The sequence below is a fragment of the Elusimicrobiales bacterium genome (genome assembly GCA_041651175.1).
In the GTDB taxonomy this organism is placed as follows: Bacteria; Elusimicrobiota; Elusimicrobia; order Elusimicrobiales; family Elusimicrobiaceae; genus JAQTYB01.
In genome coordinates this window covers 171,798-346,100 of record JBAZJT010000001.1, presented here as the reverse complement: position 1 = coordinate 346,100, position 174,303 = coordinate 171,798, and the positions used below count along the sequence as shown (strand labels likewise).

At 60.2% G+C, this 174,303-nt stretch carries 166 protein-coding genes, 6 tRNA genes and 1 pseudogene (1 of these 173 cut by a window edge); 114 read left to right on the top strand and 59 right to left on the bottom strand.

Annotated elements, in window-relative coordinates; all coding sequences use genetic code 11:
- Positions 1–64 precede the first annotated feature (64 nt).
- The 17 genes from WC421_01660 (at position 65) to WC421_01580 (ending at position 12,575) form a co-directional block, all read left to right on the top strand.
- On the top strand, positions 65–1,441 hold the full coding sequence (locus tag WC421_01660) for a phage major capsid protein (GenBank protein MFA5160926.1): 1,377 nt from the start codon (positions 65–67) through the stop codon (positions 1,439–1,441).
- Positions 1,442–1,450: 9 nt separating this feature from the next.
- Positions 1,451–1,597: a hypothetical protein gene (locus tag WC421_01655; protein MFA5160925.1), complete on the top strand. Its 147-nt coding sequence runs from the start codon at positions 1,451–1,453 to the stop codon at positions 1,595–1,597.
- Positions 1,598–2,194, top strand: coding sequence for a head-tail connector protein (locus WC421_01650; protein MFA5160924.1), 597 nt, complete (start codon positions 1,598–1,600; stop codon positions 2,192–2,194). It abuts the gene before it with no gap.
- On the top strand, positions 2,191–2,508 hold the full coding sequence (locus WC421_01645; protein ID MFA5160923.1) for a phage head closure protein: 318 nt from the start codon (positions 2,191–2,193) through the stop codon (positions 2,506–2,508). The genes WC421_01650 and WC421_01645 overlap by 4 nt, the downstream gene beginning before the upstream one ends.
- Positions 2,509–2,510: 2 nt before the next feature.
- Positions 2,511–3,017, top strand: a complete 507-nt coding sequence (locus WC421_01640) for an HK97-gp10 family putative phage morphogenesis protein (protein MFA5160922.1) — start codon at positions 2,511–2,513, stop codon at positions 3,015–3,017.
- The gene (locus WC421_01635) at positions 3,007–3,387 is read left to right on the top strand and encodes a DUF3168 domain-containing protein (GenBank protein ID MFA5160921.1); all 381 of its coding nucleotides are present in this window, start codon (positions 3,007–3,009) and stop codon (positions 3,385–3,387) included. The genes WC421_01640 and WC421_01635 overlap by 11 nt, the downstream gene beginning before the upstream one ends.
- A 1-nt stretch (position 3,388) precedes the next feature.
- On the top strand, positions 3,389–3,811 hold the full coding sequence (locus WC421_01630) for a phage tail tube protein (GenBank protein MFA5160920.1): 423 nt from the start codon (positions 3,389–3,391) through the stop codon (positions 3,809–3,811).
- A 10-nt stretch (positions 3,812–3,821) separates the two neighbouring features.
- Positions 3,822–4,214: a hypothetical protein gene (locus WC421_01625; GenBank protein ID MFA5160919.1), complete on the top strand. Its 393-nt coding sequence runs from the start codon at positions 3,822–3,824 to the stop codon at positions 4,212–4,214.
- Between the two features lie 14 nt (positions 4,215–4,228).
- On the top strand, positions 4,229–4,549 hold the full coding sequence (locus WC421_01620; GenBank protein MFA5160918.1) for a DUF4035 domain-containing protein: 321 nt from the start codon (positions 4,229–4,231) through the stop codon (positions 4,547–4,549).
- Positions 4,494–7,001, top strand: a complete 2,508-nt coding sequence (locus WC421_01615) for a phage tail tape measure protein (GenBank protein ID MFA5160917.1) — start codon at positions 4,494–4,496, stop codon at positions 6,999–7,001. Before WC421_01620 ends, WC421_01615 begins: the two co-directional genes overlap by 56 nt.
- The gene (locus WC421_01610) at positions 6,998–7,363 is read left to right on the top strand and encodes a hypothetical protein (protein MFA5160916.1); all 366 of its coding nucleotides are present in this window, start codon (positions 6,998–7,000) and stop codon (positions 7,361–7,363) included. The genes WC421_01615 and WC421_01610 overlap by 4 nt, the downstream gene beginning before the upstream one ends.
- A 2-nt stretch (positions 7,364–7,365) precedes the next feature.
- Positions 7,366–9,273, top strand: a complete 1,908-nt coding sequence (locus tag WC421_01605; protein ID MFA5160915.1) for a hypothetical protein — start codon at positions 7,366–7,368, stop codon at positions 9,271–9,273.
- Positions 9,273–9,545, top strand: a complete 273-nt coding sequence (locus WC421_01600; GenBank protein MFA5160914.1) for a hypothetical protein — start codon at positions 9,273–9,275, stop codon at positions 9,543–9,545. The genes WC421_01605 and WC421_01600 overlap by 1 nt, the downstream gene beginning before the upstream one ends.
- 2 nt (positions 9,546–9,547) lie before the next feature.
- On the top strand, positions 9,548–11,407 hold the full coding sequence (locus WC421_01595) for a hypothetical protein (GenBank protein MFA5160913.1): 1,860 nt from the start codon (positions 9,548–9,550) through the stop codon (positions 11,405–11,407).
- A gap of 1 nt (position 11,408) precedes the next feature.
- Positions 11,409–11,669: a hypothetical protein gene (locus WC421_01590; GenBank protein MFA5160912.1), complete on the top strand. Its 261-nt coding sequence runs from the start codon at positions 11,409–11,411 to the stop codon at positions 11,667–11,669.
- Positions 11,666–12,106 carry a D-Ala-D-Ala carboxypeptidase family metallohydrolase gene (locus WC421_01585; protein MFA5160911.1) on the top strand — a complete coding sequence of 147 codons (441 nt, stop codon included), beginning with the start codon at positions 11,666–11,668 and terminating at the stop codon, positions 12,104–12,106. The genes WC421_01590 and WC421_01585 overlap by 4 nt, the downstream gene beginning before the upstream one ends.
- A 139-nt stretch (positions 12,107–12,245) precedes the next feature.
- On the top strand, positions 12,246–12,575 hold the full coding sequence (locus WC421_01580; protein ID MFA5160910.1) for a hypothetical protein: 330 nt from the start codon (positions 12,246–12,248) through the stop codon (positions 12,573–12,575).
- 63 nt (positions 12,576–12,638) lie between these two features.
- Here the strand turns inward: WC421_01580 and WC421_01575 are convergent, their stop codons facing one another.
- Positions 12,639–13,163, bottom strand: coding sequence for a hypothetical protein (locus WC421_01575; protein ID MFA5160909.1), 525 nt, complete (start codon positions 13,161–13,163; stop codon positions 12,639–12,641).
- Between the two features lie 167 nt (positions 13,164–13,330).
- Between WC421_01575 and WC421_01570 the strand changes: the two genes are divergently transcribed.
- The 3 genes from WC421_01570 to WC421_01560 are packed head-to-tail and all read left to right on the top strand — an operon-like array spanning position 13,331 to position 14,179.
- Entirely contained in the window at positions 13,331–13,588 is a 258-nt protein-coding gene (locus WC421_01570) for a hypothetical protein (protein MFA5160908.1), read from the top strand.
- A complete protein-coding gene (locus WC421_01565) occupies positions 13,585–13,854 on the top strand; it encodes a hypothetical protein (GenBank protein ID MFA5160907.1) in 270 nt (89 codons plus the stop codon). Before WC421_01570 ends, WC421_01565 begins: the two co-directional genes overlap by 4 nt.
- A 10-nt stretch (positions 13,855–13,864) precedes the next feature.
- Positions 13,865–14,179, top strand: a complete 315-nt coding sequence (locus WC421_01560) for a hypothetical protein (GenBank protein MFA5160906.1) — start codon at positions 13,865–13,867, stop codon at positions 14,177–14,179.
- A gap of 497 nt (positions 14,180–14,676) precedes the next feature.
- Here the strand turns inward: WC421_01560 and WC421_01555 are convergent, their stop codons facing one another.
- The 3 genes from WC421_01555 to WC421_01545 all read right to left on the bottom strand — a co-directional run bounded on the left by WC421_01555 (position 14,677) and on the right by WC421_01545 (position 15,826).
- Positions 14,677–14,985 carry a hypothetical protein gene (locus tag WC421_01555; protein MFA5160905.1) on the bottom strand — a complete coding sequence of 103 codons (309 nt, stop codon included), beginning with the start codon at positions 14,983–14,985 and terminating at the stop codon, positions 14,677–14,679.
- Between the two features lie 102 nt (positions 14,986–15,087).
- On the bottom strand, positions 15,088–15,561 hold the full coding sequence (locus WC421_01550; protein MFA5160904.1) for a hypothetical protein: 474 nt from the start codon (positions 15,559–15,561) through the stop codon (positions 15,088–15,090).
- Positions 15,562–15,749: 188 nt separating this feature from the next.
- Positions 15,750–15,826, bottom strand: a tRNA-Glu gene (locus WC421_01545).
- Positions 15,827–15,976: 150 nt separating this feature from the next.
- Here WC421_01545 and guaB point away from each other — a divergent pair.
- From guaB to WC421_01425, 24 genes are all read left to right on the top strand, one after another.
- On the top strand, positions 15,977–17,422 hold the full coding sequence (gene guaB / locus WC421_01540) for an IMP dehydrogenase (GenBank protein ID MFA5160903.1): 1,446 nt from the start codon (positions 15,977–15,979) through the stop codon (positions 17,420–17,422).
- On the top strand, positions 17,423–19,135 hold the full coding sequence (ispH, locus tag WC421_01535) for a 4-hydroxy-3-methylbut-2-enyl diphosphate reductase (protein MFA5160902.1): 1,713 nt from the start codon (positions 17,423–17,425) through the stop codon (positions 19,133–19,135).
- A gap of 28 nt (positions 19,136–19,163) precedes the next feature.
- The gene (locus WC421_01530) at positions 19,164–19,406 is read left to right on the top strand and encodes a YtxH domain-containing protein (protein ID MFA5160901.1); all 243 of its coding nucleotides are present in this window, start codon (positions 19,164–19,166) and stop codon (positions 19,404–19,406) included.
- Positions 19,407–19,472: 66 nt separating this feature from the next.
- Entirely contained in the window at positions 19,473–20,531 is a 1,059-nt protein-coding gene (gene carA / locus WC421_01525; protein MFA5160900.1) for a glutamine-hydrolyzing carbamoyl-phosphate synthase small subunit, read from the top strand.
- A complete protein-coding gene (gene carB, locus WC421_01520; protein ID MFA5160899.1) occupies positions 20,528–23,740 on the top strand; it encodes a carbamoyl-phosphate synthase (glutamine-hydrolyzing) large subunit in 3,213 nt (1,070 codons plus the stop codon). Before carA ends, carB begins: the two co-directional genes overlap by 4 nt.
- Positions 23,741–23,796: 56 nt before the next feature.
- The gene (locus WC421_01515) at positions 23,797–25,101 is read left to right on the top strand and encodes a M14 family metallopeptidase (protein ID MFA5160898.1); all 1,305 of its coding nucleotides are present in this window, start codon (positions 23,797–23,799) and stop codon (positions 25,099–25,101) included.
- A gap of 252 nt (positions 25,102–25,353) precedes the next feature.
- Entirely contained in the window at positions 25,354–27,543 is a 2,190-nt protein-coding gene (locus WC421_01510; GenBank protein MFA5160897.1) for a UvrD-helicase domain-containing protein, read from the top strand.
- Positions 27,544–27,608: 65 nt separating this feature from the next.
- Positions 27,609–28,592 carry a M23 family metallopeptidase gene (locus tag WC421_01505; protein MFA5160896.1) on the top strand — a complete coding sequence of 328 codons (984 nt, stop codon included), beginning with the start codon at positions 27,609–27,611 and terminating at the stop codon, positions 28,590–28,592.
- Positions 28,592–29,002, top strand: coding sequence for a polymer-forming cytoskeletal protein (locus WC421_01500; GenBank protein MFA5160895.1), 411 nt, complete (start codon positions 28,592–28,594; stop codon positions 29,000–29,002). Before WC421_01505 ends, WC421_01500 begins: the two co-directional genes overlap by 1 nt.
- Positions 28,999–29,706 (top strand): SurA N-terminal domain-containing protein, encoded by a 708-nt coding sequence (locus WC421_01495; GenBank protein MFA5160894.1) that lies wholly within the window; start codon positions 28,999–29,001, stop codon positions 29,704–29,706. Before WC421_01500 ends, WC421_01495 begins: the two co-directional genes overlap by 4 nt.
- Positions 29,706–30,614, top strand: a complete 909-nt coding sequence (locus WC421_01490; protein MFA5160893.1) for a PfkB family carbohydrate kinase — start codon at positions 29,706–29,708, stop codon at positions 30,612–30,614. The genes WC421_01495 and WC421_01490 overlap by 1 nt, the downstream gene beginning before the upstream one ends.
- Complete coding sequence (locus WC421_01485) at positions 30,614–31,369, top strand: ABC transporter ATP-binding protein (protein MFA5160892.1); 756 nt, start codon at positions 30,614–30,616, stop codon at positions 31,367–31,369. Before WC421_01490 ends, WC421_01485 begins: the two co-directional genes overlap by 1 nt.
- A gap of 107 nt (positions 31,370–31,476) precedes the next feature.
- A complete protein-coding gene (locus tag WC421_01480; protein ID MFA5160891.1) occupies positions 31,477–31,671 on the top strand; it encodes a helix-turn-helix domain-containing protein in 195 nt (64 codons plus the stop codon).
- A complete protein-coding gene (locus tag WC421_01475; protein MFA5160890.1) occupies positions 31,671–31,994 on the top strand; it encodes a HipA N-terminal domain-containing protein in 324 nt (107 codons plus the stop codon). Before WC421_01480 ends, WC421_01475 begins: the two co-directional genes overlap by 1 nt.
- Entirely contained in the window at positions 31,991–33,658 is a 1,668-nt protein-coding gene (locus WC421_01470) for a hypothetical protein (GenBank protein ID MFA5160889.1), read from the top strand. The genes WC421_01475 and WC421_01470 overlap by 4 nt, the downstream gene beginning before the upstream one ends.
- Positions 33,648–34,700: a polysaccharide deacetylase family protein gene (locus WC421_01465; GenBank protein ID MFA5160888.1), complete on the top strand. Its 1,053-nt coding sequence runs from the start codon at positions 33,648–33,650 to the stop codon at positions 34,698–34,700. The genes WC421_01470 and WC421_01465 overlap by 11 nt, the downstream gene beginning before the upstream one ends.
- A gap of 134 nt (positions 34,701–34,834) precedes the next feature.
- Positions 34,835–35,614, top strand: coding sequence for a hypothetical protein (locus tag WC421_01460; GenBank protein MFA5160887.1), 780 nt, complete (start codon positions 34,835–34,837; stop codon positions 35,612–35,614).
- Positions 35,615–35,814: 200 nt separating this feature from the next.
- Complete coding sequence (gcvT, locus tag WC421_01455) at positions 35,815–36,912, top strand: glycine cleavage system aminomethyltransferase GcvT (protein MFA5160886.1); 1,098 nt, start codon at positions 35,815–35,817, stop codon at positions 36,910–36,912.
- Between the two features lie 10 nt (positions 36,913–36,922).
- Entirely contained in the window at positions 36,923–37,312 is a 390-nt protein-coding gene (gcvH, locus tag WC421_01450; protein MFA5160885.1) for a glycine cleavage system protein GcvH, read from the top strand.
- Between the two features lies 1 nt (position 37,313).
- Positions 37,314–38,639, top strand: coding sequence for an aminomethyl-transferring glycine dehydrogenase subunit GcvPA (gene gcvPA / locus WC421_01445; GenBank protein ID MFA5160884.1), 1,326 nt, complete (start codon positions 37,314–37,316; stop codon positions 38,637–38,639).
- Complete coding sequence (gcvPB, locus tag WC421_01440) at positions 38,626–40,107, top strand: aminomethyl-transferring glycine dehydrogenase subunit GcvPB (protein ID MFA5160883.1); 1,482 nt, start codon at positions 38,626–38,628, stop codon at positions 40,105–40,107. The genes gcvPA and gcvPB overlap by 14 nt, the downstream gene beginning before the upstream one ends.
- The gene (locus WC421_01435) at positions 40,104–40,802 is read left to right on the top strand and encodes a hypothetical protein (GenBank protein MFA5160882.1); all 699 of its coding nucleotides are present in this window, start codon (positions 40,104–40,106) and stop codon (positions 40,800–40,802) included. The genes gcvPB and WC421_01435 overlap by 4 nt, the downstream gene beginning before the upstream one ends.
- Positions 40,803–40,819: 17 nt before the next feature.
- Positions 40,820–41,050: an Lrp/AsnC ligand binding domain-containing protein gene (locus WC421_01430; protein ID MFA5160881.1), complete on the top strand. Its 231-nt coding sequence runs from the start codon at positions 40,820–40,822 to the stop codon at positions 41,048–41,050.
- The gene (locus tag WC421_01425; protein ID MFA5160880.1) at positions 41,050–41,760 is read left to right on the top strand and encodes a hypothetical protein; all 711 of its coding nucleotides are present in this window, start codon (positions 41,050–41,052) and stop codon (positions 41,758–41,760) included. The genes WC421_01430 and WC421_01425 overlap by 1 nt, the downstream gene beginning before the upstream one ends.
- A gap of 250 nt (positions 41,761–42,010) precedes the next feature.
- Here the strand turns inward: WC421_01425 and WC421_01420 are convergent, their stop codons facing one another.
- The 4 genes from WC421_01420 to WC421_01405 are packed head-to-tail and all read right to left on the bottom strand — an operon-like array spanning position 42,011 to position 47,744.
- Positions 42,011–43,546, bottom strand: coding sequence for an ABC transporter ATP-binding protein (locus WC421_01420; protein MFA5160879.1), 1,536 nt, complete (start codon positions 43,544–43,546; stop codon positions 42,011–42,013).
- Complete coding sequence (locus WC421_01415; GenBank protein ID MFA5160878.1) at positions 43,543–44,535, bottom strand: BMP family ABC transporter substrate-binding protein; 993 nt, start codon at positions 44,533–44,535, stop codon at positions 43,543–43,545. The genes WC421_01420 and WC421_01415 overlap by 4 nt, the downstream gene beginning before the upstream one ends.
- Before the next feature lie 18 nt (positions 44,536–44,553).
- Entirely contained in the window at positions 44,554–45,687 is a 1,134-nt protein-coding gene (locus tag WC421_01410) for a phospholipase D-like domain-containing protein (protein MFA5160877.1), read from the bottom strand.
- A 53-nt stretch (positions 45,688–45,740) separates the two neighbouring features.
- Entirely contained in the window at positions 45,741–47,744 is a 2,004-nt protein-coding gene (locus WC421_01405; protein MFA5160876.1) for an elongation factor G, read from the bottom strand.
- A 98-nt stretch (positions 47,745–47,842) separates the two neighbouring features.
- Here WC421_01405 and rpsT point away from each other — a divergent pair, with 98 nt between their 5' ends.
- A complete protein-coding gene (gene rpsT, locus WC421_01400; GenBank protein MFA5160875.1) occupies positions 47,843–48,130 on the top strand; it encodes a 30S ribosomal protein S20 in 288 nt (95 codons plus the stop codon).
- 13 nt (positions 48,131–48,143) lie between these two features.
- Positions 48,144–48,225 (top strand) — tRNA-Leu (locus WC421_01395).
- A gap of 109 nt (positions 48,226–48,334) precedes the next feature.
- Here the strand turns inward: WC421_01395 and WC421_01390 are convergent.
- The 7 genes from WC421_01390 to WC421_01360 all read right to left on the bottom strand — a co-directional run bounded on the left by WC421_01390 (position 48,335) and on the right by WC421_01360 (position 58,654).
- Positions 48,335–49,132 (bottom strand): phosphatase PAP2 family protein, encoded by a 798-nt coding sequence (locus WC421_01390; protein ID MFA5160874.1) that lies wholly within the window; start codon positions 49,130–49,132, stop codon positions 48,335–48,337.
- Entirely contained in the window at positions 49,123–51,633 is a 2,511-nt protein-coding gene (locus tag WC421_01385) for an adenosylcobalamin-dependent ribonucleoside-diphosphate reductase (GenBank protein ID MFA5160873.1), read from the bottom strand. The genes WC421_01390 and WC421_01385 overlap by 10 nt, the downstream gene beginning before the upstream one ends.
- Positions 51,634–51,939: 306 nt before the next feature.
- Positions 51,940–53,115, bottom strand: a complete 1,176-nt coding sequence (locus WC421_01380) for a class I SAM-dependent rRNA methyltransferase (GenBank protein ID MFA5160872.1) — start codon at positions 53,113–53,115, stop codon at positions 51,940–51,942.
- Positions 53,109–53,711, bottom strand: a complete 603-nt coding sequence (locus WC421_01375; protein MFA5160871.1) for a phosphoribosyltransferase family protein — start codon at positions 53,709–53,711, stop codon at positions 53,109–53,111. The genes WC421_01380 and WC421_01375 overlap by 7 nt, the downstream gene beginning before the upstream one ends.
- Before the next feature lie 69 nt (positions 53,712–53,780).
- Positions 53,781–55,994, bottom strand: coding sequence for a hypothetical protein (locus tag WC421_01370; GenBank protein MFA5160870.1), 2,214 nt, complete (start codon positions 55,992–55,994; stop codon positions 53,781–53,783).
- Between the two features lie 279 nt (positions 55,995–56,273).
- Positions 56,274–56,750 (bottom strand): hypothetical protein, encoded by a 477-nt coding sequence (locus WC421_01365; protein MFA5160869.1) that lies wholly within the window; start codon positions 56,748–56,750, stop codon positions 56,274–56,276.
- Positions 56,747–58,654, bottom strand: coding sequence for an OPT family oligopeptide transporter (locus WC421_01360; protein MFA5160868.1), 1,908 nt, complete (start codon positions 58,652–58,654; stop codon positions 56,747–56,749). Before WC421_01360 ends, WC421_01365 begins: the two co-directional genes overlap by 4 nt.
- A gap of 149 nt (positions 58,655–58,803) precedes the next feature.
- On the opposite strand from WC421_01360, the gene pepF reads away from it, so the two are divergent.
- From pepF to WC421_01300, 12 genes and pseudogenes are all read left to right on the top strand, one after another.
- Complete coding sequence (pepF, locus tag WC421_01355) at positions 58,804–60,678, top strand: oligoendopeptidase F (GenBank protein ID MFA5160867.1); 1,875 nt, start codon at positions 58,804–58,806, stop codon at positions 60,676–60,678.
- Positions 60,679–60,698: 20 nt separating this feature from the next.
- A pseudogene (locus WC421_01350) lies at positions 60,699–61,571 on the top strand (tyrosine-type recombinase/integrase).
- On the top strand, positions 61,568–62,521 hold the full coding sequence (locus WC421_01345; GenBank protein MFA5160866.1) for an ROK family protein: 954 nt from the start codon (positions 61,568–61,570) through the stop codon (positions 62,519–62,521). Before WC421_01350 ends, WC421_01345 begins: the two are co-directional and overlap by 4 nt.
- The gene (locus WC421_01340) at positions 62,500–64,629 is read left to right on the top strand and encodes a hypothetical protein (GenBank protein MFA5160865.1); all 2,130 of its coding nucleotides are present in this window, start codon (positions 62,500–62,502) and stop codon (positions 64,627–64,629) included. The genes WC421_01345 and WC421_01340 overlap by 22 nt, the downstream gene beginning before the upstream one ends.
- Before the next feature lie 150 nt (positions 64,630–64,779).
- Positions 64,780–67,242, top strand: coding sequence for an ATP-dependent Clp protease ATP-binding subunit (locus WC421_01335; protein MFA5160864.1), 2,463 nt, complete (start codon positions 64,780–64,782; stop codon positions 67,240–67,242).
- Positions 67,239–68,249, top strand: a complete 1,011-nt coding sequence (locus tag WC421_01330; protein ID MFA5160863.1) for a serine hydrolase — start codon at positions 67,239–67,241, stop codon at positions 68,247–68,249. The genes WC421_01335 and WC421_01330 overlap by 4 nt, the downstream gene beginning before the upstream one ends.
- Positions 68,236–69,315 carry a recombinase RecA gene (recA, locus tag WC421_01325; protein ID MFA5160862.1) on the top strand — a complete coding sequence of 360 codons (1,080 nt, stop codon included), beginning with the start codon at positions 68,236–68,238 and terminating at the stop codon, positions 69,313–69,315. The genes WC421_01330 and recA overlap by 14 nt, the downstream gene beginning before the upstream one ends.
- Before the next feature lie 13 nt (positions 69,316–69,328).
- The gene (locus tag WC421_01320; GenBank protein MFA5160861.1) at positions 69,329–71,335 is read left to right on the top strand and encodes a secretin N-terminal domain-containing protein; all 2,007 of its coding nucleotides are present in this window, start codon (positions 69,329–69,331) and stop codon (positions 71,333–71,335) included.
- Positions 71,336–71,341: 6 nt separating this feature from the next.
- Entirely contained in the window at positions 71,342–71,842 is a 501-nt protein-coding gene (locus tag WC421_01315) for an N-acetyltransferase (GenBank protein ID MFA5160860.1), read from the top strand.
- Positions 71,839–72,342, top strand: a complete 504-nt coding sequence (locus tag WC421_01310) for a hypothetical protein (GenBank protein ID MFA5160859.1) — start codon at positions 71,839–71,841, stop codon at positions 72,340–72,342. Before WC421_01315 ends, WC421_01310 begins: the two co-directional genes overlap by 4 nt.
- Positions 72,343–72,828: a hypothetical protein gene (locus tag WC421_01305; GenBank protein ID MFA5160858.1), complete on the top strand. Its 486-nt coding sequence runs from the start codon at positions 72,343–72,345 to the stop codon at positions 72,826–72,828.
- Positions 72,829–72,931: 103 nt separating this feature from the next.
- On the top strand, positions 72,932–73,426 hold the full coding sequence (locus tag WC421_01300) for a hypothetical protein (protein MFA5160857.1): 495 nt from the start codon (positions 72,932–72,934) through the stop codon (positions 73,424–73,426).
- A gap of 115 nt (positions 73,427–73,541) precedes the next feature.
- On the opposite strand, the gene WC421_01295 is transcribed toward WC421_01300, so the two are convergent.
- From WC421_01295 to nifU, 4 genes are all read right to left on the bottom strand, one after another.
- The gene (locus tag WC421_01295) at positions 73,542–74,186 is read right to left on the bottom strand and encodes a hypothetical protein (protein MFA5160856.1); all 645 of its coding nucleotides are present in this window, start codon (positions 74,184–74,186) and stop codon (positions 73,542–73,544) included.
- Between the two features lie 28 nt (positions 74,187–74,214).
- Positions 74,215–74,288 (bottom strand) — tRNA-Ile (locus tag WC421_01290).
- 4 nt (positions 74,289–74,292) lie between these two features.
- The gene (nifS, locus tag WC421_01285) at positions 74,293–75,480 is read right to left on the bottom strand and encodes a cysteine desulfurase NifS (protein ID MFA5160855.1); all 1,188 of its coding nucleotides are present in this window, start codon (positions 75,478–75,480) and stop codon (positions 74,293–74,295) included.
- Positions 75,477–76,325, bottom strand: coding sequence for a Fe-S cluster assembly protein NifU (gene nifU / locus WC421_01280; GenBank protein ID MFA5160854.1), 849 nt, complete (start codon positions 76,323–76,325; stop codon positions 75,477–75,479). The genes nifS and nifU overlap by 4 nt, the downstream gene beginning before the upstream one ends.
- Before the next feature lie 138 nt (positions 76,326–76,463).
- Between nifU and WC421_01275 the strand changes: the two genes are divergently transcribed.
- The 6 genes from WC421_01275 to WC421_01250 are packed head-to-tail and all read left to right on the top strand — an operon-like array spanning position 76,464 to position 80,345.
- The gene (locus WC421_01275; GenBank protein ID MFA5160853.1) at positions 76,464–76,901 is read left to right on the top strand and encodes an Rrf2 family transcriptional regulator; all 438 of its coding nucleotides are present in this window, start codon (positions 76,464–76,466) and stop codon (positions 76,899–76,901) included.
- A complete protein-coding gene (locus WC421_01270; GenBank protein ID MFA5160852.1) occupies positions 76,873–77,631 on the top strand; it encodes a TIGR02757 family protein in 759 nt (252 codons plus the stop codon). Before WC421_01275 ends, WC421_01270 begins: the two co-directional genes overlap by 29 nt.
- Positions 77,628–78,200, top strand: coding sequence for a rubrerythrin family protein (locus tag WC421_01265; protein MFA5160851.1), 573 nt, complete (start codon positions 77,628–77,630; stop codon positions 78,198–78,200). Before WC421_01270 ends, WC421_01265 begins: the two co-directional genes overlap by 4 nt.
- A 16-nt stretch (positions 78,201–78,216) precedes the next feature.
- A complete protein-coding gene (locus WC421_01260) occupies positions 78,217–78,597 on the top strand; it encodes a desulfoferrodoxin (protein MFA5160850.1) in 381 nt (126 codons plus the stop codon).
- 2 nt (positions 78,598–78,599) lie between these two features.
- Positions 78,600–79,094 (top strand): ferritin, encoded by a 495-nt coding sequence (locus WC421_01255; GenBank protein ID MFA5160849.1) that lies wholly within the window; start codon positions 78,600–78,602, stop codon positions 79,092–79,094.
- A 57-nt stretch (positions 79,095–79,151) separates the two neighbouring features.
- Positions 79,152–80,345, top strand: coding sequence for an FprA family A-type flavoprotein (locus WC421_01250; protein MFA5160848.1), 1,194 nt, complete (start codon positions 79,152–79,154; stop codon positions 80,343–80,345).
- A 133-nt stretch (positions 80,346–80,478) separates the two neighbouring features.
- On the opposite strand, the gene WC421_01245 is transcribed toward WC421_01250, so the two are convergent.
- Positions 80,479–81,867, bottom strand: coding sequence for a putative porin (locus WC421_01245; protein ID MFA5160847.1), 1,389 nt, complete (start codon positions 81,865–81,867; stop codon positions 80,479–80,481).
- Between the two features lie 193 nt (positions 81,868–82,060).
- Between WC421_01245 and WC421_01240 the strand changes: the two genes are divergently transcribed.
- The 9 genes from WC421_01240 (at position 82,061) to WC421_01200 (ending at position 92,269) form a co-directional block, all read left to right on the top strand.
- Positions 82,061–83,704 (top strand): ankyrin repeat domain-containing protein, encoded by a 1,644-nt coding sequence (locus WC421_01240; protein ID MFA5160846.1) that lies wholly within the window; start codon positions 82,061–82,063, stop codon positions 83,702–83,704.
- On the top strand, positions 83,701–85,140 hold the full coding sequence (locus tag WC421_01235; GenBank protein ID MFA5160845.1) for a clostripain-related cysteine peptidase: 1,440 nt from the start codon (positions 83,701–83,703) through the stop codon (positions 85,138–85,140). Before WC421_01240 ends, WC421_01235 begins: the two co-directional genes overlap by 4 nt.
- A gap of 71 nt (positions 85,141–85,211) precedes the next feature.
- The gene (locus tag WC421_01230; GenBank protein ID MFA5160844.1) at positions 85,212–86,102 is read left to right on the top strand and encodes a cation diffusion facilitator family transporter; all 891 of its coding nucleotides are present in this window, start codon (positions 85,212–85,214) and stop codon (positions 86,100–86,102) included.
- Positions 86,099–86,815 (top strand): glycosyltransferase family 2 protein, encoded by a 717-nt coding sequence (locus WC421_01225; GenBank protein MFA5160843.1) that lies wholly within the window; start codon positions 86,099–86,101, stop codon positions 86,813–86,815. The genes WC421_01230 and WC421_01225 overlap by 4 nt, the downstream gene beginning before the upstream one ends.
- A complete protein-coding gene (locus WC421_01220; protein ID MFA5160842.1) occupies positions 86,775–88,472 on the top strand; it encodes a glycosyltransferase family 39 protein in 1,698 nt (565 codons plus the stop codon). Before WC421_01225 ends, WC421_01220 begins: the two co-directional genes overlap by 41 nt.
- 115 nt (positions 88,473–88,587) lie before the next feature.
- Positions 88,588–88,899, top strand: coding sequence for an RNA-binding protein (locus WC421_01215; protein ID MFA5160841.1), 312 nt, complete (start codon positions 88,588–88,590; stop codon positions 88,897–88,899).
- A 125-nt stretch (positions 88,900–89,024) separates the two neighbouring features.
- Positions 89,025–90,677, top strand: coding sequence for a hypothetical protein (locus WC421_01210; protein ID MFA5160840.1), 1,653 nt, complete (start codon positions 89,025–89,027; stop codon positions 90,675–90,677).
- Positions 90,674–91,705: a hypothetical protein gene (locus tag WC421_01205; GenBank protein ID MFA5160839.1), complete on the top strand. Its 1,032-nt coding sequence runs from the start codon at positions 90,674–90,676 to the stop codon at positions 91,703–91,705. The genes WC421_01210 and WC421_01205 overlap by 4 nt, the downstream gene beginning before the upstream one ends.
- 12 nt (positions 91,706–91,717) lie before the next feature.
- A complete protein-coding gene (locus WC421_01200) occupies positions 91,718–92,269 on the top strand; it encodes a DUF350 domain-containing protein (protein MFA5160838.1) in 552 nt (183 codons plus the stop codon).
- Here WC421_01200 and WC421_01195 read toward each other — a convergent pair.
- From WC421_01195 to rlmB, 6 genes are all read right to left on the bottom strand, one after another.
- Positions 92,225–93,112: an EamA family transporter gene (locus WC421_01195; GenBank protein ID MFA5160837.1), complete on the bottom strand. Its 888-nt coding sequence runs from the start codon at positions 93,110–93,112 to the stop codon at positions 92,225–92,227. The genes WC421_01200 and WC421_01195 overlap by 45 nt on opposite strands.
- A 69-nt stretch (positions 93,113–93,181) precedes the next feature.
- On the bottom strand, positions 93,182–93,898 hold the full coding sequence (locus tag WC421_01190; GenBank protein ID MFA5160836.1) for a hypothetical protein: 717 nt from the start codon (positions 93,896–93,898) through the stop codon (positions 93,182–93,184).
- 103 nt (positions 93,899–94,001) lie between these two features.
- The gene (locus tag WC421_01185) at positions 94,002–94,751 is read right to left on the bottom strand and encodes an RNA methyltransferase (GenBank protein MFA5160835.1); all 750 of its coding nucleotides are present in this window, start codon (positions 94,749–94,751) and stop codon (positions 94,002–94,004) included.
- A 68-nt stretch (positions 94,752–94,819) separates the two neighbouring features.
- Positions 94,820–96,196: an inositol-3-phosphate synthase gene (locus WC421_01180; protein MFA5160834.1), complete on the bottom strand. Its 1,377-nt coding sequence runs from the start codon at positions 96,194–96,196 to the stop codon at positions 94,820–94,822.
- A gap of 66 nt (positions 96,197–96,262) precedes the next feature.
- A complete protein-coding gene (locus WC421_01175; protein ID MFA5160833.1) occupies positions 96,263–97,084 on the bottom strand; it encodes a TerC/Alx family metal homeostasis membrane protein in 822 nt (273 codons plus the stop codon).
- 2 nt (positions 97,085–97,086) lie between these two features.
- Complete coding sequence (rlmB, locus tag WC421_01170) at positions 97,087–97,821, bottom strand: 23S rRNA (guanosine(2251)-2'-O)-methyltransferase RlmB (protein ID MFA5160832.1); 735 nt, start codon at positions 97,819–97,821, stop codon at positions 97,087–97,089.
- A 22-nt stretch (positions 97,822–97,843) separates the two neighbouring features.
- On the opposite strand from rlmB, the gene WC421_01165 reads away from it, so the two are divergent.
- Positions 97,844–99,130 (top strand): MiaB/RimO family radical SAM methylthiotransferase, encoded by a 1,287-nt coding sequence (locus WC421_01165; protein MFA5160831.1) that lies wholly within the window; start codon positions 97,844–97,846, stop codon positions 99,128–99,130.
- Here WC421_01165 and WC421_01160 read toward each other — a convergent pair.
- Positions 99,099–100,097: an SDR family oxidoreductase gene (locus WC421_01160; GenBank protein MFA5160830.1), complete on the bottom strand. Its 999-nt coding sequence runs from the start codon at positions 100,095–100,097 to the stop codon at positions 99,099–99,101. The genes WC421_01165 and WC421_01160 overlap by 32 nt on opposite strands.
- 27 nt (positions 100,098–100,124) lie before the next feature.
- Between WC421_01160 and WC421_01155 the strand changes: the two genes are divergently transcribed.
- The 23 genes from WC421_01155 to WC421_01045 all read left to right on the top strand — a co-directional run bounded on the left by WC421_01155 (position 100,125) and on the right by WC421_01045 (position 123,485).
- A complete protein-coding gene (locus WC421_01155) occupies positions 100,125–100,706 on the top strand; it encodes an AAA family ATPase (GenBank protein ID MFA5160829.1) in 582 nt (193 codons plus the stop codon).
- Between the two features lie 8 nt (positions 100,707–100,714).
- On the top strand, positions 100,715–101,230 hold the full coding sequence (locus tag WC421_01150; GenBank protein ID MFA5160828.1) for an SEC-C metal-binding domain-containing protein: 516 nt from the start codon (positions 100,715–100,717) through the stop codon (positions 101,228–101,230).
- Between the two features lie 41 nt (positions 101,231–101,271).
- A complete protein-coding gene (locus WC421_01145; GenBank protein MFA5160827.1) occupies positions 101,272–102,213 on the top strand; it encodes a DNA adenine methylase in 942 nt (313 codons plus the stop codon).
- Positions 102,191–102,913: a hypothetical protein gene (locus tag WC421_01140; protein MFA5160826.1), complete on the top strand. Its 723-nt coding sequence runs from the start codon at positions 102,191–102,193 to the stop codon at positions 102,911–102,913. Before WC421_01145 ends, WC421_01140 begins: the two co-directional genes overlap by 23 nt.
- A 99-nt stretch (positions 102,914–103,012) precedes the next feature.
- The gene (locus tag WC421_01135; GenBank protein MFA5160825.1) at positions 103,013–103,708 is read left to right on the top strand and encodes a hypothetical protein; all 696 of its coding nucleotides are present in this window, start codon (positions 103,013–103,015) and stop codon (positions 103,706–103,708) included.
- Positions 103,709–103,748: 40 nt separating this feature from the next.
- Complete coding sequence (locus WC421_01130) at positions 103,749–104,798, top strand: hypothetical protein (GenBank protein MFA5160824.1); 1,050 nt, start codon at positions 103,749–103,751, stop codon at positions 104,796–104,798.
- Between the two features lie 46 nt (positions 104,799–104,844).
- The gene (locus WC421_01125) at positions 104,845–106,038 is read left to right on the top strand and encodes a DegT/DnrJ/EryC1/StrS family aminotransferase (protein MFA5160823.1); all 1,194 of its coding nucleotides are present in this window, start codon (positions 104,845–104,847) and stop codon (positions 106,036–106,038) included.
- A 7-nt stretch (positions 106,039–106,045) separates the two neighbouring features.
- The gene (locus WC421_01120; protein MFA5160822.1) at positions 106,046–106,618 is read left to right on the top strand and encodes an acyltransferase; all 573 of its coding nucleotides are present in this window, start codon (positions 106,046–106,048) and stop codon (positions 106,616–106,618) included.
- A complete protein-coding gene (locus tag WC421_01115; GenBank protein ID MFA5160821.1) occupies positions 106,608–107,546 on the top strand; it encodes a glycosyltransferase family 2 protein in 939 nt (312 codons plus the stop codon). The genes WC421_01120 and WC421_01115 overlap by 11 nt, the downstream gene beginning before the upstream one ends.
- Positions 107,543–108,310 (top strand): methyltransferase domain-containing protein, encoded by a 768-nt coding sequence (locus WC421_01110; GenBank protein ID MFA5160820.1) that lies wholly within the window; start codon positions 107,543–107,545, stop codon positions 108,308–108,310. The genes WC421_01115 and WC421_01110 overlap by 4 nt, the downstream gene beginning before the upstream one ends.
- Before the next feature lie 113 nt (positions 108,311–108,423).
- On the top strand, positions 108,424–110,292 hold the full coding sequence (locus WC421_01105) for a hypothetical protein (GenBank protein ID MFA5160819.1): 1,869 nt from the start codon (positions 108,424–108,426) through the stop codon (positions 110,290–110,292).
- A 63-nt stretch (positions 110,293–110,355) separates the two neighbouring features.
- Positions 110,356–112,224 (top strand): hypothetical protein, encoded by a 1,869-nt coding sequence (locus WC421_01100; protein MFA5160818.1) that lies wholly within the window; start codon positions 110,356–110,358, stop codon positions 112,222–112,224.
- A gap of 241 nt (positions 112,225–112,465) precedes the next feature.
- Positions 112,466–113,356 (top strand): SDR family oxidoreductase, encoded by an 891-nt coding sequence (locus WC421_01095; GenBank protein ID MFA5160817.1) that lies wholly within the window; start codon positions 112,466–112,468, stop codon positions 113,354–113,356.
- Positions 113,357–113,365: 9 nt separating this feature from the next.
- Entirely contained in the window at positions 113,366–113,911 is a 546-nt protein-coding gene (gene rfbC / locus WC421_01090) for a dTDP-4-dehydrorhamnose 3,5-epimerase (GenBank protein MFA5160816.1), read from the top strand.
- A 15-nt stretch (positions 113,912–113,926) separates the two neighbouring features.
- A complete protein-coding gene (locus WC421_01085; protein MFA5160815.1) occupies positions 113,927–114,667 on the top strand; it encodes a glycosyltransferase family 2 protein in 741 nt (246 codons plus the stop codon).
- A gap of 519 nt (positions 114,668–115,186) precedes the next feature.
- Entirely contained in the window at positions 115,187–116,641 is a 1,455-nt protein-coding gene (locus WC421_01080; protein MFA5160814.1) for a hypothetical protein, read from the top strand.
- A gap of 3 nt (positions 116,642–116,644) precedes the next feature.
- Positions 116,645–117,619: a glycosyltransferase family 2 protein gene (locus tag WC421_01075; GenBank protein MFA5160813.1), complete on the top strand. Its 975-nt coding sequence runs from the start codon at positions 116,645–116,647 to the stop codon at positions 117,617–117,619.
- Positions 117,620–117,657: 38 nt separating this feature from the next.
- Positions 117,658–118,809 (top strand): pyridoxal phosphate-dependent aminotransferase, encoded by a 1,152-nt coding sequence (locus WC421_01070; protein ID MFA5160812.1) that lies wholly within the window; start codon positions 117,658–117,660, stop codon positions 118,807–118,809.
- A 1-nt stretch (position 118,810) separates the two neighbouring features.
- Complete coding sequence (gene pckA, locus WC421_01065; GenBank protein MFA5160811.1) at positions 118,811–120,370, top strand: phosphoenolpyruvate carboxykinase (ATP); 1,560 nt, start codon at positions 118,811–118,813, stop codon at positions 120,368–120,370.
- 14 nt (positions 120,371–120,384) lie between these two features.
- A complete protein-coding gene (locus WC421_01060; GenBank protein MFA5160810.1) occupies positions 120,385–120,636 on the top strand; it encodes an SWIB/MDM2 domain-containing protein in 252 nt (83 codons plus the stop codon).
- A gap of 63 nt (positions 120,637–120,699) precedes the next feature.
- Positions 120,700–120,771, top strand: a tRNA-Arg gene (locus WC421_01055).
- 13 nt (positions 120,772–120,784) lie between these two features.
- Complete coding sequence (locus WC421_01050) at positions 120,785–120,997, top strand: hypothetical protein (protein ID MFA5160809.1); 213 nt, start codon at positions 120,785–120,787, stop codon at positions 120,995–120,997.
- Between the two features lie 13 nt (positions 120,998–121,010).
- On the top strand, positions 121,011–123,485 hold the full coding sequence (locus tag WC421_01045; GenBank protein MFA5160808.1) for a DUF3536 domain-containing protein: 2,475 nt from the start codon (positions 121,011–121,013) through the stop codon (positions 123,483–123,485).
- Between the two features lie 24 nt (positions 123,486–123,509).
- Here WC421_01045 and WC421_01040 read toward each other — a convergent pair whose 3' ends face one another.
- Genes WC421_01040 through WC421_01030 form a run of 3 tightly spaced genes read right to left on the bottom strand, consistent with a single transcriptional unit; the run spans position 123,510 to position 126,072 of the window.
- Positions 123,510–124,205 (bottom strand): response regulator transcription factor, encoded by a 696-nt coding sequence (locus tag WC421_01040; GenBank protein MFA5160807.1) that lies wholly within the window; start codon positions 124,203–124,205, stop codon positions 123,510–123,512.
- Positions 124,202–125,704, bottom strand: coding sequence for a HAMP domain-containing sensor histidine kinase (locus tag WC421_01035; GenBank protein ID MFA5160806.1), 1,503 nt, complete (start codon positions 125,702–125,704; stop codon positions 124,202–124,204). Before WC421_01035 ends, WC421_01040 begins: the two co-directional genes overlap by 4 nt.
- Positions 125,701–126,072: a response regulator gene (locus WC421_01030; protein ID MFA5160805.1), complete on the bottom strand. Its 372-nt coding sequence runs from the start codon at positions 126,070–126,072 to the stop codon at positions 125,701–125,703. The genes WC421_01035 and WC421_01030 overlap by 4 nt, the downstream gene beginning before the upstream one ends.
- Before the next feature lie 38 nt (positions 126,073–126,110).
- Here WC421_01030 and WC421_01025 point away from each other — a divergent pair, with 38 nt between their 5' ends.
- The 5 genes from WC421_01025 to WC421_01005 are packed head-to-tail and all read left to right on the top strand — an operon-like array spanning position 126,111 to position 130,710.
- Entirely contained in the window at positions 126,111–127,688 is a 1,578-nt protein-coding gene (locus WC421_01025) for a tetratricopeptide repeat protein (protein MFA5160804.1), read from the top strand.
- A 26-nt stretch (positions 127,689–127,714) separates the two neighbouring features.
- On the top strand, positions 127,715–129,064 hold the full coding sequence (locus WC421_01020) for a trypsin-like peptidase domain-containing protein (GenBank protein MFA5160803.1): 1,350 nt from the start codon (positions 127,715–127,717) through the stop codon (positions 129,062–129,064).
- 2 nt (positions 129,065–129,066) lie between these two features.
- Positions 129,067–129,537 (top strand): hypothetical protein, encoded by a 471-nt coding sequence (locus tag WC421_01015; protein MFA5160802.1) that lies wholly within the window; start codon positions 129,067–129,069, stop codon positions 129,535–129,537.
- A complete protein-coding gene (locus WC421_01010) occupies positions 129,534–130,232 on the top strand; it encodes a CsgG/HfaB family protein (GenBank protein ID MFA5160801.1) in 699 nt (232 codons plus the stop codon). Before WC421_01015 ends, WC421_01010 begins: the two co-directional genes overlap by 4 nt.
- 4 nt (positions 130,233–130,236) lie before the next feature.
- Entirely contained in the window at positions 130,237–130,710 is a 474-nt protein-coding gene (locus WC421_01005) for a cyclic nucleotide-binding domain-containing protein (protein MFA5160800.1), read from the top strand.
- A 163-nt stretch (positions 130,711–130,873) separates the two neighbouring features.
- Here WC421_01005 and WC421_01000 read toward each other — a convergent pair.
- Positions 130,874–130,948 (bottom strand) — tRNA-Val (locus WC421_01000).
- A 99-nt stretch (positions 130,949–131,047) separates the two neighbouring features.
- Between WC421_01000 and WC421_00995 the strand changes: the two genes are divergently transcribed.
- Positions 131,048–131,119: transfer RNA gene (locus tag WC421_00995), tRNA-Val, on the top strand.
- A 39-nt stretch (positions 131,120–131,158) separates the two neighbouring features.
- Positions 131,159–131,506 (top strand): hypothetical protein, encoded by a 348-nt coding sequence (locus tag WC421_00990; GenBank protein ID MFA5160799.1) that lies wholly within the window; start codon positions 131,159–131,161, stop codon positions 131,504–131,506.
- 259 nt (positions 131,507–131,765) lie between these two features.
- Here WC421_00990 and WC421_00985 read toward each other — a convergent pair whose 3' ends face one another.
- The 13 genes from WC421_00985 to WC421_00925 form a co-directional block, all read right to left on the bottom strand.
- Positions 131,766–133,688: a hypothetical protein gene (locus WC421_00985; protein MFA5160798.1), complete on the bottom strand. Its 1,923-nt coding sequence runs from the start codon at positions 133,686–133,688 to the stop codon at positions 131,766–131,768.
- Complete coding sequence (asnB, locus tag WC421_00980; protein ID MFA5160797.1) at positions 133,685–135,580, bottom strand: asparagine synthase (glutamine-hydrolyzing); 1,896 nt, start codon at positions 135,578–135,580, stop codon at positions 133,685–133,687. Before asnB ends, WC421_00985 begins: the two co-directional genes overlap by 4 nt.
- A gap of 2 nt (positions 135,581–135,582) precedes the next feature.
- Complete coding sequence (locus WC421_00975; protein ID MFA5160796.1) at positions 135,583–136,707, bottom strand: glycosyltransferase family 4 protein; 1,125 nt, start codon at positions 136,705–136,707, stop codon at positions 135,583–135,585.
- The gene (locus tag WC421_00970) at positions 136,704–137,720 is read right to left on the bottom strand and encodes a lysylphosphatidylglycerol synthase transmembrane domain-containing protein (GenBank protein MFA5160795.1); all 1,017 of its coding nucleotides are present in this window, start codon (positions 137,718–137,720) and stop codon (positions 136,704–136,706) included. Before WC421_00970 ends, WC421_00975 begins: the two co-directional genes overlap by 4 nt.
- 78 nt (positions 137,721–137,798) lie before the next feature.
- Positions 137,799–138,206 carry a hypothetical protein gene (locus WC421_00965; GenBank protein ID MFA5160794.1) on the bottom strand — a complete coding sequence of 136 codons (408 nt, stop codon included), beginning with the start codon at positions 138,204–138,206 and terminating at the stop codon, positions 137,799–137,801.
- The gene (locus WC421_00960) at positions 138,203–139,228 is read right to left on the bottom strand and encodes an adenylosuccinate synthetase (protein MFA5160793.1); all 1,026 of its coding nucleotides are present in this window, start codon (positions 139,226–139,228) and stop codon (positions 138,203–138,205) included. The genes WC421_00965 and WC421_00960 overlap by 4 nt, the downstream gene beginning before the upstream one ends.
- Positions 139,218–140,783 carry a phosphoglucomutase gene (locus tag WC421_00955; GenBank protein ID MFA5160792.1) on the bottom strand — a complete coding sequence of 522 codons (1,566 nt, stop codon included), beginning with the start codon at positions 140,781–140,783 and terminating at the stop codon, positions 139,218–139,220. Before WC421_00955 ends, WC421_00960 begins: the two co-directional genes overlap by 11 nt.
- A gap of 7 nt (positions 140,784–140,790) precedes the next feature.
- Complete coding sequence (locus WC421_00950; protein MFA5160791.1) at positions 140,791–142,989, bottom strand: hypothetical protein; 2,199 nt, start codon at positions 142,987–142,989, stop codon at positions 140,791–140,793.
- A 6-nt stretch (positions 142,990–142,995) separates the two neighbouring features.
- Entirely contained in the window at positions 142,996–144,462 is a 1,467-nt protein-coding gene (gene ftcD / locus WC421_00945; protein MFA5160790.1) for a glutamate formimidoyltransferase, read from the bottom strand.
- 1 nt (position 144,463) lies between these two features.
- Positions 144,464–145,204, bottom strand: a complete 741-nt coding sequence (locus WC421_00940; GenBank protein ID MFA5160789.1) for a class I SAM-dependent methyltransferase — start codon at positions 145,202–145,204, stop codon at positions 144,464–144,466.
- Positions 145,176–146,018: an HAD family hydrolase gene (locus WC421_00935; GenBank protein ID MFA5160788.1), complete on the bottom strand. Its 843-nt coding sequence runs from the start codon at positions 146,016–146,018 to the stop codon at positions 145,176–145,178. The genes WC421_00940 and WC421_00935 overlap by 29 nt, the downstream gene beginning before the upstream one ends.
- The gene (gene murD, locus WC421_00930) at positions 145,996–147,375 is read right to left on the bottom strand and encodes a UDP-N-acetylmuramoyl-L-alanine--D-glutamate ligase (GenBank protein MFA5160787.1); all 1,380 of its coding nucleotides are present in this window, start codon (positions 147,373–147,375) and stop codon (positions 145,996–145,998) included. Before murD ends, WC421_00935 begins: the two co-directional genes overlap by 23 nt.
- A complete protein-coding gene (locus WC421_00925) occupies positions 147,372–148,847 on the bottom strand; it encodes a UDP-N-acetylmuramoyl-L-alanyl-D-glutamate--2,6-diaminopimelate ligase (protein ID MFA5160786.1) in 1,476 nt (491 codons plus the stop codon). Before WC421_00925 ends, murD begins: the two co-directional genes overlap by 4 nt.
- 78 nt (positions 148,848–148,925) lie before the next feature.
- Here WC421_00925 and WC421_00920 point away from each other — a divergent pair, with 78 nt between their 5' ends.
- On the top strand, positions 148,926–150,401 hold the full coding sequence (locus WC421_00920) for a tetratricopeptide repeat protein (protein ID MFA5160785.1): 1,476 nt from the start codon (positions 148,926–148,928) through the stop codon (positions 150,399–150,401).
- Here WC421_00920 and WC421_00915 read toward each other — a convergent pair.
- The 12 genes from WC421_00915 to rlmN all read right to left on the bottom strand — a co-directional run bounded on the left by WC421_00915 (position 150,379) and on the right by rlmN (position 162,219).
- On the bottom strand, positions 150,379–151,362 hold the full coding sequence (locus tag WC421_00915) for a trypsin-like peptidase domain-containing protein (GenBank protein MFA5160784.1): 984 nt from the start codon (positions 151,360–151,362) through the stop codon (positions 150,379–150,381). The two genes, WC421_00920 and WC421_00915, sit on opposite strands and share 23 nt — an antisense overlap.
- Positions 151,359–152,180 (bottom strand): metal ABC transporter permease, encoded by an 822-nt coding sequence (locus tag WC421_00910; GenBank protein MFA5160783.1) that lies wholly within the window; start codon positions 152,178–152,180, stop codon positions 151,359–151,361. Before WC421_00910 ends, WC421_00915 begins: the two co-directional genes overlap by 4 nt.
- The gene (locus WC421_00905; GenBank protein ID MFA5160782.1) at positions 152,170–152,922 is read right to left on the bottom strand and encodes a metal ABC transporter ATP-binding protein; all 753 of its coding nucleotides are present in this window, start codon (positions 152,920–152,922) and stop codon (positions 152,170–152,172) included. The genes WC421_00910 and WC421_00905 overlap by 11 nt, the downstream gene beginning before the upstream one ends.
- Complete coding sequence (locus tag WC421_00900) at positions 152,913–153,788, bottom strand: zinc ABC transporter substrate-binding protein (protein ID MFA5160781.1); 876 nt, start codon at positions 153,786–153,788, stop codon at positions 152,913–152,915. The genes WC421_00905 and WC421_00900 overlap by 10 nt, the downstream gene beginning before the upstream one ends.
- Entirely contained in the window at positions 153,785–154,990 is a 1,206-nt protein-coding gene (locus WC421_00895) for a glycine C-acetyltransferase (GenBank protein ID MFA5160780.1), read from the bottom strand. The genes WC421_00900 and WC421_00895 overlap by 4 nt, the downstream gene beginning before the upstream one ends.
- A 134-nt stretch (positions 154,991–155,124) precedes the next feature.
- Entirely contained in the window at positions 155,125–156,123 is a 999-nt protein-coding gene (gene dctP, locus WC421_00890; protein ID MFA5160779.1) for a TRAP transporter substrate-binding protein DctP, read from the bottom strand.
- On the bottom strand, positions 156,110–156,943 hold the full coding sequence (locus WC421_00885; protein ID MFA5160778.1) for a TRAP transporter TatT component family protein: 834 nt from the start codon (positions 156,941–156,943) through the stop codon (positions 156,110–156,112). The genes dctP and WC421_00885 overlap by 14 nt, the downstream gene beginning before the upstream one ends.
- Position 156,944: 1 nt before the next feature.
- Positions 156,945–158,507 (bottom strand): 4-alpha-glucanotransferase, encoded by a 1,563-nt coding sequence (gene malQ / locus WC421_00880; GenBank protein ID MFA5160777.1) that lies wholly within the window; start codon positions 158,505–158,507, stop codon positions 156,945–156,947.
- Positions 158,504–158,884 carry a RidA family protein gene (locus WC421_00875; GenBank protein MFA5160776.1) on the bottom strand — a complete coding sequence of 127 codons (381 nt, stop codon included), beginning with the start codon at positions 158,882–158,884 and terminating at the stop codon, positions 158,504–158,506. Before WC421_00875 ends, malQ begins: the two co-directional genes overlap by 4 nt.
- An 18-nt stretch (positions 158,885–158,902) precedes the next feature.
- Positions 158,903–159,097 carry a DUF6485 family protein gene (locus tag WC421_00870; protein ID MFA5160775.1) on the bottom strand — a complete coding sequence of 65 codons (195 nt, stop codon included), beginning with the start codon at positions 159,095–159,097 and terminating at the stop codon, positions 158,903–158,905.
- Positions 159,098–159,160: 63 nt separating this feature from the next.
- Positions 159,161–161,188, bottom strand: coding sequence for a M3 family metallopeptidase (locus WC421_00865; protein MFA5160774.1), 2,028 nt, complete (start codon positions 161,186–161,188; stop codon positions 159,161–159,163).
- On the bottom strand, positions 161,185–162,219 hold the full coding sequence (gene rlmN, locus WC421_00860) for a 23S rRNA (adenine(2503)-C(2))-methyltransferase RlmN (GenBank protein MFA5160773.1): 1,035 nt from the start codon (positions 162,217–162,219) through the stop codon (positions 161,185–161,187). The genes WC421_00865 and rlmN overlap by 4 nt, the downstream gene beginning before the upstream one ends.
- A gap of 221 nt (positions 162,220–162,440) precedes the next feature.
- Between rlmN and WC421_00855 the strand changes: the two genes are divergently transcribed.
- Positions 162,441–163,724 (top strand): tetratricopeptide repeat protein, encoded by a 1,284-nt coding sequence (locus WC421_00855; protein ID MFA5160772.1) that lies wholly within the window; start codon positions 162,441–162,443, stop codon positions 163,722–163,724.
- 148 nt (positions 163,725–163,872) lie between these two features.
- Here WC421_00855 and WC421_00850 read toward each other — a convergent pair whose 3' ends face one another.
- Positions 163,873–164,949, bottom strand: a complete 1,077-nt coding sequence (locus WC421_00850) for a tetratricopeptide repeat protein (GenBank protein ID MFA5160771.1) — start codon at positions 164,947–164,949, stop codon at positions 163,873–163,875.
- Positions 164,950–165,078: 129 nt separating this feature from the next.
- Positions 165,079–165,903 carry a class I SAM-dependent methyltransferase gene (locus WC421_00845; GenBank protein ID MFA5160770.1) on the bottom strand — a complete coding sequence of 275 codons (825 nt, stop codon included), beginning with the start codon at positions 165,901–165,903 and terminating at the stop codon, positions 165,079–165,081.
- Between the two features lie 55 nt (positions 165,904–165,958).
- Between WC421_00845 and WC421_00840 the strand changes: the two genes are divergently transcribed.
- From WC421_00840 to WC421_00820, 5 genes are all read left to right on the top strand, one after another.
- Positions 165,959–166,591, top strand: coding sequence for a MotA/TolQ/ExbB proton channel family protein (locus WC421_00840; GenBank protein MFA5160769.1), 633 nt, complete (start codon positions 165,959–165,961; stop codon positions 166,589–166,591).
- The gene (locus WC421_00835; protein MFA5160768.1) at positions 166,588–166,995 is read left to right on the top strand and encodes a biopolymer transporter ExbD; all 408 of its coding nucleotides are present in this window, start codon (positions 166,588–166,590) and stop codon (positions 166,993–166,995) included. The genes WC421_00840 and WC421_00835 overlap by 4 nt, the downstream gene beginning before the upstream one ends.
- Positions 166,992–167,657, top strand: a complete 666-nt coding sequence (locus WC421_00830; GenBank protein MFA5160767.1) for an energy transducer TonB — start codon at positions 166,992–166,994, stop codon at positions 167,655–167,657. Before WC421_00835 ends, WC421_00830 begins: the two co-directional genes overlap by 4 nt.
- 82 nt (positions 167,658–167,739) lie before the next feature.
- Complete coding sequence (locus WC421_00825) at positions 167,740–170,433, top strand: tetratricopeptide repeat protein (GenBank protein ID MFA5160766.1); 2,694 nt, start codon at positions 167,740–167,742, stop codon at positions 170,431–170,433.
- Complete coding sequence (locus WC421_00820; GenBank protein MFA5160765.1) at positions 170,430–170,843, top strand: hypothetical protein; 414 nt, start codon at positions 170,430–170,432, stop codon at positions 170,841–170,843. The genes WC421_00825 and WC421_00820 overlap by 4 nt, the downstream gene beginning before the upstream one ends.
- A 36-nt stretch (positions 170,844–170,879) precedes the next feature.
- Here the strand turns inward: WC421_00820 and WC421_00815 are convergent, their stop codons facing one another.
- Positions 170,880–171,785, bottom strand: a complete 906-nt coding sequence (locus WC421_00815) for a hypothetical protein (protein MFA5160764.1) — start codon at positions 171,783–171,785, stop codon at positions 170,880–170,882.
- 72 nt (positions 171,786–171,857) lie between these two features.
- Here WC421_00815 and WC421_00810 point away from each other — a divergent pair, with 72 nt between their 5' ends.
- The 3 genes in view from WC421_00810 to WC421_00800 are tightly spaced (at most 47 nt apart) and all read left to right on the top strand, a layout consistent with a single transcriptional unit that may run on beyond the window.
- Positions 171,858–172,643, top strand: a complete 786-nt coding sequence (locus WC421_00810) for a gamma-glutamyl-gamma-aminobutyrate hydrolase family protein (protein MFA5160763.1) — start codon at positions 171,858–171,860, stop codon at positions 172,641–172,643.
- Positions 172,640–174,226, top strand: coding sequence for a DUF6798 domain-containing protein (locus WC421_00805; protein ID MFA5160762.1), 1,587 nt, complete (start codon positions 172,640–172,642; stop codon positions 174,224–174,226). The genes WC421_00810 and WC421_00805 overlap by 4 nt, the downstream gene beginning before the upstream one ends.
- A 47-nt stretch (positions 174,227–174,273) precedes the next feature.
- On the top strand, positions 174,274–174,303 hold the start of the coding sequence (locus WC421_00800) for a DegT/DnrJ/EryC1/StrS family aminotransferase (GenBank protein ID MFA5160761.1). 1,104 nt of this gene lie beyond the right edge of the window; 30 of the gene's 1,134 nt are visible here — the first part of the coding sequence; its start codon is at positions 174,274–174,276; its stop codon lies off the right edge, out of view.

The following is a 174,303-nucleotide window of genomic DNA, read 5'->3' as shown; positions in this document are numbered from 1 at the left end:
TGTTTGACGCTCATCATCCCCTCCCTCCTGTCCGAAATTAGCATTTTCCCAGACAGGGTAACTTTTGGGTTCGGGAGGGTCAAAATTCACTGCAACTTCCGGGTCAAATTTGCCTGCAACTTTACACGCAGACCCCGACGCATTGGCGGAGGCGGTAAGCAAGGCGCTCAAAACCTTGAGCGAATCTAAAACCGATGGAGGAAAACAAATGGAAACACAGACGGAAAAACCGTCCGGCAACGAGCCGGATATCAACGCATCGCTGGGCGAGTTGCGCAAGACGCTGGAGGTGCGGCTGGACGATTGCCTCACCCGCGACAAGGCCGAGAAGCTGATTGAAGACGTGGTAAAGCGGCTTCATCCCGCGCCGTCGGGCCGGATGGTCCCGCCTTCCAGCCCGGAAGAGGTGATGGAGCGCGCGGAGTCGTTCAAAACCTCGCCGCGCAACACGGCTGAAAAACCGTGGACGTCGGAGTACGGCAAGAAATTCGGCAGCATGCGCAATTTCCTGCTGGCGGCGAAAGAGCGGCATTCGATGCTGACTGACATCAAAGCCGTCATGACGGAAGGCGCGCCCGCGACGGGCGGCTACCTCGTGCCGACCGAGTTTTCATACGAGGTCATCCGGCTGCTTAAGGACGCTTCGCCGATAATGCAACTGGCGAACATTCTGCCGATGTCGACGTGGAAACGGCAGTTACCGCGCCAGTTGACGAGCGTATCCGTCGGCTGGGTAACCGAGGGCGGGACGAAGCCGACCACGAATCCGACGTTCGGCCAGCTGGAGCAAATCGCAAAGGTGATGGCGGCGGTCATCAAATGCACCGACGAGCTGTTGCGCGATACCGCCATCAACCTGACTGCGTTCCTGTCGGAGCTGATAAGCGAGGCGATGGCGCTGGAAATCGAACGCGTCGCGTTGCTGGGCGACACATCGGCGGGCGACCCGTTCACGGGCGTCATCAAAGCGTCGGGCGTGAATGTCGTCAGCATGGGCGGCGCATCGGTCAGCTTTGACGATATCGCGGAGCTGATATTCTCGATGAACGCGGCGAACTCGCTGGGCGCGACGATTGCCATCAGCCGGACCGGTCTCAAAAAGCTGATGAAGCTCAAGGATAATCAGAACCAGTATATCTGGCAGCCTCCGACGGGCAATATCCCGGCGACAATCTGGAACGTGCCGTATGTGATATGCCCGACCATCCCGGCGAACCTCGGAACGGGCGCGGATTGCACCGTCGCGGTCTACGGAAGATTCAACCGTGCGTTGCTGGTATCGCCGCGCGAGGGGCTGGCGGTGAAAGTGTCGCAGGACGCTTACGACGCGGGCGATAATTCAAACGCGTTCATGCAGGACCAGACGTGGCTGCGTTTTACGCAGGCGTTGTCGGTGGACGTCGCGCAAGGCTCGGCGTTCAGCTACCTGCTGTTCAAATAAGGAGGAATTATGGAAACGAAACTCTACAAAGTGAAAAAGCCGTTCGGCGGCTACATGGAGGGCGCGGTAATCCAGCTCACCGACGCCGACGCGGAGCGGCACAAGGAATATCTTGAACCGTTGAACAAGAAAGCCCCGGTCGGGAGCGCGAAATAAATGGCCGGAACGCTGCTGATAGCCGCGCCAGCCGCCGAGCCGGTAACGCTCGCCGAGCAGAAATCGCATTCGCGGGTTGAGTTTGCCGATGAGGATGTTCTTATCGGCGGGCTGATAAAAACCGCCCGCGAATGCGTTGAAATGCTCACGAACCGCAAACTCATCACGCAGCGTTGGCGGGTTTACCTCGACGAATTGCCGCCGGACGGGATAATAACATTGCCATTTGCGCCAGTCTCGGCGGTTGAGTTCGTCCGCTTCTGGGACGCGAATGCCGTCGGGACGGTGTTGAGCGCGACGACTTATTACGCCGATGTTATGGGCGAACCGGCGCGGATATTGCCAAAGGACAACTGGCAAATCCCGTCGGCGGAGTTCCGGCGGGCCAACGGGATAGAAGTCGGCTTCGGCTGCGGTTACGGCGCGGCAGGGACGAATGTGCCGGAGTCCTTGCGTCAGGCGGTGCGGTTTCTGGCGGCGCACTGGTACGAGAACCGCATCGCCGTCAGCGACGCCGCCAATGTGCGCTTCGAGGAGTTGCCGATGGGCGTGCAGTACCTGCTCGCGCCATATCGGCTATGGGGGCGCGCATTATGAACCCCGGCAAGCTGAACAGGCGGGTAACCTTGCAGCGGCAGACCATAACCCGCGATGCCGTCGGGCAAGCGAAGCCGGTGTGGACTGATGTTGTGACGGTGTGGGCGGCGGTATTGCCTTTGCGCGGGCGGGAGTATTTTGAATCCGCCCGTGTGAACAGCGAAATCACTGTGTGCGTCATCATTCGGTATCGCACTGATGTGAAACCGAGTTGGCGTGTGGTTTCCGGCGGGAATGGTTATGACATCGTGGAAATAATCAATCCCGCCGACGGGAAACAGGAATTGCAGCTTATGTGCAAACGGGTGGCGTAATTATGGGCGACATAACCGTAATCCAACTGGACGGTATCCCGGAGCTTGAGCTGGCGTTGAAAAACATACGCGGGCCGGAGCTGCGACGCGCCACCGTGCGCGCCGTCAAAAAGGGCGCGGAGGTTATAAGGGCGCAAGCTGCGGCGAACGCGCCGTATGACGCTGGCGTAAACAACCTGTTCACCGAGGGCAAACCGGAAACCGCCGAACACCTCAAGGATAATATCGGCGTAACCATTAGCACGGACCCGCTGAAAGGCGAAGTCCGGGCAAGAATCGGGCTGCACTGGACGGTGTGGTATGGCAGGCTCGTCGAGTTCGGCCACGCGCTGGCTGTGCGGTCGCATAAATCCGGCAAGCGGTGGTTCTACAAGGTTGTGGGCCGGGTTGAGGCCAAGCCGTTCATGCGTCCGGCGTTTGACTCGAAAAAAGAGGAAGCGATACAGGCTTGCGACGCGGAATATCGCCGACTGGTGGCGAAATACGGAGGAGCGTCCGATGAGCGTTGAGCAAACACTCTATGACTTGCTCCGGCAGGACACCGGCGTATCGGCAATTGCCGGAGACAGACTCTATCCGGTCCGGCTGCCCGACGAGGTTATGTTGCCCGCGATGGTTTACGCAAAAGTGTCGTGCATCAGATACGCCTCGCATGGCGGGCCGTCAAAGCTGGCGTCCTCGCGGTTCCAACTGGACTGTTACTCGGCGGATTATCTTGAGGCAAAGCGGCTGGCGTTGGCGGCAGTGTCGGCGTTGCACGGCAAGAAAGGCGGCGATATACAGGCCGCCTTCAACGAGAACGAAACGGACGGATTCAGCGCGGACGACGGCGTATTTCGCGTCACTGCTGACGTCCTGATATGGCACAAGGAGGATTGATATGAGCGAAGCGATAAGCGGTTTCGGCACGAAACTGAAAATGGGCGATGGCGCAAGCCCTGAGGTGTTTAGCGACATAGCCGCCGTGTCAAAAGTGGGCGGGCCGGGCGTCTCGCTGGACACGATAGACGTGACCGCCGATGATTCGCCGGGAGGGTACAAGGAATACGCCGCCGGGCTGCTCGACGCGGGCGAAATAAAACTGGAACTGAACTTCCTGCCCGCCAACGCGAGCCAGACGGGACTGCTGACCGCGCTGACAAGCCGCGCGGCAAAGCACTTCAAGCTGGTGTTCCCGGACACGGCGAACACGACATGGAGCTTTTCGGCTTTCGTCACGAACTTCGAGCCGGACGCGCCGGTAGACGGCAAACTGGCGGCGAGCGTGACGTTGAAAATCACAGGCCAGCCGACGCTGGCGTAACGGAGGATATATGTTGCTCAACAAAGACCAAATCAAAACCGTCCCGGACATTGAGACGCTGGACGTGGAAGTCCCCGAATGGGGCGGCACGGTCCGGCTGAAAAGCCTCACCGGCGCGGAGCGCGACCGGTTTGAAGCGGGCGTCGTGCAAGGCCAAGGCAAGAGCGCGACGGTGAACATGCAGAACCTGCGCGCGAAGCTGGTGGCGCAGTCCGTCATCGGCGAGGACGGCAAGCCGTTGTTCACGGAAGCGGACGCGAACTGGCTCGGCGAGAAATCGGCGAAAGCGTTGAACCGGCTGTTCAACGCGGCGCAGCAACTTTCGGGGCTTAGCGAAAGCGACGTCAAGGAGCTTGCCGGAAATTTCACCGCCGCCCGGAGCGAAAGTTCTATTTCCGGTTAGCGCTCGCTCTGGGCATGACGGTGGGCGAGTTGTTGAACCGCATCAGTTCGCGCGAATTGACCGAATGGCAGGCGTATTACGGCATCGAGCCGTTCGGCGAGGAACGAGCGGACTTGCGGGCGGGCATAATCGCGGCGACTGGCGCAAACGTGTTTCGCGGCAAAGGCGTGAAGCCGTACAAACCGCAGGACTTCATGCCGAAGTTCGGCGGTGAAACGCAAGACTGGCGGCAGATGTTGGCGAAAGTGCGGGTAATCAACGCGGCATTAGGCGGAAAATATGGCGACAATCGGCAACCTGATAGTGAACCTGACGGCGCGGACAGCCAGCTTTGAGGAAGGCCTCGCCAAAGCTGAAAAGACGCTCGCCCGCACGGGGCGGCGGTTCACCGCGCTCGGCAAGGAAATCACTTACGGGCTGTCGCTGCCGTTCGCCGGTGCCGCGTTGTCCGCCGTAAAATTCGCCACCCAGTTCGACGAAAGCCTAGACAAAATTGTGGCGATTATCGGCGTGAGCCGCGAACAGGTGGATGCATGGCGCGGCGACCTACTGACACTTGCTTCGCAAACCGGCAGAGGGCCGAAAGAACTGGCTGACGCGCTGTATTTCGTGGCACAGTCGGGATTACGCGGCGCGGACGCACTGGAGGCGTTGAAAGCATCGGCAATGGCGTCGGCGGCGGGGATGGGCGACATCAAAATCGTCGCCGACGCTTTAACTTCCGCTCTAAACGCCTACGGTCCGGCGAATTTGAGCGCAGCGACGGCGGCTGGCGTGCTGGTCGCCACAGTCCGCAACGGGAAAATGCAACTGGACGAACTTGCGCCGGTTATCTGGAAGCTGCTGCCGGTATCGGCGCAGTTGGGCGTGTCTTTCGGCGAAGTATCAGGTGCGGTGGCGGCGATGTCGCGGTTGGGCATGGGCGCAAGGCAGACTGTCGCGGCGTTGCGCGGTGTGTTCCTGACTTTGCTGAAACCGACGCAGCAAATGCGCGACGGACTTGCGCTTGTCGGGCTTTCGGCGGAAGGGTTGCGCGCGGAACTGCGGGAACGCGGTTTGCTGGCGGTTTTGCAGACGCTGAAAGCGCACTTCGGCGAGAACGAAATCGCGCTGGCGCGGGTGTTCCCGGAAGCGGAGGGTTTCATCGGACTTCTGAACCTCATCGGCAAGAACGGCGAGGTCGCGCGGGCGGTCATCGCCGATGTGGCGAAGGCGACGGGGCAGGACCTAAAAAATGCCTTCAATATCGCCGACAAAGACGCGAGCCAACAGTTTGCCAAAGCTCTGGCGACATTGCAGGTCGCGTTAATCCAACTCGGCGGCATCGCGTTACCGGCGGTCGTAAAGCTGACGCAGATGTTGACCTCGGCGGCGCAAAAAGCGGCGGCGTTTATAGGCGGGCTGGACGCTGGTACGCGCAACTGGCTGATAACTGTGGCAATGATTATCGCAGCTTTAGGTCCGGCTATCTGGGGTTTGGGATTGTTCGTGTCGGCGGTAAGTGGCCTTGCGCCGGTGTTGGGTTGGATTGTCGCGGCGGCGAAGCTGGTCGCCTCGGCGTTGGGCGCGCTCGCCGGGCCGGTGGGTTTGATTGCAGTCGCGTTAATCGCCGTCGGGCTAATCATTATCGACAAATGGTCGTCCATCGTCAGAACATGGGACAGCCTGATGCAGACATTCCGCGAAGTATGCCGGGGTTACATGGACGATGTGCTGATTATCGCCGATTTCTTTGTTCGGTTTTTCAGCGACAAATTCCAAGCCCTGAAGGATTATTTCAAGAACTGGGTCCGCGATTTTATGACGGTGGCCGAGTATCTGCGCTTGAACGGCGCGGTCGCGGCTATCCGGCGGTTCGTGGACGATACCGCCGAAGCGTTGGGCAATTCGCAAATCAGCCAATCACTTAAAGGTGTGGCGAACGATGTAAAGAAATGGGGCAGCATAATCGGCGAAACTGCGTTGAACACCGGCAAGGATATCGCCGAAAGCGTGGCGAATGGTTACAGCAAGGCGCAGGATTTTGTCGGCGGCAAACTGGCGGCGGTGAAAAGCGTGTTTTCCGGCGGGGTAGCCGCGCCGACACTGAACATGCCCGCCGCGCCTCAAATCCCGAATATCGCCCCGGACGCTGCGCAAGACGCCTCGGCGTTCAGCGTCGCGTGGACGAGCGCGCTGCGCGAGACAGCCGCCGCCGGTATCAACTGGAAAACCGAAATGCTCGGCATGATGTCGAGCTTCGAGGGTTCGTTCGCGGGCGGGTTCTGGAAGGCGTTGGACACCGCACGCGGCGTGTTCGGCGCGATTAAAAATCTGGCCGACAATCTTTTTCAGTCAATATTGAAAGCGTTTGAGGAGCTTATCGCAAAGCTTGCCGCCAAGATGGCGCTGTACGGGATACTGAACCTGTTCACCGGCGGCGCGTTCGGCGGGCTGACCGGCGGACTGGGCAAGTTTCTGGGTTTTGCCGAGGGCGGGTTGGTCCCCGGCATGAAAGGCCAGCCGGTTCCGGCCATCGTTCACGGCGGGGAATATGTATTGAGCTTGCGCGAGATGGCGGCGATGGGTTCGGTCAGCACCGGCGCGGTCGCAATGGCGGGCGGCGGAACCATGAGCGTTTCTGTGAACGCGCCCATAACAATCAACGGCGGCATGGGTTCGCAAACGGATGTGCGCGCGGTATGCGAGCAAATCACGACCGCCATCAAGCAGGGCGTTTCGTGGGGTGTTGAGAACGCCAAAGCTGCCTATAAAATCGGCGCGAAGCACGACGGGGAGGCTATGTGAACGCGATAAAAGTCTACGACCCCGCGCATTTGGATGCGGAATTGCTCACGCTGCATGCGCAATCCACGTTCAAACGCAAGGACGCCGCCAAATGCGGCAATATCCGCATGTCCGACGGCAGCCTCGTCGCGTGGAAGGAATGGCAGAAGGTTGAAGGAACGCTGTCGCTTCGCAATGTTACGCAGTCCGACCGGGACGCGCTTTTATCGGCGATTGCAACCCACGACTTCCTGACTTTCGCCTTTTTCGCCGATTACGACCCGACGCAGATTTACGAGTTCCTCATAGCCGAGCCGCCGACGGAAACCTTTGACCGAAAAACGCGCCGCTACGAGATAGAACTATCCCTAAAGGAACGCTGATTATGAAAACGCTTGATACCGCGTCGCTGGATGCGTTCAACTCGCCGAAGCCGAAGTATTTCAAGCGAGTATTACTTTACCGCCGGTGCTGGACCGGCGCGGCATTTGTCTATGACGACGCCATTGACCTCACGCCGGATGTCGCGGAGGTCGGCAAAATCCAAATCAAGCTGGACACGGAGGAATACAACAAATGGACATACGGCAATTGCGCCGTAACCGTCCGCAACGACCGGGGTCAGTGGCTTGAGGGCAATCCGGACGGCTATTTCCCCGACGGGTATTATGTGTTCAACTCCAAAATCGCGCTTATCGCGGGCGTGGTCCGGTCCGACGGTACGCCGGACCCGCAGTATATTTACACGGGCTATCTGACCGACGACAACACCGAATACCCCGAACAGAAAACCATGCAGCTGAATTTGCTTGGCCGGATGTCGGTGTTCGCCCAGTTCAGCGCGGCACTCGTCGGCGCTGGGGCAACCAACGAACTGATTGGTTCCAATTCGGGGTTGGATTTCAGCACGGGGCATAACGCGACGGGCATAATCGCCGAAGTGCGCAAAGGTTTGACCGCCGCCGGGCCGGAGAACGCCGCCGTCCTGATGGCCGACAAGGATTATTCCGTCGCTAACCTCAACGAGCATGATGCGCCCGCCCAGATAACGGTTAAAATCGCGCTGAACGCCGGTCAAAGCCTGTGGTGCAGCTATACCTACTGGCATCTGGACAGGAAAATTGAATGGATTGTCTCGCAAATCTGCGCGCTGTGCGGCGTTGACGGCGCGGACATCAGCCCGGCGTTGTTCGCAAATTCCGTAGAGACCACATTTTCGCAACTGGATGAGGCGGGGTTTTCGTCCGGCGAGTATTCAAACACGTTGTGGGATTCCTATTACTTGGGAATCCGGCTTTACTGGAACACCTCCGGCCATTACCCGTCGCTGACCGGCTCGTACACCAGTCCTGTAATAGACGGTACTGCCGATTTGGCAAACTGGGGTAAACTGACGGCTTCGCATTTTGAACTTGGCACCGCCGTGGCTGCATTTTATTACCGCGATTCCGCCGACGGGGCGAATTGGAACGGCTGGACGGCAATTGCGCCCGGTTCTGTCATTCCGTCGCTGTTGCGGTATATACAACTGCGCTGGGTTGTGACGGTAACCAACGACTACGCATGGCAGAACTACGCGTTGCTGAAAGGTTGGCAGGTGGACTATTACACCTCGGCTGTCACAATCCCTGTCGTCAACATGACCGGTCTGACCTGCGAGGACGCGCTGGCGGCGCTGGCCCGGATGTGCAGCTATGAAATCGGCTTCACCGGCGATGACGGCTTTGTTTTCAGGCCGCGCGCCGATTCGCTGTCGCCGGTTTACACGCTGGACAATTCAAACGTGGCCGCGCTGGAGAGCGTCGCAAGCGGCGCGGCGAGGGTTTACAACCGGGTCAATGTAACATTCGGTGGCTATAACATCGTCGTTGATTCCAAAACGCAAAGCGAACCGAGGCCGGACAACATAGACCAGATGGGCGTCCGGGAGTACGCGATAGCAAGCGGCAATTTCCTGCCCGCGGCGAATGTTGATTTGGCCCGCGCCATCGCGCCGACGGTGTATGGCTATGTCAAAGGCCGGCGGCGGCGCGCGTTGGCGAGGACGCGGTTTTTCCTGCACCTTGAGCTGGGCGACAAGGTCTTATTGAAAATCATCCCGCGCGATTTTATAACGGCGTGGAAATGGGCCGACAACTCGGTGCGCTACGGCCAAACGAAGCAGGTTGTCTATTACAACGAAAGCTGGCTGGCCGTGAGATTGCCGTTCTATAACGCTAATTTCCGGGTAGAGGGCATCGAACTTGACGCGGAGAACTGGGCCACCGCATTCAACCTGACGGAGGCGCTCTGATGGCGTTACCGCACAACATAAAAAACGGCGATACCCCGGACGCGGATATCCTGATGGCAAATTTCAACTATCTGGACGTCGGCGGCATCGCGTTCAAGTCGGGGACGTATGAGGAACTGAAGGGTTACGCCGCCGCGAATCCGGCGAAGTGTTTCGACTGCTGGGCGGCGGATTTGAAGCAACGGATGTTTTACTGCGGCGACCCGACGCAGGGCGACGGCGGGTTTATCGTCCTCGGCGGCGCGGCAACTTCAACAGAGGAGGTTGGTTAATCATGAAACGAATAGTCTGGCTGCTGATATTTCTGGCGGGACCGGCGCAGGCGCAGTATTACGGCGTAACCGTGTCCACACCGACGGGCAAAGCGACGATGACGCTCGTCGGACAGGAACTTCTGTACCCGTCCGTAGGCGGCGCGACGTCAATCATCCTGCAAGGCAATGGCGGGCGGATAACCGCAAACGGCATCACGCTCAAGTCTTCGGCGACCGTGCAGGGGCCGATAGCTGCACGAAGCGGCGCGTTCACGGGCACGTTGAATGCGGGCAGCGTGTCGGCGACTTACGGCGTAGCGGCGGCGACGGGGGCGTTTTCCGGCGCGGTGAACGCCGCCGTCGTCAATGTCGCCACCAACACAGGCGCGGGTATCATAAACACCTACAACGGCGACGTCGCAATCGGCGGGGATTTGAACATAGCCTACAGCCCCAACACGGCGGTCATGGCGCATACGGACGGCGCGGAGGGCGCGACGGCTATCCCCGATTCGGTCTCGCCCGCGACATTCACCATCGTCAACGCGGCGTATCTGACGCAGACCAACAAAAAGTTCGGCTCCGCGTCGCTTTACATGACGCATTGGAACGACGGCGCGCATATATCGTCTATGCCGCAAATCAGCTCGCAGACATTCACGATAGACTTCTGGGTTTACACCGTCGGCTGTCCGGCATGGCAGGCCGCGCGGGCGTTTATCGTGCTGAACCCGAACTGGACGACGACCGGCGGGCTGGATATGTATAACGCCGCATCAGTGAACGCATTGGCCATGTCGCACACCAACTACAACGGCAACGATTACCTGATGATTTCCGGCCCCGGCTGCGCAGGCATAGCCTCCTATATCGTCTGGGGGACATATAACGGCGGCTGGCATCACGTCGCGCTTGTCCGGGCGACTTACGCGGGCGGAATCAACCTGTATGTCGACGGGGTTTCAAAGCTGGTCAATATCTGCACGGGCGCGAATTTGGATGTCAGCGCGGGCGCATATATTGGCGCAAAGCAGACCCGCGCGACGGATAGCTCCACGACCGCCAGCGCGGTCTACATGGACGAGTTGCGCATAGACATCGGCGCGGCAAGGTGGACGTCAAACTTCTCGCCGCCGAACGCGGCGTATTATCAGGGCGCGGATTTGGGACGGCTCATCATCGGCAGCCCCGCCGTCCCCAACGCAAGATTGCATATAAACAACAACGGCGCGGGCCGGGCTGTGCAGGTGGATGCGCCCGGCGACATCGCGCTAAACGCCGGAGGCGTCCTCGTCGGCAACAGCCAGTACGCCCCCAACGCCGTGCTGGACGTACGGCCCAACGGGACATTCCCGTACTTGCTTGTCGTTTCAACTGATACAGCAGGAACCGCCCCCGCCGTATCAGTATCCAACGCCGGACGAACGGCGTTTGCAAACACCATAACCGAAGCCTACGGAATCGCCGCCGCGACGGGCGCATTCACCGGCGCGGTAACGGCAGCCAGCTTCACCGGAGCGGGCGGCGCACTGACCAGTCTGAATGCCGCCAACCTCGCCAGCGGCACGGTCGCGGACGCGCGGTTAAGCGCGAATGTGCCGCTGCTCAACGCCAATCAAACCTTCACCGGCGTAAACACGTTCACAAAAACCATCACGGAAACCTACGGCATCAGCGCGTCAACGATAGCCATCACCGGGACGGGGGTGTTCGGCGGCGCGACATTCTACGGCGCAAAAACGCATGCCCAGTTGCAGGGGTTGGCTTGCGCCGCATTGCCGTGCATGGCGATAGCGACGGATGCGCCGTATGAGGTGTTCCTTGCGACGGGAACAGCCGCCGGTCAATGGCAAGGCCAAACCAGCGGAGGAGGGCCGTGATATGAGCAAACTCGATGAAATACTTGAACGATTGGCCCGCATAGAGGCCAAACAGGACGCGCATCTTGCCGGTTACGCGCAGGACAAGGCCGCCAACGACGGGCGAGTATCGCGGCTTGAGCATACGGTAAACGGCAACGGGCAGGTCGGCCTCGCCGAGGAAATGCGGGCGGTGAAGACCAGAATTTCATGGCTCGTAGGCGGCATCACGCTGGCCGTGAACGCCATATTCCAACTGGGGCTTAAATGGAGCGGCAAATGAACGACTTCAACCTGACGGAGCATTTCACGTTCTTTGAGCTGACGCGCACGGACAAAGCCGAGTTTCAGGAATTGAACCGTCGGAAAGGGTCTTGCTATACCGCCGACCTTACCGGCCTGTGCCGCCTGATTCTTGAGCCTGTGCGGACGCATTACGACAAGCCGGTGATTATCCATTCCGGTTTCCGGTGCTACGAATTGAACGCCGCCATCGGCGGCAGCGCGTCAAGCCAGCATACGCTGGGCCAAGCGGCGGATTTTGAGGTGAAAGGCGTGAGCATAGACGACGCGTTCAACTGGCTGTGGAAAACATCCGGCATCCCGTTCGGCCAGCTTATTGACGAGCAGCGCGGCGGCTCACGATGGATTCACGCCAGCACCGGCAGTAAACGCGAGGTGTTGGCATTCAAGGACAGCGTATATGTCCGGCTGGTTTGAGGTGAAAAAGAAGGCAAAAAAATGGGCCCCGAGTTTCAATCCTTCTGGGAGCGGGGCCGTCTCCATATATAGTCTATCACAAGAAACGGACGGCGACAAGTCTGAAAGTTATATTCAAAGCAAAAAACAGGAGGCAACAATGGACTACGAAGCGAAGGCAAAGGAATTGCTGGACGGGCTGGGTGCGGTGAAGGACAAAATCAAGGCCGTGAAAAGCCTCAAGGATGCGGCGGAAACCATTCCGGACGTCGTGAAACTGGTCGAAGGCGTCGGGCAGGACGAGGGCCTGAAAGGCTCGGACAAGAAGACGCTGGCGGTCGCCGTCCTCAACGCGCTGATAGATATCCCGTTCCTGCCGGAAAGCATAGAAGGAATGCTCATCGGCTGGGTGATAGACGCGGTTGTATCCGCGCTCAACAAGCTGGTCGGAAAAGACTGGCTGGGCAAAATCCTGCCCGCGAGCGCGTGAACGCAAAGCCCGCCCGGTTTATGGGGCCGGGCGGGCCGACACTTTGCGGAATAATTTATGCGATTACACTTTCCCCTGAACGACCTTGACGCGCTTGTTCTCGTCCTTGACGACGCGCCAGCCTTTGCGGGTATACGTCACCATGCGGGCGCGCACGTTGGCTTCAACATCTTTGCCTTGCGCGGCGTTACCGGCTTTATTCCGCACTTCAATGGCGATGTCGCCCACGGTATGTCCGCCGCTGAGCAGGAACGGGTCTATGATGGACGCCAGCGATACGCCGTGCGGCGGCTTGGCGGCAGTTGCGCCGATGTCGTTTCCTCCGTCGGTGTTTTTCTGTTCCGGCGCGGTCACAACCTTTGCGGCTTTGCCGGTTTGCGCGGCATTGTCCTTTTGCCCGGCTTTGGGATTATGCGCCTTGCCGTCGGCGCAATTCACCGGCTTCAGTTCGTAATCCGGCCCGCACCGGAACACGATTCCGCTGGCCAGCGTCATCACTATTTTGCCGTCCTTGTGGCCGGTCATCGTCGCCGCCGTGCCTTTTTGCGTCAGGTATTTATGTCCGACTTTCGCGTCGCGCGCTTTCATAATGTCGCCTCCCGTTTTGGAATTTTGCTTCCCGTCACCACTGAAGGTACAGCTCATTCGCGCAGAAATCAAGGCTTTCCTTCGCCTGTTTTTCAGACGGGAAACAGCGTCAGAAAGGCCTTGATGTTCGGCGGAAGTCCTTGTACCCTTCAGGTGAGGAGGATGATATGAAAACGACGACGGCAACGACGGGCAGACAGGCGAAATACCACGTGACAGTGGTCTCGACGGTGTTAGACGGCACGGAATTCCGCTGCACGATACGCCGCAGAATAGGTGTGTTCGGCACAATAGACGGAGCACGGGCATTCGCCGAGGCGCAAGCCCGCCGCCCCGAAGTCCGCAACGCCAAAAGCCGCATCCGGTTTATAATCCGGCACAACGGAAAAACAGTCGCGCAGATAAAAGTACAGGAGGCAATATGACCGGCAAAACGCTGAAATCGCGCTACCTGAGCCTCAGGCAAAACGGCTCGGAGATGTACGTGGAAGACGTCGCCCTGACCGGCATGACCGAAGACTATATCCCCGTCGCACTCCAAAAGCTGGAGATAGTCCGCAAAACCCTGCCGAAGGCGAAATGGAGCATCACCATAGAGGAGCAATTCATAGACGGCAACTGGCGGAACAGCAAACGCTATTACACCGTCCGCGACGCCGAAACCGGCAAAATCACAAACGCGGAATTTTAACGGAGACGCTATGAAAATCCGATTATCCGTAGATGTGGAAATCAGAATGGGCCAAGGCCCCGAAACCGGCATAAGCCTCGTCGGCTACATGCCCGACGGCACGACATACGCCGAGCTGGTCCGCGTATTCGGCAAGCCCCGCCCGTTCGCATTTCCCAGCGGCAAAAGCAAGATTGAATGGGTCGGCAAAATCAACGGCTTGGAGTTCGCCATCTACGACTACAAATCCACCCTCGTCCCGGAAAAGAACATGGACTGGCACATCGGCGGCAAAAGCGAACTGACGGCAAAGCTGCTGGCCGCATATTTCAAGGCGGCGAAGTAGCAAACGGAGCATCTATGAAAGCGGCGTTATACGCAAGAGTGTCTTCGCAAGGGCAGGCGGACAAGGACCTGTCTATTCCGGCCCAGCTGAAGGCTTTGCGCGAATACGCTCTGAAAAAAGGATGGCCTGTGGCGACGGAATATGTGGACGAAGCCGAATCAGCCCGCACTGCCGACCGGCCTAAATTTCAGGAAATGATTTATTCCGCGAAATTGACCAACAAACCGTTTGATGTGATTCTGGTCTGGAAATTCTCGCGGTTCGCGCGAAACCGCGAGGACTCTATTCTTTACAAGAAATTGCTGCGCAAACATGGCGTGGATGTCATTTCAATCAACGAGCCGATAGACGACAGCCCGTCCGGCCATCTGATGGAAGCCATGCTGGAAGCGGTGGACGAATTTTATTCGCTCAACCTGTCCAGCGACACCATTCGCGGCATGAAAGAGAACGCCGCGCGCGGATTCCGCAACGGCGGCCCCGCGCCGTTTGGATACTCAAAAGCAAAACTCATCGTCAACGGGAATGAAAAAGTTAAGCTGGCCGTTGACCCCATTGAATCCATTCTGGTAAAGCGTATTTTTGATATGTGCCTGCGCGGCTACGGCCTCAAAGAAATGGTTCGCAGGCTTAACGCCGAAGGACTGCGCACCCGCTCCGGACGGACTTGGAGCATCACGGTGCTTTATTATGTGCTGACAAACGAAACCTATACCGGCAACACCTTGTTCAACATTCACACCAAGGTTGATGGCCGCTATGTGAAAAACAAGCCGGAGAAGATTCTCCGCATTCAGAACACGCATCCGGCCATCATCGAAAAAGAGACCTATGAACGAACAAGAGCGTTATTGCGGGAGCGCGCGCCCAAATGCATGCATCCGCGCGAAGCCGCGAGCGAATATCTGCTAAGCAGCATGGTTTTCTGCAAACATTGCGGGGCGAAGATGATAGGCGTTTCCGCAAAATCCGGGCAATTTTTTTACTACGCCTGCCTGAATTATCTCAAGCGGGGCAAAGAGGTGTGCCGCCATAGTTTTGTGCCTCAAAACAAGCTGGACGCCGCCGTGATAGGCAACCTGCGCAATTGCATAACCGACAAAAGCGTAAAGAAGCTGGTGACGATGGTTAACTCGGAGATAATATCCGCCAAAGGCGGTATCCGCGACCAGATAACGGCTATGGAACTGAAAATGGCGGACGTGAACAAACGACTCCATAAACTTTATTCCGCGCTGGAGACAGGCGAGCTGGAACTGTCCGACCTTGCGCCCAGAATCAAAGACCAGCGCGCTCAACTGGCCGGGTTGGGTGAAACGCTGAGGGCGCTGAAGGAGCGGCAGGAACGCGAAACTATCGTCACCAGCGATGACGAGATTCACAGCTATGTGCGGAATATACAGGATTTCATGTCCGGCTCCAGCTTGGCGGAATCAAAAACTTTTTTACATAGCTGGATAAAGCGAATTGACGTGAATAAGGAGGACGGCACCGCCGAGATACAATGGACAATGCCCACGATACCGGGGGCACCGTGGGCATTGTCACGAGTTCTACCTATGGAAAGAAATGGCGCCCTCAAGGGGATTCGAACCCCTGATCTTTGCCTTGAAAGGGCAATGTCCTGGGCCACTAGACGATGAGGGCTTTGCGCCGCTTTTCAGCAACATCTCATTTTAGCAGATTCCGGGCCTTTCTAAACAGCCCGGCGGATTCGGTTCTTGAGTAATGCGGCGCGAAATTCTAGAATGAAGTTGCCGCCGGATGACGCAGCCCCGCAGGCGGCTGGGAGGCAGCATGATTGAAGACAACACCCCGCTGGCCCTGACTTTTGACGACGTGCTTCTGGTCCCCGCCAAATCAGATTTCCTGCCGCGCGAAACCGACGTGTCCGCGCGGCTCACAGCCAAAATACGGCTCAACATTCCCGTGCTGTCCGCGGCGATGGACACCGTTACCGAGGCGCCGTTCGCAATCGCGCTGGCGCGCGAGGGCGGCATCGGCATAATCCACCGCGCCATGCCGCCGGAGGCGCAGGCAGCGGAAGTTGAGAAGGTCAAAAAGTACGAAAGCGGGGTGCTGATAAATCCCGTTACCATATCGCCGGACAGGACGCTGGGCGCGGCATTTGAACTGATGCGCAGGACGGGGGTTTCGGGTTTTCCCGTTACGGTCAAGGGGAAACTCGTAGGCATAGTAACCAACCGCGACCTGATGTTTGAAACCGATATGTCCAGAAAAATATCCGAGGTGATGCGCAAAAAACCCATCACCGCGCGGCTGGGCGCCACGCCGGAGCAGGCCAAGAAACTGCTGCACCGCCACCGCATAGAAAAGCTGCCCATCGTGGATGAAAAAGGCAACCTGCGCGGCATGTACACCACAAAGGACATAGAGAAAAAACGGCTTTACCCCAGCGCCTGCACCGACGAGCTGGGCCGGCTGCGCGTGGGCGCGGCCTGCGGCGTGGGGCCGGACGGGCTGCTCCGCGCGGAGATGTGCGCCGACGCCGGAGCCGACATCATCGCCATAGACACCGCCCACGGCCACAGCGCCGCCGTGCTGGACGCGGTCAGAAAACTAAAAAAACGGCGCAACGTGCAGGTGCTGGCGGGAAACGTGGCCACCGAAGACGGCGCGCGCGCGCTGATTGACGCGGGCGCCGACGCCGTGAAAGTCGGCATAGGCCCCGGCTCCATCTGCACCACGCGGATAATTTCCGGCGCGGGGATGCCGCAGATAAGCGCCATAGCCGCCGCAGCCAAATGCGGCATCCCGGTCGTGGCCGACGGCGGCATAAAATTCTCCGGCGACATCGCAAAGGCCGTGGCGGCGGGGGCGGACTGCGTGATGCTGGGCAGCTGCTTTGCCGGCGCAGAGGAAACCCCGGGCGAGATAATTTTCTACCAGGGCCGCAGCTACAAGCTCTACCGCGGGATGGGCTCGCTGGGCGCGATGGAGCTTGGCTCCAAGGACCGCTACGGCCAGCAGGGCATAGGCGCCGACAAGCTGGTGCCCGAGGGGATAGAGGGCCGCGTGCCGTTCAAGGGGCCGGCGGCGAAAATAATACATCAACTCGTGGGCGGGCTGCGCTCCGGCATGGGCTATTGCGGCTGCAAAACCATAGACGAGCTGAAGGCGAAAGCGCGCTTTGTGCGCATCACCAACGCCGGGCTGGCGGAAAGCCATGTCCACGACGTTACCATAGTCAAGGAAGCGCCCAATTACCTTGTGGAGCGATAGTTGCCCGAAAGCGACATCATCATCGCGAAAACCGCCGGCTTCTGCCCCGGCGTCAAAAAGGCCATAGACTGCGCGCTGGACCTGGCCCGCGACGCGCGGACGCCGGTGTATACGTTGGGGCCGCTTATCCACAATCCGCAGGTCATAGAAACCCTGGAATCCAAAAACATACGCGCGCTGGCTTCCATTGACGAGGCCGCAGGGCAAACCGGCGTGATTGTAATCCGCGCGCACGGCATAACGCCGCAGGACGAGGCCCGGCTGCGCGCCCTCGCGCCGCGCGTGGTGGACGCCACCTGCCCGCTGGTCAAGCGGGTCCACAACGTGATTTCCAAATACGCGCAGGCGGGATACGACACCGTCATCGTAGGCGACAAGGGCCACGCCGAGGTTACGGGGCTGCTGGGATACGCAAAAGGCCGGGGGCATGTGGTCTCCGGCCCGGACGAGGCGGAGAGGCTGCCCGCTTTTGACAAGGCCAACATCGTCGCCCAGACCACGCAGGAAGAGGAGATTTTTTTCGCGGCGGCGGAGGCCGTAAAAAAGAAATCGCGGGAATGCGTCGTGTCCGACACCATCTGCCAGCCCACGCGCGAGCGGCAGAAAGAGACCAGGGAGCTGGCCCGCAACGCGGACGCCGTCATAATAGTCGGCGGCAGGCAGAGCGCCAACACCGCGCGGCTGGCGCAGTTGTGCCGGCGGCTGTGCGCCAATGTGATAGCCGTGGAGACGGAAGACGAACTGCCCCCCCTGCCCGCCGGGGCGCGGGTGGCGGTAACAGCGGGCGCATCCACCCCCGGCTGGATGATAGAGCGCGTGGCCGAACGCGCCCGCGCGCTGAAAATCAGCGCGGCGCGCCCGTCCGGGCGGCATCTGCGCGGGCTGTGGGGTGTGTTCGTCGGCAGCGGCGCCTACGCGGGGCTTGCGGCGGTATGCCTGGCTTATGTCTGCATGAAGATGGAAGGGGTGCGGGCGGACGCGAGGGCGCTGGCGCTGGCCTGGTCCTTTGTTTTCAGCCTTACCATAATAAACCGCGCGCGGGAGGCCGCCGTCTCCGACCGGGAAAAGCCCCCCGCCTTCCGCCGCCGCCGGCTGCGGGCGGCATCTGCGGGGATTGCCGCCGGAGTCCTGGCGATGGCGCTGGCCTGGCCGATGGGGCCGGCGGTGCTGTTTCCCGTGGTGTTTTTCTGGCTGCTGGGGCTGGCGTATCCGTTCCGGCAGACGCTCAACATAAGGCGGGTGATGGATTTTCCCGGCTCAAAGGATTTTGTAACCGCGCTGGGCTGGGGGTTTGTCTGCGCCTATGTCCCGGCGTTTTACGAGAGGTCGCATTTTTCGGCGGCGGCCTTGCTGGCGGTGGCATACGCGGTGCCGGCGGTGTTTGTGCGTTCCGCCGCGCTGGGGATGAGCGCGGTTCACGGCGATCTGATAGTGGGCAAGGAAAGTTTCTACAAGGCGCATGGCAGGCGGGCGACGCTGCTGCTGATGTTTGCCATGACCGCGGCGATGGCGTTGTGGCTGGGCTGGCTTTCCGCCGCCGGCTGGAGGCGGGAGGCGGCTCTGCCCATGCTTGCGGCCAGCCTGTACACGCTTGCCCTGCTGGCGTTTTATTATACGGGCAGAATACCGGCGGGCGCCCTTTCCGAAACCGCCGTGGAGGCGCAGTTCCTGCTTGCGGCGGCGTTGGCGTTTGCGCGCGGATTTTTTTATTGATACACTGGAATTGGAACCGGAGGTGAATATGTCCGACAATAACGACAAGACGGCCGCGGTCATAACCGCTTTTGCCGTGGGCGCCGTGGTGGGAACGGCCATAGGCATTCTGTTCGCGCCCAAGGCCGGCAAGGAAACGCGCGAGGACCTTGGCGAATGGCTTAACGACAATATGGCCAAGGGCAGGGAAAAACTGCAAAAGATGGGCGAAGAAATAAAGCACCGCAAGGAACAGCTTGCCCAGGCATTGCATGGAAAAGAATCCGCTTAAACCTCGTCAATACGGGACGCGGCGGGCGCGGGGCGCCTGCCGCGTTTTCTTTTGTCCGGGAGGCGCATGAGCGAATGCTTTCTGGAACTTGAGGACGGAACCCGCGCAGCCGGCGAGTCCTTCGGCGCGGAGGCCTCCGCCGCGGGCGAGGCGGTTTTCAACACCGCGCTGACCGGCTATCCCGAAAGTCTCACCGACCCGTCCTACCGTGGCCAGATTCTGGTGCTGACTTATCCGCTGGCGGGCAATTACGGCGTGCCGGATTCCGCCAGGGATGCGCGCGGGCTGCTGGAATTTTTTGAATCGGAAAAAATCCATGTCGCGGGGCTGGTGGTATCCGACTATTCGGCGGCATACAGCCACTGGAACGCCAGAAAAAGCCTCGGACAATGGCTGAAAGAACATAATATCCCCGGCCTCTGCGGCGTTGACACCCGCGCGCTGACAAGGCTCATACGGGAAAAAGGCGCGATGCTTGGCAAACTCGTGTGCGCCGGAGATGTGGCTTTCCGGGACCCCAACAAAGACAATCTGGCCGCCGAGGTCAGCGTGAAAGAGCGCGTTGTCTACGGCAACGGCAGGCGCAAAATCGCGCTTATAGACTGCGGCGTCAAAAACAACATCATCCGCTGCCTGCTGAAATACGACGCGACAGTGATTCGCGTTCCCTGGGACTGGGATGTATCAAAAGAGAATTACGACGGGCTTTTCATCTCCAACGGGCCGGGCGACCCGCGGCAATGCGGCAAAACCATAGAAAATATCGCAAAAGCCCTGCAAAAGGACAAGCCGGTTTTCGGAATCTGCCTGGGCAATCAGCTTATGGCTCTTGCCGCCGGGGCGCAGACCTACAAGCTCAAATACGGGCACCGCAGCCACAACCAGCCCGCGCTTGAAGCCGGCACCAGCAGGGCCTACATCACCTCGCAGAACCACGGCTTCGCGGTGGACGACAAAACCCTGGGCCCGGACTGGAAACCGCTTTTCATCAATCTCAACGACGGGACCAACGAGGGGATTATTCACCGCAAAAAGCCGTTTTTCTCGGCGCAGTTCCACCCGGAGGCCTCAGGCGGGCCTTCGGACACCAAATTCCTTTTTGACAGGTTTATGGAGAAACTGTGAAAAAAGTCCTCGTGCTGGGTTCCGGCGCGCTTAAAATAGGCGAGGCGGGGGAATTTGACTATTCCGGCTCGCAGGCGCTGAAAACGCTCAAAGAGGAAGGCATCGCCTCCGTCCTCATAAACCCCAATATCGCCACGGTGCAGACATCGGAAGACGCGGCGGATAAAATCTATTTCCTGCCGGTAACGCCGCGCTTTGTGGAAGACGTCATAAAAAAAGAAAGGCCGGACGGGGTTTTCGTCTCCTTCGGCGGGCAGACGGCGTTGAATTGCGCTATCGCGCTGCACAAGGCGGGCGTGTTTGAGCGGCACGGCGCGCAGGTGCTGGGAACGCCCATGCAGGCGATACTGGACACCGAGGACCGGGAGCTTTTCGTAAAAAAACTGGATGAAATCGGCGTGAAAACTCCGCGCAGCGCGGCGGTGTCCTCCCAAAAAGAGGCATTGGCCGCCGCCGCGAAGCTGGGCTATCCGGTGATAGTGCGCGCCGGATTTGCGCTGGGCGGGCAGGGGAGCGGCTTCTGCTCCTGCGAGCGGGAGCTGGCCGCGCTGACGGAAAAAAGCCTGGCATATTCCGGCCAGATTTTGATTGAGGAATCGCTTAAAGGCTGGAAGGAAATTGAATACGAAGTCGTCCGCGATAAATACGACAACTGCATAACCGTCTGCAATATGGAGAATTTTGACCCGCTGGGCATTCACACCGGCGAGAGCATAGTGGTCGCCCCCTCGCAGACGCTGACAAACGCGGAATACCATAAATTGCGGGAACTGTCGCTGAAAGTCATCCGGCATATCGGGATAGTGGGCGAATGCAATATCCAGTACGCGGTTGACCCGCGCTCTGAGGATTACCGCGTGATAGAGGTGAACGCGCGGCTCTCCCGCTCCAGCGCGCTGGCCTCAAAAGCCACCGGATACCCGCTGGCGGCGGTGGCGGCGAAGCTGGCTTTGGGTTACGGGCTGCACGAGCTTAAAAATCCGGTTACCGGCACCACCACCGCGTGTTTTGAGCCGGCGCTGGATTATATAGTCTGCAAAATACCGCGCTGGGATTTGGGGAAATTCTCCGGCGTGTCAAAAGAGCTGGGCAGCAGCATGAAAAGCGTGGGCGAGGTGATGGCGATAGGCCGCACCTTTGAAGAAGCCGTGCAGAAGGGGCTGCGCATGATAGGCCAGGGGATGCACGGATTCGTGGCCAACCGCGATTTGAATTTTTCCGAAGTGGAGCGCGAGCTTGCCCGCCCCACCGACATGCGCATTTTCGTGATAGAGGAAGCCTTCAGCCGCGGCTTTTCCGTTGAGCGGATAAACGAGCTTACAAAAATAGACCGCTGGTTTCTGGAAAAACTTAAAAACATCCATTCCGCCGGGGAATCGCTTGAAAAATACGGCTCGCCGGACGAGATTCCGCCCAAAGAGCTGCTGCGCGCCAAGCAGCTCGGTTTTTCAGATTTTCAGCTGGCGCGGCTGACTCTCAAATGCCCGCCGGAGCGCATGGAAGAGGCGCTGCAGCGCGTGCGCGCGCGGCGCAAGGCGCTGGGCATTGTGCCGTATGTGAAACAGATAGACACGTTGGCGGCGGAATATCCGGCGCGCACCAATTATCTCTATCTCACTTACTGCGGGACGAGTCATGACATTGAATTTGAGCGGGACGGGAAATCCGTGATAGTCCTGGGTTCCGGCGCGTACCGCATAGGCAGCAGCGTGGAGTTTGACTGGTGCAGCGTCAACGCGCTGCGCGCCGCCCGGAAAACGGGCTGGCGCGGCGTGATGATAAATTACAATCCCGAAACCGTCAGCACCGATTACGACGAATGCGACCGGCTCTATTTTGACGAGTTGTCGCTGGAGCGGGTGCTGGACATCGTGGAACTGGAATCGCCGCAGGGGGTTATTGTTTCCGTGGGCGGCCAGATCCCCAACAACCTCGCCATGCGGCTGCACGCGCTGGGGGTGAAGATACTGGGAACCTCCGCCCATTCCATAGACGCCGCCGAGGACAGGCACAAATTCTCCGCCATGCTGGACCGGCTGGGCGTTGACCAGCCCCGCTGGAAAGAGGCCAGCAGCCTGGAGGAGATTTATAAATTCGCCGACACCGTGGGGTTTCCCGTGCTGGTGAGGCCGTCTTATGTCCTCTCCGGCGCGGCGATGAACGTGGTGTCCAATAAAAGCGAGCTGGAACATTTCCTGACGCAGGCGGCGAAAGTGTCAAAAAGCCATCCGGTGGTAGTCTCCGAATTCATACAGGAAGCAAAGGAGATAGAGATGGACGCCGTCGCCAAAAACGGCGAAATCATAGCCTACGCCGCCTCGGAGCATCTGGAATTCGCGGGCGTGCATTCGGGCGATGCGACCATAGTCTTCCCGGCCCAGAAAATTTATATAGAGACCGCGCGCCGCATCAAGCGCATTTCCCGCCAGATAGCCAGAGAACTGGACATCTCCGGCCCTTTCAACATGCAGTTTCTGGCAAAAGACAACGATATCAAGGTGATAGAGTGCAATCTGCGCGCATCGCGCAGTTTTCCTTTCGTGTCAAAGGTGCTAAAGAGCAATTTCATAGACCTGGCGGCCAGAATCATGCTGGGGGAGAGTTTTGAAAAGCCGAACAAGTCAATTTTTGACCTGGACCATATCGGCGTGAAAGCGTCGCAGTTTTCCTTTTCGCGGCTGCACATGGCGGACCCGGTGCTGGGAGTGGAAATGGCCTCCACCGGCGAGGTCGGCTGCCTGGGCGACAGTTTGCATGAGGCCGTGCTTAAGGCCATGCTGTCGGTGGGATACGCAATCCCGGCCAAAAACATTCTCATCTCAAGCGGGCCGCCGCGCTCCAAGATAGAGCTGCTGGAAAGCGCGCGGCTGCTGCGGGAAAAAGGATATGCGCTTTTCGGCACAAGGGGCAGCGCGGAATTTTTCAGCGCCAACGGCGTGGAATGCGCCGCGCTGGCCTGGCCCGGCGAAAACGCGAAACCCAATATAATGGATTACCTGCGCGAAAGAAAAATAGATCTGGTCATCAATATCCCCAAAAACCTCTCCCGCGCGGAACTGGAAAACGATTATGTCATCCGCCGCGCGGCGGTGGATTATAACATCCCGCTTATAACCAACGCGAAGCTGGCGGCGGCCTTCATAGCCGCATTTTGCCGGCTGAATCCGGACTCCCTTGCCGTAAAAAGCTGGGGCGAATACAACTCCTAATCAAAGCCGTTCCGCCGGTTTTATGATATAGTGCAGGCACAGCACAGGAGGCTAAATTGAAAACCGCACTTCTGCTGGCCGCGGCGATGTTTGCCAACGCCGGCCCAGCGTCCGCAGAAGGAAACAAATCCCCGGCAAAACAGCTTTCTTCCGCCGCCGGGCCCGTACAGGCGTCTCCGGCTTCGCCGGCGGGAACCAAAGAAACACCCGTCAACCCGCGCTACTGGGCGGTGGTGTCGGCCAAATCGTCGCAGGAGCGCACCCGGATATTCAATCTGGGCATGGACATAGTGGAGGCGGGCAAAGACTCCTCCGCCGGCATAGCAAACGAGGGTACGCTTTCAAAAATAAAAGAGGCCGGTTTTGAAATCATCTCCAGCATCCCGCTGGAAAAATTCAGCGCCTCGTTTACCAAGGATTTTCCGCCGTCGGACCTCAAATACCACAATTTTGACCGGATGCAGTCCGACCTCAAGGCTTATGCGGAGAAGCTCAAGGGCTACTCGTCCATATTCTCCATAGGCAAAAGCGTGCAGGGGCGGGAGATACTGTGCCTGCGGCTCAACAGCTCCGTGTCCGGCGACAAGCCAAGCGGCAAGCCGGGCGCGCTTTTCATAGGCAACCATCACGCGCGGGAGCATCTCAGCGTGGAAATGCCGCTCAAATACGCCGCCTGGCTGGCCGAAAACAAGGACGGCGAGGCCAAAGCCGTTCTTGAAGGGCGCGACATTTACATCGTTCCCATGCTCAACCCCGACGGCGCGGAGTACGACATAGATAAAGGCCAGTACCGCTGGTGGCGTAAGAATCGCGCCAAGACGGGCGGCGACGCCTTCGGCGTGGACCTCAACCGCAACTATGCCGCGCGGTGGGGGCAGGGCGGCTCCTCCTCCAACCCGGGTTCCGACACCTACATGGGAACCGCCGCCTTTTCCGAGCCGGAAACGCAGGCAGTGCGCGATTTTTTCGGAAAGCATTCCAACGTTGCGGTGGCAATCGCGTATCACAGCTACAGCCGGCTGGTGCTGTATCCGCTGGGCAGCACGGATGATGATGTAAGCGACGGTAAAGACCTTAAAATCTTCAAGGCCATAGCCGGCAAGCTGGCCGGCTTCACCGGCTACAAGGCCATGAAAAGCAGCGAACTCTACGTGGCCACCGGCGATATGTGCGACTGGGCTTATGAAAAGCATCATGTTTTCGCCTTTACAATAGAGCTGGACCCAGAGCGTTACAATTACGGCGGTTTCTATCCTGGTCCGGGGATGATAGACCAGTCCGCGGCGGGGAACGTCAAGGCGATGCTCTACATGTCGCAGATAGCCGACAACCCCTCCCAGGCCGAAAAAGCGGGCAGATAACCGCGGGGAAAATGAATTTCGGCTCCCGGCCCGCTGCGCCTGCGGCGGGCCGGAAATTTTTGCCCCCCGGCGAATCCGGCAGCACTTTTAGAGAAGCCGCCGGTTTCGCGCCAGGCATAATGCAGTTGGCGGCGGGAACATGGACGGCGGAGAGCGTGGCATTCCCGTGCAGAATTTCGGGTTCATGTTTCGCTTAATAAATTATAAAATGTGATATGCAGCCGCCGGCTCGCAGGCGGCTTTTATTTTTTTATGGAAACCTCGGTATACGACTCCATGCTGTCCGGGCTCAATGCCCGCCAGCGAGAGGCCGTCGTCCACGCCGGCGGGCCGCTGCTTATAGTGGCCGGCGCGGGGACGGGCAAAACCCGCACCCTCACCTGCCGCATAGCGCGGCTGATAGCGGGCGGGGTTTCGCCGTCGCGCATACTGGCGGTTACATTCACCAACAAGGCCGCCGCGGAAATGCGCCAGCGCGTGGACGCGCTGGTTCCCGGACGCGGCTGGCAGGTGTGGACGCACACATTCCACTCTTTCGGCGCGCGGCTGCTGCGCCGCCACGCCGCCGTGCTGGGGCTCAAGCCCGATTTTGTCATCTACGACGATAACGACCAGCGCAAAATCATACAGTCCGCGCTGTCCGCGCTGGGCCGCGAGGACGAAAAAAACAAGTACGGCCTCTATCTCAACATCATCTCCCGCGCCAAGGACGATTTGATGGACGCGCAGTCCTATTCCATACACGCGCAGACCTCGCCCGCGCCCGGCAGGCAGGTGGCGGCGGATGTGTATCTGCGCTATCAGGCCGCGCTTAACGCCGCGGGCGCGCTGGATTTCGGCGACCTGCTGATGAAACCCGCCGAGCTGCTGAAAACGCGCGACGATGTGCGCGAATACTACCAGGAGCATTTCCTGCATGTTCTGGTGGACGAGTATCAGGACACCAACCGCGCCCAGTACATGCTGGCCAAGCTGCTTTCCGCCAAGCACCGCAACATCTGCGCCGTGGGCGACCCGGACCAGTCCATATACTCCTGGCGCGGCGCCGACATACGCAACATACTGGAGTTTGAGCGAGATTTTCCGGACGCCAAAACCGTCGCGCTGGAGCTTAATTACCGCTCCACCGCTAAAATACTGGCGGCGGCGGACACCCTGATAAAATACAATCTCCGCCGCAAGGAAAAAAATCTCTACACCGAAAACCCGCAGGGCGAGGATGTGCGCGTGCAGGAGCTGCCCTCCGAATCCGACGAGGCGCGCTGGGTCGCCTCGCAGATAGGCCGGCTGGTGGAAGAAGACGGCGCCTCGCTTTCCGAAACAGCCGTGTTCTACCGCACCAACGCGCAGAGCCGCTCTTTTGAAGAGGCGTTCCGCCGCGCGCAAATCCCCTACCGTCTTGTGGGCGCGACAAAATTCTACGACCGCGCCGAAATAAAGGACGCGGTGGCCTATGCGCGGCTGGCCGTCAGCCCGCGCGACCCGGTCAGCCTGGCGCGGGTGCTTAATGTCCCCGCGCGCGGCATAAGCAAGCAATCCCAGGAGCGGCTTGAGAAATACGCCGCCGAAAAGGGCGTCGCGCTCTGCGAGGCGATGGAGGCTGCGGCTTTCATAGAGGGGATAACCCCCGCCGCGCGCCGCGCAATGGGAGAGTTTTCAAATCTGCTGGACTCGCTGCACAGGGAGGCGCAGACTTCCCCGCCGGCGCATATGCTGCAGCGGGCGCTGCTGCTTAGCGGTTACTGGAAATCGCTGGAAGCGGCGGTGGAAAAGAATCCCCATGACGATGAGGCCAAGGGCCGGCTGGCCAATCTGCAGGAACTGCTAAACGGCGCGCGCGAGTACGAGGAGCGCTGCGCCCGCGCCCAGGCGGAGGCCTCGCTTTCCGGCTGGCTGGAGGAGGTGGCGCTCATAAGCCCCTCGGACGAAGCCTCCGGCAGCGGGGTTACGCTTATGACCGTCCATCTGGCCAAGGGGCTGGAGTTTCCTTTTGTTTTTGTAACCGGGCTGGAGGAGGGGCTGTTTCCCATAGGCTCCGGCGACGCCGGCGAGGACGAACTGGAGGAGGAGCGCCGCCTCTGCTATGTGGCCATGACGCGCGCGCGCAAAAGGCTGTTCGCCACGCACGCGGCGACGCGGCGGCTTTTCGGCAAGGTGTATGCCAACCTGCCGTCCCGGTTTTTGTTTGAAAGCAAGCTGATGGCGCAGACCGAGGTGTTTCGGCCCGGCGCCGACAATGTGGAGTTTGCGCCGCCGCCCGCGCCGAAAATAGTGCCGGCGGCCAGGGCGCTGGGCGGCCAGCGGGTGCGCCACGCGGTGTACGGGACGGGGAAAATAATCGCGCAGTCCGGCTCCGGCGAGGGCGTCAAGATAACCGTGGTTTTTGACCAGGGCGGACGGCAGACATTCATGCTGCGCTATGCCCCGCTGGAAATACTCTGACAAAAAAAGCACAATGGAACGCGGGGCCGGCGGCGCGCCGGAGCCGGTGAGGGGATGACAAATTTATGCGGGCTGTAACCGGTATTCGCTCTTTTCTGCGGGCGCTGCGCAAAAGCTGGCGGCGGCCCGTCAGCCTTATGGTGGTGCCATACGGCCCGCTGCCGGCGTGGCGGCTGCGGTTTTCGGTGCCGTTCCTGCTGTTTATGGCGGCGTTGTGGACCGGCATTACGTTGTGGGCCGGGTATGTGGCGGGCAGGAATCTGGATTATTACGTAACCAAGGCCGACAACCGCGTGCTTTCCGCCAGAGTCGCCTATGTCTCCGGGGAGATGGAGCGCGGCAGGAAATACATAGAGCTGACCCGCAAAACCGACGAGCAGATGCGCCACATGCTGGGCATGGGCAGCAGGAACGCCATCATACGCGACGATGGCGATAACGGCGGCGAGGGCGGCGCCCCCTCCTCCGACGCGAACAGCCTGCGCCGCGCGCTGGAGAAAAAAGCCGCCTGGATAAGCGACAGCGTTTTCCGCAACGGCATGCGCCAGGTTACCGAACAGTCCCAGCGCGCGCTGGCCGGGTTTCAGGAGATAGCGTGGTATATAACCAACCAGCGCTCCATGTACAGGGCCACCCCTGCCATATGGCCCGCGCCCGGCGCGGTAACGTCGCCGTTCGGCTACCGGATGTCGCCTTTTGAATCCGATTACGGCGAGTTTCATCCAGGAGTTGACATAAGCAACAGGCCCGACACGCCCATACGCGCCACGGCGGACGGCGTGGTGCGCCACGCCGGCTGGGCGGCGGGCTACGGGCAGGCCGTGCTGCTGGACCACGGCTTTGCCTATTCCACGCTTTACGGCCATGCGGCCAAGCTGGAGGTTAAGGAAGGCCAGCAGGTGAAAAGGGGCCAGATTATAGCGCGCATGGGGACCACGGGCCGTTCTACCGGAAGCCATGTCCATTACGAGGTCTGGCAGAGCGGCAAGCCGGTAAATCCGGTAAAATATATGACGGCAGTCGCGGACAAGCCCGCGCGGGAGGATTGATGGCGTTTCTGAAAAAAAGCCAGGACAGGATGTTCGAGCTTGGCAACATGGTTTCGGTGGTGGGGCCGGAGGCGTATTTCCAGGGCACGATAAACGCCAAAGGCTCGCTGCGCATAGACGGCAGGATGGAAGGCTCCATAACCGAGGCGCACGCCGTGGTGATTGGCGAGACGGGCAAGGTGGTGGGCGACATCGCCGCGGAATCCGCCGTCGTGGGCGGCGAGGTCAAGGGCAATATCTCGGCGGCGCGCTCGGCGGAGTTGCTGGCCACCTCCAGGGTTTCCGGCGACATACGGACCGGCAGGATTGTCATAGAGGAAGGCGCGTTTTTCGAGGGGCACTGCTCCATGATGAAAGAAGAGGAGGCCGCCGCCGAGCCGGAGCGCGCCTCCGGGGATGAGAGGCCATGATTACATTTTTTTACAAGCACAAGCGCATCATTTATATCGCCGTCATAGCCACATTCATGGCCGGCATATTCGTGGGGCTGGGGTCGTACCTGGGTTCCGGCTCGGCCACTATGGACCTGGCGGCCCGGGTGGGCGGCCTGAAAATCACCAATCAGGAATTCTACCGGCAGTACAACAGGCGCATGGAAATGCTGACCAGCAAAGGGCTGACGGAAATTCCCGATAACCTGCGCAAAACCATACAGAAACAGGTGCTGGAGGAGCTGGTGGTGGAAAAAATCCTCGGCGCGGGCGCCAGGGAATACGACATGAGCACCGGCGATTTCGAGGTTGCCGCCATAGTCCAGAACCTGCCCATGTTCCAGCGCGAAGGCAAGTTCAACCCGGAGCTTTACGCCCGCGGCGTGGCCTATGCCTACAAAATGCAGCCCGTCCAGTTTGAAAACGAACTGCGCGCCGAGCGCGACGCCTCCAAATTCCGCAGCCTCATCATCGCCGCGGCTAAAGTAACTCCGCAGGAACTGGACGCCGCCTACGCCGCGTCGGGCCGCAAGCCCGGCAAGGACCCCAAAAAAGACAAAGCGGAATTCGCTCAGGAAATTGTGCGCGCCAAGGCGGGCGGGATGATAAACACCTATCTGAACAGCTATATCGCCACCGGCAAGTTCGAGGAATTCCTGTCAAAACGCGAGCAGGGAATCTGATGAAAAATGAAATTCTGGTAGTGGGTTCGGTCGCGCTGGACGGCATTGAGTCTCCGGCGGGGAAAGCGGTTAACGCGCTGGGCGGTTCGGCGGTGTATTTTTCGCTCAGTGCGGCGCATTTCGCGCCGGTGCGGCTGTGCGGCGCGGCGGGCGCGGACTTCCCGGAAAAATACCACAGGCTTATTGAAGGCGCGGGTGTCAACACCGAGGGGCTTGAAACGCTGCCCGGCAAAACCTTCCGCTGGGAAGGCAGCTACAGCCCGGACTTCCGCACCGCCACCTCCAGAAAAACGGAACTAAACGTGTTTGAGCATTTCCGCCCCGCGCTTTCCGCGCCGGAGCGGGCCTGCCCGGCGCTGTTTCTGGCCAACATAGACCCGCGGCTTCAGCTGCATGTGCTTTCAAAAATGAAGCGCCCGCGCATTGTGGCCTGCGATTCCATGAACATGTGGATACAGCGCAGCCGCGCCGCGCTGCTAAAGCTGCTGCGCAAGGTTGACATTTTCTTTGTAAACGAGGACGAGGCCCGCCAGCTCACCGGCGAGCATAACCATGTCCGGGCCGGGCGCGCCGCGCTGGCGCTGGGGCCGAAGGCCGTGGTGGTCAAAAAAGGCGACTACGGCGCGGCGGTTTTTTCCGGGGACAAGATGTGCTCGCTGTGCGCCTATCCCGTGGCTGCGGTGGCAGACACCACCGGCGCGGGCGACACCTTTGCCGGCGGGTTCATGGGATACATCGCGGGCTCCCGCGCGCCGCGCGCTTTCGGCGAGCTCAAGGCCGCGCTGGCCTTCGGGACGGTGATGGGCTCTTTCGCGGTGGAATCCTTCGGCGCGCAGGGGCTGGCCGCCGTTACCCGCAAACAGATAGCGCGGCGGCTTAAGGAATACAAAGCCATCGCCTCGCTCTGATGATACGGCTACGCAATCTCGTCAAAAAATTCGGGGACCTCTCCGCCGTCAACGGCGTCAGCATAGACGTGCAGCCGGGCGAAATATTCGGATTCCTGGGGCCCAACGGCGCGGGCAAGACCACCACGGTCAAGATAATGTCCGGGCTGATGCGCCCGACGTCCGGCTCTGTCTCGCTGTTCGGGGCGGATATTGTTGAAAATCCGGTTCAGGCCAAGCGGCTGCTTGCGCTTATCCCGGACGAGCCTTTCGTCTACCCCAAACTCACCGGCGCGGAGTTCATGCGCTTCATAGGCGACCTTTACGAAGTGCCGGAGGAAAAGCAGCAAAAACGGATACCGGAGCTGCTGGAGATGTTCGAACTGCTGGGCTGGCAGGGGGAACTGCTTGAATCCTATTCGCACGGGATGCGCCAGAAGCTGGTCATAGCCGGCGCGCTGCTGCGCGAGCCTAAAGCCGTCCTGCTGGACGAGCCTATGGTCGGGCTGGACCCCAAATCCGCCCGGATGGTGCGGGGGATACTGTTGGACCTGGCCAAATCCGGCGTGGCTATTTTCATGTGCACCCATATCCTGGAAATAGCCGAAAAGCTTTGCGGGCGCATAGGCATAATGCACGGCGGCAGGCTGCTGGAAACCGGCACCCTGGACGAACTGCGCGCGAAAGCCGGCCAGTCCGCCGCCACAGGCAACTACTCGCTGGAAGACGTGTTCATGGAACTTACTTCGGAAAAAAACATACAGCAGCAGACTTGAATATTATACCCTAAGGGGTATAATAACTATTGTAGAAGCCTCAAATCATGTTATGACAAGCGTCAAATTTTGGCAATTTGGCGTTATTATACCCCATCGGGCATACTATGAAAAAAGTGCGGGAATTTGTCAAAAAACGCCGGAAAGAACTTAAGCTCACTCAGCCGGAACTGGCGCGCAGGGCCGGGGTGGGGCTGCGTTTTGTCCGCGGACTTGAACAGGGCAAGGAAACGGTTCGCGCGGACGCCGTAAATAAAGTGCTTAGGCTTTTCGGCAAAATCCTCGGCCCGGTTGACATGTGATGAAAACGGCTGCTGTTTATTATTCCGGGACGAAAGCCGGAACTTTGACGGAAACCGGTTCAGGCTATGTTTTTGAATATGCGTCGGAATATCTGGCTTTCCCGCAGGCGCGCCCGGTGAGCCTGTCTCTGCCGTTGCGCGCCGACTTTGACCGGTTTGCGGAGGGTCTTGGCATTGACCGGAAAGCCGCCGCCAACGCGGTTGAGGACGTGCTCGGGCTTGCGGCGCGGGCGGCGCAGTATCTGGAAGCCTCCTCTCTGGGGCCGAAGCACAGGCAATTGCTGTCCGCTGTGATTGCGGAACGTTCCGGCAGGCTGTTATGATAAAACTTCTCCTCCGCCGCCGGGCGCAGAGCGCGTTCAACCGGCTGGTGAGCATGAGCCTCTGGGATATAAGCGTGCGCGCCGGGTTTTCGCTGGCGGGGCTGCTGATACTGGCGCTGATGTATTACTGGTTTGGCCGCGCGCTGGGGTATCTTTACGGCGTCTCCATCATCGGGCCGCTGCTGCCCTGGAAAATGACGGCGATGCTGTTTTTGGCGATGTTTACGATGGTGGGGATTTCCGGCCTCATCTCCGCGATGACCACGCTCTATTATTCGGACGATTTGAAATTCCTTTTCTCCTCCCCCATCCCGGCGCGGCTGGTGTTTTTTGACAAAGCTGTGGAGACGGCGGTGTACTCCTCCTGGACTTTGGTGGCGGTGATGCTGCCTTTCGTGCTGGCGCTGGGCCGGGCGGAACACGCCTCCGTGTTCTTTTACCTCTATTTTGCCGTTCTGCTGATTCCGTTTGTGCTGCTGGGCGCGGCGGGCGGCATGGCGCTTAGCATGGCGCTGATGTGGTTTTTTCCCACCGGCAGGACGCGCGACACCGTCTGGCTGCTGGGCAGCCTGGCGATGGTGCTGGCCTACATGATGCTGCGTTTCTCCCAGCCGGAGCTGCTGTTGAACCCCGGCGCCATGGAGGTGGTGTCCAGATACCTGCAATACCTCCAGGCGCCGACCGCGCCGTATCTGCCTTCGTGGTGGCTGGTGGGGGGGATGCAGGCTTTTTTATTCGGCAAATACGCGGTTTTCGCCAAATACGTTGCGGCGCTGTTCGGCTCCGTTCTGGTTGTTTACGGGGCGCTGGCATATCTGTCAAAATGGACATATCTGGCCGGCTTCAACGGCGCGCAGGAAGGAATGCGCCAGAACAAGCCGCATTTTTCCGAGCCGGTGGAGCGCAAACTCTTCCGCGCCGGCCTGCTGGAGCGGGTGCAGGCCACGCTTTTATGGAAGGACAGGCGCGTTTTCATGCGCGACATGCGCTATTGGTCGCAGGCCGCGCTTATAGCGGCGATAATGGCGGTGTACCTGTTCAGCATAAGGAAGCTGCCGCTGGAGTCGGCGGACCTCAAAAGCCTCATCGCTTTTTTCAACATAGCGATAGCCGGGTTTGTGGTGGCGGCGATTGGGCTGCGTTTCACCTTCCCCGCCGTAAGCCTGGAGGGGCGCAGCTTCTGGCTGCTGCGCGCCGCGCCGGTGCCGCTTGCCTCGGTCATGCGTGAAAAGCTGGTTCTGTGGGCGCTGCCGTCGGCGCTTGTGGGGATAACGCTGGTGGCGGTTTCCAATATCCTGCTGAAGGCGGATTTTTTCGTGTCAGCGCTGGGGCTGGGCACGATAGCGGCGGCGTCCGCGGTGTGCTGCGTGATGGGCGTCGGCCTGGGCGCGGTGTTCCCGCGCTTTGACGTGGAAAACATACACCAGGTGGAAAGCTCCGCCGGAGGGTTCGTCTATATGGCCTGCTGCGTGGGGTATCTGGCCGCGGTTATTTCGCTGGAGGCGTATCCGGTCAGAATGCACTTCTACAACAAATTTTATTCCGCGCCATGGGACATGCGCTGGCTGTCGCTGTGCATCGCGGGATACGTGCTGGTCAATATCCTGGCGGTCGCAATCCCCTGGAAAATGGGCAGGAAGAACCTGGAGAATTATGAAATATGAAATTTTTGCCGCGCTGCTGCTGGCGGCGCCGGCTTTCGCGGGCGATAATATCTCTTACGGCAAGTTCATAACCTCCGGCCCGAAGAGCCGGCCCTATGTGGCGCTTACCTTTGACGACGGTCCCGGCGACGCCACCGAAGACGTGCTAAAACTGCTGGACGCATACGGCGCGAAGGCCACTTTCTTTGTCCTCGGCGGCCAGGCCGCCAGGAACCCGAAGCTGCTGGAGGAGGAGGCCAAGGCGGGACATCTCGTCGCCAACCACACTTATACGCACAGCAATTTCAACAAAGTGCCGGAGGAAAAGCGCGTCTCCAAGCTGGAAAGCGAGCTGGAGCGCACCTCCGATATTATTAAAAAACACACCGGCTACCACACCCGCTTCATGCGGATGCCGTACGGCATCACAAAGAAATGGGTGCTGCAAACCGCCCGCCGCAACAAGTACGTGGTGGTCAACTGGGATTACGGCTCCGACTGGGAAAGCCGCCCCAAGGAAGAGTTGCTCAAGAAATATCTGGCCAGCCTCACGCCCGGCGCGATACTGCTGCTGCACGACGGCGGCGACCACCGGCAGGCCACGGTGTACATAGTCCGCCGCGTTCTGGAGGAGGCGAAAAAACGCCGCCTCGTTCCCGTCAGGCTGGACACTTTGCTGGACTGTCCGGAAAACAACGCTGTAACGCGCGGCGAACCTTCGCGTCGTGAGGAAAGCGCGCCGGAGCCCGCCGCCCAGGCTGCATCCGCGCCGGCGGAAAAGCAGAAGCCGTCCGCTGAACCTGTTCCCGCGCCGCGCAAACCGGCTCCCGCGCCGGAGAAGGAAAAACCGGCGCATTCGCGCCGGCGGCATTCCGATAAATCCGCCCCCGCAGCCGAAGAAAAAACTCCGCGCAGCGACGCCAACTCCCCGGACAAGCCTGCCGCGCCCGCGCCGAAATCATCCGAGGCTGCGCCGGCGGCATTGCCGCCCCAGAACAACCCGCCCCCGCCGCGCCAGACGCCCCCCGCGCCGTTCGACGGCGCCTCCCGCAAGCCCGTGTAGCGGATTGCAAAATTCCCCCCGAGCGGAACGCGCCGCAGGATCCCGGCTGGGCCTTTTGACCCTGTCGCGCGAAATGCGTTTCCTGCGATAATTTCCTGCGGTTGGAAACAGGCACAGGCGCGGCGGTTTGTGTGATGAAAAAAAACATTTTTATGATTGCCGCTGCGGCGGTTTTGTCCGTGTCTTGCGCGGCGGCGGAGGAATCTGTTTTCGGCGCGTTGGCGGCGGGCGCGCGCTTCGCGGCGGACGCTGCGGCTCCGCCTCCGGTTCCGCTCTTCACGGACGCTGCTCCCGCCGTTGTTTTCGTTCCCGATTACTGGCCGCAGCCCGCGTCCGGCAAGCCCGCCGTGTTCAACTATTTTAACAAGGGCGGCTTGCCGGCGAACATGACATCTGTGTTTTCCCGCCAGCCGGACGGAACCGTCTGGCAGGACGATTATCTCAACGGAAAGTGGAAGGACCGCTGGCTGCTGCGCTACGACCCGCTGCGCGGCGTGGTGGAATTCGGGGATGATTACCCGTCCAGCGGGGCGGAGGCCGCCATTCTGGGCCCGGTCAAAAAAATGCGTTTCCGCTCCGGCGGCGAGATATTGTGGGGCGGGCATCAGCCGGTGGGCGGCAAACTGGAATGCGGGATTTACCTGGATGTGCTGGCCTCGCACATGCTGCCCGGCCAGGCTGTGGCGCAAAAAGGCCATCAGTCCGTCTGGTTCGCCAAAGTGCTGCCGTTTTTTGAGGATGTTCTGGGGCGCAGGCACGGCGAAACGCTTATGCTGTTTTACCAGCAGGACTGGAACGGCGGCGTCCCGATCGGCGCGCTTTACTGGATGGAAAAGGGAGTCGGGCCGGTGCAACTGCAGTGGGCCGGCAATTACCAGCTTGTGGGCGAGCCGATGGCCGCCGCCCCGCAATAGAGAACCTTTCCCCCCGTTTGTGAACCGTCCCTAAATGTTATAAAACATATACGTATCGGCCAGCCGCGCTGCGGCGGGGCGGTTTCGGCCTTTACGCATCGCCCGCGCAGGCCGGCGTTCTGCCGAAAAGACCCGGAAACGGGGGTTTCGGCAGGCTGCCGGAGCGGGGCTTAACAAATCGCATACTTGAGGAGGCACACATGACATCGCAAACCATCAGGCGCACCCCGCTTTATGATTCAATGCTTAAAGCCGGCGGCAGAATGGTGGATTTCCACGGCTGGGAACTGCCGGTGCAGTTTTCCGGCATTTTGCAGGAGCATCGCGCCGTCCGCAGCGACTGCGGCATTTTTGACGTTTCCCACATGGGCCAGGTTTTCATAACCGGCGCGGACGCGCATGCCCTGGTTCAGAAGCTCAACGCCAACGATATAAAGACTGTCCCCGGAAAAGGCGTCTATTCGCATGTGCTTAACGAGCATGGCGGGCTGGTTGATGATGTGATTCCCTTCTGCCTCTCAAACGAGCGTTTTCTTGTGGTGGTTAACTCCGCCACCACGGACAAGGATTTCGCGTGGTTCAAAAAACATTCCGCCGGGATGAACGCTTCGGTGGAAAACGCCAGCGACAGGTACGGGATGATAGCTTTGCAGGGCCCCAAAGCGCCGCAGCTTATGGCGGAACTGTGGCCGGACGCGGTGAAGCTGCCCCGCTTCTGGATAACGGAAACCAAAATACACGGCGAGGGCGGTTTCATCTGCCGCACCGGCTATACCGGAGAGGACGGCTGCGAAATAATCGCCCCGCCTTCCGCGATAGTCAAAGTGTGGGACGAACTGCTTTCCAGAGGCAAAAAATACGGCATTGCGCCGTGCGGCCTCGGCTCGCGCGACACTCTGCGGCTTGAGGCGGGGTATCTGCTCTACGGCTCGGATGTGGACGACGACCATACCACTCTTGAAGCCAATTACGGCTGGGTGTTAAAGCCCAATAAAGGCGAGTTCATCGGGAAAGAAGCCGTCCTGAAACAGAAAAAAGAAGGCATCCGCCGCAAGCTGACCGGCATTGTGCTGGAACAGGGCGGGGTGCCGCGCCCCGGCTGCGCCGTCTGGAGAGGCGGCGAGAAAATAGGCGAGCTGTGCAGCGCCACCTTCTCGCCCGTGCTGGGCAGAGGCATAGGGGTGGGCTACCTCGTCCCGCCGGATTTGAAGGAGGGGGAGCCGCTTTCCGTGGAAATCCACTCCCGCAAAATCCCGGCCAGAACGGCGAAAGTTCCGTTTTACGCAAATAAAGTTTAAGGAGACTGCCATGTATACCCCGGAAAAATGCAAATACACCAAGACCCACGAATGGGCCTGTATAGAAAACGGCGTCGCCGCCGTGGGAATAACCGACTACGCCCAGCATGAGATAAGCGACATCGTTTTTGTGGAGCTGCCCAAGCCCGGCGCGAATATCCGGCAGGGCGAGCGCTGCGCGGTCATAGAATCGGTCAAGGCCGCGTCGGACTTTTTCGCGCCGGTTTCCGGCGAGGTGGTAGAGGCCAACTCCGCGCTGGCGGCGGAGCCGGCGCTTGCCAACCAGTCCCCGCACGAAAAGGGCTGGTTCTGCAAAATAAAGCTCTCCGGCGACGGCGGGCAGGCCGCGCTTATGGATTACGCCGCCTATCAGCAATTCACGGCTTCGCTCAAACACTGACATGTACACCGTCCATACCGATAAAGACAGGCTGGAGATGATAAAGGCCTCCGGCTTTGGCTCGCTGGAGGAATTGCTGGCCCAGATTCCGCGCGAGCTGCGCTCCGCCAAATTCAACCTCTCCCCCGCGCTGACCGAGCCGCAGCTTGCCGCCCATATGTCGGCCCTGGCGGGCAAAAACGCCCGCCTGGCCAATTTCGCCGGAGGCGGGGCTTACGAGCATTACATCCCCGCGGCGGTGCGCGCGCTGGCCGGCCGGGCGGAGTTTGTAACCGCCTACACCCCCTATCAGGCCGAGGCCAGCCAGGGCACGCTTCAGTCCATATACGAGTATCAGAGCGCCGTCTGCGCGCTGTTTGAGATGGACGCCTCCAACGCCTCGCTCTACGACGGCGCCACCGCGCTGGCGGAGGCGGTCAAGGCCGCCATGCGCATTACCGGCAGGAAAAAGGCCGCGCTGCCGCGGTCGCTCAACCCGCATTACCTGAAAACGCTTAAAACCTATTTCGCCCCGCAGCCGGAAACCGTGTTCGCGGAAATTCCGTGCTCGGACGACGGGACCATGGACCCCGCCGGCCTGGCGGAAGCAGCCGACGGCGCGGCCTGCGTCGTGGCCTGCAACCCCAATTATTACGGCTGCCTGGAGGATATGGACGCGGCGCGCGCCGCGGCCTCCTCCGCGGGGGCGCTGCTTGTGGCTGTTGTAAATCCGCTCAGCCTCGGCGTTTTGCGCGCGCCCGGCTCCTGCGGCGCGGATATCGCCGTGGCGGAGGGGCAGCCGCTGGGCAATCCGCTTTCCTACGGCGGGCCCTACCTGGGCATGTTCGCGTGCAAAAAAGAGCATGTCCGCCACATCCCCGGCAGAATCTGCGGCATAACAAAGGATGCCGACGGGAAACGCGCCTTCACCCTCACGCTGGCCGCGCGGGAGCAGCATATCCGGCGCGAAAGGGCGGCCTCCAACATCTGCTCCAACGAGGCGTTGTGCGCGCTTAACGCCGCAATCTACTGCGCGCTGCTGGGGCCGGAAGGCCTGCGCGAAGTCGCCGAGCTGAATCTGGAAAACGCGCACCGCGCCGCCGAAATGATAAGCGGGATTAAGGGGTTCCGGCTGAAATTCGCCGCGCCGTTTTTCAACGAGTTTGCCGTGGAATGTCCCCGCCCCGCCGCGCAACTGCGGGACGAGCTGCTCAAAGAAGGCATTCTGGCGGGCATACCGCTGCAAAAGCCTTATGAAAACTGCCTGCTGGTCTGCGTCACGGAAATGCGGACGCGCCAGGAAACCGCCGCGCTGGTGAGCGCGCTTAAAAAATATGCCAATAACTGAAATCGCCGCCCCTCCGGCGGAAAAGACCGCGCAGAGACAGTTGTCCATAGAAAAATCCTCGCCCGGCAGGCGCGGGTTCAGGTTCGCCGCGGCGGAAAAACCCGCCGCCTCGCATGTGCCGCATTCCCTGCTGCGCAGGAACGCGCCGAAACTGCCCGAACTCTCGGAGCTGGACACGGTGCGCCATTACACCAATCTGTCCCGGCTGAACTTTTCGCTGGACACGCATTTCTACCCGCTGGGCTCCTGCACGATGAAATACAACCCCAAAATCAACGAGGAGTTGTCCTCGCTTGCGGGGTTTGCGTCGCTTCATCCCGAAACGCCGGACGCCGCCGCGCAGGGCGCGCTGGAGGCTTTGCATGGCCTTGAAAAGCTGCTCTGCGAGATATGCGGGATGGCCGCGTTTTCGCTCAACGCCGCAGCGGGCGCGCACGGCGAATGGGCGGGCATACTAATCGCCCGCGCCTGGCATGTCAGAAACGGCGGCGCCGCGCGCCACAAAATAATAGTGCCGGATTCGTCGCACGGCACCAATCCGGCTTCCGCCGCGCTGGGCGGCTTTGAGGTGGTAACGGTTAAATCCGGCCCCGACGGGCGGGTTGACCTGCCGGAACTGGAAAAGCATCTGGGGCCGGATACCGCGCTCGTCATGCTGACCGTGCCCAACACCCTGGGGCTTTTTGAAACCGGGATACGGCAGATAACCGCCGCCGCGCACAAGGCCGGCGCGCTGGTCTACATGGACGGCGCGAATTTCAACGCGCTTATCGGCATGGCCAGGCCCGGGGATTTCGGGGTGGATATAATGCACCTCAACATGCACAAGACTTTCTCCACCCCGCACGGCGGCGGCGGGCCGGGGGCCGGCGTTGTGGGCGTTACAAAAGCGCTGGAGCCGTTTTTGCCCGTTCCCCGCGTGGTTGAGGAAAACGGCAGGTACCGTGCGCGGACGGATTATCCCGATTCAATCGGCGCGCTGCGCGCGTTCTCCGGCAATACGGCGGTGCTGCTGCGGGCTTACTGCTGGCTGCTGCAGCATTCCGCGCAAAGCCTGCGCGCCGTGGCCGAGGACGCGGTGATAAACGCCAATTACGTGCTGGCCAAACTCAAGGACATTTTCCCGCCGCAGTACGGCGGCCCCTGCATGCACGAATGCGTGCTGACCACCGACCCGGAAACCACCGGCGGCGTGCGCACGCTGGACATCGCCAAGCGGCTGCTGGATTACGGCTATCACGCGCCGACGGTGTATTTCCCGCTGATAGTCCACGAGGCCCTTATGATAGAGCCGACCGAGACTGAAAGCCGCCGGACGCTGGACGGTTTTATCGCCGCCATGCGCGCCATACACGCCGAGGCGCGCGCCAACCCGGAACTGGTAAAGGGCGCGCCGCACACAATGCCCGCGCGCAGGCCCGACGAGGTGGCCGCCGCCCGCCAGCCCGACATCTGCTGGCTCAAATGAAGGGGATATTGCTGGCGACGCCGCCGCTGGACGTCTACGAGCATATGGCCCTGGACGACGAGGCGGCCTCGCTGGAGCCGGCGGATGGTTTCACTCTGCGGGTTTACAACTGGAACGGCGGCGGCGCAACTTTCGGCTACGCGCAGTTCCACGAGGAGGCCGCCCGCGCCGTGCCGCCGGGCGCGCCGGCCACCCGCAGGCCCACCGGCGGCGGCGTGGTGCCGCATGATTTTGACATGACCTTCTCCTGCGTGTTCCCGCCCTCGGCGCAGAGGCCGCCGGAGATATACGCCCTGCTGCACGGCGCGTTTTACGCCGCGCTGGAGCGCGGCGGCGTGGAATGCTCGCTCTGCGGCGGCGAAGGCGGCGCGGCGGCTTACGCGCCTTCCGCGGCGGGGGAGGCGCAGGCGTGTTTTCGCAACCCCGTGCCGCGCGACATCGCGGGCAAAAACGGCGGCAAGATACTGGGCGGCGCGCTGCGCAAATACGCAGGGGCCACGCTTTATCAGGGCTCGCTGCAACTGCCGGGGGCGAGGGCGCGCTCGGCTGAAACCGGCGGGCTATTCATGGAGGAGCTTTCCCGCGCGCTTGGCATAAGCTGGACCCGCGCCGACGCGCCGCCCTCCCGGCTGGAAAGCGCGCGCCGGCTGGCCGCAGAGCGTTACCGCAGCCGCCAGTGGATAGAAAAATTCTGATAACAGGAGGCCGCGACATGATAGCATTCGTGCTGGTAAAGCTGACCGCGGGGCTGGAACAGAAGGCCATAGCCCAGATAAAGAGCATCCCCGGCGTGAAGGAAGTCTACTTCACCTTCGGCGGCTGGGACGCCATGGTGATAGCCGAAACGCCCACCATGGACAAGCTCAGCTCCCTTGTGGTGCGCGAGGTCCGCAGCGCGCACGGCGTGCAGGCCACGGACACGCTTATCACCACCAATTTTTGATGGGCAGGGCGGTCAAATTCGTCATAGCCGCCGCGCTGTTTCCCAGCGCGCTGCTGGCCTGCGCCGAAGCTGGCCGCGGGTTCTGGGGGATTTTCAGCAATATGACGGCCACCGGCTGGTTCTGCGGCGGGTTTGCGCTTTACGCCGCGCTGCATTTCGCGCTGGGCGGGGCGGGGGTGATATACGTTTTCGCGCATGAGCTTGCGCATGCCGCCGCGGCGGCGCTGTGCGGCTACAGGGTGAGCGGGTTTTCCGCCGGCTCCGGCGGCGGCGAGGTTAAGGTGGAAGGCTCCAGCGGCTTTGTCGCGCTTGCGCCGTACTGCGTTCCGGTTTATGCCGTGGTGTGCGCGCTGGCATACGGAGCGGCTTCGCTTAAATGGGATATGTCGCCGTATCGCGGCTGGTTCTGCGGCGCGCTGGGATTTTTTCTGAGTTTTCATCTTGTGAACACCATGGAAATCATCTGGAAGACAAAGCAAAGCGATTTGCGCCAGGCGGGGGGCGCGTTTTTCTCGCTTGCCGTCATAATCGCGGCCAACAGCCTGGTGCTGCTGCTGTCTTTCAAGCTGCTCTATCCCCGGCTGATAAGCCTGCGCGCCGCCGGGCGCGGCGTGGCCGGCGGGACGGCTGTTTTCTGGGACAGGGCGGGGGATTTGGCCGCGCGCGGCGCGGTATGGGCGTGGACGGCGGCCTGCGCGCCGCGTGTTTGACAGATTTGCCCCCGGATAAGCCCAAAGCCGGGGTTTTTGCCTAACCTGAAAATTTCAGTTGGCTGCGGGATTCGGCGAAAAATCGCTTCATACTGCCTTCACAAAATTATCCTTTCGTGCTGTGAAGCACGCGCGGATAATTTTGTTCGGCATTATTTTGCGCTTTTTCGCCTCGGTCCTCGCACCAACTGAAACTTTCAGGCTAAAAGTTTATTCGGGATTCAAGTCTGACGGGCAGGCGGAAATCGGCCTATTGGAATTTCCAGCCGGCCATCAGAAGGCCCAGCTTTTCCTCGTCGGCGCCGCCGGCGTATAACGTGCCGGCCAGCTGGCCGCGGCAGATGACGCCTATCCGGTCCGACAGGGCCAGTATCTCGCCCAACTCCGCCGAAATAAGCAGCACGGCGCAGCCCGCGTCGCGCGCGGCGATGATTTTTTCGTGGATAAATTCTATCGCGCCCACGTCCACGCCGCGGGTGGGCTGGGCGGCCACAAGCAGTCCGGGGCCGCGCGCCAGCTCCCGCGCCACGACGGCCTTCTGCTGGTTGCCGCCGGAAAGCGCGCGCATCCTGGCTCCCGTATCCGCAGGGCGAATGCCGTATTTTTCAATAAGCGCTTTGGCGAAACTTTCCATCTCGCCGAAATTAAGCGAAAAGGGCAGGTTGAAACGCGGCTGGCGGTGCAGCCCCAGCGCGCAGTTGTCCCGCACGGAGTAATCCAGCACCACGGCGCGGCGGTGCCTGTCCTGCGGGATATGCGAAATCCCCAGCGCGGACATGAAAGCCGCGCCGCAGTTTTCAAAATCTATTTCCCTGCCCAGCGCGGACATTTCGCCGCTGACGGGCTTGCGCAGTCCGGTTATCACCTCGGCAAGCTCGGTCTGGCCGTTGCCCTCCACTCCGGCGATGCCGAAAATCTCGCCCCGCCGGACGGTCAGCGAAAACTGCTGGAGGGCGCGGGTCCCCCTGTCGGATTTGGCGGAGATTTCCTTTAGAACCAGCGCGACGGGCGCGGCGTCCAGTTCCTGTGGCGTTTTCACCGCGCGCTTTACCGAAAACACCACCGGCCTGCCCACCATCATGCGGGCAAGCTCGCTTTCGTTTGTGGAGGCGGTGCGCGAGGAGCCTATGGTTTTACCCCCGCGCATCACCGTAACCTCGTCGGACACTGCCATAACCTCGCGCAATTTGTGGGTGATGAGAATTACGGTTTTCCCCTGCGCCTTGAGCTTGACGAGTATTTCAAAAAAAGAGGCCGTTTCCCTGGGGGTAAGCACGGCGGTAGGCTCGTCCAGTATCAGAATTCCCGCCCCGCGCGAGAGGACCTTGAGTATCTCCAGCCGCTGCTGCTCGCCCACGGACAGGGTTTCCACGGGCGCGTTGCCGTCTATCTCAAGCCCGTAGAGCTTTGAAATTTCCTCAGTCAGCCGCAATGCCTTGCCGTCATCCAGCGAGAAAAACCCGCCCGGCTCCATCCCCAGGACGACGTTTTCGGCGGCGGTCAGGTTGGGGGCCAGCATGAAATGCTGATGCACCATCCCTATGCCGCGCGCGATGGCGTCTCCGGGTCCGCCGAAACGGACAGGCGCGTTGTCCACCTTTATAATTCCGCCGTCGGGCCGGTAGAGGCCGTAGAGAATTTTCATCAGGGTGGATTTGCCCGCCCCGTTTTCGCCCACAAGCGCGTGAATTTCGCCCGCCGCCGCGCGCAGCGACGCGCCGGCGCAGGCTTCCACCGCGCCGAAACGTTTTATCACGCCGGTCATTTCAACCGCAAGACGGTTCATTTCACCCTCGGAATCTGTATTTCGCCGCCGATTATTTGCCGTTTAAGCTCCTCCACCTGCGCTATCACATCCGGCGGGATGAGGTTTCTGTTATGCTTGTCGTAAACATATCCCACCGCGCCGTTGGCAAGCCCCAGCTCGTAAACCCCGCCGCGCAGCCGCCCCGCCAGCCAGGCCCGGACCGCGCCGAAAACCGCCACATCCACCTTCTTGACCATGGAGGTGAGAATATAGCCCGGCGCCTCGTTGTACTGGTCGCCGTCAACGCCGATGGCTTTTATTTTGCGCTCCCGCGCGGCTTCAAAGACGCCGAACCCCGTGGTGCCGGAGGCGTGGAAAATGATGTCGGCCCTCTTGTCTATCTGCGAAATCGCAAGCGCCTTGCCCTTGGCGGGGTTTTTGAACGCCTCGCCGGTAACGCCGGCATACGCCGCCAGCACGCGGCAGCGCGGGTTCACGGCCTTTACGCCCGCCGTATAGCCCAGTTCGAACTTGTGAATAAGCGGAATATCCATCCCGCCCACAAAACCCACCGTGTTTGTTTTTGTAACCAGCCCCGCTATCGCGCCGACAAGAAAGCTGCCTTCCTCCTCGCGGAATTTCAGCGCGACCACATTCCGCGGCACGGCTTTGCGCGGGTTGAGCGCATAATCCACGCAGGCGAACATTTTGTCCGGGAAGTCGGCGGCGATGCTGTTTATATCGTCGGTAAATAAAAATCCGGTGCCGAAAATGAGCCCCCTTCCCTCGGCGGCGAGCTGGCGCAGCGCGGACTCCCGGTCCGCGCCCTCGCCCGGCTCTATATAGGTGTAATCTACGCCCAGCTCGCGTTTGGCGCGCTCCAGCCCCTCGTAGGCCGAATCGTTGAACGATTTGTCTCCCCGCCCGCCCACGTCAAAAACCAGTCCCACGGACTTTCCGCCCGCCCCGCCGCCGCCACCGCAGCCGCACAGCAGCGCCAAAACCGCCAGCGCTAAAAAATGCCTCATTTCAGAGATGGTATCATTTCAAACAAGGTTCCTGAAAATGTAAAGGAAGCGGCTGGCGGCCTTGAAAACAAGCGGCTGCGCCTTCCATTCCTCCAGAGTGATGCGGCGGCAGCGTTTGAGATCCTCTTCAAACATCGCGCGCATCTGCTCGCCGAACTCCTCACCGTAGATATTTACGTTTATTTCCAGGTTGTAATGCAGGCTCAGATAGTCCAGGTTGAAGCTGCCCACCGACGACCACTGCCCGTCTATCACGGCGGTTTTGCAATGCAGCACGCCGGGCAGCCATTCGTAAATCTCCACCCCGGCCCTGAGCAGTTTTCCGAAAATGGCCCACGACGCCCAGCGCATGTAGGGATGGTCGCTGCGGGTGGGGGTGATGACGGCGACCCTGGCCCCGCGCCGCGCGGCGGTTATCAGCTTTCTGTAAATGAAAGGCCCGGGCAGGAAATAGCCGGTTTCTATGTAGACGTATTTTTTCGCGCGCAGTATCGCGTTTTTATAGCTCTGGCGGATATGGTTTATCCGCCCTATGCCGGCGCTGGAAGCCACGGAAATCCACGTTGTGCCGCATTCCGCCGGCGGCGGCGCGGGCGGCGGAACATCGCAGCCGCAGAGCTGCCAGCTTTCCCAGAACAGCGCCTCCGCGTCGGCGGCGGCTGGGCCGCAAAACTCCACGGCGGTTTCGTGCCAGTCCCGCCCGCCCCAGCGTTTGGGCGCGAATTCTCCGGTTATGTTGAACCCGCCGACGAAGGCGCGGTTCCCGTCCACCGCCAGGATTTTGCGGTGGTTGCGCCGGTAGAGGCTGCCCACCGGATTCCATAGCACCAGCGGGCGGAACACCGCCACCCGCGCGCCCGCGGCGCGCAGGCCGGAGAAAAACCCCGCGCCAAGCGCGAACGAGCCCAGCGAATCGTAAGTGATATAAACCTTCACTCCGCGCCGCGCGGCCCGCTCCAGCGCGGCGGCGAATTTGCGGCCAAGCGCGTCGTCGGCTATCATATAGACGCAAAGCAGCGCGCGCTCCCGCGCGCCCTCTATAGCCGCTAGCATGGCGGAAAACATCGCCTCGCCGCCGCGCAGCAGCCTGGCTGTGTTGCCGGACGCAAGCCGCGTCTTGGTTATGCGGTATTCCGACCAGGATTCATTCATAAAAACGCCGGCGCGGACAACGGCAACCGTTGTTGTCCGCGCCGACTCAAATGCTACTCATCCTTGGAGCGCAGATTGCCGGACTCCCTGAGCTTGGTGTAAAACTCCACCAGTTTCTGCTGCACCGGTACGGAAACCTCGTCATATCTGGCGAACTTGAAGGTATAGCTTCCCCTGCCGCTGGTAAGCGAGTTCAGCGCGCCGGAATACTTGGACAGTTCCGACAGCGGCACGGTAGCCGTTATCGCGCCGCCTTCCATGGAGTTGATGCGGCCCCGCCGCTTGTTGAGGTCGCCTGTCACGTCGCCCAGGCAGTCCTGCGGCGCGTTGACGGTGAGGTTGACTATCGGCTCCAGCAGCACGGGGTGCGCGTCATGAAACACCTTCTTGAAACCCATGGAGGCCGCGATTTTGAACGCCAGGTCGGAGGAGTCAACTTCGTGATACGAGCCGTCCACCAGAGTCACCTTCAGGTCCACCACCGGGTAACCGGCCACGACGCCCTGCGTCAGCGCCTCGCGGATGCCTTTTTCCACGGCGGGGATATAGTTTCTCGGCACCGCTCCGCCGAAAATCTTCTCCTCAAAGACAAAACCGGAGCCGCGGGGCAGAGGCTCCAGCTCCAGCCAGACGTCGCCGTACTGGCCGCGCCCGCCGGTCTGCTTCTTGTATTTGCCCTGGCCCCTGGCCCTGCCGCGAATGGTTTCCTTATAAGGAATGCGCGGCTCGCCGGTTTCCACTTCAAGGCCGTAGCGGGACTTTATGCGCGAGAATATAACGTCCAGCTGAATGTCACCCGCGGCGTTGACAACGGTTTCCCGCGTTTCGGGGTCGTAATGCATCCTGAAGGTGGGGGATTCGCGCATCATGGACTCCAGCGCCGCCGCCATTTTCTCCTCTTCGCCCTTGTTTTTGGGTTTGACGGAGAGGGAAACCAGCGGGTCCGGATATTCCAGCTTCACAATGTCCGGCTGGGCGGCTTTGGAGCAGAGAACGTCGCCCGTGCGGGTGCTTTTGAGCTTTGAAAGAACCGCTATGTCTCCCGCCTTAAGTTCCGGCATGTCAATGCGCGTCTTGCCAAGCAGGGTGAATATCTGGCCTATTTTTTCCTCTTTGGCGCTGGAGCGGTTGTAGACGGCGTCGCCGTGCTTTAACTGTCCGGAGAACATGCGCGCGTAGTTCTGGTCGCCGGTGTGCGCCTCCAGAATGGTCTTGAACACCAGCGCCGCGGGCGCGGGCTGCGCGGCATAATGCGACTTGTCCGCCGACGGCATGAATTCCTCCGCGAAGGCCAGTATTTCGGCAACGCCGGCCCCGGTTTCGGCGTCGCAGCAGAGGACGGGGAAAACCTTGCATTCCAGCACGCTTTTTTTAAGCGCGGCGGCCATTTTATCTCGCGGGACGGGCTTGCCCTCAAGATAGTCGTTAAGCAGCGACTCGTCGGTTTCGGAAAGGGCGGTTATAAGCGTTTCGCGCCACTGGGCGGCCTCCGCCTTTATGGAATCCGGCGGCGCGCCGCCGTCCAGCAGGCAAAACACCGCATTAAAGCCCGCCTCTTTGCCGGCCGGCACAAACACCGGCACGGCGCCGTCGCCGGCCTTTTTGCGCAGCGCGTCAACGGCGGCGGAAAAATCGGCCTGCTTCCTGCACAGCTTGGTAATGACGCACATCATGGGCAGATGCAGCCGCTGCGCCTCGTGCAGAACGTTGTCAAAACCCGCGGCGGGGCCGGCAACGGCGTCCATTGCCAGGACGACGGTTTCGCTTACGCTTAACACGGAAATGACTTCGCCGATAAAATCCATGTATCCGGGCGTGTCAAACATGTTGTACTTGCGCCCGTTATGCTCAAAGGCTAGCAGCGACGAATTCACACTGGCTTTGCGTTTGATTTCCTCCGGGTCGAAATCGCTGACGGTGTTTGCGTCCTGCGTCCGGCCTTGCCTGGAAATCGCGCCGGCTTTGAGAAGCAGCGCCTCGGCAAGGGTGGTCTTGCCCGAACCCGCCGCCCCTGCTATGGCGAAGTTCGTGATTTTTTCGGTGGGATAGGTGTTCATTTTTGCATTCTAACACTCTGCGTCCGCATTTTCAAATGAAATGCCGCCCGCCGGATTTTCATTGACGGGGCGTCCGGCAAGCGATATAATATTGAAATATGGCGAAATTAAAGACAGGAAGGCATACCGGCGCGCTTAAAGCCGCGCGCCAGGCCCTGCGCCGGGCCAGCCACAACAAAGGCGTTCGCAAAACCATCAAACTGGCCGCCAAGGAATACTCCGCCGCGCTCAAAACCGGCGATGCGGCCAAAACCTCGCAGTTATACGGCAAGGTTTCCTCGGTGGTGGACAAGGCTGCCAAAAAAGGCGTCATCCACTGGAAAACGGCGGCCCGCAAGAAATCGCGGCTCGCGAAAGCGGCGGCGAAACAGGCCAAGCCGGCATAAACGGCGGTTTTCCGCGCGGGTGGCGGAATTGGTATACGCGTACGTTTGAGGGGCGTATGTCGAAAGACATGAGGGTTCGAGTCCCTCCCCGCGCACTCTCACAAAGCAAAGGCCGCGCCGGATTTCAAACGAAATCCGGCGCGGCCTTTGGCTTGTTAACCTGAAAATTTCAGTTGGCGCAAGGACCGAGGCGCAGAATTTGGGTTAAAATTTAACCGCCACCATCAGGCCGGAGGGGGAAGGCAGCAGCATTACGCTGTTTTCCGGGTTGCGCGGCTTGTTGGCTATCCAGTAGCCGACGCCCCAGCCGATGCCGGAAGCCAGCACGACGTCCGAGAGATAATGCGTCTCGTCATAAACCCTGGAATGCGCCGTGCCCACGGCCATGGCGTAAACAAAAGGCGTATGCCAGTAGCCGAAATGCTTTCTTAAATTCTGGTCTATCACCGCCGCCATGGTGAACGCCTCGGTCGTGTGCCCGGAGGGGAAGGAATAGCGCATCGGGGTGAAGGGGCGGAATTTGTAGGCATCCTCGCCGTCGCAGGGCAGCGCACGGCCCGTTATATAAACCAGCATCGGCGTTATAAGCCCGGCGGCGATTATGCTGGCCTCCGCTCCGTCCGCGGCGATTTTGGTCAGGGTGGAATTGCCCGTGGCAAGCCCCGCCGCCCAGGAACCCATAATCAGCGGCAGCTGCATCTTGTAATCCCCGAAATGGGTGGTGACGTCGCTTACCGAATCCCAGAAATTGTTCCGGTGCGCGGGATTGTAATAGTAATCGCGGATTTGCGAGTCAAAGATGAACGCTATCCCCGTAGCTCCCAGCACGGAGCCGGCAATAGTGAGGTCCTTTTTGTCCCAGTGGAACGGCTTTACGGGAACTTCAATAATGTCCTTCACCACCCGCTTGCCATAGGCGGGGGAGAACAAAACAGTCTCGTCCCCGCCGGCTTTGGCGGCGGGGACGAGGGCAAGGCACAATAGCGCTGTCTTCAGGAGCATTCCGAATAACCGCAGTCGTGGCAGGTCGGGCCCGAGCAGCCGGACTGATAGCTGACATTGGACGAATAGCACTTCGGGCAGTAGAGCGAGCGCGCCGCGTCCCAGAGGTCCAGCCGGGCTTCATGGCCGCTGGCCGCTGTCGCCGCCTCCAACGTGCCGTTTTTGCGCAGATGATTGCGCAGCGCGATGGCAAGGGCGTGCGGGATGGAATTGACATGGTTTTCGCCAAAGCCTATGGGCCGGTCGCCTTTGATGGAGTTGAGGTGCTTTAGCACGCTTTCCGGCTCGCCGCCGGCTTCAAGATACTTGGACAGCAGTATGCCCATCAGCGAGGTGAGCCCGCTTATTTCCGTGCCCAGCGGCGGGATATTGGTGAACACCTGGTAGGGGCCGCTGTCGTCGTAGTTGATATGTATGTGCAGCGGGCCGTAGCCGGTGGTTATCTGGTAATACTCCGAGGCGACGCCGAAGGGCTTGCGCTCCTTCTTTTTCCTGGTCGCATCCTCGGCGGTTGTGCCGATGTTTAGCACCTGCTGGCTTTTGCACCCGTCGCGGTATATGGTAACGCCTTTGCAGTTAAGCTCGTATGCCAGGGAGTAGGCCTTGCGCACATCCTCCACCGTGGCCGACGAGGTCATGTTGATGGTCTTGGACACCGCGTTATCCACGAACTTCTGGAACGCGGACTGCATCCTTATGTGATACTCCACCGAAACGTCGTGGGCGGTGGGGAACAGCTTCTGGATATTTTCGGGTATCTCCGGGATGCCGCGTATGGCTTTGTGGTTGGCGTCTATCTTGGCCCAGAGGGTCTCTTCCTTAAGCCCGAAGAAGTTATGCTGGCGCGCTATTTCCTTGAACAGCGGGTTGATTTCAAAGAAAACGTCGTTGGCATCCGGGGTCTGGCCGTTTTTGAGCGCGTCCAGCGCGCGCGCGTTGTAGCGCGTGTAGGCGATGGCGAAAAACGGCTCTATCCCGCCGCCCTGCAGCCCCGCGGCGATGGCGATGGTGCCGGTGGGCGCGATGGTGGTGCGGGCGCAGTTGCGCGGCATTCTGGCATGTCCCCGGAAATTGGGGCCGCTCTGGTCGTAGACGGAGCTTTTCCAGTTCGGGAACACGCCGCGGTCGCGCCCTATATGCTCGGAGGCGGCCAGCGCGCGCTCGTTTATGAAAGACATCAGCTCCTCGGCCTGGCGCAGCGCGTCCTGGCTGTCGTAGGGGACGCCCAGGCGGACCAGCGTCTCGGCCCAGCCCATCAGGCCCAGCCCTATGCGGCGGTTGCCCTTGGCCATCTTCTCTATTTCCGGCAGGGGGTAATTGTTGATTTCTATGACATCATCCAGAAAGCGCACGCAGGTCTCCACCGTTTTGCCCAGAGCGTCGTAGTCTATGGCTGCGCGCCCCGTCTCGCCCTTTATGAAATGCGGCAGGTTGAGCGAGCCGAGGTTGCACGGCTCCCACGGCAGAAGCGGCTGCTCGCCGCAGGGGTTGGTGCTTTCCACCCGGCCCAGATGCGGCGTCGGGTTGGAGCTGGGGCCGTTCATGCGGTCCATGAACACCACGCCGGGATCGCCGGATTTCCAGGCGGATTCGCAGAGCATGTTGAACACTTCCCGCGCGTTGAGTTTGCCGGAAGGCTTGCCGGTGTGCGGGTTCACCAGTTCGTAATCCTCGCCGGCGGAGACGGCGTTCATGAAATCCTCGTCTATCGCCACGGAGATATTGAAGTTCTCCATGCACGTGCCGGAGGCTTTCATCGTTATGAAATCCTTTACTTCCGGGTGGCGCACCGGCAGCACGCCCATGTTGGCGCCGCGCCGGGTGCCGCCCTGCTTGACCACATCGGTCAGCTTGTCAAAAAGCTGCATGAAGGACAATGCGCCGGAGGCCACGCCCTTGGTCTTTTTGACGATATCGCCCTTGGGGCGCAGGTTGCCGAAGGAAAACCCCGTTCCCCCGCCGGATTTCTGGATAAGGCTCTGCGCGTGCAGCGCCTTTGATATTCCTTCTATGGAATCCGGTATCGGTAGCACATAGCAGGCCGACAACTGCTGCAAATCCCGCCCGGCGTTCATAAGCGTGGGCGAGTTGGGCAGGAAATCCATCTGCGACATCAGGGTGTAATACTGCTCCTGCCAGAAATCGGCGGTTTCGCGGGCGGCGTCAAAGTGTTTGTAGGCGTCTTCCAGGTTGCGCATCAGCTTGAAAAAGTTCGCGTCGCGCTGCTCGGAATCGTAAATCCCTTCGTGGAAAAGCAGCATTTTGCCGGTGGTAACGCCGTTGCGGTGCGGCCCGTAGGCGGTGTGGCTGACGCCGGTGAACACCCCCCATTTCTCGGCATCGGGGTGGAAAAGGATTTCGGCAAGGGCGATATTGTGCGCTATGCCCAGGAACCAGTCTTCCACCGTGGCGGAGTCCCGCAGATACTTGTCTTTTATCACTTTTTCCTGATTGGGCGAGAGTTGGATTTTCTTCCTGGGTTCGATCATCGTCTTTGTCATTTGCATGCTCCTTGTTAAGCCCCGCGCCGCGGTTTGCGCGGGGGCCGGCGGAGGGGCCGCAAAACCCTTCCGCGTTGCGGAAAAATTTTCAGGTTTCACTACTTTAACACGGTTGCCGGATAATGTCAAATTTCCTGACGAAAAGCCCTGGCCGGAGTGTTTCAGTTGGATTGCGGAATTCGGCGAAAAATCGCTTCATACTGCCTTCACAAAATTATCCTTTCGCGCAGTGAGGCGCGCGCGGATAATTTCGTTCGGCATTATTTCGCGCTGCCTCGGTTCTCGCAACCAACTGAAACATTCAGGCTAAACCGCCCGCAAAAGCGCGAAATGCAGGTACTCGGTTTCCGGCATGGCCAGCAGCACGGGATGGTCTTTCGCCTGGCCGCGCAGCTCGACGAGAGACACCCTGCGCCCGCTGCGCACGGCGGCGCCGCGCAGCATATGGACAAACTCCTCCCTGCTCACATGATGCGAGCAGGAGGCCGTGGCCAGCAATCCCCCGGAGGGAAGGCCGCGCAGCGCGGACTCGTTGAGCTTGCCGTAAAGCCGCAGCGCCGCGCCCAGATTCTTGCGGCTTTTGACCAGATTGGGCGGGTCCAGCACTATCACATCCGGCTTGACGGGCAGCGAACCGTCCTTTAACGCGGCCAGCACGCGCTCCGCATCCTCGCGGCGGAAGGAGGCGCGCAGTTTGTTAAGCTCCGCGTTTTTGATGGCGGCGTCCACGGCCGGCTGGGACGAATCCACGCCCCAGACCTCGGCTGCGCCCGCCGCCGCGGCGGCCAGCGCGAAGCCGCCGGTGTAGCAGTAAAGGTCCAGCACCTTCCGCCCGGAACAATGCTGCGCCAGGAAAGCCCTGTTGTCGCGCTGGTCGTAGTAAAAGCCGGTTTTCTGGCAGGCAGTGGCGGAAAAGGAGTATTTAAGCCCGTTTTCGTGGACCTCGGCCTCCTCCGGCACATGGCCTTCGGAGGTGTTTTCAGACGACAGGCCCTCCAGCGCGCGGAAAGGGCTGCTGTTTTTGAACAATATGCTTTTGGGGGACAGCACTTCGTTTATCGCCGCGATGATTTTGGGTTTCTGCCGCTCCATCCCGGCGCAGAGTATTTCCGCCACCACAAGCGGGCCGTAGGCGTCAATGACAAGGCCGGGCAGGAAATCCGCCTCGGAAAATACAATGCGCCCGTAACGCTCCAGCCCCAGGCTTTTGCGGTATTCCAGCGCGGCCCTGATGCGGGCGGAGATGAAATCCGGCTCCAGCTCCCCGCGGGAGAGCACCCGCGCCGCTATCAGGCTGCGCGGATTGAAAAAACCGACGGCCACCCGCTTCCCGCGCGAGGATATTATCTCGCAGGGCGAGCCGGGGGGGACCGAGGTGTCCACCGTTTTAAGTTCGTTGGAAAAAACCCACTGGTGGCCGGCTTCCAGCCTGCGCTCCTGCCCCGGGTTCAGTTGAAGACGGACTGCTTCCCCTGTCAGCATTGGTCATCCTCCGGCGGCTTGGGCGTGCCGCCCGGCGCGACAAGCGGCACCTTCTGCGCGCAGAGCGGGCACTGGTCCGGAGGATACACCTGAAGCGGATAGGAAATCAGCGAGCGCACCGGCACCCGCAGCGGAAGCCCGCCCAGCGAGCGGTCCACTATTGCGGCCACGCCCATGACCCGCGCGCCGTAGCGCTGCGCCAGCGCCACCGCCGCGCCGGAGAGGTTGCCCGTGGTGATGACATCGTCCACCACCAGCACCCGGTCATGCTCTTTAAGCCGGAAATTGCGCTTTAGTATCATCGCCCCGCCGGAGCCTTCCGCGTAGATGGCGCGCACCTTGCGCACCCGCGCCACTTCCTGCGCTATCACATGGGTCTGCGCGGTGGGCGCAAGCACCACGTCTATCTCCTGCGGGAATTTGCCTGACATCGCCTTTGCTATCTTGTGGGCGATATGCGGGTACTGCATGGCGAGGGAGGTTTGCACATAACTCTGGCTGTGGAAACCGGACGGCAGCACGAAATGCCCGTTCAGAATCGCTCCGTGCTCCTGCAATATACCCACCATATCAAGGTTGTTGGGATCTTCCGACATATTCTCCTCCGTTGACGCCGCCGCCCGGCGGCCTGTGTGCTACAGTGTGGCAAATCGGGCGCGCAAAGTCTACCGCCCGGTTTTTACGAAGCGCTTCATGTCCCGGAAATCGGTGCGCACGGCTTTTTTCACCGCCCGCTCTATCCTCCCGCCGGTTTCCCTGGGGCTGTTGATGGAGACTTTCGGCTCCGTCATGGAGCCTGTAACCGTGAAAGCCAGCGCGGGCTTGCCGCTGGCGTCGGTCAGGCTTTCCGAAAGGCTGCCGGGATTGCGCGTCCTTGAAAACAACGTGTAAAACGACACTCCCAGGTCCTCGTCGGCCCAGCCCACGTCGCCGGAGCCGCAGGCGGAAATCACCGGCCCGGAAAGGTAGAAATTCTCCGCCGTCATGTCGCCGGAGCGGAAATCCACCGCCGCGCCCATGGTGTTGTAGCCGGCATCCTCCAGCACGGAGCCGGCCTTGAGCGCGCCGGCATTGTCCATCTTGTGCATCGCAAGAAAAGGCGAGAACGTTATTTTAAGCGCCTGGTCCCGGGAGGCCATCTCCTCCAGCCGGTAAATCACTCCCGGCCCCGCCTGTACGTCTATGGTGCCGGCGAGGGTTTTCATGCCGGGGGCCAGGCCGCGCAGGTTCACCTCCGCGTACAAATCCCTGCCAGACACCACGGGCGATTCCATCTCCCGCGCGTGCAGCGAGCCTTTTATATTGGGCATGAACGCCGGCAGCCTCTCCCGGAAATTGCGCAGCCACGCCAGCGGGCCCGAGAATGTGCGCGGCGCGCGCCCCCTGCGTTCGGGGGAAGCGTCGCCTATCGCGGCGGCAATGTCGGAAACGGTGATGAACAGCTGCGGGAAACGTATGCGCTGCGCGTCCAGCATCACATATATGAGGCGGTCCGCGGATTTCAGCTTCTTGATGGTCATGGACAGCTTGAACGTTTCCCCGCCCAGGCTGCCGGAAAATGCGGGAACCGACAAGGTGTCCGGCGCGTATCCCAGCCTGCCGGAGAGCAGCGAGAAATTCTGGCCGTAGGCCGCGCATGCGCCCGAGCTGACCGTTATCTCCAGCGATTTGTCCGCCGGGCGGGCCGAAACGGAAAATGCCGCATCCGACACCGCAAACCCGCCCCATTTGAACTTCCCGCCGGAAACCGTTACCGTGAAGGTGTCAACGGAAACCTGTCCCCCCCTGCCGGACAGCGCCAGCTCCGCCCGCGCGCTCCCCGAAGGCGAATACGGAGCCAGTTTGTCCCAGCGTCCGGCGGCGGCGGCAAGGTCCACCGGCGCGGTGGTGCGTGCCTCTATTTTATACACCGGCGGCGCGTCATGCGGGAAATCCGCCTCCGCCTCCGCCGAAAAAACCGCCGGGCCGAAATTGCCGTTTATTCCCGTGATTTGCATCCCGCCCCGCTCAAAGCGCAGCCGCGCGCTGACCCGTCCGTCCGGGAGCGAGAGGCCGGGAAACTCCTCCAGCTCGCCTGCGGCCACGGCGGGGACGGCGGCGTCAAAAGCCACTTTCGGCGCGGAGAAATCGGCTACGTTGCCGTCCACGACGATTTTTTTGCCCCTGTATTCGGCGCGGAGTGAAATTTTCGGCGCCGCCGCGTCCTGCCATTTTAGCCCGGCCAGCGTAACCATGGCGTCGCCGCTGAATGAGACGGGGGGCGCGCCCGCGCGCGGCGCGTACCGCGCGGCAAAGCTGGCGGGGAAATACTTGTTCCAGCTGAAATTCCACACCTGCAGGTTTATGTCGTCCAGTTCGCGCGCGGTCCCGGAGGCGATGTCGCGCAGCGTCGCCGCGCCGCCGGTTATGCTTATTGATTCGGCATGGACTGCCGCCGGCCCCGCGCCGCCCGCCCGGCCCGGGCGCCCGGCGGCGCCGGCGAAATTCCAGCGCCCGTCGGCATACCGGACCAGGTTCACGCGCGGCTCCACCAGCGTGAGGCTTTTGATTACAAGCCGCCGGCCCAGTAGCGGCAGCAACTCAAAGTCCGCGTCTATCTCTTTTGCGGAGGCCAGGTCCGCGCCGAAAGGGCTGGCATTGTCTATCACCCGCAGCGACTTTATCCGTATCCCTTTGACAAGCGACACCTCGGCGGAGCCCACCAGCGCCGGCCTGCCGGTGAAATCCTCTATCTGCGCGGCGGCAAGCTCCGCCAACTGCGCCGGAGTGAACATGCGCGAGGCTATATAGGAACAGACCCCCGCCGCCAGCAGCAGCCCCAGCAGGACGACGGCCACATACTTGAAAATCCAGTTGACCAGCCTGCCTACGAATTCCATTGAGACATGCTCCCGATAAGTCTTTGGGTGAAAATCACGGCTTTCACCACGCAGCTTTATGATATTCGGCTTGCATCCCTTCCGCGCGCAACGCGCAACTGATTCCACTTCATTTTACATCAAAGCAGCGCCGTCGCGCTCATTATTATGCGCGGATTTGTTACCTGAAATTTTCAGGTTATTGAGCGAAATACAAAAATTGCAGCCGGCAGCGAGAACCGGGGCGGCGGTGGCGGGGACAGTCCGGCGCGGAATTCCGCTGTCCCGCCGCGGTAATTTTCAGGCGGAGCGCAGTATCGCCAGCGCCAGCGCCCAGATGCCGTAGAGCGCCGGAAACTGCCGCCAGTCCCATGCGCATATCGGCAGCAGAAGCAGGAACACCCACAGGAAAGCCCTTTGCGGTATGGGCAGGCGGAACTTGTCCGCCGCATCCTCCGGCGGGGCGGCGGCGCGCCGGGCCATGCGCCACAGCACGGCCCAGCACAGCGGCGCGGCCCAGAACAATTCGGGCGCGCGCGCGGCCAGGCCCATCTGCGCCAGCGCGGGGCCGAAAACCAGCCCGAAAAACACCTTGTCCGGCAGGCCCCACAGCGGCTTCATGTCGCGCAGAACCATGCCGTACATCGCGCCGCAAACGCCTATGGCCGAGAGAAATTCGTAGGCGATAAGCCCGGCGGACGGCGGCGCGCTTTTGCCCGCCGCCAGCAACACCATTGAAAGCGCGCCGGCCAGCAGCAATGCGCCGGCAGCTTTCAATGCAGTATCCCGGCGGCGGCCAGCAGCGCCACCGCGACGCCCAGTATGGATTCACCCGCTATTATGCCGGAGGCCAGCGGAATGGTCCACATCTCGGACAGGGCGGGTTTTTTCTTTTCAACCAGCATCACCGCCAGCGCGCCCAGGAACATGGACAGCGAGTTGTAAAACGGTATCACCATCGCCAGCCCGATGCCGGTGGCGGAGGGGATGTATTTTTTGTATTCCGGGAATTTCATCTCCGCCAGCGGGATGAGTATGCCAACCAACCCGCCTATGAGCATTCCCATTTTGGCCGTGGGATGAAGCGATTCAAAACCGTTGGCCAGCAGCCGCGCCACGGCGGCCCACACCTGCGCGGAGGGGGCGGGCCACTGGTCTGTTCCCAGAACCGAGGCGTTGGGCACCAGCAGATAAAAAGCCGGCACCACCACCAGCGTCCCCGCGAAAATCCCCAGGAACTGGGCAATAAACATCTTGCGCGGGTTGGCGCCCAGCAGATAGCCGGTTTTGAGGCTGGTCAGCAAATCCGCCGAGGTGCTGGCGGCGTTGGCGGTAACGCTGGCCGTCATCAGGTTGGTGGCCATGTTGCTGGGGGCCAGTATGCCGAAGGTGAGCTGGGTTATCTTGCCCATCGCGCCCATGGGGGTGGTGTCGGTCTCGCCGGTAACGCGGCAGGCGACTATCGCCAGCAGGAAAGTTACCGCCACCGCCACCGCGCCCATCAGGAATGTGGTTTGGAAAGCGTAGTGCAGCAGCAGCATGCAGCACAGCCCCGCAAACAACGTGCCGAAGGCGAACCATGTTACCGGCGGCTCCACGTTCGCCAGCGGGTCCGTGCTTTCGCATTCTTTTTTGCGGCTGAATATGGCGGCCAGCCCGCTGAAGGCGCGCAGGCTGGTTTTCCACTGCATCGCAAACATCAGCAGGCCGGAGGTTACCATCATGGACGCGCCGGCCCAGGTGCTCCAGCGCACTATCTCGCGGTAGCCGATCTGGGAAATGTCTATCACGCCCAGCGCGGCCATTTTCGGGGCAAGAATGCCGTAGTTTATTATGCCGCCCAGCAGCAGCGACCAGCAGGTGCGCCAGCCGATAATCGCGCCCGCGGCTATCATTATCGCGCTGCCGTCAAGGCTTATGGTCCAGCCCGCAAGCGGCTTGCCCATTATGGCCCAGGAGCCCAGGGCTATTTTATCCGGCACTATATGCGCCGCGTCGCGCAGGCAGGCCACAAGCCCGCCGAAAATCCCGCCCCCCGCCAGTATGCGCGCCTTTTTGACCGCCTCTCCGCCTTTGGAGTGCAGACTTTTCAGTGTTTCCGCCGCGGCTATGCCGGAGGGGAATTTCAACTGCTCTATGTTTATCATCTGCCGCTTCATCGGTATGGCCATGGATATGCCCAGCAGGGCAAGGAAAACGGTCCACAGCGTCAGCGTCAGCCAGGGGACATGATGGCCCGTAACTATAAGGAAAGCCGAAATAGCCGACACCATGGTCCCGCCGGTGGAATATCCGGCGGAGGAGGCGGTGGTCTGCATGCAGGTGCTTTCAAGTATGGTCATCTCGGTGGCAAAGAGGCGCGGAAACAGCGTCATCAGCAGCTTGTGCAGCGAGAAGGAGAGTATGCACGCCGTTATCGCCACGCCCAGCGCCCAGCCGGTCTTGAGGCCGACGTAAAGGTTGGACAGCGCCATGAAACCGCCCAGAAAAGCGCCCATCACCACGGCGCGCAGTGTAAGCTGCGGCACGTCGCCTTGGTATACGTTGCGGTACCAGTGCAGTTCGGCGTCTTCGGGACAGGCGGTTTTTTCGGGCCTTATATCGTAAATCGCGTCTGCGGGCTGCGCGCTTTCGGGCGCGGGTCTGGCTGTTTCTGATTTTTCCATAACGGTGCGGCTCATGGCGGCCTCTCCTTGATATTCCCCCGATTTTCCCAAGTAATATGTAATTATAGCCCGTCCCGGATTTCCAGTCAATGACGCGCCCGCGCGGCAAAAATATGATATTGATATAATTAAGATGTTCCGCTGCCGGAGAACAGGAGAAATTTATGAGAAAAGAAACCGTTCTGCTGATTGCGTTGTCCGCGGGGTTGTGCGCCGGTGGCGCGCGCGCTTCCGAGCGCGCCGACGTGCCAGAAAAATACAAATGGAACACCGCCGACCTCTATCCCAGCGAGGATGCCTGGTCCGCCGCGGCAAAAGACCTGGCCGCCCGCATCCCGAAAATGGCGGATTTCCAGGGGAAGCTGGGCGTCTCGGCGGACGGGTTTTACGCCGCGCTTTCCGCGATGATGGATTTGGACAGGGACCTCTCCCGCCTCTATACCTACGCCAGCATGCGCAGCGACGAGGATACCCGCGTCTCCAAAACGCTGGAGATGAAAGAGACCGCCAAGTCGCTGTCGGTGCAGTATTCCGCCGCCGTCTCTTACCTGCGCCCCGAAATACTGGCGCTGGGAACGGACAAAATATGGGGTTTCGCGGCGGCGGACGCGCGGCTTGCGCCGTTCAAACCCTGGCTGGACGATATACTGCGCTATGCGCCGCACACCCTTTCCCCGCAGGAGGAAAAGATAGCGGCGCAGGCCGGGATGATGGCCTCCGCCCCGTATGACACCTACGGGATATTCACAAACGCGGACCTGCCTTACCCGGAAGTAAAGCTCTCCAACGGCGAGAAAGTCCGGCTGGACGCGCAGGCATACACCAAATACCGCGCCGCCCAGGACCGCAAGGACCGCGAGAAGGTGTTCAAGACCTTCTGGGGCGAGTACAAAAAGTTTGAGCGCACCCTGGGCACAACGTTGAACGCGCTTGTCAAAACCCATCAGTTTAACAAGGAAACGCACAAGTTCGGCAGCTGCCTGGAAGCGGCGCTGTTTGATTCAAATGTTTCGTCCGCAGTCTACAAGCAGCTTATAGCCGATGTCCATGCCAACCTGCCGACGCTGCACCGCTATCTGAAGCTGCGCAAGCGGATGCTGGGGCTTAAAACGCTGGGATACGAGGACCTCTACGCCTCCGTCGTCAAGGAGGTTGACCTCAAATACGACGCCGAGCAGGCCAAACAGATGGTGCTGGAGGCCGTAGCGCCGCTGGGGCCGCAGTATGTTGCGGACCTAAAGGCGGGTTTTGAAAACCGCTGGGTGGATTTTGTCCCCACAACCGGCAAAAGGTCCGGCGCCTACAGCACCGGCGTTTACGGCGTGCATCCGTACCAGTTGCAGAATTTCACCGGCACTTATGAGGAGGTGTCAACGCTGGCACATGAATCCGGCCACTCCATGCACACCTTCCTGTCCGACAAAAACCAGCCGTACCCGACGCACGATTACAAGATTTTTGTGGCGGAGGTGGCCTCCACCCTCAACGAGAATCTGCTGCTGCGTTACATGCTGGGCCGCACAAAGGACCGCGATACCCGGCTGTTTTTGCTGGGCAGCCATCTGGACTCGCTGCGCACGACGCTGTTCCGCCAGACGCTGTTCGCGGATTTCGAGCTGCGCATCCACGAACTGGCGGATAAAAACGAGCCGCTTTCCGGCGAGAAGCTCAGCGCGCTCTACCTGAGCCTGCTCAGGGAATACTACGGCGACGCGCAGGACGTCTGCAAGATAGACGACCTCTACGGCATGGAATGGGCGTATATCCCGCATTTCTACTACAACTTCTATGTCTACCAGTACGCGACCAGCATAATGGCCTCCGCCGAAATAGCCGCCAGAATGCGGGCGGAGGCCCCGGCTACGGCGGCGCGGGACGCTTTCATGAAAATGCTGTCCTCCGGCTCGTCCAAATATCCGGTGGAGCTGCTTAAAGACGCCGGGGTGGATATGACCACCTCGGAGCCGTTTGCCGCCGCCATGAAGGAAATGAACGCGACGATGGATGAGATGGAGAAAATACTGGACGGGAAAAACTGATGGAGCAGCTGGCCGAAAAATTCCTGCTGCATCTGCGCGGGCGCAATTTTTCGCCGCACACGCTGCGGGCGTATGCCGCGGATTTGCGGGATTTCGCCGCTTTCCTGAAATCGCGCGGCGGGGGCGCGGCGGTTTCCGCCTTCACCCGCAAGAACGTGCGGGCGTGGACGGGGCTGCTGCAGTCGCGCAATCCGGGCAGGAACACGCTGCTGCGGAAAGTGTCCTCGCTGCGCAGCTTCGCCAACTGGCTGGAAGAGCAGGAGCTGCTGGACGGCAACCCGTTTGCGCTGCTGCCGCTGCCGCGCAAGGAACAAACCCTGCCGCGCTTTCTGAGCGAAAAGGAGGCCGTCTCCCTGGCGCGCGCCGCAAGGGAGGATGAAAAGTCCGGCCTGCGCGACAGCGCGCTGCTGGAGCTGCTTTATTCAAGCGGGCTGCGCCGGGCGGAAATAGCGGGCCTCAACGCGGGCGATGTGGATTTTGTGGGCGGTTTCGTGCGGGTGATGGGCAAAGGCTCCAAGGAGCGGCTGGCGCCTGCCGGGAACATGGCGCTTTCCGCGCTGCGGGATTATCTGGACTCGCGCAAAACCCCGGGCGCGGGCGAGCCGCTGTTCCTGAACCGGCTGGGGCGCAGAATAACCGGCCACGGCGTCGCGCTGGTGGTTAAAAAAACGGCCGTCAGGGCGCATTCCGCCCGGAAGGCGACGCCGCATATGCTGCGCCACTCTTTCGCCACGCATTTGCTGGACCATGGCTGCGACCTGCGCGCGGTGCAGGAGATGCTGGGCCACAAAAATCTCGCCACCACGCAGATTTACACGCATGTAACGTTGGAAAAACTGAAGAAGGTATACGACGGCGCGCATCCGCGCTCGCATCATAAGGGAGGCTTATGATAGGCATAGGCATAGACGCAGGAGGAACTTTCGTCAAAATCGCCGCGGTTGACGAGGAAGGCAACATACGGGAGGAGACACAAATCGCCTCCGCGCCGGAGCAGGGCGTTGAAACTTTTGTCAGGAACATATCGGCTGTCGTGTCCGCCTGGCGCAAGAAGCTGGGGCGCGAGAAAATGTGCGCCGGCATCGGCATAGCCGGCGACGTTGACCCCGAAAAGGGGGTGGTGCGCTATTCGCCCAACCTCAACAAATGGCGCGAGGTGCAGATAGCAAAGCCCATGAGCGAGGCCACCGGCCTGCCCTGCGTGCTGGAAAACGACGCCACCGTCGCCGCCTGGGGCGCCTACGATTACGAACTTAAGCGCAAATACAACACCGTGCTGGCCGTAACGATGGGGACCGGCATAGGCGGCGGGCTGGTGCTGGACGGGAAGCTTTATCACGGCGCCACCGGCTCCGCCGGGGAAATAGGGCATGTCAACGTGGTTTACGAGGGCGAACTTTGCAACTGCGGCGACCGCGGCTGCGTGGAAGCCTATGCCGGGCATTACGGCATAATGCGCCGGGCCGCCCAGATACTGCCCCGCCTGCCCGACACCTCGCTGCTGAAAAAAATGGCCCAGTCCGAGAAAGTTTCCGGCGACCTGCTCTGCCGCGCCGCCGACCAGGGCGACGAGGACGCGCTGAGAATCTGGAAAGAGACCGGCCTCTACCTGGGCCGCGCGCTGGCCGACGTGTGCCTTATCATAAACCCGGACGCCATTGTGCTGGCCGGGGGGGTTTCCCGCGCGCACGCGCACTTCCTGCCGGGCATGGCGGAGGCTTTCTCCCAGCGGAGAATAGACACGCCGTTCCGGCATGTTAAAATCATTCCCGCGCGCAGCCCGAATCTGGGCAGCATAGGCGCGGCGATGTTCGCCCTTCAATGGCGCAAGGCAAAAAAATAAGGCCCGCCGCGTGGCTGGGCATATTGGCGGCGCTGGTTTTTTCCGCGCAGGCCGGCGCATTGGCATGGGAACTGCCGCCCTCTTCCGGCACGGCGCATATTGAATTTGAGGCGGACCGCGGGCAGTACATGCGCTCCTCCGGCACGTTGCTGCTGGAGGGCAATGTCAAAATCACCGAAAAAGACCGCCCCGGCGGCCTGCCGGAGCGTTCGCTTCGCGGCTCTATTTTTGAAGTGAACATGTCCAGCGGGGTGGCGTATTCCACCGCCGCGATACTGATGCAGGAAGGCGGCAGCGCCGTCTACGGCGAGAACGGGTTTTACGACTGGAGCGCGCGCAGGGGAAGCATGGATAATGTGAACTCGCGCGCGGGGGTCTGGCGCATACTCAACGCGAAACACGGGGACATGGAAGACGGCGTTTACCGCTACAAATCGCTCAATATCACAAGCTGCGACAAGGAAGACGAGCATTACAGAATACATCTGGGCCGGCTCAAGGCCGTGCCGGACGAATATATTTTCGGCACCAACGCCGTTTTCTTCATAGGCAAAATCCCGGTGTTTTATTTTCCGGTGTTTTACAAGCCCATAGGCAATGACAGCGAAACCACCACATACATAGAGCCGGGCTACGATTCGCGCGGCGGCAATTTCCTCAGGACCACCACGGCGTATAAACCGTCCAGAAACCTGCTCACGCGGCTTTTTCTGGATTATTACCAGAAAACCGGCTGGGGAACCGGCGCGGAAGCCGTTTACCGCGAGCCGAAATCCGTTGACAGCGACATCTCCGGCTACCGCATACACGAGGCCGGCAGCCGGCTGGACCGCTGGGGGCTAAACGGCAAGCTCTGGGCCGTGCTGGACGACGGCCTCACATGCCGGGGATGCAAAGGCTCGCTTTACTACACGCAGGCGTACGCGCGCCTGGTGTCCGACCCGGATTTCAACAACGATTATGTCCACGACAGCCCGTTTATAATCAGCGCCGACAAGACGGTAAGCGCCGCCGTGGTCCGCCAGAGCAGAACCACCACAACGCGCGTCAGCTATATCCGCAACGAATCCGCCACCGCCGACAGGAAGGATTTCGTCAAGACGCTGGAATCCCGCCCGCGCTTTGACTTCCAGACGGCGCCTATTGCCGGCAGACTGCCTTTCCTGAACATGTTCACCGCCTCGCTGGACAGTTCCCAGACCAACACCACCAATTTTTACATGAAAACCGCCGAGGCGCGCTGGACGGCGCAGAAATCGCTGCCGCTGAGCAAAGGCATAAGCCTTTTCGTCTCCGGCTTCTACGACCAGACCATGATTCTCGCCCCGGACAACAGCAGCCATACCGGCACGCAGGCCAACAACGGCATAGGGCGCTACGGCACCGTCTCCAACATGCGCAAAAAGCTGGGCTCGGCCTATGTGGATTTGTCGTATTCGTTCACGCAGCGGCTTTCGCCCAACAGCTGGAGTGTGGATTCCAACTCGTCCGACACGGGCGAGGAGCTTAACATGCTTTCCGCCAAATACTACTACAGGCCCTCCATGCTGGTTTATTTGCAGGTAAACACCGGCTGGGATTTCCGCCATTTGCAGCCAATCACCATGCCGCAGGAGCAGCAGGTTCAGCCCATCAACGCGGAAACCGGCTGGAAACTTTCGCGGAAGGCGTATTTTTTCGTGCGCGACGTCTACAAATTCGGCAGCAAAAAAACCGACGGCAACCAGGTTTTCCTGGCGCAGCTTGAGCTGGGCGAGCATGGCGGCAATGCCATGAGTATCGGCGCGGCCAACTATATCTCCGACCCGCGCACCATGATGATAAACCAGACCGCCGCCTGGTATCCAAAAAACAAAACGTGGCATCTTGAAGGCGGCATCAACTGGGGCGTAACAGATTCCACCACCGAGGACAAGCGCACCATAATCGTGCCGGTGAAAACGATAACGCTGGTCAAGGATTTCCACGATTTCCACACCGAATTCACCTTCCAGTCCAGGCCGGGGAAAATAACCGGCTCGGCAAAAGCCTGCCTGCGCTTCAACCAGCCGGGGCAGAGAATCATAAGCGACTCCGAATCCAAAAGCTTCGGCTATCCGGTGAGATAACCCGGCGGCAAAACACGGCATTGCGGAAAAAACGGGTGATGCCGCGTTGCAATGAAATCTTGCGCGGGGGGCGCAGAAAGTATAATATGATTCAAGCTGTTTGCCGTGCGGATTTTGCCGGTTTTCACAAGCCAGTACAGGAGCCATCTTATGAGCACACGATTCACCGACAGGGCGCAGAAAGTCATTCTTATCGCTCAGGAGGAAGCCAAGCGGCTTAACCACGACTACGTCGGCACCGAGCATATACTGCTGGGCCTTGTCGCCCTGGGCGAGGGCGTGGCCGCGCAGGTGCTCACCAATCTGGGCGTGGATTTCAAGAAAGTCCGCCAGGAGATAGAGAAGATAGTCGGCACCGGCGACAACATGATGCTGCTGGGCGAAATCCCGTTCACCCCCCGCGCCAAAAAGGTGCTTGAATATGCCGTGGAGGAGGCCCAGCACATGGGCCATTCCTATATCGGCACCGAGCATATACTGCTGGGCCTTATCCGCGAGGAGGAGGGCGTCGCCGCCCGCGTGCTGGAGAATCTGGGCCTCAAGCTGGACGCCGTGCGCGAAGCCGTGCTTGAATTCATCGGCGAGGGCGACGAGCCGCAGGAGCAGCAGCGCCAGTCCCATCAGAAAGAATCCCCCGCGCCCAAGGGCAAGACCAAAACCCCCACGCTGGACGAATTCGCCCGCGACCTGACCCAGCTCGCCCGCGAGGGCAAGCTGGACCCCGTCATAGGCCGGGAAAACGAGATAGAGCGGCTGGTCCAGATTCTGGCCCGGCGCACCAAGAACAACCCCGTGCTGATAGGCGAGCCGGGCGTGGGCAAAACCGCCATAGTGGAAGGGCTGGCGCAGAAAATCGCATCCGGCGAGGTGTCGGATATTCTGGCGGGCAAGCGGCTGCTGACGGTGGACCTGGCCTCGGTGGTCGCCGGCACGAAATACCGCGGCGAGTTTGAGCAGCGGCTTAAAAGCATCATTGACGAAATCCGCAAGGCCCGCAACCAGATAATCATGTTCATAGACGAGCTGCACACCATAATCGGCGCGGGCGCGGCGGAGGGCGCGATAGACGCCTCCAACATGTTAAAGCCCGCGCTGGCGCGCGGCGAGCTGCAGTGCATCGGCGCCACCACCTTCGACGAATACCGCAAGCATATAGAGCACGACCCCGCGCTGGAGCGCCGTTTCCAGCCCATCATAGTGGACCCGCCCTCCGTGGAGGAGACGGTGGAGATTTTGCAGGGCCTCAAAAACCGCTACGAAACGCATCACCGCATAAAATTCGCCGACGAGGCCATCATCGCCGCCGCCACCATAGCCGACCGCTATATAACAGACCGCGCCCAGCCGGACAAATCCATAGACATTCTGGACGAGGCCGGCTCGCGGGCGAGATTGCAGGTTTCCTCCGTGCCGCCGCTGATGAAGGAAAAAGAGGCCGAAATAGAGGCCGCCGTGAAGGAAAAAAACGCCGCCATCGCCGCCCAGGAGTACGAGCGCGCCGCCAAGGCCCGCGACCACGAAAAGGAGCTGCGCCGCGGGCTGGAGCAGTCCCGCCGCGAATGGCGCGAGAAAAAAAACCAGATAATCCCCACCGTCAGCGCCGACGATATCGCCATGGTCGCCTCCAAGTGGACGGGCATCCCCGTAACCCGGCTGACCGAAAGCGAATCCGAGCGGCTCATGCACATGGAGGAGGAGCTGCACCGCCGCATCATCGGCCAGGACGAGGCGGTCAAAACCATTTCTCAGGCCATACGGCGCAGCCGCACCGGACTGAAAGACCCCAAGCGGCCCATAGGCGGTTTCCTGTTCCTTGGACCTACCGGCGTGGGCAAAACCGAGCTGGCGCGGGTGCTGGCGTCTTTCCTGTTTGCAAACGAAGACGCGATGGTGCGCATAGACATGTCGGAGTACATGGAGAAATTCGCCGTCTCCCGCCTTATCGGCGCGCCGCCCGGATACGTGGGCTACGAGGAAGGCGGCCAGCTCACCGAGGTGGTGCGGCGCAAGCCGTATTCGGTGGTGGTGCTGGATGAAATAGAAAAAGCCCATCCCGACGTGTTCAACATCCTTTTGCAGGTGCTTGACGAAGGCCAGATGACCGACAGCCTTGGCCACAAGGTCAGCTTCAAGAACTGCGTCATAATAATGACCTCCAATGTGGGCGCGCGGCTGATATCCAAGGGCAAGTCGCTGGGCTTTGTGGCGCATGACGACGAGCAGAAGGACTACCAGCAGATGAAGTCCACCGTGATGGAGGAAGTGCGGCGCGTGTTCAACCCGGAATTCATCAACCGCATAGACGAAATCATAGTCTTCCATCCGCTGAACATGGAGCATATGTCGCAAATCCTGGACCTGCTGCTAAAGCGCGTGCGCGAAAAGCTAAAGGCGCAGGGGCTGGAGCTGGAGCTTACGGAAACGGCGCGCGCGCTGCTGGTCAAAAAAGGGTTTGACCCCAATTACGGCGCGCGCCCGATGCTGCGCACATTGCAGCGCCAGCTGGAAGACCCGCTGTCCGAAGAGCTGCTAAAGCGCAAATGCGAGCAGGGCAGCGTCATGCTCGTTGATACCGCCGAAGACGGCGAAACGTTGAAGTTCGCAAAAAAATGATGCAGGGGAGAGCATTTTTCCTGCTGTTTACCGCGGCGCTGTGCCTTGGGGCGTGGCGGCTGGGAATCGGCATGGATTTCAGCAGGGGGTTTGCGGGGCTGCCTTTCGGCAGGCCGTTCACCCCTCCGGCGGAGGTGCTGGCCGCGGCCTCCTGGCCGCCGGAACGCGCCGCCCGCTGGCGGCAGATGACGCAGTCGCTTGAAAAAATGGCGGCGCGTTTCCCCGGCAGGATGGGCATTTACGTAAAAGACCTCAAGTCCGGCACGCAGTGGCAGTACCAGGCGGACGAGCTGTTTCCCTCTGCCAGCCTTATCAAGGTGCCCATCATGGCGGCGATATTTGAAAAGCTGCGCCGCAACGAGATAGAGCTGGAAGACGAGATAACCCTCAAGCGGGGCGAGAAGCGGGGCGGATCGGGCCATTTGCGGCGGCTGCGCTACGGCACCAAGCTGACCGTGCGCCAGCTGGTGGAAAAAATGATAACCGAAAGCGACAATACCGCCACCCGGATGCTGGTGGATTGCGTGGGGTTGGATTACCTTCAGGCGCAGTTTTCGCGCATGGGGCTTAAGATGACCGGCATTTACCCGGAGGGGCTGAGTCTTTCGTCAAAACCGGTGGCGCGGGAAAATTACACCACCCCGCGCGAAATGTCCATGCTGATAGAGAGCATGTACCGCGGCGAGCTGGTGGACAAAACCTCCTCGGAGGCGATGCTGGACATAATGAAGCGGCTGAAAACACATTCCCGTTTCGCCAAGTATCTGCCGCGCGGCTGGGAACTGGCCCACAAAACCGGGCTTTTGCGCCAGGCCTGCCATGACACCGGCGTTGTGTTCTCTCCTTCCGGCGACTATGTGCTGGCGATAATGACATGGAAGGTGCCGGATTACCGTTTTGCGGCCAATTACATAGCCAGAATGGCCGATATGACATACCGCAGCTATGACAACAGGCAGCCGCCAGCAGCGGCCCGCTACCCACGGAGGAAACATGGCAAAAGATGAAAAAATCAAAACGGCGGACGCCGCCAAATCCAGCAAGGACAAGGCGCTTGAGCTGGCCGTAGCCCAGATTGAGAAGGAATTCGGCAGGGAATCCATAGTCCGCTTCGGCGAAAAAACCGCCTGCGCCGTGGAGGTCATTCCCACCGGCGCGCTTTCGCTGGACCTGGCGCTCGGAGTGGGCGGGCTGCCGCGCGGGCGGGTGGTGGAGATATACGGTCCGGAAGCCGGCGGAAAAACCACGCTCAGCCTGCATGTGCTGGCGCAGGCGCAGAAAGCGGGCGGCACCGTCGCCTTCATAGACGCCGAACACGCGCTGGACCCGGCGTATGCCGCCAAAATCGGGGTGGATATTGATTCAATGCTTATCTCCCAGCCGGATTCGGGCGAGCAGGCGCTGGAAATCACCGAGAAGCTGGTGCGCTCCGGCGCGCTGGACCTGATAGTGATAGACTCGGTCGCCGCGCTGGTCCCCAAGGCCGAAATTGAAGGCGAGATGGGCGATCAGCACATGGGCCTGCAGGCCAGGCTGATGTCGCAGGCGCTGCGCAAGCTGACAAGCGTCATCTCCAAAACCAAGACCTGCCTGATATTCATCAACCAGATACGGCACAAAATCGGCGTGATGTTCGGCAACCCGGAAACCACGCCCGGCGGGCTGGCGCTTAAGTTCTATTCCTCCGTGCGCATAGACATACGCAAGATAGAGAACATCAAGAAAGGCGACGAGGTTGTGGGCACAAAAGTGCGCGCCAAGGTGGTCAAAAACAAGGTCGCGCCGCCCTACCGCCAGGCGGAATTCATGATGCTCCACGGCGAGGGCATCTCGCGCGAGGGCTGCCTGCTGGACATGGCCTCCCAGTGCAATATAATAGAGAAAAGCGGCTCCTGGTACGTCTACAACGGCGAAAAAATCGGCCAGGGCTATGACAACGCGCGCGGCACCCTAAAGGACAACGCCGCGCTTGCCCAGACGGTGGAAGACGCGCTGCGCGCGAAATTCCTCACCGGGGCCGCTGCCGCGCCGCTCTGCGGCTCCGGCGACAAAGCCAAACCGCAGGAAGAGTGAGAGGAGGGCGCATATGACGAAACTGGCGTTGTTTCTGGCCTGCTGGCTGCCGTCTGTCGCGGCGGCGCAGACCCCGCCCGCCGCAAAGCATGTCATAGAAGACGCGCTTGTCGCGCAGGACGAGGTTTTCGTCAAGGTGCGCGCCCCCGTCCGCTACAAAACCGCCGTCATGCCCAAGACGGCGCGTTTCGTGGTGGATTTAATGGACACTTCCTATCCCGCCGGCTCCAAGCTGCTGGAGGGCCAGGGCGGGCTTATAAAACGCGCCCGCATAAGCCAGTACGAGCGGAAAACGCGCTTCGTCGCCCGGCTGGTGGTTGAGCTTGCCAAAGCCCCCGGCAAGGATGAATGGCTCATCATCGCCAAGCCCGACGGGCTGCGCGTGATGTTCGGCGCAAAGGACGCGCTTGCCGCCGCCAGGGCGGCGGATGCTGACACCGCCAAGCCGGAAATAATACAGGCTGCCGCGCCGCCCGCTCCTGCGGCGCAGCTGCAGCCGGAAGCCGCCGCGCCCGCAAAAACCGCCGGCGACAGGCCGGAGCCTCCGGCAAAAGCCGTCGCCAAACCGGAGGCCAAACCCGCCCGGACGGAAACGCAACCCGACGAGGAAGCCGCCGCGCGCCAGCGCGCCAGGCCGCCTTCGGACACGCGCTTTGCCGTCAAGCATGTAACCCTCAACCTGCGCGGAATGCCGCTGACGGTGATTTTGGAGGCTATTTCAAAACAGACCGGCGCCAGCTTCATCATCTCCAAGGACCTGCAGAATAAGCAGTTCACCGCGGTGATGGAAAACGTTTCGCTGCGCGACGCGCTGCGCGCGCTGCTTGAAGTCCACGGCATGGGCTACGAGCAGATAGGCAACAGCAGCACCTACGCCATAAAAGAGCTAAGCCACACCAAAATGCGCCTTGCGACCCGGGTTTTCAAGCTGAAATACACCCAGCTTATGGACATCAAGGCCAGGGGCATAGGCGACGTTACCCTCGGCGCGATGACAAGCGGCAACGTAAGCAACGCCGCCGGAGCGGCGGCAGCCCAGGCGGATGCCGGCGGCAAAGGCAAAATAGACGAAACCACCAATAACTTCCTGGCGGTCATCAAGGGCATCATAAGCGAATACGGCGCGCTGCGCGTGTACCCGGAAACAAACAGCCTGATAATATCCGACGTGCCGGAAAACATGCCCGCCATAGAAGAGCTTATAGAAACCCTGGACACGCCGCCCCCGCAGGTGCTGATAGAGGCGTCTTTCGTGGAAACCAACGCCAACACCGTCAAGAACCTGGGCATAGAATACGGCGCGACCGACGGCACCATGGCCCAGTTCCAGGGCAACAGCGCGCTTGTGGGGCTGCCGCTGCCCATCAACGGCCAGATACTGCCCGTGCCCAGTTTTGACTATAACACCAGCCCCATCAGCAACGCCTCCGTCAGCCCGACCAGCTTCTTCGGCGGCTACAGCTTCGGCATACTCTCGTTCAACCAGTTGACGGCGGTGCTGCGCGCCATAGAAACCAACGGCGACGGCCAGTACCTCTCAAAACCGAAGGTGCTAACGCTCAACAACAAGCCGGCGGAAGTCTCCATCACCGCCAACACGGTGGTCCAGTTTGACGTAAAGCAGTTCACCGGCTCCGGCTATCTGGGCGAGCAGTCCAAAACCCCGATACGGCAGGTGACCGGCATAACGTTGTGGGTTACGCCGCAGGTTAACGATAACGGGATGATAACGCTGATTATCACTCCCGCTATCAGCCGCCCCGCGCTTTCCGAGTTCTTCCCGGCGGACAAGGTGGTGGACACGCAGAAGCAGGCCATCACCACGTCGGTACGGGTTAAGGACGGCTCCACCGTGCTGATAGGCGGACTGCTCAGCAACCAGAAAATCAACACCATACGCAAGGTGCCGCTGCTGGGCCATCTGCCGCTTGTGGGCGCGCTGTTCACCTCTTCCCAGAAATCGTCCACGGAGCGCGAACTGCTTGTGCTTATAACCCCGCGCCTGGTCAAAGACCAGTAGGCCCGGATGCGCGCCGCGATTGCAAAAACCGCGCGCCCCGCGGAACTGCGGGCCTGCGCGCGGCTGATGGCAGGCTCGGAGCCGTGGCTTACGCTGGGCCGCAAATACCCCGCCTGCCTTAAATCGCTGCGCGGCCCCGGCAGGGAAGTTTACGCGCTGCGGGAAAACGGCGCGCCGGCGGGGTTCATAGTCCTGCAAATGCTGGGCGTGCTTAAAGGCTATGTGCAGACGGTGTGCGTCGCCCCGGAATTCAGGGGGCGCGGCTGCGGGCAACTGCTGCTGGAATTTGCGGAACGGCGCGTTTTTTCCGAAACTCCCAATATCTTTCTGTGCGTTTCCTCGTTCAACCGGCGGGCGCAGGTGTTTTACCGCAGGCTCGGCTACCGCCGGGCGGGAACGTTGAAGAATTTTGTAGTGTCCGGGCATGACGAGCTGCTGCTGCGCAAGACCACGGGACCGCTGGACGGTTTTTGCGCGCGCGCCCGCCGCGCGGGGGGCCGCCTGTGATTCTTCTGTGGGCCGTGATGATATTCGGTTCGGGGCTTGCGCTTCACCTGATATGGTGGCAGATTCAAATTCCGAAACGGCAGTCCAAAACGCTGTTCATCCTGTTTTTTTCGGTTATGGCGGCGGGGCTTGCCGCCGGCCTTGCCATGCCGGACGGCTGCGAACTGGCATTGCGCGGCTGGCAGGCGGCGCGGGCCGGGCTTTGCGCCGCCTCAATGGCTTTGGCCTATATAATCACCTATTCCGCCGTGGAGGCAGACAGCCCCACCCTGGTTATCGCGCTGGCAATACGCGCGGCGGGGGGCGCGGGCCTTTCGCCGGAGGAGATATTTGCCGGCTTTGACGACGGCCGGCTGATAGCCCCCCGGCTGGGCGACCTTGTGTCCGACAAGCTGGCCGTCATTGAAAACGGCAGATACAGGATAACGCGCAGGGGCCGGCTGCTGGCCGGGATTTTCACGGCCTACCGCGCGCTTATAGGCGCGGGGAAGGGGGGATAGATGTTTGAGGCGCTGCTGCCGCTTGTCGCGCTGGCGATAAACGCCGGGCTGACCGCCGCCATGGTTGAAAGAAGGGTTTCCCCGCTGCTGCAGGCGGTGTTTATGGGTTTTACCGCCGGGTTCTCCGCGCTGCTGCTGGCCGAGATAGCCTGCGGCGGCGCCATCGCAGACATCGCGGCGGACTGCGCCACATACTGCGCGCTGTCCTACTGCCATTTCCATTTCATCAATCTGGGCGAGACGGCGCGGCGCATACGGATACTGCGCGAGCTGGCGGAAAATCCGGGCGGGCTCTCCCCCTCGGAAATTCTGGCGCGCTACAACGCGCGCTCCATTGTGGAAGCCCGGCTTGCCCGGCTTGCCCGGAGCGGGCAGATACGGATGGACGGAATGCGCTATAAAAGCGACGGAATGTCCGTGCTGCTTATGGCGCGCGCCCTGGATTTTGTGAAAAAGCTGCTGCTGGGCCAGGGCTACCGGCAATAGCGTCCAATTGCGTGAAATGGGTTGAGAAAACCGGTTTCAAGGGATACAATATTATAGGGCGTGGCAGCGCACAATGGTCAGCCCTGCTTGGCAGGAGGAATTTGTGAAAATTATAGCTTTGGCTCTTTGCGGGGTCATCGGCGCGGGGCCGGTGGCGCAGGCGGCAGGCTCCGGCGGCAGACGGGACCCGACTGCAGTTCAGGTAACAACAACCGACAGAGGCGGCTCGCGCTCTGATGCGTTCAGCCCCTTTGTCTTGAGCGGTACCGCTGTGGGCGGCACGGGAATGGGCGCCGGCGCGGCTATTTCCGCCAAATCCGGGGCCGGGGATGCCACCACCACGCCATCCGAATCGGACCTGGCCAATCAGGCGGTTTCTCTGGCCAATACCGCCGCGGGAGAAGTGGCGGCCACCGGCAGCGTGTCAGCGCAGACCACTGCGGCAATACAGGCGCTTATAGCGTTTCTGGCGAAGCTGTTCCCCAACAGCCCGCTGCTCCAGATGCTGACCAATGCGCTGGGCAAGAACAACACCGCCGACACAAGCACCACGCCCGCAAAGTCGTCCAGCGACTTGAGTATACCGAACGGTCATTGATTGACGGATCTTTGCTGCCTGCCCCTTTTCCGCAAGGAAAAGGGGCTTTGCTTTTACCTAATTCAGGGTTTGCCCGCGCGGCGGCACGCCACGCGGGCGGATGGCGCCTGCAGGATTATTTTGTCTTTTTCAGTGTAGCGGAAAGACCGTACATCAGCAGCTTGCCGTTCATCGTGGCGGTTTTGCGCGCGGCGTCGGCCTCGGCGTTGAACAGCAGCTTCACCGCAGGCAGCACGGAGAACGCCGCGGAAAATTTTCTGTCGGAAAGCGAAATATCTCCCGGTATGCTGGGCGACAGCGGCAGCGGCAGCCCCGCTATGGTTAACTTGTCCGGGAGGAAAGCGGTTGTGGTGTAGCGCCCGTCCCCTGTTTTTTTGGCAAGCAGCCTGCCGGCTATTTTATTGCCGTCGTCCAGTATCTCGTAGTCCATATCTCCGGAGCCGGGGGTTTTTTCGGTGAGCGAAATCGCCATGGTTTTATAATCCCGGCCCACCTTGCGCCGGACTATGTTTATGAGCATTTTGCCGGGAGCGGGCTCGCTGAAGGTTGCGGTGCCGTCAAAACTCTTGCCGCCGGTTTTAAGCAGGAATTTGACGGAAGTGCTCTTTTTTGCGGTTATGGTGAAATTGATGGCAAATCCGCCGTCATTGGTTGTGCCGGAGCCCCACCATGTGCCGGCATAATCCTTGAAAAAATCGAAATTGCCCGCCCGCGCGGGCGCGGCGGCTGCCAGAACAAGCGCCAGAAAAATTTTTTTCATCGGGCCTCCGAATTATACAGGGAAAGAGTGCGCCCGGTAGGACTTGAACCTACGACCCGACGATTATGAGTCGTCTGCTCTAACCAACTGAGCTACGGGCGCGAAATCACTGCTCCGCGCGGCAGGTTTGACCGCCGCTTCTGCCGAAGGGGGAAATCTCCCTCAACTTTCCTATTATAGCAGGAATCCGCGAAAGAATGAAATCCACTTCCTCTTCCGTATTGCCGTGCCCAAGCGAAAACCGCACCGAGCCGTGCGCGTATGTGAAAGGCACCCCCATCGCCCGCAGCACATGGGACGGCTCCAGCGCGCCGGAGGCGCAGGCCGAGCCGGACGAGGCCGCCACCCCCAGGTCGCTTAGCATGAGCAGTATGGATTCGCCTTCCACATAGCCGAAGCTGATATTGGAGGTGTTGGGCAGCCGCGGCGCGCCGCCGCCGTTTACCTTCGCGTCCGGAACTTTTGAAAGAATGCCCTTTTCCAGCCTGTCGCGCAGGGCTTTGACGCGGCCATTCTCCTCCCCCATGCGGCCAAGCGCCAGTTCGCACGCCTTGCCCAGAGCGACGATATACGGCGTGTTTTCGGTCCCGGCGCGGCGGCCCCGCTCCTGATGCCCGCCAATCATAAACGGCACGAACCTGGTTCCCTTGCGCGCGTATAGCGCGCCTATGCCCTTGGGCGCGTTTAGCTTATGGCCGGATATGGAAAGCATGTCAACCGCCGAGCGCGACATGTCCAGTGGCAGCTTTCCGGCGGACTGCACCGCGTCGGTGTGGAACACCGCGCCGCGCGCTTTGGCGATTTGCGCGGCCTCCTCCACCGGGAAAATGACGCCCGTCTCGTTATTGGCGTGCATTATGGAGACTATGGCGGTGTCGTCGCGCAGGGCGGAGCGCAGCTCGTCCAGATTTATCATCCCGCTGCCGTCCACCGGCAGATAGGTAACGGCATAGCCCTGCGATTGCAGATACCGGCAGGTGTTAAGCACGGCGGGATGCTCCACCCGCGTGGTTACGATATGCCGCTTCTCCGGGTAGGAGCGTATGGCCGAGAAAATGGCGGTGTTGTCCGATTCGGTCCCGCAGCTTGTGAATATCACGTCCCCCGCGTCCGGCGCGCCCAGCAGCGCGGCCACCTGTTCCCGCGCGCGGCGCACGAATTTCTGCGCCTGCCCGCCGAATTCGTGCATGCTGGAGGCGTTGCCGTAAATCTCGCCGAAAAAGGGCCGCATGGCCTCCACCGCCTCCGGCGCGGCGGCGGTTGTGGCGTTGTTGTCAAAATAAAGGACTTTCACGGCGCGCTCTCCACGGTGATGTTTTCGTCCAGCAGTTCGCGCAGCCGCTTTTCAACGAAAGACTTAAGCGTTACGCCGGAGCTGGGGCACGCCCGGCACATCCCCGCCAGCCGCACGGTGATTTTACTTCCCTGCACGTCCACCAGCTCTATGGAGCCGCCGTCGGCCACCAGGGCGGGGGTTATCTCGCGGCGGAAAGCCTCCTCCACCGCGTGGATTTTCTCCACCGTGGTCATTTGCGAAAACGGCTTGCCGCGCCCGGCCTCTTTTGAGACGCCCAGCATGTTGTCCAGTATTTTCTGAATCTCGCCCCGGCATTTGCCGCAGGCGCCGCCGGCCTTGGTGAAATTGGTGACTTCGTCAACCGTGCGCAGTTTGTTATCGGCTACGGTTTTCCTTATTTTCTCCTCGGTAACGCCAAAGCACGAGCAGACCACCCGCCCTTCCGGCTCCGCGCCGGCGACCGGCGCGCCGCCCTGCCCGTAGGATTTTATCGCCGCCGCCAGCGCCTCCATGCCCATGACGGAGCAGTGCATTTTCTCCTCCGGCAGGCCGCCCAGGAATTGCGCTATGTCCTGATTGGTGATTTTGGCGGCCTCATCCAAGGTCATGCCCTTTACCAGCTCCGTCAGCGCGGAGGAGGAGGCTATGGCGCTGGCGCAGCCGAATGTCTGGAATTTGGCGTCGGTTATCCTGCCGGTTTTTTTGTCCACGGCAAGGAACAGCTTCAGCGCGTCGCCGCAGACGATATTGCCCACCTCGCCCACGGCGTCCGCGCCGGGGATTTCGCCCACGTTGCGGGGGTTTTTGAAGTGTTCCCTGACCTTGTCGGTATAGTCCCACATAAAATCTCTCCTTTGCAAATTATACTTCTTATCCTGCCCGCCCCGAAACGGCGGCGCGCGCCAGCGCGTTTGCGTTTTTCCGCGGCAAGGGCGGAGCGCGCTTGACAAACAAGTATACAGGTATTATAATACCTCTATATGGAAAAAGCAATGCTGCAAATCAGCCGGGGCGCGGTGATTGCCATGCACGGCTGCGTTTTAATCGGGGAGGCCGCCGGGCGGCCCGTGCCGGCGGGGGAGATAGCGTCGGTTTTCGGGGTGTCGGCGGCGCATGTGTCAAAGGTGATGCAGCGGTTGTGCCGGGCGGGGGTCGTGCGCTCGGCGCGCGGGCCGGACGGAGGATTTTTGCTTGCCGCCCCGCCGGAGAGGATAACGCTGCTGAAAGCCGTCTCCGCGGTGGACGGCAAAATCGCGCCCGCAAAATGCCTGTTGGGCAGGCATTCCTGTTTGCGCCGCCGCTGCATGATAGGCGATTTCGCCTCGCGCTTTGAAGCGGAGTTTAAAAAAGTTTTGTCCCGCACGCTGGCGGAGGCTGCGGCATATTCCCATGGCAAAAAACCTGCGCCGCGAGCTTGAAAAGATATACGCGCTGTACAACCGGCGGGAATATGTCTCCCCCGACCCGCTGGAGCTGCTTTACCGCTATAAATCCGTGCGGGACAGGGAGATAGCGGGGCTGGCCGCCTCCTGCTTTGCCTACGGCAATGTCCGGCAGATAGTGCGCGCGGGGGCTTGCGCCCTTGCCGTGATGGGGGATTCGCCGCGCCGCTATCTTGAAAAAACCTCCCCCTCCGCCCTGCGGCGGGATTTTTCGGGCTTTCGCTACCGCTTCACGCGCGGTGAGGAATTATCGGCATTGCTAGGCGCGGCAAAAACAATTATAAAGGAATACGGTTGGCTTGGCGGCTGCGCGGCGCGGGAAATGCAGCGCGGTTTCGCCGCCAGGCTGCGCGGGGCTGCGCGGGGACCGGTGGACACTCTTATTCCATCGCCGGGAAAGGGCAGCGCGCTGAAACGGCTAAATCTTTTTTTCCGCTGGATGTGCCGCCGCGACGAGGTGGACCCCGGCGGCTGGGACATTGCGCCCAGCGCGCTGATTGTGCCGCTGGATACGCACATGAACAAGATAGGCCGCGCGCTGGGCTTTACCGCGCGCGCCGGCGCGGGGATGAAAACCGCGCTTGAGATAACGGCGGGCTTTGCCGCGCTGTCGCCGGACGACCCGGTGAAATACGATTTCTGCCTGACCCGTTTCGGCATACGGGACGGGCTGGACATGGAAGACCTGAAAAGGAGGCTGGCATGACGCTTAAAGGAACTCAGACCGAGAAAAATCTCATCACCGCGTTCGCGGGGGAATCGCAGGCGCGCAACCGCTACACCTATTTCGCAAGCAAGGCGAAAAAGGAAGGGCTTGTCCAGATAGCCGGCATATTCGAGGAGACCGCCAATCAGGAAAAGGAACATGCCAAGCGGTTTTTCAGTTTTCTTGAGGGCGGCGAGGCGCAGGTAACGGCGGCTTTTCCCGCCGGACGGGTACTCTCCACCGCCGAAAATCTGAAAGCCGCAGCCGACGGCGAGGATTATGAATGGGGCCACATGTACCCCTCCTTCGCCTCCACGGCGCGCAAGGAGGGCTTTGAGGCGGTGGCCAAGGTCTTTGAGGCCGTCTCCGTCGCCGAAAAGCAGCATGCCAAACGCTACGCCGCGCTGCTGGAGAACCTCAAAAACGGGCGGGTGTTCAGACGGGACAAAAAGGTGGTCTGGCGCTGCCTCAACTGCGGCTATCTGCACGAGGGAACGGACGCGCCCGAATCCTGCCCGGCCTGCGCGCATCCGCGCGACTATTACGAATTGCTGGGCGAAAACTGGTAAAACCAAAGGGGGATGTATGACGGAAAGAAATCAGGTCTACAAATGCGGAGTGTGCGGAAATATCGTGGCGGTGGTCCACGCCTCGGGCGGGACATTGTCCTGCTGCGACAAGCCGATGATTCTGATGGCGGAGAATTCGGTGGACGCCTCGCGCGAAAAGCATGTGCCGGTAATAGAGGCAACCGAAACAGGGGTGAAGGTTAAAATCGGAAGCATTCCGCATCCGATGGAGGAGAAACACTACATTGAGTGGATAGAGCTTGTGGCCGGCGGCGTTTCCTATCGCAAATTCCTGAGGCCCGGCGACGCGCCGGAAGCGGAATTCTGCGTAAAGGCCGGGGAAGCCTACGCCCGGGAATACTGCAACCTGCACGGATTGTGGAAAGGGGGAAAATAGCCATGACAAATCCAAGGATAGAAGCGGCCTTCAACGAGCAGATAAAATTCGAGCTTGAATCCGCCTTCATCTATTACCAGATGGCGGGCTGGCTGGCGGCGCGCGGCTACGGCGGCATGGCGGGCTGGATGCTGGCCCAGAAAGACGAGGAATTGTCGCACGCGCACAAATTCTTCGCCCATATCGCCAGCCGGGGTGGAATGCCCAAATTCGCCGCGCTGTCCGCGCCGAAAAACGACTGGAAATCGCCGCACGACATATTCGCCGAGGCCTACAAGCACGAGGTGTTCATCTCGGGCAGGATAGACGCGCTTGCCGAGCTTGCCCGCAAGGAAAGCGACAATGCCGCGCTGGAATTCCTCCAGTGGTTTGTCAAAGAGCAGGTGGAAGAGGAAGAATCCACCAACGACATCGCGCAGAAGCTGGAGCGCGTCGGGCCGTCGGGCTCCGGTCTTGTGATGATGGACAAGGAACTGGGCAAGAGAAAAAGCGCTTAACTACCATGCGGTTTCCGCCCGCGGCGCGGGCGGAAACCGCTGCAACGCGGGGGATCTATGGGCGAATTCAAAGCGGTAAAAATCGCGGAAAAAGTCTGGTGGGTGGGCGCGATAGACTGGGGGCTGCGCGATTTCCACGGCTATTCCACGCGCGGCGGCAGCACCTACAACGCCTATCTCGTCATGGGGGAGGAGCCTGTCCTGATAGACACGGTCAAGGCCCCGTTTTACGGCGAGATGCTCTCGCGCATCGCCTCGGTAACCGACCCCGGCGGCATAAAAACCGTTATTTCCAACCATTCCGAGATGGACCACAGCGGCTCGCTGCCCCGGCTGCTGGCGGAATTAAAACCGCAGCGGGTGCTCTGCTCCGCCGCCGGCAAAAGCGCGCTGGAGGCGCATTTTCACGCGGATTTGAAGCTGCAAACCGTCGCCGACGGGCAGGAAACCGAAATCGGCGGGCTGAAATTCACCTTCATGGAATCCAAAATGCTGCACTGGCCGGACAGCATGGTTTCCTTCCTGCATGACGGCGGCGTTTTGTTCTCCAACGATATTTTCGGGATGCACCTGGCCCATTCAAAACGGTTTGACGACGAAACGCCGGATTGGCGGCGCGAGGCGGCGGCCTATTACGCCAACATCGTGCTGCCGTATTCCCCTCTGGTGCTGGCTTTTCTGGCCAGGTTCAAGGCGAAAAATTTTCCGGTGAAGCTTATCGCGCCGGACCACGGCCCGGTATGGCGCAAGGACATCGCCGCAATCATCTCGCTTTACGAAAAATGGGCGAGGCAGGAGCCCTCGGACCTTGCCGTAATCGCCTACGACACGATGTGGCAAAGCACCGCCCTGCTGGCAAACGCGCTGGCGGACGGGCTTATTGAAGGCGGCGCGCGGGTTCAGGTCATGCCGCTTAAAGCCGACGGGCGCAGCGACATAGCAACGGAGCTGCTGGAGGCCGGGGCGCTGTTTCTGGGCGCGCCGACGCTGAACCGGCAGGTTTTCCCCAGCATGGCGGATTTGACGGTATACCTGAAAGGCCTTAACCGGAGAAATTTAACCGGCGCGGCGTTCGGCTCCTACGGCTGGAGCGGGGAAGGTCCCGACTGGCTGGCCGCGCAGCTTAAAGAAATGGGCGTTGCGCCTGCGGGCGAAACTTTGAAATGCCGCTATGTGCCGGACGCCGCCGCGCTGGACGCCGCGCGCCGGCTGGGGCTTTCCGCCGCCGGGCGGCTGTTGCGCAAAGAATAAAAAATCCGTTGCAAAAACCGTATTTTCGGCCTGCGGCGGGAGCATTGACCGGCGTCGGCGCGCCGGCCTTCCGCAAGACGGGGAATTAGATTGCTACAGGGAGGGGACGCGGCGCGCCCCCTCCCTGTGTGTTTCAGAACCTGAAGGTTATGTCCAGCTGGAAGCGGTTGATGTCTTTTCTGCCCACTGCAGTGTCAACCACCGGTGTTGTGCTGCCGGATTTGCCGCTTACCACATTGCCCTCTATCATCGGGTCTATGGTCTCGGTTATATAACCCTTGGCCTTGATTTGCATCCAGTCGCGCGGCGCGTATGCCAGCCAGAACGTCGTCCCCTTGCGGTTTGTGCCGCCGTCGCCGAAATCCGCGGAATTGATGTCGGATATGGTGCAGTCCGCCTCGGCGTATTTATAGAACAGTCCGCCTTCCCAGGTGCCTTCCTTTGCCGCCTTGCCGGCTATGACGCCGTACTGGTAGCCGTCCCGCGCAAGCGGCGCGGACGGATTTACTCCCGTGTGCTGCGAGTTGGCTATCCCGCTGGCCAGCACGTTGCGCAGCAGCGTCGCCTGGAAGCTGACCGGCACGCCCATCACCGGTGCGTCCACCTGCGTGGACCACTGCGCCACGCCGAATTCATTCAGCAGCAGGCCGTTGGCGTCGCGCCGGTTGCCGTCCTGCGCCAGCCCGCCGGTAAGCGACGGGACGGGCTGCGTAACCGAGCCGCTGTCCTTAAGCGTCCCGTTAAGCCAGGGCATCACGCCCAGGTCCCTGCCGGTCCATCTGTTATAGGCCACCGCGCTTTTAATTTTCACATCGGAGACTTTGCCCTCCGCGCCAAGCTGTTCGGTTATGCACCACTGGTTGTCGCTGCTGGCCTCGCCGGTGAAGCTGTTTTTTGAAGGCTGGCCCGCATCCATCTGAAGCAGGTTGGCAAACAGCGCCAGCCCGCCCAGCTTGTACTGCCCGCCTTCCATGAAGCCTTCGGGGTTGAGGTCGTCGCTCCAGATAATATCGTCCGAATAAGGCCGCCAGAGCTCGTTTTTCATCTTGCCGCCCTGGACATAGAACGAGCCATTGTCATAAGACGGCGCCCAGCGCATCCAGGCCAGATCTATCCAGAGGGGCTTTTCGCCGCTGAGGCCGGTCATCGTCTGGTTTTCCGTAACCTGCTGCCCCGTGCCGGTGCCGAGCCTGAAGCCCGCGCTCATGGTGTCCTTGAACGCGGCCTCCAGCCCGTAGCGCAGGCGGAAGCGGCGCCTGTCGGTCTGCGGCGTTATCAGCGTAACGGTGTTTCCCATGATGTCGGTTGTAGTCCCGTTGCTGGTGGGGTTGCCGGAAGAATCGTAGCCGTTGCCGCGGCGGTAAAAATCCTCCTGCCTTATGCGGAGGTCCCCGGAAAACTTTACGGATTCCACGAACTCCGGCAGCCTGATTTTGTCAAGCTGGGCGTCTGCTGCGGCGGCCATGCCCGTCAACACAACGGACAGTGCCGCGATTTTTGCTGCTGTTTTTGAAGTTCTCATGTCTATATCCTAGAAAACTTGCCCCCGGCATTCTAATGGCGGCGGAATAAATTCGGGCTGACAGCCGTCTGACACCCCCGCCTCCCCCAAATCGGTCTGGGCCCTACGGCCCATGCGCGAATGCGGATTCGCGGCATATACTGTTATGGAAGCCGGGCAGCACGTCCTTATCTTTATCCGGTGCGGAGGGATGATGACACGAACGCGCGCGACAGCAGCAAAACCGGAACTTATCGCTTGTATAGCCGTGCTGGCGGCCATGCCGTGCGCGCCCGTGCGCGCCGCCGGAGGAGCGGGCAGGGAACTGCGCTCCCTCGCGCGCGCCGGAAACGAAGCCGCGCCCCCGCCCGCCCAGATGGCGGAAGCGCAGGATCCGGTCATAAACGCCTTCATCCCCAAATCCTCCAATCTTCAGTTGGACAAGATGCTGCTGTCCGCAGCCGGCAACGGCAATCTTGGCAAGGTCAGGGACCTGATAAGCAAAGGCGCAAACGCCGATTTCGCCGACGGGCGTGGCAGCACTCCGCTGCTGAAGGCGGCTGCGCTTGCCGTGCAACTGGGAATGACTGCGCAGGAAGTTTCGCCTCCCGGCGTAAAACGCGGGAATAACAGGGACCCCATCCGCTGCCTGATTGAAGAAAAATTGGCCGGGGAAACGGCAAAATCACCGTTGATGCGCGACGGCTCCGAGTCCCTCATGGACCAGATGAACAAAGTGCTGGCGGAGCGGTTGAAAGCGGACCGGGAAAAGGTGCTGTCCGTGATAAAAGAGCTCATCGCGCACGGCGCGGACGCCGCAAGAGCCAACGACGATGGCATTGCCCCGCTGCATTACTGCGCGGCGGCCTACGGAATGGAAGAGGCTGTCAGGCTGCTGATTGACAACGGCGCGGACACCGCCGCCCGGGACAATGACGGGGATGACCCTCTTATTTACGCCGCGATGGGCGGCAATGCCCGCAATGTGGAGTTGTTTATCGGTCTGGGCGCGAATATAAAACGCGCGGACAGGAAAGGCATCACCCCGCTGCTTGCCTCGCTTTCCGGCAAGGGCGGCGGGGCTGCCGCCACCGCGCTTTTGCTCAAGCGCGGCGCCAATATCAACGACCGGGACAAGGAAGGGCAGGGGGCCGCGCTGTTTGCCGCAGCCACCAACAAAACAGCAGAGCGTCTGGCGCTGGCGCTGGACAAAGGCGCCGACCCTAACGCCGCGTCCAAAAACGGCCTTACCCCCATGATGGCCGCGCTGCAGCGCGGCAAGGCGGATTTTGTCAAGCTGCTTCAGGCCAGGGGGGGCAAATCCAACTCTTCGCGGGACGGCAAAAAGACGCCGCTTATGTGCGCTGCCGCGGGCGGAAACATCAACCTTATAGAGTCCCTGCTGGCCGCCGGCGCGGACATCAACGAAGCCGACAAGGAAGGCAACACCGCGCTGCTGGAGGCGCTCAAGCGCGGCAGGCATGACGTCGCTGCCGCGCTGATACAAAAGGGTGCGGATGTGTCCGCCAGAACCACGACCGGAACTACCGCGCTTATGACCGCAGCCTCCAGGACGGAATCTGGAACGTTGCAACTGCTGCTGGATAAGGGCCAGGACGTCAATGCCGTCAGCGACAAGGGCGTCACCGCGCTGATGATGGCCGCGCAGGCCGGAAACGGAGCCGCGGCGCAGTTCCTGCTTTCCAAAGGCGCCAATCCGGCGGCAAAAGACGCAATGGGGAAGACCGCCATGGTGTACGCCATGGCCAACGACGCCTTTGATATCGCCGATATGATAAAAGACGCGCTTGACGGCGGAAAGAAGCCCGCTAAAACTTCCACGGAGGGACAACAATGAAACCGCTCTTAACCTTTGCGGCGGCAATGCTGCTGTCCGCGCCGTGGCTGCGCGCCTCCGGCTTTGAAATGCCCAAACGCGGCGATTTCCAGGCGCCGGAGCCGAAAATGAAGCAGAGCCGGACGCAGCCCGCGGAGAAGCTGCCTTCGCAGCCGGCGAAAAAATGGACCGTGATGGCGTTTCTTGACGCCAAGAACAATCTGGAAGACGCGATATTCAACAACATGCAGCAGATGGAGCTTGTCGGTTCTGACGACAGCATCAATATCGTCGCCGAAATCGGCAGAATGGCGGGCCAGGGCGGCGAGACCGACCAGGACCGCCAGTGGACGGGCACGCGGCGCTACTACATCAAGCGGGACTACTTTCCCCAGGCCGCCGACGAAAAAGGGCGCAGGAAGGAGCTTAAGCAGGCCATGTCGCGGATAAATTCCCCGTACGAGGACCTGGGCAAAACCGACATGGGCAGCTACGAGGAGGCGGTGCGTTTTATCGGCTGGGCCAAGAAAAAATTCCCGGCTGAAAGATACATGCTGGTCCTCTCCGACCACGGCGGCGGCTGGCGGGACCCGAAAAAAAAGCAGAAAATCTCCCAGTCGGCAATCTCCTGGGACGACGAGACCGGCAATTTCATAGGCACCGCCCAGATAGAGCAGCTTGTGCGCGAAGCCGGCGGCGTGGACGTGCTGGTATACGATGCCTGCCTGATGCAAATGGCTGAAATCGCCTACCAGATGAGGGGTTCCGGCGGGGCGAAAGTGGTGGTCGGCTCCGAGGAGCTGTTTCCCGGAGAGGGCATAGATTACGCCGGATTTCTGGGCCGGCTGGCCCGCAATCCCGGCGGCGGGCCGGAGGAAGCGGGTAAGCACGCCGTAACCGCAGCGGGCAGCTTTTACGGCGGCTTGGAGAAGGGTTATGTGACGCTGTCAGCCCTCAGGACCGAAGGCCTGGACGGCCTGGCGGAAAGGATGGAGAAATGGGCCTCCGCCGCAGCCAAGGCCGGGGATATCGCGGAGGCGGCCAGACACGCGCGCAACAACGTGCTGCGCTTCGGAGAATTCGGGCAGGGCGATCAGCAGCGAATCGCCCCCACCTACGGCGATCTCTACGACTTTGTCCGGCTGGCGGGCGGGAAAACCAAGGACCGCGCGCTGCGCGAGGCAAGCGCGGAGCTGATGCGCTATATTTCCGACGGCAAAAGCCTGGTGCTGGCAAACATGGCGCTCGGCTCTTCCGGCGCGGCGGATTATTCCAGCGCGCACGGGCTGGCGGTGAATATACCGCGCATATTCTCCAAGGTCAAACCGGAGGACTTTGAGGCGGATTACAACGGCAACGATTATGCCGATTTCGCCTTCGCCAAGGCGACGCCGAAATGGCAGACGTTCTGCCGGTGGATGTACGACAAGCTGCCTTCGGACAAAAAACGCGGATAGAATTGCAGACAGTGCGCGGCGCGCGGGCAAAGCAACCCGCGCGCCGCCGTTTTTGATAGAATTTCCACGGTATGCCGCTTACAAAACAGGGCGCGGCGAAGGTGTCCGTCGCCTCCAATATAGCGCTGGTCGCATTCAAGCTGGCCGCCTGGGCCGCGACAGGCTCGGTCTCCGTTCTGTCGGAGGCGGCGCATTCGGCTATGGACCTGCTGGCGGCGGGCATAGCGTGGTTTGCCGTTGTAACCGCCGCAAAGCCCGCGGACAGGGAGCACGGCTACGGCCACGCCAAGATAGAGAATTTTTCCGCGCTGCTGGAAGCGGCGCTTATATTTGCCGCCGCGCTCTGGATTATAGTGGAATCCGTCCACAAGCTGCAGGCGCCAAAGCCGTTGTCGCTGCCGGGGATGGGCGCGGCGGTGATGCTGGTTTCCGCCGCAGTCAACTGGGCGGTGTCCAGAATGCTTTTCAAGGTGGGAACCAGAGAACAGTCCCCCGCGCTGATAGCCGACGCCTGGCATCTGCGCACCGACGTGTACACCTCCGCCGGTGTCATGTTCGCGCTTGCGGCTTATGCCGTGGGCGAGAAGTTTTTCCATTCCCATGACCTGGCGTGGATGGACCCCGTGGCCGCAATCGCCGTCGCGCTGCTTATAACCAGGGCGGCATGGGATTTAACGGTTCAGGCGCTGGGCGACCTGCTGGACGCCAGCCTGCCGGAAGACGAAGTCGCAGAGATTGAGCGCATCGTCGCCGCAATGCGGCCCGGCATCGCAAGCCACAAAAATCTCAAAACCAGAAAATCGGGCAGGGTGCGCTATATAAGCCTTGACGCGCTGGTGGACGGGAATATGACGGTCGCGCAGGCTCACGCCATTGCGGACAGACTGGAGACGGAACTGGAAACCCGCTTTCCTCATGCCAGGGTAACGGTGCATATAGAGCCTGCCGGGGGTCATCAATGAAAGTTTCCGTGCTGGTGCCGGTGTACAATGAAATGCGGACCTTGCCGGCGCTGCTGGAGAGGCTCTCCGCCCTGCAGCTGGACTTTGAGGCGGTTATAACGGACGACGGTTCCACTGACGGCAGCGCGCAATGGCTGGTGGAGGTGTTCAGGGAAAAGCGCTATCCGTTCATTTCCGCCGTGCTGCTGCATTCCGAGAATATGGGCAAGGGGGCGGCGGTGCGCACCGCGCTGTCAAAGGCGCAGGGTGAAATCGTCGTCATACAGGACGCCGACCTGGAATACGACCCCGCCTATATCGCGCAGGTGGTAAAGCCGATAGAATCCGGCGCGGCGGATGTGGTCTACGGCTCCCGCCTGATGCAGAAAGGCTCCGACACCTACAGCCTGACATATCTGCTGGGCAATATCACGCTTACGGCTTTCATCAATTTCCTCAGCGGCGGCAATTTCACCGACGCCTACACCTGCCACAAGGCGTTCAAAATCTGGATAATCAGGAAAATGCGGCTGGAATCCGACGGGTTTGAAATAGAGGCCGAAATCTCCATGCGCGCCGCGTTTGGCGGCTACAGGTTTATGGAAGTTCCCATACTCTACAAAGCCCGCAGCCGCGCCGAGGGCAAGAAAATAACGGGCCGCGACGCGCTGAAGGGAGTGTTTACCGCCATTCATGTGTGGAGACAGCACAAAACCCACTCCGACATGCGCTGAGGCACCGCGCGACCGGAAAATCCTGCTGGCGCTGGCGCTGGCGGCGCTGGCGCTGCGCCTGCCCGGAATATTTGACGGCCTGCCTTTCGTCTATAACGGCGACGAGCCGCATTTCATAAACACCGCCGTCTATTTCGGCGGCGGGACGCTGAACCCGCCTTTTTTCAAATATCCTACGTTGTGGCCGTATTCGCTTTTCGCGTCATTCTGCGCGCTGTTTGCGGCGTGGTCTGGGTTCGGGCTGCTGCATTCGCCGGCGGATTTCGGGGTGAAGTTCGCGGCGGACCCATCCATGTTCTATATAACGGGGCGGCTGCTGGCCTGCCTGCTGTCCTGCGCGGCGATATGGCCGGTTTACGGGGCTGCGCTGCTGCTGCGCAACCGGCGGGCGGCGCTTGCCGCTGCGGCGATATTCACTTTTCTGCCGCAGGCCGCGGACTCCGCGCGCTACGCCACATGGGACAGCCCCATGCTTGCGCTTGGCGCGGCGGCCTGGTATTTCGCCGCGAAAATATACGCGTCGGGCAGGCGGCGGGATTATCTGCTTTGCGGGCTTATGCTGGGGCTGTGCTGCGCCACGCATTACACAGCCTGCTTTTTCTGCGCGCTGCTGCCGGCGGCGCATTTCGCGCGCAAAGACGGCGCATGGCGGGATTTGCTCTGGGGAACGGCCCTGATTCCCGCCGGTTTCCTGCTGGCCACGCCGTACGCGCTGCTGGATTTTGGGAAATTTTCTGCCGGAATAAGGGATGTCTTCGCCTATTCCGCGGCGCGTCGGGCGGAAGGTTTTTCCCGGCTTAGCTCTGCGGGAGAGGTCTTGTCCAATATAATATGGTTCGGCGGCAGGTCGCCCGCGGTTCTGCTGGCGGCTTTCGGCGCGGCGCTGCTGTCCTGGCGGCTGTCCGCCATGCTGCTTGCGCCGCTGGCGGTTTGCGCCGCCTTTATGAGCAATCAGCCGGACGGCGGGTTTGCGCGCTATATATTCGCCTCGCTGCCCGCGCTGTGCATTCTGGCCGCGGCGGGGATTGACGGCCTCTCCGTGCGGAAGCGGATTTTCGCGGCTTTTCTGGCGGCGGCGCTGCTGCCGGAGCTTGCCGCCTGCGCCGCCCTCGCGCGCGAAAGCCTGCTGCCGGACACCCGCGCGGTCTCGGGCCGGTGGATAGAGGAGCATATCCCTCCGGAAACCGCATTGCTGCTGGACCAGGCGCATGTCTCGCCATCGGTGAAAATGAGTTCCGCGCAGGCGGAACAGCTTTACCGGAAAACCGCCGCCGCCGGAAACGGCAGGGCGGGGTATTACCGCTATCTGGCGCAAGCCAATATCGGCAACGGCTACCGGATTTACCGGATGGACCGCTCCGCCTCCGGGCTGGCGACAATGCCCGCCCAGCTTGAACAGGCCCGGCAGGCCCAGGACCTTGTTGACATTTCCGGCGGCCTTGCCGCCGCAAAACGGGACAATATAGCCTACGCCGCAGTATCAAGCGAAGGCGTCAACCCGGCGCGGGAGCCTTATGCCGCCGCATTCCTGGCGGAACTGGGCGGAGGCTGCCCCGCAGCGGCGGAATTTGCCCCGCAGCCGGGCAGAATAAAGGGCCCCCGCATAACTGTTTACGACATCCGCCTCTGCCGGCAGCGGGCCCCGCTCCAGAAATGACGTGCAAAATGTCTCAAAATATGCGATACTATGTATGTCGGGCTGCCGGAGTTTGGCGGATCCGCTTCCCCGGTTCCCGTTTCGGCAGCCGGGCATCAAAAAAGTAAGGAGAGTTATGAAAAAACTTTTCGTGGGCGGTCTTCCGTACGAGTACGGAGACGAGGACCTGCGCGGGCTGTTCAAAGACTTCAACGTTGCAAGCGCCATCATAATAAAGGACAAGATGACGGGGCGCTCAAAAGGTTTCGGCTTCGTGGAACTTGACGATGCGGAAATGGAACCGGCGGTGGCCAAACTCAACGGCTCCAACGCGTCGGGCAGAAAACTGACTGTCAATGAGGCCCGCCCGATGGAGCGGCGCTCCGGTGGCGGCGGCGGTGGCGGCGGCTACGGCCGGGACAGAGACGACGGCGGACGGCGCTGGTAAATATCAAACGGTCCCGCGCGGGCGCATGCCCGCGCGGGACGTTTCTTTCATAATCTGCGGCGCGGGGATACTTCCATTGGAAGCAGTTCCGTCGTGCCGTTTTATTTTTTGAAACAGGGGTTATCATGCCTGGAGCCGCAGCCCGTGAAACCGCATCCAAACCTGCCCTGAAAGTTCCTGTCAAACGTCCGCGCGTTCTGCTGTCCACCGTCTGCCGCCCCATAGGGCCGGACTGCGGCGATGCGCACAGCGTCGGCTACGAGTTGCTGCACGGCCAGGTAACGCGCGCGCAGGGCGTTTTCAGCCCGCGTGCCACGCATCACGGCTACGGGCTGGATTTCATCGCGGACAATATCTCCGCGCCGGCTACGGTGCTGCATTACCCCTCCAAAGATGAATTCATAAAAGAGTTGCGCGAAGGGCATTATGATTATGTGGGGCTGTCGTTTATCCTGGCGACTTTTCACCACATGAAGGCGATGTCCGTGCTGGTGCGGGAGCATTCCCCGTCAAGCAAAATAATACTGGGCGGCTACGGCACCGTCATGCCGCAGGAAAAGCTGCTGCCATACGGTGATTACATCTGCAAGGAAGAGGGAGTGGGCTTCATGCGCCGGCTGCTGGGCGAGCCACCGCTGGAGGAGCCGTTCCGCCACCCCGCGCTGGTCAGCAAGCTGAGGGTTTTTTCAAAAGAGGTTTCGCACACCGGCATGATATTCGCCGGGCTGGGCTGCCCCAACGGCTGCGATTTCTGCTGCACCTCGCACTTTTTCAAAAGAAAACACATAAAGCTGCTTCAGGGCGGAAAGGATATTTATAACGTCATCCGCCGCTACCTGGAAATCAACAGGGACATGCAGTTCACCATTCTGGACGAGGATTTCCTGCTGGACAGGCCCCGCGCCATGGAGTTGCGCAGGCATGTCATGGAGGCGGGGATTCCGGTTTCCATATTCGCCTTTGCCAGCATAAAGGCGCTGAGCCTCTACACCATGGAGGAGTTGCTGGAAATGGGAGTGGACGGCTTCTGGATAGGCTACGAGGGCGAGCGTTCCGGCTACGGCAAGCAGCAGGGCAGGCCGCCGCAGGAGCTGTTCAACGAAATCCGCCAGTCCGGCGGGACCATACTTTCATCCATGATAGTGGGCTTCGAATATCAGGACGAGGACGTCATCCGCAAGGAGCTTGACGGGCTGATGGCGCTAAGGCCCGCGCTGTCGCAGTTTCTGATTTACAATTTCACACCGGGCACCCCGCTGGCCGAGCGTGTCAGCCGCGACGGCCTTGTCCACGACGATTTCGCCGGAAACAGCGAGGCGCAGTACAAATCCTCCACCGGCTTTATAAGCATGATAAAGCATCCCCGTCTCTCCCGCCAGCAGATAGAGGGGATGCAGGCCTGGTGCTACGAGCAGGATTACCAGCGGCTGGGGCCGTCCATATACCGCACGCTGGAGGCCTGGTTCAACGGCTACATGAAATACCGCGAAAGCGGCAGCGTCTTCCTGCGCGCCAAAGCGCAGCAATGGAAAAAAGAGGTGCGCAAGGCGTACCCTGTTTTCCTGGCGGGGAAGCTGTTTGCGCCCAACGCCGCGGTGCGCGGCTATGTGGCGGAGCTGGAGCGCAAAATCCATTCAGAACTCGGCAAGCCGACTCTGGCCGAGCGCGCCATGGAAAAATTTGCCCTCGCCGCCGCCGTATGGACCAAATTCACCCTTTCCGCGGGTGTTTTCCAGCATCCGGCGCTTGTCAAAAACACCTACCGCCAGCCGGTATGAGCTTCTGGTTCATTTTCGCCGCGGCGTGGATGATAATCTGCGCCGTGCTGTGCGGGCAATGGTCCGCCGTCATGCCGCCGCAGGACAGGAGCGGGACCATATTCCGCGGGCAGACCGGCTTCAAGCGCGGCTTCCGCAGCGCGAAAGAGATTCTCGCCGAAGCCGCGCGCGCTCCCGCCGCGCCGCCGGACGGCGCCTCCGGGCGGATAAGCGAAAAAGACGGCGTCATCAGCGCGCAATACAATTTCCGCAACTTCACCGGCGACGAGCTGGGCGTTTCTTTTTCCATACCCAGGGAAGAGCTTGCCCGCTATAAAAGCGACTACGGCTATACCGACGCCGAGCTGGACGACATAGACCGCCGCCGCCGCGCCGCCTACAAAAGCGCCTACAGCCAGGCCCTGGCAAAACACATGAGCCAGGCGCAGTACAACGCGCTGGTCAAAAATGTGGAGCGCGATTTTGCGGCGCAGCGGAAGAATTTTATCATCCGGCGCGGCTTTGTGTTCCGCAAGGCGGATGTGATTGAGGCGGACATCCCGCAAATAGCAAAGCGCAATTCCAAGGCGCTAAACGGGGTGGCGGTGTCGCTGAATTCTTCGGCGGCCAAACTGGGCTACGGCTCGGAAGAGCTTTTGTCCGCGGCGCTGGCTTTTGTGCAAACGGCCCTGAATTACGAGACTCCGCCGGACATTGACGGCGAAAACCGCCATACCGGAGGCGTCTGGCCGCCGCTTGAGGCCCTGGCCGTCGGCAAGGGCGATTGCGACACCAAAACCGCGCTTCTGGCGGCCATACTGTCAAACTGGGACGGCATGAAGCTGCTGGGCGTGAGCGTGCCGGAGCATTACCTGATGGGCGCGGCGCTGCCGCCGGGAAAGGGCGATCTGTTCGTGGAATACGGCGGCGGACGGTATGTGCTCATGGAGCCGGCGGGGCCGGCCTGGGCGCCGCCCGGCGTGGCCGGAGAGCGCGCCTCCGCCCTGCTGCAGGCCGGCGGAGACTACCGGTTGGAACCGCTTAATTGAGGAGAGGACGATATGTTCATAATGAAACTCGCAGTGAGTCTGTTTGAGCTGCTGCTGATGGCGGCGGCAAGCGGGCTGGTTATCTACATAACATACCGCGTATTCGTGCGCGCAAACCCGGACTTTGACATGGAAGAGGAGATAAAACGCGGCAATACCGCAGTGGGGATACTTATGGCGGCCATACTGGTTTCGGCCTCCATGATGCTGGAGCGGGGGCTTTCCTCGGTGGTGAGCCTGTTCAGGCTTCAGCTTTACTCCCAGCCGGAAACTGCTTTTCCCGTCTGGAAATCCGGGCTGCTGATGCTGGGGCATATGGCGCTGGCGCTGGCCATAGCGGTATTTACGATTTCGTTCACGCTGCGGCTTTTCGGGCGGGTATCGCGCTGGCACAGGCCCGATTTCAGGCCGGGGGCCGAGCTTCAGCGCGGCAATGTCGCCGTCGGCATTCTGCTGGCGGCAGTGGTGCTGGTGGCGGGGCTGTATGTGGCCGAGGGGGTCAGCGCGCTGACCAAGGCGCTAATTCCCCAGCCGCCCGTCGGACAAATCCATATCATGCGCTGATTTGCCGCGCGCCGGCCATTCCACTATGATGATGCCGGAAAATATAAGCGCGCCGCCCGCGATTTTGACGGCGGAAGACTGCTCGCCGCCCACGGTCCACGCAAACAGCGCGGCAAACACCGGCTCCAGCGAGAATATAAGCGAGCTTCTGTCCGCCGGAACCGTCTTCTGCGCCCAGAACTGCACGTAAAAAGCCGACAACGTCGGAAACAGCGCCAGAAATATCAGCCAGCCCCAGCCTTTGGGCGAGGCAATCGCCATGCTCTCGCCGCAAAGCAGCGAGAATGCCAGGCAGGCCAGCCCGGTCATCCAGAACTGATGGAAAATAAGCGCGGGCATATCCGGGTTTTCGCGCATGTATTCTCCGGTTAAGATGACATGCGCGGCATAGCAGACCGCGGCCAGGATTGTTACCGCGTCGCCCCTGTTGAAGCCGGAAATCCCGCCGGTAAGCAGCCACAGCCCCGCCACCGCCAGCAGCGAGGCGGCCCACTGCCTGCGCTCTATCCTGCGCCCGAAAAACAGGAACAGGATAAGCGGCGTGAAAAATACAAACATCCCCGTTACAAACCCGGAGGTGGCCGCGGCGGTGTATTTGAGCCCCCATGTCTGGCTGACGTACAAAAGCGCCAGATAAAAAGACAGAATGGCGCTTTCCCTGATATGGCGGCGCAGCCCGCCGCCGCGCAGCGCAAACGGAAACATCAGCGCGGCGCAAATCAGAAAGCGGTAGGCCACCAGCGCGGCGGGGCTTATTGACGACAGGGCGTCCTTCACCGCAAAAAAGGTGGAGCCCCATATCGCCGCGCAGTAAACCAGCCCGGCGTATCTTAGAAAAATCATAACGAGTAATTCTCCGGTGAAACGGCGCGGGCGGGTTTGCCAAACCCGCCCGCGCGGCAAAACGGCAGTCTATTTTTCCGGCGCGAACAGTTTCCTGAAGCTGGCCGCTTCCAGGGGATGCGCCTCCTCGTCTCCGGGCGCGCGGAGAATTACCTTCACATCCCCCTCATGCTGCGCCAGCACGGCATACTGCGCCTCCGCCTGGCTAAGCCCCAGCACAAGCTGCTCGCCTTTCCTGTCAACGCACAGCACCGGCACATTCTGAAGCATGGAGAGCGTTACGGTCCCGCGCGCATCGTCCGGTTTGAGAGTCACAAGCGCATCCACCATGTCGCCCGCCGCGAAAAGCCGCAATTGCTTCTCCGGCAGGGAAAGCGGCACGGCGCGCAAGCCGGGTTTCAACGCGGAATATAAAAGGCCGGGCGCGTGTCTGCATATGCCGGCGGAAATATCCTTTGCCAGGACAGCTTTCTTTTTCGCCGCCTGCGGTTTTCCTGCGCCGGGGCGGCTGGCCGGAATTTTGCCCAGATGCTGCAGCCCGGCGGAAGCGTCGGCGTTGTTCAAATCCAGCTGCATGGCAAGCATCCACTCGTTGCGGGCCTTTTCGTATTCGGCATTCTGGTAATACTTCAAGCCCGCCTGGAAATGCTCCATGGCGGCTTTTTTGTTCTCGTCCGGCTGCGCGCCCTGAGCTGTTTGGGCGGCGGGTTGCTGCGCAGTATCATTGGCCGGCGCGGAAACGGCGGCAAACACAATCACGGCAAGCGGAATCAGCAATTTGTTCATGGCGTCTCCTTTGGCAATTTGTCTTTTTCCGGCAACCTGTCGCACGGCTGCGACACAATCAAGTATACCGCGCAAGCGCGATTTGTCAAGTAAATCCCGGCTTTCACCCCGCGCCATCATAAATTTTATTTGGGAGCAATCTGTTTCTGTCCGGCAGGGCGGACAGCGCCCTGATGTAAAACAAATCCCGCCGGGAAAGCGGCAGTTTCAGCAGCAGCCCGCGCAGCCTTGCCAGCCGCATGGCGGGCGTTTTGCCGTCTTTAATTCCGCTTTCGCGCAATGCGTCACCCAGCGCGCGGGCGGCGGCTTCTATCTCGCCGGATTCCGGCAGGGCGGAGTCCGCCTTTTTCAGCGGCGCGGCGGAAAAATCCGCCAGCTTTGAAAGCTCGTAGCAGCATACCGCCGCCGCCTGCGCCAGATTCATGGACGGCGCGCGCGCCGAAGTTGGAACAGCCAGCAGCGCATGGCACAATTCCAGGTGGGCGTTTGAAAGCCCCGTTTTTTCAGGGCCGAAAACCAGGGTCAGATTGAAAGAGTTTTTTCCCGCGCGCTTTTTCAGGAATTTACCGATGTCCGGCAGCGGCACCGCTTCCCTGTCCGGCGCGCGGTTTTTGCCGCACGTGGTTCCCAGCACGAGATGGCAGTCCGCCACGGCCTCCGCCAGATTCGGGAAAACCCCGGCGTTAAGCACAACATCCTCCGCCCCCGGCGCGGCCCGCGTCTCCCGCCAGACCGGCGGATACGGGTCAACAACGGCAAGGCGGTCAAAGCCGAAATTGGCCATCGCGCGCGCCACCGCGCCGATATTATTCGGATTCCGCGGACGCACCAGCGTTATCTTAAGAGAAAACATTTCTGGGTTTTACCGGACAAACCCGCGCCGTCCGCGGCAAAGCCGGAGGCGCGGTCCGCAAATTGCGGCTACGGCCTGCGCGGGCGGTAGGGCTTGGGGGCCGGAGCGGGGGAGGCAAGCCCTTTCTTCGGCTCGTAATAATCCAGGCCGGAATGGTCTATGACTTCCTCGCCCGCCAGAATGCGCAGCGTGTTTTTGAATTTCATGTGCTGGATGAACAGGTCATGCTCCGGCTTGAGGTCAGGGCGGCACATCGGCGATTTGTAGAAGAAAGACAGCCATTCCTGCAAACCTTTCAGCCCCGCGCGCTTGGCCAGGTCCGAGAATAAAATCAAATCCAGCGCGACAGGCGCGGCCAGTATGGAATCCCGGCACAGGAAATTGATTTTAATCTGCATCGGCAGGCCCATCCAGCCGAAAATGTCTATATTGTCCCAGCCTTCCTTGGCGTCGCCGCGCGGCGGGTAATAGTCTATGCGGACCTTGTGGCAGTAATCGCCGTAGAGTTCGGGATACAGTTCCGGCTCCAGAATGGTGTCCAGCACGGACATCTTGCTCTTTTCCTTGGTGCGGAAGGAATCCGGGTTGTTGAGGACTTCGCCGTCGCGGTTGCCCAGTATGTTGGTGGAATACCAGCCCGCCAGCCCCAGCATCCGGGCCTTGAGGCCGGGAGAGATTATGGTCTTCATCAGCGTCTGGCCCGTCTTGAAATCCTTGCCGGAGATGGGCGCGCCTGTCTTGTCGGCCAGCTCCCAGAGCGCGGGCATGTCAACGCACAGGTTGGGCGCGCCGTTGGCAAACGGTATTCCCAGCCGCAGCGCGGCGTAGGCGTATATCATCGCCGGGGAAATATCGCGGGAATTGGTTTTGAGCCCTTTCTCAAAATTGGCCAGGCTCGAGTGTGTTTTGGTAAGTTCCAGGTAAATTTCCGTGGAGCCTATCCATATCATCACATTGCGCGAGAGTTTGTTGGCCTTGTTGAAATTCTCTATGTCGCGTATCAGCAGCTCCGCCAGGTCCATTTTTGTCTTGGCTTTTTTGGCCTGCCGCGCCCTGAGGTTTTTAACATAATACTGGTCAAACACCGCCGGCATGGGGGAGATGGCCGACAGTTCGTCTTTCACCGCGTCCAGCTGCTCGGGGTAGAGGACGCCGGCTTTGCGCGCCGTCTCGTGCATATTGTCCGGGAAAATGTCCCAGCCGCCGAACACCAGATTCTCAACGGGATAAAGCGGCACGAAATCCTTTATAAGCGGGTTGCGGTTTTCGTAACGTTTGCCGAGGCGGATTCTCTGCATCTGCGAGACGGAGCCGTAAGGCCGTCCTATCCCTTTTTTAAGCATTTCCGCGCCCGCTATCAGCGTGCTGGTAACCGCGCCCATGCCGGGAATCAGCACGCCAAGCCTGCCGGCGGCGGGAAGTATGTTCTGTTTTTTCGGTGTCATATGTTCTCCTGAAAAACGGCGGCTCAAATCAGCCGCATATAAAATAGAAAATAAACCCCCCGCTTGTCATTGTTTGCGAATGGCGTTTCTGTTTGACAGCACTGACGCCGCCACGGACACCGCCAGCAGCGACGCTACCACAAGCAGCGATGCCGCCACCGGAATCTCAAAGAACCCGGAGGCCAGCATCTTGACGCCCACAAACAGCAGCACCGCCGCTATGCCGTATTTCAGGAAGCAGAACATGCCTATCATTCCCGCCAGCAGAAAATACAGCGAGCGCAGCCCCATCACCGCGAATATGTTGGAGCTGTAGACTATGAAAGTGTCGCGCGAGACCGCCAGCGCCGCCGGTATGGAATCCACCGCGAACATCAGGTCGGAGGCCTCTATGACGACCAGTGCGGCAAAAAGCGTGGTGGCTTTCCAGACCCCGCCCTCGCGCACAAAAAAAGCCTCGCCGTCGCCGCCGGTAAAAGGCAGGAATTTTTTCAGGAAAACCAGCGCGGGGTTATGCTCCGGGGCGCCCTCGCCGCATTCGCCGCGCATCATTTTTACCGCCAGATACAGCAGCAGCGCGCCGAACACGTATATCATCCACTCAAAAGAGTTGAGCAGCTTCACGCCGGCGGCTATCATCGCAAAACGCATGACCACCGCGCTGGCTATGCCCCAGGTCAGCGCGCGCTTCTGTCCCTGCGGCGACGTGCGGAAGTAGGCGAATATCACGGTGAACACGAACAGATTGTCTATGGAAAGGGAATACTCTATGATGTAAGCCGTCAGGAAGGCCGCCGCTTTCGCCGTGCCGCAAAAAAACCACACCCCGGCGCAGAACGCCAGCGCGGACAGCACCCAAAGCGCGGTATTCCGGACGGCCCGTCGCATGGTCATTTTTTCAGGGCTATATCGTAGAGAATCACCGCGCAGGCGCAGGCGGCGTTGAGGCTTTCCACCCCGCCCTTGTGCGGAATCGCCACAAGCTCGTCGCAGTTTTTTGCGGTCAGCGCGTGCATTCCCCCGCCTTCGGAGCCTATCACCAGCAGCATCGGCTTGTTCCAGCCTACCTGCCCCAGCGGTTTGCCCGCGGTGTCGGCGCCGTATATCCAGAAGCCTTTCTGCTTAAGCTCCCGTATCGCCTGGTTGAGGTTGCCCGCCTCGGCCACGCGCACATGCTCCAGCGCGCCGCAGGCCGTCCTGCTGACGGTGGCGCCCAGCCCCGCGCTTCTGCGGCTGGGCAGCACCACGGTGGAGGCGCCCAGGCAGGCCGCGCTGCGCAGCACGGACCCGAGATTTTGCGGATCCGTTATCTCGTCCAGCGCCAGCCAGACGGCGTTTTTCATGTCGGTCTCGTCCTCCAGCGCGGAGGCCAGAGTCAGCACCTCGGCGCCTTCGGTTTTAAGCGCGACGCCCTGGTGGTTTGCGCCGCGCGGGACCATTTTTTCCAACTCGCTGCGGTCAACGCGGGTAAGCCCTATGCCGCGTCTGCCGGCGGCGCGCGCCAGTGTTATGAACTGCGGGCCGCGCTTTGCGCGGTCCACAAAAAGTTGCCACACCCGCCGCTTGCCGGAGCTTAAAACCTCTATGACCGGATGAATTCCGTAAATATATTCAGCGTTAGCCATACCGTCATTGTATAATTATCTGATGAGAGTTTGCTTCATAAGTCTGGGCTGCCCCAAAAACCTCTCCGACACCGAGGAGATGATGGGCGCGCTCTCCGCTGCCGGGCACGCCGTCTGCCCCGGCCTTGCAGAAGCGGACGCCGCCGTCATAAACACCTGCGGATTTCTGGCCTCCGCTGCGTGCGAGAGCAGGCGCGAAATCGCCAAAGCCGCCGCGCTCAGAAAAAAAGGCGCGCTGAAACGGCTTATAGTAACCGGCTGCCTGGCCCAGCGCGAAGGCGCCGCGGCGGATTTTCCCGCGGCGGACGCCGTGCTGGGCATATCCGCCGCCGCGGACATAGTCCGCGCGCTGGAAACCGGCGGCGCGGTTGTGCGCCCCCCGCCCAGGACATTGCGCGCGCCGCGGTTCCGCATGACGGCCACGTTGCCGCATTCGGTCTATCTCAAAGTCGCCGACGGGTGCGACAACCGCTGCTCCTACTGCGCCATCCCGGACATCCGCGGCAATTTCCGCTCCAAGCCGTTGAAAGACATTGCGGCGGAGGCGCGCGCGCTGGCCGCCGGCGGCGCGAAAGAAATATCAATCATCGCGCAGGACACCACTTCATACGGCATGGATTTGTACGGCAAGCCGTCGCTTGTCCGGCTGCTGGGCGGGCTGGTCAAAATAAAAGGCCCGCGCTGGCGCATAATGTACGGCTACCCGGAAATGATAGACGAAAATCTCGTGAAATTCATCGCGGCGCATCCGCAAATCTGCCGCTATATGGACATGCCCGTGCAGCATTCGGCGGACAGGATTTTGAAGCTGATGAACCGCCGCTCCTCGCGCGAAACCCTGCTGCGGGCGGCGGGGCTGCTGCGCTCGGTCCCCGGCATGGCGATACGGACCATCATGATAGCCGGCTTTCCCGGAGAAACCCCGGCGGAGCATGAGCAAAACAGGCAATTTCTGCGCGAGGTGAAGTTTGACAGCGCGGCGTTTTTCCCCTATTCGCCGGAAAAGGGCACTCCGGCATATTCGCTGCCGGGCCAAATCCCGGCGGCGGAGCGCAAACGCCGCGCCCGCGAGCTGGCCGACACGCAAAGCCGGGTGGTTGACGAAATCAACCGCGGGCTTATCGGCAAAACCGCGCCGGTGCTGATGGATTCTCCGTCCGAGGGCCGGCTGGAATCCCAGGCGCCGGACATTGACGGCTATGTTATGGTGGAAAGCCCGCGTCCGCTTGAGGCGGGAATGACAATCCGCGCGAAAATAATTTCCGCGCGCGGCTACGTCAGGCGGGCTGTTTTGGCGAAAGATATTTGAACCAGTCTCTGGTGGCTTCGGCTATTGATTCCGGGGTCCAGAGCGGGGCCTGCTTCCAGTAGTCTATATTGGCCAGCATGTCTTTGACGCCTTCCTCTATCCCCACTTTGGGCGACCAGTTCAGCAGCCGCCGGATTTTGGAGATGTCGGCGAAAGTGCGTTCCGGCTCGCCGGGGCGGCGGGGGATGTAGGTTTTTTCCCCGCCCAGCAAGTCCGCTATCGTGTTGATGCTGATGCTGGCGCCGGAGCCGACATTCATCACCGCATGCCGCAGCGGCGAGCGCGCCGCCGCGTAAAACGCCTCCGCGATATCGCTTGCGTGGACGAAATCGCGGGTCTGGCTGCCGTCGCCCACTATGGTGAAGGGTTTGCCCGCCAGCTTCTGCGCCAGAAACACGCCGAACACCGCGCCGTAAGTCCCCGACGTGCGCGCGCGCGGGCCGTAGACATTGAACAGCCGCAAAGACAACACCGGCATCCCGTACACCTTGCCCCAGTGCAGCATGGTCTGCTCGCCCAATAATTTGGTCAGCGCGTAGGGATATTGCGGGCGAATCTCCTCGGTTTCGGGCGTGGGGTAAATGTCGGGGATGCCGTAGCAGGAGGAGGAGGCCGCGTAAACCAGTTTCTTGACGCCGGACCGGCGCGCGGCCTCGGCCACGCGCATGGTGCCGCAGACATTCACGTCGTAGTACAGCGCGGGGTCCACCACGGAAGGCACTATATCGGCCAGCGCGGCCAGGTGGAAAACCGCGTCCGCGTCCTTGATGATTGCGGCAAGCGGCTCCGGCTCGCGCACGTCGGCCTGATGCACCGCCAGCTTCGGGTTGTCCCGGTGCCGCTCCAGATTCTGCGGCCTGCCGGTGGAAAAATTGTCTATCACGGACACTTCGTGCCCGTCCGCAAGCAGCCGCGCGACCAGATGGCTTCCTATAAAACCGGCCCCGCCGGTAACGATATATCTCACAAGTTGATTATATAGTATGATAGCCTCATGCGCAAATACAGGCAGAAACGGGTGGTGTTCACCGGCGGCCCATCCGGCGGGAAAACGACGATTATAGACATGGCGCTGCGCCGTTTCGGCAGGAAGGTGGCGGTGGTGCCGGAGGCGGCCACGATACTCTATGCCGGCGGCTTCCCCCGCAGGCCGGAGCCGGAAGCGGTGCGCCATATCCAGCGCGCGATTTACTACACCACGCGCGAGCTGGAGGATTTCGCCGCCGCCATGGACGATGCCGCCATCGCGCTGTGCGACAGGGGCACGCTGGACTGCCTGGCCTACTGGCCGGAAACCGGCCCCGGGCTGCTGGAAACCGTAGGCTCCGATTTGAAAAGCGAATTCGCGCGCTATGACATCGCCCTCCATCTGCGCCCGCCTAAAACCGCCGCCGGCTATCAGACCTCGGCCACCCGGATAGAGCCGCACAGCCGCGCGCTGGAATTAGACCGCAAAATTGAGGCCGTCTGGAAAAACCATCCCAACCGCCATGTCATAGAGGAAACCCCGGATTTCCTGATGAAAGCCAACAAAATCATGGAATTGCTGGACAAAGCAGTGCGCAACCTCGCATAGGAGGCAGTATGCTTCTGAACGTTTTCAAGAAAATATTCAAACAGGAGCCGGTTCCGCAGACGGAGGCGAAAACCGCGCCGCCCGCCGCGCCGCCGGCGCAGCAGCCGCCCGCGAAACAGGAACAGAAGCCGGAGCAGCCCCAGCCGGAAAAGCCCAAAACGCCGGAGACCGACGATTTGCGCAAGCTCAGCGACGCCGATATTGACGCCAAGCTCAACGAGGAACTGGGCGGCCTTCCCAAAAACATCCTGGGCTACATGAAAAACCCGGAAATCCGCGCCAAGATAACCGAGCTGGCCAAAAAGATGATAAAAGCCGGCGTGGATATACGGAGCGAGCGCCAGATAAAAAACTGGATAAAATCCCATCCCGATGAAGTGCGCCCGCAGCAGGCCGGACAGCCGGAGGCGCAGAAGCCGGAGCCTTTCCGCCGGCAGGCCCCCAAGGTGAACCGCAACGACGCCTGCCCCTGCGGCAGCGGCAAAAAATACAAAAAATGCTGTGGCGCCGGCGAAACGGCCTGACACAAGAGAAAGCGGGGAAAATGTTATAATTCCCTTATAAAATGAGCGAAATAACATCTGGCGCGCCGCATCCCATCCCCTATCAGGGCAGTAAACGCAATTTGGCGGGCAGTATTTTGCGGTACTTTCCAGATAGAATTGACACATTGTATGAGCCGTTCGCAGGTTCCGCGGCAGTTTCTCTGGCTTGCGCCGCAAACCGCGTTTCGGTGCGCAAATTCCACATCAACGACTTAAACCAGCCGTTAATACGACTCTGGCACAGCATAGTCAATGCCCCGGAAACTCTTGCAAGAGATTATCAATTGCTATGGAACGCGCAACTTGCTGAACCGGCACGGTTTTACCGTGAAATCCGGGATAAGTTCAACAAAACGGGCCGTCCTGATTATTTTTTATACCTTCTGGCGCGTTGTGTAAAAGCATCCGTCCGCTATAACTCTGAAGGTGAGTTTAACCAAAGTCCAGATAATCGGCGAATGGGTGCCACGCCAGCAACTATGCGCAAGCATTTAACCACGGCTTCTCTTTTACTCAAACACAAAACCGTGTTCTCTTCAAAAGACTATCGGGATATCGTGGCATTAGCTGATGTGAATGATTTGGTATATATGGACCCGCCTTATCAGGGCGTGTGTGGCAACCGCGATTCCAGATATTTGTCCAATATACAATTCAAGGAATTTGTAGAACTGTTGAAATCACTCAATGCCGGGAATATCCGCTATATCGTAAGTTATGATGGACGCACAGGCGAAAAAATTCATGGACAGGCATTGCCCGCCAGTCTGCGGCTTGAACGCATTGAATTAAATGCCGGACGCTCCACTCAAGCCACTTTGCTCGGACGAAAAGAGGATACTTACGAATCGCTTTATCTCTCTCCCGCCCTATCGGCTGATTTATCAATGAGAAACTCCTCTGCTGTTTTTCGTGAGCAACCCATTTTTTGGAGCATTCATGGGCAAGCCACGGTTGCCTGAAAAATTCATCACATTGTGCCGCAAAATAACAGCCAAACGCCCCAAAACTGTTATTGAACATATTTTGCGGCATGGTTTTATCACCACCGAACAGCTGAAAAACAAATACGGATACAATCATCCGCCGCGCGCCGCCCGTGATGTGAAAGAACAGGGTGTGCCACTTGAAATGTTCCGAGTGAAAGGGACTGGCGGCCGCAAAATCGCGGCATACCGGTTCGGAGATCCGGCGCAAGCCCGTTTCGGAAAATTTTCCGGTCGCACAGCCTTGACAAAAAAGTTGAAACGCCTGTTGCTGCAAAAACAAGGGGCAAAATGCGCTATTTATCTGGAAAAGTTTGAGGAACGAAATTTGCAAATAGACCACCGCATTCCATATGACATTGCCGGAGATGATGTTTCCGGCACGGGAAACCCGGATGATTTCATGCTCCTTTGCAGTTCTGCAAACCGAGCGAAATCATGGTCATGCGAACATTGCGTAAACCGAACCGGGAATAAAGACATCAAAGTCTGTCGTGAATGTTACTGGGCTTTCCCGGAAAACTATACGCATATAGCAATGCTTAAAATGCGGCGTCTGGATATTATGTGGACCGGATCGGAAACTGCCGTCTACGATAAACTGAAAGAAAAAGCGGAGCAAGTCCGGCAGGATATGCCGGATTACGTTAAAAAAATCATAGAACGAAACTTATAGCATTGTTTCACAAGCCGGCATCGCGGGGGAATGGTGAAAATAGTTAAGGCCCATTCCATACACACGCTATGCCGACATGATTAGCGGGAGGAAGAGTTTATGAGAAAATTAATATGGATTTTGCCTTATGTTTTCTTGGTTGGGTGCGCTGGAATTTCCAATTTCTACACAGAGCAGGAAACACAAAATCGCATGAGACTAGCGGAGATTGAACAAATATCACAGGACAGCGCGTGGCAAGAATTTGCGAATCTTAAGCTGTTTATCGGTAAGAGCATATGGGCGACGTCGGCATGGAGCAATGCTTCTTGTGGTGGCATTAAAAGTTCGGTTTCTGAATTTGAGCAATTGAAGGTACTTGATGTGCAACCCACAGTTGAAATGGGATGCAATAAATCTGACTATGGTATTTTTGTTTTTAAGGTACAAAAAAATAATGGCAGTATTGCTTATTTGCCATATAACTTTTACGAAAAAAATCCCATGCACCCAACTTGGGATAAACGTACAAAAGAAGCTGTCAAAAGCCGCAAAATTTTTATTGGAATGCCCGCTGATGCTGTGGAAATGAGTTGGGGTAAACCGCAAGAAATTAACCGGAGTGTTGGTTCTTGGGGAATACATGAGCAATGGGTTTACTCGCTGTCCACATACGTTTACTTCGAAAGATGGAAAGGTTTCATCATGGCAGGATTGAATGATAGTGGTGATAATCACAGCACTCTTGCGAAAAAGGCCCTTCATGCTAAAACCTTTTTAAGGACATATAGGAGGGAGGCAACGATCCCATCTTAAAATCTTTGGGCTGTCGTGGGGGCGTTGTGGTGCACAAAAGATGAGGAAGCCGTTATTGCCGGTCATTGTCTCGCTGGCTTTTGCGGGGGGCGGGTTTGCGCAGACGCGCAATCCCGGCTCCTGCGTGGCCGGCGGCGATGCGGGGGTGGTTATCGCGTTCAACGGCGCGGGGTACCGGTTTGATTCCAAAACCGGGGATTTGGTGGCCGCAGCCGCGCCGGGCTGCGGCGGGTTTGCGCCGGCCGCGCCTTCCGATTTTGAGAATAAAAACATGCTGCTCGCCTCGGCGGACGGCTCGGCTGACGCATGCAGCATGGACTATGACTCCCCCTGCCGCCCTCCGGGGCGGTTTTACCGGCTGGGCGAGTGCGCGTACCGGACATGGTTTGCCTGGACAGTTCCCTGCGGCGGCGCGCAGTGCCAGACGCTGGCCCGGCTGGGCCCCAACGGCGTTACGGTGTATCCGGCTTCGGCCTCCGGCATCGCGGCGGGGACGCCGCTTCGGGACTTTTTCTGCTCCCCGGACGGAACGGCCCTGTTTGCCACCGGCGGAGGCGGAGCGTTTTCAAACTCCGGCGGCGGCTGGAGCAGGCCGTACTCCTCCGCAAACGGCCTTCTTGACGATGACGTCTCCGGCGTTTACTGCTCCGGCGCGGGTTGCTGGTTTGTGACGGCGGGCGGGGCGGCTTTCCAGGCCGCGGGCGGCGGCTGGACGCGCTGGAAGGCGGATTCCGTCAAAATTTCCGGCGCGCCGCGCGCCGGGCCGGACTGGATTGTGGAAAAGCCGCGCAAAAAACTCTCCGCCAAAATCATCGCCGCAGGAAACGGCTACTATTGCGTAAACACCGGCGCCAGATACCGCGGCTGGGTGCGCGACAGCGTGGTGTTCAGGAACAAGGGCGCATTCTCGCCGCAGGATGTGCATGAAAAGCAGTCGGAAAAGTCGGCCTCCGCCTTTGCGGTTTACGGCTGCCCGCGCTGGACATTGCAGCGCGAAACCGTCTCGGAAGACGGCCTCTGGCTGGCGGCGGAGACGGACTGCGCCCTCATCCCCTTCGGCGAGGCGGCGGCCATTCTCTCAAAACAATAGGCCTGCCCGTTTTCCGCCGCGCGCCATAATATGATAAAATTGTACGATGAGCGCAATCAAAAAAACTGCGGGCGAACTGGCGGTTTCCGGCGGAAAGCCGTTATTTGACAAGCCGCTGCATGTGGGCCGTCCCAACGTCGGCGACAGGGTCTCTTTTCTGAAGCGGGTCGGAGAGATTTTTGACAACCGCTGGTTCAGCAATGACGGCCCGATGCTTAAGGAATTTGAAGGCAAAGTCGCCGCCGAACTGGGGGTCAAACACTGCGTCGCCGTCTGCAACGCCACGGTGGCGCTGGAAATAGCCATGCGCGCCGCCGGGCTTAAGGGCGAGGCGCTGGTCCCGGCTTTCACGTTTATAGCCACCGCCCATGCGCTGCAATGGCAGGAGATAACCCCGGTTTTCTGCGATATAGACCCCGCCACGCATAACATAGACCCCGCCCGCCTGGAAAAAATGATAACCCCGCGCACCACCGGCATAGTCGGCGTGCATTGCTGGGGCAGGCCGTGCGATATAGACGCGCTGACTGCAATCGCGCGCAAGCATAAGCTGACTCTTCTTTTTGACGCCGCCCATGCCTTCGGCTGTTCCTATAAAGGAAAGATGATAGGCAATTTCGGGCTGGCGGAGGTGTTCAGTTTCCACGCCACGAAGTTTTTCAACACTTTTGAAGGCGGCGCCATCACCACCAATGACGACGCTTTCGCCGATAAAATCCGGCTGATGCGGAATTTCGGCTTTTCCGGCTACGACAATGTCATCTATATCGGCACCAACGGCAAAATGACGGAAATCTGCGCCGCGATGGGGCTTTCCTCGCTGGAAAATCTGCACAGAATTCTGGAAATAAACCGCCGCAACTATCTTTGCTACAAAAAACATCTCGCCGGAATAAAGGGCGTCAAATTCATAGACTACGATTTGTCGGGAAAATGCAATTGCCAGTACATGGCCGCAGAGGTTGACGAAGCGGCTGCGGGCATAAGCCGGGACGCGCTGCTGAAAATCCTTCAAGCCGAAAATGTTCTTGCCCGCAAGTATTTCTTCCCCGGCTGCCACAGGATGGAGCCGTACCGCTCGCTTTTCCCGCACGCCGGCCTGCTGCTGCCGGATACGGAAGAACTGGCCCGCCGGATATTGATACTGCCGACAGGTGAAACCATCGGCGAACCTGAAATAGCCGCAATCTGCGGAGTGATACGGCTGGCTGTTGAAAACGCCCGCATAATCGCGGCATAGGAGGATTATGACAGTTTCTTTTTACGGTGAAAACGAATTGCGCGCAATGGGCTTCAAATCGCTGGGAACAGGTGTGAAACTGTCCCGCAAGGCGTCTTATTACAACACGGCGAACATATCCATAGGCGATTACACCCGCATAGACGATTTCTGCGTCCTGTCCGCAGGTGAGGGCGGGATAGAGATAGGCCGCAACGTTCACATCGCGGTTTTTTGCCTGCTTATCGGCCAGGGCGCCATCAGGCTTGGCGAATTCTCCAACTTATCGTCGAGGGTGGCGGTTTATTCTAACAATGACGATTACTCCGGCGAGTATATGACCAACCCGACAGTCGGCTCCAAATATACTAATGTGCTTTCCGCGCCGGTCTCAATCGGCAGGCACGTCATAGTGGGCTGCGGCGTGATAATTCTGCCGGGCGTTACAATCGGGGAAGGGGCCAGCATCGGCGCACTGTCGCTTGTGCTTAAGAATTGCGAGCCTTTCAAAATCTATGTCGGCGTTCCGGCAAAATATCTCAAAGACCGCTCCCGCGAACTTCTGGAAGTGGAAAAGCAGTTTTTGCTAGATGGGAACTGAAAAATACACCATAGTCGTGCCGGTTTACTACAACGAGGGCTGCCTCAGGCCCACGTTTGAATCCTTCCGGCGCGAGATATTTGACGCCAATCCCGGCTGGACGCCGGAGGTGATTTTCGTTGACGACGGCTCCGGCGACGGCTCGCTTAAAGAGGCGCTGGAAATCCGGGCGGAAAATCCGCAAACCGTAAAGGTAATCAAGCTGACCCGGAACTACGGCCAGGTGTTCGCGCTGATTGCGGGATTTTCCCATGCGAAGGGGGAATGCGTAATCGCCATTTCCGCCGACCAGCAGGACCCGGCTTCGGTAGTCAGTGATATGCTGCGCGCGTATTTCAACGAAAAATATGAAATAGTGATAGCCGCAAGGAAAGGCCGTGACGAGTCTTTTTATCGCGTGGCCACATCCCGGTTCTTCTACTGGCTTATGCGAAAGTTTTGTTTTTCAAATATGCCGGTGGGCGGATTTGACCTGGTGTTGCTAGGCCCGCGTGCCAAACAAGCTTTTCTGCGGGAGAAAGACCCGCATCCGTTTTTTCAGGGAAAAATTCTTTCCACCGGCTACAGAACCAAATTTTTAAGCTATCGCCGTAAAGAGCGCAAAACCGGCAAATCCCGCTGGACATTTGCAAAAAAACTTACTTTTCTGATTGACGGGCTTTTAAGCTACTCTTACGCGCCGATACGTTTCATGTCCATAGCTGGCGGCATAATCGCGCTGTTGGGTTTTAGCTATGCCGGAATTGTTCTGGTGAACAGAACATTCTACGGTAACCCGGTAAAAGGCTGGGCGCCACTGATGATAGTTATACTGGTTTTAAGCGGTTTTCAGATGCTGATGATAGGCGTTATTGGCGAATATCTCTGGCGCACGCTTGCCCAGGTGCGAGACAGGGACCAGTACCTGATTGACGAGGTTTACGAGTGAACCATCATCCTTGGGAACTGTCCAAAAGCGAAATGGCTTTGTCCGTGCTGAACAGCCATGCCGGTTCGCGTAAATTATTTATTGATTTCGGCGCGGGCGCGATGTATTTTGCGGCCCGCATGGCAGAGCAATGGAATTGCGAAGTATTCGCCGCCGACGCAGCTTACGAAAACAACGACATCCCCATTCCCGACAGCAGAATAAAAATCGTCCGCTCGCTTGACGAATTGCCGTCCGGTCGCGCAAGCGCGGTCGCGCTTATGGATGTGATGGAGCATGTGGAGCATAACGGCGATATGCTCAGAAACTGCGTCCGCCTGCTTGAGGATGGCGGCTGTTTGTATGTAACCGTTCCCGCTTTCGCGCATTTGTTTTCGCAGCATGATGTCTTCCTTAAACATCTGCGCCGCTACGACAGAAAAACGCTCCTGAAGGAATTTGACGCCGTATCGGAACAACTGGAATTGAAGGAATGTTTTTACTTTTACGCCTCGCTATATGTTTTGCGGCTGGCCGCGGTGATTGCGGAAAAATGCCGCTCCAAAGCCGGTAACACCGCGGAGCATTCCGATTTCTGCCATAAAAAAACCGGCTGCTGGGCCGGCTTCAGCCAAATCGCATGGGCTTTTCCAGAGAGACATTGGCTCACAATAATGCTAAAATATGTACTCAACGCAGATTTTATGCTGTGCCGGTTTTTGGCGCATTTGCATTTGACCATGCCCGGTCTGTCGGTGTGTCTGGTATACCGGAAACTTCCATAGCAACAGCCGTAAATACGCCGGGCGGGCGCAACGTGCCTCTGGCGGGATATTATGGTAAAATTTGCATATAGTTATGTCGCAGAACGGGGCACCTACACTTAATACGGAGTAATATGAGCGAAATCACCGCAGTGGCGCAGGACGATTCAAGCAAAAAGAAGACAACATTTTCAGTCAACCTATCCGGTTGGAAAACGGGGGCGTTGACACTGCTGATATTTACGGTGTATTACGCGTGGTATACCCGCGTCACAACCATGGATGTCGCATGGTTTTCATACCTGACTCAGTTGCAAATCGCGGATAAACTGTTCACGCACACGCTGACGTTCAAAGATATGTTCGTTCGCTATGGCGAGCACGGCTTGCTGGGGCACAACATCATATCTTTGGCGAATATAGCCTGGTTCAGGCTCAATACGCTCTTTGACGCGTATCTGAATGTGGGAATTGTGGCTGGCTGCGGCGCCATAGCCTATTATGCCTGCCGGAGCAGTTTCGGCGACAGGCGCGGCCTGTATGCGCAAATACCCCTTCTGCTGTTGTGCGTATTGATGTTTAGTGTTTTGCAGGAAGCATGCACAGGCGACATGGAAACGCAGGTGCGGCTGGGCACGTTGTCTTTTATGACCGCGGCCTACGCCATGAGCCGCTATATGCTTAACCCGCACAAAAAATTTCCAGCGCTTGAAATCACCTTATTGTTCTTGAGCGTTAATATATTCGGCACGCTTTACTCCATTAGCTGGCAGCCGGCTTTGGCCGGTCTGATGGTTTTTGATTGTATTGCGCGCCGCCGGTTTGAAAAAAATTATGTCTGGATATTCGCGGCGATGGTGGCTTGCTGGGTTTTGTACTGCTATCAGTATCAGTATAACCCCTTTCTCAAATCCGACCCTGCACAACCCGGCATTCTGGGTAAAATGGCGATGATGGCGGCGCACCCGTATGAGCCGATGAAAAGCATTTTCGCCTATCTGGGAAGCGCTACGTTGAACGGCTTCCTGTTCTTTGACGGCGTTATCCCGCATCCCCGCGTATTTACGGTCAACGGCCTGTTTGTCTTTTCCGTCTACGTTTATGCCGCGGTGGTTTATTTCAGAACCGGGATGTATCAAAAGACTTTCCTGCCGCCAATGATGATGGCGTATACCTTTTTTATCATCATTCTTGTGCAATTGGGACGTCCCGGCGATTGGAGCTGGGGGACCAGTTATTGGTACACGGTCCATGTCAAATTCGGCCTTGCGGCGTGCGTCTGGATATTGGGACTGGATTTGTTGGAACGACGCGCAGCCGCGGCAGCGCAAGCCGGGAGAACATCGGAAATTCGCGCCGTAACAGCCGCGTATGCCGTCGTTGCGGCTGTGCTGCTGGCTGTGCAGATTTATTCCAGCTATCGCGATTGGCGCAGGGCGCCGTATGTGATGCAGTGGTTTGAAGGCATAGCAAATTACGCGCTTAATCCCGACGGGACCGTGATTGACGCGGCCGGTACCACGCCGATGCGTTTGTCATCTGAGGATTCCCGCCGGGCTATAGAAATCATGCGCAAGTATAAACTGAGCGTTTATAGAAATCGGGCCGCCGGCCAGAACGGAATAATCACTCTGGGTCGCGACTTGCATGCGGCAAAGCTTGTCTCCGGCTGGCATACTTGGGAGGGCAGCAATATTTGGATGGCCAAAACCGCGGAAGCGTATTTTGTCTCCGGCCCGAAGGGAAAAATGGTTTTATCCGCCTACCTTCCGGATAATTATCTGCCCAATAAAATTACGCTTTTTGCCGATGACCGGCAGATAGGCGAATACAGCCTGGACAAGGGCAGCGGAACGGTGAATATTGAGGTTGAGAACCTTCCTCAAAATGCGCCTGTACGGCTGAAAATCGTGATGGACAGGATGTTCGTGCCAAAAACAGCCGGATTTGGCCCAGACGAACGCGAGCTTGGCCTGCTGGTGTCCGGTATTGAATTCCAGTAGGCGGACCGCTTTATATTGGCGAAAGTTTTAAGTTCGCGTATGAATCCCGGAAAAGGACTGCTTATGGAAAAATCTCATTTGGATTTTAGCCCAATCCGCATGTTTGCGTATTGCGCGTTGCTATCCCTTGTCATGGCTGTTCCGTGGTTCTTTTCCGCGCCATATCATTTGGATACTTTCGCAGGGGATGATTATTCCCAAATATGGCAGGTGCAAAAAATTGGCGCGAACTATTCAACAGTCAAGCAATGCTTCACCCAAACTGCGTTTGATAAATACAGACCGGTCGCTTCTCTTGCTTATTTTTTTTCTTGGAAAATTTGCGGAGATAGTTTTCGCGGCCACATAATTATCAACATTCTCACACTCTGTCTCATGGCGGGGGGGGTGGGCGCGGTTTTATCCGCATTGGGTGGCGGAACTGTAATAGGACTGGTGTTTGCCGCGCTTTTTACGACTTCACGATTTGCGTATTATAATGTGTTCATGTTGTTGGGCATTATGGAAAGTTTGGCTCTTTTTCTTTTTTCCATTGCGGCACTGTGGGCGGTGCGGTTTTACCGGTCGGGCAAAACGGGCGATGCGGTGCTAACGTTGGTGAGCTTCTTTTTGTGTATACATACCCATGAGCGGTATGTGGCAGTTTTTCCGTTTTTGTCTTTGCTTTTCCTGCTACGTCCGGCAACTGACCTGAAAACAAGGCTTGAATTGTTTTTTTTGCCCGCACTAGTGGTGTTATTGAATGTGGTGGAAAAAAAGTACTTGTTCAATACTCATTTTATGACTGGCACAGGTGGTGCCAGAATAATCATAGACTATCACACTATCATGGATTTCATGCGCTCTGGTTTTTACAATGTGCTGGGTTTTAACAGCGGGCCTCCCTACTTGTCTAGTTACGACTTTCATAACTTGCCACATCATTTGGGATATTGGCCCGGTGTGTTGATATCCGCCGCATTTGCGGTGTTGGCGGTTTGCTATATCATCAAAGAGCGACGCAGGGCATTGATTCCCGCCGCACTTTTCCTAACCCTTTTGGCTTCATTGTTGCTAACGTCGTCTATGACTATTCGACAGGAGTTCCGCTGGCTTTTTGCGCCAGACATTGTCATGATTGCGGTCGTGTTGGGAATGGCCGTAGTGCTATGGTCTCAGCCCGTATTCGGCGTGATAGCAAAAATCGCATTAACAGTGTTTTTTACAGGCGCAATGTTCGCCAATGCGTTGGTTCGCCAGAATCTGTCGCGGATATACTTCATGAACTGGTTAGCCAGTGCGGAGTCCGCGCGCTCCGTGATAGTTGAGGGGCATAAAAACCGGCTTAAACACGATACAGTCTATCTGATAAACAGCAAATTGGTGGATGCTGATTCTCTTTCAGGATATTCCGGCGAAAAAGTAAAAACGGTTTCCATCCGGGATTTTTCGGTGGATATGTTGCCGGATAAAGAACTGAACTCTGGGATTTTTGTTACTGCCGACGTAAATGGGTGGCAAGTGGTGAAAGTTCCCCACCGCTCTGAAAAAAACAGCGAGCCGGCGGCAAGCGATGCATTCGCGGTCAAGCTGCAGAATGCCCTTGCCAGGAGCGGCGGCTGGTATGGGGCGTTGCAGGTCGGCCAACTGTTTGCTTCACCGGATGCCTCTGCCTATTTTTGCAAGACCATCGGATCGGAACTTGCCGGAAAGGTATGCGCAAATGCGCTGGCGGAATACTATCTCCTGCAATCCGCGGAATTGGTGGGGGCAGCCAATCCATTCCCGTACTTCACACTGGCGCAAATGTCCCAAGGGCAGGGCAAGATGGATAAGGCGGGGGAGTATTATTGCCTGGCCGCCAAATGCAATGGCGGAGCTCATCCCATTATCGCCAACCTGGACAAAGTTTGCGATTCGTTTCGTGCGCGCAATGCCAAGGGCAAGAAATGACGCCCCCAAACTGTATAATTTGCGGAAACAATAGCGTGAAATTCAAAGAGATTGCGGGATTGTCGTATTTCAAATGCCAATTTTGCGGGAGCTTGGGAAGTGTCCTTAAGTCGTTGGGGAAAGATACTGTTCGCGCTTATGCAAAATAGGGGAGCGTTTCTGGCATGTAATCTTGAAGCGCTGTCGGACGGATGACGCGATAAGCAAGGGAAAAATATTAAAAAGAGGATTTCTCGCCGGTATGGCCAAAATAGTTATAGTTGGGGCTGATGGACAAGTTGGAAAACACTTGTTGCGTTATTACAACACCGTTTCCGGCGTTGTTGCGCAAGGAACCTGCTATATCGCGCAGTATCCGGGTTTAATCCCCCTCGACATAACCAAACCGCGGGATGTTGATAAGCTAATCTCCGCTCAAAAACCGGATACAGTTATACTCTGCTCCGCTCTGACCAATGTGGAACGTTGTGAAACGCACCCGCAGGAAGCGCAGGCCATCAATGTGGATGCCGTGCACGCTGTAAAAAACGCAGCCGACAAGAATGGCGCGAAGCTGGTGTTTTTCTCCTCGGAATATGTTTTTGACGGCAAAGCCGGGCCGTATGATGAATTGTCCGCCGCCAATCCAATCAGCGTTTATGGCCGCACAAAACTGGAAGGCGAGGCCATCGCGCAATCCGCCAAAACGGGGCATCTCATCCTGCGCACAACGGTGGTTTACAGCTGGGATCCCGGCGCGTTCAATTTCATCATGCAGCTTACCGGTCGGCTTGGCAGAGGAGAGGGCATGGTTGTGCCGGTTGACCAGTATTCAAACCCCACTTACGCCCCTGATCTGGCGGAAGCGACAGCGAAGCTTATAGCGTCGGACAAAACCGGCGTATTCAATGCGGTGGGCAGAGACAGGCTTAACCGGTATGAGTTCGCCCTGCTGGCCTGTGAAGTATTTGGCTTCAATTCCTCTCTTCTGATAAAAAAGACTACTGCGGAGCTGGGCCAAAAGGCCGCCCGCCCGCTGGCTGCGGGTCTTCTGACCACGAAACTTGAGCGGGAAACCGGACACCGGCCTCTCGGCGCGCGCGAAGGTCTGCTGCGCATAAAACAACTGCGGGAACAGTCGTCGGCCCGGTAAACTGAATATATGGGACAGATATCGTTAAAAGAGCTTGATGTCCGCGGTGTTTACGAAATCGCCCCGTTTATCTCCGGTGATAACCGGGGTTCTTTTGTTAAGCTGTTTGAAGAAGATATTTTCAGGAAGCATGGTTTATCCACCTCTTTTGTCGAAGAGTATTATTCCGTTTCCAAAAAGGGCGTGGTGCGCGGCCTGCACTTTCAGGAACCGCCGGCAGACTGCGCCAAGCTGGTGTACTGCATAAAAGGCGCGGTTTTGGACGCGGCGCTGGATATACGCAAGAAATCTCCGTCTTTCGGGCGGCATATCCTTGCGATGCTTTCGGAACATAACAAAAAGATTCTGTATCTGCCGCCCGGCATCGCGCACGGATTTTATGCGCTGGAAGACGATACCGTGATGGTCTACAAAGTTACCGCCGGGTATGCGGCTGCGCAGGATAAAGGCCTTTTGTGGAATTCATGCGGCATAAAATGGCCTTCCGGCGCCGTCATAATATCGGAACGGGACGCCTCGTTTCCGCGGATGAGTGATTATGCGTCGCCATTTTAACGCTGGAGATAAAAAATGACCGCGCCGAAAGTCGTTCTGGTGATACCCTTCTATAACGAGGAGGAATGCGCGGAGAAATGCGTTTCGGATTTAGATGCCGCCCTGACCGGCGCCGGAATCAATTTTGAACTGCTTCTTGTGGAAAACGGCTCAAAAGACAGGACGCCTGAAATACTGCGCGCGCTTGAGAAAAAAGATGCCCGGATAAAAACAATTTTCATACGGGAAAACATAGGCTATGGCGGGGCGATACTGCGCGGGATGGAGCAGGCCGGCGGCGACTGGATAGGATTTACCTGCGGAGACGGGGAGATATCTCCCGAAGACACTGCGTGGATGTGCAAAGCCACATTCGCCGCCGGGTTTGACTTTTGCAAAGCGAAACGGGTTGACAGAAAAGACGGCGCCGTGCGGAAACTGCTTTCCATGGGTTACCACCTGCTGGTGGGATTGCTGTTCCGCATACACGTAACGGACCTCAACGGCTATCCGGTCCTCATGCGCAAACGCGTTCACGATAAAATGCATCTCACCCATGCCAACTGGGTATTCAACATAGAGATGATGTGGGATGCGCGGCGGCTGGGTGTGAGAATGGCGGAGCTGGACGTGCGGCATTGCAAACGTTTGGGCGGGCATTCGCATGTCGGATTTATGACACCGGCAGTATTTCTGCTGCAGCTTTTGTCTTTATGGAATGAATTGCGCAAACGTCATAGCCCCAACTCATCAAATGCAACGGGACATCATTACTGAGGCAGGCATAAGTAGTGTCCATATCCTCAATAGTGGTAAGCCGGCAGCGAAAACCGGGGCGGTGCGCGCGCAATACCCTGACAGGCGGCAAGGACTGATAAAATGGCAGACGCATCCATAAGCGGAAGTCGGGTTCGCGTATTCATATGCTGCGCCGCAGCGGCTTTGTTCCTGGCGGTGCCCTGGTTTTTTTCAGCGCCGCTGCATCTGGACACTTTTGCCGGAGATGATTTTCAGATGTGGCAGGCTCAGAAATCAGGAACCTATGCCTCCACATTCAGTCAATGTTTCACAGAAAACTGGGCGGGAAAATATCGTCCGATCGCGGATTTGGCCTATTTGGCCTCATGGAAAATATGTGGGGATAATTTTCGCGGCTATGTTATAGGCAATGTTCTCCTCTATAGCCTAATTGCCGGAATCATCGGGGTATTCCTGGCGGAAGCCGGCGGGGGTATCCCGGCGCTTGCGTTTACGCTTATATTTGCCACATCCAGATATGCAAATTATCACATATTCATGCGTCTCGGCATTATGGAGCAGCTGGCCGTTTTGTTTCTTTCACTTGCCATATTATGGGGAATGCGGTTTTACCAATCGGGGAAAACAAAATTTGCGTTGCTGGCGGCGGTCAGTTTTTTCCTGTGCATACATACACACGAGCGATATGTGGCGGTCTTCCCATTCCTGTCTCTGATTTTTCTGGTCCGGGCGGACAAGGATATCAAAACAAGGCTTGAATTGGCGGCCATCCCGGCGTTGATTGTTCTGCTTAACGTGCTGGAAAAAAAATATCTGCTCAACGTTCGGTTTATGACCGGAACTGCCGGCACGCAAATAACCATAAACTATCACTCTATCGCGAACTTCATGCGCTCCGGTTTTCTTAGCGTGATGGGTTTCCACCACGGACCGGCGGCTGTATCCGGTTATGATTTTCGCGAACTGCCAGGTCATCTGGGATACTGGCCCGGGATATTGATGTCCGCCGCTTTTTCCGTTGTGTCGGTTTGCTATGTTGTTTACCGCGGACGCATGGCGCTGATGCCTGCTTTGCTTTTTACCGCGCTTTTGGGTTGTTTGCTTTTATCCGCCAGTGTAACCGTCGGGCAGGGAACCCGGTTTCTTTTCCCTTGCAGTCTCGTTGTTGTGGCGGGAATGCTGGGCATGTCTACGGCGGTGTGGCGCCATGTGAAATTCGGTGTTGTTGCCAAAGTCGCGCTGGCGCTGTTTCTTTCCGGAGCAATTTTCGCCAATGCGCTTGCGCGCAGAAACATGACGCGGATTTTTTTCATTAATTGGCTGTTTGATGCGGAATCGGCGCGGTCAACGATAGTTGAGGGCTATAAAAACAAACTTGAGGTGGGAACAGTGTATCTGGTCAACACAAAAAATATCGGTTTAACCGCCGAATATATTCGCGCCTATGCCGGCAAAAACGTCAAGGTAACTTCCATTGACGATTACCTGATTGATTCCCTGCCGTCTAAAGAAGCGGTTTCGGGCGTTTTTGCGGTCAATAATGCCGGAATCTGGCGTTCGGCGCAAGGCCCCGCTCCCGGCGCCGGTTCCTGCGTCAATATCGCGGATGACGAATTTCTTGTCAAGGCCAGGGAAAGCATTGCCCGAAGCGGAAACTGGTATCACGCGCTGCAAACCGGAGGTTTATTCATGTCCCCCGCAGCAGCGCAGTATTTGCGCAAATCCGTGAAATTGGAAGCCGCCGGGCCGGTGTGCGCGGACGCTCTGTCCGAGTATTATCTGCGTGAGTCCATTCGTCTAATTGGAACGGGAAACCCGTATCCGTATTTTACTTTAGGCCAGTTGTATCAGCGGCGCGGGCAATTGGACAAAACCGAGGAGTATTACTGCCTTGCCGAAAAATATGATGACCGGAAAAATCCCAATCCCGCGCTGGCCCGGGCCTGCAGCTCTCTGAAAGTTATGAACGAACAGAAGAAGGAGAAAAAATAGGCCATGGCGGAAACCGCAATCATTATCCCTGCTTATAACGAGGCGGCAACTATCGGCGATACGCTGGCGCAGTTCCGCGCGGAGTTTGCGGAGGCGCGGATTGTGGTGGTGGATAATAACTCCTCCGACGGGACGGGGGAACTGGCGCGCGGCGCGCTTGCACGATTGGGCGGAGACGGCGTTGTTATGTCCGAGCCGCGGCAGGGCAAGGCCAACGCCGTCCGCAGGGCGTTCCGTGAAATTGACGCGGATATCTTCATTCTCGTTGACGCGGATATGACTTATCCCGCGCGCGAGGTTAAAAAACTGCTGGGGCCGGTTCTGAACGGCTCTGCCGATATGGCGGTGGGCGACCGGCTCTCCGGCGGGCATTACGGGCGCGAAAACAAGCGGCCCTTCCACAATTTCGGCAACGCGCTGGTCGGGTTTCTGGTCAACCGCCTCTTTGGCGCAAAACTGCGTGATATTATGAGCGGCGCGCGCGTTTTCAGCCGGACCTTTGTGAAAAATTATCCAATACTCTGTTCCGGCTTTGAGATTGAGACGGAAATGACTTTGCACGCGCTGGACAAGCGGTTTGCAATAGTGGAAATCCCCATTGAATACAAGGACCGGCCTGCCGGCAGCTTCTCAAAACTTAACACCTTCAGCGACGGGGCGCGGGTGATAAAGACCATTTTCTCAATACTCAAAAACTACAGGCCTTTTTTGTTTTTCAGCGGCTGCGCGGCGGTTTTTTCCGTGCTGGGACTGGTGGCGGGGCTGCCGCCAATCATAGAGTTCATGCGTTTCCATTACGTTTACAAAGTCCCGCTGGCGATACTGGCGACGGGGCTGATGATTTTTTCGCTGCTTTGTTTCTCGGTGGGGCTGATACTGGACACCATAGCCAAAATCCACCGCCATGATTACGAGCTGAAGCTGCTCAACCCGCCCCCGCCGCTCAGGTTGCCGCCGTCAACTGCGGAACATAAATGAGTTTGAGTTAGGCGCGATTTTTGCTTATAATTAGTGAAATGCACATCAGCCGCCTGGCCTGTGAACTGGCAGACTCTCCCACGCTTGCGCTGAACGCCAAAGCGGCGCAACTGCGCGAGGAAGGCAAACCTGTAATCCATCTGGGCGGGGGGGAGCCGCTGTTGCCCGCGCCGGCATCAGCCGTGGAAGCGGGGGTGGCAAGGCTTGGCTCCGGCAAGATCAAATACACCGCCGTTTCCGGCTCCAAAAAGCTGAAAACCGCAATAGCCGCATATACCGCCGCCAATTACGGCAGGGAGATTTCCCCTGCGGAAATAGTGGTCTCCTCCGGCGCCAAGCAGGCGCTGTATAACTTTCTGGCCGCCGCGCTGGACCCGGGCGACGAGGTGGTATTCCCCGCGCCGTATTGGGTGAGCTATCCCGAAATGGTCAAGCTTTGCGGCGGCAGGCCGGTCATAGTCCGGCCCAAAGAGGGCTTTGAGCCGTCTTTTGACGCGCTCAAAGCCGCCGTTACCGGAAAAACCCGCGCCATCATACTCAACAGCCCCAATAACCCTTCCGGCGCGGTGCTTTCGGAAAATCTGGTGGCGGAAACCGCCCGCTTCTGCGAAAAGCGCGGCATATACCTGGTGATGGACGACATCTACCATCAACTCGTTTTCGCGGGGAAAAGGCCGCCCTCGTGTTACAAATTCGTTAAAGACGCCGCGCATGTGGTGGTCATAAACGGCGTTTCCAAGGTTTACGGGATGACGGGGTTCAGAATCGGCTGGTCCGTGTCGGACAAGGGGCTTGCCGCTGCCATGGCCAGAATACAGGGGCAGATAACCTCCTGCCCGTCCGATTTGTCGCAGGAATGCGCCGCCGCCGCGCTGAACGGCCCGCAGGACTGCGTGGAGCAGTTGCGCCGCTCGCTGCTGGAGAACCGGGATACGCTGCTGGCCGGGCTTGCCGGCCTTAAAAAGCTGAAAATCCGCCCGCCGCAGGGGACTTTCTATTGCTTTGCTGATTTCAGCGCCTACGAGCCGGATTCGGCAAAACTGTGCAAAAGGCTGCTGGATAACGCGCTGGTGGTTACCGTGCCGGGCCGGGAGTTCGGGATGGAAGGTTTCCTCAGGCTCAGCTTTTGCGGCGGCAAACAGGATATAGCCGAAGGCGCGGCGCGCATATGCCGCGAATTGGAGAACTGATATGGAAGGCCATGACGGTTTTGAAATAAAGACAAGCGGGACGGTTTACCGCAATTTATCGGTCCCGGCGCTCTACGAGCAGTCCGTGCTGCGGCGCGAGGGCAGGATTGCGCTGGGCGGCCCGCTTGCCGTGATGACGGGAAAGCATACCGGACGCTCTCCGGGAGACAGGTTTTTCGTGCGGGAGCCTGCCAGCGAAGGCAAAATCTGGTGGAGCGAGGGCAACAAAGCCGTCAGCGAAGAGGTTTTCAACCGGCTGCTGGACAAAATGCTCAAATACGCCGCCGGACGCGATATTTTCACCAGGGATTGTTTCGTCGGCGCAGACGAAAGCAGCCGCCTGGCGGTGCGTGTAATCAACGAATATGCCTGGCAGAACCTGTTCGCCAAAAACCTGTTTATAGAGGCCCCGGCGGAAGGTTTCGCGCCGGATTTCACCGTGCTGGCTTTCCCCGGCTGCAAGGCGGACCCCGCAACCGACGGCACCCGCTCCGAAACATTCATAATCATCAATTTCGCGCGCCGGATGGTTCTCATCGGCGGCACGGCCTATGCGGGGGAAATAAAGAAATCGCTGTTTACGGCCATGAATTATCTGCTGCCGCTTAAGGGGATAATGACGATGCACTGTTCCGCCAATATCGGCGCGGACGGCGGCGCGGCGCTGTTTTTCGGGCTTTCCGGCACCGGCAAAACCAGCCTCTCGGCGGACCCTTCCCGCCGCCTTGTGGGCGACGACGAGCATGGCTGGAACGACGTCGGCATATTCAACTTTGAAGGCGGCTGCTACGCCAAGGTGATAAATCTGTCCGAGCAGGCCGAGCCGCAGATTTACGGCTGCACCCGCCGTTTCGGCACGGTGATAGAGAATGTGCCGGTCAACGCCGCCGGCGCGCTGGACCTTGACGACGGCTCCGTAACCCCCAACACCCGCGCCGGCTATCCGCTGGATTTCATAGCCAATGCCGAGCCGTCCAAAAAAGGCCCCCATCCCAAAGACCTGGTGATGCTTACCTGCGACGCTTTCGGCGTGATGCCGCCGTTGGCGCGCCTGTCGCCGGAACAGGCCCTTTACCATTTCATATCCGGCTACACCGCCAAGGTGGGCGGGACCGAGGTGGGGCTCAGCGAGCCGCAGGCCGTCTTCAGCGCGTGCTTTGGCGCGCCTTTCATGGCGCATCATCCGGCGCTGTACGCGCAATTGCTCAAAAAGAATATAATAAAGCATAATGTCCGCTGCTGGCTGGTCAACACCGGCTGGGTGGGCGGGCCGTATGGCGAGGGCAGCCGCGTAGCGATAAAACACACCCGCGCCATGCTGGGCGCCGCGCTGGACGGCAGGCTGGACGGCGTCCCGTTCGCTAAAGACCCGGTTTTCGGTTTCGGCGTCCCGCAGTCCTGCCCGGGCGTGCCGGAGAACATGCTGGACCAGCGGTTGCTGTGGAAAGACAAGGCCGCCCATGCGGAAAAGTACCGCCGGCTGGCGGCGCTGTTTGGCGAAAATTTCGGCAAATTCAAAGACGGCTGCGCAAAGGAAGTAACAGCCGCGGGGCCGTCATAAATCGGAGGAGACATATGGCAAAAGCTAATGCCGCGTTCATGAAGCCGTTGCAGCCCAGCGAGAAACTGGCGGTGGTGGTAGGCGCAAATCCGCTTCCGCGCACGGAAGTGGTCAAGAAACTGTGGGACTATATCAAGAAGCACAGCCTGCAGGACAAGGCCAACAAGCGGATGATAAACGCCGACGACAAGCTCAAGGCGATATTCGAGAAAAACCAGATCAGCATGTTTGAGATGAATAAAATCGTCGCCAAGCATCTGAAATAGCGCCGTCAAAAGTGATAGAATAAATAACTGCCCGCGCGGCCTTGCGCCGCGAAAGGCGGTTTTGCGCCCATAGCTCAATGGATAGAGTGCCAGCCTGCGAAGCTGGATATCTAGGTTCGATTCCTAGTGGGCGCGAGAGGATTTCACCATGTCCGCCAAAATTCCAAAACCTGAACATAAAAATTCGCCCACCGGCAGGTATGTCTACGACAAGAAGCTGGGCAAAGTGGTTAAAATCTCGGAAGACATTCCGTCGCTGAAGAAATCCGGCGGCCACGCCAATTGCGGCGGCCCGTGTTGCTCCGGCGGAGGCTGCCCTTCCATGGACGATTGCTCCTCCGGCTGCTGCGGCGCGGACTGAGCGCGTGCCCCCCATGCCCGCCGCGCCGAAAAAATACGTTGTCATACACGGCCATTTCTACCAGCCCCCGCGCGAGAATCCGTGGCTTGGGCATGTGGAGCTGGAGCCGTCCGCCCATCCATACCACGACTGGAACGAGCGTATCGCCTTTGAATGCTATATCCCCAACGGCATGGCCCGCATCAACGACCATCAGGCCGCCGTGGTGGACGTTGTAAACAACTATCGGTATCTCAGCTTCAATTTCGGCCCCACGCTGCTTAACTGGTACGCCGCCAGATTCCCGGACGATTATGCCCGCATCCTGGAGGCCGACAGGGAAAGCGCCGCCAGGCTGGGGCACGGCAACGCGCTGGCCCAGCCCTACAACCACACCATACTGCCGCTGACGGGTTTCCGGGACCGGCTTACCCAGATATTCTGGGGCATAGCCGATTTTGAGCGCCGGTTTGGCCGCCGCCCCGAGGCGATGTGGCTGCCGGAAACCGCATGCAGCGACGATGTGCTGCGCCTGCTTATAGACCAGAAAATGCGCTATGTTATCCTCTCGCCCCGGCAGGCGCGCCGCGCGCGCCCCCCGGGCGGCGAGTGGAAAAACGTCCCGGACGGCTCCATTGACCCGCGCAGGCCGTATCTGTGGCAGGACAGGGACGGGCGCGGCGAGCCGCTGCCCGGCAGGAGTATCGCGCTGTTTTTCTATGACGGCGAGCTTTCCCGCGCGATAGCGTTTGAGCGGGCGATGAAGGACTCGTCTTCCGCCGCCGCGCGCTTTGACGCGGCCTTTGACCCCAATGCCGCGGAGGACCAGCTTGTCCACACCGCCACCGACGGCGAGACTTACGGCCACCACCACAAGTTCGCCGACCTGACGCTGGCGCATCTTTTCCGGCACGAGCTTGCCCGGCGCGGCATTGAAATCACCAATTACGGCGCGTATCTGGACGCGCACCCGCCCCTGTGGGAGGCGGAGCTGAATTCAGGCCCTTGCGGCGAGGGCAGCTCCTGGAGCTGCGTCCACGGCGTGGGCCGCTGGAAGGAGAACTGCGGCTGCGGCGCGGAAAACGGGCAGCACCAGAAATGGCGCGCGCCGCTGCGCGCCGCGCTGGACATGCTTTCGCGCGAGCTGGCCGCCGTCTTTGAAAAAGCCGGGGAGGAGATTTTCCATTCGCCCTGGCAGGCGCGGGATGAATATATAGAGGTTCTGGCGGACCCTTCGCAGCGGGACCGGTTCCTGGCAAAGCATTGCCGCCTGCCGCCGGATCCGGCGCGGACGGAGCGCGCGCTTGCGCTGCTGGAGATGCAGAAATACGCGATGTACATGTTCACCTCCTGCGGCTGGTTTTTTTCCGATATTTCGCGCATAGAGGCGGTGCAGAACCTCAAATATGCCGCCCGCGCCATGGACATCGCGGCGGAGCTGGGGTTTCCGGGGCTGGAGGGCAAATTCGCCGCCGCTCTGGCGTGCGCTCCCTGCAATATCGCGGAACTGGGCGACGGCGGGCAGGTGTTTGCGAAACTTGCGTTGCGCTCGCGCGTAACGGCGGGGGCGGTGTTTGCCGAATACGGCATACGGCTGCTGTTTTCAGAGATGCCGGAGCGGTCCAGGTTGTACTCGTTTGATTTCCGGCACGAGAAAAGCGTGCTGCGCGCCTTTGACGGTGGCTGCTTCGCGGCGGGGGTGGTTTCGGCGGAGGAGCGGCCGCTGGCCGCGGGGTACCGCGCCGCGTTCTGCGCGCTGTGCCTGCCGGACGCGCCGCCGCGCTGCTACGTGGGGTTTGAAGATCCGGACGGCAGGTTCGCCGCGCTGGAAACCTCGCTTGACGCGCCGGGAAAGACCTGCCGCAGCGTCATCTCCGCGCTGGAGGAGATTATGGGCCGGGGAATCGGCCTTGAAAACCTGCTGCCGGAGGCGCGCATGTCGGTGCTGCGCATGATTCACAAAAGCCGCATAAAGGAATTGTCCGGCGCGCGCATAAAGCTGTTCGCCGAGGCGCTGCCTCTGCTGGAGCAGTGGCGCACGCTGGGGCTTGCCGTGCCGGAGGATATGGCCGCGGAGGCGCAGTCCGGCGCGCGCCAGTTCCTGGCGGCCTGGCTGGAAAGGTTCAGCGGCGGAGATTTGGCGGGGCTGGATTCCCTGGCGGATTTCATGCCGCGTGTGCGCGCCTGCGGCATAGATGCAAACACAATGCCGGTGCAGCAGCTTTTCGGCGGGCTTATCGGCGGCGCGCTGTCAGCGCTGGAGGAGGCTCCCTCGCCGGACACCGCGCGCGCCGCGCTGAGATTTGTCCGCCTGGCAAAGGCTTCCGGCGCGTCCCACTGGATGTTTGAGGCCCAGAACCGCGTTATGCGGATGTTTGAGCGTTGGCAGGCGCAAAACCGCGTCCCGCCGGATAGGGAGACGGATTCTGCCCTCCTTGAGCTTTACGCCGAACTCAACATCAGTGTTGACGGAATTATTTCAAAACTGCGCGGTTCCCGGCTTGCGTAACCTGAAATTTTCAGGATAAGCCCGTTATCCGCTTTCCTTTTCAGACGAGAGCATGAACCCGTAGCCTTTGACCGTTTTTATCATCCAGCCGCCGGGACCAAGCCTTGCGCGCAGCCGCCGCACCGACATTTCCACCGCCCGCGATGTGTCTATGAAGTCATGCCCCCATATGCGGCGGCAAATGTGTTCCTTGCTTAAAACCTTGCCGGGTTTTGAAAGGAACAGCTTCAGCAGTTCAAATTCCTTGGGCCAGAGGCGGACCCATTTGCCGTCCACTATGCACTGGTGCTGCTCCGCATCCAGCGCGATGCCGGCGTACTCGTGCCGGTCGCTCTGCTCGCGCGGGCCGCTGCGGCGCATAAGCGCCTCCACGCGGGCCAGCATCTCGTCTAGTTCAAAGGGTTTTGTCAGATAGTCGTCCGCGCCCATTTTAAGACCGACCACCTTGTCGGATGTGCTGTTTTTGGAGGTCAGAAACAATATCGGCGCGGGCAGCGCATCGGAGCCGGTTTTAAGCGCGCGGCACAGCTCCAGCCCGTCGCCGTCGGGGAGGCGGCGGTCCAGTATTATCATGTCCGGGCGGGAGTTGCGCACGCTGTCGCGCGCCTCTCCGATGGTTTTGGCCTTGCGGGCGCGGTAGCCTTCTTTTTCCAGAGTCTGGGCGATAAGCCGGCAGATGGCCGGATCGTCCTCCACCACCAGTATGAGCCTTTTGTTCATGATTTAAGCGTGTATGCCGCAGGCAGCGTGAAAAACACCGCCGCGCCCTCGCCCTCCGCGCTTTCAAGCCTTATCGTTCCGCCCTGCGCCTCGGTGAGTTTCTTGCACAGCGCAAGGCCGATTCCCAGGCCCTTGTAGCCGCGGGCAGGCTCCATCCCCGGCACCTGGTAAAATTCCGAAAAGAGCTTGCTTTGCCCGGCGGCGGGGATGCCGGGGCCGGTGTCTGCCACATAAAACTCCACCATGTTGCCGGAGGCGCGGCAGCCGGCGCTTATGCTGCCGCCGGAGGGGACGAATTTGAGCGAGTTGGAAATCAGATTCACAAGAATCTGGTACACGCGGTTGGAATCGCCGTAGGCCCATATATCCTTGTGGGCAAGGTCGGCTTCAAGCTTGATGTTGTTCTCGGCGGCCTGTTTGGAGAAAAGCTCGCAGGCGCGCGCTATTATCTCGCCCGCGGGGAAGGCCGCCGGGCTCAGTTGCAGCCCGCCGCCCCCCAGCCGCACCAGGTCCATGACATTGTTGATAAAGCCCTGGAAACGCTCGGCATTTTCGCCTATGATTTTGAGGTATTTGTCCTGCTCCGGGGTTATGGGGCCGGCATAGCCGCGGCGCAGGAAATCGGCATAGCCGCCTATGGCCTGGAGGGGGGAGCGGAACTCGTGGCTTATGGTGCTGGCAAGCTCTATGAACTTGCGCTTTAGGGAGCTGACAAGCGTCTCTATCTCCTCAAATTCGTGGGTGAGCTGTATCAGCACATTGGCCGATTCGGGGCCGGAGCCGCCCACGTCCAGCAGCTGCCGGGCCTGCTCGTGCATGCGGCGCAGCCGCTTTTCTATGGTGGAGGCCAGATAGAACACCGCCAGCGACACCAGCGCCAGCGCCAGCAGGTTGACGGTGAGTATTTTCATCACCGTCGTCTTGGACAGCTTGCCGGCGGCGGCGGCCACCTTCTTGTCGGATATGCCCACGCGCGCCAGCCCCAGCAGCTTTTTGTCCGCGCCGTGGACGGCGCTCACATATTCCGTTACCGAGCCTTCGGGGTAAGAGGCCAGCTGCCGCGCCGCCATGCCGCTGGTGTTGAGGACGCGCTGGGTGTAGGCGTCCATCTTGGAGCGCTGCATCATCCACACGTAATCCGGCAGGCTTTTGGCTATGAAGCGGATATTGTTTTTGGAATCCTGGAACACCGCGTAGGCGATATATTCGTCGTCGTAAGCCAGCTGCTTTATGCTCTCGTAGCCGCCCAGCGCGGCGGCGTTGGCCCGCGCCGAGACGGAGGGTTTCCATTTATGGAACACCGCGGTGGAAATCTCGGATATGACGGTATAGGCGGATTCCTTGGCCTTGATGGCGAAGTTCTCCTTCTGGAGATGTATTATCATCCCCGTCAGCAGCGAAAGCGCGAACGCAAGATACAGCGACACCGCTACCGTCAGCTTTACCGACATGGTGAGCGGCGGAAGTTTTTTCCTGGCCAGCAAGACGGCTTTGTTCATTTTATAAGCGGTTCCAGCGCCGCCCTGATTTCATCCATATGGCAGGGTTTTACAAGATAGCCCTTGACCCCGCGCGCGGACATGGCCGGCGAATCCCAGTTAAGCGGGCGTTGCCCGGTTATAAGCCATTTCGGCACCGACGCGGCGGCCCCGCCCATTTTGGCGGCGGCGGCGAAATAATCCTCCGCCTTGCCGTCGCCGAGATTCTGGTCTATCAGCACCGCGTCCAGCCCGCCTTCCGCGGTTATGGCGACGGCCTCGCGCAGGTTTTTTGCCTCCACCGTCTTGAGCCCCAGGCAGCGGATGCACACGTCCCGCAGGAATTCGCGGGCGAGCGGGTCGTCGTCAGCAATAAGAACGCGAGCCATTATAATGGTATTATAAAATAAAGCACAGGGACTGCAACATGACAGGAAAACTGCTATCTGCCGCCGCCGTCGCGTTGCTGGCCATAGCCGCCATGCAGCCCGCTTTCCGCGCCGGCTATGTGGAGTTGGACGACAGGGAATACATAGCCAACAATCCCAGAGTGCTCTCATTGTCTCCCGGAAACATAGCCCGCATTTTTTCTGTCCGGGAGCAGAGGCTCTACACCCCGCTTACAACATTGTCATTCGCGCTGGACTACAGGCTGTTCGGCCAGAATCTGGAGGGCTATCACGCGGAGAATATTCTGTTCCACGCGCTGAACTCCGTTCTGGTCATGAGGCTGCTGGCGGCATTGTCGGGTTCGGCGGGCATGGCTTTTGCCGGCGCGGCGCTGTTCGCTGTCCATCCGATGCATGTGGAATCCGTCGCCTGGCTGGCCGAGCGCAAAGACATGCTCTACGGCGCGTTATATCTGGCCGCGTTCCTGCTGTATCTGGGCTGGCGGGAACGGGGCGGGAAATGGCGCTACGGGCTGTCGCTTGCGGCGTTTGCGCTTTCGCTGCTGGCAAAGCCGATGGCCGTTACCCTGCCGCTTGCGCTGCTGATAGCGGACAAAATGCGCGGGCGCGCCGTTGATGAGAAGGCCGTGCGCGAGAAAATCCCGTTTTTCGCGCTGGCCGGGCTGTTTGTCTGGAACGTGCTGCGCCACCCCGGCGGCGCGGAAGCCGCGCTGGGCGGCAATATCGCCATGCGAATCTGCGCCCCGCTGTACGCCATGCTGTTTTATATCGTGAAGCTGACGGTTCCGGCGGGGCTGTCCCCGATTTACAATATTCCGCAGGGGGGGATGGGCGCTTTGGCCCTTTATGCGGCGGTTTTCTGCGTTGCGGCGTTTTTAGTCTGGCTTTGGGTGCGCGATGCGGAGGCCGCGCCGCTGTGGCTGCTGTTTTTTGCCGCGACGCTGCTGCCGGTGATGCAGGTCGTGCCTTTCGGCCCTGTGATAACGGCGGACAGGTATTCCTACATCCCGTCGCTGGGTATTTTCATGGCATGGTTTTATGCCGCGCGCAAGCTGGCGCGCCGGCTGGAAACCAGGCTTGACCCGCGCATAATGCGGAACGCGGGCATAACGGCGGCGGCGGTTATTGTCGCTGTTTTTGCGGTCATGGCGCGTGAACGCGCCGCGTTGTGGGGCGATGCGGTGGCTTTATGGAAAGACTCGGTCCGCAAACACCCTTCGCCGATGGGGTATACCGCCCTGGGCTGCTCCTGGCTGGAGCGCGGCTTCCCGGAGGCTGCGGAGCAGTTTTTCGGAGTTGCGCTTACCCTGAATCCCAATCATGCCACCGCCATTATCGCGCTGGGCAATGCCAGGGCCGAGCGCGGAGACTGGGCCAATGCGCTTGCGGCATACCGCTCCGCCATGTATATATTGCCCGAAAATCCGTTCGCAATCGCCAATGTCGCAAACGTGCACTTTCACATGGGAGACCTGGACGCGGCTCAGACGGAGATGAAAAAGGCTGTTTCGCTGCTGCCGGACTATCCGCTTTTCCGCGATGCCCTGTCGCGATACGGCGCAGCGGCGCGGGAACGCGCGCGGCAGGGGAAATGATATAATCGGCGCAAAGGAGGCCCGATATGCGAAATCTGTTTTTTCTTGCTTTCGCCGCCGCATGCGCGCTGCCAGCGCGGGCGGCCTCTACCGCGCGCGAGCTGCAGAATGAATTCAACGCGGTAATCGCCCGCAGCCGCCCCGCCGTGGTCAATATAAGAATAACCCAGGAAAGGCGCTATATCTCTCCCTACGATTTTTACGGCTATATGTTCGGCCTGCAAAGCGGGCCGCAGGTTTACCGGCAGCTCATACAGGGCAACGGTTCCGGCGTGATGATAGACCCGGACGGCTATATCATCACCAACGAGCATGTGGTGGAACAGGCCGACGAAATCACCGTAACGCTCACCGGCCCGGACGGCAAAGAGACGTCGTATCAGGGCCGGGTGGCGGGCAAGGACCCCTACCTGGACCTGGCCGTGGTCAAGATAAAGGCGGAGGGGCCGCTGCCGTATCTGAAACTAAACTCCTCCGGCAAAAACCAGGCGGGGGACTGGGCGATAGCGATAGGTTCGCCCTTCGGGCTGGCGCAGACGGCCACGGTGGGCGTAATCTCCGCGGTGAGGCAGACTTTCGTCATAGACGGGCGCAAATACCACGACATGATACAGACCGATGCCGCCGTCAACATGGGCAATTCCGGCGGCGCGCTGATAAACATAGACGGCGAGCTTATAGGCATAAACACCGCCATATACTCTCCCTCGGGCGCCTCCGCCGGGATAGGGTTTGCCATCCCGTCGCAGGAGGCGCTGCGCGTGCTGGACTCCCTCAAAAACGGCGGCGGGCGGCGCGGCGGCTGGCTGGGCATAGCCATGCGTCCGCTTGATGAGGCGATGCAGGGCGGCTGGAAGCTTCGCGGCGTTTCCGGCGGGGCCGTGGTGGCGGAGGTGGATGCGGATTCACCCGCCGGCAAGGCTGGCTTCGCGCGCGGCGACATAATAATTTCCTGCGACGGCGGGGAGATAGCCTCCCCCTCCGACCTGAGCGAGCTTGTCTCCCGCCGGGAGGCGGGAAGCGCGCTTTCCTGCGATGCGCTGCGCCGGGGCCGCAAGGTCCGGCTGGACGCGGTTTTATCCGAAAAGCCGGGGCCTGCGCCGCAAAAGCGCGGCTCCGGCCCGGGGCGCGGCGGCTGGGAGGGAGTCATCGTGCGCGACGGCGGCGGCGGGGCCGAGGTGGCCGGTTTTGAGAAAGGTTCCCGGCTGGCGGATTATCTTCAGCCGGGGGATGTCGTCAAAGCGGTAAACAACACGCCGTGCGCGGACGCGGCCTCTTTTGCGGAAGCGGCAAAAACGGCGGACATGGGCGAGGGCGTGGTTTTTGACATAGTGCGCAGGGGCATGCCCATGTATATCAGCGTCAAGGCGAGGTAATCATGAAAAAAATCACCGTATTCTGTGCGGCGGCCCTGCTGGCGGGTATCGTTACCCTGTCCGCGCGGTCGGAAAATGTGACCGATGTGGTAAAGCGCGCCGCCGCGGCCTCGCAGGAAGGCCGGCTGGCCGACGCCAAACGCGATTTTGAACTGGCCCAGACCATGGACCCCGGCAATGCCAGCATCAAGATGAATCTGGGCTTTGTCTGCCAGAGAATGGGGCTGGACGGCGACGCCGCCGCCGCGCTGGAAAAAGCGGCGGCGCTGGATAATTCGCTGGCTCCCGCGCACAACGCGCTGGCGCTTATTTACGAGAGCCGCGCGATGCAGTCCGCTCCGGGGGCGGCGCGCTTCGATAATCTGCGCAAGGCAAAGGACCACTGGCAGGGCGTGGCCCGTTTTACCGGCGACGCCGCCATGCGTGACATGGCTGTCCGGCATATCGCGCAGATAGAGGAGCAGCTAAAGTGAGAAAACTGGCATTTGCGGCCATACTGCCGCTGCTGGCGGGCTGCGGCGGCTCCAGCGCGATAAACCAGTCCTATGACGTGGCCAGGGTCAAAAGAATAGGCATCGCCTCATTTGCCGCGCCCAGGCGCGCGGTGAAGGGCGTGGAAGACGTGTTCGCCAAGTACCTCATAGAAAACGGCTTCACCGTTATAGAACGCAGCCGGCTGGATGCCGTGCTGCAGGAGCATAAACTTTCCGCGCAGGGCGTGCTTTCCGCCGATACAGCCAAAATGCTGGGGCAGGTGCTGGGCGTGGACGCGGTGTTTATCGGCGAAATAACCAATTACGTGCCGCAAAAGCAGAGCGTGGCCTACGTGGACACGCATAACCGCTACGAGCAGCCGGTATACGAGGTCCGCCAGGAGCAGCAGCCGGACGGCTCCTATCTCTCCGTCTCGCGCCGGACGGGAACCACTGTTACCGAAGAGACCGTGCGCACCCCGCATGTTTACACGCAATACGCGCAGATAGGCGTGGCGATACGGCTGGTGGATGTTGAAACCGGCGAGATTATCTGGGTCGGCTCCAGCACTTATGAGGGCGAAAACCCGCTGTCCGCGGCGGAGAGCGCAGCCTCCTTTCTGGCCGGGCGTTTCCGCAAGGACTGCCAGGCCAGCATAAAACAGCGGCAGAAGCAGCAGGCCGCGCGGAGCTGAAAACATGATTGATAACGAACCCGTCAAAACCGCCGTTTCTCCCACGGACCTGGACTGGCTGGCCGAAAAACTCGGCGTGCATTCCACCACAGGGCTGAACTGCGCGTTCGAGCCTTTGCTTTCGGCAATGCCGTCCGGCATGTTTATATACCCTGCGGGTTCCGTTGTGCTGCGCGAGGGCGAGCCTGGCCGCGATATATGCATCATACGCTCCGGCAGTGTAAGCGTGAGCCGCAAAACCGGCCTGGCCGCGCCTGTGGAACTGGGCAGGCTGCAAGAGGGAGATTTTTTCGGTGAATTGGGATTTCTGATGAAAACCCCCCGTACCGCCACGGTAACCGCCGAGACGGAATGCCGCATTTTCCGCTTTCCGGCGGACAGTTTCGCCGCCATCTGCGCCAAAAATCCCGCGCTGGAACGGAAGCTGCGCCAGACCGCCCAAATCCGGCTGGAAAAAATTTTTCTGGAACAGCTTTAACCTGAAAATTTCAGTTGGCGCGAGGACCAAGGCGAAAAAGCGCAAAATAATGCCGAACAAAATTACCCGCGCGCGCCTCACTGCGCGAAAGGATAATTTTGTGAAGGCAGTATGAAGCGATTTTTTGCCGAATCCCGCGGGCAACTGAAATTTTCAGGTTAAATGGTGCCCAGTATAGGATTTGAACCTATGACCTCTCCCATGTCAAGGGAGCGCGCTACCGCTGCGCCAACTGGGCGTTGCTATTGTTATTCTAACACATTTCCCGCAGCCGCGTCATATCGGAAGGCGCAGGCACAATCTTCGCAAATTGTGGTAAAATGATAACAGTAACAACGGGTCGTTAGCTCAGCGGAAGAGCGTTCCCTTCACACGGGAAAGGCCATAGGTTCAAATCCTATACGACCCATGCGGATTTTATCCGCCCCGCACAGTAAACGGAGGACTCATGAAAACAGCACTTATAGTCGTTGCCTCGGCATTCGGTTTCGCCGCGCTTTCCAGCGCCCAGAACGCGCCCGCCGCGCAGCCTGCCGCCCAGCCCCAGACCGCGGTTGTCGCGCCGTCTGACGGCGCGCCCCAGGCAAAAAAAGCGGAGATGGCAAAGCGCAAAGCCGCCCGCAAGGCGAAAAAAGCCGAAAAGATGGAAAAACGCGCCGAGAAGATGGAAAAGCGCGCGGAGAAGATGGAAAAGCGGGCCGAGCAGCTCCAGAAAGCCGCCGCCGAGAAGAAAGCCAAGGCCGCCGAAGCGAAAGCGAAGGCCGAGGAAATGAAGAAGACCACGCAGCAGCCGTAAACAACAGGCTGATTGCCTCATTTCGCGGGCCGGCTGCGGAAATATCCGCAGCCGGCCTTTTTTTGCCCAAAAGTTTACCTGAAATGTTTCAGTTGGATTGCGGGATTCGGCGAAAAATCGCTTTATACTGCCTTCACAAAATCCTTTCGCGCAGTGAGGCGCGCGCGGATAATTTTGTTCGGCATTATTTCGCGCTTTTTCGCCTCGGTCCTCGCAACCAACTGAAGCATTCAGGTTTATTCGGGAGCAGGTCCAGGTTCTACAACAGCGCGTTTTCCGCGGCGGCCACCAGCGGCAGCGCGGATATGCCGGAGCCGACCGCCTGCCGCATCCACTCAGCCGGGGTCAGCGCGCCTATCGCGCACATCCTCTCCATTTCCTGCGCCAGCGGCCTGTCGTCAAAATGCGCGCCGATTTGCGAGGCGATTATGCGTCCCAGCGGATAATCCGGCAGATACAGCGCGCCGTTTATCATGTGCGAATAAGCGGACAGCAGCGGGCTGTCTTTTACCCCGAAAACTGCCGCGTTGTGGCGGTTCCAGATTCCTTTCGCGATGTTTATGGCCGCGGCCTTGAGCTTCTCCGGCGTCGCGCGCGGATGCCTGTAGAGCCAGCGCCACACATCCATATCAACCAGCGCGACGGCGGCTATTTCCCTGGCCGCCCAAAATTCGTCCAGCGCGTCCGCGCTGCTGCCGTGCCTCGCCAGCCCCAGAATTTCCAGGTCGCGGCTCTGGAACAGGAATGCGAAAGCCTCGCTGAAAGCGGTGTTGGGCACGCCGCGCAGCAAATAGTGGTCCGTTTTGTAGAGCGAGAACACCTGCTCAACGCAATGGCCCAGCTCGTGCATCGCTATGTTAAATCCCTTGTAGTCCATGCCGCCCGGCGGGACGCGGGCGCGCAGCACGGCATTGGCCCCGCGCATAAGCGGCGGCCAGGCATGGCCCGCGCCGCGCGCGGGCGCGGCTTCTATATGTCCGGCCAGGAAAGCCGCCGTCTCCGGCGAAAACCCCAGCGCGCCCAGCGCCGCGCCTATGTCTTTGCCGAAAGCCTCCAGCGTCGGGTATTTCGCGGCGGTCCGGGCGTCCAGCTCCGCCTGCGGGATTGAGCCGCGCTTCTTGAACCCGTCATACCAGATGTCAAAAGGCAGCAGGCGGCGCCCCAGCCTTTCCGAAATGCGCGCGGCGATTTTCGCTGAAACCGGCGCGTCCAGCAGCGTCTCAAAAAGCGCGCGCGCCTCGCTCTCCGGTATTTCCCGGCCTAATTTGAAGCGGCGGTCCATATGCGTCGGGAAGTCGGGATAATACCTGTCCTGCCTGCGGCAGCTGTTAAACACGGCAAGCAAATGCCCGTAACGCGTGTCCGGCTCCGCCGGCGCGGGCGCGCCGTCCAGCGTGTTTGCGGCGGGGTCCCAGAGCCCCTCCCCGCCCTCGGCGGCGGCGCGGGGTATTTCCTGGGTTATGACGCGCAGCATTATATCGTGAATCAGCTTCTGCTTTTCCAGCCCGGCGGGGTCGGCGTAGAGCGCCTTGATTTCGTCGCGCAGCCCCCAGTGCGGCAGCAGCCGCAGTCCCTGCCTGAAGGCGGGCGCGCCGTCCGGGCCGGCGACGCGGTCCATCCGTATGCCGTGGCTGTTTATGTAATTGCCCGCCGCGCTGGCCGCTTCCGCCTCGGCCTGCTTGAGTTCCGGCGGCACGCGGGAGACGAATTGCCCCGCCAGCCGCATCCGCGCCCACTCGTCCCGGTTCCATTTGACGCCCAGCGCCAGGCATTCTTCAAGCGTTTTGACCGGAAAATTGAGCAGCGCGGCAAAAGCCAGCTTCGCCGCGAACAAATCCTCCTCCAGATGGGCCGACGGCGTGAACGCCGCGAAAGCCGCGTCCAGGGGATGCATGCCGCCCCTGTCCTCGTCGGCCTCCAGGCGCAGGGCTATCTGCATGGCGTTGAAATGGCCGCACAGCGCCTCCAGCTTGGCCTCAAAGCGAGAGAACAGGATGTCCAGCTTCTCCCCGGAGAAAAAATTGCCGGAGCAGAAAGCGATGAAATCGTCGCCGCCGCCGTCGTCCCTGCGCCATAATTTGGCGGCCTGGCGCACGCCGGTTTCAATGCGCGCGCGCTCATCCAGCGGGAATTTGCCGGCCAGCGCGGCGATTGCGTCCGCGATATATTTTTCGTCCATCATAACCCCCCGTCCGGCATGAAAGCCTGGTGCCACAATTCCAGCATGAGGACGGCCCACAGCCGGTAGCCGTGGTCGCGCCTGCCGCTTTGATGCTCCTCCCACACGGCGCGCAGCGCGGCCTCGTTGAAATACCCGCGCCGCAGCGCGGTCCGGGAGAGGCAGGCCTCCTCCCAGAATTTTTTAAGCTCGCCGCGGAACCAGCGGCCCACCGGTATGGCAAAACCCATTTTGGGGCGCGTCAGAATCTGGGGCGGCAGCATGTCGCGGAAACTTTCCTTGAGCAGCCACTTGGTTTTGCCCAGGCCCCTGAGCTTCATATCGCCCCTGAGCCGGAAGCAGAATTCCATGAACTCGTGGTCCAGCAGCGGAGAGCGGCCCTCCAGCGAGTTGGCCATGGTGGCAATGTCCATTTTCACCATCAAATCTTCCGGCAGATAGGTTTTGATGTCCACATAAAGCAGCCGGTTGATGAAATCCAGCCCCGCCGCCTTCTCATAGCCGGCGGCGATATAGTCCGCCGCGCCGGAGAGATTTACCGCCGCCCGGAATTTCGGCGAATAGAGGGCGCGCTTTGCCTCGTCGTCAAAATAGCAGACCATTTTCAGATGCCGCGCCGGAAAATCCCCCGCCACGGTGGAGCGCAGGAAACGTTTGGCCCGCCACAAAATGCTTAGCGGCGCGGATTTTTCGGGCAGTATTTCCGCCGCCGCGGCCAGCGATTTGCGGGCCGGCGCGGGCAGATAGTCCCAGTAATGCGCCAGCCGCATCGCTATGTAGCGCAGATAGCCGGCGAAATTCTCGTCCCCGCCGTCGCCGTTGAGGGCGACGGTCACGTGTTTTCTGGTCTCGCGCGCCACGTAATAGGACGGCAGCGCGCTGGAATCGGCATATGGCTCGCTGTAATGCCAGGCCAGTTTGGGCAGCACGTCGCTCATTTCCGGCTTTACTATAAATTCCGTGTGTTCGCAGCCGTGCATGTTCGCGACCGCGCGGGCATATTCCAGCTCCGAAAATTCCTGCTCCTCAAAACCGACAGAGAAAGTTTTCACCGGCCTGGCCGATAGCCTGCTCATCAGCGCGACTATTACGGAGGAATCCACCCCGCCGGACAGGAAGGCGCCCAGCGGCACGTCGGAGACCATGCGTATTTTAACCGCCTCCTCCAGCCGGCGGCGCACCTCGCTTTTGGCCTCGCTTTCCGAAATATCCAGAGGCGGCGCGTTCAGCGGCAGGTCCCAGTACGGCTCGGACACCGCGCCGTTTTTGTCAACCGTAAGCGTATGCGCCGGCGGCAGCTTGAAAATGTTTTTGTAAACCGTGCGCGGGCTGGGGATGTATTGCAGCGCCAGATACAGGTCAAGCGACTGGAAATCAATCTCGCGCGGGCAGGCCGCCGCCACCGCCCGCAGCTCGGAAGCGAACACCAGCCTGCCGTTTTGCAGGCTGTAATTAAGCGGTTTTTTGCCTATCCGGTCGCGCGCGATGAAAATGCGTTTGTTGCGGCTGTCCCAGATGGCGAAGGCGAACATCCCGCGCAGTTTTTTGACGCAGTTTTTGCCCTCGTCCTCGTAAAGATGGACTATGGCTTCTGTGTCGGTTTTTGTGTGGAAAACGTGCCCTTTTTTTTCAAGCTCCGCGCGCAGCTCCCGGAAATTGTAAATCTCGCCGTTGAAGACTATCCAGAGCGAGCCGTCCTCGTTTGAAATGGGCTGATGCCCCGTGGGCAGGTCTATGATGGACAGCCGCCGCATCGCCAGGCCGGCGGGGCCGTCAAAGCAGAACCCGTCGTCGTCCGGCCCGCGGTGGAGTATAAGCGAATTGAGCCGCCGCAGTTCGTCCTTGTCAACCGCCGCGCCGGTTCCGTAATTGAATATCCCAGATATTCCGCACATGGCTATAATCCTTCGTAAATCCCGGCAAGCGCGCGCGCCGCGTTTTTCATATCGTAACGGCTTGCCGCGGTTTTGCGCGCTTTGGCGCCCATTTCCGCCGCCAGTTGCGGATTGGAAATGAATTTCCTTATTATTGCGGCTATTGTTTCCGCATCCAGCGGGTCAAATAGAAAGCCGCTTTCGCCTTCGGCCACCGCGTCGCCGGAGCCGCCGTTTGAGGTGGCCATCACCGCCATGCCGCAGGCCATCGCTTCCAGCAGCGCGCAGGACAGCCCCTCCGAAACCGAAGGCAGCACAAACACGTCGCAGGCCCTGTAGTAATCGGCTATGTTGTCCGCCCGCCCGGCCACGATTACATTGCCCGGCCCCGCCGCCGCCGCGCGTATGCGGTATTCTTCCGGCCCGTCCCCTGCGATTATAAACTGCGCGCCCCGCCCGGCCTTTGCCCACACCTCAATAAATTCCGCCAGCCGCTTCTCCGGCGCGAGCCTGCCGGCGTAGAGAAACACGATCCCCTCAGCCAGCCCCAGTTGCCGGCGCAGCCGCAGCTTCTCCTCCGGCGGGGGGGGCGAAAATTTATCGGTGTCCACCGCGTTGGGGAAAATTTCTGCGGCCAGCCCGCCCAGCCCGTATTTCTCAAGCTCCGGCTTTTGCCGGGGTGTTACCAGCAGCAGCTTCGGCGCGAAAAACGGCAGCAGCGACAGCTTCAGCCTTCCCCCGATTGTGCGCGAGGAGGCGGCCAGTTCCCCTATCCCCGCGCCGCCGCCGACGGTTACAACAACTTTTTTTCCCGTCAGCCTCGCCGCCAGGCAGGCGGCCAGCGCATGGGACGCGGCAAGATGGACATGTATAACCCCGTAATCCGCGCCGTTGACAACAAGCCAGCCAAACGATGCCGCCATGAACCACAGCGAGTTGAGCATTCCGCCGCCGGGGCAGAACAGCCGCCGCACCGGAACGCCCTCTATGGTTTCCAGGCTTTTCGTGCCGGGCAGCCGCCGCGTCAGCACGCGGACACGCGCCCCCCCGTCTTTCAGAAACCGTGAAATTTCCAGCGCCTGGGTTTCCGCGCCGCCGATGGCCGGGCGGAAGCTGGCTATCAGCATCACCACCGAGGGCGGTTTCATCCGGCTTTTTCCGGCTGCGGGGGGCAGGCGGCGGGCGCGCCGCCGGAGAGATGCTTCCACACCCCGCCCAGCGAATGTCCCGCGCCGTAGAGGAAAATTATTCCGGTCAGCGTTATGAGTATGTAGCCGTTGAGATGCACGAACGCGGCATAGGCCAGCGCATCGCCCGGGTTAACCCCCCAGCCCATAAGCAGCCGCTGAAGCGCCAGCTCGAAAGCCCCGAAAAACCCGGGCGCCGACGGCATCGCCACCGCCAGCGCCGCCGTGCACAACGTTACCATCGCCTTGCCGTAGCTAAGCGCCGGCGTAAGTCCGATTATATGCGCGGCCCAGAAATAGCCGAAAGCGTCCGCCAGCCACAGCGGCGCGCCCAGCGCGATTATGGCAAGCGCCAGTTTCCAGTCTCGCAGCGCCTGCGCGCCCATGCCTATCTGCCGGGCGAAGCGGTCCAGCTTCGGAAACCTTGCCAGAAAGCCGCGCAGCAGGCTGCTATGCTCCAGCATCTCCTCCAGAAAAATCAGCATCGCCAGCGCGACAACCGTCGCCCCCACCATTGCCCAGACGGTCGGCGCATACTGGGCCAGGCTCTGTGCGCCGCCGACGGTTATCGCGGCGGCGAAAATGACGCCCAGCGTGATGGCGTCCAGCACCCGCTCCACCACTATGGTTGAAAGCAGGGTCAGAAACGGCGCGTCGGTGGAGGCCGCGCCTATGGTGGCCCGCCCTATCTCGCCCAGCCGCAGCGGCAGCACGTTATTGAGCGCAAGGCCCATGGTCTCCAGCTTTGTCATCTGGAAAACCGGTATTCTGGCGCAGGGCAGCACCAGCAGTTTCCACCGCAGCCCGCGCATGAGCAGCATGAATGCCACGATTACCGGCACCAGCGCAAACTCCAGGAAGCCGGGCCTGCCGTATACCCCGGCCACATCGCGGAAATCTATTTTTCTGGCTGCCAGCCAGATAAGAGCCGCGCTTACGGCGAAACCGCCCGCGATGGAGATGGATTTTTTCATAATACGGATTATCCCAAATTTGGAGGCGGTTTTCCCTCTGCGCCCGGGTAAACTGCGGTTGACGGCGGCAACCGGCGTTTACCAGTTCAGCACGGACAGGTCTATGCCTTTGTCCTTGCAGTAATCGGAGAGGTCGGAAACGGTGTCCTGCGGCGGCATGGAAAAGCCTTCCATGTTCCGCAAATTCCACAAAATCTGCTCGCCTCTCGCCAGCGTTTTTATCTGCGCTTTAAGCTGCTCCGCGCCGTAAACCGCCGGGCCGGCTGTTATCTCGCCCGCGTTTTTAAGCCGGTTGGTGCCCGGCAGGAGCGCGAATTTCCAGCCGTCCCCCGCGGGCCAGCTGTAAAGCTCCCAGCCTTTCATGGAATGCGCCATCGCCCGGGCAGAATTCTCGCTAAGCTTGTTCTCGTTGGCCTGGGACGATAACAGGGAATGGCAGCCGCAGCATAAAACCGCCGCGCACAGAATAAGGGCCGGTTTTTTCATGGTTTTCTCAGGTCTATCATGTCTTCCAGCTCCGGCCCGGTGGAGACCAGCGCCAGCTCTGGATGCGGAGTCAGTTCGCCCAGCCGGGCAAGCCCGTCCAGAAATTCGCGCGCGGGAGGGGTGACGTCCGCCATGGTTCTGATGCGGGAATTGCCCTCAAACATGTCTATATGCGTAACCGCTATTTTGTTGGCGGAATTGAGCATCACCGCCCTTTTCGCCCAGTTGTCCTCAAAGGCGCCTATGCGGCGCAGCCTGCCGCTCACGCTGCCCACCTCGCGCCCCTGCGAATGGTATTTGGCAAGCTCGTTTTTGTTCTCCAGCTCGCGCTCCAGCGGGCCGGGGCCGACGCGGCTCACATAAGGCTTGAACACCGCATACACATCCCGCGCGTGTTTGGGGCCTATGCCGGCCTCGGCAAGAAAAGTGGAGGCCGTGGTGTCGCGCGAGGTGACAAACGGATATTCGCCGTGGATGAGCGAGAGTTTGACGCCCTGCGTCCCCTCCACCAGCACTTCCCCGCCTTTGCCCAGCGCGGCGTTGAGTATCTCCGGCACGTCGGCTATATAATCCGCGAGGGCCGGCTCGTCTTTGGCGAATCTGAGGGCTCTGCGCTCTATGCGCTCTTTAACCGCCTGGCCAAGCCCGGTTCCCACGCTGCCCACAAGGGACATGAAATGCCCGTCGCCGCGTTCGGCATCGGTATGGCGCGGCTCTATGACCACCGCGCGCGGGTCTATCAGCAGCCTGTCGCGGCAGCCGGTGAGGTCGGCTTCCTTAAGCAGCCAGTCGGTTATGATATACGCGCCGGCGCCCAGCACTATTTTGGTGCGCGGGTTCAGGAATCCGGAGGAAACGCTTTTAAGCGCATATGATTTCCCGCCGAAAACCACGGTATGCCCCGCATTGGGGCCGCCCACGCGCACGCAGTGGGAGTAGTTTCCCTTATACGAGAGGTAGGCCGATATTTTCCCTTTCCCCTCGTCTCCGGCCTGGCCGCCGGATATGATGTCAACTGGCATGTGTTTCCTCCATGAACATGGCGGCGGCGCGGTCTATCACTGCATCAAGCTGGCGCGGCCCGCGGAATGTTTCGGCATAGAGCTTGGCTATCGGCTCGGTGCCGGACAGGCGCACAAGAACCCACGAATCCTCAAGGTACAATTTTATTCCGTCCGATGCGCGGACCCGCTGCACAGTCTCGCCCGCGATTTCCTCGCCCGCGAATGAATCCGGAGAGAAAGATTTTATCCGGCTCCGGGCGGCCTCGGTGAGCGGGAAATCCGTCCGGCGGTAGCAGGGCGCGCCGTGCCTGGCGGTCAGCGCGGAGTAAAGCTCGGAGAGGTCTTTTCCCGTAACCGCCATCGCCTCCGCCAGCAGGAATACCGCCAGAATGCCGTCTTTTTCCGTGGTCCAGCCGTAGGCGGAGAGGCCGGCGCTCTCCTCTCCGGCAAGAATATACCGCCCGGAGGAGATGCCGTCCACGAAATGCTTGAAGCCCACGTCTTTCTCGTCGCAGCCGCGGCCCGCGGCGGCGGCGATTTTATCCAGCAGATGGGTGGTGCCTATGGTGCGCGCGGCGCGCAGGCTTTGCGGCCACTGCGGCCTGTGCGTTATCAGATAATCCAGCAGCACGGCCAGCGCGTGATTGGGCGGCACAAGCCCGGCCTTCGGGGTTGCCGCGCCGAAGCGGTCCGCATCCGGGTCCGAGGCGCCGGCGAAATCGCAGCCGCCGCTTTGCGCCAGCTCTATAAGCGGTTTCATCGGATACGGAGAGGACGGGTCCATCCGTATCTGCCCGTCATGGTCCAGCGGAATGAAGCCGAAAGCAGGGTCCAGCTCGTTGAAAACCAGCTTCAGATTCGGCAGATTCAGCCGCTCTTTTGCAGCCTGGTAGAACGGCCCGGACGCGCCGCCCAAAGTGTTGATTGCGATGCGCAGCCCGCTTTGCCGGATAGCGTCAAAGTTCACCATCAGGGCCAGCTTTTCTATATAAGGCCCCGTGAAATCGCAATAGCGGGCAAGGCCGCGTTTTTGCGCCTCTTCAAACGTTATACGCTTTATCAGGGCCGGGCTTTCCATGTATTCATTGGCCCAAGCCTCTATAAGCGCGGTCGTCGCGCCGGAGGCGGGTCCGCCGGTGGAGGGGTTGTATTTGAGCCCCATGTCCTGCGGCGGGTTGTGCGAGGCTGTGGCGTTAAGGCAGCCCGCCGCCGCCCCGGACATTATGGCAGACGACATCACCGGCGTGGGCAGCGCGCTTTCCGAAAGCAGGGTTTCAATGCCGTTGGCGGCCAGCGCCTGCGCGCATATCCGGGCGGTTTCAGCCGACATGAGCCGCGTGTCCCCGCCGCAGATGACGGGGCCTTTGACGCCCTTTTCAATATGCAGCCGCGCGACGGCCTGCGCTATCGCAAGGGCGTGCAGCTCGCAAAAGCCCGCGCCCAGTTTCCCGCGGTGGCCGGAGGTGCCGAACTTCACCTTATGCGGCTTTTGCGACGGCGAGAAAAACTCCTGCCGGAAATGGCGCGGGTTTATGACGGTTTCGGCTATGCTGCCTGCGTTTTCATGTGCCATATAATCCTCACAGCGCGGCGGCGAAAATCTCCTCCGCCGTCTTGGCGGCGCCGTCATGGCCGCCGGCTTTGGCGGCGGCCTCCGCGTAGCGTTTTGCCATTTCCCTGGGGTCAAACCTTCTGCCGGAATAATTCGCGGCGGCCTGCTCCACCTCGCGCACGGCCCTGGGCGGAACGGACAGGGCCAGCAGTTCAAACACCATATCATAGACGCCGCCGTCCATCCGCCCCGCCAGATATTCCGCGGTTTTGGCCATTATATAGCGGTGCGCGGGCTGATTGTCCCGCCAGAAGCCGGAGGCGGAAAAACGGTCGTTGAGATAGCCGAAAATCTCCATCGGCAGCAAATCGCCCAGATACGCGCCGGCAAGGTCGGCGGCATAATCATAAGACCAGGGCGCGCCGCGGAAAAGCTTGCGCAGCTCCGCCTCGCGCACCGCCTCCGACGAGGATACCCGCTCCAGCAGCACGCGCAGCGCAAGGTCGCGGTTTTCCTCCTCGGCTTTTCCCTGGTGGGGAAGCGCCGAGATGATTTTCTCGAAAGAGGAGATAAGCTGGTTCACATCCTTATGCCCGAAAAATTTGCCGCACAACTCGCTGGCATAGCCGCTGAACCAGCCGTAGCCGTTAAGCGCGGCCTGGAAGCGGGCGCGCTCCTTGTCCTCCCTGGCGGCGGAGGCGGCAGCGTCGCCGGACTGGCCGCCCGGCTCCAGCAGCGCGGCCAGCGCGAGGCCGTAATTCTCCTCCGGCGACTGCTGCCAGTCCAGCTTTGCCAGCACCGCTTCAAATTCCGCAGTCAGCTCCTGCGCGCTTTTCTGCCCGCCGTATTTGCGTTCCAGCGCGCACAAATCGTTTTCCGCGATTGAGTATTTGGCGAAAGCCACGGCCAGTTCCGCGGCGCGGCGGGCCGAATCCTCGGAAATCTCGCCCATGAACGCGCGCAGCGCCAGCCGGCCCGCGAATCTGGGCCGGTCCGGCGGCTGGGGCAGGTGTATCAGAAGCTCGTCGTATCTGCCGCCGCGCAGCGGGGGCGCGTTTTCGCCGCCGGCAAACTCCAGCAGTTTTGCGGCCTGCTCCTGCGGAAGGGCAAGCTCCTTTGCCAGCTCCAGCGCGTCCTGATGGTTTTTGTGCCCCCGCGCGCGGGAGAGGGCTTCTTTCTCGTTGAGCTCGCCCGCCAGGACGCGGGCGGCCAGCAGCGCGTTTTCCCGGTCCGAATCCGCATACTGGGGAAGCGATTCGAAAAGCTCCAGAAAACGCTCGTCAAACCATTTTTCGCTTTCCGGCGCGGCAAATGCGGCGGCAATTCTGGCCGCCTGCTTCTGCGTCAGCGACAGCTCGCAGGCCAGCCGGTTCACATCGTCGCGGTTTTTCTGGGCGCGGGCATGGCGCATGGCGTCGCCCTCGGCGGTTTCGCCCAGCAGGACGGCTATGGCGGGCAGGAAATCCTTCGGGTACTGCCCGCATTTTATGCGGGCGGTGAGAGCCTCGCATTCCGCCAGCAGTTCCTGCGGGGTTTTTTTGCCCGGAAAGGCGTCCGCCAGCTTCTCGGCAAGCTGGGGCGGCGCGTCCAGCAGCCGGGCGGTTTGCCTCAGCCAGACGCGGCGCGCGGCCTGCGCCCTGGCGGCCTCGTAGCTGCCCGCGTCTTCCAGCACGTCAAGGGCCAGGTCGCGGTTTTCGGAGGGGGACTGGTCGTGCGGCAACTCGGAAAGTATTATGCGGCAGCGGGCCTCTATCTCGGCTGCGGAGCGTTCGCCCGCGTATTTGGCGGCGATGCGCGCCGCCCTGTCCTGCGGCCAGCCGGCGTCGGCGAAGGCTTTTTTAAGCTCGGCCATGCTTTTGCGCGCCAGGGAGGCCTTCATCGCCTCCGCGCTTGTCATCCTGTCCAGCAGGGTGTTTATCGCCAGGTCCGCGTTTTCTTCCGGGGATTCCATATAATGCAGGGATTTGAGCAGGCGCTGGCACTGCTCGTCCAGCTCGGCGGCGGTGCGCTTGCCGAAATACTTGGCCGAAAGCCGGTACACCTCGCCCTGCGCCCATTGATAGCCCGACAAATTGTCGCGCAGCGCGCGGACGGAGGTCCTGTCCTCGTGAACTTTGCGCGCCTCCCGGCGGGGAGCGTCCTGCGGCGGAGGGGTTTTGGCCAGCCGCTCAAAGACGCCGCCCAGGTCCGGCGGGGCGGAAGGTTTTTTATCCTCTTCTTCGGGCATGATTTATTAAACCAGAGACGCTATTTCCTTTTCAAGCCGCGCGGCGCAGGCCTTGTCGGCTATGGAGTCCAGGTTTATCCTCACATTTTCGGCGGCGCAGGCTATGCCGGCTTTAAGCAGATGCATGGCGCAGCGGAAATCCGACATCACCGGCGCGTGTATGCAGCCCCCGGCGGCGGAAAGCTCAATGATTGCCAGCCTGGAGATTTGCGCGGTTTTAAGCGGAGCCTGCGCCGCGTACTTGGCGGCGGACTGCATGGCGGCCTCCCGCTCCGGCGAATCCTTGGGCAGCTTGCGCGCGGCGACATACATATCGTAGGCGCGGGCATCCTCGCTTACGCAGGCCGACAGCGCGTTTTTCAGCTCCGCCACTTTGGCATGCACAACGCGCATTACCGCCTTTTTATCCTCTGAAATCTTTTTGCTCTGCAGGCTGACCGCCATCGCCATAAGTCCCAGCGCCGCCCCCATCGCGGAGGTCTGCGCCGCCGCGCTGCCGCCGCCCGGAGTGGGCGCGGAGGAGGCCAGCGCCTCCACAAAATTCCCCGCGCCCGACTGCCAGCCGCCCAGCAGTTCGGCTATGCGGGTTTCCAGAATCTGCGCCTGCGGGTTGAAATTTTCGGTTTTAAGCGACTCGGCGGCATAGGCTATAAGCGCGTCGCCCGCGGTAAGCCCTATAAGCTCGGTTCCCGTGATTTTGACGCCGCTCGGCGTGGTTTCGCGCTCCACCGCGTCCACCGCCGCCTTGATTGAGGTGGTCCCGTAATCTGTCAGCACCGTGGAAATCTGGACCTGATTCCTGGCGGCCAGCAAAATCTCCTTGGCGCGCAGGCAGGGCAGCCCGCCGCCTGAGGCCCGGATTTTTTTCGCCACGGCTTTGCCAAGCTCCATGTCGGCGGTGTCCAGATTGATGTTGAAATTGACTATCTGCCGCCTTGCGCCCACCGCAATCGCGCCCGCAGTCGGGTGGATTTTGTCGGGGCCGAAATCCGGCGTTTTGTCCGGGTTTTTGCCTATTTCCCCGCGCAGGCCCTCAAACTGGCCCTTGCGCACGTCGGCGAGGTTTTTGCGCTCCGGCCTGCGCGCGGCCAGGTCGTAGAGGTAAACCGGAATGCCCAGTTCCGAACCGATTTTTTCGCCCAGTTTTCCCGCGAGGGCGACGCAGTCTTCAACGGTGGAGCCCATCACCGGGATGAAAGGCGCGACATCGGTTGCGCCCATGCGGGGATGCTCGCCCTTGTGGGAGTTGAGGTCTATAAGCTCCGCCGATTTTTTCACCGCGGCAAAGCAGGCGTCCGCAGCGGTTTCGACCGGGGCGATGAAAGTGAGCACGGTGCGGTTATGGTCGGCGTCTTTTTCCACGTCCAGCACTATCACTCCGGGGACGGTGCGCGCCGCCTCCACTATGGCGTTTATTTTAGCCTCGTCGCGGCCTTCGCTGAAATTCGGCACGCATTCAACCAGTTTGGGCATATTATTCTCCTTTGACTGCCAGGGCGACAAGCCTCGGGCCGCGCCCTCCTTTTGAAAAGTCCAGCCTGTCGCGGAAAGAAAGCGGCTTGAACCCGGCTTTCACCAGCAGCGCGCTTAAAGTCCGCGCGTTGTAAAGGCGCAGCGTGAATTGCCGCTCCACGGGCTTTTGACCGGGGCGGATATAAACCATGCGCGTGCGGATTATGTCTCGCCGGGCGTCAAAATCCCGCTCCTCAAGCTCATAGACGCCGTCTTCCCGGAGATGCCAGTCGCGCGGGGATTTGGAATCGGCCACAAAATCGCGGTCTATGACATCAATCAGCAGCTTGCCGCCGGGGCGCAGCGCTTTGGCCATGGAGTTGAGCGCGCGCATATTGCCGGCCTGGTCAAAATAGCCGAAGCTGGTGAACATGTTCACGGTGGCGTCAAATTCCCCGTCAAAGGGCATGGCGCGCATGTCGCCCCTGATAAAATTTATGTCCAGCCCCAGCTTTTCCGCGCGGGCGCGGGCCTGTCCCAGATAGGGCTTGCAGAAATCCAGCCCGGTAACGCGCATTCCCCTGCGCGCCATTTCAATGCTGTGCCTGCCGGGGCCGCAGCACACGTCCAGAATGCGCCAGCCCTTTTCCGCGCCCAGCGTTTTCAGCGCAAAGGCGGCCTCGCCCCCGGCTTTGGCGATTGCGGCGGGGGTGGCGGGGGTGTAGAGCTTCGGGTCAAAATACTTTTTTTGCCAGTTTCGCATTGCGTTTCTTTTTCATCAGCCGGAGCTGCTCCGTGTCCATCCCGGTGCGCCCGAACTGGACATGCTCTATCCCGCAGTCCGGGAAGATATAGCTGGCGCGTTTTACGCCTTTGGGGTCGCGCTCCAGCCCCAGCCAGACAAGCCAGGGCCGCATGTCCGAAAAATCCTTTTCCAGCAGTTCCGGCGCGGCGTTGAGCAGCGCCTCGCGCGGCGCGAAACCGTCGGTAACCGCCGCCGTGTGGTAGCCGCCTTCCTTGCCGGCAGACACGTCTTTTGGCGTGTCGCCTATTACATAGATCTGAGCGGGGGCTATCTTTGTTCCCGCCAGCTTTTCCGCGCGGCGGACGGCGGCTTTGAGCATTTCAAGCCGGGTGAACCCGTCGCAGCCGAAGCCGCCGCATTCAAAATGCCCCGCCAGGCCCGATGGCCCCAGCTTCAGATACGCGCCGCCTTTGAGGTTGCCGGTTCCCAGCGCAACCATCACGCCGCGCTTTTTAAGCTCGGCCAGAAATCTGTCTATGCCCGGCAGCTTGAAATACCGCTTTTCCCGCGCGGCTTTTTCAACCTCCGCCGGCAGCAGCGAAAGGTAGGTTTTGGAGATTAACGCTATGTCCCGCGCGGAGGCTTTCCTGCCGCGGGCAACCGTGTATGCGCTGCTGAAATTCTGCTTGTCGGTGCAGCCTTCAAGCGATATTCCGGCGCAGACATTGTCCCTGCCGTAGAGTTTCTTGACGGCGGCGTTGAGCGCCAGCCTGCCGCAGCCGCCGGCCCGAACCAGTGTCCCGTCCAGATCAAACAGCGCCAGTTTGGGCATGATGCACAAGCTCCTTGAAGTATTGGCCGCGATGCTCGAAATCCCTGAACTGGTCAAAAGACGCGCACGCCGGCGAAAAAAGCAGTATGTCGCCCGGTTTTGCCAGTTCCAGACAGCTGGCGACGGCGGAATCCACGGTGCCGCAGTTGAGTATGGGCGCGGAGCCTTCCAGTTCCGCCGCTATTTTGGGGGCGTCGGCGCCTATGGCAAGAATGGTTTTAACGGAGCGTTTTATCTGCGGCATAAGCGGCGCGTAGGGCGCCCCTTTGCCCAGCCCGCCCAGCACCAGCCAGATGTTTTTTTCTCCGGAGGCCAGCGCCTTGAGCGCGACCAGCGCGGAATCCACGTTTGTCGCCTTGGAATCGTTTATGCAGCGCACGCCGCCGGCCTGGCCGCAGTCCTCCAGCCGGTGCTCCACCGCCTTGAAGGCGGCGAAAGCCTTTTCCACGGACGCGGCGGCAACTCCCCTTCCCAGCGCCATAAGCCCCGCCGTCAGCGCGTTTTCCATGTTATGAATGCCCGGCAGTTTCGGCGGCGCGATTTTGCAGGTTTTGCCGTTAACATCAAACCGCAGGAGGCCTTTTTCCAGAAAGCCGTTGACCGCGGCCTCCGCCCTGCCGCTTGCGAAAAAGAGTTTTTCAGACGGGCATTCCCCGGACAGCTTCACGCAATGCCTGTCCAGCGCGTTGAAAACGCAGACCGCGTCTTTCTGCTGCTGCCTGAAAACTTTCCCCTTGGCGGAGATATAATTCACCATCCCGCCGTGATGCTCCATATGGTCCGGCGTTATGTTGGTTATGCAGGCCGCCTGCGGCGAGAACCACGCGCTGTCCTCCAACTGGTAGCTGGAAACCTCCAGCGCGAGGAAATCTCCCTGCTCCGGCCTCATTTCGGACAGCGGAATGCCTATGTTTCCTGCGGTATGCGCCCTGTTGCCGCGCAGTTTCGCCTCTTCCTCCAGTATCGCGCCCAGAAGGGCGGTTACGGTGGTTTTGCCGTTTGTGCCGGTTACGGCAAACACCTCGCAGCGCGGCAGCAGCGCCAGCGCTATTTCCATCTCGCTGAACACGGGGATGGAGACGGAGCGCAGCCTCTGCAGCGCCTCCGCATCCGGGGTGAGGCCGGGGCTTTTGACGGCAAAGGCGCAGCAGAGCATCTTGTCGCTGTGGCCGCCGAATTCGGCCTCCGCCCCCGCGGGCAGCTCCGGCGGGGAGGCGAAGGCGGAAAGCGGCCTGCGCTCGCTGGCAAAGACGCCAAACCCCTGCTCCGCAAGCAGTTTCGCGCAGGCCAGGCCGGACTTGCCGCAGCCCAGCACGCAGCCGGGTTTTCCCGCGAAAACGGAACGGGAGAATTTCATTTCAAAGCCTCCAGCGCGGTGTCGTAATCGTTGTATTCCACCGGGCCGGAGGCAAGGACCTGGCATCTCTCGTGCCCCTTGCCGGCCAGCAGCACTATATCGCCTTTCCGGGCGGATTTGAGCGCCTGGCGCACGGCCTCCCGCCTGTCCGGTATGACGGTGTAATTGTTAAGCCCGGCGGCTTTTACGCCGGCCTCTATATCGGAGAAAATCTGGTCCGGCGGCTCGCGCCGGGGATTGTCGGAGGTGATGAAAGCCCGCGCGCAGACGGAGCAGACCGCAACCCCCATGGGGCCGCGCTTGGTGCGGTCGCGCTCGCCGCCGCAGCCGAACACAGTGTAGATTTTGCCGGAAGACTGCTTTTTCAAAGCCGCCAGCACGGCGGAAAGCGCGCTTTCGGTGTGCGCAAAATCAACAAAAACCCTGAAGTCCTGCCCGGCGCGCACCGCCTCCATCCTGCCGGGGACGCGCTGCAGCGCGGCCAGGCCGTTGAGGATGGCGTCCATCGGTATCCCGCGCCCGGCGGCGCAGGCCGTGGCGGCCAGCGCATTGAGAATGTTGTAAATCCCCCATATGCTCAGCCGCGCCTGCGTCCTGCCCTGCGGCGAGACGAGGGTGAATTCAGTCCCGTCCAGCCCGGCGCGGATGTCTTGCGCCCGCCAGTCGCGCGCCGCGCCCAGCCCGAAAAATACCGGCTTTACCGCCGGGGAAAGCGCGGTTTTCAGGCTCCAGCCGGCGGGGTCGTCGCCGTTGATTACGGCCAGCCGCCCCGGCTTTGCGTTTTCCGGCGCGGAGAGCATCTCAAAAAGTTTGCGCTTGGCGGCGAGGTAATCCCCGCGCGTGAGGTGGAAATCCAGATGGTCCTGGGCCAGGTTTGTGAACACGGCGCAGTCAAAGAGAATGCCGTCCACCCGTTTGAGCGCCAGCGCGTGGGAGGAGACTTCCATGATGGCCGTCCGCGCGCCGCGCTGCTCTGTCAGCGCAAGCAGTTTCTGCAAAGTCAGCGCATGCGGCGTGGTGTTGACCGAGCCGCTTATTATCTCGCCGCCTATGCGGTAATTGATCGTGCCGGTAACGCCGGATTTTTTGCCCGCGGCGTTCCATATGGATTCCAGCAGGTAGGTGGTGGTGGTTTTGCCGTTTGTTCCGGTTACGCCGATTACTTCCAGCGCGGCGGAGGGCCGCTTGTAAAATGCGTTCACGCAGGCCGCCAGCGCGGCGTTGATGTCGGGCGTTTTTATAAAGGGCAGCCGCCCGCCGTCCATGCCGGAGGCGCCGCCGGTAACCACCGCGCGCGCCCCGCGGGAGACGGCCTCGGCTATATAAAGGTGTCCGTCCGTATTCGCGCCGGAGAAGGCGAAAAACACGTCGCCCGGCTTTACATCGCGCGAATCCACCGCTATGCCGGAAACGTCCAGCCCTTCCGGCAGCGGCCCGGCCTCCACGCCCCTGAACAGTTCTGTTATAAGCATTAGATGCTCCAATTATACAAAAAGGCGCGCCGCTATCGGCGCGCCGCGGCGCGGAAAATGCGCTATAATGAAACCACTATGAAGAGTTTAACACTGGCGGCGCTGCTGGCCGTTTGCGGGCCGGCTTTCGCCGCGGAAGAAAAACCCGTCCCCAAACCGGCCATAAGCGCCGAGGATACGGCCCTTGCCCGCAAAAACGGGGTGCACGAGGCCATACTGAAGCTGGCAAAGGAAAGGAAAATCCCGGAATCCGAGCTGCCCGCGTTTTATTCGGCGCAGGCAAAGGCCGCCTCGCAATGGTTTGACCAGTACATGAAAACCGCCGAAAGCGCGGCGCAGAACACCGGCTCCGCAATACAGGAATGGACGGCGAAGACCTCCTCCTCCCCCGCGGACGCGGACGCCTGGTTTTTCCGCGCCGTAACCGAGGAGCGCATGGGCGATCTGCGCGCCGCGGAGGAAAGCTACGGCAAATCGCTGGCCGCGGACCCCAAAGGCCGCTGGGGCATGGCGTATTACCTGCGCGCGCTGGTGCGCAAGGATTTGGAGGACCCCTCCGGCGCAGCCTCCGACCTGGACGCGGCGATAGACATCGCGCCGGGCAACCCCTATTTCCACTATGCGCGCGCATCGCTGGGGGTGGAGCAGGGCAACTACACCGACGCCGCGCGGGATATGCACAGCTTTTTCTCGGTCTGCGAGGATTCGGCGGCGGCGCAAACCGTGGCGCAGAGCATGGAATGCGAGGAGCTGGCCGCCATGGGCTTTAACATAACCGGCTGCGCCCAGGCCACAGGCGAAGGCGCGCGCAAAGCCGCCGCGCCGGAAATCGGATTTGCCCCCTGGGAATACTCCAGCCAAAGCGAGAAAAACGAGATAGCCCTCTACCTCTATGACGCCGTCGGGCTGGCAGTGAACATCGCCGGCTCTGGCGGCGGCGCGGCGCGGGCCGGAACGCTGGCCAAGACGGGGGATACCGCGCTGCTCTCCCTGTCCGATTCCAAAACCTCGCTCAAGGCCGCGCTGAAACTGTACGGCCTGTCGCTTTTCGTGGAGCCGACGGCAAAAGCCTATCTCAAGCACGGCGCCGCGCTGCTGGAGCTGGCGCGCCTGTACCAGCACGATGATTCGCTCAAGCTGGCGGAGGAGGATTTTGACAGGGCGCTTAAGCTGGACCCGAAAGGCGCGGGCGGCTGGGCATTTATGCTGCGCGCGCGCGCCCATGCAGCCGCCGGGCGATACGACGCCGCCGAGGCGGACGCGGACCGCGCCACAGCCGCCGACGGGGAAAACGGCTGTTTTTTCAGGGAAAAGGCCGCCGTGCTGGCAGCGAAAAAAGAATACAAAAAGGCGGCTGAGGCAATGGCTCAATTTATGAAGCTGGCGGCAAAGTCAAAGCAAACCGGCGAGGCGGACGAGTTGTGCAACACGCTTGCCGCAAACGGCGCGCCGGCGGAGGGCTGTTTTGCGCCGCGCCCGCCGGCGGCGCAGGAGGAAAACCCGCTGCCCCCCTGTTCCCTCCCGCTGGAGCCTATCGGCGAGCAGAATTACTGACGCCGTCAAAAGACAGGAGGATAGCGCGGCTTCTGGCGGCGATGTCCTCGTATGCGGCGGCGGGTTCCGCAGTCGCGGCCTCGGCGGGCGGATTCAGATGCGGCAGAATGACCGAGATTTTAATCACATCCTCGCCGCGTCCGCCGTTCTGCGGTTTTATATTGTAAACGTTGCAATCGCCGTTTGAGGCGAAATCCGAATCCCCGCGCACCACTATCCCCTCAACAAGCCCGGTTTTCAGGTTGAACACCATGGAGCCGGAATTGCCGCCGAACGAATCCAGATTCGCCGTGAAGAACACGGGGCTGGAGGCGTCCCGCACAGCCGCCCCGGCGGCGATTTTAAGCGGCAGGCCGGACGGATAGCCTATAACCCCCACGCCGTTGCCGGCGGACACTCCCTTTCCCCGGTTCAGCGGAACGGGAGCGCGGTTTCGGACCGGCCTGTCCAGCCGCAAAAGCGCGTAATCGCTGGTTCTGGAGCCTATGCCGGGAAAACCGCGCGCTATCACGCCCGCGCAGCGGTATACATCGGCGGGATCGGCTTTGCCGGGCGGGGCGCCGGGGCTTTTCAGCGCATAGCCGAATACGAATTTGATGTCCGCGCATTCGGGAACATCCAGCCCGTTGGTGGAACTGTCGCCGACGCTGAGGCAGTGGCCCGCCGTCATTATAACATCCGGCGCCACAAGCGAGCCGGAGCAGTAGGAGCCCGCCGGCTGCTCGCCGAAACGTTGCCCGGAGCAGAGATTGTGCCGCGAGGCCAGCGTTTCCAGCGAAAGCGTCCCGTCGGGGGCGACCTTGTCCGCCTTGAACAGCGCGGCGGTGGAGTCCGCCAGCGCGCGCCATTCGGGGGAGGCGGTGTAATAATCAACGCGGTCGTCTTCACCGTAGATGACCTTGTCCCGCGCGAAGGCGCGGTTTCCGAGGCAAACCAGCAGAAGGCAGACGGCGGTTTTCACAATCGTATTCTCCTGCCGGAGATTCTGGCATAGGCATAGGCGGCGGCCAGCAGCAGCAGGTCCGCCAACGTTATAGCCGCGCCTGCGGGGATATTGAGCGCGAAAGCCGCCAGTATTCCGCCAACCGCGCCCGCCGCCGCGATTATGCAGGCCAGCGCGATTGCCGTTTTGAACCCGCGCGCCACCAGCAGCGCCGCGCTGGCTGGGATTACAATCAAAGCCGGTGTCAGCATCACGCCGGCCACCTTTACCGCCGCCACTATCTGCCCCGCCGCCACAGCCGCGAACATCGCGTTTAGCGCGCCGGTTTTAACGCCCAGCACCCGGGCCTGCTCGCCCTCAAATGCGGCGCAGACAAGCTCGTTATAGAAAACCGCTATCATGCCCAGCGCCGCCGCCGTCATCGCCGCCGCGGCGGCCAGTTCCGCGCCGGTAACGGTCAATACGCTGCCGAAGAGGTATGTCATCAGCCCGGAATTGAAGCCGCCCGCCGCGCTGGATATGGCCGCCGCCGCAGCCACCCCCGCCGCGCCGGCTATGCCTATGGCCGCGTCGCCCGACATCTTCGTCTTTTCGGAAAGCCGGAAAATCCAGTGGGAGCAGATTACCGCGAAAACCGCCGCCGCCGCAAACGGGTTCACCCCCGCCAGCAGCCCCGCCGCCACCCCCGCGAAGCTGGCATGCGCCAGCCCGTCGCCCAGCAGCGAAAGCCGCCGCAGCACCAGAAAAACGCCCAGCGCCGCGCAGCCGGCGGACACCAGCGCCGCCGCCAGCAGCGCGCGCTGGGCAAAACCCATGCTTAAAATATCAATGGTCATGCCTGTGGCATATCACATGCTGCGAGAAGGGGCCGAAAAATTCGGACACCGTCTCGGAGCGGCAGAATTCCTCGCGCGTGCCGTGGAATACCAGGCGCGAGTCCACCATCATCAGCCGGGCGGCGTACCTGCCGGCCTCGGCCATGTCGTGGGTTACCAGTATTATGGTGGTTTTGCCGCCGGAATTAAGCCGCGACAGCAGCTCGTAAAACCCCCGGCGGCTTTTGGGGTCCAGCGCGGCGCCCGGCTCGTCCAGCAGCAGCAGCCGGGGAGAATTCACCAGCGCCCGCGCCAGAAAAGCGCGCTGCTGCTGCCCGCCGGAAACCTCGCCGATAAGCTTGTCCGCCGAGTCTGCCAGGCGGACGCTTTCCAGCGCGGCCTCCACGGCGGCATTGTCGGTTTTTGAGGCGAAGCGCGGGAATTTCCTGCGCGCGATAAGGCCCATCGCCACCACCTCGCGCACAGTGAGCGGGAAATTGCCGTAAACCGCGCCGCGGGCCTGCGGCAGATACCCCACCGCCGCCCAGTCAGAAAATTTCTCCGCCGGGACGCCGAACAGAAAAGCCGCGCCGGCGGAGGGTTTTTCCAGCCCCAGCAGCGCGCGCATAAGCGTGGTCTTGCCGGAGCCGTTGGGGCCCATCACTGCCGTAAAATCGCCCTCGTTTATGGCAAAAGAAACGTTCTCAAGCGCGTTTTCGCCGCCGTAGCTTACGGTGAGGTTTTCGGCGGAGGCTATTTGCATTCAAGCCCCTGCGCCAGATTTTTAAGGTTGCCTTCCATGAGCGAGAGATAATCCGCCCCGCCGGCATACTGCGCGGGTGTTATTTCGTGCAGCGGGTTAAGCGGAATTATGTCCGCCCCCGCTTCTTTGGCTATGGTCCTGGCCGGCGCGGCGGCGGAAAGTTCCTCGTAGAATACGGCTTTCATCCCCGCGCCTTTCGCGGCGGCGGCCAGCGCGGACATGCGGGCGGCGGGCGGCTCCGCGCCCGGCTCCGAGCCGCCCAGCGCGTAATAGCCCAGCCCGTAGCGCGCCGCCAGATAGCCGAAGCTGGCATGGCCCGCGTATATTATTGTCCTGTATTTGCAGGAGGACAGCGCCGTTTTATACTCCGCGTCCAGTTCCGAGAGGCGGCTGCGGAACCGGGACAGGTTTTCCCTGTAATAATCGCGGTTCTGCGGCGCGGCGCGTTCCAGCACGGCGGCGGCGTTTTGCGCCATCACGGCGGCATTGCCTAAATCCAGCCAGTAATGCGGGTCCGGGCCGGCGCCGGAATTAATAAATTTAACCCCCGCGCTCAAATCCGCAAATGTCATCTCGGAGCCGCCCACGGCGGCGGCGAATTTGCCGGCCCACGGCTCCATCACATTGCCGGCGCAGGCGAAAATGCGGGAGGAGGCCATTCTGACCACGTCCTGCGGGCGGGGCTCATACTCGTGCGCGTCGGAGCCGGGCGGGACAAGCAGAAATGCCGACACCCTGTCCCCGCCCACCGCCTTCATGACGGAGTATACGGGGAATATGGTCGCGGCGCAGGAAATATCGTTGCGCGCCGGCGGTTTGGCGCAGCCTGCCAGAACAAGCGCGGCGGCGGGAAGCAGTTTTTTCAAATGATTCCCAGTTCCTTGCCGGCTTTTTTATAGGCGGCGACGGCTTTTTCCAGATCCGCCTGAGTATGCCCGGCGGTAACGATGTTGCGCAGCCGTTCCTTGCCTTTAGGCACTGTCGGAAACCCTATGGCCAGCGCGAAAACTCCGTTTTCAAAAATTTTTTTGCTGAGGGTTTTGGCCTTGTCCGTGCCTCCGGCCATGACGGGGACTATGGGCGTTTCGCTTTTGCCGGTGTCAAAGCCGGCTTTTTTAAGCTCTTCCTTGAAAAACCGCGTGTTATCCCACAGCCGCGCCAGCAATTGCGGCTCGCTGTAGAGAATATCCAGCCCGGCGATGCAGGTGGCCGCCACCGACGGCGGATGGGAACTGGAAAACAGAAACGGCCTTGCCGTGGACACCATGTAATCGCGCAGCCGGTTTGTGGACGCCGCATAGCCGCCCACGGCGGCAAAAGCCTTGGAGAGCGTGCCGATTTGTATGTCCACTCTGCCCTCAAGCCCGAAATGGCTGACGGTGCCGCGCCCCTGCTTGCCCAGGACGCCGCTGGCGTGCGCGTCGTCCACCATAAGGACGGCGTCGTATTTTTCGCAGAGGGCGGTTATCTCCGGCAGGGGGGCGATGTCGCCGTCCATGCTGAAGACGCCGTCTGTAACCACCAGCCTGCGCCGCGCCGCGCGCGATTCGGGGGATTCCAATATCTGTTGCAGCGCGTTCATGTCCTTGTGCGGATAGATTTTGCGCGGCGATTTGGCCAGCCGCGCGCCGTCTATGATGGAGGCGTGGTTAAGCTCGTCGGAAATCAGCAGGTCCCGCTCGCTTGTCATCAGGCTCTGGCAGACGGCCACATTGGTTGTGAAACCCGATTGCAAAAGCAGCGCGGCCTCCGTCCCCTTGAACTCGGCGAAACGTTTTTCCAGCTCGGTGTGAATGCCCATGGTGCCGATGATGGTGCGCACTGCGGCTGTTCCCGCGCCCCAGCGCTCTATGGCGGCTATGGCGGCGGCTTTTATTTTAGGGTGGTTGGCGAGGCAGAGATAATTGTTGGAAGTCAGATTCACCACCCGCCGCCCGTTTATTTCGGCCACGGCGTCCTGCGGGGACGCAAGCTCGTTGAGCGTTATGAAACGCCCCTGCTCTTTGAGGTTTTTAATCTCCTCGTCCAGAAAAGAAAGGCGGTCCGCAGTCTTGTTCACGGTTGTCATAAAGTGCCTCCTGAAAGGAGCCGGCGCGGGTTTGTCCCGCCGCGAATGCGCGGCACAAAGCCCTGCGGCAATTGCATTCTACAAATTTGCCGCCCCGCTATTCGCCGCCTGTCAAAGTGCGGAGAATGAGTCTATTATTTCGCGGCGGGTTTGCGCCGCTCGGCCAGGGATTTCTCTATGCGCTCCAGCAGCTCCGCCGGATAGAGCCTGCCGGCCAGCGATTTCCTGGCCTCCAGCCCCATCGCCTCAAACCGGGCGACAACTTCGGGTCCGGCGGGCTCGGTTATGGCGATTTTCTGCTTTTTCAGGGTAGCCTCGGCGGATTTGTTGTCGCGCCTGCTCTGCTCCGTCAGCTGGGCGAAATGCCGCGCGCCCAGCTCCAGCAGCGTTTTTTTGTCCTCCGGCGAAAGCCGGTCAAAAGCCTTTTTGGACACCAGCACCGCGCCGGCGGCATTGGCTATCGGCAGGGCGAACATGTATTTCACCCGCAGGAACCATTGCAGCGCCACCACCGAAAGCGGTGAGCCGTAAACCCCGTTTATCAGCCCGGTCTGCAGCGAGGTCATAACATCGGTGATTGAAAGCGGCACGGGGGACACATTCATCGCCTTGAACGCGGCGGCGGCGATGGGGTCGCCCTCCCATATCCACATCTTTGTTTTTTTAAGGTCCTCGGGCGCGCGCACCGGCTCGTTTGTGAACATGTGGACAAAACCCACATCCGCCCAGCCAAGCAGCACAAAACCGCCGTCTTCCAGGTACTTGCGGAACTCGGCGTCATACAGTTTGTTGATATAGTCAACTTCCGCGGACGATTTGAACAGGAAAGGCGAATCCATGACGCGCAGCTTCGGCGCGGCCTCGCCTATGCCCACGCCGGTGAAGCCGCCGGCATGAAGCTGGCCCAGCCGGATTTTGCGCAGCACATCCTTCTCGTCGCCCTGTACCCCGCCGGCGTACATGCGGAATTTGACCCGTCCGGCGGTGGCTTTTTCCGCGTCGGCGGCAAAGCCGCCCATCTCCTTCATCCAGGTGGAGCCTTCCGGCGCCAGAGTGGCGAACTTTATGACGGTCTGGGCCTGCGCCGGAACGGCCAGCGCGGCGGCTATAAGCGCAATCTTAAAACAGGTCATCTTTTTTCTCCAGTAATTTCCGGGCTTTGGTTTTTGCGACGGTGTTGGCCAGCCGCTGCTGCGGCAGCCTGTCGTATGCGTCCAGCACCTCTTTAAGCAGCCTGTCAAACAGTTCCGCGTCCTGGACGCGCACGGCATATGTTTTGGCGTAGGCGAATTTGTTCGGCAGGAAATCCGCCCCCGGGCCGGAAAGCGCGGCCTCAAAATGCCGGCGCGCCTGCGCCGGGTCGCCGCCGAACATGGGCGGCCTGGCGGCCAGCAGCGCGCCTTTGAGCGCATGCGCGCCGTTGTAGTAATACGAAGGGTCGGCCTCCAATACCGCGTCCAGCAGCGCGTCTATGCGGGAGATGTCGGCTATGGCGTCGGTATCGTCCAGATTAAGCTGGGCGTATCCCGCGCGGCAGAAGCCGTTCCAGAAAGCCGCCGGCGCGTCCGCCGCGCGCAGCGGTTTTTTCAGAAAATCCCCTTCCGGCGCTATTATGCCGCGCGCGGCCAGAATCCGGCGCGAAAACTCCTCCCCCCGCTTGTAAAACAGCGAGGCCCGCTTCGGGTCGGCATCCTCCGCGAACATAAAGGCGTAGCCGCAGTACCCCTGCGCCAGGGTTTCCAGAATGCCGCTGTTTTGCGGGTCGCTTTGCAGCACGGCCTCCGTCAGCTTGACGGAGGAAAGCAGGGTCTCCCGCGCGGTCTGCTCGTCGCCGTCTTCCAGATAGACGGGCATTCCGCGCCGGATAATATCGCCGGTCTGCCTTGCGGCTATGCGGTTGAGCGAGCAGCCGCACAGCGCCGCCGCCAGAGCCATAAAAACAGCTATGCGCATGTCATCTCCCTGTTTCCCCGAGCAGCCGGCTGAAAGTCTCAAGCCCGGCGCGGAATTTGGCCGAGGATTCCATTTCCTCCGCCGGTTTCGGGAAGCGGTATGTCCAGTTATGCGGGCCGACCGTGCCGGGGATGTTTATGCGCCCCTCCAGCCCGAACACATCCTGCGCCAGCACCACCGCGGTATCGGAACCCGCCGCGAAAATCCGTTTCAGCAGTTTTTTCCGCGCCCCCGCGGAAAATGCCGCAGGCGCGGCGGATTTCCCGCCGGAGAGCATGTCCCAAAGTTTCGCCTTCTCATCCTGCGGCATGGTTTGCCACCATTGGCGCAGTGTGTCGGTGTCATGCGTGGCGGAGGCCGCCAGCGATACCGGCGGGTACGATTCCGGCTTCAGGAAAGAGCCGTCCGCGCCGCGCTCCCAGCGCAGCACTTTGTAGCCCGGAATGTCCAGGCGGGCCATGGTTTCGCGCGCGAACGGGGGGATTACGCCCAAATCCTCCGCCACCGGGAATCCGGGCGCGGCCTCCTCCCGCACCATTGTAAGGAAACGCCCGCCCCGGCGCTGCTGGGCGGCCTCGTCCTCAATGTCAAAATGCGGTTTTTGCGCTCGGTCCTTCGGCGCGACCCAGGTGCGGAAAAAGCCTATCACATGATCCAGCCGGAAAATGTCGTAAATCTCGCGGGCGCGCCTTATGCGCGCGCGCCACCATTTGAAATCGTCCGCCTCCATTTCCGGCCAGCGGTAAGCCGGCAGCCCCCAGAACTGCCCCTCTGCGGAGAACTGGTCCGGCGGCGCGCCGATTTCGGAATTTATGTCAAAAACCCCGGGATGCGACCAGACATCCGCGCTTTCCTGGCTGACCATGAAAGGCAGGTCGCCGAACAGCAATACCCCGGCTTCGGAGCAGGCCCGGCGCGCGGCGCGCAACTGCGAATCCGCCAGCCATTGAAGATATTCAAAAAATTCTATCTGCTCCGAATTCCTTGCCCGGAAGGCGGACAATGCCGCCTCGTCGCGGTTTTTAAGGCCGTCCTCCCACTGCGTCCACGAGGACCAGCCGAAAACGTCCTTTGCCGCGCGGAAAAGCGCGTAATCCTCCAGCCACCAGCCGGAACGCCGCCTGAACTCCGCAAATTCCGCGCCGCGCGCGCCGCCGCGCCCCTGCGGGCTGTTCTGAAAATGGCGGAAGCCTTCCCATAGTATCTTGTATTTCAGGGTTTTGACGCGGGCATAATCAACCGCCGCGCTTTTGTTGAGCGCGCGCAGCTCCGCTTTGGTCTTGCGGGAATTCAGGATTTTACGCGTGGCGCCGCATTGCAGCACATCCTCAACCGAGGAAACGTCTATATATGCAGGCTCCAGCGCGAAGGCGGTCAGCGCGGTGTAGGGGCATTCCTGCTCCGGGGGCATTTCATGCACCGGCAGTATCTGTATGATTTTCGCGCCGTGCCGCCCGGCCAGCCGCGCCCACAGCGCCAGCGAGGAAAAGTCGCCCGTCCCCCAGTCCGAGGACGAGCGCATGGAGAAAAGCGGCAGCAGAATTCCGGCCCGGCGCGCGTTCACTTGACGGCGACGGCCTCTATCTCCACCATCGCGCCCCTGGGAAGGGCGGCGACCTGCACGGTGGTGCGCGCCGGATAATTGGATTTGAAAACCTTGCCGTAAACCTCGTTCATATCGGCAAAATCGGTCAGATTGGTCAGGAAAACCGTTGTTTTGACTATGTTTTCCAGCCCCATGCCGGCGGCCTTAAGCGTGTTGTCTAGGTTTTCCATCACTTTTTCGGTCTGGGTTTTTATGTCGCCGCCGGCCAGCTGGCCGGTAACCGCATCCAGCGGCAGCACGCCGGAAGTGTAGACCGTGCCGCCCGCGTGTATCGCGTGGGAATACGGCCCCACCGCCTTGGGAATGGCTTCGGAAACGATGATTTTTTTCTCCATGAAATCCTCCTGAGCGGGTTACGCGGAGCGGCTTTTGATAAAGAACTCTGTGGAGCGGTCGTGTTCCCGCTCGGATTTCTCGTCAAAAAAGCAGCCGGGTATCTGGCCCGCCTCGCGGTGATAGGCCACGCAGTCGCAGCACATTCCCCGGTTGGAGCAGGAAGAGTGCGTGCATTTGCATGAAGCCGCGTTCCGGGCTTTTTTACATTCCATACAAACCTCCGGTCATTTAGATGGTATAAACCCCGCCGCGGAAAGTCAATTTCGCCGCCGCGGTCAGCGTCCGCCGGAGAGGCCCAGCGCGGAAATAAAGGCGTCCTCTCTGAAAGGCCGGCCCAGGAAGGCGGCTATCTGTTTGTTCTCGTCCGGCACGCGGCCCGTGGAAAGAATCAGCTTTCTGTAGCTTTCTCCCGTGGCGGGGTCGGTGATGCCGCGCTTTTTGAACACCGAGAAAATATCCGCCGAGATGACCCGCGCCCACAGATAGCCGTAATAGCCCGCGTCGTAGCCGCCCATCAGGTGGCCGAAGGCGGCCTGCGGGTTTGTGCCCTCCGTCATGGGGACCAGCATCGTCTTTTTCTGGAGCGAGCTGTAAATGCCGGTGGTGTCTGGATGCCGGGAGGTGTGATAGGCCATGTCCAGCAGCGACAGAAACACCTGCCGGATATTTATCATGCCCGAGTTTGCGTTGCGGCTGGCTACCAGCCGGGCAATGTCCTCTTCCGGCATTTTCGCTCCGGTTTTGTAATGGGAGGACAGCCGCCTTATTATCTCCGGCTCCCACACCCAGTTTTCCAGCAGGGTGGAGGGGGTTTCCACAAAATCGCGCTGCACCGAAGTGCCGGACAGCGAGGCGTATTTCGCCTTTGTGAAAATGTTGTGCAGCGTGTGGCCGAATTCGTGGAACAGGGTTTCCACCTCGCCGTGGCGCAGCAGCGCGGGCGCGCCCGCGGAAGGCTTTGAGAAATTGCCCACTATCGCCGCCGCCGGGCTGCGGTAGCCGCCGGAGGGTTTTGCCATTCCCTTCCTTAACGGGAAGCAGGCCATGTGCTTGTATTTCCCGTCGCGCGGATAAAGGTCCAGATAGAAATATCCCAGCGGCTCGCCGGCTTTTTCGGCCACAATATAGGCTTTTACGTCTTTGCTCCACGCGGGCAGGTCCGCGGGCTTTATGTTAACATTAAACATGCCGGAGAAAATGTCCAGCATCCCCGCTATGGTCTGTTCGGCGGGGAAGTATTCACGGAGCCTTTCGCTGTCCACGTTGAATTCGGCGCGCTTGCGGAAATTGTCCCAGTAGCGCAGATTCCAGGCGGCCAGCGGCAGGTCCTGCCCGGTCTCTTTCAGGCGCAGCGCGCGCATGGCGGCCAGCTCGTTTTTGGCTTTCGGCTCCAGCTTGCCGGCCAGCCGCTCAAGAAAATCCTCCGCCCGGTCCGGGCGGGCGGCCATCCTGTCTTCCAGCACAAACTCGGCGTGGTTTTTATAGCCCAGCATTTTTGCCAGCCGGTCCCGCAGGCCGAGCGTGTATTCAAGCAGCGCGATATTGCCGGGAACGCAGCGGTTGTTGAATTTGAATTCCAGCGATTTGCGGGCGTCGTCGTCGTGGGCATTGTCCATGAAGGGCAGATAATCCGGGTAGTCCATCGTTATGATGAATTTCCCGTCTGCGGTTCTGGCCAGGCCGTCTGTATAACCCTGCCCCATGCCCGCAAGCTGGGGGGTGGAAACCTCTATGTGGTCCTTGTAATCGCGTATATTTTTGTCAAATTCCAGTTCCAGCGCGACCAGGTTTTTCTTGAGGCGGCGGAACTCCTCCAGCTGCTCCGGCGGCAGGGCCAGGCCGTTGCGCCTGAATTCCAGTAGCAGCCGCTCCATAAGAAATGAGTCTTCCGGCGGCAGGGCGGGGGTTTTGCGGGCGGCGGCGTTCACCGCTTCAAAGAGGTCCTTGCGGGTGAACACATCCACCATGCAGCGGCCCGACTGCTCCTCAAGCTTCGCGGCGGCGTCCCGCGCGGCGGCGTCCTCCGAGACATAAGCCATAAACGTCAGCGGGGTGGTTTCATCCTCAAAATCGGAAAGCGCGTTTTCCAGCGCCAGCGCGGTATCGGCAAAACCGCGCCTGTCTTGTGGCAGGGCGGCTATCGCGTCCAGCCGGGCGGCCAGTTTTTTAAGCGAATCTCCGCCCGCTGCCGTTATCTGCGCGGCGGAGGCGCGGTCAAAAGCCAGCGCATCGGTTTTTGACGGAATATCGCCCGCCGCCGGGCCGGAGGCGGCGATTATTCCGGCGGCCAGAAGTTTGTTCATGGTTTCTCTCCCTGCTCCGCGAACAATTGCCCGCAGGCGCCCTTGATGTCCGCGCCCAGGCTTTTGCGCACCGTGGCCTGCATCCCCATTCCCGTCAGCGCGGCGGCAAAGCGCGTTGCGGCCTCCTCGTCCGGGGCGCCCGCGCCGCAGGGGTTGTGCGGAATCAAATTCACGCAAATGAGATAGCTTTTGTCTATGTCCGTTATCCATTTCACCAGCAGGCGCATATGGCGCGGCGTGTTGTTGACGCCGGGGATGACGGCGTATTCTATGAAAACCTGCCGCCCGGTTTTGCTTATGTATTTCTCCAGCGCGCGCGCCAGAGTCTCAAGCCCGTATTTCTTGTTCATGGGGACGAGGCGGCTGCGCTCCTCCTCGTCCGCGGAATGGAGCGACAGCGCCAGATTAGCCTGCGGCAGGTCCGCGGCCAGCGCCATTATCGCCCCCGCATGGCCGCAGGTGGAAATGGATATGTGCCGCTGGCCTATGCCCAGATACTGCGGGTCGGAAATATCGCCCGCCGCCTTCACCACGGCGGCGTAATTGAGCAGCGGCTCCCCCATTCCCATGAAAACCACTGCGCCCACGCGCTCCCCCGCGCCCTCTTTTTTCAGAAATTGCTGCCAGAAAAGCGGCTGGTCCGTTATTTCCTCCGCCGAAAGGTTGCGGCGGAATCTCATCTTTCCGGTGGCGCATATGGCGCAGCCCACCTCGCAGCCCACCTGGGTGGAGACGCAGACCGTCCACCTGTTTTTCATGGGGGAGAGCAGCACGGTTTCCACCTTCAGCCCGTCGCGCAGCTTCACCAGCGCCTTGAAGCAGTTGCCGGACCTGGAGCGCAGCACGCTCTCCGCCGAGAACGAGAGAATAGGCTGCTCCTCCTCCAGTTTGAGCCGCATGTCCTCCGGCAGCGAGGACACGTCCAGCCACGAGGAGACCGCAGCCGAGAAAACCGCCTGCCTCATCTGCGAGACGCGGTAGCCCGGCAGCCCTTCTTTTTTCGCATATTTCTTGAGAGATTCAAAGTTCATATCGCTCCCGAATAAGCTTTGGGGCCAAAATCGATATTTTTGTCCCGCGCCGTCCTTTTTCATCAGAAAAAAGCCGGAATAACCCGTGAAAACCCGTGTTCAATCTTGCGGATAAAACTTCCCGCGGCAAGGCGGGTTTCTTCCATGGATATCCGCGGCTATTGAACGCCGCCCCGTCAAAGAGGTATTATATTACATAATCACCCGGCATGGAGGATGGTATGAAGCAGTTTTCTTGTCTGACGGCGGCTATTTGTCTTTTCGCGGCCTTTACCGGGGCCGCGCGCGCGGAACAGGCTGCGCCCAAATCCAATCCTGAGGAAACCGCCGCCCGCGAATGGAAATTTCTCAACGAGCAGGCCGACAATCCCAGCCCGGAGCTTGCCGCCGCCCTGCTGGAAGACACGGATGCCTGGCTTTCCGCCAACGGCGGGCGCGAGCAGGCCGCCGCCGCGCTGATATTCAAGGCGGAGCAGCAAATCAAGCTGGAGCGGTACAAAGCCGCCGTGGCAACCCTGGCCCATCACGTGTACGAATTCCCGGAATCTTCCCTGAATTTCAAGGCCAAGGCGCTTTTCAACTCGCTGCTGGACAAGCGTGTGGACCGCAGGCTGCGCCAGCCGCTGCTGGACGCGCTGCGCGGCGTCAACCCGTCGGATTCCCAAACCGCGCGTCTGGCCAAGTTCCTGACAGATATGTCCGACATCGGCGGGGCGGAATTCTACGAGCCGCTGCTTGGCGAGTATGAGGATTTCATGGCCCGCAATCCGGGCTATCCGAAAATGGACGAGCTGCTGATGTCCCGCGCCGCGCTCAGGATACGGAAGGGCCTCTATCTCGGAGCGGTATACGACTACGAGCGCATTCTGGCCGTCTACCCGGAAAGCGCGCTGCTGGCCAAGGCCAAGCGGCTGGCGGGCGATGTTTATTACACCAGCCTCAAAAACAACGGCAGGGCGCTGGAATGCTACCAGTATGTGGTGGACCATTTCGCGACATCAGACGAGGCCGGCACGGCCTACAACCAGATGGCCAAAATATCGGAAGGCGACAAGCAGTACGAACTGGCCGTGGACGTCTACGAGAAAATAGCCCGCCTCTACGAGGGCAAGGACACCGCATCGGACGCGATGTTTGCCGAAGCGAATATCCTGTTTGAAAAGCTCAAGCGCCCGCAGGACGCCGTGAACGTGCTGGTGCGCGTGGCCGACAAGCTCAAGGGCCCCAAAGGTTTTGACGCGCTGATGCGCGCCGCCGCGATATCGCACAAGGACCTGCGCGACTACGACCAGGAAATCAAGCTGCGCGAGCGTATCGTGTCCGAATATCCCGACAATGCGGACACGCCGTCCGTGCTTTTTGACGCAGGCATGGTTTACGAAAAAAATCTGCTCAACCCCGACAAGGCGGTAGAGATATACCAGCAGGTGGCGGACCGCTATGCCGGCAACTCTGCGGCCAAGAGCGCGGGCAGCAGGCTGAAATCGCTTAGAAAGCCGTCCTGACCGGCAGCGGTTCAGCCTGAATGTTTCAGCCGGATTGCGGGTTTTGCAGCCAATTGCTGAAAATGGGCAAAAAAGTCCCCGCCGCGGCAGTCGCGGCGGGGACTTTTTTGCCCGGAAACCGCCGCCGGACGGCGGTTTCCGGGCAAGGCTATTTTGATTTTTGGGTTTTTCGGATGAGCAGGGCGGCTTTTGCGGATTTTTCGCCGCCGGAGGGGTCCGCGTTTGCGAAAACGCGCAGGTCGTCAAGCGCGCCGGCATTGTCGCCCAGTTCGTGCCGTATGCGGGCGCGCAGTTCGAATGCGGCGGCGTCGGCATGGCTGTCCGCCGCGGCGGCGTCTGCGAATTTCAGCGCGGCGGCAAACTGTCCGGCCCTGTAAAGCGTCCGGGCCGTGTTAAGGGCGTCCTGCGCGCCTGCCGGGCCGGAGAGTTCCAGCGATTTCAGGAAGTCGCGCGCCGCGCCGGCGGTGTCGCCGCGCATAAGCCGCGCGCGGGCGCGCAGGCCGCGCGTTTCAGCCGGGGCGGGCAAAATTTTCAGCGCGGCGGAATAGTTTTTCTCGGCGGCGAGGGGCAGACCGGCGGACATGTCCGCATCTCCCAGCAGGACCAGCGCGTCGGAGTATTTCGGGTGCAGCTTCAGCGCCAGGCGCGCGTCCGCGCGGGCGGCGGAGGCATCGCCTCCGGCCAGGCGCAGCCGCCCCAGTTCCGTGCGCATGAACGGGTCGTCCGGCTTCATGCCTACTACTATTTTCATCTCCTTTTCCGCTTCCGCATAGGACTGCATATGCGCCAGCGCCTGCGCCCGGATGTAGCGCGCGTCAACCGAAAGGGGGTCTTTTGCCAGCGCCGCGGAGGCGTCCTCCGCCTGGCGCGCCCAGTCGCCCAGAAAACGCCCGTATATGGCGCCGCGCCAGATATGGGCCTCCGTGTCCGGGTAGCCAAGCGCAATGGCGCGGCTCATGTCGGAGATGGCGGCGTCGTACTCGCCCGTTTTCAGCAGCGCCTGTCCCCTGAACATAAAGGCCAGCCCGTTTTTCGGATGCCCGGCTATAAATGCGGAATAGGCGCCCAGCGCGCCCGCGATGTCGCCGGCCTCGTAAAGCCGCTGCGCTGCTTTAAGCTGCATCTCCGCGCCAGGCGCGGGGGAAGGCCGGCGGTGGAAAAACCATGCCGCCGCCGCAATCGCCGCCGCAAGAAACGCAATGAAAAATCCCCGCATAAAGCTCATTAAAACAAATTCTGTTCAGGAATGTCGCGCGCCGGTAAAAAAGGCAGGGCTGCCTTGGTTTGGGGGGTAGGTGAGGGAGGCAGCCCTGGTAGAGTTAATATACATGAAAAGCCTTTCCTTGTCAATACTTTATATATGCCCCCGACGGGAAAAAGCCCCGGTTTTGGCTGCGCGGCCCGCGCTGGCGGACGGGTTGCGGCAGTTTCCGGCCCGTGTTCCGGGTTTGCCCCAATCCGCATTCCAAACAGGAATTTTTCTGGCCTTTACCGCGCAAAAAGAGGGATAGCGGCTGGCAGCCGCATAGGATTTCGGGTCATGTCTGCGTGATGAGGGGAGCGGGCGCGGCTCAAGCAATTGCTCCACGGCGAAACCGCAGCGGTGCAGGGTTTGCGCGATGTCTTCCATGGTGTGATGATAGCTGGCCATTTTCATTTCGCCCATGTTCCACATATAGCGGATGCGGCTGAAATACGGCCCGGTTATGCGCCCACGTTTGCAGTCCGTGATTTCGCCGAAAGGGTGGTGCATGGAAAAAACGAAAACCCCGCCCGGCCTGAGCAGCCTTGCCGCCTCGGTAAACAGCGGGCGCAAATCCCTGAAATAATGCGGCAGCAGCGCGGCGCACACGGTGTCAAAATCCCCGGAGGCAAGGCCCGTGCGGGCGGCGTCGGCAAGGACAAAGCGGGCGGAAGGGTTCCCGCGCCGGGCGATGGCCAGCATGGCGGCGGAATTGTCCACGCCGGTTACGGAGGCCGCCCCCCGGAAACGCCCGCACAGAATGCCGGTTCCGCAGCCCAGGTCCAGCACGCGGCGGCCCCGCGTCTCGCCGCGCAGGAGGGCGCGCACCGCGGGCCAGTCTACGAATTCGTTCCAGTAGCCGGAGGTTTTGCTTCTGCGTTTGCGGTGGTAAAACTCCGCATGCGCGTCATATTGCGCGCGGTTATGGCATTTCATCCCACTAATGATATAATTTACTTCATACTGAGCAAAGCCCGTTTCGGAGGGGAAAATGCAGTTTTCACTGCTGGAGCTTCTGCGCGCAGGCGGCATCATACTGATAGTGTTGGCGGCGGCGTCGGTTTATTCGCTGGCGGTCATATTTGAGCGGTGGAATTTCTTCAGAAAACAGGCCGGCGCGGCAAGCCGGCTGGCGAAGGAAGCCGTGCGCCACGTAAAAAACGGCGATTCGCGCCGCGCGCTGGACGGCTGCCGCCACGGCAAAACCATAGCCGGCGATGTGCTGGCAAAGGTGCTGGAATCCTCCGGCTCCGCCGAGGAGCGGCGCGCCTACGCCGCCGCCGCGATTTCGTACCAGGAGGAGGCGTTGCACAAGCGGCTTTCCTTTCTGGCCACGATAGGCAGCACCATGCCTTTCGTGGGGCTGCTGGGCACGGTGATAGGCGTTATCCGCGCGTTCAAGGACCTTGCCGGATATTCGGGCGCGGGGCCGTCCGTGGTGGCTGCTGGCATAGCGGAGGCGCTGGTCAACACCGCCGCCGGGCTTTTCGTGGCCATACCGGCCATACTGGCCTATAACTATTTCATCTCCCGCGCCAACAATTTCACACGCGAGATGGAATGGGCGTCCGAAGAGATAATCGCCGCCCAGTCCCGCCAGGCCGAAGCGGCGGAACTAAAATGAAAATCCACAACCCCGGCAAAGGCGTGATGGCCGATATCAACATGATACCGCTCATAGACGTCGCGCTGATACTGCTGATTATATTCATGGTGATGACGCCTTTCCTGGTCCAGTCGCAGATAACGGTGCAGCTGCCCAAATCGTCGCAGGGCGCGGCGGCGCAGGGGGATTCCATCATCCACATCCAGATAGCTCCGGGCGGCGCGGTTACGGTGGAGGGAAAGCGCGTCCCGCTGCGTTCGCTGGAGCGCGAGCTTATCCTGCGCCTTTCCAAATCCGCCAAGCGCACCGTTCTGGTGCAGGCGGACAAATCCGTGCCGGTGGAACAGCTTGTGCTGGTGCTGGATATTGCCAGAAAGCTGGGCGCGGGAAAACTGGGCATAGCGGTGGCAAACAGGCAGTGAAACAGTATCTGATTTTTTCCGGGACGTTTCATGTTGCGGCGGCTGCGGCGCTGCTGCTTGTTTTCAGGCCGGCGCTCAACCGCGCGGCGCAGCAGACGATATACGCCGTGGATTTTGTGGGCGCGCCCGCGCAGGAGGCCGCGCCCGTCCGGCCCGCGCAGCCGGCCCCGCCCGCCGCGCAGCAGACGGCGCAAAAATCCGCCCCGGCTTCGCGTGAGATAACGGACAGGCCCTACAAACTCTCTCCGCCCAGCGTGCTGGCCAAATACCGGCTGCCGCAGCCCAAAGCGGAGCCTGCCGCCGCGCCGGCCCCGGCGCCCGCGCGGCAGGATGCGGACGCGCAGCAGGATTCTTCCGGCGGAGTCAGCGCGGATTTCCCCAATTTCCCCTATCCCTGGTACATAACGCAGGTGCGCGCCGCCCTGTGGAACGAATGGTCCCTGCGAATGCCCAATGCCGGGGCAATCGGCGCGGTGGCGCAGTTCAGAATCAGCCGCGCGGGCCGGGTGGAGGGACTGTCCATAGAAAAATCCTCCGGCAACAAGCTGTTTGATTTCGCCGCGCTGGCCAGCGTGGAGCAGGCCGCGCCATTCCCGCCCCTGCCGGCGGATTACAGGCAGGACACGTTGACGGCTCACGTGGAGTTCAGGACAATGCAATGACTTGCTCCCGGATAAAATTCACCCGGAAATCGCGGAGAGCGGGACATTCCCGCGCAGCATTTTCCCTGCATGCCCTGCGGGTATGCCCGCCAAATTCCGCGCCGGACTGTCCGCGCCGGCGGACGCCCCTGTTCCCGCCGCCGGCTGCGATTTCCGGGCTTGTTTGGGAGCAGGCCTGATGCCGCCGCCCGCCAGAACAAAAACGGCGCCGGGCCCGGCGAAAGCCGCTTTTGAGCCGGAGGGGTTCATTTACGGGGTCCTGTTGTTCCTGTGCCCGCTGCTGTTTTTCACCGACCTGACGCGCAACCCTTATTACACCCAGATAACGTTGCTCAACATATTCGTCTGCGTCCTTGCCGCGGCGCATTTCATGCGGAAAAGCCCGGTCCGGGCCGCGCCGGATCTGCCCTGGCTGCTGTGGCTGGCGGCCTGTCTGGCAAGCTGGCTGCGCGCATACTTCGGCCATGCCGCGTTTTTCAGGCCTTCCATGCTCAACGAGGGGCTGCGCGTCGGGCTGTTTACCGCGGTAAATTGTTTTCTGGTGTATCAGCTGGCAAAATCGCTTAAAATTTCGGACAAGCCGTTTTCCCGGCCCATAGGCCTTGCCGCCGCGCTTGTCGGCTGGGGGGCGTTATGGGCTTTGTATCCAGATGTCCGCATCGCGCCGGAGCCGTATTCCACATTGCAGCGCATGTTTGACCCTTATGGCACGGCGTTGTGGCTGCTTGCTTTGGCGGTTGTCTGGTTTGCCGCCAGGGAGGCCAGTTTTGACGCGCTGCTTCAGGTGGCGCTGGCCGGCGGCGCGGTGGCCTCCGGCTACGGGATAATGCAGACATTCGGCATTGACTGGGTATGGCCCCGGATGTTAAGCCCCTACGGCTCCAGGGCGGTGTCCACTTTCGGCAATCCCAATTTTCTGTCGTCTTATCTGGTGATGCTGCTGCCTTTCGCGTGGATGTACTATATCCGCCAGGAGAATTTCTGGCGCAGGGCCTTCTACTGGATTGTTCTGCTGGCATACTGCGCTTCGCTGCTGGCGAGCATGACGCGCTCCTCCTGGATAGGCGCGATTGCGGCGATGGGCTTTGTTTTTTCGCTTAAGGCGGAGCGGCAACTGGCCCTGTCCCGGAAAAAACTGCTGATTGCCGCGGCGGTTCCGGTATTGGCGCTGGCGGCGTTCTGGCCCTCCGGCGGGATAAGCGATTATCACCCGACTCTCAAGCAGCGCGTGGAGGAGCTGGGCGGCATGAAATCCGCCCTGACGCATTTGCCGGGCCGGAACGACACGGTTTACGCGCCCTGGCATCAGCGGATGCTTATCTGGACCGGCTGCCTTGGGATGGGGCTTGAAAACCCGCTGCTGGGCAAGGGCTGGGGGCTGCTGGAGATGTTCTATCCGTTCTACCAGGGGCCGATACTGATATTCAACGAGGCGGCGCGCGTCCTGCGCACCCATGCCAATAACGCGCATAACGAGGTTGTTGAGGTGTTTTCGCAGACGGGCATTATCGGCGCGGGGCTGTATCTGCTGATATTTGCCGCGCTGTTTTTTTCATTCGCGCGCTATTACGGAACCGCGCCGCCCGACAGGGCCGCCGTGACGGCGGGCTGCGCCGCCGCCCTTGCCGGCATGCTGGCCGACAACATGCTTAACGTTTCCCTGCATTTCGCGGTGCCGGCTTTCATGTTCTGGTGGCTGGCTGGCGTTCTGGCGGGAGAGTGTTCGGGCCGGGCGGAGCGGCCCGCGCCGCGCCGCGGCTTTGCCGCGAAAGCGGCGCTGGCCGCGGCTGCCGCCGCCGTCATATTAATCTGGGGCGCGCAATGGCTTAGGGAGAAAAATTATTTCTGGGGCTTCAAGCTCTCGCGCACCGGCGGCGAAGGCGCGATGGAATATCTGGAAAAGGCGCATAAAATCCCGCTGCATGAGGTGAACGCGGAATACGAGCTGGGCAACGCGCTGGCGCTGGCGGGCAAATCCGAACAGGCGGTGGCCGCCTATAAAAGCGCGCTGGCCGCCAACAGCGGTTATGACGAGATTTTCTTCAACCTTTCCGCGGTGATGTTCAAGCGGCTGGGGGACCCCGTGGCGGCTTTTCCCTATGCGGCGGCCTCGGCATGGATAAATCCGCTGAATTCTCAGGCTTACAATCTGGTTTCGGAAATGGCGCTTGACGCGCGCACCGGCGGCGCGCTGGCCGCGCGCGCCGCCGCCGTCATGGAGGCCGCCGTGCCGGTTTACCGGCACAACGGCAACTACCTCAACACGCTGGCGTTTTTCTGCACCAGGATTGGCCGCCCCGATGATGCGCGGAAGTATTTCTCCATGGGGCTTGAGGAGGATCCGCTCAACGGAATGCTGGAAACCAATCTGCGCAGGCTGGACGCGGGCGGCAGGGCGGCCTCCGATACTGTGCTGGAAAAAGTAAACCGCGCCAAAGAGATTGAGCTTAAATTCTCCTCCGGCGACAAGTCCGACGCCGTGCTGGCGCAGGCGCGCGCGCTGGCGCTGAAATATCCCGACTGGCGCTATCCCGCGCTGCTGACGGCCCGGATATACGCCGCGCGCGGCGACGCCGCCGAGGCCCGCCGCCGCGTGGAGGCGGTTCTGGCCGCGTTCCCCTCCAGCCCCGCCGGCAAAACCGCGCTTGCCGGGCTTGAGCTTCAGTCGGGCAGGGTGGAATCCGCCAAAACGCTTTTGCGGCAGGCGCTGGAATTCAACCCCTCGGATTCGCGCGCGCGGCAGTTGCTGTCGCTTGCCGAACGGGCGGGGAAATGATAAGCGCCAAGCCGGCGGAATACCTGATAGACGGGCTTAATTACGTGCGCAGCCATCTGGACGCTGGCGGGCCCGGCGAGGACGACGCAGTCCGGGATTTTCTGGACTGGCTGGATTGCGCGCTGTCCGGCGGCGGGTTTGCGGGCAGCCGCTTCCGCGTGGTGCTGGACGGCGGCTGGCGGGACGCCGGGCCGGTCGCCCGCGGAAGCCTGAAAGTGGATTTTTCCGGACATGAAAGCGCGGACGATATTCTGGTGGAATGCGCGCTGTATCTGAAACACGAGGGGCAGCGCGCTTTTATAGTAACTTCCGACCGCGCATTGCAGGAGCGCGCCCGCCGCGAAAACCTGCTGGTGATGAACTGCGCCAAATTCGAGGCGATGTGCCGCAGCCGCATCCCGGAGAAATAACCGCCGCGGTTTCCGCTGCCAGCCGCGGGGAATGGGTCAGAATTCTATATTGGGGCGAATCAGAAACTGGGTCAGCGAGCCCTGGCTTCCCGTATCGGCCAGCGGGCCGGTGTATTTCTTGCCCGACGTCCACATCAGGCCCAGCCCCAGCGAAAAAGCGAATCTCTTGTTTTTAAGCGGGAATTTTTTGTCCACCAGCAGGAAATGGCGCAGCGGTTCCATATTGCGGCGGGAAAGGTCTATCACATACTCTATGCCGGTGTTGTTGATGAACGGGTTGCGGTCCCCCTTGAAATCGGTGCGGCTGCGCCGTATTCCGGCGTAAAGCGCGTCCTCTATATAGAGGTTGCCGTGATGCTTGTAGCCGGCGCGGAAGCTCCAGCGCAGGGCGCGCTCCTCCAGCAACTGCTCGCCCTTGAGCTTTAGCTCCGTCTCAATCCAGTCGTCCTGAATCATTATGTTCTGCTTGATGTGGAAATTGCCGGCGCTGGCCAGAAACCCGGCGTAGCCGTGCCGCTTGCCCAGCAACTCGTTTTTAACCGAGCCGAACTCCACAACATTGCCCAGAAAAACCGAGGCGGCCCACGGCTCCTCGAAACCGGCGGTTATGGATTCCAGCAGGTTGAAGTCCTTGTCCATATCCGCCTTCCGGTAAAAATCCGGCGCCTGCTTTCTGGCATATGTCCCCGCGCAGGGCAGCGGATTTACGCTTAGTTCCAGTATCAGCGTGCGGGGCGAGAATTTCTTCACCAGCTCGGAATAAATCTCCCATTCGCTTTTTTCGCCGACGTTTTCTATGGGCTTGCTGGTCAGCGCGCGGTACCAGCCTATGCTGGAGTAATAGGGGTCCGGCTCTATCTCGGTTTCAAAAAACTTCCCGCCGCCGTCGGCCCGGACGGGCGCGGCCAAAGCCAGCAGCAGAAGCAGGGCAGTGAAACGCATGTGGCTATTCTACCCATTTTTCGCGCTAGCTCGCAGTTGACATGCAAAAACAATGCCTGATAATCTTATCTTATGGGAAGATTTTCCGTTGTCCTGATTCTGTTTGCCTCGCTTTGTTGCGCGGCGAACGCGAAAACGCCGGCCATAGGCCTGCTCTACACCCCGGAGGAGGCCGCGCATCTGCCGCAAACCGACAAGTTGTCCGATTATACGAAGGCCATAACCGATAATGGCGGGGAAGCGGTTCCCCTGTCGCAACTGCTGGCGTCAACCGAGACCGCCGCCCGGCTTGAGCGCATGGACGGGCTGCTGATTCCCGGCGGGGATGATATCGCGCCGGACCTCTACGGCCAGCGGCTGAACCCGAAAACGGAAACCGTTGACAGGGCCTTTGACCTCTACGAGCTGGACGCCGTGAAAAAATCGTCGGCGCGCGGCATCCCCATGCTGGGGATATGCAAGGGGCATCAACTGCTTAATATCTGGGCGGGTGGCGGGCTGTATCAGGACATTCCGTCGCAGCTGCGGGGGGGCAAAAAAGTCGTCCACCGCATACGGGAGAACGGGAAAAGCAAACCTTGCTTTCATGAAATATCCGTCCGCAGGGACAGCCTTTTATACAGTCTGCTCAAAACCGCGCGCATACGGGTTAATTCCTATCATCATCAGGGGCTGGATAAAATCGGCGGCGGGTTTGCCGTCTCCGCCGTGTCCGGCGACGGGCTTGCGGAGGCGGTGGAGAAAGGCAATATCCTGTCGGTGCAGTTCCATCCCGAAAAGCTCAGGAAGACAGAGCCTGTTTTCAATTCCGTTTTCGTCTGGTTTATCTCGGCGGCGGGCGGGCGCGGCGGCAAATGAAAAAATACGCCGTCCCGCTGGTTTGCGCCGCCGTTTCGCTGTTTGTCTACGGCTGCGCTTATTCAAGCTCGCCCAACACCGCGCAAATAATCCCTTTCATCAAGAAGCTGATGAACCCTTCGCTGTATCCGGGGGATTTTTATATCGCCTCGCAAAGCGCGTTCCCGTCGCTGTATCCGCTGCTGATGGCCAGGCTGGCGGCGTTTTTCCCGCTTGAAAGCCTGCATTTCTGGCTTTATGCCGCGCTCAAAATCTGGTTCATGCGGCTTATATACCTGCTGGCCATGGAGATATCCGGGCGGGAGGATGCGGCTGTCCTGTCCTGCCTGCTGTGCGCGCTCAGCCCGATAACGAACGTGTTTTCCCTCATGGGAGAGGACCCGCTTATGAAGGCCGCCATGTTCCAGACCTCTTTTTCCGCTCCGCTGGCCGCGCTAAGCCTGATTTATTTCCTGCGGCGCGGCTATATGCGCGCCTTCGCGCTGGTATGGGCGGTTTACTTCATCAACGGGCTGACGGCCAATTTCCTGCTGGTCATGTATGCGGCGGCATTTGTTGCCGTTAAGGAAAACCGCCGGGCCATGCTGCGCGCCGGGGCGGGGTTTGCGGGGCTTATGGCGGTATGGGCTGTCTGGTATTTGCGGCTGAAAAACCCTTTCGGCCATGCGGGGCCGGAATTTGCCGCCATCCTGAAACTGTGGTATCCCGGACATTATTTCCCCTCGCAGTGGGAAATGTCCAAATGGCGCAATGTGGCGGTTTTTTTGCCGCTGCTGGCTTATCTGTATATCCGCGGCATGGGCGGCTGCCGCAGGGCTGCGGAGGCAAAGGCTTTTCTTTTCGCCTTCGCGGCGATGTGGGCGGCGGCGCTGTTTTTTTCGGAGATATTCCCCGTGCGGCAAATGCTGGTATTGCAGTTTTTCAGGAGCGATTCGCTGTTTGCGCCGCTGGCGATGGTGTTTGCCGCCGTGTTTATAGCCGACAGCGGCGGTTTGCGCGGCGCGGCATCATCCGCTCTTTTGTGCCTGGCGCTGCTTGAATTCTCAAACCCGCTGGCCGGACAAATCGCGGGCGCGGCGTTTCTGGCCTTGCGCGCGCTGCCTTGCGCGCCGCAACCCGCGCCGGACAGCCGCCTGAAATACGTCCTGCCGGCGGCGCTGGTGGCGGTGTTGTTTGTGCCTTTCATGCTGGAGCGCGTGCTGTACTTCGGCCTGGATTTCAAGGATGCCGGGGACCGCGCCTGGATAGAAACCCAGCTCTGGGCGAAACAAAACACCCCTCCGGAGACGGTGTTCCTGACGCCGCCGGATATGCGCGGCTGGCGGGTTTTTTCGGAACGCTCGCCGGTGACGGAGTGGCTGGACGGCGCGGCCATGCATTGGGCGCCGGGGGCGGAGCGAATTTGGTTTTCGCGGGAGCGCGACTCAAACTCCGGACAGGACCGCCGGCTGCTGTGCCGCAAATACGGGGCGCGTTACATAGTGGCGCATTCCCGGGAGAAAACGGCAGACTCCGGCGTTCCGCGCGCCGGCTGCGGGAAACTGGTTTATGAGAATTCCGGTTTTGCGGTGTGCGAAATATAGCGGGCGGGCCGGGCAATATCCTAGAATATCCGCATACAGGAGGTCTTATGACAACAGCGACAACCACGCCGATTCCG

Excerpts from the sequence above, each read along its gene's own strand:
- WC421_01655 (MFA5160925.1), top strand. The coding sequence starts at position 1,451 with ATGGAAACGAAACTCTACAAAGTGAAAAAGCCGTTCGGCGGCTACATG.
- WC421_01650 (MFA5160924.1), top strand. The coding sequence starts at position 1,598 with ATGGCCGGAACGCTGCTGATAGCCGCGCCAGCCGCCGAGCCGGTAACG.
- WC421_01645 (MFA5160923.1), top strand. The coding sequence starts at position 2,191 with ATGAACCCCGGCAAGCTGAACAGGCGGGTAACCTTGCAGCGGCAGACC.
- WC421_01640 (MFA5160922.1), top strand. The coding sequence starts at position 2,511 with ATGGGCGACATAACCGTAATCCAACTGGACGGTATCCCGGAGCTTGAG.
- WC421_01635 (MFA5160921.1), top strand. The coding sequence starts at position 3,007 with ATGAGCGTTGAGCAAACACTCTATGACTTGCTCCGGCAGGACACCGGC.
- WC421_01630 (MFA5160920.1), top strand. The coding sequence starts at position 3,389 with ATGAGCGAAGCGATAAGCGGTTTCGGCACGAAACTGAAAATGGGCGAT.
- WC421_01625 (MFA5160919.1), top strand. The coding sequence starts at position 3,822 with ATGTTGCTCAACAAAGACCAAATCAAAACCGTCCCGGACATTGAGACG.
- WC421_01620 (MFA5160918.1), top strand. The coding sequence starts at position 4,229 with ATGACGGTGGGCGAGTTGTTGAACCGCATCAGTTCGCGCGAATTGACC.
- WC421_01615 (MFA5160917.1), top strand. The coding sequence starts at position 4,494 with ATGGCGACAATCGGCAACCTGATAGTGAACCTGACGGCGCGGACAGCC.
- WC421_01605 (MFA5160915.1), top strand. The coding sequence starts at position 7,366 with ATGAAAACGCTTGATACCGCGTCGCTGGATGCGTTCAACTCGCCGAAG.
- WC421_01600 (MFA5160914.1), top strand. The coding sequence starts at position 9,273 with ATGGCGTTACCGCACAACATAAAAAACGGCGATACCCCGGACGCGGAT.
- WC421_01595 (MFA5160913.1), top strand. The coding sequence starts at position 9,548 with ATGAAACGAATAGTCTGGCTGCTGATATTTCTGGCGGGACCGGCGCAG.
- WC421_01590 (MFA5160912.1), top strand. The coding sequence starts at position 11,409 with ATGAGCAAACTCGATGAAATACTTGAACGATTGGCCCGCATAGAGGCC.
- WC421_01585 (MFA5160911.1), top strand. The coding sequence starts at position 11,666 with ATGAACGACTTCAACCTGACGGAGCATTTCACGTTCTTTGAGCTGACG.
- WC421_01580 (MFA5160910.1), top strand. The coding sequence starts at position 12,246 with ATGGACTACGAAGCGAAGGCAAAGGAATTGCTGGACGGGCTGGGTGCG.
- WC421_01575 (MFA5160909.1), bottom strand. The coding sequence starts at position 13,163 with ATGAAAGCGCGCGACGCGAAAGTCGGACATAAATACCTGACGCAAAAA.
- WC421_01570 (MFA5160908.1), top strand. The coding sequence starts at position 13,331 with ATGAAAACGACGACGGCAACGACGGGCAGACAGGCGAAATACCACGTG.
- WC421_01565 (MFA5160907.1), top strand. The coding sequence starts at position 13,585 with ATGACCGGCAAAACGCTGAAATCGCGCTACCTGAGCCTCAGGCAAAAC.
- WC421_01560 (MFA5160906.1), top strand. The coding sequence starts at position 13,865 with ATGAAAATCCGATTATCCGTAGATGTGGAAATCAGAATGGGCCAAGGC.
- WC421_01555 (MFA5160905.1), bottom strand. The coding sequence starts at position 14,985 with ATGCGTGTTCTGAATGCGGAGAATCTTCTCCGGCTTGTTTTTCACATA.
- guaB (MFA5160903.1), top strand. The coding sequence starts at position 15,977 with ATGATTGAAGACAACACCCCGCTGGCCCTGACTTTTGACGACGTGCTT.
- WC421_01530 (MFA5160901.1), top strand. The coding sequence starts at position 19,164 with ATGTCCGACAATAACGACAAGACGGCCGCGGTCATAACCGCTTTTGCC.
- carA (MFA5160900.1), top strand. The coding sequence starts at position 19,473 with ATGAGCGAATGCTTTCTGGAACTTGAGGACGGAACCCGCGCAGCCGGC.
- WC421_01510 (MFA5160897.1), top strand. The coding sequence starts at position 25,354 with ATGGAAACCTCGGTATACGACTCCATGCTGTCCGGGCTCAATGCCCGC.
- WC421_01505 (MFA5160896.1), top strand. The coding sequence starts at position 27,609 with ATGCGGGCTGTAACCGGTATTCGCTCTTTTCTGCGGGCGCTGCGCAAA.
- WC421_01500 (MFA5160895.1), top strand. The coding sequence starts at position 28,592 with ATGGCGTTTCTGAAAAAAAGCCAGGACAGGATGTTCGAGCTTGGCAAC.
- WC421_01495 (MFA5160894.1), top strand. The coding sequence starts at position 28,999 with ATGATTACATTTTTTTACAAGCACAAGCGCATCATTTATATCGCCGTC.
- WC421_01490 (MFA5160893.1), top strand. The coding sequence starts at position 29,706 with ATGAAAAATGAAATTCTGGTAGTGGGTTCGGTCGCGCTGGACGGCATT.
- WC421_01485 (MFA5160892.1), top strand. The coding sequence starts at position 30,614 with ATGATACGGCTACGCAATCTCGTCAAAAAATTCGGGGACCTCTCCGCC.
- WC421_01480 (MFA5160891.1), top strand. The coding sequence starts at position 31,477 with ATGAAAAAAGTGCGGGAATTTGTCAAAAAACGCCGGAAAGAACTTAAG.
- WC421_01475 (MFA5160890.1), top strand. The coding sequence starts at position 31,671 with ATGAAAACGGCTGCTGTTTATTATTCCGGGACGAAAGCCGGAACTTTG.
- WC421_01470 (MFA5160889.1), top strand. The coding sequence starts at position 31,991 with ATGATAAAACTTCTCCTCCGCCGCCGGGCGCAGAGCGCGTTCAACCGG.
- WC421_01465 (MFA5160888.1), top strand. The coding sequence starts at position 33,648 with ATGAAATATGAAATTTTTGCCGCGCTGCTGCTGGCGGCGCCGGCTTTC.
- WC421_01460 (MFA5160887.1), top strand. The coding sequence starts at position 34,835 with ATGAAAAAAAACATTTTTATGATTGCCGCTGCGGCGGTTTTGTCCGTG.
- gcvT (MFA5160886.1), top strand. The coding sequence starts at position 35,815 with ATGACATCGCAAACCATCAGGCGCACCCCGCTTTATGATTCAATGCTT.
- gcvH (MFA5160885.1), top strand. The coding sequence starts at position 36,923 with ATGTATACCCCGGAAAAATGCAAATACACCAAGACCCACGAATGGGCC.
- gcvPA (MFA5160884.1), top strand. The coding sequence starts at position 37,314 with ATGTACACCGTCCATACCGATAAAGACAGGCTGGAGATGATAAAGGCC.
- gcvPB (MFA5160883.1), top strand. The coding sequence starts at position 38,626 with ATGCCAATAACTGAAATCGCCGCCCCTCCGGCGGAAAAGACCGCGCAG.
- WC421_01435 (MFA5160882.1), top strand. The coding sequence starts at position 40,104 with ATGAAGGGGATATTGCTGGCGACGCCGCCGCTGGACGTCTACGAGCAT.
- WC421_01430 (MFA5160881.1), top strand. The coding sequence starts at position 40,820 with ATGATAGCATTCGTGCTGGTAAAGCTGACCGCGGGGCTGGAACAGAAG.
- WC421_01425 (MFA5160880.1), top strand. The coding sequence starts at position 41,050 with ATGGGCAGGGCGGTCAAATTCGTCATAGCCGCCGCGCTGTTTCCCAGC.
- WC421_01420 (MFA5160879.1), bottom strand. The coding sequence starts at position 43,546 with ATGAACCGTCTTGCGGTTGAAATGACCGGCGTGATAAAACGTTTCGGC.
- WC421_01415 (MFA5160878.1), bottom strand. The coding sequence starts at position 44,535 with ATGAGGCATTTTTTAGCGCTGGCGGTTTTGGCGCTGCTGTGCGGCTGC.
- WC421_01410 (MFA5160877.1), bottom strand. The coding sequence starts at position 45,687 with ATGAATGAATCCTGGTCGGAATACCGCATAACCAAGACGCGGCTTGCG.
- WC421_01405 (MFA5160876.1), bottom strand. The coding sequence starts at position 47,744 with ATGAACACCTATCCCACCGAAAAAATCACGAACTTCGCCATAGCAGGG.
- rpsT (MFA5160875.1), top strand. The coding sequence starts at position 47,843 with ATGGCGAAATTAAAGACAGGAAGGCATACCGGCGCGCTTAAAGCCGCG.
- WC421_01390 (MFA5160874.1), bottom strand. The coding sequence starts at position 49,132 with ATGCTCCTGAAGACAGCGCTATTGTGCCTTGCCCTCGTCCCCGCCGCC.
- WC421_01385 (MFA5160873.1), bottom strand. The coding sequence starts at position 51,633 with ATGACAAAGACGATGATCGAACCCAGGAAGAAAATCCAACTCTCGCCC.
- WC421_01380 (MFA5160872.1), bottom strand. The coding sequence starts at position 53,115 with ATGCTGACAGGGGAAGCAGTCCGTCTTCAACTGAACCCGGGGCAGGAG.
- WC421_01375 (MFA5160871.1), bottom strand. The coding sequence starts at position 53,711 with ATGTCGGAAGATCCCAACAACCTTGATATGGTGGGTATATTGCAGGAG.
- WC421_01370 (MFA5160870.1), bottom strand. The coding sequence starts at position 55,994 with ATGGAATTCGTAGGCAGGCTGGTCAACTGGATTTTCAAGTATGTGGCC.
- WC421_01360 (MFA5160868.1), bottom strand. The coding sequence starts at position 58,654 with ATGAGCCGCACCGTTATGGAAAAATCAGAAACAGCCAGACCCGCGCCC.
- pepF (MFA5160867.1), top strand. The coding sequence starts at position 58,804 with ATGAGAAAAGAAACCGTTCTGCTGATTGCGTTGTCCGCGGGGTTGTGC.
- WC421_01345 (MFA5160866.1), top strand. The coding sequence starts at position 61,568 with ATGATAGGCATAGGCATAGACGCAGGAGGAACTTTCGTCAAAATCGCC.
- WC421_01340 (MFA5160865.1), top strand. The coding sequence starts at position 62,500 with ATGGCGCAAGGCAAAAAAATAAGGCCCGCCGCGTGGCTGGGCATATTG.
- WC421_01335 (MFA5160864.1), top strand. The coding sequence starts at position 64,780 with ATGAGCACACGATTCACCGACAGGGCGCAGAAAGTCATTCTTATCGCT.
- WC421_01330 (MFA5160863.1), top strand. The coding sequence starts at position 67,239 with ATGATGCAGGGGAGAGCATTTTTCCTGCTGTTTACCGCGGCGCTGTGC.
- recA (MFA5160862.1), top strand. The coding sequence starts at position 68,236 with ATGGCAAAAGATGAAAAAATCAAAACGGCGGACGCCGCCAAATCCAGC.
- WC421_01320 (MFA5160861.1), top strand. The coding sequence starts at position 69,329 with ATGACGAAACTGGCGTTGTTTCTGGCCTGCTGGCTGCCGTCTGTCGCG.
- WC421_01315 (MFA5160860.1), top strand. The coding sequence starts at position 71,342 with ATGCGCGCCGCGATTGCAAAAACCGCGCGCCCCGCGGAACTGCGGGCC.
- WC421_01305 (MFA5160858.1), top strand. The coding sequence starts at position 72,343 with ATGTTTGAGGCGCTGCTGCCGCTTGTCGCGCTGGCGATAAACGCCGGG.
- WC421_01295 (MFA5160856.1), bottom strand. The coding sequence starts at position 74,186 with ATGAAAAAAATTTTTCTGGCGCTTGTTCTGGCAGCCGCCGCGCCCGCG.
- nifU (MFA5160854.1), bottom strand. The coding sequence starts at position 76,325 with ATGTGGGACTATACCGACAAGGTCAGGGAACACTTCAAAAACCCCCGC.
- WC421_01275 (MFA5160853.1), top strand. The coding sequence starts at position 76,464 with ATGGAAAAAGCAATGCTGCAAATCAGCCGGGGCGCGGTGATTGCCATG.
- WC421_01270 (MFA5160852.1), top strand. The coding sequence starts at position 76,873 with ATGGCAAAAAACCTGCGCCGCGAGCTTGAAAAGATATACGCGCTGTAC.
- WC421_01265 (MFA5160851.1), top strand. The coding sequence starts at position 77,628 with ATGACGCTTAAAGGAACTCAGACCGAGAAAAATCTCATCACCGCGTTC.
- WC421_01260 (MFA5160850.1), top strand. The coding sequence starts at position 78,217 with ATGACGGAAAGAAATCAGGTCTACAAATGCGGAGTGTGCGGAAATATC.
- WC421_01255 (MFA5160849.1), top strand. The coding sequence starts at position 78,600 with ATGACAAATCCAAGGATAGAAGCGGCCTTCAACGAGCAGATAAAATTC.
- WC421_01250 (MFA5160848.1), top strand. The coding sequence starts at position 79,152 with ATGGGCGAATTCAAAGCGGTAAAAATCGCGGAAAAAGTCTGGTGGGTG.
- WC421_01245 (MFA5160847.1), bottom strand. The coding sequence starts at position 81,867 with ATGAGAACTTCAAAAACAGCAGCAAAAATCGCGGCACTGTCCGTTGTG.
- WC421_01240 (MFA5160846.1), top strand. The coding sequence starts at position 82,061 with ATGACACGAACGCGCGCGACAGCAGCAAAACCGGAACTTATCGCTTGT.
- WC421_01235 (MFA5160845.1), top strand. The coding sequence starts at position 83,701 with ATGAAACCGCTCTTAACCTTTGCGGCGGCAATGCTGCTGTCCGCGCCG.
- WC421_01230 (MFA5160844.1), top strand. The coding sequence starts at position 85,212 with ATGCCGCTTACAAAACAGGGCGCGGCGAAGGTGTCCGTCGCCTCCAAT.
- WC421_01225 (MFA5160843.1), top strand. The coding sequence starts at position 86,099 with ATGAAAGTTTCCGTGCTGGTGCCGGTGTACAATGAAATGCGGACCTTG.
- WC421_01220 (MFA5160842.1), top strand. The coding sequence starts at position 86,775 with ATGTGTGGAGACAGCACAAAACCCACTCCGACATGCGCTGAGGCACCG.
- WC421_01215 (MFA5160841.1), top strand. The coding sequence starts at position 88,588 with ATGAAAAAACTTTTCGTGGGCGGTCTTCCGTACGAGTACGGAGACGAG.
- WC421_01210 (MFA5160840.1), top strand. The coding sequence starts at position 89,025 with ATGCCTGGAGCCGCAGCCCGTGAAACCGCATCCAAACCTGCCCTGAAA.
- WC421_01205 (MFA5160839.1), top strand. The coding sequence starts at position 90,674 with ATGAGCTTCTGGTTCATTTTCGCCGCGGCGTGGATGATAATCTGCGCC.
- WC421_01200 (MFA5160838.1), top strand. The coding sequence starts at position 91,718 with ATGTTCATAATGAAACTCGCAGTGAGTCTGTTTGAGCTGCTGCTGATG.
- WC421_01195 (MFA5160837.1), bottom strand. The coding sequence starts at position 93,112 with ATGATTTTTCTAAGATACGCCGGGCTGGTTTACTGCGCGGCGATATGG.
- WC421_01190 (MFA5160836.1), bottom strand. The coding sequence starts at position 93,898 with ATGAACAAATTGCTGATTCCGCTTGCCGTGATTGTGTTTGCCGCCGTT.
- WC421_01185 (MFA5160835.1), bottom strand. The coding sequence starts at position 94,751 with ATGTTTTCTCTTAAGATAACGCTGGTGCGTCCGCGGAATCCGAATAAT.
- WC421_01180 (MFA5160834.1), bottom strand. The coding sequence starts at position 96,196 with ATGACACCGAAAAAACAGAACATACTTCCCGCCGCCGGCAGGCTTGGC.
- WC421_01175 (MFA5160833.1), bottom strand. The coding sequence starts at position 97,084 with ATGCGACGGGCCGTCCGGAATACCGCGCTTTGGGTGCTGTCCGCGCTG.
- rlmB (MFA5160832.1), bottom strand. The coding sequence starts at position 97,821 with ATGGCTAACGCTGAATATATTTACGGAATTCATCCGGTCATAGAGGTT.
- WC421_01165 (MFA5160831.1), top strand. The coding sequence starts at position 97,844 with ATGAGAGTTTGCTTCATAAGTCTGGGCTGCCCCAAAAACCTCTCCGAC.
- WC421_01155 (MFA5160829.1), top strand. The coding sequence starts at position 100,125 with ATGCGCAAATACAGGCAGAAACGGGTGGTGTTCACCGGCGGCCCATCC.
- WC421_01150 (MFA5160828.1), top strand. The coding sequence starts at position 100,715 with ATGCTTCTGAACGTTTTCAAGAAAATATTCAAACAGGAGCCGGTTCCG.
- WC421_01145 (MFA5160827.1), top strand. The coding sequence starts at position 101,272 with ATGAGCGAAATAACATCTGGCGCGCCGCATCCCATCCCCTATCAGGGC.
- WC421_01140 (MFA5160826.1), top strand. The coding sequence starts at position 102,191 with ATGGGCAAGCCACGGTTGCCTGAAAAATTCATCACATTGTGCCGCAAA.
- WC421_01135 (MFA5160825.1), top strand. The coding sequence starts at position 103,013 with ATGAGAAAATTAATATGGATTTTGCCTTATGTTTTCTTGGTTGGGTGC.
- WC421_01130 (MFA5160824.1), top strand. The coding sequence starts at position 103,749 with ATGAGGAAGCCGTTATTGCCGGTCATTGTCTCGCTGGCTTTTGCGGGG.
- WC421_01125 (MFA5160823.1), top strand. The coding sequence starts at position 104,845 with ATGAGCGCAATCAAAAAAACTGCGGGCGAACTGGCGGTTTCCGGCGGA.
- WC421_01120 (MFA5160822.1), top strand. The coding sequence starts at position 106,046 with ATGACAGTTTCTTTTTACGGTGAAAACGAATTGCGCGCAATGGGCTTC.
- WC421_01115 (MFA5160821.1), top strand. The coding sequence starts at position 106,608 with ATGGGAACTGAAAAATACACCATAGTCGTGCCGGTTTACTACAACGAG.
- WC421_01105 (MFA5160819.1), top strand. The coding sequence starts at position 108,424 with ATGAGCGAAATCACCGCAGTGGCGCAGGACGATTCAAGCAAAAAGAAG.
- WC421_01100 (MFA5160818.1), top strand. The coding sequence starts at position 110,356 with ATGGAAAAATCTCATTTGGATTTTAGCCCAATCCGCATGTTTGCGTAT.
- WC421_01095 (MFA5160817.1), top strand. The coding sequence starts at position 112,466 with ATGGCCAAAATAGTTATAGTTGGGGCTGATGGACAAGTTGGAAAACAC.
- rfbC (MFA5160816.1), top strand. The coding sequence starts at position 113,366 with ATGGGACAGATATCGTTAAAAGAGCTTGATGTCCGCGGTGTTTACGAA.
- WC421_01085 (MFA5160815.1), top strand. The coding sequence starts at position 113,927 with ATGACCGCGCCGAAAGTCGTTCTGGTGATACCCTTCTATAACGAGGAG.
- WC421_01080 (MFA5160814.1), top strand. The coding sequence starts at position 115,187 with ATGCGTCTCGGCATTATGGAGCAGCTGGCCGTTTTGTTTCTTTCACTT.
- WC421_01075 (MFA5160813.1), top strand. The coding sequence starts at position 116,645 with ATGGCGGAAACCGCAATCATTATCCCTGCTTATAACGAGGCGGCAACT.
- WC421_01070 (MFA5160812.1), top strand. The coding sequence starts at position 117,658 with ATGCACATCAGCCGCCTGGCCTGTGAACTGGCAGACTCTCCCACGCTT.
- pckA (MFA5160811.1), top strand. The coding sequence starts at position 118,811 with ATGGAAGGCCATGACGGTTTTGAAATAAAGACAAGCGGGACGGTTTAC.
- WC421_01060 (MFA5160810.1), top strand. The coding sequence starts at position 120,385 with ATGGCAAAAGCTAATGCCGCGTTCATGAAGCCGTTGCAGCCCAGCGAG.
- WC421_01050 (MFA5160809.1), top strand. The coding sequence starts at position 120,785 with ATGTCCGCCAAAATTCCAAAACCTGAACATAAAAATTCGCCCACCGGC.
- WC421_01045 (MFA5160808.1), top strand. The coding sequence starts at position 121,011 with ATGCCCGCCGCGCCGAAAAAATACGTTGTCATACACGGCCATTTCTAC.
- WC421_01040 (MFA5160807.1), bottom strand. The coding sequence starts at position 124,205 with ATGAACAAAAGGCTCATACTGGTGGTGGAGGACGATCCGGCCATCTGC.
- WC421_01035 (MFA5160806.1), bottom strand. The coding sequence starts at position 125,704 with ATGAACAAAGCCGTCTTGCTGGCCAGGAAAAAACTTCCGCCGCTCACC.
- WC421_01030 (MFA5160805.1), bottom strand. The coding sequence starts at position 126,072 with ATGGCTCGCGTTCTTATTGCTGACGACGACCCGCTCGCCCGCGAATTC.
- WC421_01025 (MFA5160804.1), top strand. The coding sequence starts at position 126,111 with ATGACAGGAAAACTGCTATCTGCCGCCGCCGTCGCGTTGCTGGCCATA.
- WC421_01020 (MFA5160803.1), top strand. The coding sequence starts at position 127,715 with ATGCGAAATCTGTTTTTTCTTGCTTTCGCCGCCGCATGCGCGCTGCCA.
- WC421_01015 (MFA5160802.1), top strand. The coding sequence starts at position 129,067 with ATGAAAAAAATCACCGTATTCTGTGCGGCGGCCCTGCTGGCGGGTATC.
- WC421_01005 (MFA5160800.1), top strand. The coding sequence starts at position 130,237 with ATGATTGATAACGAACCCGTCAAAACCGCCGTTTCTCCCACGGACCTG.
- WC421_00990 (MFA5160799.1), top strand. The coding sequence starts at position 131,159 with ATGAAAACAGCACTTATAGTCGTTGCCTCGGCATTCGGTTTCGCCGCG.
- WC421_00985 (MFA5160798.1), bottom strand. The coding sequence starts at position 133,688 with ATGATGGACGAAAAATATATCGCGGACGCAATCGCCGCGCTGGCCGGC.
- asnB (MFA5160797.1), bottom strand. The coding sequence starts at position 135,580 with ATGTGCGGAATATCTGGGATATTCAATTACGGAACCGGCGCGGCGGTT.
- WC421_00975 (MFA5160796.1), bottom strand. The coding sequence starts at position 136,707 with ATGAAACCGCCCTCGGTGGTGATGCTGATAGCCAGCTTCCGCCCGGCC.
- WC421_00970 (MFA5160795.1), bottom strand. The coding sequence starts at position 137,720 with ATGAAAAAATCCATCTCCATCGCGGGCGGTTTCGCCGTAAGCGCGGCT.
- WC421_00965 (MFA5160794.1), bottom strand. The coding sequence starts at position 138,206 with ATGAAAAAACCGGCCCTTATTCTGTGCGCGGCGGTTTTATGCTGCGGC.
- WC421_00960 (MFA5160793.1), bottom strand. The coding sequence starts at position 139,228 with ATGCCAGTTGACATCATATCCGGCGGCCAGGCCGGAGACGAGGGGAAA.
- WC421_00955 (MFA5160792.1), bottom strand. The coding sequence starts at position 140,783 with ATGGCACATGAAAACGCAGGCAGCATAGCCGAAACCGTCATAAACCCG.
- WC421_00950 (MFA5160791.1), bottom strand. The coding sequence starts at position 142,989 with ATGCCCGAAGAAGAGGATAAAAAACCTTCCGCCCCGCCGGACCTGGGC.
- ftcD (MFA5160790.1), bottom strand. The coding sequence starts at position 144,462 with ATGCCCAAACTGGTTGAATGCGTGCCGAATTTCAGCGAAGGCCGCGAC.
- WC421_00940 (MFA5160789.1), bottom strand. The coding sequence starts at position 145,204 with ATGCGAAACTGGCAAAAAAAGTATTTTGACCCGAAGCTCTACACCCCC.
- WC421_00935 (MFA5160788.1), bottom strand. The coding sequence starts at position 146,018 with ATGCCCAAACTGGCGCTGTTTGATCTGGACGGGACACTGGTTCGGGCC.
- murD (MFA5160787.1), bottom strand. The coding sequence starts at position 147,375 with ATGAAATTCTCCCGTTCCGTTTTCGCGGGAAAACCCGGCTGCGTGCTG.
- WC421_00925 (MFA5160786.1), bottom strand. The coding sequence starts at position 148,847 with ATGCTTATAACAGAACTGTTCAGGGGCGTGGAGGCCGGGCCGCTGCCG.
- WC421_00920 (MFA5160785.1), top strand. The coding sequence starts at position 148,926 with ATGAAGAGTTTAACACTGGCGGCGCTGCTGGCCGTTTGCGGGCCGGCT.
- WC421_00910 (MFA5160783.1), bottom strand. The coding sequence starts at position 152,180 with ATGACCATTGATATTTTAAGCATGGGTTTTGCCCAGCGCGCGCTGCTG.
- WC421_00905 (MFA5160782.1), bottom strand. The coding sequence starts at position 152,922 with ATGCAAATAGCCTCCGCCGAAAACCTCACCGTAAGCTACGGCGGCGAA.
- WC421_00895 (MFA5160780.1), bottom strand. The coding sequence starts at position 154,990 with ATGACAACCGTGAACAAGACTGCGGACCGCCTTTCTTTTCTGGACGAG.
- dctP (MFA5160779.1), bottom strand. The coding sequence starts at position 156,123 with ATGACCTGTTTTAAGATTGCGCTTATAGCCGCCGCGCTGGCCGTTCCG.
- WC421_00885 (MFA5160778.1), bottom strand. The coding sequence starts at position 156,943 with ATGCGCATAGCTGTTTTTATGGCTCTGGCGGCGGCGCTGTGCGGCTGC.
- WC421_00875 (MFA5160776.1), bottom strand. The coding sequence starts at position 158,884 with ATGGAGAAAAAAATCATCGTTTCCGAAGCCATTCCCAAGGCGGTGGGG.
- WC421_00870 (MFA5160775.1), bottom strand. The coding sequence starts at position 159,097 with ATGGAATGTAAAAAAGCCCGGAACGCGGCTTCATGCAAATGCACGCAC.
- WC421_00865 (MFA5160774.1), bottom strand. The coding sequence starts at position 161,188 with ATGAACAAACTTCTGGCCGCCGGAATAATCGCCGCCTCCGGCCCGGCG.
- rlmN (MFA5160773.1), bottom strand. The coding sequence starts at position 162,219 with ATGAACTTTGAATCTCTCAAGAAATATGCGAAAAAAGAAGGGCTGCCG.
- WC421_00855 (MFA5160772.1), top strand. The coding sequence starts at position 162,441 with ATGAAGCAGTTTTCTTGTCTGACGGCGGCTATTTGTCTTTTCGCGGCC.
- WC421_00850 (MFA5160771.1), bottom strand. The coding sequence starts at position 164,949 with ATGAGCTTTATGCGGGGATTTTTCATTGCGTTTCTTGCGGCGGCGATT.
- WC421_00845 (MFA5160770.1), bottom strand. The coding sequence starts at position 165,903 with ATGAAATGCCATAACCGCGCGCAATATGACGCGCATGCGGAGTTTTAC.
- WC421_00840 (MFA5160769.1), top strand. The coding sequence starts at position 165,959 with ATGCAGTTTTCACTGCTGGAGCTTCTGCGCGCAGGCGGCATCATACTG.
- WC421_00835 (MFA5160768.1), top strand. The coding sequence starts at position 166,588 with ATGAAAATCCACAACCCCGGCAAAGGCGTGATGGCCGATATCAACATG.
- WC421_00825 (MFA5160766.1), top strand. The coding sequence starts at position 167,740 with ATGCCCGCCAAATTCCGCGCCGGACTGTCCGCGCCGGCGGACGCCCCT.
- WC421_00820 (MFA5160765.1), top strand. The coding sequence starts at position 170,430 with ATGATAAGCGCCAAGCCGGCGGAATACCTGATAGACGGGCTTAATTAC.
- WC421_00815 (MFA5160764.1), bottom strand. The coding sequence starts at position 171,785 with ATGCGTTTCACTGCCCTGCTTCTGCTGCTGGCTTTGGCCGCGCCCGTC.
- WC421_00810 (MFA5160763.1), top strand. The coding sequence starts at position 171,858 with ATGGGAAGATTTTCCGTTGTCCTGATTCTGTTTGCCTCGCTTTGTTGC.
- WC421_00805 (MFA5160762.1), top strand. The coding sequence starts at position 172,640 with ATGAAAAAATACGCCGTCCCGCTGGTTTGCGCCGCCGTTTCGCTGTTT.